Origin of the sequence: Bordetella genomosp. 2 (assembly GCF_002261345.1) — a bacterium.
GTDB lineage: Bacteria > Pseudomonadota > Gammaproteobacteria > Burkholderiales > Burkholderiaceae_B > Bordetella_A.
Window position 1 is genome coordinate 336,065 of the sequence record NZ_NEVT01000009.1, and the last position, 187,738, is coordinate 523,802.

At 67.3% G+C, this 187,738-nt stretch carries 180 protein-coding genes, 4 tRNA genes and 1 pseudogene (1 of these 185 only partly in view); 71 read left to right on the forward strand and 114 right to left on the reverse strand.

The window, feature by feature from the left end; genetic code table 11:
• Positions 1-844: the 5' portion of a putative Na+/H+ antiporter gene (locus CAL24_RS23030; protein ID WP_094808031.1), read on the reverse strand. 449 nt of this gene lie to the left of the window's left edge; the window shows 844 of its 1,293 coding nt (coding positions 1-844); the start codon lies at positions 842-844; its stop codon lies beyond the left edge, outside the window.
• A gap of 126 nt (positions 845-970) precedes the next feature.
• Positions 971-2,581 carry a GMC family oxidoreductase gene (locus CAL24_RS23035; RefSeq protein WP_094808032.1) on the reverse strand — a complete coding sequence of 537 codons (1,611 nt, stop codon included), beginning with the start codon at positions 2,579-2,581 and terminating at the stop codon, positions 971-973.
• Positions 2,582-2,836: 255 nt separating this feature from the next.
• On the opposite strand from CAL24_RS23035, the gene CAL24_RS23040 reads away from it, so the two are divergent.
• Positions 2,837-3,706, forward strand: a complete 870-nt coding sequence (locus CAL24_RS23040) for an SAM-dependent methyltransferase (protein WP_051439414.1) — start codon at positions 2,837-2,839, stop codon at positions 3,704-3,706.
• Positions 3,703-5,052, forward strand: a complete 1,350-nt coding sequence (locus tag CAL24_RS23045) for an APC family permease (protein WP_094808033.1) — start codon at positions 3,703-3,705, stop codon at positions 5,050-5,052. The genes CAL24_RS23040 and CAL24_RS23045 overlap by 4 nt, the downstream gene beginning before the upstream one ends.
• A 60-nt stretch (positions 5,053-5,112) precedes the next feature.
• Here CAL24_RS23045 and CAL24_RS23050 read toward each other — a convergent pair whose 3' ends face one another.
• From CAL24_RS23050 to CAL24_RS23080, 7 genes are all read right to left on the reverse strand, one after another.
• The gene (locus tag CAL24_RS23050) at positions 5,113-6,006 is read right to left on the reverse strand and encodes a DUF6999 family protein (RefSeq protein WP_094808034.1); all 894 of its coding nucleotides are present in this window, start codon (positions 6,004-6,006) and stop codon (positions 5,113-5,115) included.
• Positions 6,003-7,934, reverse strand: a complete 1,932-nt coding sequence (locus tag CAL24_RS23055; RefSeq protein WP_094808035.1) for a StlD/DarB family beta-ketosynthase — start codon at positions 7,932-7,934, stop codon at positions 6,003-6,005. The genes CAL24_RS23050 and CAL24_RS23055 overlap by 4 nt, the downstream gene beginning before the upstream one ends.
• Before the next feature lie 15 nt (positions 7,935-7,949).
• Entirely contained in the window at positions 7,950-8,789 is an 840-nt protein-coding gene (locus CAL24_RS23060; protein WP_081760400.1) for a fatty acid desaturase, read from the reverse strand.
• A gap of 74 nt (positions 8,790-8,863) precedes the next feature.
• On the reverse strand, positions 8,864-9,628 hold the full coding sequence (locus CAL24_RS23065) for a sterol desaturase family protein (protein WP_028354474.1): 765 nt from the start codon (positions 9,626-9,628) through the stop codon (positions 8,864-8,866).
• Between the two features lie 92 nt (positions 9,629-9,720).
• Complete coding sequence (dapA, locus tag CAL24_RS23070) at positions 9,721-10,647, reverse strand: 4-hydroxy-tetrahydrodipicolinate synthase (RefSeq protein WP_028354475.1); 927 nt, start codon at positions 10,645-10,647, stop codon at positions 9,721-9,723.
• A gap of 311 nt (positions 10,648-10,958) precedes the next feature.
• Positions 10,959-12,905 (reverse strand): BCCT family transporter, encoded by a 1,947-nt coding sequence (locus tag CAL24_RS23075; protein ID WP_212591757.1) that lies wholly within the window; start codon positions 12,903-12,905, stop codon positions 10,959-10,961.
• Positions 12,906-12,993: 88 nt separating this feature from the next.
• On the reverse strand, positions 12,994-13,488 hold the full coding sequence (locus CAL24_RS23080; RefSeq protein WP_028354477.1) for a GAF domain-containing protein: 495 nt from the start codon (positions 13,486-13,488) through the stop codon (positions 12,994-12,996).
• 131 nt (positions 13,489-13,619) lie between these two features.
• Between CAL24_RS23080 and CAL24_RS23085 the strand changes: the two genes are divergently transcribed.
• From CAL24_RS23085 to CAL24_RS23105, 5 genes are all read left to right on the forward strand, one after another.
• Positions 13,620-14,819, forward strand: coding sequence for a PLP-dependent aminotransferase family protein (locus CAL24_RS23085; RefSeq protein ID WP_028354478.1), 1,200 nt, complete (start codon positions 13,620-13,622; stop codon positions 14,817-14,819).
• Positions 14,820-14,887: 68 nt separating this feature from the next.
• Positions 14,888-15,811, forward strand: a complete 924-nt coding sequence (gene ubiA / locus CAL24_RS23090; RefSeq protein ID WP_028354479.1) for a 4-hydroxybenzoate octaprenyltransferase — start codon at positions 14,888-14,890, stop codon at positions 15,809-15,811.
• Positions 15,812-15,840: 29 nt separating this feature from the next.
• Positions 15,841-16,245 carry a DUF1090 domain-containing protein gene (locus CAL24_RS23095; RefSeq protein WP_094808037.1) on the forward strand — a complete coding sequence of 135 codons (405 nt, stop codon included), beginning with the start codon at positions 15,841-15,843 and terminating at the stop codon, positions 16,243-16,245.
• 209 nt (positions 16,246-16,454) lie between these two features.
• A complete protein-coding gene (locus CAL24_RS23100) occupies positions 16,455-16,841 on the forward strand; it encodes a DUF4148 domain-containing protein (protein WP_094808038.1) in 387 nt (128 codons plus the stop codon).
• Between the two features lie 227 nt (positions 16,842-17,068).
• Positions 17,069-18,175, forward strand: coding sequence for a saccharopine dehydrogenase family protein (locus CAL24_RS23105; RefSeq protein WP_094808039.1), 1,107 nt, complete (start codon positions 17,069-17,071; stop codon positions 18,173-18,175).
• Positions 18,176-18,219: 44 nt separating this feature from the next.
• Here the strand turns inward: CAL24_RS23105 and glcC are convergent, their stop codons facing one another.
• Positions 18,220-18,984 (reverse strand): transcriptional regulator GlcC, encoded by a 765-nt coding sequence (glcC, locus tag CAL24_RS23110; protein ID WP_028354483.1) that lies wholly within the window; start codon positions 18,982-18,984, stop codon positions 18,220-18,222.
• A gap of 226 nt (positions 18,985-19,210) precedes the next feature.
• Between glcC and CAL24_RS23115 the strand changes: the two genes are divergently transcribed.
• The 9 genes from CAL24_RS23115 to CAL24_RS23155 all read left to right on the forward strand — a co-directional run bounded on the left by CAL24_RS23115 (position 19,211) and on the right by CAL24_RS23155 (position 29,478).
• Entirely contained in the window at positions 19,211-21,391 is a 2,181-nt protein-coding gene (locus tag CAL24_RS23115) for a malate synthase G (RefSeq protein WP_094808040.1), read from the forward strand.
• A 109-nt stretch (positions 21,392-21,500) separates the two neighbouring features.
• Positions 21,501-22,187 (forward strand): GntR family transcriptional regulator, encoded by a 687-nt coding sequence (locus CAL24_RS23120; RefSeq protein WP_028354485.1) that lies wholly within the window; start codon positions 21,501-21,503, stop codon positions 22,185-22,187.
• 27 nt (positions 22,188-22,214) lie between these two features.
• Positions 22,215-23,927 carry a dihydroxy-acid dehydratase gene (gene ilvD / locus CAL24_RS23125; RefSeq protein WP_094808041.1) on the forward strand — a complete coding sequence of 571 codons (1,713 nt, stop codon included), beginning with the start codon at positions 22,215-22,217 and terminating at the stop codon, positions 23,925-23,927.
• Positions 23,924-24,823, forward strand: a complete 900-nt coding sequence (locus tag CAL24_RS23130) for an NAD(P)-dependent oxidoreductase (protein WP_094808042.1) — start codon at positions 23,924-23,926, stop codon at positions 24,821-24,823. Before ilvD ends, CAL24_RS23130 begins: the two co-directional genes overlap by 4 nt.
• Entirely contained in the window at positions 24,820-25,614 is a 795-nt protein-coding gene (locus CAL24_RS23135; RefSeq protein WP_028354488.1) for a hydroxypyruvate isomerase family protein, read from the forward strand. The genes CAL24_RS23130 and CAL24_RS23135 overlap by 4 nt, the downstream gene beginning before the upstream one ends.
• Positions 25,611-26,561, forward strand: coding sequence for an SDR family oxidoreductase (locus tag CAL24_RS23140; protein WP_094808043.1), 951 nt, complete (start codon positions 25,611-25,613; stop codon positions 26,559-26,561). The genes CAL24_RS23135 and CAL24_RS23140 overlap by 4 nt, the downstream gene beginning before the upstream one ends.
• A 54-nt stretch (positions 26,562-26,615) precedes the next feature.
• Positions 26,616-27,641, forward strand: coding sequence for a TRAP transporter substrate-binding protein (locus CAL24_RS23145; protein ID WP_094808044.1), 1,026 nt, complete (start codon positions 26,616-26,618; stop codon positions 27,639-27,641).
• 62 nt (positions 27,642-27,703) lie between these two features.
• Entirely contained in the window at positions 27,704-28,189 is a 486-nt protein-coding gene (locus tag CAL24_RS23150) for a TRAP transporter small permease (RefSeq protein WP_094808124.1), read from the forward strand.
• Positions 28,186-29,478 carry a TRAP transporter large permease gene (locus tag CAL24_RS23155; RefSeq protein ID WP_094808045.1) on the forward strand — a complete coding sequence of 431 codons (1,293 nt, stop codon included), beginning with the start codon at positions 28,186-28,188 and terminating at the stop codon, positions 29,476-29,478. Before CAL24_RS23150 ends, CAL24_RS23155 begins: the two co-directional genes overlap by 4 nt.
• Here CAL24_RS23155 and CAL24_RS23160 read toward each other — a convergent pair.
• A complete protein-coding gene (locus CAL24_RS23160) occupies positions 29,471-29,713 on the reverse strand; it encodes a DUF2798 domain-containing protein (RefSeq protein WP_028354493.1) in 243 nt (80 codons plus the stop codon). The two genes, CAL24_RS23155 and CAL24_RS23160, sit on opposite strands and share 8 nt — an antisense overlap.
• Before the next feature lie 102 nt (positions 29,714-29,815).
• Between CAL24_RS23160 and CAL24_RS23165 the strand changes: the two genes are divergently transcribed.
• Positions 29,816-30,736: a LysR family transcriptional regulator gene (locus CAL24_RS23165; protein WP_051439416.1), complete on the forward strand. Its 921-nt coding sequence runs from the start codon at positions 29,816-29,818 to the stop codon at positions 30,734-30,736.
• Here CAL24_RS23165 and CAL24_RS23170 read toward each other — a convergent pair.
• The 3 genes from CAL24_RS23170 to CAL24_RS23180 all read right to left on the reverse strand — a co-directional run bounded on the left by CAL24_RS23170 (position 30,730) and on the right by CAL24_RS23180 (position 33,826).
• The gene (locus tag CAL24_RS23170) at positions 30,730-31,683 is read right to left on the reverse strand and encodes a 2-hydroxyacid dehydrogenase (protein WP_028354494.1); all 954 of its coding nucleotides are present in this window, start codon (positions 31,681-31,683) and stop codon (positions 30,730-30,732) included. The two genes, CAL24_RS23165 and CAL24_RS23170, sit on opposite strands and share 7 nt — an antisense overlap.
• Positions 31,668-32,414, reverse strand: coding sequence for an ABC transporter substrate-binding protein (locus CAL24_RS23175; RefSeq protein WP_028354495.1), 747 nt, complete (start codon positions 32,412-32,414; stop codon positions 31,668-31,670). The genes CAL24_RS23170 and CAL24_RS23175 overlap by 16 nt, the downstream gene beginning before the upstream one ends.
• An 86-nt stretch (positions 32,415-32,500) precedes the next feature.
• On the reverse strand, positions 32,501-33,826 hold the full coding sequence (locus tag CAL24_RS23180; protein WP_141218110.1) for a hypothetical protein: 1,326 nt from the start codon (positions 33,824-33,826) through the stop codon (positions 32,501-32,503).
• A 145-nt stretch (positions 33,827-33,971) separates the two neighbouring features.
• On the opposite strand from CAL24_RS23180, the gene CAL24_RS23185 reads away from it, so the two are divergent.
• Positions 33,972-34,853, forward strand: coding sequence for a LysR family transcriptional regulator (locus CAL24_RS23185; RefSeq protein WP_094808048.1), 882 nt, complete (start codon positions 33,972-33,974; stop codon positions 34,851-34,853).
• Between the two features lie 265 nt (positions 34,854-35,118).
• Here CAL24_RS23185 and nadB read toward each other — a convergent pair whose 3' ends face one another.
• The 3 genes from nadB to panB all read right to left on the reverse strand — a co-directional run bounded on the left by nadB (position 35,119) and on the right by panB (position 39,067).
• Entirely contained in the window at positions 35,119-36,735 is a 1,617-nt protein-coding gene (gene nadB / locus CAL24_RS23190; RefSeq protein ID WP_094808049.1) for an L-aspartate oxidase, read from the reverse strand.
• A gap of 25 nt (positions 36,736-36,760) precedes the next feature.
• Positions 36,761-37,912, reverse strand: coding sequence for a quinolinate synthase NadA (gene nadA / locus CAL24_RS23195; protein WP_094808050.1), 1,152 nt, complete (start codon positions 37,910-37,912; stop codon positions 36,761-36,763).
• Positions 37,913-38,242: 330 nt separating this feature from the next.
• Positions 38,243-39,067: a 3-methyl-2-oxobutanoate hydroxymethyltransferase gene (gene panB / locus CAL24_RS23200; RefSeq protein ID WP_094808051.1), complete on the reverse strand. Its 825-nt coding sequence runs from the start codon at positions 39,065-39,067 to the stop codon at positions 38,243-38,245.
• 113 nt (positions 39,068-39,180) lie between these two features.
• Here panB and CAL24_RS23205 point away from each other — a divergent pair, with 113 nt between their 5' ends.
• Entirely contained in the window at positions 39,181-39,609 is a 429-nt protein-coding gene (locus CAL24_RS23205) for a PaaI family thioesterase (RefSeq protein WP_038853501.1), read from the forward strand.
• Positions 39,606-40,289, forward strand: coding sequence for a nitroreductase (locus CAL24_RS23210; RefSeq protein ID WP_094808052.1), 684 nt, complete (start codon positions 39,606-39,608; stop codon positions 40,287-40,289). The genes CAL24_RS23205 and CAL24_RS23210 overlap by 4 nt, the downstream gene beginning before the upstream one ends.
• A 31-nt stretch (positions 40,290-40,320) precedes the next feature.
• Here the strand turns inward: CAL24_RS23210 and CAL24_RS23215 are convergent, their stop codons facing one another.
• Positions 40,321-41,340 (reverse strand): helix-turn-helix transcriptional regulator, encoded by a 1,020-nt coding sequence (locus tag CAL24_RS23215; RefSeq protein ID WP_028354502.1) that lies wholly within the window; start codon positions 41,338-41,340, stop codon positions 40,321-40,323.
• Between the two features lie 228 nt (positions 41,341-41,568).
• On the opposite strand from CAL24_RS23215, the gene CAL24_RS23220 reads away from it, so the two are divergent.
• The 6 genes from CAL24_RS23220 (at position 41,569) to CAL24_RS23245 (ending at position 46,582) form a co-directional block, all read left to right on the forward strand.
• On the forward strand, positions 41,569-41,985 hold the full coding sequence (locus tag CAL24_RS23220; protein WP_051439417.1) for a RidA family protein: 417 nt from the start codon (positions 41,569-41,571) through the stop codon (positions 41,983-41,985).
• Positions 41,982-43,265, forward strand: coding sequence for an MFS transporter (locus CAL24_RS23225; protein ID WP_094808053.1), 1,284 nt, complete (start codon positions 41,982-41,984; stop codon positions 43,263-43,265). The genes CAL24_RS23220 and CAL24_RS23225 overlap by 4 nt, the downstream gene beginning before the upstream one ends.
• A 69-nt stretch (positions 43,266-43,334) precedes the next feature.
• Positions 43,335-44,318: a threonine/serine dehydratase gene (locus tag CAL24_RS23230; protein WP_028354504.1), complete on the forward strand. Its 984-nt coding sequence runs from the start codon at positions 43,335-43,337 to the stop codon at positions 44,316-44,318.
• A gap of 36 nt (positions 44,319-44,354) precedes the next feature.
• A complete protein-coding gene (locus tag CAL24_RS23235) occupies positions 44,355-45,371 on the forward strand; it encodes a histone deacetylase family protein (RefSeq protein WP_094808054.1) in 1,017 nt (338 codons plus the stop codon).
• Between the two features lie 94 nt (positions 45,372-45,465).
• Complete coding sequence (locus CAL24_RS23240) at positions 45,466-45,765, forward strand: AzlD family protein (protein ID WP_028354506.1); 300 nt, start codon at positions 45,466-45,468, stop codon at positions 45,763-45,765.
• Between the two features lie 37 nt (positions 45,766-45,802).
• Positions 45,803-46,582, forward strand: a complete 780-nt coding sequence (locus CAL24_RS23245; protein ID WP_094808055.1) for an AzlC family ABC transporter permease — start codon at positions 45,803-45,805, stop codon at positions 46,580-46,582.
• Between the two features lie 4 nt (positions 46,583-46,586).
• Here the strand turns inward: CAL24_RS23245 and CAL24_RS23250 are convergent, their stop codons facing one another.
• Positions 46,587-48,392 (reverse strand): 5'-nucleotidase C-terminal domain-containing protein, encoded by a 1,806-nt coding sequence (locus CAL24_RS23250; RefSeq protein WP_094808056.1) that lies wholly within the window; start codon positions 48,390-48,392, stop codon positions 46,587-46,589.
• A 119-nt stretch (positions 48,393-48,511) separates the two neighbouring features.
• Between CAL24_RS23250 and CAL24_RS23255 the strand changes: the two genes are divergently transcribed.
• Positions 48,512-49,210: a hypothetical protein gene (locus CAL24_RS23255; RefSeq protein WP_094808057.1), complete on the forward strand. Its 699-nt coding sequence runs from the start codon at positions 48,512-48,514 to the stop codon at positions 49,208-49,210.
• Between the two features lie 181 nt (positions 49,211-49,391).
• Positions 49,392-50,378 (forward strand): Bug family tripartite tricarboxylate transporter substrate binding protein, encoded by a 987-nt coding sequence (locus CAL24_RS23260; protein WP_094808058.1) that lies wholly within the window; start codon positions 49,392-49,394, stop codon positions 50,376-50,378.
• A 32-nt stretch (positions 50,379-50,410) separates the two neighbouring features.
• Here CAL24_RS23260 and CAL24_RS23265 read toward each other — a convergent pair whose 3' ends face one another.
• The 5 genes from CAL24_RS23265 to CAL24_RS23285 form a co-directional block, all read right to left on the reverse strand.
• The gene (locus CAL24_RS23265) at positions 50,411-51,097 is read right to left on the reverse strand and encodes a phytanoyl-CoA dioxygenase family protein (RefSeq protein WP_094808059.1); all 687 of its coding nucleotides are present in this window, start codon (positions 51,095-51,097) and stop codon (positions 50,411-50,413) included.
• A gap of 18 nt (positions 51,098-51,115) precedes the next feature.
• On the reverse strand, positions 51,116-51,595 hold the full coding sequence (locus CAL24_RS23270; protein WP_094808060.1) for a VOC family protein: 480 nt from the start codon (positions 51,593-51,595) through the stop codon (positions 51,116-51,118).
• Between the two features lie 686 nt (positions 51,596-52,281).
• Positions 52,282-53,772: an amino acid permease gene (locus CAL24_RS23275; RefSeq protein ID WP_028355400.1), complete on the reverse strand. Its 1,491-nt coding sequence runs from the start codon at positions 53,770-53,772 to the stop codon at positions 52,282-52,284.
• A gap of 175 nt (positions 53,773-53,947) precedes the next feature.
• Complete coding sequence (locus CAL24_RS23280; protein ID WP_028355401.1) at positions 53,948-54,493, reverse strand: cytochrome b; 546 nt, start codon at positions 54,491-54,493, stop codon at positions 53,948-53,950.
• Positions 54,490-55,593, reverse strand: coding sequence for a catalase family peroxidase (locus tag CAL24_RS23285; protein ID WP_028355402.1), 1,104 nt, complete (start codon positions 55,591-55,593; stop codon positions 54,490-54,492). Before CAL24_RS23285 ends, CAL24_RS23280 begins: the two co-directional genes overlap by 4 nt.
• 152 nt (positions 55,594-55,745) lie before the next feature.
• Here CAL24_RS23285 and CAL24_RS23290 point away from each other — a divergent pair, with 152 nt between their 5' ends.
• Positions 55,746-56,318 (forward strand): RNA polymerase sigma factor, encoded by a 573-nt coding sequence (locus CAL24_RS23290; protein ID WP_081760467.1) that lies wholly within the window; start codon positions 55,746-55,748, stop codon positions 56,316-56,318.
• Positions 56,315-57,055, forward strand: a complete 741-nt coding sequence (locus CAL24_RS23295) for an anti-sigma factor family protein (RefSeq protein ID WP_028355404.1) — start codon at positions 56,315-56,317, stop codon at positions 57,053-57,055. Before CAL24_RS23290 ends, CAL24_RS23295 begins: the two co-directional genes overlap by 4 nt.
• Positions 57,056-57,143: 88 nt before the next feature.
• Here the strand turns inward: CAL24_RS23295 and ssb are convergent, their stop codons facing one another.
• Entirely contained in the window at positions 57,144-57,653 is a 510-nt protein-coding gene (gene ssb / locus CAL24_RS23300) for a single-stranded DNA-binding protein (RefSeq protein WP_094808061.1), read from the reverse strand.
• A 232-nt stretch (positions 57,654-57,885) separates the two neighbouring features.
• Positions 57,886-59,070 carry an MFS transporter gene (locus CAL24_RS23305; RefSeq protein WP_094808062.1) on the reverse strand — a complete coding sequence of 395 codons (1,185 nt, stop codon included), beginning with the start codon at positions 59,068-59,070 and terminating at the stop codon, positions 57,886-57,888.
• An 87-nt stretch (positions 59,071-59,157) separates the two neighbouring features.
• On the opposite strand from CAL24_RS23305, the gene uvrA reads away from it, so the two are divergent.
• Entirely contained in the window at positions 59,158-62,016 is a 2,859-nt protein-coding gene (gene uvrA, locus CAL24_RS23310; protein WP_094808063.1) for an excinuclease ABC subunit UvrA, read from the forward strand.
• A gap of 105 nt (positions 62,017-62,121) precedes the next feature.
• Positions 62,122-62,781, forward strand: coding sequence for a glutathione S-transferase family protein (locus CAL24_RS23315; protein ID WP_094808064.1), 660 nt, complete (start codon positions 62,122-62,124; stop codon positions 62,779-62,781).
• A 7-nt stretch (positions 62,782-62,788) separates the two neighbouring features.
• Here CAL24_RS23315 and CAL24_RS23320 read toward each other — a convergent pair whose 3' ends face one another.
• The 3 genes from CAL24_RS23320 to CAL24_RS23330 are packed head-to-tail and all read right to left on the reverse strand — an operon-like array spanning position 62,789 to position 65,634.
• On the reverse strand, positions 62,789-63,913 hold the full coding sequence (locus tag CAL24_RS23320) for a deoxyguanosinetriphosphate triphosphohydrolase (RefSeq protein WP_028355409.1): 1,125 nt from the start codon (positions 63,911-63,913) through the stop codon (positions 62,789-62,791).
• A gap of 22 nt (positions 63,914-63,935) precedes the next feature.
• The gene (gene aroB / locus CAL24_RS23325) at positions 63,936-65,012 is read right to left on the reverse strand and encodes a 3-dehydroquinate synthase (RefSeq protein WP_028355410.1); all 1,077 of its coding nucleotides are present in this window, start codon (positions 65,010-65,012) and stop codon (positions 63,936-63,938) included.
• Positions 64,999-65,634: a shikimate kinase gene (locus CAL24_RS23330; protein ID WP_283162982.1), complete on the reverse strand. Its 636-nt coding sequence runs from the start codon at positions 65,632-65,634 to the stop codon at positions 64,999-65,001. The genes aroB and CAL24_RS23330 overlap by 14 nt, the downstream gene beginning before the upstream one ends.
• 114 nt (positions 65,635-65,748) lie before the next feature.
• Here CAL24_RS23330 and CAL24_RS23335 point away from each other — a divergent pair, with 114 nt between their 5' ends.
• On the forward strand, positions 65,749-68,220 hold the full coding sequence (locus CAL24_RS23335; protein ID WP_094808066.1) for a penicillin-binding protein 1A: 2,472 nt from the start codon (positions 65,749-65,751) through the stop codon (positions 68,218-68,220).
• 24 nt (positions 68,221-68,244) lie between these two features.
• On the opposite strand, the gene cyaY is transcribed toward CAL24_RS23335, so the two are convergent.
• Positions 68,245-68,574: an iron donor protein CyaY gene (gene cyaY / locus CAL24_RS23340; RefSeq protein ID WP_094808067.1), complete on the reverse strand. Its 330-nt coding sequence runs from the start codon at positions 68,572-68,574 to the stop codon at positions 68,245-68,247.
• Between the two features lie 55 nt (positions 68,575-68,629).
• On the opposite strand from cyaY, the gene lptM reads away from it, so the two are divergent.
• Together lptM and lysA are read left to right on the forward strand one after the other, a co-directional pair.
• A complete protein-coding gene (lptM, locus tag CAL24_RS24105; protein ID WP_038853846.1) occupies positions 68,630-68,788 on the forward strand; it encodes an LPS translocon maturation chaperone LptM in 159 nt (52 codons plus the stop codon).
• Positions 68,785-70,077: a diaminopimelate decarboxylase gene (gene lysA / locus CAL24_RS23345; protein ID WP_028355415.1), complete on the forward strand. Its 1,293-nt coding sequence runs from the start codon at positions 68,785-68,787 to the stop codon at positions 70,075-70,077. Before lptM ends, lysA begins: the two co-directional genes overlap by 4 nt.
• 199 nt (positions 70,078-70,276) lie before the next feature.
• Here the strand turns inward: lysA and ccsB are convergent, their stop codons facing one another.
• From ccsB to CAL24_RS23360, 3 genes are all read right to left on the reverse strand, one after another.
• A complete protein-coding gene (gene ccsB / locus CAL24_RS23350; protein WP_094808068.1) occupies positions 70,277-71,617 on the reverse strand; it encodes a c-type cytochrome biogenesis protein CcsB in 1,341 nt (446 codons plus the stop codon).
• A gap of 9 nt (positions 71,618-71,626) precedes the next feature.
• Complete coding sequence (locus CAL24_RS23355) at positions 71,627-73,714, reverse strand: cytochrome c biogenesis protein ResB (RefSeq protein WP_170947157.1); 2,088 nt, start codon at positions 73,712-73,714, stop codon at positions 71,627-71,629.
• A gap of 120 nt (positions 73,715-73,834) precedes the next feature.
• Entirely contained in the window at positions 73,835-74,536 is a 702-nt protein-coding gene (locus CAL24_RS23360; RefSeq protein WP_028355418.1) for a c-type cytochrome, read from the reverse strand.
• A gap of 202 nt (positions 74,537-74,738) precedes the next feature.
• On the opposite strand from CAL24_RS23360, the gene yihA reads away from it, so the two are divergent.
• Together yihA and hemB are read left to right on the forward strand one after the other, a co-directional pair.
• Complete coding sequence (yihA, locus tag CAL24_RS23365) at positions 74,739-75,362, forward strand: ribosome biogenesis GTP-binding protein YihA/YsxC (RefSeq protein WP_028355419.1); 624 nt, start codon at positions 74,739-74,741, stop codon at positions 75,360-75,362.
• Positions 75,359-76,375 carry a porphobilinogen synthase gene (gene hemB, locus CAL24_RS23370; protein WP_038853856.1) on the forward strand — a complete coding sequence of 339 codons (1,017 nt, stop codon included), beginning with the start codon at positions 75,359-75,361 and terminating at the stop codon, positions 76,373-76,375. The genes yihA and hemB overlap by 4 nt, the downstream gene beginning before the upstream one ends.
• An 85-nt stretch (positions 76,376-76,460) precedes the next feature.
• Here the strand turns inward: hemB and dsbD are convergent, their stop codons facing one another.
• Positions 76,461-78,344 (reverse strand): protein-disulfide reductase DsbD, encoded by a 1,884-nt coding sequence (dsbD, locus tag CAL24_RS23375; protein ID WP_094808069.1) that lies wholly within the window; start codon positions 78,342-78,344, stop codon positions 76,461-76,463.
• 47 nt (positions 78,345-78,391) lie between these two features.
• On the reverse strand, positions 78,392-78,730 hold the full coding sequence (cutA, locus tag CAL24_RS23380) for a divalent-cation tolerance protein CutA (RefSeq protein WP_028355421.1): 339 nt from the start codon (positions 78,728-78,730) through the stop codon (positions 78,392-78,394).
• A 100-nt stretch (positions 78,731-78,830) separates the two neighbouring features.
• Between cutA and CAL24_RS23385 the strand changes: the two genes are divergently transcribed.
• The gene (locus CAL24_RS23385) at positions 78,831-79,286 is read left to right on the forward strand and encodes an HIT family protein (protein WP_094808070.1); all 456 of its coding nucleotides are present in this window, start codon (positions 78,831-78,833) and stop codon (positions 79,284-79,286) included.
• Positions 79,287-79,358: 72 nt separating this feature from the next.
• Here the strand turns inward: CAL24_RS23385 and rplQ are convergent, their stop codons facing one another.
• The 19 genes from rplQ to CAL24_RS23480 form a co-directional block, all read right to left on the reverse strand.
• Positions 79,359-79,754 carry a 50S ribosomal protein L17 gene (rplQ, locus tag CAL24_RS23390; protein ID WP_028355423.1) on the reverse strand — a complete coding sequence of 132 codons (396 nt, stop codon included), beginning with the start codon at positions 79,752-79,754 and terminating at the stop codon, positions 79,359-79,361.
• A gap of 106 nt (positions 79,755-79,860) precedes the next feature.
• Positions 79,861-80,847, reverse strand: a complete 987-nt coding sequence (locus CAL24_RS23395) for a DNA-directed RNA polymerase subunit alpha (RefSeq protein ID WP_028355424.1) — start codon at positions 80,845-80,847, stop codon at positions 79,861-79,863.
• Between the two features lie 194 nt (positions 80,848-81,041).
• Positions 81,042-81,665, reverse strand: coding sequence for a 30S ribosomal protein S4 (rpsD, locus tag CAL24_RS23400; RefSeq protein WP_094808071.1), 624 nt, complete (start codon positions 81,663-81,665; stop codon positions 81,042-81,044).
• Between the two features lie 11 nt (positions 81,666-81,676).
• Positions 81,677-82,078: a 30S ribosomal protein S11 gene (rpsK, locus tag CAL24_RS23405; protein ID WP_006216516.1), complete on the reverse strand. Its 402-nt coding sequence runs from the start codon at positions 82,076-82,078 to the stop codon at positions 81,677-81,679.
• Positions 82,079-82,093: 15 nt separating this feature from the next.
• Entirely contained in the window at positions 82,094-82,459 is a 366-nt protein-coding gene (rpsM, locus tag CAL24_RS23410; RefSeq protein ID WP_028355426.1) for a 30S ribosomal protein S13, read from the reverse strand.
• A 41-nt stretch (positions 82,460-82,500) separates the two neighbouring features.
• The gene (gene rpmJ, locus CAL24_RS23415; protein ID WP_003806928.1) at positions 82,501-82,614 is read right to left on the reverse strand and encodes a 50S ribosomal protein L36; all 114 of its coding nucleotides are present in this window, start codon (positions 82,612-82,614) and stop codon (positions 82,501-82,503) included.
• Between the two features lie 32 nt (positions 82,615-82,646).
• Positions 82,647-82,865, reverse strand: coding sequence for a translation initiation factor IF-1 (gene infA, locus CAL24_RS23420; protein WP_003806927.1), 219 nt, complete (start codon positions 82,863-82,865; stop codon positions 82,647-82,649).
• An 8-nt stretch (positions 82,866-82,873) separates the two neighbouring features.
• The gene (secY, locus tag CAL24_RS23425; protein WP_028355427.1) at positions 82,874-84,202 is read right to left on the reverse strand and encodes a preprotein translocase subunit SecY; all 1,329 of its coding nucleotides are present in this window, start codon (positions 84,200-84,202) and stop codon (positions 82,874-82,876) included.
• A gap of 14 nt (positions 84,203-84,216) precedes the next feature.
• Positions 84,217-84,657 (reverse strand): 50S ribosomal protein L15, encoded by a 441-nt coding sequence (gene rplO / locus CAL24_RS23430; protein WP_028355428.1) that lies wholly within the window; start codon positions 84,655-84,657, stop codon positions 84,217-84,219.
• 9 nt (positions 84,658-84,666) lie between these two features.
• Complete coding sequence (rpmD, locus tag CAL24_RS23435) at positions 84,667-84,852, reverse strand: 50S ribosomal protein L30 (RefSeq protein ID WP_028355429.1); 186 nt, start codon at positions 84,850-84,852, stop codon at positions 84,667-84,669.
• 3 nt (positions 84,853-84,855) lie between these two features.
• Positions 84,856-85,377 carry a 30S ribosomal protein S5 gene (gene rpsE, locus CAL24_RS23440; protein WP_028355430.1) on the reverse strand — a complete coding sequence of 174 codons (522 nt, stop codon included), beginning with the start codon at positions 85,375-85,377 and terminating at the stop codon, positions 84,856-84,858.
• A gap of 15 nt (positions 85,378-85,392) precedes the next feature.
• On the reverse strand, positions 85,393-85,758 hold the full coding sequence (gene rplR / locus CAL24_RS23445; RefSeq protein WP_012251753.1) for a 50S ribosomal protein L18: 366 nt from the start codon (positions 85,756-85,758) through the stop codon (positions 85,393-85,395).
• A gap of 21 nt (positions 85,759-85,779) precedes the next feature.
• Entirely contained in the window at positions 85,780-86,313 is a 534-nt protein-coding gene (gene rplF, locus CAL24_RS23450; RefSeq protein WP_028355431.1) for a 50S ribosomal protein L6, read from the reverse strand.
• 12 nt (positions 86,314-86,325) lie between these two features.
• On the reverse strand, positions 86,326-86,721 hold the full coding sequence (gene rpsH / locus CAL24_RS23455; RefSeq protein WP_028355432.1) for a 30S ribosomal protein S8: 396 nt from the start codon (positions 86,719-86,721) through the stop codon (positions 86,326-86,328).
• Positions 86,722-86,731: 10 nt separating this feature from the next.
• The gene (rpsN, locus tag CAL24_RS23460; protein WP_094808072.1) at positions 86,732-87,037 is read right to left on the reverse strand and encodes a 30S ribosomal protein S14; all 306 of its coding nucleotides are present in this window, start codon (positions 87,035-87,037) and stop codon (positions 86,732-86,734) included.
• A 12-nt stretch (positions 87,038-87,049) separates the two neighbouring features.
• Positions 87,050-87,589, reverse strand: coding sequence for a 50S ribosomal protein L5 (gene rplE, locus CAL24_RS23465; RefSeq protein WP_028355434.1), 540 nt, complete (start codon positions 87,587-87,589; stop codon positions 87,050-87,052).
• 12 nt (positions 87,590-87,601) lie between these two features.
• Positions 87,602-87,922, reverse strand: coding sequence for a 50S ribosomal protein L24 (gene rplX, locus CAL24_RS23470; RefSeq protein WP_012251758.1), 321 nt, complete (start codon positions 87,920-87,922; stop codon positions 87,602-87,604).
• A gap of 10 nt (positions 87,923-87,932) precedes the next feature.
• On the reverse strand, positions 87,933-88,301 hold the full coding sequence (gene rplN, locus CAL24_RS23475) for a 50S ribosomal protein L14 (protein WP_005017313.1): 369 nt from the start codon (positions 88,299-88,301) through the stop codon (positions 87,933-87,935).
• A gap of 344 nt (positions 88,302-88,645) precedes the next feature.
• A complete protein-coding gene (locus tag CAL24_RS23480; RefSeq protein ID WP_038853849.1) occupies positions 88,646-89,404 on the reverse strand; it encodes an aspartyl/asparaginyl beta-hydroxylase domain-containing protein in 759 nt (252 codons plus the stop codon).
• A 200-nt stretch (positions 89,405-89,604) separates the two neighbouring features.
• Between CAL24_RS23480 and CAL24_RS23485 the strand changes: the two genes are divergently transcribed.
• The gene (locus CAL24_RS23485) at positions 89,605-91,032 is read left to right on the forward strand and encodes an NAD-dependent succinate-semialdehyde dehydrogenase (RefSeq protein ID WP_028355435.1); all 1,428 of its coding nucleotides are present in this window, start codon (positions 89,605-89,607) and stop codon (positions 91,030-91,032) included.
• A 220-nt stretch (positions 91,033-91,252) separates the two neighbouring features.
• On the opposite strand, the gene rpsQ is transcribed toward CAL24_RS23485, so the two are convergent.
• From rpsQ to CAL24_RS23605, 24 genes are all read right to left on the reverse strand, one after another.
• Positions 91,253-91,531: a 30S ribosomal protein S17 gene (rpsQ, locus tag CAL24_RS23490; protein WP_028355436.1), complete on the reverse strand. Its 279-nt coding sequence runs from the start codon at positions 91,529-91,531 to the stop codon at positions 91,253-91,255.
• A gap of 2 nt (positions 91,532-91,533) precedes the next feature.
• Positions 91,534-91,725, reverse strand: a complete 192-nt coding sequence (gene rpmC / locus CAL24_RS23495) for a 50S ribosomal protein L29 (RefSeq protein ID WP_003806912.1) — start codon at positions 91,723-91,725, stop codon at positions 91,534-91,536.
• Between the two features lie 10 nt (positions 91,726-91,735).
• A complete protein-coding gene (rplP, locus tag CAL24_RS23500; RefSeq protein WP_006389610.1) occupies positions 91,736-92,152 on the reverse strand; it encodes a 50S ribosomal protein L16 in 417 nt (138 codons plus the stop codon).
• A 2-nt stretch (positions 92,153-92,154) separates the two neighbouring features.
• Complete coding sequence (gene rpsC, locus CAL24_RS23505; protein ID WP_028355437.1) at positions 92,155-92,946, reverse strand: 30S ribosomal protein S3; 792 nt, start codon at positions 92,944-92,946, stop codon at positions 92,155-92,157.
• Positions 92,947-92,955: 9 nt separating this feature from the next.
• On the reverse strand, positions 92,956-93,285 hold the full coding sequence (gene rplV / locus CAL24_RS23510) for a 50S ribosomal protein L22 (protein WP_028355438.1): 330 nt from the start codon (positions 93,283-93,285) through the stop codon (positions 92,956-92,958).
• Positions 93,286-93,288: 3 nt separating this feature from the next.
• Entirely contained in the window at positions 93,289-93,564 is a 276-nt protein-coding gene (gene rpsS / locus CAL24_RS23515) for a 30S ribosomal protein S19 (RefSeq protein WP_028355439.1), read from the reverse strand.
• Between the two features lie 12 nt (positions 93,565-93,576).
• Positions 93,577-94,404 carry a 50S ribosomal protein L2 gene (gene rplB, locus CAL24_RS23520; RefSeq protein WP_028355440.1) on the reverse strand — a complete coding sequence of 276 codons (828 nt, stop codon included), beginning with the start codon at positions 94,402-94,404 and terminating at the stop codon, positions 93,577-93,579.
• Positions 94,405-94,701 carry a 50S ribosomal protein L23 gene (gene rplW / locus CAL24_RS23525; RefSeq protein WP_028355441.1) on the reverse strand — a complete coding sequence of 99 codons (297 nt, stop codon included), beginning with the start codon at positions 94,699-94,701 and terminating at the stop codon, positions 94,405-94,407. It abuts the gene before it with no gap.
• Positions 94,698-95,315: a 50S ribosomal protein L4 gene (gene rplD / locus CAL24_RS23530; protein WP_028355442.1), complete on the reverse strand. Its 618-nt coding sequence runs from the start codon at positions 95,313-95,315 to the stop codon at positions 94,698-94,700. Before rplD ends, rplW begins: the two co-directional genes overlap by 4 nt.
• A gap of 5 nt (positions 95,316-95,320) precedes the next feature.
• Entirely contained in the window at positions 95,321-96,010 is a 690-nt protein-coding gene (gene rplC, locus CAL24_RS23535) for a 50S ribosomal protein L3 (protein ID WP_028355443.1), read from the reverse strand.
• 204 nt (positions 96,011-96,214) lie between these two features.
• On the reverse strand, positions 96,215-97,150 hold the full coding sequence (locus CAL24_RS23540) for a DMT family transporter (RefSeq protein WP_081760469.1): 936 nt from the start codon (positions 97,148-97,150) through the stop codon (positions 96,215-96,217).
• Positions 97,151-97,160: 10 nt separating this feature from the next.
• Positions 97,161-98,225: an ABC transporter ATP-binding protein gene (locus tag CAL24_RS23545; RefSeq protein ID WP_028355445.1), complete on the reverse strand. Its 1,065-nt coding sequence runs from the start codon at positions 98,223-98,225 to the stop codon at positions 97,161-97,163.
• Complete coding sequence (locus CAL24_RS23550) at positions 98,222-99,202, reverse strand: ABC transporter ATP-binding protein (RefSeq protein ID WP_028355446.1); 981 nt, start codon at positions 99,200-99,202, stop codon at positions 98,222-98,224. The genes CAL24_RS23545 and CAL24_RS23550 overlap by 4 nt, the downstream gene beginning before the upstream one ends.
• Before the next feature lie 10 nt (positions 99,203-99,212).
• Entirely contained in the window at positions 99,213-100,658 is a 1,446-nt protein-coding gene (locus CAL24_RS23555; RefSeq protein ID WP_094808073.1) for an amidohydrolase family protein, read from the reverse strand.
• Positions 100,659-100,678: 20 nt separating this feature from the next.
• On the reverse strand, positions 100,679-102,265 hold the full coding sequence (locus CAL24_RS23560) for an ABC transporter substrate-binding protein (RefSeq protein ID WP_212591755.1): 1,587 nt from the start codon (positions 102,263-102,265) through the stop codon (positions 100,679-100,681).
• A gap of 52 nt (positions 102,266-102,317) precedes the next feature.
• On the reverse strand, positions 102,318-103,217 hold the full coding sequence (locus tag CAL24_RS23565) for an ABC transporter permease (protein WP_094808075.1): 900 nt from the start codon (positions 103,215-103,217) through the stop codon (positions 102,318-102,320).
• 12 nt (positions 103,218-103,229) lie between these two features.
• Complete coding sequence (locus CAL24_RS23570) at positions 103,230-104,168, reverse strand: ABC transporter permease (protein ID WP_028355450.1); 939 nt, start codon at positions 104,166-104,168, stop codon at positions 103,230-103,232.
• Between the two features lie 66 nt (positions 104,169-104,234).
• A complete protein-coding gene (locus CAL24_RS23575) occupies positions 104,235-104,822 on the reverse strand; it encodes a helix-turn-helix domain-containing protein (protein ID WP_028355451.1) in 588 nt (195 codons plus the stop codon).
• Between the two features lie 287 nt (positions 104,823-105,109).
• The gene (gene rpsJ, locus CAL24_RS23580; RefSeq protein WP_094808076.1) at positions 105,110-105,421 is read right to left on the reverse strand and encodes a 30S ribosomal protein S10; all 312 of its coding nucleotides are present in this window, start codon (positions 105,419-105,421) and stop codon (positions 105,110-105,112) included.
• A gap of 72 nt (positions 105,422-105,493) precedes the next feature.
• Positions 105,494-106,684 (reverse strand): elongation factor Tu, encoded by a 1,191-nt coding sequence (gene tuf, locus CAL24_RS23585; RefSeq protein WP_094808077.1) that lies wholly within the window; start codon positions 106,682-106,684, stop codon positions 105,494-105,496.
• A gap of 79 nt (positions 106,685-106,763) precedes the next feature.
• The gene (gene fusA, locus CAL24_RS23590) at positions 106,764-108,866 is read right to left on the reverse strand and encodes an elongation factor G (protein WP_094808078.1); all 2,103 of its coding nucleotides are present in this window, start codon (positions 108,864-108,866) and stop codon (positions 106,764-106,766) included.
• An 18-nt stretch (positions 108,867-108,884) separates the two neighbouring features.
• Positions 108,885-109,355 (reverse strand): 30S ribosomal protein S7, encoded by a 471-nt coding sequence (gene rpsG / locus CAL24_RS23595; protein WP_012251773.1) that lies wholly within the window; start codon positions 109,353-109,355, stop codon positions 108,885-108,887.
• Between the two features lie 177 nt (positions 109,356-109,532).
• Positions 109,533-109,910: a 30S ribosomal protein S12 gene (rpsL, locus tag CAL24_RS23600; protein ID WP_012251774.1), complete on the reverse strand. Its 378-nt coding sequence runs from the start codon at positions 109,908-109,910 to the stop codon at positions 109,533-109,535.
• A gap of 290 nt (positions 109,911-110,200) precedes the next feature.
• Positions 110,201-110,920 carry a response regulator transcription factor gene (locus tag CAL24_RS23605; RefSeq protein ID WP_094808079.1) on the reverse strand — a complete coding sequence of 240 codons (720 nt, stop codon included), beginning with the start codon at positions 110,918-110,920 and terminating at the stop codon, positions 110,201-110,203.
• 267 nt (positions 110,921-111,187) lie between these two features.
• Between CAL24_RS23605 and CAL24_RS23610 the strand changes: the two genes are divergently transcribed.
• From CAL24_RS23610 to CAL24_RS23620, 3 genes are all read left to right on the forward strand, one after another.
• Positions 111,188-111,907: a response regulator transcription factor gene (locus tag CAL24_RS23610; protein ID WP_028355610.1), complete on the forward strand. Its 720-nt coding sequence runs from the start codon at positions 111,188-111,190 to the stop codon at positions 111,905-111,907.
• 26 nt (positions 111,908-111,933) lie between these two features.
• Positions 111,934-113,040: a FecR family protein gene (locus CAL24_RS23615; protein WP_028355609.1), complete on the forward strand. Its 1,107-nt coding sequence runs from the start codon at positions 111,934-111,936 to the stop codon at positions 113,038-113,040.
• A gap of 83 nt (positions 113,041-113,123) precedes the next feature.
• Entirely contained in the window at positions 113,124-115,466 is a 2,343-nt protein-coding gene (locus tag CAL24_RS23620; RefSeq protein WP_094808080.1) for a CHASE2 domain-containing protein, read from the forward strand.
• A 34-nt stretch (positions 115,467-115,500) separates the two neighbouring features.
• Here the strand turns inward: CAL24_RS23620 and CAL24_RS23625 are convergent, their stop codons facing one another.
• On the reverse strand, positions 115,501-116,709 hold the full coding sequence (locus tag CAL24_RS23625; protein WP_094808081.1) for a hypothetical protein: 1,209 nt from the start codon (positions 116,707-116,709) through the stop codon (positions 115,501-115,503).
• A 262-nt stretch (positions 116,710-116,971) separates the two neighbouring features.
• Here CAL24_RS23625 and CAL24_RS23630 point away from each other — a divergent pair, with 262 nt between their 5' ends.
• Positions 116,972-117,367 carry a TssQ family T6SS-associated lipoprotein gene (locus CAL24_RS23630; protein ID WP_028355606.1) on the forward strand — a complete coding sequence of 132 codons (396 nt, stop codon included), beginning with the start codon at positions 116,972-116,974 and terminating at the stop codon, positions 117,365-117,367.
• A 119-nt stretch (positions 117,368-117,486) separates the two neighbouring features.
• On the opposite strand, the gene rpoC is transcribed toward CAL24_RS23630, so the two are convergent.
• The 19 genes from rpoC to CAL24_RS23725 form a co-directional block, all read right to left on the reverse strand.
• Positions 117,487-121,728, reverse strand: a complete 4,242-nt coding sequence (rpoC, locus tag CAL24_RS23635; RefSeq protein WP_028355605.1) for a DNA-directed RNA polymerase subunit beta' — start codon at positions 121,726-121,728, stop codon at positions 117,487-117,489.
• Positions 121,728-125,840, reverse strand: a complete 4,113-nt coding sequence (rpoB, locus tag CAL24_RS23640) for a DNA-directed RNA polymerase subunit beta (RefSeq protein ID WP_028355604.1) — start codon at positions 125,838-125,840, stop codon at positions 121,728-121,730. Before rpoB ends, rpoC begins: the two co-directional genes overlap by 1 nt.
• A gap of 162 nt (positions 125,841-126,002) precedes the next feature.
• Positions 126,003-126,383, reverse strand: a complete 381-nt coding sequence (rplL, locus tag CAL24_RS23645; RefSeq protein WP_028355603.1) for a 50S ribosomal protein L7/L12 — start codon at positions 126,381-126,383, stop codon at positions 126,003-126,005.
• A 76-nt stretch (positions 126,384-126,459) separates the two neighbouring features.
• Positions 126,460-126,984: a 50S ribosomal protein L10 gene (gene rplJ, locus CAL24_RS23650; protein WP_028355602.1), complete on the reverse strand. Its 525-nt coding sequence runs from the start codon at positions 126,982-126,984 to the stop codon at positions 126,460-126,462.
• A gap of 251 nt (positions 126,985-127,235) precedes the next feature.
• A complete protein-coding gene (gene rplA / locus CAL24_RS23655; protein WP_028355601.1) occupies positions 127,236-127,934 on the reverse strand; it encodes a 50S ribosomal protein L1 in 699 nt (232 codons plus the stop codon).
• 2 nt (positions 127,935-127,936) lie between these two features.
• Complete coding sequence (rplK, locus tag CAL24_RS23660) at positions 127,937-128,368, reverse strand: 50S ribosomal protein L11 (RefSeq protein WP_028355600.1); 432 nt, start codon at positions 128,366-128,368, stop codon at positions 127,937-127,939.
• 63 nt (positions 128,369-128,431) lie between these two features.
• A complete protein-coding gene (nusG, locus tag CAL24_RS23665; RefSeq protein WP_012251787.1) occupies positions 128,432-128,965 on the reverse strand; it encodes a transcription termination/antitermination protein NusG in 534 nt (177 codons plus the stop codon).
• A gap of 9 nt (positions 128,966-128,974) precedes the next feature.
• Positions 128,975-129,355, reverse strand: a complete 381-nt coding sequence (gene secE, locus CAL24_RS23670; protein ID WP_028355599.1) for a preprotein translocase subunit SecE — start codon at positions 129,353-129,355, stop codon at positions 128,975-128,977.
• 123 nt (positions 129,356-129,478) lie between these two features.
• Positions 129,479-129,554 (reverse strand) — tRNA-Trp (locus tag CAL24_RS23675).
• A 115-nt stretch (positions 129,555-129,669) separates the two neighbouring features.
• A complete protein-coding gene (tuf, locus tag CAL24_RS23680) occupies positions 129,670-130,860 on the reverse strand; it encodes an elongation factor Tu (RefSeq protein ID WP_094808077.1) in 1,191 nt (396 codons plus the stop codon).
• Between the two features lie 54 nt (positions 130,861-130,914).
• Positions 130,915-130,989: transfer RNA gene (locus CAL24_RS23685), tRNA-Thr, on the reverse strand.
• 6 nt (positions 130,990-130,995) lie between these two features.
• Positions 130,996-131,069 (reverse strand) — tRNA-Gly (locus CAL24_RS23690).
• A 121-nt stretch (positions 131,070-131,190) separates the two neighbouring features.
• Positions 131,191-131,277, reverse strand: a tRNA-Tyr gene (locus CAL24_RS23695).
• Positions 131,278-131,346: 69 nt separating this feature from the next.
• Positions 131,347-132,348 (reverse strand): asparaginase, encoded by a 1,002-nt coding sequence (locus tag CAL24_RS23700; RefSeq protein ID WP_094808082.1) that lies wholly within the window; start codon positions 132,346-132,348, stop codon positions 131,347-131,349.
• A complete protein-coding gene (locus CAL24_RS23705; protein ID WP_028353919.1) occupies positions 132,341-133,255 on the reverse strand; it encodes a ParB/RepB/Spo0J family partition protein in 915 nt (304 codons plus the stop codon). The genes CAL24_RS23700 and CAL24_RS23705 overlap by 8 nt, the downstream gene beginning before the upstream one ends.
• Before the next feature lie 44 nt (positions 133,256-133,299).
• Entirely contained in the window at positions 133,300-134,097 is a 798-nt protein-coding gene (locus tag CAL24_RS23710) for a ParA family protein (RefSeq protein WP_028353918.1), read from the reverse strand.
• Positions 134,094-134,768, reverse strand: a complete 675-nt coding sequence (gene rsmG / locus CAL24_RS23715; RefSeq protein WP_094808083.1) for a 16S rRNA (guanine(527)-N(7))-methyltransferase RsmG — start codon at positions 134,766-134,768, stop codon at positions 134,094-134,096. Before rsmG ends, CAL24_RS23710 begins: the two co-directional genes overlap by 4 nt.
• Positions 134,765-136,684 (reverse strand): tRNA uridine-5-carboxymethylaminomethyl(34) synthesis enzyme MnmG, encoded by a 1,920-nt coding sequence (mnmG, locus tag CAL24_RS23720; protein WP_094808084.1) that lies wholly within the window; start codon positions 136,682-136,684, stop codon positions 134,765-134,767. The genes rsmG and mnmG overlap by 4 nt, the downstream gene beginning before the upstream one ends.
• 1,650 nt (positions 136,685-138,334) lie before the next feature.
• Entirely contained in the window at positions 138,335-138,541 is a 207-nt protein-coding gene (locus CAL24_RS23725; protein WP_026640535.1) for a cold-shock protein, read from the reverse strand.
• Positions 138,542-138,799: 258 nt separating this feature from the next.
• Here CAL24_RS23725 and CAL24_RS23730 point away from each other — a divergent pair.
• Positions 138,800-139,967: pseudogene (locus CAL24_RS23730) on the forward strand (pyridoxal phosphate-dependent aminotransferase).
• 66 nt (positions 139,968-140,033) lie between these two features.
• Here CAL24_RS23730 and CAL24_RS23735 read toward each other — a convergent pair.
• The 5 genes from CAL24_RS23735 to CAL24_RS23755 form a co-directional block, all read right to left on the reverse strand.
• Positions 140,034-141,560 carry a tripartite tricarboxylate transporter permease gene (locus CAL24_RS23735; protein WP_094808085.1) on the reverse strand — a complete coding sequence of 509 codons (1,527 nt, stop codon included), beginning with the start codon at positions 141,558-141,560 and terminating at the stop codon, positions 140,034-140,036.
• Complete coding sequence (locus CAL24_RS23740) at positions 141,557-141,994, reverse strand: tripartite tricarboxylate transporter TctB family protein (RefSeq protein WP_094808086.1); 438 nt, start codon at positions 141,992-141,994, stop codon at positions 141,557-141,559. The genes CAL24_RS23735 and CAL24_RS23740 overlap by 4 nt, the downstream gene beginning before the upstream one ends.
• A 106-nt stretch (positions 141,995-142,100) precedes the next feature.
• Positions 142,101-143,096, reverse strand: a complete 996-nt coding sequence (locus tag CAL24_RS23745; RefSeq protein ID WP_028353912.1) for a Bug family tripartite tricarboxylate transporter substrate binding protein — start codon at positions 143,094-143,096, stop codon at positions 142,101-142,103.
• A gap of 116 nt (positions 143,097-143,212) precedes the next feature.
• Positions 143,213-144,589 (reverse strand): sensor histidine kinase, encoded by a 1,377-nt coding sequence (locus tag CAL24_RS23750; protein ID WP_051439369.1) that lies wholly within the window; start codon positions 144,587-144,589, stop codon positions 143,213-143,215.
• An 85-nt stretch (positions 144,590-144,674) separates the two neighbouring features.
• The gene (locus CAL24_RS23755) at positions 144,675-145,352 is read right to left on the reverse strand and encodes a response regulator (protein WP_028353910.1); all 678 of its coding nucleotides are present in this window, start codon (positions 145,350-145,352) and stop codon (positions 144,675-144,677) included.
• Between the two features lie 422 nt (positions 145,353-145,774).
• On the opposite strand from CAL24_RS23755, the gene ada reads away from it, so the two are divergent.
• Positions 145,775-146,848 (forward strand): bifunctional DNA-binding transcriptional regulator/O6-methylguanine-DNA methyltransferase Ada, encoded by a 1,074-nt coding sequence (gene ada, locus CAL24_RS23760; protein WP_094808087.1) that lies wholly within the window; start codon positions 145,775-145,777, stop codon positions 146,846-146,848.
• Positions 146,845-147,135 (forward strand): Ada metal-binding domain-containing protein, encoded by a 291-nt coding sequence (locus tag CAL24_RS23765; RefSeq protein WP_051439361.1) that lies wholly within the window; start codon positions 146,845-146,847, stop codon positions 147,133-147,135. The genes ada and CAL24_RS23765 overlap by 4 nt, the downstream gene beginning before the upstream one ends.
• Here the strand turns inward: CAL24_RS23765 and CAL24_RS23770 are convergent.
• Together CAL24_RS23770 and CAL24_RS23775 are read right to left on the reverse strand one after the other, a co-directional pair.
• Positions 147,132-148,082: an IS481 family transposase gene (locus tag CAL24_RS23770; protein ID WP_094808088.1), complete on the reverse strand. Its 951-nt coding sequence runs from the start codon at positions 148,080-148,082 to the stop codon at positions 147,132-147,134. The two genes, CAL24_RS23765 and CAL24_RS23770, sit on opposite strands and share 4 nt — an antisense overlap.
• Positions 148,083-148,180: 98 nt before the next feature.
• The gene (locus CAL24_RS23775; RefSeq protein WP_249278621.1) at positions 148,181-148,729 is read right to left on the reverse strand and encodes a DUF924 family protein; all 549 of its coding nucleotides are present in this window, start codon (positions 148,727-148,729) and stop codon (positions 148,181-148,183) included.
• 167 nt (positions 148,730-148,896) lie between these two features.
• On the opposite strand from CAL24_RS23775, the gene CAL24_RS23780 reads away from it, so the two are divergent.
• The 12 genes from CAL24_RS23780 to CAL24_RS23835 all read left to right on the forward strand — a co-directional run bounded on the left by CAL24_RS23780 (position 148,897) and on the right by CAL24_RS23835 (position 165,402).
• Positions 148,897-150,150 carry an MFS transporter gene (locus CAL24_RS23780; RefSeq protein WP_094808090.1) on the forward strand — a complete coding sequence of 418 codons (1,254 nt, stop codon included), beginning with the start codon at positions 148,897-148,899 and terminating at the stop codon, positions 150,148-150,150.
• 73 nt (positions 150,151-150,223) lie between these two features.
• The gene (locus tag CAL24_RS23785) at positions 150,224-151,612 is read left to right on the forward strand and encodes a NarK family nitrate/nitrite MFS transporter (protein WP_094808091.1); all 1,389 of its coding nucleotides are present in this window, start codon (positions 150,224-150,226) and stop codon (positions 151,610-151,612) included.
• A gap of 152 nt (positions 151,613-151,764) precedes the next feature.
• A complete protein-coding gene (locus CAL24_RS23790) occupies positions 151,765-155,508 on the forward strand; it encodes a nitrate reductase subunit alpha (protein WP_028353904.1) in 3,744 nt (1,247 codons plus the stop codon).
• Positions 155,505-157,070, forward strand: coding sequence for a nitrate reductase subunit beta (gene narH / locus CAL24_RS23795; protein ID WP_028353903.1), 1,566 nt, complete (start codon positions 155,505-155,507; stop codon positions 157,068-157,070). The genes CAL24_RS23790 and narH overlap by 4 nt, the downstream gene beginning before the upstream one ends.
• Before the next feature lie 16 nt (positions 157,071-157,086).
• Positions 157,087-157,731 (forward strand): nitrate reductase molybdenum cofactor assembly chaperone, encoded by a 645-nt coding sequence (gene narJ, locus CAL24_RS23800; protein ID WP_028353902.1) that lies wholly within the window; start codon positions 157,087-157,089, stop codon positions 157,729-157,731.
• An 18-nt stretch (positions 157,732-157,749) separates the two neighbouring features.
• Positions 157,750-158,433 carry a respiratory nitrate reductase subunit gamma gene (gene narI / locus CAL24_RS23805; protein ID WP_094808092.1) on the forward strand — a complete coding sequence of 228 codons (684 nt, stop codon included), beginning with the start codon at positions 157,750-157,752 and terminating at the stop codon, positions 158,431-158,433.
• A 46-nt stretch (positions 158,434-158,479) separates the two neighbouring features.
• A complete protein-coding gene (locus CAL24_RS23810; protein ID WP_094808093.1) occupies positions 158,480-159,226 on the forward strand; it encodes a peptidylprolyl isomerase in 747 nt (248 codons plus the stop codon).
• Positions 159,227-159,236: 10 nt separating this feature from the next.
• Positions 159,237-160,226: a GTP 3',8-cyclase MoaA gene (gene moaA / locus CAL24_RS23815; protein ID WP_028353899.1), complete on the forward strand. Its 990-nt coding sequence runs from the start codon at positions 159,237-159,239 to the stop codon at positions 160,224-160,226.
• 29 nt (positions 160,227-160,255) lie between these two features.
• The gene (locus tag CAL24_RS23820; RefSeq protein WP_028353898.1) at positions 160,256-160,909 is read left to right on the forward strand and encodes a carbonic anhydrase; all 654 of its coding nucleotides are present in this window, start codon (positions 160,256-160,258) and stop codon (positions 160,907-160,909) included.
• Between the two features lie 84 nt (positions 160,910-160,993).
• Complete coding sequence (locus tag CAL24_RS23825; protein WP_094808094.1) at positions 160,994-162,931, forward strand: type IV pili methyl-accepting chemotaxis transducer N-terminal domain-containing protein; 1,938 nt, start codon at positions 160,994-160,996, stop codon at positions 162,929-162,931.
• A 16-nt stretch (positions 162,932-162,947) separates the two neighbouring features.
• A complete protein-coding gene (locus CAL24_RS23830) occupies positions 162,948-163,607 on the forward strand; it encodes a response regulator (RefSeq protein ID WP_028353896.1) in 660 nt (219 codons plus the stop codon).
• A 31-nt stretch (positions 163,608-163,638) separates the two neighbouring features.
• The gene (locus CAL24_RS23835; protein ID WP_094808095.1) at positions 163,639-165,402 is read left to right on the forward strand and encodes a monovalent cation:proton antiporter-2 (CPA2) family protein; all 1,764 of its coding nucleotides are present in this window, start codon (positions 163,639-163,641) and stop codon (positions 165,400-165,402) included.
• 8 nt (positions 165,403-165,410) lie between these two features.
• Here CAL24_RS23835 and CAL24_RS23840 read toward each other — a convergent pair whose 3' ends face one another.
• The 3 genes from CAL24_RS23840 to CAL24_RS23850 form a co-directional block, all read right to left on the reverse strand.
• The gene (locus tag CAL24_RS23840) at positions 165,411-167,159 is read right to left on the reverse strand and encodes a bifunctional protein-serine/threonine kinase/phosphatase (protein WP_094808096.1); all 1,749 of its coding nucleotides are present in this window, start codon (positions 167,157-167,159) and stop codon (positions 165,411-165,413) included.
• Between the two features lie 8 nt (positions 167,160-167,167).
• Positions 167,168-167,980 carry a formate/nitrite transporter family protein gene (locus CAL24_RS23845; protein ID WP_094808097.1) on the reverse strand — a complete coding sequence of 271 codons (813 nt, stop codon included), beginning with the start codon at positions 167,978-167,980 and terminating at the stop codon, positions 167,168-167,170.
• Positions 167,981-168,278: 298 nt separating this feature from the next.
• Positions 168,279-168,899: an NAD(P)H-dependent oxidoreductase gene (locus CAL24_RS23850; protein ID WP_028353892.1), complete on the reverse strand. Its 621-nt coding sequence runs from the start codon at positions 168,897-168,899 to the stop codon at positions 168,279-168,281.
• Between the two features lie 117 nt (positions 168,900-169,016).
• Here CAL24_RS23850 and CAL24_RS23855 point away from each other — a divergent pair, with 117 nt between their 5' ends.
• The gene (locus CAL24_RS23855) at positions 169,017-169,613 is read left to right on the forward strand and encodes a TetR/AcrR family transcriptional regulator (protein ID WP_028353891.1); all 597 of its coding nucleotides are present in this window, start codon (positions 169,017-169,019) and stop codon (positions 169,611-169,613) included.
• Between the two features lie 86 nt (positions 169,614-169,699).
• Positions 169,700-170,713 carry an alpha/beta fold hydrolase gene (locus tag CAL24_RS23860; protein ID WP_094808098.1) on the forward strand — a complete coding sequence of 338 codons (1,014 nt, stop codon included), beginning with the start codon at positions 169,700-169,702 and terminating at the stop codon, positions 170,711-170,713.
• Positions 170,714-170,785: 72 nt separating this feature from the next.
• Here CAL24_RS23860 and mnmE read toward each other — a convergent pair whose 3' ends face one another.
• Positions 170,786-172,144, reverse strand: coding sequence for a tRNA uridine-5-carboxymethylaminomethyl(34) synthesis GTPase MnmE (gene mnmE, locus CAL24_RS23865; protein WP_028353889.1), 1,359 nt, complete (start codon positions 172,142-172,144; stop codon positions 170,786-170,788).
• A gap of 115 nt (positions 172,145-172,259) precedes the next feature.
• Between mnmE and CAL24_RS23870 the strand changes: the two genes are divergently transcribed.
• From CAL24_RS23870 to CAL24_RS23915, 10 genes are all read left to right on the forward strand, one after another.
• Positions 172,260-173,846, forward strand: a complete 1,587-nt coding sequence (locus tag CAL24_RS23870) for an ABC transporter substrate-binding protein (protein WP_094808099.1) — start codon at positions 172,260-172,262, stop codon at positions 173,844-173,846.
• Between the two features lie 19 nt (positions 173,847-173,865).
• Entirely contained in the window at positions 173,866-174,840 is a 975-nt protein-coding gene (locus tag CAL24_RS23875; protein ID WP_028353887.1) for an ABC transporter permease, read from the forward strand.
• Positions 174,837-175,763 (forward strand): ABC transporter permease, encoded by a 927-nt coding sequence (locus tag CAL24_RS23880; RefSeq protein ID WP_094808100.1) that lies wholly within the window; start codon positions 174,837-174,839, stop codon positions 175,761-175,763. The genes CAL24_RS23875 and CAL24_RS23880 overlap by 4 nt, the downstream gene beginning before the upstream one ends.
• Before the next feature lie 11 nt (positions 175,764-175,774).
• Positions 175,775-176,770 (forward strand): ABC transporter ATP-binding protein, encoded by a 996-nt coding sequence (locus CAL24_RS23885; RefSeq protein ID WP_028353885.1) that lies wholly within the window; start codon positions 175,775-175,777, stop codon positions 176,768-176,770.
• 29 nt (positions 176,771-176,799) lie between these two features.
• Positions 176,800-177,846, forward strand: coding sequence for an ABC transporter ATP-binding protein (locus CAL24_RS23890; RefSeq protein WP_094808129.1), 1,047 nt, complete (start codon positions 176,800-176,802; stop codon positions 177,844-177,846).
• A 72-nt stretch (positions 177,847-177,918) separates the two neighbouring features.
• Entirely contained in the window at positions 177,919-179,118 is a 1,200-nt protein-coding gene (locus tag CAL24_RS23895; RefSeq protein ID WP_028353883.1) for a M20 aminoacylase family protein, read from the forward strand.
• A 114-nt stretch (positions 179,119-179,232) separates the two neighbouring features.
• The gene (locus CAL24_RS23900) at positions 179,233-180,138 is read left to right on the forward strand and encodes a TauD/TfdA dioxygenase family protein (RefSeq protein ID WP_028353882.1); all 906 of its coding nucleotides are present in this window, start codon (positions 179,233-179,235) and stop codon (positions 180,136-180,138) included.
• Between the two features lie 2 nt (positions 180,139-180,140).
• The gene (locus CAL24_RS23905) at positions 180,141-181,184 is read left to right on the forward strand and encodes an ABC transporter substrate-binding protein (RefSeq protein WP_094808101.1); all 1,044 of its coding nucleotides are present in this window, start codon (positions 180,141-180,143) and stop codon (positions 181,182-181,184) included.
• Position 181,185: 1 nt separating this feature from the next.
• Positions 181,186-181,977 (forward strand): ABC transporter ATP-binding protein, encoded by a 792-nt coding sequence (locus tag CAL24_RS23910; protein ID WP_094808102.1) that lies wholly within the window; start codon positions 181,186-181,188, stop codon positions 181,975-181,977.
• Between the two features lie 25 nt (positions 181,978-182,002).
• Entirely contained in the window at positions 182,003-182,878 is an 876-nt protein-coding gene (locus tag CAL24_RS23915) for an ABC transporter permease (RefSeq protein ID WP_094808103.1), read from the forward strand.
• A gap of 42 nt (positions 182,879-182,920) precedes the next feature.
• On the opposite strand, the gene CAL24_RS23920 is transcribed toward CAL24_RS23915, so the two are convergent.
• The 5 genes from CAL24_RS23920 to rpmH all read right to left on the reverse strand — a co-directional run bounded on the left by CAL24_RS23920 (position 182,921) and on the right by rpmH (position 187,136).
• Positions 182,921-184,360 carry a catalase gene (locus CAL24_RS23920; RefSeq protein WP_094808104.1) on the reverse strand — a complete coding sequence of 480 codons (1,440 nt, stop codon included), beginning with the start codon at positions 184,358-184,360 and terminating at the stop codon, positions 182,921-182,923.
• 207 nt (positions 184,361-184,567) lie between these two features.
• A complete protein-coding gene (gene yidC / locus CAL24_RS23925; protein WP_094808105.1) occupies positions 184,568-186,256 on the reverse strand; it encodes a membrane protein insertase YidC in 1,689 nt (562 codons plus the stop codon).
• 60 nt (positions 186,257-186,316) lie between these two features.
• Positions 186,317-186,589 carry a membrane protein insertion efficiency factor YidD gene (yidD, locus tag CAL24_RS23930; RefSeq protein ID WP_028353876.1) on the reverse strand — a complete coding sequence of 91 codons (273 nt, stop codon included), beginning with the start codon at positions 186,587-186,589 and terminating at the stop codon, positions 186,317-186,319.
• Positions 186,583-186,951 (reverse strand): ribonuclease P protein component, encoded by a 369-nt coding sequence (locus CAL24_RS23935; protein ID WP_028353875.1) that lies wholly within the window; start codon positions 186,949-186,951, stop codon positions 186,583-186,585. Before CAL24_RS23935 ends, yidD begins: the two co-directional genes overlap by 7 nt.
• A gap of 50 nt (positions 186,952-187,001) precedes the next feature.
• A complete protein-coding gene (rpmH, locus tag CAL24_RS23940) occupies positions 187,002-187,136 on the reverse strand; it encodes a 50S ribosomal protein L34 (RefSeq protein ID WP_003800771.1) in 135 nt (44 codons plus the stop codon).
• A 268-nt stretch (positions 187,137-187,404) separates the two neighbouring features.
• Between rpmH and CAL24_RS23945 the strand changes: the two genes are divergently transcribed.
• Positions 187,405-187,738, forward strand: a 334-nt coding sequence (locus tag CAL24_RS23945; RefSeq protein WP_283162983.1) for a DnaA N-terminal domain-containing protein, incomplete at its 3' end; no start/stop codon positions are given.

Below are 187,738 nucleotides of genomic sequence, written 5' to 3' on the forward strand. Positions count from 1 at the left end.
TCATCAGGCCGAGGAACACGGCCGGGTGGTGCGCGGTCAGCACCACGCCCACCAGGAACACCAGGTGGATCGCCATCACGGCCAGCGGCACGGGCGGGCGCCGGGCCGGCTCGTCGTCGGACGCGTTGACGCCGCTGCCGGTGCCGATGCTGTGGCTGGTCAGGGCGTCGCGGCAGATCCAGGTGAGGATGGCGGCATTGAGCAGCACGGCGATGGCGGCGCGCCAGCCGAAGTGCGTGGCCATGAAGGCCGAGTCCCAGCCGAAGGTGGAAGCCACCATCAGCACCGGCGGCGCCGCGTAGGCCGTCAGCACGCCGCCGATCGACACGTTGACGAACAGCACGCCCAGCGCCAGGTACTTGAAGCGCGTATGGCCGGCCGCCCGGAAGTAGCCGTCGCGCAGCAGGATGGCCGCCAGCGTCATGGCGGCCGGCTCGGTGATGAACGACCCGCCCAGCGGCACCACCGACATCACCACGAAAAAGGTGGCGACCTCGCGCGGCAGCGGCAGCAGGCGCGCCAGGGCGCGCACCACCAGGCCGACGAGCTCCAGGATGGGCCGGCTGGCGGCCACCACCATGATCACGAACACGAACAGCGGCTCGGTGAAATTGCGCGTGTCCATGTACTGGATGGCGGCGTCGCTGCCGCGCAGCAGCGCCATGCAGACAAGCAGCACGAAGGCCCAGACGCCGAACACGGCCTCGACTTCCGACAACAGGTGCCAACACCCCGCATGCGGCCCATTGCGGTGCGCCAGCCGCGCAAAAACGGGAACCGAGAACGTATGGATAACCGCCACCGCGAACAAGACGGTGGCGACGATTTCGATGACGTCAGGCATGAGAGGACAACCCAGGAACAAGCGAGCGGCAGGCTGCGAGGCCGGCGCTGCCGCGTGTGACGGAAAACTGTCGGACTATACCGCAGCGGCCCGGCACGGGCCGCGCGGGCGGGACGACGCGCCGGCTCATCGCAGCATGTGCGCGCCTTTCTCGGCGATCATGACGGTGGGCGAATTGGTATTGCCCGAAGTGATGGTGGGCATGATGGACGCATCGATCACCCGCAACCCTTGCAGGCCGTGCACGCGCAATTCCGGATCCACCACGGCCAGGGCGTCCACGCCCATCTTGCAGGTGCCCACCGGGTGGAAGATGGTGGTGCCGATATCGCCGGCCGCGCGCGCCAGGTCCGCGTCGGTCTCGATGGCGCTGCCCGGCCTGTATTCCTCCGGGGCATAGCGCGCCAGTGCCTGCTGCGCCACGATCCGGCGCGTCAGGCGGATGCTCTCGGCCGCCACGCGGCGGTCGGCCTCGGTGGCCAGGTAGTTGCAGAGGATCTCCGGATGCTCGCCGGCGTCCGGGCTGGTGATGCGCACATGGCCCCGGCTGGTGGGCCGCAGGTTGCAGACCGAGGCGGTGAAGGCCGGGAAGGCGTGCAGCGGGTCGCCGAACTTTTCCAGCGACAGCGGTTGCACGTGATATTCCACATTGGCGCGCTCGTGCTCGGGCCCCGAGCGGGCGAACGCGCCCAGTTGGGAAGGCGCCATGCTGAGCGGGCCGCGCCGCCACAAGGCGTACTGCGCCCCCATCAACGCCTTGCCCCACAGCGTGCCGGCAATCGCGTTCAAGGTCTTGGCGCCGGTCACGCGGTAGACCAGGCGCAATTGCAGGTGGTCCTGCAGGTTCTCGCCCACGCCGGGCAGGTCGTGCACCACCGGCACCCCGCGCGCCTGCAGCAGCGCGGCCGGCCCCACGCCGGACACCTGCAGCAGTTGCGGCGAACCGATGGCGCCGGCGGCCAGGATGACTTCGGCGCGCGCGCGGGCAATCTGCTCGCTGCCGTCGTCCAGCCGGAACGCCACGCCCTCGGCGCGGCGGTTCTGGAACACGACGCGCGAGACGCGCGCGCCGGTCATGATACGCAGGTTGGGCCGCCCGGCGGCGGGCTTCAGGAAGGCGCTGGCGGCACTCCAGCGCACGCCGCGGCGCTGGTTGACCTCGAAGTAGTCGCAGCCCTCGTTGTCGCCCTGGTTGAAGTCGGTCACCGAAGGGATGCCGGCCTGCGCGGCGGCAGCGCGGAAGGCGTCGAGCAGGTCCCAGGACAGGCGCTGGCGCTCGACCCGCCATTCGCCGCCCGCGCCATGGAAATCATTGGCGCCGCCGTGATGGTCCTCGCTGCGCTTGAAGAACGGCAGCACCTCGTCCCAGCTCCAGCCGGGGTTGCCCAGCGCCGCCCAGCCGTCGTAGTCGGCGCGCTGGCCGCGCATGTAGATCATGCCGTTGATCGACGAGCTGCCGCCCAGCACGCGGCCGCGCGGATACCCCAGGCTGCGCCCGTTCAGGCCCGGGTCGGGGTGGGTGCGGTAGCACCAGTCGGTGCGCGGGTTGCCGATGCAATACAGGTAGCCGACCGGGATATGGATCCAGTGCCAATTGTCGCGGCCGCCGGCTTCCAGCAGCAGGACGCGCTTGTCCGCGTCGGCCGACAGGCGGTTGGCCAGCAGGCAGCCGGCCGAGCCGGCCCCCACGACGATGTAGTCGAACACCAGATCGGTACTGGCGGAAGCGGCGGCCATGGAACTCGTCTCCTTTCTTTTATTAGATAAGGAAGGACCGGCTCTGCGGGCCGGTCGCTGGTGCTGCGTTGTAGAACACAACCGTGCCCCTGGCTACCCGGACACGCCCTAATGTCGCGGCGCAGCGCGGCTGAGACGAGAGGTAACAGGGGTTGAAAGATCCGAGCGTAGCACTGATGATTTGTTCAGCTCATTGTCAGCAACGTGCCGCAGCCCCGGTGTTGCCGGGCCGGTGGCACCCCACCGGAGATCCACATGCCGTCCAATCCGCCCGCCGCGGTACCGTACCGGGCCGCCCGTCGCCACACTCTCGCCGCATTGGCCGGCTCGGCCGTGCTGGCCGCCGCGCCCGTCCTGGCCGCCACCCCCGCCTGGGCACAGGGCGAGCGGGTGCAGCTGGACGTGCCGTTCGTGCCCACGCCCGAGCACGCCGTGGCCAAGATGCTGGAAATGGCCGACGTGGGGCCGCAGGACACGGTCATCGACCTCGGCTCGGGCGATGGCCGGATCGCCATCGCCGCGGTGCGCGACCGCAATGCCCGGCAGGCGACCGGCATCGACATCGACCCCGAGCGCATCGCCGAAGCGCGCGCCAATGCCCGCAAGGCCGGGGTGGAGGACCGGGTGCGGTTCGTGCAGCAGGACCTGTTCAAGACCGACATCTCCAAGGCCACGGTCCTGACGATGTACCTGCTGCCGGACGTCAACCTGAAGCTGCGCCCGCGCATTCTCAGCACCCTGGCGCCGGGCACGCGGGTCGTGTCGCACGCCTTCACCATGGACGACTGGGACAGCGACCGCTACGAAAGCGTCGAGGGCCGTTCGCTGTACCTGTGGATCGTGCCGGCGCGGGTGGCCGGCACCTGGCGGATCGAGCATCCGCGCGGCCCGATCACGCTGCAGGTGCAGCAGCATTTCCAGAAGATCACCGCCACGGCCCGGCGCGGGGACGCGCCGCTGGGGGTGACGGCGGCCGCGCTGCGCGGCGACCGCCTGCGACTGGTGCTGGACGACGGCGGCCAGCCGATGGAATTCCTCGGCAAGGTCGACGGCGCGACCATGGTCGCGCTGGCCGAGCCCGGCAGCGAACAAGGCTGGCGGGCCAGCCGCCAGTCGCAGCAATGAGCCCGCCCGTGAAGGCGGCCGCCCCGCATGCCGGGCTGTCGGTGCTGGATGCGGTCGCGGTGCTGGTCGGCGTGGTGATCGGCATCGGCATCTTCGGCTTCCCGCCGCTGGTCGCGCAGCATTCCAGTTCGCCCATGATGTACATCGCGCTGTGGCTGGCCGGCGGCGGCGTAATGCTGCTGGGCGCGCTGTGCTACGCCGAGCTGGGGTCCGCCTACCCCGACTCCGGCGGCGAATACCGCTACCTGAGCCTGGCCTGGGGCGCGCGCACGGGCCTGATGTTCGCCTGGGCGCGCTGCACGGTCATCCAGACCGGCGCGATCGCGGCGGTGGCGTTCATCTATGGCGACTACGCGCAGCAGCTGCTGGACCTGGGACGCTATGGCGCGGCCCTGCACGCGGCGCTGGCCGTGGTGGCGCTGACCGCCCTGAACATCGCCGGCACGCAACCGACCAAGCGGCTGCAGCTCGTCTTCACCGCGCTGACCGTGACGGCGCTGGCGGCAATGGTGGTGGCCGGCATGCTGGCCGGCGACGCGCCGGCCCGGGCGCTGGGCGCCGCCGCCCCGCCGGCGCCGGGCGGCGTGTTCGGGTTGGTGGGCATGGGCATGGTCTATGTGCTGCTGACCTACGGCGGCTGGAACGAATCCGCCTATCTGTCCGGCGAACTGCGCGACCCGGCCCGCAACATGAGCCGGGTGCTGTTGATCGGCACGGCCGTGGTCACGGGGATCTACTTGCTGACCAACCTGGCGCTGCTGGAGATCTTCGGCCTGGACGGGCTGCGCCAGGCCAGCGCGGTGGGCGCCGACGTCATGCGCATCGCCGCCGGCCCGTATGCCGCGATCCTGCTCAGCCTGCTGGTGTGCTGCACGGCGCTGAGCACCATCAACGGCACCATCATGACCGGCGCGCGCGTCTATGTGGCCCTGGGCGACGACATCCCCGCGCTGCGCCGCCTGGGCGGCTGGTCGGCGCGCGGCCAGGCGCCCTCGGCCGCGCTGCTGGCGCAGGGAGCCATCACGCTGGCGCTGGTGGGCTTCGGCGCCCTGGCGGAGAACGGCGTGCAGGCCATGGTGGCCTATACCGCGCCGGTATTCTGGTTTTTCATGCTGCTGGTGGCGGCCTCGGTGTGGCGGCTGCGGCGCCTCGATCCGCACCGGCCGCGGCCGTTCAGCGTGCCGCTGTATCCGCTCACGCCCCTGCTGTTCGCGCTGAGTTGCGCCGGCCTGGTGTGGTCGAGCGCGCGCTATGCCGGCCTGGGGGCGCTGCTGGGCATCGTGGTGCTGGCGGCCGGCCTGCCGCTGCTGCGCATGGCGCGGCCGCGGCCGTCCACGGCGTCTTGACGCGGCGGGCCCGGCCGCCGCGCGTGGCGCGGGCGGGCGCGCCCGCCCAGACTGCTGGCGCTATGCCGGGCCGGCCGCGGGCGCCTCGGACTCCGCTTTCATCTGCATCAGCAGGCTGTGCAGCATTTCGGTCGACAGGCCATGCAGCACCAGGCGGTAGCCGGCCCGCAGGGTCGACATGGGCACCAGCGGGTGCTTGTTGTTGACCAGTATCAGGTGCTGCGGCGCGCCCAGGATCTGCGCGGCATAGATGCCGACCGTCTCGTCGAGCTGCAGCGAGTTGGCGGCGCGCCAGAAGTCGTTGTCGGTCAGCATCAGCTGGTACAGAGGCGTGAACAGCTCGATGGCGCTCTGCAGGTCGAGGAAATTGCGGCGCCGCCGCGGCATGTCCTCGAGCCGCAACCCGGGGTCGCGCAACATGGAGAAATCCACCCGCGGCGGCGCCTGCATGTACGTGCCGGCCTCGCGCTGCGCGCGGTTCAGGCGGATCACGAAATTGAACAGGTTGAGATCGTGCTTGACGAACATTTCGTCTTTCAGGTCGGCGATGCGCGCAGGCTCCAGCGGCGTGGTGGCCACCGGCACGGGGGCGTTGCGGCCGATGAACGCCAGGATCTGCGAACCCAGGTGGAAGTGGCGCAGGATCAGCCAGTTGGCCTCGGGCGAGACGAAGTGCTCCAGCCCCCAGGCCAGGATGCGGTGCAGCAGCTTCGAGTGCGACCAGCGGCGCGGCAGGAACGTCTTGATCACCTGGATCAGGATGATGAATGCGCGCGCCAGCGGCCGCAGGAAAGGCAGCAGGTACTGCCGCGAGCCGCTGCTGGAGTCGGCCAGCCAGGCCTCTTTCACGTCATCGGGCAGCGGCGTGCTGCGATCCAGGTACAGGGCCAGCCACGGGCTGGGGTCGGCGGGATCGTGTTCGCGGGTCAGGAACTCGGGCGGGCGGGACGTCATGCGGGGTCGGCCTCCATCACGTGATGGAACTGCATCAGGTAGAGCGCGGCGGTGCGGCGGGCGGTATCGACGATGCGGCGCTCGGCCTGGCCGTGCTCGTCCATGTCCAGCGCCAGTTCCACCGCCATCAGCCAGCGCGCCAGGTGGTTTTCGTCATTGTGGCCGTGATATTCGAGGAAGCGGAAACGATCCGGCGGCAGGTCCAGGCTGGCCTTGAGCAACGGCAGCAAGGCCGGCACGATGCGCTGGCCGGTGCCTTCGATGATGTAGATGGCGCCCAGCAGGCCGACCGGGTCGCGCGTGGCGGCCAGCGCGTGCAGATAGGCATCGAGCGCCTCGCCGCCCGGATTGCGGCGCAACGCGTCGATATCGGCCACCGCGCCGCCGGCCTTGCGGTAGTCCTGGAACAGGATCTGGAAGTCGTCCTGCTCTTCGCCGGCGTGCACGCCGATCAGCTCGGCCAGCGGCCGGTAGGCCTCGCTGAGCGAGGCCGCGCCTTCGCGCATCCACTTGCTGCCCTCGCGCACCTGCGGGATCCAGTGCGCCATCCAGTTCAGATAGTCGTCCGGGGTGAAGCGGCGTTCGCGCAGCTTGCGCACCACCGGCGTGCGCCACACGCGCGAGCGGTAGTCGTGCCAGATCGAGGCCAGCTCGGTCAGCAGCGGGCCCAGGCCTTGCGGCGCGACAGCGGGATCGTGCGGCGGCGCGATGGCGGCGGCGTCGTCGGACAGCGTGGCGGCGGGCATGGCCGCGGCAGAGGCCGGCGCCGCCGCCGGGACGCGCGCGGCGGCATCGGCGGCCTCGGCCTCGAACAGCATGTAGGCCGTCATGAAGCGGCCCGATTCGGGGATGTAGCAGAACACCTGCTGGCCCGGCTCGAGCGCGCGGGTTTCCAGGAACTCGGCCAGCATGATCAGGATCGACGCCGCGCCCGTGTTGCCGCGCCACGCCAGGTTGCTGAACCAGCGCTCGCGCGCGATGGCCAGCCCGGCCTTGTCCATCAGGTCCTCGACCACGGGGATGAATTTCTCGGACGAGTAATGGCACAGGAAATGGTCGACGCGGCCGGGGTCGACCCAGCCATCGCGCACCAGGCCGGCGTACTCATGCACGCCGATATCGAACAGGTGCGGCAGCAGGCGGATGTCCTGGCGCAGCGCCAGCGCACCGGCGGCTTCGGCCTCGCCCCAGGACGGGTAGTCCAGGTGGCCCCGGCCGCCGCCGGCCGGCAGGCCCAGCTGCATGCACACCGGATAGTCGCCCGAGAACGAACGCTGGTGGATCCACTTCAGCCGCAGCCGCACGCCGGTGGACGCGCCCGGAACCGGCGCGCCGCGCTGGCCCAGCAACAGCGCGCCGGCGCCGTCCGACAGCATCCAGCGCAGGAAATGCGCGTCGAAGTCGGCGTCGTAGCCGCGCGCCGCGAAACGCGAGCGCTTGAACAGGCGCGACGGCATTTCGCTGGCCACCGCCAGCGCATGGCGATGCGCGCCCAGCTCGATGCCTTGCGCCGCCGCCTGGACGGCCGATACGCCGGCCGCGCAGATGCCGTGCACCGACAGGGTTTCCATGGGCGGAGCCGCCAGCTCGCCCTGGATCATGTTGGCGAAGCCCGGCATCAAGGCGTCGCCGCCCGACGAACCGCAGGCCAGCAGCGAGACGTCGGCCAGGCCGCGATCCTGCCGGCGCAGGCAGTCGCGTATGGCGCCGGCGGCCTGCGCCGCGTTGGTCCAGCGCGTGTTGCCGTCCGCGTCGATGGCGTAGTAGCGCTGCTTGATGCCGTTCTCGGCCAGGATGCGCTGCTTGATGCGGCCGGACAGGCGGTTCAGGGGCGCGATGTAGCGGTCCATGTCCTCGTTGGCCACGGGCTCGCCCGGCATGAAATAGCCGGCGCTTTCCAGGTAGACACGGTCAAAGGCAACAGGCATGGAAGAACGGGGCTCCTATTCGTGAGCGATGTGTTCCGGGCGCATCAGCGAGCGGCTGCGGCAGCGCGGCCAGGCCAGCCCGAGCACGAACACGCGCAGCATGTATGGCGCCAGCCCGGGTTCGAGCAGCGCCGGATCGATGCAGTGGCGATAGCGCGCGGCGTGCAGCCGCGCCAGTTCCGACCAGTGCGCGCGCGCATGCTCGTGGTGCGCGGTGTGCAGGCCGATATTGAACAGCAGCGGGTTGACCAGGCCTTCGAAATTGCGCGCGTAAGTCAGCCGCGCGTGGCGCTGCGGCCCGCCGTCGGCGTGCGCATGCTGCAGGTAATTGGTGGCCAGCAGCCAGTGCAGGCCGTGCAACTGCGGCAGGATCACCAGCACCAGCGCCTTGCCGGGGTTGGCCGCCAGCAGGCCGCCCCACAGGCCGAGCCAGGCGGCGTATTGCCAGAGGCAGTAGCGCCAGGCGCCGGGACGATGCCGGCGCAGCCGGCCGAGCCAGCGCCAGAACAGCGGGTACAGCGTCCAGGCGGCCTGGAACGGGTGCAGCAGATAGCCGGCCAGGTGGTTGGTGTCGCCGCCGTAGCGATACGTGCGCGCCAGGTCGCGCGCGCCGTGCTTGTGGCGATGATGGTTGCCGGCATGGGCGGGAAAGAACACGAAGGTCGGGTGCCCCTGCAGCACGGTCAGGGCCAGGTCGGTGGCCCGGTTGGCCCAGCGCCGGCGCCACATGCGCAGATGGGTGTGGTTGTGGTGGATCACGCCGACCCCCAGCGTCAGGAACAGCATCAATCCGTACAGCAGCGCGTGCACGCCATGGACCCATTGCCAGGCGGCCAGCGCGGGCAGCGCGGCCATGTAGGCCAGGCTCTGCGCGTCGCGCCAGTGGCGCAGCGCGCGGGGCCGACGGGCCGGCGGCCCGGACGCGGCGCTCAACCGCCCCTCGCCGCCGGGCCGCGCGCCAGCGGGGCCGCCGCGGCATCGGCCGGCAGCCGCGTGCGGAACAGGCGGTCCATGAAGGTGAACTGGAACCCGTAGTTGCCGTGATAGCAGGCGTGATGCAGATGATGCCGGCGGCTGGCGGCGAACCAGTGCGCGTACGACGCGCGCGGGAAGAAATCGTAGTTGGCGTGCCCCACGCAATTGAAGAACAGGCTGAACAGCGGCACCGAGAACAGCGACCAGAAGCTGAAGTCGTGCAGCACCATGGGCAGCAGGATCACGTTGCCCAGCATCAGCGCCTCGACCGGATGGAAACTGTAGGTGGAAAACGGCGTGGTCACCACGGAGCGGTGGTGCGGCAGGTGGAAGCGGCGCAGCAGGCGGGTATGCAGTAGCCGGTGATTGATCCAGAAGTGCACGTCGTTCCAGGCCACCAGCGCCAGGATCTCCAGCGCGATGCGGCCTGCGCCGGCGTCCGGGTCCAGCCGCGCCCAGCCCAGTTGGAGCAGCCCCCAGGGGAAGATCATGCCCAGGCCGAAGATCAGCACCGAGACGCCGGACTGCGTCAGTTCGCGCCGCAGCTGGCCCGGCGCGAGCGGGCGCGGATCCAGCACGGCGCCGATGCCCAGGGCCGGCAGCACGTGGCGCGTCAACAGCCAGGTGGCCGCGCCGAACAGCAGGTAGATGCCGCCGAAGAACAGCAGGCCCGCGGCCATCACCTGCCAGGCCGAAAGCGATTGGAAAGCATGCGCCATGAAAGTCCGAAGCCCCAGCCGGAGCCGCCCAGGATGGCCGCATCATAAGCAATCCGCCGGCTTCCCGCCACGCCGCGCCGGGGCGGCGCGCTTCACGCCGCCAGGGCCTGCGCGGGGAACTGGCGATCCAGCGCGGCCACCGCCATCGCCAGTTGCTCGGCCAGGGCGGCGCTGGCGCGCGGCATGGGCGCCCGCAGCACGTCGGACAGCAGCCCTTGCCGCGCCAGCCAGGCCTTCAGCGGCCCCGGGTTCGGCTCGGCGAACACCAGCCGGATCACCGGCGCCAGCGCATGGAACAGGCGCCGCGCCGGCTCCAGTTGCTGCGCCCGCGCCGCCCGGTCCATCGCCACGAACAGGTCGGGCCGGATGTGGGCGGCCGCCGCGATCATGCCGCTGCCACCCAGGCAGAGGGTGGACAACGCGTGCAAATCCTCGCCGGCCATGACCCGCAGCCCGCCGTGGGCGATGAGCGCCACGGTCTTGTCCAGCGAACCGCCGCAATCCTTCACGGCGACGATATTGGCGTGCCCGGCCAGCGCCAGCAGCGTATCGGTGTCGAGCACGGCGCCCGTGCGATAGGGGATGTCGTACAGCACCAGCGGCACGCGCGAAGCGTCGGCCAGGGTCTGGAAATAGGCCAGGGCGCCCTGCTGGCCCGGCCGCACATAGTAGGGCGCGGGCGCCAGCACGCCCGCCAGCGGGCGGGTGCCGAACGCGGCCAGGCGCTGCAGCACGTGTCCCTGGTGATTGCCGGCCAGGCCCATGACGACCGGCAGCCGGCCGGCCTCGGCCAGCACGGCATCCAGCACCGCCAGTTGTTCGGCGTCGTCCAGCGCCGCGGCTTCGCCGGTGCTGCCGCACACCACCAGGCCGTCCACGCCCGCGGCGGCGTAATGGCGCACCAGTCGGCGCAGGGCGCCGCCGTCGACGCCGTGCGCGGTGAACGGCGTCACCAGCGGAATCCAGACGCCCTGGAATACGGCGGATGCGGATGAAGAAGAAGTCGAAGAAGCTTGCATGACACACTCCTGAGGACCGCTTGGGGACCGTGCAGAAGTGCTCGGGATGCCGGGGAAAAAGCCGCAGCGCGCCGCGCCGCCGGAGTGCCGCCGTTCCGTCGCCCATCTGACGGAACAGCCAGCTCCGGTCAGATGAGCCGCTGTTTTTTGGATTTCAGGCCGATGCGACGCGCCGCCGCGCCAGGGGCGAGGCGGCAGGCAGCGAAGCAAGGGGCCGGAAACATGGAAATGGGACGGATGCGCGAACGGGATAAGGGCAATCTACCGGGCGGCCATGCCGGTGTCAACCGGCAGCCGCCCGGCCGCCTGGCTCAGCGCACGATGTGCAGGTAGTGTCGATGGCGTTCGTACTGGTCGAGGATGTCGCCGATGACGGCGTCCCGGCTCCATCCCATGATGTCGTAGTCCTGCCCGCCCTCGCGCAAGTGGACTTCGGCGCGGAAGTACTTGCGCTCTTCCTCGTCCGTTCCGTCGTTCGGCGTCAGGCTCGGGCGGACAAAGGCCTGGGGCTGCACCGAATAGGAGAAGTCCAGGTACTCGCCGTGGGAAACTTCCATCGCCGCCGAGCCATTCTCTTCGTTCTCGCGGACTTCCACCACGTAGCCCTGCTTGCGCAATTCCTCGGCGACGTCTTCCAGGGCCGGCTTCACCACTTCCGCGATAAAGCGCAGGACGTGCGCGCGGCGCGGCATCATCACCATGTTGCGCAGGCGGCGCTCCCAGGACTGCCCGCCGCGTGCCGGCCGCGACAGGGTCAGCGACTGGTAGCGGATGCCGCGCTTGGTGGCGTCGAGCTTGAGCGCCCTGAACAAGCCCCACATGGCCAGCAGCAGGATGATCGAGAAGGGCAGCGCGCTGGCGATGGTGGCGGTCTGCAAAGCGGTCAGGCCGTCGGCCAACAATAGCGCGATGGCGACCGCGCCCATCGACAGCGACCAGAAGATGCGCTGCCAGACCGGCGTGCGCTCCGCGCCGCCGGATGCCAGCAAGTCCACCACCAGCGCGCCGGAATCGGCCGAGGTGACGAAGAACACCACCACCATGGCGATGGCCACGAACGAAATGACATTACCCCAGGGCATCTGCTCAAGAAAGGCGAATAGCGCCAGCGTGGTATCGCTTTGCACCGTCTCGGCGAAACCCTGGACCTTGTCGATCAGGATCATGTGGATGGCCGTGTCGCCGAACACGGTCATCCAGAACAGCGTGAAGCCCGTCGGCACCAGCAGCACGCCGCTGACGAATTCGCGGATGGTGCGGCCGCGCGAGATGCGGGCGATGAACAGCCCCACGAACGGCGACCAGGCGATCCACCAGCCCCAGTAGAACAGCGTCCAGCCGCCGATCCAGTCGGTGGGCTCGTACGCATAGAGATTGAAGGTCTTGTTGACGATATCCGAGAGGTAGGCGCCGGTATTCTGCACGAAGGTCTGCAGCAGGAACACCGTGGGGCCGACCACCAGCACGAACACCAGCAGTATCACCGCCAGCGCCAGGTTGGATTCGGACAGGATGCGGATGCCCTTGTCCAGGCCGCTGGCGACCGACACCGTCGCCAGCGCGCAAGTCGCGATGATCAGCATGATCTGGACCGGCACGCTCACCGGCAGGCCGAACAAGTGATTCAGGCCGCTGTTGATCTGTGCCACCCCCAGCCCCAGCGAGGTCGCCACGCCAAGCACGGTGCCGATGATGGCGAAGATATCCACGGCATGGCCGATCGGCCCGTGGATGCGATTGCCGATGAGCGGATAGAGGGCGGAGCGCAGCGTCAGCGGCAAGCCGTGGCGATAGGAGAAAAATGCCAACGTCAGGGCCACGATGGCGTAGATCGCCCAGGCATGCAGGCCCCAATGGAAGAAGGTCAGCTTCATCGCCTCGCGGGCAGCCGCCACCGTGGCGCCCTCGCCGACCGGCGGCGTCATGAAGTGCATCACCGGCTCGGCCACGCCGAAGAACATCAGGCCGATGCCCATGCCGGCGGAGAACAGCATCGCGAACCAGGTGAAATTGCGATAGTCGGGTTCGCTATGATCGGGACCGAGCTTGATATCCCCGTAGCGGCTGACCGCCAGGAACACGACGGCCAGGAGAATGAGCGCCACCACCAGGATGTAGAACCAGCTGGCGTTGCCCAGGATCCAGCCCTGGACCGTGTCGAACAGTCTTTGTGCGAACTGGGGCGCCGCGATAGCGAATACCACCAGCAGCAGGGTGAATAGGGCAGCGGTATAAAAGACGGGCCGCTGGATCGTCATGCGCGGGGATGGCTCCTGCAAGCTTTTCTCCTCTCGTCAAGCCGCCTCGCGCCTGGGCGGTATCAATCGGTGCGCGAATGGGGACACATTACTGGAAGCCGTCCAGGCTTGCCAGGAAGACCTCGCACAGGGCCTGCATGCCCTGCCGGTCGTCGTCGTCGAAGCGGCCCGGCTCCGGGCTGTCGACGTCCCAGACGCCGATCAGTTCGCCGTCGCGCACGAGCGGCACCACGATCTCGGAACGCGAAGCCGCGTCGCAGGCGATATGGCCGGGGAAAGCGTGCACGTCGGCCACGAGCTGGGTCTGGCGCTGGCTGGCGGCGGCGCCGCAGACGCCCCGGTCGAGCGCAATGCGCACGCAGGCCGGCTTGCCCTGGAACGGGCCCAGCACCAGCTCGCGGCCATCGTAGAAATAGAACCCGGCCCAATTGATGCGGGGCACCGCCTGGTAGGCCAGCGCGGCGAAATTGGCGGCGTTGGCGATGCGGTCGGCCTCGCCGGCCAGCAGCGCGCGCGCCTGGGCGGCCAGTTCGGCGTAGAAACGGGGCTTGTCGTCGGTGGGGAGTTCGGCGGCGGTGAACATCGGCAAATGTAACTGTACAGGCAATTATCGAACCAACTGATTTTAGGGGCACGCCCGCCCGGCGCGGCGCGGCGGCGGCGTTGTGGGACAATGTTTGCTCTTTTTCCGTTCTTTCCTTCCCGAAATTCCCCATGGACAAGCCTTTCGAACCCGTGTGCGCCTTCTCCGAGCGCGCCAAGCAGCTCACCAGTTCCGCCATCCGCGAAATCCTCAAGGTCACCGAGCGGCCCGAGGTCATTTCCTTCGCGGGCGGCCTGCCGGCCCCCGGCGGCTTTCCGGTAGAAGTGGTACGCGCGGCATTCGACAAGGTACTGGCCGGCAACGGCCGCGCCGCGCTGCAGTACGGCCCCACCGAAGGCTATGCGCCGCTGCGCCAGTGGGTGGCCGACGACCTGAACCGCGCCGGCGCCAACGTCGCGCCCGACCAGATCCTCATCGTGTCGGGCTCGCAGCAGGCGCTCGACCTGCTGGGCAAGGTGCTCATCGACGAAGGCAGCAAGATCCTGGTCGAAGACCCCAGCTACCTGGGCGCGCTGCAGTCGTTCAGCCTGTACCGGCCGCAGTACGTGCCGGTCCCCACCGACGACGGCGGGCTGATCCCGGAAGCCATCACCGCCTCGCTGGCCGAGGGCGCGCGCTTCCTGTACGCGCTGCCCAACTTCCAGAACCCCACGGGACGCACCCTGAACCTGGCGCGCCGCAAGGCGCTGGTGCAACAGGCCGCCCAGCTGGGCCTGCCCATCATCGAGGACGACCCCTACGGCGAACTGCGCTACGCCGGCGAGCCGCAGCCGGGCCTGCTGGCGCTGGCCGGCGAATGCGGCGCCAATGTCATCCGCCTGGGCACGTTCTCCAAGGTGCTGGCGCCGGGCCTGCGGCTGGGCTACATCGCCGCGCACCGCAGCATCATCGACAAGCTCGTCCAGGCCAAGCAGGCCACCGACCTGCACACGCCCACCCTGACCCAGATGGCCGTCCATGAAGTCGTGAAGGACGGCTTCCTGGAACAGCATCTGCCGACCGTGCGCGAAATCTACCGCGCCCAGGGCCGCTGCATGCTGGACGCCATCGCGCGCGAATTCCCCGACACGGTCACCTGGACCAAGCCCGAAGGCGGCATGTTCCTGTGGGTGACGCTGCCCGAGCACATCGACAGCGCCCAGTTGCTGACGCAGGCGGTCGAGCAGAACGTGGCCTTCGTGCCGGGCGCCCCCTTCTATGCCGGCAAGGCGCGCCGCAACACCCTGCGCCTGAGCTTCGCCACGGTGCCGGAAGAGCGTATCCGCGCCGGCATCGCCATCCTCGGCAAGCTGATCAAGCAGTACGCCTGACCGCCGGGCGGCGGCGCGCCGCCGCCCGATCTTTTCATCGCCCACGCCATCCGCTGTCCATGACTATCGTGAGCGCGCCGCAACAGACCTCTCCCGACCTCAACGACATCGTCTTCACCGACTGGGTAGAACGCTGGCTGCCCCGTTCCTGGCGGCCTTATGCGCGCCTGTGCCGGCTGGACCGCCCGATCGGCACCTGGCTGACCCTGCTGCCCTGCATTGCCGCGCTGATCCAGGCGGCCGGCGGCCTGCCCGAGCTGCGCCGCCTGATCGTCTTCTCGCTGGGCGCGCTGCTGATGCGCGGCATCGGCTGCACGGTCAACGACATGTGCGACCGCGACATCGACAAGCACGTCGAACGCACCCGCTTCCGGCCGCTGACCAGCGGGCAGCTCAGCATGCGCAACGCGGTGTGGTTCCTGCTGGGGCAATTGCTGGTGTGCGGCTCGCTGCTCTTCTTCATCAACGAGATGAGCCGCTGGCTGGCCGTGGCGGTGCTGCCCTTCGTCTTCATCTACCCGCTGTGCAAGCGGGTCACCTACTGGCCGCAGGTGGTGCTGGGCATCTGCTTCAACTGGGGCATGCTGATGGCCTGGTCGGACACGCAGAATGTCCTGCCCCTGGCGGGCATCGCCATGTGGCTGGGCGCGGTGCTGTGGCAGGTCGGCTACGACAGCATCTATGCCTATGTCGACGTGCGCGACGACGCGCGCCTGGGCCTGCGCTCGACCGCCATGCGCTTCGGCGCCCACGGCAAGCTGTGGATCGGCGGGTTCTACGCCGCGACGATCGCGCTGTGGGCCTGGGGCGGCCACGCCATGGGGCTGGGCTGGGGCTACCAGGCCGGCATGGTCGCGGTGGCGGCGCACCTGGCGTGGCAGCTCTACACCTTCGACCTGCAGCGTCCCGACCGCAACTTCATGCTGTTCCGCGCCAACCTCTGGACGGGCGTGCTGTTGATCGCCGCGGCGCTGGCGGGTACCCTGGCCTGAGCCCTTTCCCCGCTGTCCCAGGAGCCCCCATGTCCCTTCCCCGACTTTGCCTGCCGCTGGCCGCGGCCGCCGCGCTGCTGGCCGGCGCGCCCGGCGCCCAGGCCGCCCAGGACTGCACGGCGCTGCGCGGTTGCGCCGCGAAGTTTTGCCACATCGAGAACGACATCGCCGCGGCCCAGGCACAGGGCAACAGCCGGCGCGAGGCCGGCCTGCGGCGCGCCCTGTCCGAGGCGCGCGGCTCGTGCAGCGACGAATCGCTGCGCGCCGAACGGCAGCAGGCCGTGGCCGAGCATCGCGAGAAGGTCCGCGAGCGCGAGGCCGAACTGGCCGAAGAACGGCGCGAAGGCGACCAGGACGACATCGACAAGGCGCTGCGCAAGCTGCACGAGGCCCAGGAAGAGTTGCGCCAGGCCCAGGACGAGTTGCTCAAGTAAGCCTCGCGCGCCGGGCCGCCGGCACGCGGTTTCCTGAATCAATTCGACACACACCTGCCGATTAGCCGGCAGAATGGAAAAATATTTTCGAAAAACTAGGGTTTATCCCTAGGTCGCATCGGCCCAGAATGTCGTCAACGGGAAACAAATACGAACTCCGCGGATAGGCCGCCAGTTCGAGATCCCTAGACAACAACTGGAGGTTTGCCATGAAGACCCTAGCCACCGCGATCCTGCTTTCCCTGGGCGTAGCCGCCGGGGCCCAGGCCGCCGAAACCGACTCGCAACCGCTGACCCGCGCCCAGGTCCAGGCCGAACTGGCCGAAGCCAAGGCCACCGGCCAGTACTCCTTCGGCGAGCTGGACTACCCGCCCGCCGCCGTGCAGGCCGACAGCAAGAGCCGCGCGCAAGTCGAGGAAGAACTCGCGCAGGCCCACACCGCCGGGCTGGTCACCTACGGCGAGCAAGAGTACCCGCCCCAGGCCGTCGAGCACACCAGCCACCTGAGCCGCGCCCAGGTGCAGGCCGAGCTGGCGCAAGCCAAGGCCGAAGGCCAGTACTCGTTCGGCAACCTGGACTACCCGCCGCACGGCTGATTCCCAGGCATGGCGGGCGGCCGCCCGCCGCCGCGCAGCGCACAGGCCTTCCCCCGGGAAGGCCTGTGCGCTTCTGACGCCAGGGCGACGGACCCGGTTCCGAACATATCACCCGAGATTCCGTCATTTCAACGGCAATTTCACACCATATCGACACTCTGTATCGTACATATCGACACGGATCGGCCCTAGCATAAAGGCACCCCACGTCCTTTCTGGAGCCTGCCATGTCCCGTACGCAACACGCCATCACCGTCCTGGGCGCCGGCAAGATCGGCTTCGCCATCGCGTTGCTGCTGCAGCGCACCGGCGACTACGCCGTATGCGTGGCCGACCAGGACCCGTCCCGGCTGGACGCCGTGGCGGCGCTGGGATGCCAGACCGCGCAGATCGACAACGATGCCGCGCTGGAGGCCGCCATTGCCGGCCGCCACGCCGTGCTGAATGCGCTGCCTTTCCATCGCGCCGTGGCCGTGGCCGGCCTGTGCGCGCGGCTGGGCGTGCATTACTTCGACCTGACCGAAGATGTGGCCAGCACCCACGCCATCCACGCGCTGGGCGGCGACGCGCGTGCCGTGCTGATGCCGCAGTGCGGCCTGGCGCCGGGCTTCATCGGCATCGTCGGCAACGACCTGGCGCGCCGCTTCGATACGCTGCTGGACTTGCGGATGCGGGTCGGCGCCCTGCCGCGCTATCCCACCAATGCACTGCGCTACAACCTTACGTGGAGCACCGAGGGGCTGATCAACGAGTATTGCAATCCATGCGAGGCGCTGGTCGACGGCGAACTGGTCAAGGTGCCACCCATGGAAGGCTACGAGACCTTCACGCTGGACGGCGTCGAGTACGAGGCCTTCAATACCTCGGGCGGGCTGGGGACGCTGCCGCAGACCTTGCTGGGCCAGGCCCGCAACGTCGACTACAAATCCGTGCGCTACCCGGGCCACTGCGCCATCATGAAGCTGCTGCTCAATGACCTGCGCCTGCGCGAGCGCCGCGAATTGCTGCAGGACATCCTGGAAAGCGCCATCCCGGCCACCGGCCAGGATGTCATCGTGATCCTGGCCACGGCGTCGGGGTACCGCGGCGGACGGCTGCTGCAGGAAGCGTACTCGGCGCACATCCACGGCGACACGGTCGATGGCCACGCCCTCAGCGCGATCCAGTTGTCGACCGCCGCCGGCATCTGCACGGCCCTGGACCTGGTGGTCGAGGGCGTCCTGCCGCAGCGCGGCTTCGTCGGGCAGGAAAGCATCCCGCTCGATGCGCTGCTGGCCAATCGCCATGGCCGCGTCTACGCGGGCCAGCGGCTCGACGCCCTGCTGGCCGCCTGATCCTGGGGCCTGCTCGCGCTAAAAGGAGGAGCGCCGCACTGGCCCTAGGCCCAGCCTTCCAGCCGCAGGGTGGCGCGCACCAGGCGCTGCTCTTCCTGCTCGATTTCGCTCAGGCTCTGGCGCACGCTGTTGACGTGGTCGGTGGCGGCCTTGTGGGCCTGGTCGGGCAGGCGGCCGATCACGGCGCTGAACACCCGCTCGTGCTGCCGGTCGATCTGGCGCTTGTGCGGCTCGCGGTGGTAGAGGTTGTTGACGCAGGCGAACACCGAGCCCAGCATCAGGTCGGTCAGCGACTGCAGCGTGTGGGTCAGCACCGGGTTGTGCGAGGCCTCGCACACCGCCAGGTGGAAGGCGTGGTCCAGGTGCGCATGGGTGGCCACGTCGGTGTCCCGGCCGTGCGCGGCGGTCATTTCCTCGTAACGGCGGCGGATCAGGATGAAATCGGCTTCAGTGCCGCGGATGGCGGCCAGCCGCGCCGATTCGCCTTCGAGCAGGGCGCGCACCTCCAGCAGGTCGTACAGGGTGCGCGGCTGCGAGTGGAACAGATGCACCAGCGGGCCGGCGTCCACCTGCGAGATGGGCGCCACATACGAGCCCTTGCCGTGCTCGGTATGGATGATGGCGCGCGCGCGCAACAGCTTCAGGCCCTCGCGCAGCGCGGTGCGCGAGACGCCGAGTTTTTCGGTCAGGCGGCGTTCGGAGGGCAGGGCCTGGCCGGCCTTGAGCACGCCGTCCATGATCAGGCGTTCGATGCGTTCGGCCACCTCGTCGGCGACCTGGCGGCCGCTGGCCGCCGTGGCAGTATCCATGTCCGTCCAACTGGTATTACCACTGGCGCCCCGGGTGCCCGGGATGCTGGCGGAGGTTTGATAAGTAGATGAAATCACACCATAAAAAGACCGGTTTCCGCAAATCCACGAAAAATAAACTGGTATGACCAGGCGTTCCGGATATGGACAGCGGCCGTCCCAGCGCCGATGATGTAGGCTCCCATGCCGGCGCCGCCGGTTGGCCCGATTTTCTTCCGAGATCCGCATGACTGAACGTATCCAGCAACACGGCCTGCAAGTGGCGGCCGTCCTTCACCGCTTCATCGAAGCCGAAGCGCTGCCCGCCGGCGGCATCGACAGCGACCGCTTCTGGGCCGGTTTCGCCGCGCTGGTGCGCGACCTCGCGCCGCGCAACCGCGCCCTGCTGGCGGAACGCGACCGCCTGCAGCGCGAACTCGACACCTGGCACGCCGCCCATCCGGGCCCGGTGCAAGACCTGGCGGCCTACCGCGCCTTCCTGGAACAGATCGGCTACCTGCTGCCGCAACCCGAGTCGGTCCAGGCGCAGACGCGCGACGTCGATGCCGAAATCGCCGAGCAGGCCGGCCCGCAGCTGGTCGTGCCCATGTCGAACGCGCGCTACGCGCTCAATGCCGCCAACGCGCGCTGGGGCAGCCTGTACGACGCCCTGTACGGCACCGACGCGATCCCGCCCACGCCGGGCGACGACGGCAAGGGCTACAACCCGCAGCGCGGGCAGGCGGTCATCGCGCGGGCGCGCGCCTTCCTGGACCAGGCCGTGCCGCTGGCGCAGGGCTCGCACGCCGAGGCCGCCGGCTACAGCGTCGAGAACGGCCAGCTGCGCGTCGCGCTGGCGCAAGGGGCCACCGGCCTGCAGCAGCCCGGCCAGTTCGCCGGCTACCAGGGCGACGCGCAGGCGCCGCGGGCGATCCTGCTCAAGCACAACGGCCTGCACATCGAGATCCAGATCGACCGCGGCCACGCCATCGGCGCCACCGACGCGGCCGGCGTCAAGGACGTGGTGGTCGAGGCGGCCCTCACCACCATCATGGACTGCGAAGATTCGGTAGCCGCGGTCGACGCCGACGACAAGGTGCTGGTCTACCGCAACTGGCTCGGCCTCATGAAAGGCGACTTGGCCGAGGAAGTCGCCAAGGGCGGCAAGACCTTCACCCGGCGCCTCAACCCCGACCGCGAATACCAGGCGCCGGCCGGCGGCACGCTGACGCTGCACGGCCGTTCGCTGATGTTCGTGCGCAACGTCGGCCACCTGATGACCAACCCGGCCGTGCTCGACGCCGACGGCAACGAGATCCCCGAAGGCATCCTCGACGCCGTGGTCACCACGCTGGCCGCGCTGCCGGACCGCGCCAGCAAGCGCAATTCGCGCACCGGCTCGGTGTACATCGTCAAGCCCAAGATGCACGGGCCGGCCGAAGTGGCGTTCGCCAACGAGCTGTTCGACCGCGTCGAAGACCTGCTGGGCCTGCCGCGCCATACCGTCAAGATGGGCATCATGGACGAGGAACGCCGCACCAGCGTCAACCTCAAGGCCTGCATCCAGGCCGCCGCCGGCCGCGTCGTGTTCATCAATACCGGCTTCCTGGACCGCACCGGCGACGAAATGCACTCCGCCATGGAAGCGGGCCCGATGATGCGCAAGGGCGACATGAAGTCCAGCGCCTGGATCGCCGCCTACGAACGCAACAACGTGCTGGTCGGGCTGGACTGCGGCCTGCGCGGCCGCGCCCAGATCGGCAAGGGCATGTGGGCCATGCCCGACCTGATGGCGGCCATGCTCGAACAGAAGATCGCCCACCCCAAGGCGGGCGCCAACACCGCCTGGGTGCCATCGCCCACCGCGGCCACGCTGCACGCGCTGCACTATCACCAGGTCGACGTGGCGGCGGTGCAGCAGCAGCTCGAAGTCACCCGCCTGGCCAGCGTGCGCGACGAACTGCTCGACGGCCTGCTGACGGTGCCGGTGGGCAACCCGGCCGACTGGTCGCCGCAAGACATCCGCAACGAACTCGAGAACAACGCGCAGGGCATCCTCGGCTACGTGGTGCGCTGGATCGACCAGGGCGTGGGCTGCTCCAAGGTGCCCGACATCAACAACACCGGGCTCATGGAAGACCGCGCCACGCTGCGCATTTCCAGCCAGCACATCGCCAACTGGCTGCGCCATGGCATCGCCACCCGCGAACAGGTGCGCGACACCTTCGAGCGCATGGCCCAGGTGGTGGACCGCCAGAATGCCGGCGACCCGCTGTACCAGCCCATGGCCGGCCGCTTCGATGCCTCCGTGGCGTTCCAGGCCGCCTGCGCCCTGGTGTTCGAGGGGCTGACCCAGCCCAACGGCTACACCGAGCCGCTGCTGCACAAGTACCGGCAGGTGTTCAAGGCCCAGGCCGCCGCGCGCTGACGCCACTCCCCGCCCCGCGCCGCCCGTCCAGCCCTAAGGGCAAACCTGGATAGGCGGCGCGGGGTTTTTTGCGCAAATTAGCGTCTTTGATTTTTGATCAAAGATCTAAATGCCCGCCCCTCGCAGCCTGGAACCCCTGGTCCACACCTCGGTCAACGAAGCCGTCTACCGCCGGCTGCGCGACCACCTGATGCGGGGCGACTACGCCGCCGGCGAAGTCCTGGGCATCCAGGAACTGGCCGACGCCTTCGGCACCAGCGCCATGCCGGTGCGCGAAGCGCTGCGCCGGCTGGCAGCCCAGCGCGCGCTCGAGCCGATGAAAAGCCGGTCGATGCGCGTGCCGGTCATTTCCCGCGCGCGCCTGGAAGATATCCGGCGCGCCCGCGTGCTGATCGAAGGCACCGTGACAGCCTGGGCGGTCGAGCACATCACCAACGAAGAACTGCAGTCGCTGCGCGGCCTGGCCACCCAGATCGGCCAATCGCTGGCGGACCCGCGCTCGGTGCCGGACGGCCTCGAGAACAACCAGCTGTTCCACTTCACGATCTACCGCGCCGCGCGCTCGGACTCGATGATGGCCACCATCGAAAGCCTCTGGCTGCAGTCGGGCCCGTACCTGCGCGCCACCCGCGAGCTGATGCATTCCGACGAACGGCCGTCGGCCGAATTCCATGCCGCCATCGTGCAGGCCATCGCGCGGCGCGACGCCGACGCGGCCCGCGCCGCGATGGAACGCGACATCTGCTGGGCATTCGACAAACTGACGGCGCACCGCGCCGCCCTGACCGGCGCGTAGCGCCCGCAAGCCTCACGAGGAATCCGCATGTCCCTGCACAAGCACCGCTCCCGCATGGTCACCCACGGCCTGACCCGCACGCCGCATCGGGCCTTCCTGCGCGCCACCGGCTTCGACGACGCCGCCCTGGAGAAATCCATCGTCGGCATCGTCAGCACCCAGGGGGAGAACACGCCGTGCTCAATGGCGCTGGCGCCGCAGGCCGACCGGGCCCGCCTGGGAGTGGCCGCGGGCGGCGGCGTGCCGGTCAGCTTCTCGACCATCTCGATATCCGACGGCACCTCGATGAACCATACCGGCATGCGCATGAGCCTGCTGTCGCGCGAGACGATCGCCGACAGCGTCGAGCTGGTGGTGCGCGGCCACGCCTACGACGGGCTGGTCGCCTTCGCCGGCTGCGACAAGACGCTGCCCGCCATGATGATGGCCATCGTGCGCCTGAACGTGCCGGCGGTGTTCCTGTATGGCGGCGCCACGCTGCCGGGGCACGCCTTGGGCCGCCAGGCCACCATCCTGGACACCATCGAAGCCGTGGGCCGCGTCCAGTATGGCACGATGACGGCGGCCGACCTCAAGACCATGGAGCGCACCTGTACGCCATCCGCGGGCTCGTGCCCGGGCCAGTTCACCGCCAACACCATGGCCATGGTGGCCGAGGCCCTCGGCCTGTCGCCGCTGGGCTCGGCCATGATGCCGGCGGTGTACAGCGAACGCCTGGCCATCGCCCAGCGGGCAGGCGAGCAGGTCATGCGCGCGCTGGCGCAAGGCGGCCCGCTGCCGCGCGAGCTGGTCACGCGGGCCAGCCTGGACAACGCCTGCGCCGCGGTCGCCGCCACCGGCGGGTCCACCAACGCCGCGCTGCACATTCCCGCCATCGCGCACGAGGCGGGCATCCGCTACACCCTGGACGATGTGGCCGAGGTGTTCCAGCGCACGCCGCTGATCGCCGACCTGCAGCCCGGCGGGCGCTTTCTGGCCCGCGACCTGCACGAAGTGGGCGGGGTGCCCGCCGTGCTCAAGGCCCTGCTGGTGGGCGGCTACGTGGACGGCAGCGTACCCACGCTGGACGGCCGCACGCTGGAACAGGCGCTGGCCGACGCCCCCGATCCCGACGGCGAAGTGCTGCGCCCGTGCTCGCGCGCCATCCATCCGTCGGGGGGCGTCACGGTGCTCAAGGGCAATCTCAGCCCGCAGGGGGCGCTGCTCAAGATCGCCGGCCTGAAATCGCTGCAGTTCTCCGGGCCGGCGCGGGTGTTCGAGAACGAAGAAGACTGCATGCGCGCCGTCTCGCAGCGCACCTACCAGCCGGGCGAAGTGCTGGTCATCCGCAACGAAGGCCCCAAGGGCGGGCCGGGCATGCGCGAAATGCTCAGCGTCACGGCGGCGCTGTATGGCCAGGGCATGGGCGAGAAAGTGGCGCTGCTGACCGACGGCCGCTTCTCGGGCGCCACGCGCGGCCTGTGCATCGGCTATGTCGGCCCCGAGGCGGCGGCCGGCGGGCCCATCAGCCTGATCCGCGACGGCGACATCATCCACATCGACGCGCAGGCCAATACCCTGAATGTCGAACTGGACGACGCCGAGCTGGCGGCCCGCCGCGCCGCCTACACGCCGCCGCCGCAGCCGCGGCTGGCCGGCGCGCTGGAAAAGTACGCGCTGCTGGTGCGGCCCGCGCACGAAGGCGCGGTGACCCATGCCGGCAACGTGCAATGGCCCTACGAACCCCCGGAGGCAGAATGAGCGCGACCCTGGCATTCTGCGGCACCGGCCTGATGGGCGCGCCCATGGTGCGCCGCCTGCTGGCGGCCGGGCATCGCGTGCGGGTCTGGAACCGCAGCCCGGAAAAAGCCCGCGCGCTGGCGGCCGACGGCGCCGAACCGGCCGCCACGCCGGCCGAAGCGGCGCAGGGCTGCGACGGCGTGTTCCTGTGCCTGACCGACGAACGCGCCGTGCAGGACACCGTGTTCGGCGCGCAGGGCGTGCATCGCGCCGCGGGCGCCTGGCTGGTGGACCACTCCAGCATCGCGCCCGACACGGCGCGCCGCTTTGCCGCGCAGCTGCAACAGGCCGGCGGCCGCGTCTGGATCGATGCGCCGGTGTCCGGCGGCGTGCCCGGCGCACAGGCCGGCACGCTATCCATCATGGCGGGCGGGCCGGCCGAGGCCATCGAGGCGGCCTCGCCCTATATGCGTGCCTACGGCGGCCGCATCACCCGCATGGGTCCGGTGGGCGCCGGCCAGGTCGCCAAGCTGTGCAACCAGACCATCGTCGCCAGCACCGTCAATGCCATCGCCGAAGCCGTGGCGCTGGCCCAGCGCAGCGGCATCGACGCGGCGGCATTGAACAGCGCGCTGGCCGGCGGCTGGGCCGATTCCACCCTGCTGCAGATTTTCGTGCCGCGCATGACGGCGCCGGTCGACCAGTTGCTGGGCACGGTTGCCACCATGCTCAAGGATGTCGAGAACGTGGCCGCGCTGGCGCGCGCCACCGGCACCGAACTGGCCGGCCTGAACGGCGTGCTGGCCAGCTACCGGGCCGCCGCCGCGCAGGGCCTGGGCGCGGCCGACCTGTCCGACATCGTGCGGGTGGCCTGGCCCGAGCGGCCGGGGCCGGCCGCCTTCCAGGAACCCTCATGAAACTGGCTGCAAACCTTTCGCTCCTGTACCCCGGGCTGCCGCTGGCGCAGCGCATGGCCGCGGCCGCGCGCGACGGCTTCGCCGGCGTGGAGATCCTGTTCCCCTACGACCTGGCGCCGCGCGAACTGGCCGCCATGCTGCGCGACCACGGCCTGCAACTGGTGCTGGTCAACACCCCGCCCGGGCAGCCGGGCGAAAAGGGGCTGGCCTGCCTGCCCGGCCGCGAAGCCGATTTCGGCGAGGCCCTGCAGCGCGCGCTGCAGGTCTGCGAGGCCACGCAGTGCGGCATGATCCACACCATGGCGGGCGTGCCGCCGGCCGGCACGGCGCCGGGCGCCTGCCGCGCCACGCTGATCGACAACCTGCGCAAGGCCGCCGCCCTGGCGAGCCAGGCCGGCGTCACGCTGACGCTGGAAGCGCTCAACCGCGCCGACGTGCCGGGCTATTTCTACAACCGCCCCGACCAAGTCGCCGACATCATCGCGACCGTCGGCCACAACGCCGTGCGCCTGCAGTTCGACCTGTACCACACACAGCGCGAGGGCCTGGACCTGAACGCGACGCTGGCCGGCGTGCTGCCCCTGGTGCGCCACGTGCAATTCGCCAGCCCGGCCGGCCGCCACGAGCCCGACCCCGCCGACCCCGCCGTGGCGCGCGCACTGCGCACCCTGGCCAGCCACGGCTACGCCGGCTGGATCGGCTGCGAATACATCCCGGCGGGCGACACGTCGGCCGGCCTGGCCTGGCGCCAGGCCTACCAGGCCGCCCTGGCTGCGGAGGACACGCCATGAACATCCTCGTCACGGGCGCCAATGGCTACATCGGCCGCGCGCTGGCGCAGCGGCTGTGCGCGCTGCCTGAGCTGCCCGGCTACGGCGCCCCGGCCACCATCACGCTGTGCGACCTGGCCCTGGACGACCCGCCCGCGGACCCGCGCGTGCGCGCCGTTGCCGGCAGTTTCGCCGACCCGGCGGTGCTGGCCGCCATCGCCGACCCCGCGCCGGACCTGGTGTTCCACCTGGCCTGCGTGGCCAGCGGGCGCGCCGAAGAACAGTTCGAGCTGGGCCTGCAGGTCAACCTGGCCGGTTCGCTGCAATTGCTGGAACACCTGCGCCGGCAAGGCAAGTCGCCCGGGCTGGTGTTCACCAGCAGCATCGCGGTATTCGGCGCGCCGCTGCCCGACCGCGTCGACGACCACACGCCGACGGCGCCGGCCCTGAGCTATGGCGCGCACAAACTGGCCATGGAGATCCTGCTGGCGGACTACACGCGGCGCGGTTTCCTGCGCGCCCGCGCGGTGCGGCTGCCCGGCATCGTGCCGCGCCCGCCCGCGCCCAATGGCGCCTGGTCCGCCTTCTCCAGCACGCTGATCCGCGCGCTGGCGGCCGGCGAGCCCTGCACGCTGCCGGTCGGCCCGCAGGCCACGCTATGGCTGATGTCGCGCCGCCGCTGCATCGACAATCTGCTGCATGCGGCCTGGCTGGCCACGCAGCCGGCCGGCGACCGCACGGCCTGGACCCTGCCCGCGCTGCATGTGTCGGTGCAAGAGATCGTCGAGGCCTTCGAGGCGCGCGGCGACGGCCAGGCCGGCGCGCGGGTGCGCTATGCGCCCGAGCCCGCCATCGAAGCGCAGTTCGGCAGCCAGCCGCCGCTGTCCACGCCCGCCGCCGACACCGCGGGCTTTCGCCACGACGGCACGCTGGCGGCCTTGCTGGACAACGCGGCGCAGGCGCCGTGACCCCGCCCCACCGGCACTAACCAGAACACCAAGACCACCCCGAGGAGAGACTTCATGATCAAAGCCCTGGCCACACTCGCGATCGCCGGCGCGGCGCTCGCCGCCGCCTTGCCCGCGTACGCCCAGAAAGTGCAGTTGACCGTTTCCAGCTGGCTGCCGCCCACGCACGCCTTGATAGCGGACTTCATCATGCCGTGGGCGAAAGAGATCGAGCAGGCCACCGATGGCCGCGTCACGCTGCGCCTGCTGCCCAAGCCGGTCACCAACCCGGCGGGCCATTTCGACGCGGTGCGCGACGGCCTGGTAGACATCACGTTCATCTCGCACTCGTACTACCCGGGCCGCTTCCAGCTCACCAAGTTCGCGGTGCTGCCGTTCTCGGGCAATACCGCGCTGTCGCGCTCGGTGGCGGCCTGGGACACCTACGAGAAGTACCTGCTCAAGGCCGACGAACACCGCGGCGTGAAGCTGCTGGGCATCTACACGCACGGCCCCGGCATCGCATTCACCACCAGCAAGCCGATCGCGCAGATCGGCGACTTCGAAGGGCTGAAAATCCGCGTGGGCGGCGGCATGGCCGCCGACGTGGCCAAGGCGCTGGGCGTCAGCCCGATCGCCAAGCCGGCCCCCGAATCGTACGAGCTGCTGAGCACCGGCGTGGTCGACGGCGTGTTCTTCCCCGCGGAATCGCTGGTGTCGTTCAAGCTGGACAGCATCATCAAGCATGCCACCACGTTCCCCGGCGGGCTGTATTCCGATACGCACGCCATCATCATGAACGAGGACGCCTTCGCGCGCCTGTCCAAGCAGGACCAGGACACGGTGCTGAAGCTGTCGGGCCGGCACCTGGCCGAACTGGCCGGCAAGGCCTGGGACAAGCACGATGCCGCGGCCCGCAAAGTGATGGACGGCGGCGGCATCCAGGTCGTGGCGGCCGACGACGCCCTGGTGGCCGCGGTGCGCGAACGCACGCAGGGCTTCGAGCAGGCCTGGCTCGACGCCGCCGCGGCCAAGGGCATCGACGGCCCGGCCGCGCTGGCCGCGTTCCGCGCCGAACTCAAGCAGCTCGACGGCCAATGACCGCACCCGGGCGCGGCGCGCGGCCCGGCGCCGCGGCCCGCGCCCGCTCCGGCGAGGACACCATGAAAACCCTGAACTGCGCGATCGTGGCCGTGCTCAAGGCCATCGCGGTGGCCAGCCTGTGCGGCATGAGCCTGCTGACCGTGGTCGACGCGACCGGCCGCTACTTGTTCAATCACCCCATCATCGGCTCGGTCGAGCTGGTCGAGCTGATGGTGATCGCGGTGATCTTTTCCAGCATCCCCCTGATGACCCGTGCGCGCGGCCACATCACGGTGGACGGCTTCAGCCATCTGTTCTCGGCGCGCGCGGTGGCCCTGCAGGACCGCTTCGGCGCGCTGCTGGCCACCGTGGTCAGCGGCTTCCTGGCCTGGGTCACCTGGGGCAAGGCCGCCAGCACCGCCGGCTACGGCGACATGACGGCCATGCTGGGCATCCCGCTGGCGCCGTTCGTCTACTTCATGGCGGCGCTGCTGGCGCTGGACGCCGTCTACCATGCCGCCAACATCCTGCGCCCCGTTGCCGCCACAGGAAGCGATACGCCATGACCGAATCCCTGATCGCCCTGGGCGCCATGCTCACCCTGGTATTCCTGCGCGTGCCGGTCGCCTTCGCCATGGCGCTGGTCGGGTTCATCGGCCTGGGCCTGGTGCGCAACTGGAACGCGGCCTATGCCATGGCCGGCTCGGTGATCTACGAAAGCGGGTTCCAGTACCTGCTGTCGGTATTGCCGCTGTTCATCCTGATGGGCAATTTCGTGACCGAGTCGCGCATGTCGCGCGAACTGTACGCGGCCGCGCACGCGGTGCTGGGCCACCGGCGCGGCGGCCTGGCCATGTCCACCATCGTCGCCTGCGGCGGCTTCGGCGCGATCTGCGGCTCCAGCCTGGCCACGGCGGCCACCATGGCCAAAGTGGCCTATCCGGAAATGCGCCGCATCGGCTATAGCGAGAAACTGGCCGCCGGGTCGATCGCGGCAGGCGGCACACTGGGCATCCTGATTCCGCCGTCCATCATCATGGTGGTGTACTGCCTGCTCACCGAGCAGAGCATCGGCAAGATGTTCGCCGCCGGCGTGCTGCCCGGGCTGCTGGCCATCGGCTGCTACATGCTGGCGGTCGGCTGGGTGGTGCGGCGCGATCCGGCCGCCGGCCCCAAGGGCGAACGCAGCACCTGGCCGCAGATCCGCCAGGCCCTGGGCCAGGTGTGGGGCGTGCTGGCGCTGATCGCCATGCTGATGGGCGGCATCTATGCCGGCATGTTCACGCCGGCCGAGGCGGCCGGCATCGGCGCGTTCCTGGGCTTCGTGTTCGCCTGCTGCCGCCGCACCATGAACTGGCGCACGTTCGTGCACGTGGTGGTGGAATCGGCCAAGACCACCGGCATGATCTTCGTGGTGATGATCGGCGCGCTGATGCTGGCCAACTTCATCAATTTCACCTCGCTGCCGGCCGACCTGCTGGAGCTGGTGGAACGCTACCAGTTGAGCCCGCTGGCGGTGATCTTCGCCATCTGCGCCATCTATATCGTGCTGGGCTGCGTGCTCGAGAGCATGTCGATGATCCTGCTGACCGTGCCGGTGTTCTACCCCCTGGTGCAAAGCCTGGGGTTCGACCTGATCTGGTTCGGCATCATCGTGGTGGTCGTGACCGAGATCAGCTTCATCACCCCGCCGTTCGGCATGAACGTGTTCGTGCTGCGCGGCCTGCTGCCCGGCGTAAGCACGCAGACCATATTCCGCGGGGTGATGCCGTTTGTCATCAGCGACGTCGGCCGGCTGACCCTCCTGATCCTGTTTCCGGCGATCTCGCTGTATCTGCCGCAGTTCGTCAGCTAGGGCCGCCGCAGCGCGCCGCCACCAGCCGCTGGCTGGCGCGCTGCACCGCCGGGCCCAGCGCCAGCACGATGACGAAAGCGGCCGGCCAGGCGGCCACGAAGGCGCGCGCCCAGTGCCCGGCGAAGTGGGGGCCCATGCCCAGGTTCAGCCACGACACCCAGCCCGTCATCAGCATCGACATCAGGCCGGACATCAAGAGCGCGAAGATAAAACGCAGTCGGGTTGCGTACGACATGGAAAGCTCCTTGAGAGTAAAGAATGACGGAGCTATCCTAGATGTTGGCTATTTCCGAAACTAGAGCCAATATTTCAATCTTAAATTCCATTTTTGCAATATATGCTTGACGACCTGGCGCTGTTCGTCGCCATCGTGGACGATGGCAGCCTGCAGGCGGCGGCGCGCCGGCTGAAGTTGCCGCCCGCCACCCTGACCCGCCGGCTGCAGAAACTGGAAGCCCGGCTGGGCTGCCAGCTGCTGCTGCGCAGCGCCCGCAGCCTCAAGCCGACCCCGGAAGGGCGCCAGTACTACGAGCAATGCCGGCCGCTGCTGACCGCCCTGCAGCAGGCCACCGCCACGCTGGACGACGATCTCAACCAGATCAAGGGCACGCTGCGGGTGCTGGCGCCGGTCAGCCTGGCGCGCGGCCTGCTGGCGCCGGCCTGGACTTCCTTCCTGGCGGCCTGGCCGGATATTCGCTTGGAGCTGATCCTGGACAACCGCAACGAAGACCTGTGGCGCCACGGCGCCGACCTGGCGGTGCGCGTCGGCCCCCAGCACGATCCCAAGCTGCGCCAGCGCCGGCTGGGCGGCTTCGGGCTGGACGTGGTGGCCGCGCCGGCCTACCTGGCGGCGCATGGCGAGCCGCGCCACCCGCGCGAACTCGAGCAGCACGCGCTGCTGGTCAGCGAGCCGCTGGCGACCTGGTATTTCATGGCGCCCGACGGCGGCGAACGCATCGAGCTGCAGCCGGCCGGGCGCTGCCGGGTCAATGAACTGGAATTGATGGTCGCCATGGCCGAGGCCGGCCTGGGCATCATGTACTGCCCGCGCACGCTGACCGGCGCCGCCGTGGCCAGCGGGCGGCTGCGCCGCCTGCTGACAGATTGGCGCACGCCGCAACGCGTGCTGTATGCGGTCTGGCCGCAACAGCAGCTGCCCCGCAAGGTGCGGGCCCTGCTCGAACACCTGTCCGACTTTGCGGCGTCGACCCCGGTGCTGCAGGGCGCCGAGGCCGCGCCCGGCCCGCAGCCTCAATAGCCCTTGGCCGGGTCGTACAGGTTCGGCAGCGCCTCGCCCGCTTCGCAGCGGCGGATCAGGTCCGCCACGTAGCGCGCGCGCTCGCGGCGCGTCGGCGTGGCCGCGCAATGCGGCGTCACGATCACGCCCGGATGATCCCACAGCGGCGAATCGGCCGGCAGCGGCTCGGTTTCGAAGACATCCAGCACCGCCTGCGACAACTGGCCGGAGTCCAATGCCGCCAGCAGGTCGGGCGCCACCATGTGCGAGCCGCGCCCCACGCTGATCACGGCCGCGCCGCGCGGCAGGCGCGCGAACGTCGCGGCCCCCAGGATGCCGCGCGTGGCCTCGGTGCCGGGCAGCAGGCACACCAGGATATCGGTGCGCGCCAGGAAGGCGTCGAGTTGTTGCGGGCCGGCATAGCTGGCCACGCCCGGCAACTGCGCCGGCGAGCGCGACCAGCCGGCGGTGGGAAAGCCGCTGCGCGCCAGCAATGTGGCAGTGGCGGCGCCCAGGTAACCCAGCCCCATGACGCCGACCCGCATGTCGCGCGCCATGCGCGGCGCTTCCGGCGTGTCCCAGCGGCGCCGCGCCTGGTTGACGGCGAACCGCCTGAATTCCTTGGTAATGGCCAGCGCGGCCGCCAGCACGAACTCGCTCATCTCGCCGGCGGTTTCCTCGGTGACCAGCCGGGCGATTGGCACGCCGGCCGGCAGTCGCGGGTCGGCCAGGATGTGGTCGACCCCCGCGCCGGCGCTGATAATGAGCTTCAGGTTGGGCAGCGAAGCCAGCCAGCCGGGATCGGGCTCCCAGACCAGGGCATAGCCGACCGAACCGGGCTCGGCCAGCGGCTCATCGCGGCCGCTGACCCGCAACCCCGGCGCCAGCTCGCTGAAATGCCTGCGCCATTCGACCATCCCCTGCGGACCGCCCGACTTGATCACCAGGTGCGTCACGACAGCTTCCATTTTTTCAACAACGCGTCCAGCTCGCCGCTGCGCTTGAGCTCGTCCAGCGCCGCCTGCAGCTGCTGTTTGAGTTCGTCTTCGCCCTGGCGCAGCCCCAGGCCGATCGAGCCGGGCAGCGACGCCTTGTAGCTCTGCACCAGGCGCGTCCGCGGGAACTGGCCGAGCCCCAGGTAATACGACAGCGTCGGGTAGTCGGCGATGCCGGCCTCGATGCGCCCGGCGTTCACGTCGCGGATGATGGCCGGGATGGTGTCGTAGATCTTCACCTCCTTGAACAGGCCGGACGCCTTGAGCGAGTCCACGTACACGGTGCCGACCTGCGCGCCCACGATGCGGCCCTTGAACGGCTGGTACGACTGGTAGTTTTCCGTGTCCGACGCCGGCACGATCATGCCTTCGCCATAGGTGTAGACCGGCTTGGTGAAGTCGATGACCTGGCGGCGCTTGTCGGTGATGTACATCGCCGAGGCGATGATGTCGATCTTCTCGGAGGTCAGCGATGAGATCAGCGCCGAGAAATCCATGGCATCGACCTTGGGCGTGAAGCCGGCGTGCTTGCCGACGGCGTGGATCAGGTCGATCATGAACCCCTGCATCTGGTGCGTGGCGGGGTCCAGGAACGAGAACGGCACGCCGTTCGTTTCCGTGCCGACCTTCATGACCTTCTGCGCGGCGGCGGGCGCGGCCGCCGCCGCCAACGAGACCGCAGCGGCGGCCAGGGCATATCGCATGCTTCTGATCATCGTGGTGCTCCAGGACATGGCTTGCGCCGGTGCCGGACATTGTCCTACGTTTCACCACGCCGCAAAGCGTTTTTTCAGCGCGCCACCGCCACGTGGTGAGTGCCGTGCGGCATGGGCAGCCGCCCCAAGTGGCGCAGGCGCGGGCCGTCCTCGCGCTCGACCCGGAACACCTCCAGCCCGCCGCCCGCCGGCCCGCCGGCGTGGTACTGGAAAACCGTCACCAGCAAGTGGCGGCCCGACGCGTCGAAGCTCGCTCCCTCGGGCAGCACGCCCTCGAATGCGTAGTCCGCCACCTTGGCCAGGCTGCCGGTGCGCGCATCGAAGCGCAGCAGCGATACGGTCGCCTCGCGCACAAAGCGCGGGCTGTCCGGCGGGAAAGGCGTACTGCGCATGTTCACGGTGGCCACCAGCGTGCCGTCCGGGCTGACCGCCAGGCCTTCGGACGACTCGTCTGTCTGCGCGTGCCCCACGCGCGCATGCCGCGCCGGGCCGCCCGGCTCGGCCAGGCGGATGACGCTGACCGACGAGGCGCGGCGGGGCACGCGGCCGTCCAGCGTGGTGGCGCTGAAATCGCGCCCCCAGTCGGCCGTCAGGTAGTACCCGCCGTCCGGCGTGAAGCGGCCGACGAACGGGTCGGCCCCCACCTCCACCGGTTCGCCCCACGGGTGCAGCGCCAGCCGGCCCGCCGGCTGCTCCCGCACTTCGAAGAAAGCCACGCGATTCAGGGTGTTGAGGTTGACCGCCAGATAGCGGCCCGAAGGATGCCATTGCACATTGGTGGCGGTCACCCCGCCGCGCGGCCCGGCGCCCGTGCCGGCCACCCCCAGCTCGCGCAGCGTGAAGCGCTGCGTCTCATGGAACGCCCCCCGCTCATAGCGCGCGATCGACAGCAGGCTGTCGTCGGGCGAGTTGGCCACCACGGCCACGCGCCGACCATCGGGACTGACCGCCAGGGCCTCGGGCAGCGGGCCGACATCCAGCGTGGCGGCAATACGCGGCGCCTGCGGGTCGGCCAGGTCGACCGCCATCAGGCGGTGGCCGGCCGGCAGGTCGCGCACCGTCTGCGCGCGCGCATCGCGCTGGCCGAGCCGCTCGAGCACGAATGCCGTATCGCCGCCGGGCGCCAGGGCGAGGATTTCCGGAGCGGCGGTGACCGAGTTCGATACCTCGATGCGGCCGGCCGTGAGCCGGCCGTCGCGCCGCGCCCAGATGGCCAGGGTGTCGCGCCAGCCGGCGGCGGCCGGCGCCAGGCGGCCGTCGGCGTAGGTCTGCGCGACGAAATCGCCATCGGCGATGACGGCCAGCGTGCCGGCGTCGATAGCGCCGGCCCAGTCCGGCAAGGGTGCGGCCCAGGCCGCCAGCGGCAGGAGCACCGCGCCCAACAGAAAGCGTGATTGCATGGTCGATCCCCTATGAAGACTCGCGGCGCGGCGTTGTCCGCCAGCCGCGCCGGTGGCATGATCGGTCACCATGCTGATCAGCGTCCAATCGCAATTTACCGGTCTCTGATCAGCTTTCTTAATCAGCAACAGCGAGCCGCCACCCATGGACATCCGCACCCTGGCCTGCTTCATCGCCGTGGCCGACACGCTCAATTTCCGCCGCGCGGCGCTGCAGTTGCACCTGACCCAGCCCGCGTTGAGCGCGCGCATCCAGAATCTCGAAGACGAAATCGGCGCCATGCTGCTCGAACGCGACCGCCGCCACGTGGCGCTGACGGCGGCGGGGGCCGCCCTGCTGCCGCATGCCCGCGCGGCGTGCGCCCAGGCCGCCGCCGGCAAGGAACAGGCGCGCCGCGCGGCACGCGGCGAGACAGGCATGCTGCGCATCGGCTTCACCCTGCTGGCGCTGTACGGCCTGATACCGCCATGCGTGCGCGAGTTCCGCGCGCGCTATCCGGGCGTGCAGGTGGAACTGGCCGAAATGAACTCCCCCTCGCTGGAAAGCGCCCTGGCCGCCGGCGCGGTCGACATCGCGGTCCTGCACCCGCCCCTGTACACCCCCGGGCTGGCCACCGCCGAACTGGCGGGCGAGCAACTGGTCCTGGCGCTGCCGGCCGGGCACCACCTGGCGCGCCGCAAGACGGTGGCGGTGCGCGACCTGGCCGGCGAGCCCTTCCTGATCGCGCCGCGCAACGTGGGGCCGAGCATCTATGACCGGGTCATCGCCATGTTCCAGGACGCCGGCCTCAGCCCGCGCATCGTCCAGGAAGCCACGCCCATGACCTCGCTGGTCGCCCTGGTGGCGGCCGGCATCGGCATGGGGCTGGTCACCGCCGGCATGGCGCGCGTGCCGCGCCCCGACGTGGCCTATCGGCCGCTGCGCCCCGCCGCGCCCGTGCTGCCCTTCGCGCTGGGCTGGCGCGGCGAGCTCGCGCCGGCCGCGCAGCGCTTCGCCGAGACCGTCCGCAACTGGACCGGCCACTGAATGCCGCCGGGCAATGGATCGCCCTGGATTTCTCCAGAGGTGTCTGACACCCCTTGCCATGCTGCATGCGCGCGCCAGGACGTCCCGCGGAGTGTCAGACACCTGCTGCGATAAGCGCATCGGCCCGGTAGGTGTCTCCGTAGGTGTCTGACACCCCATGTCGCAGCGTGTGCATACGCGACGCTCTCCCGCCGGGTGTCAGACACCTGTCACGCCTGGCACGGACTCCCCGCGGGTGTCTGCCACGCCTGGCGCGAAATGCCGGTCAGGCGGCGGTTGCGTGCGCGGTGTCGTCGCACAGCACGGTGGGCAGCGCGACGGGCAGTTCGCCGGGCCAGTCGCGGTTGAAGTGCGCGCCACGGCTTTCATGGCGGGCCACGGCGGCGCGCACGACCAGGCCGGCCACCAGCAGCAGGTTGCGCAGTTCCAGCAGGTCGCGGCTGGGGCCGTCGATCCGCCAGCGCCGCGCGACGTCCGCGTCCCACGCGCCGATGCGTTGCGCGGCACGCGCCAGCGAGGCGTCGCTGCGCACGATTCCCACCTCCGCGCTCATGAGCCGCCGCAAGGCTTGCCGCAACGAGGCGACCGACGGATCCGCCACGCCGGCGGGCTGGGCTGCGGGCGCCGACTTGAAGGCCAGGGCGGCAGGTGAGGACAATGCCGATTCGGCGGCCACGGCGGCCGGCTGCGCCAGGATGGCCCGCGCCGCGCCGCGGCCCGTGACCACGCATTCCAGCAGCGAATTGCTGGCCAGCCGGTTGGCGCCGTGCAGGCCGGTGCAGGCGGCCTCGCCGACGGCATACAGGCCCGCCAGGTCGCTGCGGCCGGCCGCATCGGCGACGATGCCGCCGCAGGTGTAGTGGGCGGCGGGCACGACCGGGATGGGCGCGGCCGCCATGTCGATGCCGCGCGCCAGGCAATGCGCGTAGATGGTCGGGAAGTGCGCCTGCAGGAACGCGCGCGGACGGTGACTGATGTCCAGGTGGACGCAGTCCAGGCCGTGGCGCTTGATTTCCAGGTCGATGGCGCGGGCCACCACGTCGCGCGGCGCGAGCTCGGCGCGCGCGTCGTGCGCCGGCATGAAGCGGGTGCCGTCGGGCAGTTTCAACAGCCCCCCTTCGCCGCGCACCGCTTCGGAGATCAGGAAGGTCTCGCCCTGCGGGTCGTACAGGCTGGTGGGATGGAACTGCGTGAATTCCAGGTTGGCGACCCGGCAGCCGGCGCGCCATGCCATGGCGATGCCGTCGCCGGTGGCGGTGGGAGGCGTGGTGCTGTGGGCATACACCTGGCACGCCCCGCCCGTGGCCAGCACGACGTGGGCGGCGCCCAATGTCGACACGCGGCCCCGCGGGTCCAGCACCTGGGCGCCGCGGCAGCGCGCGGCGGCGCTGCCGGGCACGCCGGCCACCAGCAGGTCGATGGCGCAGTGGTGCTCCAGCAGCGTGATGTTCGGGTGATGACGGACCCGCGCGCCGAGCGCGGCGATGACCGCCTGGCCGGTCGCGTCGGCGGCGTGCACGATGCGCCGGCGGCCATGCCCGCCTTCGCGGGTCAGGTGCAGGCCGGGCCGTCCCGGCGCGGCTGCCGTGAAGGCCACGCCCTGGTCCTGCAGCCAGCCGATGGCGGCGCGCGCATCGGCGGCGATGCGCTGCGTGGCGGCCGCATCGCACAGGCCGCCGCCGGCGGCCAGGGTGTCGCGCACATGGTCTGCCACGCTGTCGTCCGGGTCCAGCGCGGCGGCAATGCCGCCCTGGGCGCGGTTGCTGGCGCTGAGGTCCAGCGCGCCCTTGGCGAGCAGCGCCACGCGCCGGTGCGGCGCCAGTTCCAGCGCGGCCGCCAGCCCGGCCAGCCCGCTGCCGATGATGAGTACGTCGAAATCCATGGCGGACGCTCCGATATGGCGCGGCTCAGGCCGGGCCGACGCGCTCGAACAGCGCGGTATCGCGGGCCAGGTCGCCGCTGGCGCGCACGCGCCGCTGGCGCTGTGCGGCGAACGCCAGCATGCGGTCGATGGGCGCCTTGGCCCGCCGGCCCAGTTCGGCGTCCAGGGTGATCTCGTTGGCGCCGTGTTCCAGCACGTGGGCCAGGCCGGCCAGTTCGTTCATGGCCATCCACGGGCAATGCGCGCAGCTCTTGCAGGTGGCGCTGTTGCCCGCGGTGGGCGCGGCAATGAAATCCTTGCCCGGCGCCTGCGCGCGCATCTTGTGCAGGATGCCCTGGTCGGTGGCCACGATGAACTGCGCCGCGTCCAGCTTGCGCGCGGCGTCGATCAACTGCGTGGTCGAGCCGACGACATCGGCCTGGGCCAGGACGGGCTGGGGCGATTCCGGATGCGCCAGCACCTTGGCTCCCGGATACTCGGCGCGCAGCAGTTCCAGCTCGGTGCCCTTGAACTCGTCATGCACGATGCAGGCGCCTTGCCACAACAGCATGTCGGCGCCGGTCTGGCGCTGCACGTAGCTGCCCAGGTGGCGGTCCGGCGCCCACAGGATGCGCTCGCCGCGCGCGTGCAGGTCGGCCACCACGTCCAGCGCGATCGACGAGGTGACGACCCAGTCGGCGCGCGCCTTGACCGCCGCGCTGGTGTTGGCGTAGACCACCACCGTGCGGTCGGGGTGGGCGTCGCACCAGGCGGCGAAGGCGTCGGCGGGACAGCCCAGATCCAGCGAGCAGGTGGCCTGCAGGTCGGGCATCAGGATGCGCTTGGACGGGCTGAGGATCTTGGCGGTTTCGCCCATGAAGCGCACGCCGGCCACCACCAGCGTCCGGGCCGGATGGTCGCGGCCGAAGCGGGCCATCTCCAGCGAATCGCCGACGCAACCGCCGGTGGCCTCGGCGAGGTCCTGCAGGTCGGCATCAACGTAGTAGTGGGCCACCAGCGTCGCGCGCTCGCGCGCCAGCAGGGCGCGGATGCGTTCGATGAGCTCAGCCTTGCGCGCGGCCGGCAGCGGCTCCGGCACGCGGGCCCAGGCCTGCCCGACCGTGCTGGCGCAGTGAGAGGCGGCGGTCGGGCTGGCGGGCAGATCGAACTCAACGGGCCGGGTGGCGGGCGTGTCCATGAGGCGGGTCTCCATGCCGGCCGTCGGATGCCGGCTTATGCTCATGTAGAGCATTTGTGGGTCAAAAAAAGAGGGATCGGCATTTATGCTACTTCTGAGTATAAATGGGCGTCAAGCGGGTGTTGCAGCTACGCCGAGGCTGCCTTGATGCCTGGCAATGTCTCCAGGCCGGTCCCGCGCAGCACGGCAGGGTGTCAGACACCCCATGAACCGCCTTCGCGCAGACCCCGACCGCACCACGGGGTGTCTGACACCCCACGCCCTGGGACCAGCCCAGCGGCAGGCGCCTGACGCCCCATGGGTGTCAGCCACCTTGTATCGGCGCCCCGCTCAGGAAGCGCGCACGCCGAAGCAGTGCTCCGGCGCCGGGAAAGCCCCGCCGCGCACGTCCTCCGCGTAGCGCGCCGCCGCCTGTTCGATCTCGGCGCCCAGCTGGGCGTACTGCTTGACGAAGCGCGGCACGCGGGCGCCCGACATGCCCAGCATGTCTTCGGTGACCAGGATCTGCCCGTCGCAGGCCGGCGAGGCGCCGATGCCGATCACGGGAATCCCCAGGGCCTCGGTCACGCGCCGGCCCACCGCCTCGGCCGTGCACTCCACCACCAGCGCGAACGCGCCGGCGGCCTCCAGCGCCCGGGCATCGTGCATGATGCGTTCGCCGCCGTCGGCCTGCATGCCCTGCGCCTTGTAGCCGCCCACGCTGTTGACCTGCTGCGGCATCAGGCCGATATGGCTGACCACCGGCACGCCGCGCGCCGCCAGGAACTGCACCGTATCGGCCATCTCGGCGCCGCCCTCCAGCTTGACCGCCTGTGCGCCGGTTTCGGCCAGCACGCGCGCGGCCGCCTCGAAGGCCTGCGCGGGCGCAGCCTGGTAGCTGCCGAACGGCAGGTCCACCACCACGCAGGCGCGCGTCGACCCGCGCACCACCGCGGCGCCATGCGCGATCATCATGTCCAGCGTCACGCCCAGCGTGCTGGGCAGCCCATAGACCACCATGCCCAGCGAATCGCCGACCAGCAACAGGTCGGCGTGCGGATCGAGCAGCCGGGCCATCGGCGCGGTGTAGGCCGTCAGGGCCACCACTTTGCCGGGGCCTTTGGACTGGCGGATGGCGGGAACGGAGATGCGGGTCTGTTGCTGTTGTGCGCTCATGCTCGGGCCTGCTCGGAAGGTTCAAGAAGGCGTCCATGGTAGCGCCGAGTTTTGTGCGCTGCACATTTGACCTGTCAAAGGTATGATCGGGCAGTTCAATATTTCGCGCTGCCATGACCGGTTTCGAACACAATCCGTTTCTGCATTCCCTGGGCGCCGTCATCGAAGAGTGGGGCGACGGCCGCATCGTCCTCAGCATGGACCTCAAGCCCGGCCACCTGAACCGCCAGGGCGCGCTGCAGGGCGGCGTCGTCTGCGCCCTGCTGGACGCGGCTTGCGGCTACGCCGGCATCGTGCCGCAGCCGGGCGACAGCCAGGGCAATGCGGTCACCATCTCGCTGGCCATCAACTTCATCGGCTCGGTCAAGGCCGGCAAGGTCGTCGCCACCGGCACCGTCACGGGCCGCGGCCGCAAGATCTACTTCGCCCGCGCCGAAGTGTGTACGCCGGACGGCCGCATCCTGGCGTCGGCGCAAGGGTCCTTCAAATACGGCGGCCCGCGCCTGGCGGCCGACGCCCCCACGGAAGAGGCAATTTCATGAGCGATTCCCCGCAAGTCATCGAACAGGCCATCGTCTCGCGCCAGAGCATCCGGGGCTTCCTGCCCACACCGGTGGAACCCGCCCTGATCCGCCGCATCCTCGAGGCCGCCGCCCGCGCCCCCAGCGGCAGCAATATCCAGCCCTGGAAAGTGCACGTGGTCACCGGCGCCAAGCGCGACGCGCTGGCGCGCGACCTGGTGCAGGCGCATGCGCGCGGCGAGCCCGAGCGCCGCGAATACCAGTACTACCCGGTCAACTGGCGCAGCCCCTACCTGGAGCGGCGCCGCGCCACCGGCTGGGGCCTGTACAGCCTGCTCGGCATCCAGAAGGGCGACCGCGAGGCGTCGGCCCGCCAGCACGCCCGCAACTTCGAATTCTTCGGGGCCCCCTGCGTGCTGCTGTTCACCATCGACAGCGACCTGGACAAGGGCAGTTGGCTGGACTACGGCATGTTCCTGCAGAACATCATGGTGATGGCGCGCGCCTGCGGCCTGGACACCTGCCCGCAGGCGGCGCTGGCCAACTATCCGGACATCGTCAAGCAGCACCTGGGCATCCCCGCCGACCAGATCGTGATCTGCGGCATCTCCATCGGCTACCAGGACCCGGACGAACCCGCCAACCAGTACCGCACCGACCGCGCGCCGGTGGACGAGTTCACCACCTTCCACGACGCCTGAGCAAACGGGAGGATCCGCCGCCGGCGGTTCCTCAGGGCGGGCCGCCCGCCCCCGGGCCGGCGGGCGCGTCGTTCCAGGCCCGCGCGCCTGCCGCGCGCGGCGGCACCCCGTAATGGCGCCGGAACGCCGTGGAGAAATTGCCCGCATGGTCATAGCCGACCTCCAGGGCCACCTGCGTCACTGGCAGCCGCGCCCGGATCAGCGCCATCGCGTGGCGCATCCTGGCGGCCAGCAGGTATTCCGGAATGGTGGCGCCGTGCACGGCCTTGAAGGTGCGCGACAGCTTCGACACACTGACGCCGGCCTGCGCGGCCAGTTCGCGCACATTGGGCGGCTCGCGCAACTCGTTGGCCAGGCGCGCCGCCGCGCGCTCGGCAATCGCCCGGTCGCGCGGCCGGATCTCGCCCGCGTCCGCGTCGCGGCGCATGTGCATGAAGAAATGACGCACGATGTCCTCGGCGCGCGCCTGCAGCAGCAGCCGGCGCGCGTGGCGATCGTCGACCGGCTCGAAAAAGCACTGGGCCGCCTGCTGCATGGCCGCCGCCAGCCCGGCGCGGAACAGCGCGAACGCGGCCGGATCGTCGTCCAGGTAACGGCCCAGCGCGCCCCCATAGCAGGCGGCCTGCAGCCCCAGCTCGTCCACCAGATACTCGCGGGTGCACGAGACCGTGACCGAGCGCTCGCGCGCGCCCGCCCCGAACACCTCGATCTTGCGCGCGCCGCGCGGCTGCAGCAGGGCGCTGCACGACAAGCCGTCGATGGCATGCGGGGCCTCGCGGCCGTCGGTCACGGCCGAGCGGCCCGACATGCGCACGTGGATCTTCAGCGCGCCGCTGCAGTCGTAGTGCTCTTCCATGGCGCGCGGCCGGGTGATGTCGGCCCAGCTGGCCGACAGGCCCGCGCCCAGCACCAGCGTGTCGCGATAGCCGGCCATGCCGGCGCCGATCGGACGGGCCTGGATGAAGCAGGCCGAGCCGACCGGCTCGACCCCCACCACCTCGTAGGTATGCGGCACATAGGCATGCAGGCGATTGGCGACAGGGTTATCCACGGCAGAGCATTCCACGCTGGCCCGAAAGAGTGACGGTAACGTTACCGGGCGGTTTCGCACAGCGTCAAGGCGACATGAACGGCCGGACCCGCCTGGGGTAAACCCGCAGCCCTGCTGCCACTTGGTACGATTTTGCCCTTTTGGCAAATAAAGCGTGCATCTGCGCATAAGCGCATATGTGCGTTGGCGACTAAGCTGGTCGCCGGACCGAACCATGACGGAGCGTCAATGCAGCACGACACCCAACCCCGCCGCCAGCCCAACTTCTCCATGCACCGGCGCGCCGGCGACCTGGTGTTCGTGTCCGGCCAGATGGCCTTCGGCGAGGGTTTCCGCATCGTCGGCGACGACGTGACGGCACAGACCCGCACCTGCCTCGAGCACATCGCGCGCCACCTGGCCGATGCCGGCCTGGCGCCGCGCGACATCGTCAAGACCACTGTCTGGCTGGCCCGCATCGAGGACTTCGCCGCCTTCGACGCCGCGTACGGCGCCTTTTTCGGCGATATCGTCCTGCCGGCCCGCTCCACCGTGCGGGCCGACTTGATGGTGCCCGGCGCGCTGGTCGAGATCGAAGCCATCGCGCGCGCCGCCGGCAACACCCACATCCCCGCCTCGCAACCGCCTTCGGAGCCCCGCCCATGAATACCGCAACGACGCTCACCCCGGCCGCCGGCAGGGCGTCGCCTCCCGCCTGGCGCATCATCGCCGCCGCCTCGATCGGCAATGCGCTGGAATGGTTCGACCTGGTCGTCTACGGCTTCTTCGCCGTGACCATTTCGAGGCTGTTCTTTCCCAGCGACAACGACAGCATCTCGCTGCTGCTGACGCTGGGCACATTCGGCGTGTCGTTCTTCATGCGTCCGCTCGGCGCGCTGGTGCTGGGGGTCTATGCCGACCGCGTCGGCCGGCGCGCCACGCTGACGCTGTCCATCATGCTGATGATGCTCGGCACCCTGCTGATCGCGCTGATGCCGACCTATGCCGCCATCGGCATCTGGGCGCCCATCGGCATCGTGGCCGCGCGCATGATCCAGGGCTTCTCGGCCGGCGGCGAGTTCGGCAGCGCCACCGCCTTCCTGGCCGAACACACGCCCAACCGGCGCGGCTTCTTCGCCAGCTGGCAGGTGGCCAGCCAGGGCCTCACCACGCTGCTGGCGGCCGGCTTCGGCGCCGGCCTGAACGAATGGCTGAGCCCCGAGCAGATGGAATCCTGGGGCTGGCGCATCCCGTTCTTTTTCGGCCTGCTGATCGGCCCCGTGGCCTACTACATCCGCACCCGCATCGACGAGACGCCGGAATTCCTGGCCACCGAACGCAGCGCCACGCCGCTGGGCGACACCTTCACCGAGCACCGCCTGCGCCTGCTGCTGGCCATCGGCACCGTGGTGCTGGGCACCGTGGCCACCTACCTGGTGCTGTACATGCCCACCTTCGCGGTCAAGCAGCTGGGCATCCCGCCGGCGGCCGCCTTCGCCGCCACCCTGGTGACCGGCGTGGTGCAGTTCATCGTCGCGCCCATGGTCGGCCACTGGTCGGACCGCCACGGGCGCACCGGCATCATGGCGACGGCCGCCGTGCTGTTCCTGGTGCTGATCTACCCGCTGTTCCAGCTGCTGGCCGGTTCGCCCACCTTCGGTACGATGATCCTGGTGCAGATCATCATCGGCGTGCTGCTGGCCGGCTACTTCGGCGCGCTGCCGGCGCTGCTGACCGACCTGTTCCCCACCCAGACCCGCACCACGGGAATGTCGCTGGCCTATAACATCGCCGTGACGATCTTCGGCGGCTTCGCGCCCTTCATCATCGTCTGGCTGATCTCGGCCAGCGGCAACAAGCTGGCGCCCAGCTTCTACCTCATCTTCGCCGCCCTGGTCAGCCTCGCCTCGCTCATTGCCGTGCGCAAGCGGCTGGGCCTGCGCTGAGGCCGCGGCCATGGTCCCGGGCGCCAGGCAGCGCATGCCTGGCGCCCGCCGTTTCATGCAGGAGCCCTCATGACCTCGCAACTCGACACCACCACGCTTCCCGGACAATCCGCCATCGCCGACCTGCACGCCCGGCTCCAGCCCTGGATCCGCACCACGCCGGTGCTGGAGAAGGCCGACTTCGAACCCGTGCCGGGCACCGCGGTCAACTTCAAGTTCGAGCTGCTGCAGGCCAGCGGCACCTTCAAGGCGCGCGGCGCATTCTCGAACCTGCTGGCCCTGGACGATAGCCAGCGCGCGGCCGGCGTCACCTGCGTATCGGCCGGCAACCATGCCGTGGCGGTGGCCTACGCCGCCATGCGGCTGGGGATCCCCGCCAAGGTCGTCATGATCAAGACCGCCAGCCCCGCGCGCGTGGCCCTGTGCCGCCAGTACGGCGCCGAAGTGATCCTGGCCGACAACGGGCAGGCGGCGTTCGACACCGTGCATCGGATCGAAAGCGAAGAAGGCCGCTACTTCGTGCACCCGTTCAACGGCTACCGCACCGTGCTGGGGACCGCCACGCTGGGCTACGAGTGGCTGCAACAGGCAGGCGAGCTCGACGCCGTGATCATCCCGGTCGGCGGCGGCGGGCTGATGGCCGGCGTCAGCACCGCCGTGAAATCGCTGGCGCCGCAATGCCAGGTATTCGGCGTGGAGCCCGAGGGCGCCGACGCCATGCACCAGAGCTTCGCCGCCAGCGGCCCCATCAAGATGGGCCCCATGCAGAGCATCGCCGACAGCCTGATGGCGCCGCACACCGAGCAGTACAGCTACGAGCTGTGCCGCCGCCACGTCGACCGGCTGGTCAAGGTGTCGGACGACGCGCTGCGCGGCGCCATGCGCCTGCTGTTCGACCAGCTCAAGCTGGCCACCGAGCCGGCCTGCGCCGCCGCCACCGCCGCCCTGGCGGGCCCGCTCAAGGACACGCTGGCCGGCAAGCGGGTGGGCGTGCTGCTGTGCGGCACTAACACGGACCCGGCCACTTTCGCCCGGCACCTGGGTGTAAGCTGACACGGCAACCGGCCCGCACCGCCCGCCCCGACCGCCATGAAAGCCTACTACCACCCCGACCAGGCGCTGCATCACCCGCAAACCTATTTCTCGCGCGGCAAGATGCGCGCGCCCCAGGAAGTGCCCGCGCGCGCCGCCGCCCTGGCCGGCGCGGTACAACAGCTGGGCCTGCAGCTGCGCCAGCCGCCCGACGCGGGCATGGCGCCGCTGACGGCGGTGCACGCGCTGGACTATCTGCAGTTCCTCAAGAGCGCGCACCAGGAATGGCGGCGGCTGCCGGAAGACTGGGGCGACGAGGTGGTTTCGAATATCTACGTGCGCGAGCCCAACGCCCTGCGCGGCGTGCTGGCCAAGGCAGCGCGCTACCTGGCCGACGGCAGCTGCCCGATCGGCGCATCCACCTGGCGCTCGGCCTATTGGTCGGCGCAGTCCGCGGTGGCCGGCGCCGATGCCCTGCTGGCCGGCGACCGTCACGCCTACGCGCTGTGCCGCCCGCCCGGCCACCATGCCCGCCGCGACGCGGCGGGCGGCTTCTGCTACCTGAATAACTGCGCCATCGCCGCCCAGCGCCTGCGCGGCCAGCATGCGCGCGTGGCGGTGCTGGATACCGACATGCACCATGGCCAGGGCATCCAGGAAATCTTCTACCAGCGCGACGACGTCTATTACGTGTCGATCCACGGCGATCCGGAGAATTTCTACCCCGTGGTGACCGGCTACCCGAACGAGCAGGGCGCCGGCGCCGGGTTCGGCTACAACCTCAACCTGCCGATGCCGCACGGCTCGCCCGAGCCGGTCTTTTTCGAGCAGCTCGCCGTCGCCGTCGACGCCATCGAGGTGTTCCAGCCGGATGTCCTGGTGCTGGCGCTGGGCTTCGATATCTTCGAGCGCGACCCGCAGGCCAAGGTGGCCGTCAGCAGCGCCGGCTTCGAGCGCCTCGGCCGGGTCGTGGCCGGCCTGGGCGTGCCGGTGCTGGCGGTGCAGGAAGGCGGGTACTACATCGAAGGGCTGCCCGAGAACGCCGAGGCGTTCTTCGCGGGGCTGCGCGCGTAGCGGCGAAAGTATCGCGCGGCCCGTTATCATGTGGGAGCTTCGCGCGCCGCGCGAAGCCTCTCCCCTATACGGCCCGCGCTTCCCGGACAGCATCATGGTCGACCCCGCCAACCTGTTCGCCATCGTCATGATGGCCACCGTCACTTACCTGGCCCGCATCGGCGGGTACATCCTGCTGCGCAATCGCAGCCTCGGCCCGCGCGCCATGGCGGTGCTGGAAGCCGCGCCGGGCTGCGTGCTGATCTCGGTGATCGCGCCGGTGTTCGTCTCCGACCGGCCGGCGGACCTGCTGGCGCTGGCGCTCACGGTCGTCGCCGCCACGCGGCTGCCGCTGCTGGCCACCGTGATCGTCGGCGTGGGCAGCGCCGCGCTGCTGCGGCATTGGTTCGCATGATGCCGGCCGCGCGCATGCTCCCGCCCGGCGCCGCACGATGACGGCGCCCCGCTCTCCCGCCGCGCCGGGCCACGCCGGCGCCTGGGTCCGCTGCTGCGCCGGCGCGACGGCCAGCCTGCCGATGCTGTTCGGCGTGATTCCCTTCGGCCTGGTGCTGGGCGCGCAAGCCGCGCAGGCCGGGCTGACGCCCTTCGAAGTGCCGCTCATGACCGGCCTGAATTTCGCCGGCGGCTCGGAATTCGCCGCGCTCGGGCTGTGGGCCGCGCCGCCGCCCGTGCTGCTGATCATGGCGGTGACGTTCCTGGTCAACAGCCGCATGCTGGTCATGGGCGCGGCCATGACGCCCTTCCTGCACCACCTGCCCAAGCGCAAGGTGCTGCCGTCGCTGTTCCTGATGACCGACGCCAGCTGGGCGCTATCGATGGCCGATACGCGGCGGCGCGCGGAACTGGGCATCGTGCCCGCCTTCAGCCTGGCCTACTACCTCGGCTCGTCGCTGGTGTTCTATGTGGCGTGGATCGCCTGCACCACCCTGGGCGCGCTGCTGGGACCGCTGCTGGGCCATCCGGAGGCCTACGGGCTGGACATGGCGTTCCCCGCCGTTTTCCTGGTCATGCTGCGCGGCATGTGGCGCGGCTGGCGGCGCGCCTGGCCGTGGCTGGTCAGCCTGGCGGTGGCCGGGCTGACATACCGGTTCGTGCCGGGCGCCTGGTACGTGGCGGCGGGCGCGCTGGCGGGGATTCTCGCGGCGCTGGCCGCGGCGCCCCGCCACGCCGCGCCGGGCGGGGCGCGGCCGTCCCGCCCGCCCAAGCAGTAGCGCGCTAGTCCACCACCGACTTCAGGCTGTAGTCGGCCGGATCCAGCGCCGGCAGCAGATTGCCGGCCAAGTGCTTCTGGAAATACTCCACCAGCGGCACGGCATACGCCACATGGCTGTCCTCATGCACGCCGGGATCGGCCTCGATGGCCTTGGCGAACGCCTCGTAGCCGTCTTTGCCCAGCGCGGTGAACGAATTGGTCACCACGCGGTAAGTCGCGTTCATGTCGATCGGCGTCCACGCGCCGGTGACACGGTCCTTCACTTCGACGTTCTGGATGCAGCTGCCCTTCGGCTGGCTTTTGTAGACGTCGAAGCGCAGGTGCGACGCATACGGGAACGCCCCCGTCGAGCCCGACGTCAGCGCGTACTGGGCGGCATCTTCCAGCACCGCCACCACGCCGTCGCCGCGCATGTCGACGGTGGCCACCGTATTGGAGAACGGCAGCATGGTATAGGCGTCGGCCACGGTAAACGGCCCCTGCAGGAACTGAGTGCGCACGCCGCCCGCGTTCTGGATGGCAATGTCGGCCTTGGGCATGTACTTCAGGAAGGCATCGGCCACATAGTAGGCGGCGTAGCTGCCCGTGGGCGTGCTGCCGGCCGCGAAGGCGGCGGGGATGCGGTCGAACGGCAGCGTCTCGGCCACCGAGCCCAGCGTCTGGGTGCGGAACTCTTCCAGTTCCTGGCTATACGGCGCCAGGATCGCCGCCACCGCCGGGTCCGGCTGCTGCAGCGCCAGCGTGCGCGACGATTCGGCCAACGCGGCGATCTCGGCCTCGCGCGCCGCGCTCACCGCGACGAACTCGCCCTCGGCATCGGCCTGGAGGAACGGCTTGTCGATGGGCAGCACGATGCTGCCCTGGGCCCGCACCACATCCCCCCGCGGATCGAACTCCACGTTCAGCACGCCCACGCCGTGCGCCATCTCCCAGGCCTGGGCAATATAGACCGGCTTGCCGTTGGGCGCGGTCGCCACGGTGGGATAGTCGCCGTCCACCTCCAGCCCCATGGCCGCCAGCTCGCCGGTGGAGTCCAGCAGCTCGTGCGTGTCGCCGCCGATGATGACGTCGATATCGTCGACCTGGCCCGCCAGCGCAATGTCGCCGTCGTAGCCCAGGTGGCTCAGCACGATGATCTTGTCGATGCCCTGCGCCTTCAGTTCGTCGATATTGCGGCGCACCGTCGCGATCTCTTCGGTGAACTCGACCGCGTCGGTCACCATCGACGAGTTCACCGTCTTCTCGACCTTCAGGATGCCGATGATGCCGACCTTGTGGCCGCTCATCTCGCGCACCACGTAAGGCTTGATCGGGGCGCCATGCAGCGGGCTCTGCGCCGTCGGCTTCACATTGGCCGCCAGGATCGGGAAGGTGGCCATGTCGATCAGCCCGCGCAGCACCGCCTCGCCCTCGTCGAATTCGTGATTGCCCAATTGGTAGGCGTCCAGGCCCAGCGCATTGAACAGCTTGAAATCCGGCTCGCCCTTGAACAGGCTGAAGTACAGCGTGCCGTTGAGCTCGCCGCTGTTGAGCACCAGGGTATCCGGCGTGCGCAGGCGGTTGATCACGCCCGCCAGGCGCGAGAACCCGCCCAGCTGCACGCGCGTGGCCACGCCGCCCAGCTGCAGGTCATAAGCACTGCCATCCAGGTGCGAATGGTGGTCATTGGTGTGCAGGATCTGCAGCTGGTAGTTGGCCGCCTGTGGCGGCGGGCTGTCGTGATCGTCATCATCGCTGCCGCTGCCGCACGCGGCCAGCAGCGTCAAACAAAGCAGACCGGCGCCCAGGCCGAATCGACGCAAAAACATGAAGAACCTTCCTTGGTTTCTGATACCCGCGAGGGCGATGAAGAGGAAAGACTCTAGTGGGCGGTCTTTACGTGCGTGTGAAAATCCCCGCCATCCCAACTCGACCTGCATTCGACGCCATGACCGGATCCACGTTGCTTCAACACTTCATCACGCCTGTGCTCACCGCGGTCCTCACGCTCGCGGGCACCCACTGGCAACTGGCGAGCCAGAATCAGCGCGCCGACCGGGAACGCTTCATCGACGCGGCGCAAGCCACCGCACAAGACACCAGCCGATTGCTGCTCGACGGCTACGCTGCGCTCCATACGCTGGTGAACGAATCGGACAACAAAGGCTGGGAGGAATTCTCCCGGACATCGTGGACCCGCTATCGCGACTTCCATCGCCAATGGCGCCAGCAATTGATCGTCCAGCACTTCAAGCTGGCCCGCCACTTCGGCAAGGACGTCGCGGACCAGCTCGTCCATGTCGACGAAATCGACCTGCATCCAAGCGGCGCGTCGCGCGCTGATCGCCCTTGCGTGCCCGCGGGCGGCGCGGACGCGTTCGACGTGGCCAAGCTGGCCTCGCAGATCGACTGCATGACCCGCCTGATCACGGTAAGCCAGGATGCCATCGACAGCGCGCTCGCGGCCGATGCCGGCGTCCCCTGGACGGAGCTCGCCCGGGACCGGCGCGAGACGATCGACCTCACCTGGCAACTGCTCGCGCAATACGACAAGGCATCGGTCGGCTACCTGCGGACCCTGAACGACAGGCTGACGCAGCTGGGCGAACCGGAAGTCACGGTCATTCGCCGCGCCGACGATCGTTGAGCGCGATGGCGCGGCGGGCCCCAGATATACGTTTTCTTATATGAATAATATGAACATTTCATTTTTTGGCGCATATCTGGCGGCACATAATGGCGCGAGTCCATGACGCCACGATTTGCGGCATGCAAGGCCGTGGCTGAAGGCGCCCACTGACAACAACAACGGCACCAGGAGACAACCCATGCCATCCCGCCAACGCCGCATCCTGCTGGCCGCCACGCTGGCCGCCAGTTGCCTGGCCAGCGCCGCCTGGGCCCAGGCGTCCGCCTACCCCGCCAGGACCGTCACCCTGTACACCGCCTTCTCGGTCGGCAGCGGCCCCGACGTGGTGCTGCGCATCCTGGCCCAGGAACTCGGCAAAATGTGGAAGCAGCCCGTGGTCGTCGAGAACCGGCCCGGCGGCGGCGGCTTCATTGCCATGGAGGCCGCCGGCAAGCAGCCGGCCGACGGCTACGCCTTGTTGCAACTCGACAGCGAGCACGTCTCGGCCCTGCCGCACCTGTACAAGTCGCGCAACTATGTCACCCTGGAAAAGTTCGACCTGGTGGCGCCGCTCTTCTACACCCCGTTCATGGTCGCCGTCGGCGAGAAATCACCCTGGAAGAACATGACCGACCTGGTCGCCGCGGCCAAGACCAAGCCCGACAGTCTCACCTATGGGTCATGGTTCGTGGGCAGCCCCGGCCACCTGGGGGGCGAATGGCTGGCATCCCTGACCGGCACCAAGATGATCCATGTGCCCTACAAGGAAGTAAGCCAGTTGTACACGGCCGTCGCCAACGGCGAGGTGGACTGGGCCTTCGGCACCATTCCGTCCACCCGGCCCGTGTACGACAGCGGCAAGCTGCGCTACCTGGCCATCGCCGCGCCCCAGCGGCATCCCCAGTACCCGGACGTGCCCACCGTGGCCGAAGCCGGCGGCCCCGCCGAACTGGACGTCAATTCCATCGTGTCGCTGCTGGCCCCGAAGGGCATCCCCGCGGACGTGCGCGACAAGATCTACGCCGACGTGACCAAGGTGCTGGCCGACCCGGATATCCGCAAGCGCTTCGACACCTTTGCCTTCGAACCGCTGGGCTGGCCGCTGGCCGAACTGCGCCAGCGCCTGGATGCCAAGTCGGCCACCTATGAAAAACTGATCGAGAACGCCGGCATCAGCCTGGATTGACGACGGCCCCCGGCCGCGCAGCCGGGCCTGCCTCACGCATCGAACAGGCAACGCGAGGTCGCCATCATGCGCATGCGCGGCGTCGCGTTGATCGACGGCGTATGCAGCACGCGCATGTCCATGAGATACACATCGCCGGCCCGGCCCGCCATCTCCAGCACGTCGATATCCAGCTCCCGCAGGTTGCGCCGCAAATCCCCGGGCGCGCGCAGCCGTTCGCGCAATGCGGCGGCCTGCGGCGTGCGCGGCGCATGGCGGTGCGAGCCGGCCAATGCGAGCGTGGCCCCGCCCTGCCCGGCCACGTCGTCGATCAGGAAAAAGGCCTGGATTCCGGGCAGGCGATCGCGCGAGCCGGCTTTGACGTCCACATGCCAATTCAGGCCTTGCAGCGTCCACGCCCCCTGGCGCGGCGGCGACAGCAGCAGTTGCGCGTCCTGCACGACCGCCGGCGGACGGCCCGCCAAGTGGGCGACCAGGTCAAGCAGTTCGCGGCTCATCAGGGTTTCATGCAGGCCCGGGTACTCCACCATGGAGGACAGCCTGCCGATCTGCTGAAAGACCGGCAGCCCGCGCCATGCGTCCGGCCGGCCGCGTCCCGACATCCGCTTGACCTCGTCGAGCAATTTGTCCCGGATCGCCGTCATTCGCGTGCGCGGGTGCAGGCCTGCCAGGCGCAGATACCCGTGTTCGGCGAAGAAGCCGGCCGAGGCGTCCGTCATCGATGCCAGCGGCCCGCGTCAGCCACGGCGAGCCGCCTCGATCGCCGCGATATCGATCTTCCCCATCTGCATCATTGCCTCGAATGCACGCCCGGCCGCCGCGCGGTCCGGGTCCGCGATGGCGTCCATCAGCGCCCGCGGGGTGATCTGCCAGGACACGCCCCACTTGTCCTGGCACCAGCCGCACACGTTCGCGTGGCCGCCATTGCCGACAATGGCGTCCCACAAGCGGTCGGTCTCGGCCTGGTCATCGGTGGCGACCTGGAACGAGAATGCCTCGTTGTGCTTGATGTCCGGGCCGCCATTCAGGCCCAGGCAGGGGATTCCCATCACGGTGAACTCCACCGTCAGGACGTCGCCGCGCTTGCCCGCGGGATAGTCGCCGGGCGCGTGCAGGACCCTGCCGACCGCGCTGTCGGGGAATGTCCGGGCATAGAACTGCGCGGCGTCCAGGGCGTCGCGGTCGTACCAGAGACAGATCGTGTTCTTGCTCATCATCGTCGTGCTCCTTGGGGCAAGTACGCGGGACCTGGTCGACACGACAACGGCGCGCCGGGGTGCCGCAACTTCGGATACGGGGCCTGATACGAATATGTCGATCGTAAGCCTGATGTGTCTCGACGACTAGAGTTTGAATGGGTGCGGGGGTTGGCGCGATTGCCTGCGCATGGTGATTTAAGGAGGGAGGGAGTGGTTGAGTTCTTGAGACGCCCACGCCTGCCGGCGAGCCCCGGACGGCCACGTCGCTCGGCTCGGGCGCGCCACCAGGCGCCCTCGGCCCCCTGCGGGGGCTACCCTCCCTCCAACTGGCCGCCCGGGTCTCGCCGGCAGGCGTGGGCTCGCAATATTTCATGTCGGCGCCGCCCCCCGAGGGCACGTAGTTTCATGCGCAGGTATCGGCAGGTGTCAGACACCTGCATGCGATGAGTCTCTGACATCCCGCGATGCAGGCGCCGGTATAGTCGTCTGATTCACCAGTGGCACGGCGGACCAGGCATGCCGCCGCCGTGAGTCCAGGCCGGGGCTGGGGCGTGCGGGACGGCCAGTTGGAGCGAGGGCAGCCCCCGCAGGGGGCCGAGGGCGCCTGGTGGCGCGCCCGAGCCGAGCGACGTGGCCGGCCCGCACGCCCCAGCCCCGGCCTGGACGCCCTACTGCCATCCCTGCCCAGCCAAACACCCACCCCTTTACTGCCGACTCCAATCCCCTTCAGCCCGCACATCCCGCACTGGAAACGTCATATCCGCATAGCGCACGAACCGCGACCCGCGCGCCAGCCGGTAGCCGGCCCAGATCAGCAGGAACAGCGGGATGCCGATGTACGTCGCCCCGGCGCCCACCCAGTCGATCCGGTCCTGCAGAAAGGCCTGGTAATTCTGGCCCAATGTAATGACCAGGCAGAGCGTGAAAGCGAACAGGGGCCCGAACGGGAAAAAGGGCGAAACATAAGGCAGGTCGCTCAGCTGGCCGCCTTGCGCCAGATAGCCGCGGCGAAAGCGATAGTGGCTGATGGCGATCCCCAGCCAGGCGATGAAACCGGTCATGCCCGAAGTGTTCAGCAGCCAGATATAAACCGCATTCGGGCTGAACACGAAGGAAAAGAAACAGAGCGCCGCCACCACCGTGGTCGCCAGCAGCGCCAGCACCGGCACGCCGCTGGCCGAGACCCGGCCGAAAATGGCCGGCGCCTTGCCCTCGCGCGCCAGCGCGTACAACATGCGCGTGGCGGCGTACATGCCGGAATTGCCGGCCGACAGCACCGAAGTCAGCACCACCGCATTCATGATGGACGCCGCCGCCAGCAGGCCGGCCCGGTCGAAAATCAGCGCGAACGGGCTGACGCTGATATCGGTCACCTCGTTGCGCAGCAACTGCGGGTCGGTATACGGGATCAGCAGGCCGATCACGCCGATGGCCAGCACATAGAACAGCAGGATGCGCCAGAACACCTGGCGCACGGCGCGCGGCAGATTGCGCGCCGGGTCCTTGGACTCCCCGGCGGCGATGCCGATCAGCTCGGTGCCCTGGAAGGAAAAACCCACCACCATGGCAACGCCGATCAACGCCGCGAGCCCGCCGGCGAAAGGCGCGTCGCCCACCGTCCAGTTGTGCCAGCCGCCGGTCTCGCCGCCGCGGATAATGCCCAGCAGCATCAACACGCCCATGGCAATGAAGACCAGCACCGCCACCACCTTGATCAGGGCGAACCAGAACTCCGCCTCGCCGAAACCGCGCGCCGACAGCGCATTCAGCCCGAAGGTCAGCGCCAGGAACAGCGCGCTCCAGTAGACCCCCGGCACGTCGGGAAACCAGTAGGCCATCACCAGCTGCGCCGCCACCAGGTCGACCGCCACGGTCACCGCCCAGTTGTACCAATAGTTCCAGCCCAGGGCGAAGCCGAAGCCCGGTTCAACATAGCGCGCGCCATAAGTGGCGAAGGACCCCGCCACCGGCATGGCGGCCGCCAGTTCGCCCAGGCTGGTCATCAGGAAATAGACCATCAGGCCGACCAGCGCATAACCCAGCAGCGCCCCGCCCGGCCCCGCCTGGGCGATGGTGTTGCCGGAAGCGACGAACAAGCCCGTGCCGATGGATCCGCCCACGGCGATCATGGTCAGGTGGCGGGCGGCCAGGGTGCGCCGCAGCCCGGTGGGCGTGGTCACATCCTGGGCGGGCATGCCGGCGGCGGGGCGGCTTTCGGAGTCGGCCAAGGTGGGGATTTCCTTCGTTGGTGCGGGGCGCCGGCGCCCCGGATTGCGGCAAACTGGTGAGCATAACGCTTTCACCAGCGTCCCGCAGGGCCGCCCCCGGCATGCGACCCAGCCCCGCTCAGCGCCGCGCGCGCCCGCGCCGTCACCGGCCGCGCGTCATCGATTCCAGCACCCCGTCGCGCCGTATCCAGCCATGGAACAGGGCGGCGGCCAGGTGCGCCAGCACCGTGGCGAACAACAGGAACGCAAGATAGCGGTGCGCGCCGCGCAGCCAGGCGAACAGCGCCGCGTCGGCGGGCGCGATCGGCGGCAGCTGCCAGGCGCCCACGATGACGGGATAGCCGCCGGCCGACACCATCGCCCAGCCGATCAGCGGCATGGCGAACATCAGCACGTACAGCAGTACATGCGAAGCATGGGCGGCGAGCCGCTGCCAGGCCGGCATGTCGCCGGGCAGGGCCGGCGCCCCCCGGTACAGCCGCGCGGCCAGGCGGATGCACACTAGCACCAGCAATGCCACGCCCAGCGGCTTGTGGATCTGCATCAGCCACTGGTGCCGCTCGGAGACGGACGCCACCATGCCCACCCCGATGAACAGCATCGCCAGAATGCCGGCTGCCATCAGCCAATGCAGCAGGCGCGCGAGGCGGCCGAAGCCCGCGTCGGATCGATCGGATACTGGGTTCATCGTGCGTGCTCCGGTTGATTCGGGGAAGGCGAGGCCGGGGCGCCGGCGGGCGGCCCTTCGCTGGTGCGGCGCTCGTACGACGCCGCATAGACGGCCGAACGCGCCGGCAACAGCGGATCATCCGAAATGGCAATGCCCCGGGGCAGCACGGTCGGGTCGTAGTTGACGTCGCGGCAGGCGCCGTGGTCCTGCCCCGCGCTGCCCGTGATCACCAGCATGCCCGCGTCGACCACGGGCCGGTCGGCCGGCCACTGCCGGGTCGCATCGGCGGTGGGATCGCCGGGCGCGCCCAGCGTCACCAGCAGGCGCCAGCGCAGCGGGCCCTGCGCCAGGCGCTGCTGCAAGTCGGCCTGCAGATAATCGCCATCGTGCTGCGGCCCGGCTTCCGGGGCCGGCGGCGCATCGACGGGCGCCAGCCGCCAGCGTACCGGCTGCCGCTTGTCCTGGGCATCGATGAAGTAAAAGGCGTTCAAGCCGTAGTAGCTTTCGGTGGCATAGCTGGCCGATGGCTTGGCGGTCTTGGCCCAGGCGCGGAAAGCCGCCGTCTCGGGATGCGCGGCAAAGAACGCCTGGATGCGCCGGGGATCGGGCTTGCCCGTGGCGGGGTCGGGGCGCGCGGCGAGCTGCTGCTCGTAGAACGCCTGCGGCGTCGCCACCACGAATACCGGCATGCTGTTCATGCCGGTGCGCCACTGCTCGCCGTTGGGCGACGTAAAACGCAAGGCGAAACTGCGGATGGGCACGCTCGAGTCCGAGACGAACGGGTTGCCGCCCGGCACGGCCAGGCGGCCGACCACGGGCGTGCTGCCGGGGGCGAACACGGCGGCCGTCGACCAGCGCTGGGCCGCGCCATTGCTTTCGAAATGGCCGACGACGCAGACTCCCTTGGCATGATTGCGCCGGTAGCCGGCATGGCGGCCGCTGTTGGCCTCCAAGGCATCGACCGCACGGTCCGGGGTCAGGCGCTGCGGATCCAGCCAGCCGCCCACGAAAGCGAACGCGGCGCCCGATGCCAGGACAATGGCGCCGATCGCGCCCAAGCGCAGACAGATTTGCCCGACGCCGAGCGGCCGGGCATCGCGTTGAGGTCCTTCCGACATAAAGCTCCTTGGCCCTGGGACGATGAGTACCTGGGTAAGACGGCAGACCGGAACGCTTATTCCCTCGGGAATAAACTGGCCCGGGCGGCGTCTTACGATATTGGCCTGTTGACTGCCGCGTCGTGGCGCTGGCCTGGACAGGAAAATTCCCCATGATTCGACCGGTACCCTTGCCTGTGTCCGCCCCGGCTCCCACCGACGACGACGCCCCGCCCGCGGACGAGTTGTCCGATGCCGTCCTGCGCCAGCTATTGCCGCGGCTGCGGCGGTTCGCCCTGCGCCTGACCCGCGAGCCCGCGGCGGCCGACGACCTGGTCCAGGCCACCCTGGAACGCGCCTTGACGCGATGGGGCAGCCGCCGCCCGCAAGGCGACATCCGGGCCTGGCTGTTCACCATCCTGTACCGCCAGTTCCTTGATTCCCAGCGCCGCATGCGGCGCCACTCGCGGCTGCTCGAATGGTTCGCCGGCGCGGATGCGGCGGCGCCCTCGAGCGAACGCCAGGCCCTGGCGCGCGCCTCGCTGGCGACCTTCGAACTCCTGCCCGAAGCCCAGCGCACCCTGCTGTGGCTGGTCTGTGTGGAAGGCCTGAGCTACAAGGCGGTGGCGGATCTGTTCGAGGTGCCGCTGGGCACGGTCATGTCGCGCCTGTCGCGGGCGCGCAGCGCATTGCGGGGCCTGAACGAGGGACAGACCGGCGCGGCCCACCTGAGGATAATGAAATGAACCAACGCCCGATAGACGACGCGGCGCGCAACGCGTTTGTGGATGGCCAACTTGACGATGCCGGGCGACAGGCCATGGAAGCCTACCTGCGGGCGCATCCCGAAGAGGCGGAAGAACTCGCCGCCTGGGCGCGCGATGCCGAGCGGCTGCGCGTGCTCGCCGACCAGGAACGCCTGCCCCCCAACCCGGCCCTGGATCCCGCCGCCGTGCGCGCGCGCCTGCGCGCCCGTTCGCGCCGCAAACTGGCCATGGCGGCCAGCCTGGCCGCCGCGCTGGTCATCGGCGGCATGGCGGGCTGGGGCGTGCGCGACACCGTGCTGGCGAGCCGGATGCTGCCCATGCAGGACGCGGTGCAAGCCTACCGCCTGTTCGCCTCGGCCGACGCGCCGCGGCCGGATGTGCGCGCCGATACGGGCAATTTGCAGGCTTGGCTGGACGATTATTTCGCGCACGCCCAACGCCTGCCCGACCTGAGCGCCAGCGGCTTTCGGCCGGTCGCGGCGCGCCTGCTGGCCACCGACCAGGGGCCGGCGGCCATCGTCATCTATGAAAACGCCGGCCAGCGCGCCACGTTCTATATCCGCCCGCCCGGCCCCGGCAAGCAGTTGCTCGCGCAAGGCAGCCGGCGCGATGGCGACCTGCTGGCCCGCTATTGGTCGGACCAGGGCTACAACTACGCGCTGGTCGGCCCGGACGATGGCCCGGCCCCGCAGGCCCCGGCCGCCGGCCGGGTATGAAGCCGGCAGCGCGGCCGCGCGCAATGAAAAAACCCTGGCTCGCCATGCGGGCAAGCCAGGGTTCGCGGGCCGTGCGCGCCAGCGCGCGTCAGAACGGAATGTCGTCGTCCATGTCGGCCAGGTTGGCCGCGCCGCCCGCGGCGGGAGCCGCCGCCGGGGCCGGACGCTGCGCGGCGGGCCGCTGCGCCGGCGCGCGCTGCTGGCGCGGCGCGTCGTCGTAACCGCCGCCGCCGTAGCCGCCCCCGCCCTCGCCGCCGCTGTCGCGGCCGCCCAGCATCTGCATCTGGTCGGCGACGATCTCGGTGCTGTAGCGGTCGGCGCCGGTTTCCTTGTCCTGCCACTTGCGGGTCTTCAGGCGGCCCTCGATATAGACCGAACGGCCCTTCTTCAGGTATTCGCCGGCGATCTCGGCCAGGCGGTTGTACATGACCACGCGGTGCCACTCGGTTTCTTCGCGACGCTCGCCGGTGGCCTTGTCCTTCCACTGGGAGGTGGTGGCGATGGAGACGTTGCAGATCGCCGCGCCGTCGGGGCTGTAGCGCACTTCGGGGTCGCGCCCCAGGTTGCCGACGAGAATGACTTTATTGACCGATGCCATGGCGATATTCCTCTGGTGGCGGGCCCGCCCGTCCGCGCAAGGACGGCCGCGCAGGCAAGCACCCTAAAACGATGATACAAGACCGGTTCCAACAAACACGCCGGTCATCGGGGACAACGACCGGCGGGCAGGCAAAAACCGAGTGGATGCCCCTATTATCCGCGAAAATCGACCGCTACGAAAACCGGCGGCGCGACAAAAAGGCGCCCGGCGCGGCCCCGTACTGCGGCCCTCAGGACAGCGGCTTGAGGGCCCAGGTCACCGCCAGCCAGACGGCCGCCAGCGCCGCCGCCCCCAGGAACACCGCGTCCGCCCCGGCATGGGCGGCCAGCCAGCCGCCCAGCGCGCCGCCGCAGAACAGGCCGGCGGCCTGGGCGGTGTTGTAGAAGCCCAGGGCCAGGCCCTTGTACTGCGCCGGGGCCACGCGCGACACCAGCGAGGGCTGCAGGGCCTCCAGGATGTTGAAGACCACGAAAAAGGCCGTCATCACGATGGCCAGGGTGTAGAAACCGTGGCTGGCGGCCGGCAGCAGGGCGCACACGACGATCAGGCCGGCCACGGCGGCGCGCAGGGCGCCGCGATGGGCCCGATGCCGCTCGGCCACGAAAATGACCGGCACCATCAACACGAACGACACCACGATGATCGGCAGGTAGACCTTCCAGAGGTCCTGCGCCGCCAGGCCGCCGGCATGGGCCAGCAGGGCGGGCACCACCACGAACAGCGCCACCTGGGTGCAATGCAGGGCGAACACGCCGAAATTCAGGCGCAGCAGGTCGGCATGGGCCAGCACCTGGCGCGGCCCCGCATTGTTCATGCTGCGCGCCTCGGTGCGCGGCACCACCGGCACCAGCCAGCGCGCCACCGCCAGGCTGGCCACCCCCAGGCAGGCAATGGTCCAGAACAGGCCCGCCAGGCCCCACCAGCCCACCAGCAGCGGCGACAGCACCAGCGACGCGGCAAACGACAGGCCGATCGACCCGCCCACCATGGCCATGGCGCGGGTGCGCACTTCGTCGCGGGTGGCGTCGGCCAGCCAGGCCGTGACGGCGGCGGAGATCGCGCCGGCGCCCTGGATGGCGCGGCCGATGGTGATCCAGTAGACATCCTGCGCCAGCGCGCACACCACGCTGCCGGCCACGAACAGCAGCAGGCCGGCGATGACCACCGGGCGGCGGCCCCAGCGGTCCGAGGCCAGGCCGAAGGGAATCTGCATGAAGGCCTGGGTCAGGCCGTACATGCCGAGCGCCAGGCCGACCCGGGCCGGATCGTCGCCGCCCGGCAGGCCGCGCGCGGCGACCGCGAACACCGGCAACAACAGGAACAGGCCCAGCATGCGGCAGGCGAACAGCCCCGCCAGGGCAATGCTGGCGCGCCGTTCAGATGGGGTCAATTTGAGTTTCGTATCAGCCGGCATGCAAAAGGGTAGATTCGGGGGGCCATACGGGAAAAGGCTCGGCGCGCTATAGTACCAAGTTGGCCTTTGAAACCGCTTACAAGCCCGATGGACGCGATACGCATTCGGGGTGCGCGCACCCACAACCTCAAGAACGTCTCGCTCGACCTGCCTCGCCACAAGCTGGTGGTGGTGACCGGCCTGTCCGGCTCGGGCAAGTCGTCGCTGGCGTTCGACACGCTCTATGCCGAAGGGCAGCGCCGCTACGTGGAAAGCCTGTCGGCCTACGCGCGCCAGTTCCTGCAGCTGATGGACAAGCCCGATGTCGACCTGATCGAAGGCCTGTCGCCGGCCATCTCCATCGAGCAGAAGGCCGCCGGCCACAACCCGCGGTCCACCGTCGGCACCATTACCGAAATCCACGATTACCTGCGGCTGCTGTACGCGCGCGTCGGCACGCCCTATTGCCCCGACCACGGGCTGCCGCTGCAGGCGCAGAGCGTCAGCCAGATGGTCGACGCCGTGCTGGCCTGGCCCGCGGATACGCGGCTGGCCGTGCTGGCGCCCATCGCGCGGGCCCGCAAGGGCAGCTTCGAGGACGAATGCGCCAGCCTGCAGGCGCAGGGCTACGTGCGGCTGCGCGTGGACGGCCAGATGCAGGAAATCAGCGAAATGGCGCCGCTGAAGAAAAGCGAGAAACACGACATCGACGTGGTGGTCGACCGCCTGCGCATCAAGCCGGAAAGCAAGCAGCGCCTGGCCGAGAGCTTCGAGACCGCCATGCAGCTGGCCGACGGCCGCACCGTCGCGCTGGACATGGACAGCGGCCGCGAACAGGTGTTCTCCAGCCGCTATGCCTGCCCGGTGTGCAGCCACAGCCTGCCCGAGCTCGAACCGCGCCTGTTCAGCTTCAACAACCCGATGGGCGCCTGTCCCACCTGCGACGGCATCGGCCAGGTGGGGTTCTTCGACCCGAAGCGGGTGGTGGCCTTCCCCGAGCTCAGCCTGGCGGCCGGCGCGATCCGCGGCTGGGACCGCCGCAACGCTTTCACGCACTCGCTGCTGACCAGCCTGGCGGCGCACTACGACTTCGACATCGAGACACCGTTCGAGGACCTGCCCGAGGACGTTCGGCACAAGGTGCTGTACGGGTCCGGCGCCGAGGAAATCGCCTTCGTCTACATCAACGAGAAGGGCCGCAGCACGGTCAAGCGGCACACCTTCGAAGGGGTCATTCCCAACCTGGAACGGCGCTGGCGCGAAACCGATTCAGCCACCGTGCGCGAAGAACTCGGCAAATACCGCAACATCAAGACCTGCCCCGACTGCGGCGGCTCGCGCCTGCGCGCCGAGGCGCGCCACGTGCTCATCGGCGACGACCCGCGCGAGGGCGAACGGCGCGGCCAGGCCATCTACGAAGTCGAGGCGATGCCGCTGTCGGACTGCCTGGCGTGGTTCCAGGCGCTGGCGCTGACCGGCTCCAAGCAGGAAATCGCCCAGCGCATCGTGCGCGAGATCGAGGCGCGCCTGAGCTTCCTGAACAACGTGGGGCTCAATTACCTGTCGCTGGACCGCAGCGCCGACACCATCTCCGGCGGCGAGGCGCAGCGCATCCGCCTGGCCAGCCAGATCGGCTCGGGCCTGACCGGCGTCATGTACGTGCTGGACGAACCCTCCATCGGCCTGCACCAGCGCGACAACGATCGCCTGATCGGCACCCTGCAGCACCTGCGCGACCTCGGCAACAGCGTCATCGTGGTCGAGCACGACGAGGACATGATCCGCCTGGCCGACTGGGTGGTGGACATGGGCCCCGGCGCCGGCGAGCACGGCGGCCAGGTGGTCGCCCAGGGCACGCCCGCCGCCGTGCAGGACGACCCGGCCTCGCTAACCGGCCAGTACCTGAGCGGCCGCCGCGAGATCCCGGTGCCCAAGCGCCGCGCCGTCTCCGACGACCAGCCCTGGCTGGTGCTGGAAGGCGCCAGCGGCAACAACCTCAAGACGGTCGACCTGCGCATCCCGGCCGGGCGCCTGGTGTGCGTGACGGGGGTGTCCGGCTCGGGCAAGTCCACCCTGGTCAACGACACGCTGGCCACCGCGGTGGCGCGCCAGCTGCACCACGCGCAGGCGGAACCCGCGCCGTTCGTGTCGATCAACGGACTGGAGCATTTCGACAAGATCATCAGCGTCGACCAGAGCCCCATCGGCCGCACGCCACGCAGCAACCCGGCCACCTACACGGGCCTGTTCACGCCCATCCGCGAACTCTTCGCGGGGGTGCCCGAGGCGCGCGCGCGCGGCTACGACCCGGGCCGCTTCAGCTTCAACGTCAAGGGCGGCCGCTGCGAAGCGTGCCAGGGCGATGGCGTGGTCAAGGTCGAAATGCATTTCCTGCCGGACATGTACGTGCCCTGCGATGTCTGCCACGGCAAGCGCTACAACCGCGAAACGCTGGAAATACGCTACCGCGGCCGTAACATCAGCGAGGTGCTGGACCTCACCGTCGAGCAGGCGCTCGAATACTTCGAATCGGTGCCCGCCGTCGCGCGCAAGCTGCACACGCTGATCGACGTCGGGCTGTCCTATATCCGCCTGGGACAGAGCGCCACCACGCTGTCCGGCGGCGAGGCGCAACGGGTCAAGCTGTCGCAGGAGCTATCGCGCCGCAGCACCGGCCGCACGCTGTACATCCTGGACGAGCCCACCACCGGCCTGCATTTCCGCGACATCGAAATGCTGCTGCAGGTGCTGAACCAGCTGGTCGACAGCGGCAATACGGTGCTGGTCATCGAACACAACCTGGACGTCATCAAGACCGCCGACTGGGTGGTGGACATGGGCCCGGAAGGCGGCGACGGCGGCGGCCGGGTGGTCGCCACCGGCACACCGGAGGACGTCGCGGCCAACCCGGACAGCCATACCGGGCACTATCTCGGCCGGGTATTGCAACGCAACAATAAGCAGTAGACTGGCGCTGCCGGGTGTCGGCGCCTGCCTGTCGCCGGCGCCGGCCGGCCCTGCCTCGTGCCCATGCCGGCTGTCCATCCAACCCCAACGCCGCGTCCTTCCGCCATGTATACCCTCATCATCGGCAACAAGAACTACTCGTCCTGGTCCCTGCGCGCCTGGCTGGCCTTGCGCGCCACCGGCATCCCGTTCAGCGAGCAGAAGCTCGGCCTGTTCACCCCGGAATTCGCCGAGCGCCTGGGCGGCATCACGCCGGCCGGCCTGGTGCCGGTGCTGCTGGACGGCGACTTCGCCGTGTGGGATTCGCTGGCCATCTGCGAGTACGCGGCCGAGCGCCACCCCGAGGCCGGCCTGTGGCCCGCCGACCCGCATGCCCGCGCCCGCGCCCGCTCGCTGGCCGCGCAAATGCACAGCGGCTTCGGCCAGTTGCGCCAGCTGCTGCCGATGAACGTCGAAGCCAAGCTGTCCGGCATCGACTACTCGGCGGCCCAGGGCGACATCTCGCGCGTGCAGGCCATCTGGCACGACACGCGCGCCGAGTTCGGCCAGGGCGGCCCGTTCCTGTTCGGCAAGTTCTCGGCCGCCGACGCCTTCTATGCCCCGGTCGTGTCGCGGTTCACCACCTACGGGGTGCCCGCCGCCGGCGCGGTGCGCGAATACATGGATGCAGTGCTGGCCTTGCCGGCCATGCAGGAATGGACCGGCGACGCATGCGCCGAAGGGGTGTTCGTGCCCGCGGACGAGCCGTACCGCACGCACCGCTGAACAGGCCCTAGCCCATCTCGAACAGCCGCCGGTGCTCGCGGATCGCATAGCGATCCGTCATGCCGGCGATGTAGTCGGCGATGGCGCGCGCCTGGTGCGGCGCGTCGCGCTGGTGGTCGGGCGGCAGCAGGCGCGGGTCGGCCAGGAAGGCCTGGAACAGCTCGCGCACGATGCGGCGCGCCTTGGTGGTCATGCGCACGACGCGATAGTGGCGGTACAGGTTGTCGAACAGGAACCGCTTCAGTTCGTCGGCCTCGCGCCGCACGCCATCCGAAAACCCCGCCAGCGGCGGCGCGCGGCGCACCGCGTCGGCGTCGGCCGGCGCGGCGTCGGCAATGCGCTGCAAGGACGTAGCGGTCAGGTCGACGATCAGGGTGTTGATCATGCGCCGCACCGTTTCCGCGATGGCGCGCCGCGTCGCCAGCTGCGGATAGCGTTCGGCCACTTCGGCGTAGTGGCGCGCGAAGATGGCCACGTCCTGCATTTGTTCCAGCGTGATCAACCCGGACCGCAGGCCGTCGTCGATGTCATGGTTGTTGTAGGCGATCTCGTCGGCCAGGTTGGCCACCTGCGCCTCCAGCGACGGCTGGGTACGGTTCAGGAAACGCTCGCCCACGTCGCCCAGCTGCCGGGCATGGGCGGCCGAGCAGTGCTTCAGGATGCCTTCGCGCGTCTCGAAGCACAGGTTCAGGCCGCTGAACTCGGCATAGCGCTCTTCCAGTTCGTCGACTACGCGCAGGCTTTGCAGGTTGTGCTCGAAGCCGCCGGCGTGCGGGGCCAGCTCGCGCATGCAGGCGTTGAGCTCGTCCTGCCCGGCATGGCCGAACGGCGTATGGCCCAGGTCGTGCGCCAGGGCGATGGCCTCGGTCAGGTCCTCGGACAGGCGCAGGCTGCGCGCCAGGGTGCGGGCGATCTGCGCGACTTCCAGGCTGTGGGTCAGGCGGGTGCGGAACAGGTCGCCTTCGTGGTTGACGAACACCTGGGTCTTGTATTCCAGCCGGCGGAACGCGGTGGAATGGATGATCCGGTCGCGGTCGCGCTGGAATTCGGTGCGGTTCTGCGGAGCCGGCTCGGCGTGCCGGCGTCCGCGCGTGCTGGAGGGATCGGATGCGTAGCGGGCCAGGTCGTTCATCGGCGGCATCGTCCCTCCTCGGTCATTGCACGGTGCGGGCCAGGACCGCGCGCACCGCCTCCAGGGGCGCGGCCCGGGTCAGGGCCTGGCCGATGCGCGGCATCAGCACGAAGCGTATCTCGCCGCCCTCGGTTTTCTTGTCTACCTGCATCAGGGCCAGCCAGCGCTCGGCGCCCAGGTCGGGCGCCACGACCGGGCAGCCTATGGCGCCGACCAGGTCGCGCACCCGCGCCACATCGGCGGGCGGGAAACCGGCGACCTCGGCCGACAGTTCGGCGGCCTGCACCATGCCGCAGCCCACGGCCTCGCCGTGCAGCCATTCGCCATAGCCCAGGCCCGACTCGATGGCATGGCCGAAGGTGTGGCCCAGGTTCAGGATGGCGCGCAGGCCGGACTCGCGTTCGTCCTTGCCGACCACCTGCGCCTTCAGCTCGCACGAGCGGCGTATGGCGTGCGACAAGGCAGCGGGATCCAGCGCGCGCAAGGCGGCGGCATTGGTCTCGCACCAGGCCCAGAAATCGGCGTCCAGGATCAGTCCGTACTTGATCACTTCGGCCAGCCCGGCCGACACTTCGCGCGCCGGCAGGGTGCCCAGCACATCGGTGTCGATCTCCACCGCCACCGGCTGGTAGAAGGCGCCGATCATGTTCTTGCCGAGCGGGTGGTTGACCGCCGTCTTGCCGCCCACCGACGAATCGACCTGCGCCAGCAACGTGGTGGGCACCTGCACGAAACGGATGCCGCGCATGTAGACGGCGGCCGCGAAGCCGGTCATGTCGCCGATCACGCCGCCGCCCAGGGCCACCAGCACGGCGCGCCGGTCGAGCCGGTTTTGCAGCAACGCGTCGAAAATCAGGTTGAGGGTCTGCCAGTCTTTGTGGGCCTCGCCGTCGGGCAGCTCGATGCGCAGCACGCGCCGGCCGGTGCGCGCCAGGGCGGCCTCGGCACGCTCGCCGTACAGGGCCGCGACAGTGGGGTTGGTGACCACCGCGATGGCGGTGGCATCGGCCGGAATGGCCTGGTCCAGGGCATCCAGGCGGCCGGGGCCGATGCGGATCGGGTAGCGCCCGCCCGGGGTGTCGACGTCAACAACGGTCATGGGGTTTCTCGTAGGCTTGCAGCAGCGGCAGCAACGATTTGACCAGATGCGCCACCGGCATGGTGCCGGTGTCGACGATAAGGTCGGCCACTTCTTCGTACAAGGGCTCGCGCTTGGTCATCAGGTCGCGCAAGGTGCCGCGCGGGTCGGGGTTGGCCAGCAGCGGGCGGTTGCGGTCGCGGCTGGTGCGCCGGAACAGTTCGTCGACGCTGGCGCGCAGGTACACCACCACGCCGCGCTGGCGCAGCAGGCGGCGATTCTCCGGCGCCAGCACGGCGCCCCCGCCGGTGGCCAGCACGATGCCGCGGCGCTGCGTGCAGTGATCCAGCGCCGCCGCCTCGCGCTTGCGGAAGCCGCCTTCGCCCTCGATCTCGAAAATGACCGGCACGCGGACACCGCAGCGCGATTCCAGCTCGTGGTCCAGGTCGATGAACTCGCGCCCCAGCGCGCGCGCCAGGCCGCGGCCGATGGTCGTCTTGCCGGCGCCCATCATGCCCACCAGGAAAATCGGCAGGTCGTGCGGCAGGTCGGCGCCCGCGGCGGCGACAGCCGGGGTCGCCGCGCAGGCGGTCTCGTCCGCGTCGGGGCGGGACGCGGGCGCGGAATTCGTGCATTCACTCATGCACGCATTATCCCATCGCCGGCTAGTTGCCCGCTTACCACATTGAACGAATTTGTTACAGAAACCAGGGTGGGACGGTCAAGCGTGTCTACAGATACCCGTAAAATCGCCGCGATGAGCAAGTCGCAGAATTCTTCCAAAAAAGCCCCAGTCCCCAAGAGCGGATCTCCTGTTTTACGGTTCTTCGTCAAAACGGGCATTTTCTTTGGCGGCCTGGCGCTGTGTGGCGTCTTGCTGGGCGGCATGGCATTGGCGCTGGCCTGGCCCAACCTGCCCGACTTGCACGCCATGACCGACTACCGCCCGCGCGTGCCGCTGCGGGTCTATACCGCCGACCACGTGCTGATCGGCGAGTTCGGCGAAGAACGCCGCAACGTGCTGCGCATCAATGAGTTTCCCGATGTGATGAAGTCCGCGGTGCTGGCGGCCGAAGACGACCGCTTCTACCAGCATGGCGGCATCGACTGGGCCGGCGTCGTGCGCGCCGGCCTGGCCAACCTGCTCAGCATGTCCAAGTCGCAGGGCGCCAGCACCATCACCATGCAGGTGGCCCGCAACTTCTACCTGAGCTCCGAGAAAACCTACTCGCGCAAGTTCTACGAGCTGCTGCTGACCTTCAAGATCGAATCCGAGCTCACCAAGGACCAGATCCTCGAGCTCTACATGAACCAGATCTACCTGGGCCATCGCTCGTACGGCTTCGCGGCCGCCTCGCGCCGCTATTTCGGCAAGCCCGTGTCCCAGGTGACGGCCGCCGAGGCCGCCATGCTGGCGGGCATCCCGAAGGCGCCGTCGCGCTTCAATCCCATCGCCAACCGGCCGCGCGCCGAGCTGCGGCAGCATTACGTGCTGGGCCGGATGCACTCGCTGGGCTACCTGACCGACACCGAGTACCAGCAGGCCAAGGCGCAGCCGATCGTGCTCAAGGCCGCCGAAGGCACGCCCGCCGGCGGCTACGCCATCCATGGCGAATATGTCGCCGAGCTGGCGCGCCAGCTGCTCTACGGCATTTACCAGGACAACGTCTATTCGCGCGGCATCAACGTCTACACCACGGTGCACTCGAAAGACCAGGAATCGGCCTACCACGCGGTGCGCGACGGCGTGCTGCAATACACGCGCCGCACCTACTACCCGGGACCGGAAGAGCAGCTCGACATGCCCGAAGGCATCGAGAACAATCCGCAGGCGCTGGACGATTATCTCGACGGCGTGTTCGAAAAATTCCCGGACAGCGACGACCTGCTCACCGCCGTCGTGCTCTCGGCCAGCCCCACGGAAGTGAAGGTGGTGCGCAGCGCCAACGAGTTCATCACCATCGACGACAAGAAGGCGCTGGCGGTGGTGGCCCGCTCGCTGGGCAGCAAGGTGCCGGCGGAGCGGCGGCTCAAGCGCGGCTCGGTGGTGTACATCCACAAGTTCGGCGACGGCTGGGAAGTGATCAACATGCCGTCGGTCCAGGCGGCGTTCGTCGCGCTGTCGCCGCAGGACGGCGCCATCCGCGCCATGGTGGGCGGCTTCGACTTCTACCGCGGCAAGTTCAACCGCGTGACGCAGGCCTGGCGCCAGCCGGGTTCGAACATCAAGCCGTTCATCTATGCGGCTTCGCTCGAGCGCGGCCTGACGCCCGCCACCCAGATCTCCGACCAGCCGTTCGTGCTCACCGCCGCGCAGACCGGCTCCAAGGCCTGGCACCCGAAGAACTACGGCAATACCTACGAGCCCATGCTGACCATGCGGCAAGGCCTGTACAAGTCCAAGAACATGGTCTCGATCCGCATCCTGCAGGCCATCGGCCCGCAGTACGCGCAAGACTACCTGACCCGCTTCGGCTTCGACAAAGCCCGCCAGCCCGCGGTGCTGCCGCTCGCGCTGGGCGCGGGCTCGGTTACCCCGCTGCAGCTGGCCGGGGCCTACGCGGTGTTCGCCAACGGCGGCTATCGCATCGCGCCCTATCTCATCGAACGCGTCACCGACAGCTCGGGCAAGGTGCTGATGCAGTCCAAGCCGATCGTGGCCGGCGACACCTCGGCGCGCGCAATCGACCCGCGCACCGCCTGGGTCATGGACGACATGCTGCGCGGCGTGGCCACCAGCGGCACCGCGGCGCGGGCCCGGGCCGCGCTCAAGCGCGCCGACATCGCCGGCAAGACCGGCACCACCAACGAATCGGTGGATGCCTGGTTCTCGGGCTACACGCCCTCGCTGGTGGCGACCGCGTGGATGGGGTTCGACCAGCCCAAGTCGCTGGGTTCGCGCGAAACCGGCGGCGGCATCGCCATGCCGATCTGGCTGGACTACATGTCCGACATGCTCAAGGGCGTCCCCGAGCAGAAACAGCGTCCGCGTCCCGAGGGCCTGCTGGTCGAGCGGGGCGATTTCTATTTCTCGGAATTCCCGCCCGGGCAGGCGGTGGCGCGGCTGGGGCTGTCCGAGCCCGCCGCCCCCGCGGAAGACCAGCTGGGGGATTTCCTGAACGACCTGATCGGCAACGGCGGCGGCGGCGGCGGCGACAACAGCATCCGCGCCGCGCCGAACCTGAACCCCGAGAAGCAGTCGCCCTGGTCGCAGCAGATTCCGTTCTGACCCGGGGCCGCCGAGGCGGCCCCGTTACAGCCGCAGGCTCACCGGCACGCCGGCGGCTTCGGAGCAAATCTGCGACAGGGCATCGGGCAGCGGGGGGCCGCCGCGGGTATCGTTCCAGTGCTGGCCGTCGTAGCGGTAATGGAAACCGCCGCTGCGCGCGGCCACCCAGATTTCCTGCATGGCCGCCTGGCTGTTGACGACCACGTGCGTGCCGTCCTCGAAGACCAGCGTCAGCACGTTGCCGCTGCGGCCGGCCTCGACATCGACGTCCAGCGAAGCCGCCCAGTCGTCGGCCTGGCTCTCGATACTGTCGAGCACCTGGTCGACCAACGCAAGGAATTCGGTTTCAGTCATAATCGAACCTGCAAGAATTACGGAGTTTCGAGTGTTCCAATTGGCACGCAGCCGCATGGCTTTACGCATTGTAGCCACGCTGGCGGCAACCGGCCTGGTTGCCGCGTGCGGCTTCAAGGGGCCGCTGTACCTGCCGCCGCCCGAAGACGGCGCGCCCGCGCAACCCGAACAGCAACAGCCGGCCCCCATTCCCCCCACCACCACGCTTCCATGACCCCCCCCGCCCCCGCACGGCCCGAACTGGCCGGCCATCCGCATTTCCATTTCCAGAACGGCACGCTGCACGCCGAGAACGTCCCGCTCGACGCCCTGGCCGGCCAGCTCGGCACGCCGCTGTATGTCTATTCCCGCGCGGCGCTGGTCCAGGCGTGGCAATCGTACCGCGACGCCATCGGCGACCGCCCGGTACTGGTGTGCTACGGCATGAAGGCCAACTCCAACCTGGCGGTGCTGAAGGAATTCGCCCGCCTGGGCGCCGGCTTCGACATCGTGTCGGGCGGCGAACTCAAGCGGGTGCTGGCGGCCGGCGGCGACCCGGCCAAGGTGGTGTTCTCCGGCGTGGGCAAGCAGGCCTGGGAAATGCGCGCCGCGCTCGAGGCCGACGTCAAGTGCTTCAACGTCGAGTCGCAGGCCGAGCTGCAGTGCCTGTCCGAGGTCGCGCAGTCCATGGGGCGGCGCGCCCGGGTCTCGCTGCGCGTCAATCCCGACGTCGATGCGCAGACGCACCCGTATATTTCCACCGGCCTCAAGGAAAACAAGTTCGGCATCGCCATCGAATCCGCGCTCGACGCCTATCGCAGCGCCGCGGCGTTGCCGGGCCTGGAGGTGGTCGGCGTCGATTGCCACATCGGCTCGCAGCTCACCGACATCAGCCCGTACCTGGACGCCCTCGAGAAGCTGCTCGACCTCATCCAACAGCTCGACGCGGACGGCATCGCCATCCAGCACCTCGACCTGGGCGGCGGCCTCGGCATCCGCTACACCGACGAGACCCCGCCCTCGCCCAAGGCGCTGCTCGACCAGGTCTTCGAACGGCTGCAGGCGCGCGGCCTGGCGCGCCTGCACGTGGTGCTGGAGCCGGGCCGGTCGCTGGTCGGCAACGCCGGCCTGCTGCTGACCACGGTGCAATACCTGAAACACGCGCCCGCCCGCAATTTCGCCATCGTGGACGCGGCCATGAACGACCTGCTGCGCCCGGCGCTGTACGAGGCCTACCATGGCGTGCAGCCGGTGGTCCCGCGCGCCGGCGAAGCGGCCGAGTACGACATCGTCGGCCCGGTCTGCGAAAGCGCCGACTGGCTGGCGCGCAAGCGCCGGCTGGCGCTGCAGGCCGGCGACGTACTGGCGCTGGAATCGGCCGGCGCCTATGCCATGGTCATGGCCAGCAACTACAACACCCGGCCGCGCGCCGCCGAAGTCATGGTCGACGGCGACCGCCACTACATCGTGCGCCAGCGCGAAACGCTCGACGACCTCTTGCGCGGCGAATCCACCCTGCCGTAGCAGGCCCCCCCGAAGCGCTGCGCGCTTCCCCCTCAAGGGGGCGACGCTGGCGGACCGGCAAAGCCGGCTCCGCGGCGTCCCCGATCAAGCCGCAGCCAATCGAAGGCAGGTGTCAGACACCCTGGAGAGACGGCCGGCCATCCGCCAGGCTGGCTCGCAGGGTGTCTGACACCTCGCGAGGCCGGCCAGCAAGAACCGCCTACAGCTCGCCGTACGAGTGCAGGCCCGACAGGAACATGTTCACGCCCAGGAAGGCGAACCCGGTGATCAGCAGGCCGACCAGCGCCCAGTAGGCCGCCAGGTGGCCGCGCAGCCCTTTCATCAGGCGCATGTGCAGCCAGGCCGCATAGTTCAGCCAGACGATCAGGGCCCAGGTCTCCTTCGGGTCCCATTGCCAGTAGGCGCCCCAGGCGTCGGCGGCCCACAGCGCGCCCAGGATGGTCGCCACGGTGAAGAACGCGAAGCCGATGGCGATGGCGCGGTACATGATGTCGTCCAGCACCTCGAGCGACGGCAGGGCCTGGGCGATGCGCCGCCGCCCCAGCAGGATGCCGCCCACGATGACGATGCCGATCCCGAAATAGATCATCCAGGTGGCCGACAGCCCCTCGGTGCGGAACACCATGGGTTCCACGCAGAGCAGCACGCCCAGCACGAACAGCGGGGCCAGCTTGACCCAGGACGTGGTGGTGCCATGCTGCTTGACCAGGTAGGCGAAGCCCACCATGGCCGCCAGCGAGAACGTGCCGTAGCCGATGAAGTTGGCCGGCACGTGCAGTTTCATCCACCAGCTTTTCAGGGCCGGCACCAGCGGCTGGATCTGCCCGGCGTCACGAGTGAACGCGTACCACAGCAGGAAGACCGTGGCCGAGGAAATCACCAGCAGCACGAAACCGCCCAGCGCGCGGGTCGCGTACTTGCGCTCGTAGTACAGGTAGAACAGCGCGGTGATCAGCGAGAACAGCACGAACACTTCGTACAGGTTGCTGACCGGGATGTGGCCGAGGTCCGGCCCCATCAGGTGTCCTTCGCGCCAGCGCACCAGCATGCCGGTCACGCCGGCGAAGACCGCGCCCCAGGTCAGGGCGGTGCCCAGCCAGGCCGCGGTCGGGCTGAACAGGCCGATCCAGTAGCAGGCCGTGGCCAGGATGAACAGGGCGCTCATCCACAGAATGGCCGATTGCGAAGAAAACAGGTATTTCAGGAAGAACACCTGCTCGGCGCGCGCCGGGTCGTTCTGGTACAGCACCAGCGCCAGCCCCGCGGCGAGGGCGCAGGCGACCATCAGCCGCCGCAGCGGCCGCCACAGCCAGCCCATCCAGGTCAGCACGAACACCGTGCCGCACAGGATGATCTTCTCGTAGTAGTCCATCGCGCCGCTGTAGCGGGTCAGCGCAAAAGCGGCGCCGGCCGCCAGCAGCAGGAAAAAGACGATATCGGTCCAGTCGGGACGGCCGCGCTGGGCGCGCGCGTCGCCGGTCGGCGAGGGGGCGGCCTGCCACAGGGCGTCGGACGAGTGTGTGGAAGTAGTCGCGGACATGAAAAAACCTCAGGGCCGGTTCCGGCGCAATAGCGCCTGCTTGAAGCGGTCGAATTCGTGGTTGAAGTCCAGTGTACGCTTCTGCGAGGTCATCGCAGCCTGGACCTCGCTGCCGTCGCCGCCCTGGGCCGGCTTGATCCAGACCCATACCCGGCGATCACGAATATAGAACATCGAGAAAACGCCCAGCACCAGCAGCAGGCAGCCCAGGTACACGGCGGTCTTGCCGGGCGTGCGGCTCACCTGGAAGACGCTGGCCTGCACGTGGTCGAAATTGCTCAGGGCCAGGAATACCGGCGCCGGATACACGTTCAGGTCGGAGAGCGCCGCCACGGCCAGCCGCGACCATTGCGCGGCGTCCTCGGCCGCCGGGCCGTCGGCGGGCAGCGCCGGCAGGCCGGCGCGCTCGCGCGCCACCGCCCGCAGCTCGGACATCGACACGCCGATCAGCCGGATCACGACGTCGGCAGCGCGCTCCAGGTCGGCCGGCGCGGTGTTGGTCTGCAGGAAGTCGGCAATCGCCTGCAGGCCGCCCTTGGCGAAGGTATCCAGGGCCCGCTCGGCGGCGGTCTGCAGTGACTGGCGCTCGGCCGCGGACGGGCTGTTGCTTTCGGCGAAGCGGCGGGCGGCCTCGCGCCGCGCCGCCGGGTCCGCCAGCGCGGCGCGCAGCTGCATGAACTCGGCCAGGGAGCCGTCGGCATCGGCCGGGATGCGCAGGTAGCGGAAGCTCTCGGAAGCATTGCTGCGCACCCCCGCCAGGAACACGGCGGCGCCGTCCAGTTCCACCGGCAGCATGTAGTTCATGAATTCGTGGGCCTGCCCGGCCTGGTCGATCAGGCGATATTCGACGCTGGGCCCGACATTGCGCAGATTCTCGTTCTTCTTGCCGGCGGCGCTGCCCGCCACGGACGCGACGTGCTCGCCGAAGCTCAGGCGATTGGCCCCCGGCGTGCCGCCGGACAGGTCCTCGACGTTGATCGGGCGCAGCGCGGTGATTTCCACCTGCATATCCCGCGCGCTGCCGTCGGGCCCGCGCGCGGTGATCTCGGCGGGCTTGCCCACCGTGCCGTTCAGGTCGAAGGACGTGCTGGCCGCCCCGACCAGCGGATACCCCTTCAAGCTGACGCTGCTGCCGCCGTCGTCGAAGCTGGACTGATAGACCGTGACCCCCTTGTAGCGCAGCGGCTCGTTGACCTCGATAGTGGACTCGAAGGTCTTGCCGGTGTCGGGGTCGGTGACTTCCACTTCGCTGGCGAAGCGGCTGGGCATGCCGGTGGAGTAGTAGTCGATCAGGAATTTCTTGAGCTTGAGGGTGAAGGGCAGCGGTTGCACCAGGGCGCCGTCACCCACCATGACCACCGCGGTGCTGGCCTGCCCCCCCTCGGGAATGAGGACGCTGGCGCGAAAGCTCGGGTTGGCGACCGACAGGCGGCCGCTGGCCGGCACCTGCGAGATCAGCATGTTCTCGACGATGGGCTGCTTGCCGCCCAGCAGCACTTGCAGGCGCACCGCCAGTTCGCTGTCAAGCAAGCCGCCCAGGCAGATGATGACCATGGCCGCGTGCGCGCAGATATAACCCAGCCGGTTGGCGCTGCCTTTCTTGGCGGCCAGCAACACGCCGTCGCCGTCGCGGCGCTCGCGCACGGCATAGCCCTGTTGCGCCAGCAGGCCCTTGATCTCGCCGGCCGCGCCGTCCACCGGGGCGGCATCGCGGATCTCGACGCGATGCGGAAAGGCGCGCAGGCTGCTGGCGCGCACGTGCTCGCGGAATGACCGGGCGTCGCGCAGCATCTTGGGCGTATTGCGGATGAGGCACACCGAAGTGGACACCACCAGGAAGCCCATGATGGCCAGGAACCACCAGCTGTTGTACACGTGCCAGATCGAGAACTTGTCGAAGACCTCGAACCAGAACGGGCCGAACTGGTCGATGTAGGTATTGGACGACCGGTTCTGCACCAGCACCGTGCCCAGCACGCTGGCCACGCAGATGAACATCAGCAGGCTCACGGCGAAGCGCATCGAACCAAGCAGTTCGAAGAGATCGCGCGGCAGGCTGCGCAAGGGGTGGCGAGGGGGCTGGGCGGTGGCGTTCATGAAAAAAAGGGGGTGCCGTGCTGCCGGCTTTCCCCCTTATGGACAGCGCGCCCGGAATCCGGTTCCGGGCGCGCCGCGGTGTTGTCGCGCGGGCCGGCCGCGCCTGGACGGAGCCCGCGCCTAGCGCAGGCCCGCGGCGTAGTCGGACACCGCCTTGATGTCGGCGTCGGACATGCGGTCGGCGATGTCGTGCATGACGTCGTTGTTGGCGCGGTCGCCGCTGCGGAACAGCTTCAGCTGCTCTTCGATGTAGCCGGGATGCTGGCCGGCCAGCCGCGGATACTGGCTGGGCAGGCCGGCGCCGTCGGCCGAGTGGCAGGCCGCGCAGGCCGGCACGTTGCGGTCGGGCAGGCCGCCGCGCCAGATCTTGCGGCCCAGCTCGACCAGGTCCTCGTGGCCGGCGCTGGCCGGTTCGGTCAGGGGCTGCTGCGCCAGGTAGAGCGCCACGTTCTGCATGTCCTGGGGCGTCAGGTTCTGGGCCATGGCGGTCATGGGCGTCGGGTTGCCCTCCGGGCCATTGCGCGCCGGCTTCTCGGCGCCTTGCTTGGTCTGGAAGTCGACCAGCTGCTTGACCAGGTATTCGTGAGGTTGCGCGGCCAGGTTGGGGTTGACCGGAATGGTGCTGTTGCCCGCCGCGCCGTGACAGGACGCACAGGCCACGATGCCGCGCGAGGCGTCGCCCTGGTCGTACAATTCCTGCCCCTTGGCCGCATCGGGTTTCGCCGGCGCGGCGGCGCCTTCGGCAGCGAAACTGGAGGAGAATAGAGACGCACCGAGCATCAGCCCGCTTGCTACCAACATCCGGGACAGCACACGCTTCATTGAAAACCTCGACGATCGGATCTCGATCAAGGCGCCAAAGCGCCCCATGCCTGCCCCATGCCGTGCCGGATCGGACGTACATTCGCCCTGGGCCGTTTCCACCTTCGGCAGACGGAAAAAGCCGGCGCTGTGCAGGGGGACCACTGTTGCAAACGCACGATTATACAATAGGGTTCGCAACCAACCGTATCGGCCCCCTTCCGTGTCCCTCCTGCACCGCGCCTCTTTCTTCGTTTCGGCGGCTCGCCTCGACCAGCTGCCCCCTCCCGGCGCCCCCGAGGTCTGCTTCGTCGGCCGTTCCAACGCCGGCAAATCCTCGGCCATCAACGTGCTGTGCAATCAGCGCCGCCTGGCGTTCTCCAGCAAGACCCCCGGCCGCACGCGGCTGATCAACCTGTTTGGCCTGCCCGACCCGCTGACCCCGGGGCAGCCCCTCGGCTTCCTGGTTGATTTGCCAGGGTACGGCTACGCCTCGGTAGCGCACAAGGAAAAGGAGAAGTGGGCCGACATCCTGGGCGGCTATCTGCGCGACCGCCCTTCCCTGGCCGGCATCGTGCTGCTCATCGATATCCGCCGCGGCGTCACCGAGCTCGACCGGCGCCTGGCGGATTTCATCGCCCCCACCGGCCGGCCGGTGCTGGCGCTGCTGACCAAGGCCGACAAACTGCCCTACGGCCAGCGCCAGCGCGCCGTATACGCGGTGCGCAAGGACCTGGCCGACATCGGCGCCCTGCACACCGTGCCGTTCTCGGCCACCGAACGCATCGGGCTGGCCGAGGCCACCCAGCACATCGAGAACTGGATTTCCCCGAAGGTAGTGCCATGAATCCGCATATCATCTCCCCCGCCTTTCCCGTGTCGCGGCCGCGCCGGCTGCGCCGCGACGACTTCACGCGCCGCCTGGTGCGCGAGCACGCCCTCACGGTCGACGACCTCATCTATCCGGTATTCGTGGCCGAAGGCAGCGGCCTGCGCCAGCCCGTGCCGTCCCTGCCGGGCGTGGTGCGCTATTCGCCCGACACCCTGCTGGCCGCCGCCGAGGAATGCGTGGCGCTGGGCATCCCCGTGATGGCCCTGTTCCCGGTCATCGATCCGGCGCTCAAGACGCCCGACGGCGCCGAAGCGGCCAACCCGGAAGGCCTCATCCCGCGCGTGGTGGCGGCGCTGAAGCAGCGCTTCCCGCAGCTCGGCGTGCTCACCGACGTCGCGCTCGACCCGTACACCAGCCATGGCCAGGACGGCGTCATCGACGCAGAGGGCTACGTCCTCAACGAGCCAACCGTGCAGATCCTGATCCGCCAGGCGCTGGTGCAGGCAGCCGCCGGGGTCGATATCGTGGCGCCCAGCGACATGATGGACGGACGCATCGGCGCCATCCGCCAGGCGCTCGAAGCCGACCAGCACATCCACACTCGCATCATGGCCTACTCGGCCAAGTACGCCAGCGCGTTCTACGGTCCGTTCCGCGACGCGGTCGGGTCGGCCGCCAACCTGGGCAAGTCCAACAAAATGGCCTACCAGATGGATCCGGGCAACCTCGACGAGGCGCTGCGCGAAGTGGCGGCCGACCTGCAGGAAGGCGCCGACATGGTCATGGTCAAGCCCGGCATGCCGTACCTGGATGTACTGCGGCGAGTCAAGGACGCCTTCCGCGTGCCCACCTTCGCGTACCAGGTCAGCGGCGAGTACGCCATGATCAAGGCGGCCTCGGCCAACGGCTGGCTGGACCACGACAAGGTCATGATGGAAGCGCTGCTGGGCTTCAAGCGCGCCGGCGCCGACGGCATCCTGACCTACTTCGCGGTGGAAGCCGCCAAGCTGCTCAAGCAGCAGCAATAGGGGCGCGCCCCGGCCAGGTCTCGGCCTAGGTGTCAGGCTCCGCAGGTGCCTGACACTCGAGCACAAGCGGCGGCAGGCTCCGGCCCTAGCGCGCCAGCACGCGGTCCAGCACCGCGGCAAAGCGCGGCGCATCCTGGAAGCCGATGACGCGCGCATCGGCGATGGGCGCCCCGCCCGGGGCGAAGAACAGGATGCCCGGCGGGCCGAACAGGCGGAACCGCTTCAGCAATTCGCGGTCGTCGGCGTTGTTTGCGGTGACATCGGCCTGCAGCAGCAGCATGCGCGACATCCGGCCGGCCACGGCCGGATCGGAAAACGTGAAACGCTCCATTTCACGGCACGACACGCACCAGTCGGCATAGAAATCCAGCATGACGGGCTGGGTGCTCTGCGCCAACAGGGCATCCAGCTCGGCGCTGGTGCGCACCCGCTTGAACTCCACCGGGCCGGCGGCCGCCAGCGGCGCCGGCCCGCCGCCGCGTTGCGCCAGGTGCGACAGCGGCTGCAGCACATCGCGGCCGCCGCTGGCCGCGCCAACCAGCCACGCCACGCCGGCCAGGGCCAACAGCAGCCCCAGGCCCTTGGCGAACATGCGGGGCGCGCCGGCGCCGGCCGGCAGGGCATCGAAGGCGTGCAACATGACGGCCGCCACGATGGCCAGGAACGCCCAGCCCGCCATCTGCAGCCAGGTGGGCACGATGGGGATCAGCATCCACCAGGCGGTGGCCAGCAGCAGCATGCCGAACAGCCGCTTGACGCCGTCCATCCAGGGGCCGGCCTTGGGCAGCAGCGCGCTCGACGAAGCGCCGACCGCCAGCAGCGGCACGCCCATGCCCCAGGCCATGGCGAACAGCGCGGCGCCGCCCAGCACCACGTCGCCGGTCTGCGAGATATACAGCAGGGCCCCCGCCAGCGGCGCGGCCACGCAGGGGCCGAGGATCAGCGCCGAGACGGCCCCCATGGCCAGCGCACCCGTGGCCCGCCCGCCCGGGATGCGGGCCGAACGCGCCGACAGCCAGCCCTGCAGCGCGGACGGCACCTGGAAATCGAAAGCCCCAAAGGTGGCCAGCGCCAGCACCGCCAGCACCGCGGCGAAAGCAGCCAGCACCCAGGGCGTCTGCAGCCACGCGGCGAGGCCCGCGCCGCTCAGCCCGGCCGCGACGCCCAGCGCCGTGTAGACGACCGACATGCCCAGCACATAGGCGGCAGCCAGCCCCAGGCCGCGCCAGCGGCCGGGGCGCGCGGCGCCGCCGCCCACCACGATGGACGACAGGATGGGGATCATCGGCAGCACGCAGGGCGTGAACGCAAGCAGCAGCCCCAGCAGCCAGAATACGCCGGCGGTCTTGAGCCAGCCCAGGCCGCCGATGGCATCGGCCAGGCCCAGGTCGCCGGCCGACAGCAGCGCCCCCAAGCCGCCGCTCGACGCGGACGCGCCGGTGCCCGCCGCCCCCGCCGTATCCGCCGGAGCGGCGACGCCGTCCACGGCATACCCGCCGGTCGCCGGCACCAGCCGCACGGCATGGTCCATGGGCGGATAGCACAGGCCCGCATCGGCGCACCCCTGGCTCGTGACGGTCAGGGTGAAGGGCTGGCCCTCGGCCAGCGGCACCCGGATGGCCACCTGGTCGTGGTAGACCTCCATGTCCTTCTCGAACGTGGGGTCGTATTTCACTTCGCCCTGGGGATACGTCGCCTGGCCCAGCGTGGTGGCGCCTTGCGGGCTGATGGCCAGCCCGAAACGCTCGCGATACATGTAATAGCCGGGAGCGATGCGATAGCGCAGTTCGACGGTATCCGGGCCAGCCATGGCGGCGCTGAAGACAAAGGCCTGTTCGGGCGGCAGGAAATCCTCTTCGCCGAGCGCGGCGGCCGGACGCCAGGCCAGCACCGCCCATGCGGCCACCAGGGCCAGGCAGCCCATCAGGACCCGCCAGGCGGGCCGCGTACGAACCATCAACTGAAACATCGAATTCTCGTGGTTGCCGCCGGCCGTCCGGGGCCGGCAGGTGGATCCTATGAGCCGGCGCCGCCGGCCTGCGCCCGCACCCAGTCCAGGTACGGGGCGCTGCCGCCGATGACCGGCACGACGATGATCTCGGGAACCTCGTATGGGTGCAGCTTCGCCAGCGCCTGCACCACGGCCTGCTGGCGGCCGGCGGTGGTCTTGATACAGATGGGGATCTCGTCGGCCCCTTCGATCTCGCCCTCCCAGCGATAGATGGACAGCACCGGCGCGCCAAGGTTCACGCAGGCGGCGAGGCCATCCTCGACCAGCACATGGGCGATGCGCTTGGCCAACAGCAGGTCGGGCGCGTTGCTGATCACCAATACGATATCGTCGTCGGACGACATGGCTGCTCCTGGGAAACGGCCGACAGGGCCGCGGCTATGGGGTATTTTATCGGGACTGCCCGTGGCGCCGCGCGCCCGCCCCAGCCGAGACCTTTCTGCCATGTCGGACACCTGCCTGTTCTGCCGCATCGCGCGGCACCAGATTCCTGCCCACGTCGTGCACGAAGACGACGAGTTGCTGGCCTTCCTGGATATCCAGCCGGTGCGCCCAGGCCATGTGCTGGTCATCCCCAAGCAGCATTATCCGTACTTCGAGGACCTGCCCGCCGAACTGGCCGGCCGCATCCTGGCGCTGGGCCAGCAACTGGCGCACGTCATGAAAGCCCTGTACCGGGTCGAGCGCGTGGGCTTCATGTTCACCGGCATCCACGTGGCGCACGCCCATGCCCACCTGGTCCCCATGCATCATCCGCAGGACATCACGTCCACGCAGTACATCGCCCAGAAAGACCTGCAGTTCGTCATGCCGCCGCAATGCCCCGCCGACCAACTGGCCAGCACTGCCGCGCAGCTACGCCTGGCGCTGGCTGGTCGCGGATCTGACTCAGGTGTCTGACACCCTGCCGCCGCCGCGGCAAAAACAAGGGCGGGCCCGTAGGCCCGCCCTTGCGCTTATCCACTGGCCGGATTATTCGGCAGCGTTGTCAGCCTCGGTTTCCTGCACTTCAGGACGGTCAACCAGCTCCATGTAGGCCATGGGGGCGTTGTCGCCTTGACGGAAGCCCATCTTCAGCACGCGGGTGTAGCCGCCGTTGCGGGCAGCGTAGCGCGGGCCGATCTCGGCGAACAGCTTGACCACGGCATCGCGATCGCGCAGACGGGCAAACGCCAGACGCTTGTTCGCGAGGGTGGGCTCTTTGCCGAGGGTGATGAGGGGCTCGACGACGCGGCGCAGTTCTTTCGCCTTGGGCAGCGTGGTCTTGATCGCTTCGTGCTTGATCAACGAAACGGCCATGTTGCGAAACATGGCAAGACGGTGGCTGCTGGTGCGATTGAGCTTACGCAAACCATTACCGTGACGCATGATAAGTTCCTTTTGAATCTAAAGGCGGCGCTTGCGCCGCCAGGTTATCCGGATCTTCTATCGGCCTGTTGCCAGGCCGCGGTCCGGTGGAAGACGGGGGTAAAAATTACGGACGCTCGAGGCCCAGCGGCGGCCAGTTCTCGAGCTTCATGCCCAAGGTCAGGCCACGTGCAGCCAGCACTTCCTTGATTTCGTTGAGCGACTTGCGGCCCAGGTTGGGAGTCTTGAGCAGCTCGTTCTCGGTGCGCTGGATCAGATCGCCGATGTAGTAGATGTTCTCGGCCTTCAGGCAGTTGGCCGAACGCACGGTGAGCTCCAGGTCGTCGACCGGGCGCAGCAGCACCGGGTCGATCTGCGGCGTGCCGCGCACCGGGGCTTCGTACGAATCGCCGGCGCCTTCCAGGGCGGCGAACACCGAGATCTGGTCCATCAGGATGCGGGCCGACTGGCGCACCGCTTCCTCGGGCGAGATCACGCCGTTGGTTTCGATGTCCAGCACCAGCTTGTCCAGGTCGGTGCGCTGCTCGACGCGGGCGCTCTCGACGGCGTAGCTGACGCGGCGCACGGGGCTGAACGAAGCGTCCAGCACGATGCGGCCGATGGTGTGGGTGCGGTCTTCCGACAACGCGCGCACGTTGCCCGGCACATAGCCGCGGCCCTTCTCGACCTTGACCTGCATTTCCACCTTGCCGGCGTCGGTCAGGTTGCAGATGACATGGTCGGGGTTGATGATCTCGACGTCGTGCGGCAGCTCGATATCGCCGGCCACCACCGTGCCCGCGCCGTTCTTGCGCAGCACCAGGGTGACTTCGTCGCGGTTGTGCAGCTTGAAGACCACGCCCTTCAGGTTCAGCAGGATGTCGACGACATCTTCGCGCACGCCCGGGATGGTCGAGTATTCGTGCACCACGCCGGTCATCTGCACTTCGGTGGGCGCATAGCCCGTCATCGAGGACAGCAGGATGCGGCGCAGGGCATTGCCCAGCGTGTGGCCGTAGCCGCGCTCGAACGGCTCCATCACGATCTTGGCGTGGTGGGTGCCGACCGGTTCGACTTCAATGGAACGCGGCTTCAGAAAACCTTGAGTGGACATTTACAGTATTCCTTTTCAATACCCTCGGCTCGTTACACCGATAAGGCTGATGGAAACAAGAAAAAGCACGGCAAGAATGCCGCTCGATACTTACCGCAAAGCCCGCCCCGCGAAAATGCGGAAAGCGGGCTGCTGCGGGACTTGCAATCGGGTGCTCGGCACAGGCGGGCGCCCCAAGGGGCCGCCTGCAGCGATTAACGCGAGTACAGTTCGACGACCATCGATTCGTTGATGTCGCGAGCGACATCAGCGCGGTCGGGAACCGACTTGAACGTGCCCGACATCTTGTTGCTGTCGACTTCCACCCACTGGGGGATGCCGATGCTGGCGGCCAGGTCGAGCGATTCGCGGATACGGCCTTGCTTCTTGGCCTTTTCGCGCACGGCGATCACGTCGCCCGCCTTCACGATCATCGAGGCGATATCGGCGGTGTGGCCGTTCAGCTCGATGGCGCGGTGGGCGACCAGCTGGCGAGCCTCGGCGCGCGTCGAGCCGAAGCCCATGCGGTATACGACGTTGTCCAGGCGCGATTCGAGCAGCTGGATCAGCGTTTCGCCGGTGTTGCCGCGGCGACGCTCGGCCTCGGCGAAGTACTTGCGGAATTGCTTTTCCAGCACGCCGTACATGCGCTTGAGCTTCTGCTTTTCACGCAGCTGCAGGCCGTAGTCGGAGGTGCGGGCACCCGAAGTGCGGCCATGCTGGCCGGGCTTGGAATCCAGCTTGCACTTGGAATCCAGCGAGCGGCGGGCGCTCTTCAGGAACAGGTCGGTGCCCTCGCGGCGCGAGAGCTTGCATTTGGGTCCAGTATAACGAGCCATGTGGATTCCCTTTAGATACGACGACGCTTCGGCGGACGGCAGCCGTTGTGCGGAACGGGCGTGATGTCAGCGATGCTCGAGATCTTGATGCCCAGGGCGTTGAGCGCGCGCACCGACGATTCGCGGCCGGGGCCGGGGCCCTTGATGCGCACTTCGAGGGTCTTGATGCCGTATTCCAGCGCGACGCGGCCGGCCGTTTCAGCAGCCACCTGCGCGGCGAACGGCGTCGACTTGCGCGAACCCTTGAAGCCCGCGCCACCCGACGTCGCCCACGACAGGGCATTGCCCTGGCGGTCGGTGATGGTGATGATGGTGTTGTTGAAGGACGCGTGGACGTGCGCGATGCCGTCCGAGACGTTCTTCTTGACCTTTTTGCGTACGCGCGAAGCGCCGCTGGTGGAAGCTTTCGCCATAATCCAGTTCCTCGATTATTTCTTCAGGGACGCAGCAGCACGACGCGGTCCCTTGCGGGTGCGGGCGTTGGTGCGGGTGCGCTGGCCGCGCACAGGCAAACCGCGCTTGTGACGCATGCCGCGGTAGGTGCCCAGGTCGATCAAGCGCTTGATCGACAGTTGCACTTCGCGACGCAGGTCACCCTCGACCGTGAACACACCCACGTGCTCGCGGATGCGCTCCAGTTCAGCGTCGGTCAGGTCCTTGACCTTTTTGGTAAGGGGTACATTTGCTGCTTCGCAGATCTTGCGAGCGCGCGTACGACCGATGCCAAAAATGGCGGTCAGGCCGATTTCGGCGTGCTGTTGCGGCGGAATGTTAATGCCAGCAATACGGGCCATGACTGTTCCTTGAATAAATCCGTTGCGTGTCGCTAACCAGGTTAGCCTTGACGCTGCTTGTGACGCGGGTCGGTGCAGATGACGCGCACCACGCCGTGACGTTTGATAACTTTGCAGTTGCGGCAGATCCGCTTAACCGATGCCATTACTTTCATGGTTGACTCCTAATTTTCCGTAATCCGGTCGCTCATTTAGAGCGGAAAACGATTCTTGCCCGCGTCAGGTCATAGGGCGTGAGCTCCACTGTGACCTTGTCGCCCGGCAGGATCCGGATGTAATGCATACGCATCTTGCCGGAAATATGGCCTAGCACCACGTGGCCGTTTTCGAGCTTGACGCGAAAAGTCGCGTTGGGAAGGTTCTCGAGAACCTCTCCTTGCATCTGGATGACGTCGTCCTTAGACATTTCTTCTGCTATCGCATCGGCAAACCCGAGGAACCCTTGAAGTTCGCTTTCTTGAGCAGCGAATCGTACTGGTGCGACATCATGTACGCCTGAACCTGCGCCATGAAGTCCATCGTCACCACCACGATGATCAACAAGGACGTGCCACCAAAATAAAACGGTACGTTCCAGCGCATCACCAGGAATTCCGGCAGCAGGCACACCAGGGTGATGTACAGCGCACCCACCAGCGTCAAGCGCATCAGGATCTTGTCGATGTAGCGCGCCGTCTGTTCGCCCGGGCGGATGCCAGGAACGAAGGCACCGCTTTTCTTCAGGTTATCTGCCGTTTCCCGGCTGTTGAACACCAGAGCCGTGTAGAAGAAGCAGAAGAAAATGATCGCGGCCGAATACAGCGTGATGTAGAGCGGCTGACGGGGCTCGAGCGCCGCCGCCAGGTCGCGCAGCCACAGCATGCTGTCGCCGGTCGAGAACCAGCTCGTGATCGTGGCCGGGAACAGGATGATCGACGACGCGAAGATCGGCGGAATCACCCCGGCCATGTTCAGCTTGAGCGGCAGGTGCGAGCTCTGGCCACCGTAGATCTTGTTGCCCACTTGCCGCTTGGCATAGTTGACGGTGATCTTGCGCTGGCCGCGCTCGACGAACACCACGAAGGCCGTCACCAGCACCACCAGGGCCACGATGAACAGCGCCGACGGCACCGACATCGCGTTGGTGCGGACCAGGTCCAGCAACCCGGCCAGCGCCGACGGCAGGCCAGCGACGATACCCGCGAAAATCAGGATCGAGATACCGTTGCCCAGGCCACGCTCGGTGATCTGCTCGCCCAGCCACATGATGAACATGGTGCCGGTGACCAGCGTCACGACGGTCGTGAAGCGGAACAGCATGCCCGGATCGATCACCAGGCCCGGCTGGGATTCCAGCGCCACCGAAATGCCCACCGCCTGCACCAGCGCCAGCACGACCGTGCCATAGCGGGTGTATTGGGTGATCTTGCGGCGGCCGGCCTCGCCCTCTTTCTTGAGGGCTTCCAGCGAGGGCACCACGACCGACATCAGCTGCATAATGATCGATGCAGAAATGTACGGCATGATCCCCAGGGCGAAGATCGAAAAGCGCGACAGCGCGCCGCCCGAGAACATGTTGAACAGGCCCAGGATCCCGCCCTGGTTCTGGCGGAACAGGTCCGCCAGCGCGTCCGGGTTGATGCCCGGGACAGGGATGTGCGTACCCAGTCGGTAAACCACCAGGGCGAGCACCAGGAACACGAGACGACGCTTCAAGTCGCCGTATCGCGATCCAGTTTTGCCCAGTGCCTGTGCGTTAGCCACGTGTTACCTCGTAATCAGGCAAGCGAGCCGCCAGCGGCCTCGATGGCGGCGCGCGCGCCGGCCGTCGCGGTGATGCCCTTCAGCGTCACCTTGCGCGAAAGTTCGCCCGACTTGATGACCTTGGCGTAGCGCACCTGCTGGCCAACCACGCCGGCAGCCTTCAGCACTTGCACGTCGACTTCGTCGGCGGACAGGGCTTGCAGGTCCGACAGGCGGACTTCGGCGTACAGGTGCTGGCCCAGCGGCGTGAAGCCGCGCTTGGGCAGGCGACGCTGCAGCGGCATCTGGCCGCCTTCGAAGCCAACCTTGTGGAAGCCGCCCGAACGCGACTTCTGGCCCTTGTGGCCACGGCCGGCGGTTTTACCCAGGCCCGAGCCGATGCCACGGCCGACGCGGCGCTTGGCGTGCTTGCTGCCCTCGGCGGGCTTGAGCGTATTGAGTTGAATATCCGACATCGTGATTCCTTAGGCTTCCGAGACGGAGACGAGATAATCCACCTTGCGGATCATCCCGCGCACCTCGGGCGTGTCGACCAGAACGCGGCTGCTGTTGATGCGGCGCAGGCCCAGGCCGCGGATGGTATCGCGGTGGGATTGCTTGGTGCCGATCACCGAGCGCACGAGGGTAACTTTGATCTGCTTCTGAGCCATGATTTACCCCAGAATCTCTTCGACGGTCTTGCCGCGCTTGGCAGCCACTTCCGACGGAGTCAGGGAAGCGCGCAGGCCGTTCAGCGTGGCACGGACCATGTTGTAGGGGTTGCTCGAGCCGAGGCTCTTGGCAACCACGTTGCGCACGCCCATCACTTCGAAGATGGCGCGCATCGGGCCGCCGGCGATCACGCCGGTACCTTCGGCCGCGGGCGAGATCAGCACGGTGGAAGCGCCATGCTTGCCAACCACGGAGTGGTGCAGCGTGCCGTTCTTCAGGGCAACCTTGAACATGCCGCGGCGGGCCTGTTCCATCGCCTTCTGGACGGACACCGGCACTTCACGCGCCTTGCCCTTGCCCATGCCGATGCGGCCGTCGCCGTCGCCGACCACGGTCAGCGCGGCAAAGCTCATGGTGCGACCACCCTTGACCACTTTGCTCACGCGGTTGACCGCGATCATCTTCTCGCGCAGGCCGTCGTCGTTCTCTTTTTCCGCGGCGCCCTTGCCTTGTACTTTAGCCATTTGACAGATCCTCGCTTAGAACTTCAGGCCGGCTTCACGCGCGGCATCGGCCAGCGCTTTCACGCGGCCATGGTAACGAAAGCCCGAGCGATCGAAAGCGACCAGTTCGATACCGGCGGCCTTGGCCTTTTCGGCAACGCGCTTGCCCACCAGCGTGGCAGCGGCGGTGTTGCCGCCCTGGCCGCTTTGGCCGGCCAGCTGCGCACGCACTTCGGGTTCCAGCGTCGAAGCGCTGACCAGCACGCGATCGCCTTCCGGCGAAATGATGTTGGCGTAGATGTGCAGGTTCGAGCGGAAAATCGAGAGGCGATGAACGCGCAGCTCGGAGATCTTCCGGCGGGTCGGAACCGCACGACGCAAACGGGAAACTTTTTTGTCCATGATTCGTCCTTGCGTGCGCCGTTATTTCTTCTTGGTCTCTTTGATGACGACGCGTTCGTCCGCATAGCGCACGCCCTTGCCCTTGTAGGGTTCGGGTTCGCGATAGGCGCGGATTTCAGCGGCCACCTGACCGACGACTTGCTTGTTGGAGCCCTTGATGACGATTTCCGTCTGGGTGGGGCACTCGGCCTTCACGCCGGCGGGCAGCTTGTGCACGATGTCGTGCGAAAAACCGAGCTGCAGCTTGACGGCGTCGCCTTGGACCTGGGCGCGATAGCCCACGCCAACCAGGTTCAGCTTGCGCTCGAAGCCCTTGCTCACGCCGGTGACCATGTTGGCCACCAGGGCGCGCACGGTGCCCGACATGGCGCCGGCATGGCGCGAGTCGTTGGCGGCGACAAACGTCAGCTTGCCGTCGTCCAGCGCAACGGTGACATCGCCGGTCAGCGGCTGGCTCAGGGTGCCCAGCGGGCCCTTGACGGTGATCTGGTCCTGCTGGATGTTGGCTTCGACACCCTTGGGCAGTTCGACCGGGTATTTAGCGATACGTGACATTCGAGTTTCTCCTTAGGCCACGTAGCACAGGACTTCGCCGCCGACGCCGTTGGCACGGGCCTTGCGGTCGGTCATGACGCCGCGCGAGGTCGAAACGATGGCCACGCCCAGGCCGTTCATGACCTGGGGAATGCTGCTACGGCCCTTGTAGATGCGCAGGCCGGGGCGCGAGACGCGTTCGATGCGCTCGATGACCGGACGGCCGGCGTAGTACTTCAGGGTGATTTCCAGCTCAGGCTTGGCCTGCGTGCCCTTGACTTCAAAGCCGTCGATGTAGCCTTCGTCCTGCAGCACGGCGGCAATGGCCGCCTTCAGCTTCGAGGAGGGCATGCTCACCGTAACTTTGTCAACTTGCTGCGCATTGCGAATGCGAGTCAGCATATCGGCGATGGGATCGCTCATGCTCATGTTTTTTCTCCTACCAGCTGGCCTTGGTGATGCCCGGGATTTCCCCGTTCACCGCCATTTCACGCAGTTTGTGGCGGGTCAGCCCAAACTTGCGGAACACGCCGCGCGGACGGCCGGTGACGACGCAGCGGTTGCGCTGGCGCGTCGGGTTGGCATTGCGCGGCAGTTGTTGCAGCTTCAGCCGAGCTTGGTAACGTTCTTCGTCGGTCTTCGACTGGTCGTCGATGATCGCCTTCAGTTCGGCGCGGCGAGCGGCGTACTTGTCGGCCAGCTTGGCGCGCTTGATGTCGCGATTGATGAGGGAAAGTTTAGCCACGTCATCAGCCTCTTAGTTACGGAACGGGAAGCTGAAGGCGGTCAGCAGCGCCTTGGCTTCGTCGTCGGTCTTGGCGGTGGTGGTGATGCTGATGTTCAGCCCACGCAGCGCGTCGATCTTGTCGTACTCGATTTCGGGGAAAATGATCTGCTCTTTCACCCCGATGTTGTAGTTGCCACGGCCGTCGAACGCGCGGCCCGAGATGCCGCGGAAGTCGCGCACGCGGGGCAGCGCAACCGCCACCAGGCGGTCCAGGAATTCGTACATGCGCTGGCCGCGCAGCGTGACCATGCAGCCGATCGGGTAGTTCTCGCGGATCTTGAAACCGGCGATAGCCTTGCGGGTCTTGGTCACGACGGGCTTCTGGCCGGCGATCTTGGTCAGGTCGGCAACGGCGTGCTCGATGACTTTCTTGTCAGCGACCGCTTCCGAGACGCCCATGTTCAGGGTGACCTTGGTGATGCGCGGCACTTCCATCAGGCTCTTGTAGCCGAACTTGGCCTGCAGGTCGGGAGCAACCTTGCTCTTGTAGAAATCTTGCAAACGAGACATGTCTGTCGCTCCTTACGCCTTGGCGCCGACAACGGCACCATTGGAACGGAACACGCGGACCTTGCGGCCGTCGACTTCCTTGACGCCGACGCGATCGCCCTTGCCCGTGGCGGGGTTGAACAGCGCCACGTTCGAGATGTGGATCGGCAGGGTCTTCTCGACGATGCCACCGGGGTTGTTGGCCATCGGGTTGGCCTTGACGTGCTTCTTGACGACGTTCACGCCCTCGACCAGGACGTGGTCGGCGTCGACGCGAGCCAGCACGGTGCCGCGACGCTTCTTGTCGCGGCCGGTCAGGACGATGACTTCGTCGCCTTTACGAATGTTGTTCATCGTGGGCTCCTTACAGCACTTCGGGGGCCAGCGACACGATCTTCATGAACTTCTCGGTACGCAGTTCGCGCGTAACGGGTCCGAAGATGCGGGTGCCGATGGGCTCCAGCTTGGCGTTGAGCAACACGGCGGCATTGCCACCGAAACGAATCAGCGAACCGTCCTTGCGGCGCACGCCCTTGGCGGTGCGAACCACCACGGCGTTGTAGATTTCGCCTTTCTTGACGCGCCCGCGCGGGGCCGCATCCTTGACGCTCACCTTGATGATGTCGCCGATACCGGCATAACGGCGCTTGGAGCCACCGAGCACCTTGATGCACATGACAGCGCGCGCACCGGTGTTGTCGGCCACGTCCAGCGTGGTCTGCATTTGGATCATGATTTTTCCTGTTCCAACTTAACCGGAATTGCAGCACCCCACCGAGGAGCACCGCACTTCCCGCCAGTTTTGGTCCCGTCAGGTCCGCCGCACGCTTTGAAGACGATCCTCAAAGGCGGTACCGCGACCCTGGGTTGAAATCCTGCGGATACTTTTCCCGACGCCTTTGCCGGCAAGCCGCAGCCTGGTCGGTGACCTGACCGCCGCCCTACAAATGACGACAATTCGGGAAAGCTGTCAATTCTACCCCGCCGCCGAAAAAGAAGCAAGCACGCCGCGCCGGTATTCGTGCCGTGCGCGCCACAGGCCGCCGGCGGCCTCCCGGTCGCCACCCCGGCGCTGCGTCACCGTTTTTTGTCGGCGTAGAAGCGGGCTTCCCAGGTATCGTGGTTGGCCTTGCCGCGCCGCACCTCGTCGGTCAGCGGCGCGGCGGCCAGCACCAGGCGGTTCAGCCAGCGCTCGGGCGCCCGGCAGGGACGCTCGAAGTCGATGAACAGCACGGCGCGCAGGCCGTCGGTGTCATTGTGGACCTGGTGGGGGTAGAGATCGTCGAACACCACGGCCCGGCCTTCTTCCCATATATAACGCTGGCCGCCGACCTCGATCCAGCAGCGTTCGCGCGGTTCGGGCACCACCAGCCCCAGGTGCAGGCGCAGCACCCCGTTGTATGGACCACGGTGCAGCGGGATCCGCTTGCCGGGCTCGAGGATCGAAAAGAACGCCGTCCGCAGCCCCGGTATGCAGGTCAGCGCGTCGGCGGTGGCCGGGCAACGGGCCAGGTTGCGCTCCGAACGCAGCCCGTAGGCCAGGAACAGGAAGGTTTTCCACTGGTCGTCGCCGGTGATCATGGCCACGTCGGGCGAGATTTCGTGGAACGCCGGCAGGCGCTCGCGCTCCCGCAGCAGCGCCTGCAGTTCGGCGCGGATGGCCGGCGCCCGGGCTTCCAGCCCGGCTATCCAGCCGAACTGGGCATTGTCGAAGATGGGCCGGTCTCCTACCAGGGAGGCCCGGGCAATACGGTGTTGCAGCCAATCGAGGAACCGGAAGAAGGCCCGCGAGAAGAGACTGCGCGCGACGGGGGGACCCTGGTTCGGTGTTGGCATGGCAGAACGGCGAAAAGTGTACGGATGACGTGCCGGCGGACCTGATGCCCCCCCATTTTGTGCAGAGACGCGACGCGGCGCAAGCCCGCGGCGATTGGCTCCGGCAGAACTGGTTGCAGTGGCCCAAGCGTCCGTCGCCAAGCTGGTTTAGACTGAAGGGGTCTCATTGCTATTCCCACTTATTTCGCAAGGAACTCAGCATGTATGAACAGTTGGCGCTGTATATCGACGGTGAATTCCTGACCGGCGAGGGCCGTCGTACCCAGGATGTGATCAACCCCGCCACCCTGGAAGTCCTGGGGCAGCTGCCGCACGCCACGGAAGCCGACCTCGACCGGGCGCTGGCCGCGGCGCAGCGGGCCTTCGAGTCCTGGAAGCACAGCTCGCCCATGGAGCGCTCGGCCATCCTGCGCAAGGTGGCGTCGCTGTCGCGCGAGCGCGCCAAGGAAATCGGCCGCAACATGACGCTGGACCAGGGCAAGCCGCTGGCCGAATCGGTGGGCGAGATCACCGCTTGCGCCGAGCACGCCGACTGGCATGCCGAGGAATGCCGGCGCATCTACGGCCGCGTGATCCCGCCGCGCAGCCCGGAAGTGCGCCAGATCGTGGTGCGCGAGCCGATCGGCGTATGTGCCGCGTTCACGCCCTGGAACTTCCCCTACAACCAGGCCATCCGCAAGATCGCCGCCGCCCTCGGCGCGGGCTGCACGGTCATCCTGAAGGGCCCGGAAGATTCCCCCAGCGCGGTCATGGCCATCGCCCGCATGTTCCATGAAGCCGGGCTGCCCAAGGGCTGCCTGAACATCGTGTGGGGCGAGCCCGCCAAGATCTCCGACTACCTGATCCGCTCGCCCATCGTGCGCAAGGTGTCGTTCACCGGCTCGGTGCCGGTGGGCAAGCAGCTGGCCGCGCTGGCCGGCGCCCACATGAAGCGGGTCACCATGGAACTGGGCGGCCATTCGCCGGTCCTGGTGTTCGACGATGCCGACATCGGCCGCGCCGCCGAGATGCTGGCCAAGTTCAAGATCCGCAACGCCGGCCAGGTTTGCGTGTCGCCCACCCGCTTCTACGTACAGGAAGGCGCGTACGAGCAGTTCCTGGCGCGCTTCACCGAAGTGCTCAAGGGCATCAAGGTGGGCGACGGCCTGGAAGAAGGCACCCAGATGGGGCCGCTGGCGCACGAACGGCGGGTGCCGGCCATGAGCAAGTTCGTGGAAGACGCCAAGAAGCACGGCGGCAAGATCGCGCTGGGCGGCGAACCGCTCGACCGCAAGGGCTTCTTCTTCTCGCCCACGGTGGTCACGGACCTGCCCGACGACTCCATGCTGATGACCGAAGAGCCCTTCGGGCCGGTCGCGCCGGTGGTGCGCTTCAAGGACACCGACGAAGTGCTGCGGCGCGCCAACAGCCTGCCGTTCGGCCTGTCGTCATACGTGTTCACCAACTCGCTGCAAACCGCCACCAAGGTCGGCAACGGGCTGGAAGCCGGCATGGTCAACATCAACCATTTCGGCAGCGCCCTGGCCGAAACGCCGTTCGGCGGCATCAAGGACAGCGGCATCGGCAGCGAAGGCGGCCTGGAAACCTTCGACGGCTACCTGGTCACCAAGTTCATCACGCATGTATAAGTGATTCCCCAGGGGCGACGCCAGCGAGCCGACGGCAGGTGTCTGACACCCGGTGGGTGTCAGACACCGAGATGGACCGGCAAGCCGGCTTCGCGGCGTCTCCCTTCGGGCAGCAGGTGTTAGGGAGGCCCGATACCCGAAACGGGCAAGAAAAAACGGCAAGGATCGCTCCTTGCCGTTTTTCATGACGAGGCGGCCGAGGCCGCCCGCCAGGTGCTGCTTAGATGATGCGCACCGCTTCGACCAGTCGCACCACGCTCCAGGACTTCGAGCGCGAGATGGGACGGCCTTCCGCGATTTCGACGGTGTCGCCTTCGTTGTACTGGTTCGACTCGTCGTGCGCCTTGTACTTCGCCGAACGCATGACGATCTTGCCATAGATGGGGTGCTTGACGCGGCGTTCGACCAGAACGACCACGGTCTTGTCCATCTTGTTGCTGACGACCTTGCCGACCAGCGTGCGCTGGCGCTTGGCTTGAGTGTTTTGGGTTTCGCTCATGATCATTTCCCTGCCTTCTCGGTCAGCAAGGTACGCACGCGCGCGATGTCACGACGCACGTTGCGCAGCTGGCTGGTGTTGGCAAGTTGCTGCGTGGCCTTCTGCATGCGCAGACCGAATTGCGCCTTCAGCAGGCTCTCGAGCTCTTTGCCGAGCTCGGCGGCGTCTTTCGAACGGAGTTCGCTGGCTTTCATTGTGTACTCCTTAAGCACCGATATGACGCGCAACGAACGTGGTCGAGATCGGCAGCTTGGCGGCGGCCAGGCGGAACGCCTCGCGCGCCAGCTCTTCGCTGACCCCTTCCATTTCGTAGAGCACCTTGCCGGGCTGGATCTCGGCGACCCAGTACTCGGGGTTGCCCTTACCATTACCCATCCGGACTTCGGCAGGCTTCTGCGAGATCGGCTTATCCGGGAAAATGCGAATCCAGATACGGCCGCCACGCTTGATGTGACGGTTGATGGCACGACGCGCCGCTTCGATCTGACGGGCGGTCAGACGGCCGCGGCCGGTGGCCTTCAGGCCGAATTCGCCGAACGACACATGCGTGCCGCGCGTGGCGAGACCGGTGTTGCGGCCCTTTTGCTCTTTGCGATATTTTCTGCGAGAGGGTTGCAGCATGGTTATTCTCCTTCAGGCGCCGGAGCCGCGTCCGCCTTGCGGGGACCACGACCACGACCACCCGGACGACCGGGGCGACCGCCATCGGGGCGATCACCGCGCGGCGCGCGACGCGGACGGCGTTCTTCTTCACGCGGGGCGGCGGTTTCAGGCGGCAGTTCGCCATTGGCCAGCATGTCGCCCTTGTAGACCCACACCTTGATGCCGATCACACCGTAGGTGGTGTGGGCTTCCGAGGTGCCGTAGTCGATATTGGCCTTCAGCGTGTGAAGCGGCACGCGACCTTCGCGATACCACTCGGTACGCGCGATTTCGATACCGTTCAAGCGGCCCGAGCTCATGATCTTGATGCCCTGGGCGCCCAGGCGCATGGCGTTCTGCATGGCGCGCTTCATGGCGCGGCGGAACATGATGCGCTTTTCGAGCTGTTGCGAGATCGAATCGGCGATCAGCTGGGCGTCGGTTTCCGGCTTGCGGATTTCCTCGATGTTGACGTGCACGGGCACGCCCATCAGACGCTGCAGATCGGCCTTCAGGTTCTCGATGTCCTCGCCGCGCTTGCCGATCACCACGCCCGGACGAGCCGAGTAGACGGTGATGCGGGCGTTCTTGGCGGGACGCTCGATGATGACGCGACCGACCGAGGCGCTCTTGAGTTTCTTCTTCAGGTACTCGCGAACGCGGATGTCTTCGGCCAGCATGCTGCCAAAGGCCTTGTCATCGGCGAACCAGCGCGAGGACCAATTACGGGTGACCGCGAGACGGAACCCAGTGGGGTGAATTTTCTGACCCATCGTGACTCCTTAGGCTCCGACCTTGACCGTGATGTGGCAGGTCTGCTTCTCGATGCGGTTACCACGGCCCTTGGCGCGAGCCGAGAAACGCTTCATCGATTGCGCCTTGTCGACGAAAATCGTGGTGATCTTCAGTTCGTCGATGTCGGCGCCGTCGTTGTGTTCGGCATTGGCGATGGCGGACTCGACAGCCTTCTTCAGGATGCCGGCGGCCTTCTTGGGGGAAAAGGTGAGGATGTTCAGCGCCTGAGCAACCGACTTGCCGCGGATCAGGTCCGCAACCAGACGGGTCTTCTGGGCCGAGATGTGAACCCCACGGATAACGGCAGTAGTTTCCATCGCTTACCTCTTCGCCTTCTTGTCCGCGGCGTGGCCCTTGAACGTACGGGTCAGCGCGAACTCGCCGAGCTTGTGACCGACCATGTTCTCGTTGATGTAAACGGGAACGTGCTGGCGGCCGTTGTGCACAGCGATCGTCAGGCCGATGAACTCGGGCAGGATCGTGGAACGGCGCGACCAGGTTTTGATCGGCTTCTTGTCTTTGCCCGCGACGGCCGCGTCCACCTTCTTGATGAGGTGGGCGTCGACAAACGGGCCTTTCTTGATCGAACGTGACATAGTGTTCGCCTCTTACTTGCGCTTGCGCCGTTGGACGATCATGTTGTTCGTCCGCTTGTTGCGACGGGTCTTGAAACCCTTCGAGGGCGTGCCCCACGGGCTGACCGGTTCGCGTGCCTCGCCGGTACGGCCTTCGCCGCCACCGTGCGGGTGGTCCACCGGGTTCATGGCCACGCCACGAACCGTCGGACGCACACCGCGCCAACGCATCGCACCGGCCTTGCCGATCTGGCGCAGGCTGTGTTCTTCGTTACCGACTTCGCCGATGGTGGCGCGGCACTCGATGTGGACGCGACGGACTTCGCCCGAACGCAGACGCACTTGGGCGTACGTGCCTTCACGAGCCAGCAGCACCGCCGACGCACCGGCCGAACGCGCCATCTGGGCGCCTTTGCCGGGGATCATTTCGATGCAGTGGATGGTGGTACCCACCGGGATGTTGCGGATCGGCAGCGTGTTGCCGGCGCGGATCGGGGCTTCGATGCCCGAGACCAGCGTGGCGCCCACTTCCAGGCCGCGCGGCGCGATGATGTAGCGACGCTCGCCGTCGGCATAGCACAGCAGGGCGATGTGCGCCGTACGGTTGGGGTCGTACTCGAGGCGTTCCACCTTGGCCTGGATGCCGTCCTTGTTGCGACGGAAGTCGATCACGCGATAGTGCTGCTTGTGACCGCCGCCACGATGGCGAACCGTGATGTGGCCGTTGTTGTTACGGCCCGAGCCACGGGTCTTCTTCTCGAGCAGGGCGGCATGCGGCGCGCCTTTGTGCAGCTTGGGGCTGACGACCTTCACCATGCCGCGACGGCCGGCCGAGGTCGGTTTTACTTTGACGAGGGCCATTTACTTCACCTCCGCAAAGTCGATTTCCTGGCCTTCCTTGAGCGCGACATAGGCCTTGCGCTCGCTGCGGCGGCGACCCACGAAGCGGCCAAAGCGCTTGACTTTGCCCTTACGGTTGAGGACCTGCACGGACTCGACCTGCACTTTGAACAGCAGTTCGACGGCAGCCTTGATTTCCGGCTTGGTAGCGTCAGCCACGACACGGAAAGCGACTTGCTGGTTCTTCTCGGCAACGAAGGTGGCCTTTTCGGTCACCACCGGAGCCAGAATGACTTGCATCAAGCGTTCGGCGTTCATCCCAGCATCTCCTCGAGTTGAGCGATGGCCGGCTTGGTGATCAGCACTTTCTTGTAGTGGATCAGCGACAACGGATCGGCATAGCGGGGTTCGACCACGGCAACGTGCGGCAGGTTGCGAGTGGCGAGGTAAACATTTTCATCGACGGCGTCGGTGATGATCAGCACCGAATCGAGGCCCAGGGTCTTGAGCTTGGCCACGGCCAGCTTGGTCTTGGGCGATTCGAGGTCGAACGTGTCGACGACGGCGATGCGGTCTTCGCGGGCCAGCTGCGACAGAATCGAGCGGATGCCGGCGCGGTACATCTTCTTGTTGACCTTCTGGCTGAAGTTTTCTTCAGGCGAGTTCGGGAAGGTGCGGCCACCCCCACGCCACAGCGGCGACGAGGTCATGCCGGCGCGCGCGCGGCCGGTACCCTTCTGGCGCCAGGGCTTCTTGGTGGTGTGCTTGACTTCGGCACGGTCCTTCTGGGCGCGGTTGCCGCTGCGCGCGTTGGCCTGGTAGGCCACCACGACCTGGTGAACCAGCGCTTCGTTGAAATCGCGACCGAAGATGGTGTCGGGCGCGCTGAACGTAGCGGCCTGACCTTGATCGTTCAGGAGCTTGAGATCCATGATGCTTACGCCCCCTTCTTGGCCGGCGCCTTGATGGCCGGACGCACGACGACATCGCCGCCGGCATGGCCGGGAACGGCGCCCTTGACCAGCAGCAGGCCGCGTTCGGCGTCGACACGCACGACGTCGAGGTTTTGAACGGTACGGGTCACATCGCCCAGGTGGCCAGCCATGCGCTTGCCGGGGAAGATGCGGCCCGGATCCTGCGCCTGGCCGATCGAGCCGGGCACGCGGTGCGAACGGGAGTTACCGTGCGAGGCGCGCTGCGAACCGAAGTTGTGGCGCTTGATGGTGCCGGCGAAACCCTTACCGATCGTGGTGCCCGTGACGTCGACCTGCTGGCCGGCTTCGAACACCGATTCCACGGCGATGACCGCGCCGGGGGTGAACTCGGCGAGGCGGGCGGGATCAAGGCGAAATTCTTTCTGGATGCTACCGGCTTCGGCTCCGGCCTTGGCGTAGTGGCCGGTTTGCGGCTTGGCCACACGCGAGGCACGACGGGTGCCGTAAGCCACCTGGATCGCGGCGTAGCCGTCGGTTTCCAGAGACTTGATCTGGGTCACGCGGTTGTTCGACACGTCCAGCACGGTCACCGGGATGGATTCACCTTCCTCGGTAAAAATGCGGGTCATGCCGACCTTGCGACCCACCAGACCCAGCCGATGCGCGGCGGGCGTGGACGTCGAATTCGACATTGTTTTCTCCATTCCCGACTACGATTGGTCGGGGCTAATCGGGCAAAAGGTAAAGGCTTTCACCCTACAGGACTAAGTAACCAAAACCGCCCGCGGCTAAGCGCGCGGCCAGGGTTGCTGTTGCCACAAAATGGCAAGCTTGGCATATTAGCACGATTTTTCCAGGCAGCACAAGTACTTAGATGCCTTGCCGCCACGGGCGTCCTAGCGGCCGGCCCGCCGGGGCGCGGCCTTCTCGGCCAGGATCAGGTACAGGCCGCTGGCAATGATGATGGCGCTGCCCGCCAGGGCGGCGGGCGTCGGCACCTCGCCCCAGACGGCATAGCCCAGGGCGATGGCCAACACGATGCGGCTATAGCTGAGCGCCCCTGCCAGCGCCGGGGGCATGAGCCGGAAGGCCTGGGTCTGCGAATATTGCCCCACCGCGCCGGCCAGGCCGGCCCCGCCCAGCACCAGCCAGCCGATGGCATCCGGCGCGACCCAGCCCAGGGGTAGCCAGCAGGCCGTTACCAGGGTGGCCAGGGCGGTGAAGTAGAAGACCACACAGGTAGGGTGTTCCGAGCCGCTGGTCTTGCGGGTCAGCACCATGCCCAATGCATACAGCAATGTGCTGCCCAGGCCGGCCAGCGCCCCCGCGTCGAGCAGCCCGGCGCCGGGCGGCGCGATCAGCAGCACGCCGGCGAAGCCGATGATCACCGCCATCCAGCGCCGGGCGCCGACCCGCTCGGCCAGGATGGGCGCCGACAGCGCGGCGATCATCAAGGGCCCGACATAGGTATAGGCAGTGGCGTCGGCAAAAGGCAACAGGTGGTACGACCAGAAGCTCAGGACCATGGACGCCACCATCAAGACGCTGAGCGTGGCGATGGCCGCCGGCCGGCTGGTGCGCAGCACCGCGGCGCCGCCCTGGTGGCGCGCCAGCAACAGTATGGGAAGCAGCGCCACCGCGCTGCGCAGGAAGACCGCCTGGCCGAAGGGGTAGATTTCGACCGCCCATTTCACCAGGGCGTTCATGAAGGCGAACGCCGCCACGGAGACGAGCAAGTGGGCGATGCCCGCGCCGAGCCGGATGTCGGCCATGGGCGGCACGCGGCCGCCGGCCGCCGGCACGGGTGACGGCGCCAGGGGAGCCGGATTCATGGCAGGGTCACTATGCGGCTTGCCGGCGTTTCTCGTAGACCGCCTGCCGCAACGCCAGGCCGGCCGTGGGCGAGGCCGGGCGCGCGGCAGCCTGGAACAACGGCACCTGCTCCGCGTGATGGCAGGCCACCTGGTGGCCCGGGCCCATGGGGCGCAAGGCCGGTACCTGCTGGCGGCACTGCTCCGTCGCCATGGCGCAGCGCGTATGGAAACGGCAACCGGGCGGCGGATTGATCGGACTGGGAATGTCGCCGGCGGGCACCGCCTTGTCGCGGAAAGCGGGATTGGGCTCCGGGGCGGCCGCCAGCAGCGCCTGGGTATAGGGGTGGCGCGGACGCTCGTAGAGGCTGCGCTTGTCGGCGATCTCCACCATCTGGCCCAGATACATCACCGCGACGCGATCCGCGATATGACGCACGACCGCCAGGCCATGCGAAATGAAAAGGTAGGAAAACTTGAACTCGTGCTGCAGATCCTTGAGCAGGTTGACGATCTGCGCCTGGATCGACACATCCAGCGCGGACACGGGTTCGTCGCAGACGATGAGCTTGGGCGACAAGGCCAGCGCGCGCGCAATGCCGATGCGCTGGCGCTGGCCTCCGGAGAACTGGTGGGGATAGCGTTGCGCATGATAGGGAGCCAGGTCCACCAGCCGCAATAGCTCCTCGACGCGCCGCCCATGCGTCGCGGGATCGCCGACCTTGTGCACCTGCAGCGGCTCCGCCAGGATTTCACCGATAGTCATGCGCGGGTTCAGGCTGGCGTATGGATCCTGGAACACGATCTGCATACTGCGGCGCAACGCATTGAGGTCGCGCCGCGACGCGTGGGTGATGTCGCGCCCCTCGAAGCGGATGCGCCCGGCCGTCGGCTCGATCAGGCGCATCGCCAGGCGCGCCGTGGTCGATTTTCCACAGCCGGTCTCGCCGACGATGGCCAGGGTCTCGCCCCGGGCGATCGACAGGCTGACATCGTCGACCGCGCGCACCATGCCGACCTGCCGCCGCAGCAGGGCCCCGCTGCGCACCGGATAATGTTTCGACACGCCTTCCAGCTCCAGCAGGGTCTCGGTCATGCGAATTGCTCCAGTGGAACGTTCCAGCATGCCGCCGCGTGGCCCGGCGCCACCTCTTCCAGGGCAGGCAGGTCGCGCCGGCAGCGCTCGCTGGCGAACAGGCAGCGCGGGTTGAAGCGGCATCCGGCCGGATAGCGGAACGGCGGCGGCACCGTGCCGCGGATCGTCAACAGGCGCGCCGTGTCGGCGCTCATGCGCGGCAGCGAACTCATCAGGCCCAGCGTGTAGGGATGCTGGGTATCCTGGAAGACGGCCGACACCGACGCGGCTTCCATGACCTTGCCGGCATACATCACGGCCACTTCGTCGGCGCATTGCGCGATGACGCCGAGGTCGTGGGTGATCAGCACGATGGCCATGCCCGTCTCCTGCTGCAGGTCGCGCAGCAGTTGCAGGATCTGTGCCTGGATCGTCACGTCCAGTGCGGTGGTGGGCTCGTCGGCGATCAGCACGGCCGGCTTGCAGGCCAGCGCCATGGCGATCATGACCCGCTGGCGCATGCCGCCGGAAAGCTGGTGCGGGTACTCGGCGAAGCGGCGCTCGGGCGAGGATATGCGCACCTTGGCCAGCGCTTCGATGGCCAGGGCTTTCAGGTCGCTGTCCGCCATCGAATGATGCGCGCGAACCGCCTCCATGATCTGGAAGCCGACCGTGTGCACCGGGTTGAGGCTGGTCATCGGTTCCTGGAAGACCATCGCGATGCGGTTGCCGCGGATCTCCCGCATGCGGGCGGCCGACAGGGTGCGCAGGTCGCGGCCCTCGAACAGGATCTGGCCCGCCTGGATGCGCCCGGGCGGAGGCACCAACCCCATGATCGACAGCGACAGCATGCTTTTGCCCGAGCCGCTTTCGCCCACGATGCCGAGGGTCGTGCCGGGCCGCACCTGCAGGCTGACGCCGTCCACGGCGCGCACCTCCCCCATGGGGGTATGGAACGCCGTGACCAGGTCCCGCACTTCGAGTATGGGCGCATCCATGGATGCTCCTTCAGGCCAGCGGAAAAGTCAGGGGCGAGACCTGCGAGATACTGCGATGCGCCACCAGGTCGAGCTCCGGCACGCGCTCGGCCGCGCGCTGCTGGGCCTCGTGCACCGCGGCAGCGGCCGCGGCGCGGTCGATGGTGAGCAGTTTGCCCGCATCCACCACCTTGCGGCCATCGACATAGACGGTATGGATGGCGCGGTCCCCGGCCGCGTAAATGAGGCTGCGCACCGGGTCGCGATACGGGCTCATCATCGGATGCGTCATGTCCACCATGACCACGTCCGCCTTTGCGCCGACCGCCAGCCGGCCGATGTCCTCGCGTCCCAGCGCGCGCGCTCCGCCCACGGTGGCGGCATCGAAGACATCGGTGGTGGTGAGCGTGCGCGGATTGTCCGCCATCACGCGCGCCAGGTACGCCACGTGGCGCATTTCGTCCATGATGTTGTGGGGATACGAGTCCGTGCCGATGCCCATGTTCACGCCGGCCCGCCGATAACGCCCGAAATCGCGCAACGCCATGCCGCGCCGCATGAAAATGGTGGGACAGTGCGCCACCGTGGTGCCGGTCTCGGCCAGAATGGCCAGGTCCTTGTCGGTGCTCCAGTGCGTGCGCGGGTGGTGATCCAGGAAGATCCCGTGCCCCACGATCGACTGCGGCCGCAGCACCCCCAGCGAATGCAGCCACTGGATCGGCGTGACGCCGTGGCGGCGGGTCATCTCGTGGAACTCCGGCACCGACTGCGCCGCATGGATCTGCCACGACAGGCCGCGCCGGGCTGCCTCTTCACGGCTGGCCTTGATCAGCTCCGGCGTGCAGGTATCGACCTGCGAGGGGCTGACCAGGCCGAACAGCCGTCCGCTGGGATGCCGCTGGACTTCGTCGATGATCTTGAGCGCGGCTTCCATGCCTTTCTCGCCGCCCTTTTCATCCCATTCGTACTCCACCAGGTGCCCGTTGCGGGTGAGCCAGCGGGCCGACTTGAACATGGGCGCAATGCAGCCCCTGATGCCGCTCTGCGCCATGATGTCGACCCACTGCGGATGCGCGCCGGACATGTCCACCAATGTGGTCACTCCGGACAGCAGCAGTTCGGACAACGCCAGCCGCAGGCAGTCGGGCGTGCCCTGCGCGTCGCCGCGCACCAGCGGCATGATTTCGTACAGGGCGGAGTTGTACAGGCCGGCCGAGCCGATCTCATCGGTATAGCCCTTGTTCAGCGGCTCGCTGGCCGGGTGGCTGTGGATATTGACCAGGCCGGGCATGATCATCATGCCCTTGCCGTCGATCTGCTCCACGGCCTGCCCGGCCGACGCCTCGTAGCCGCGGCCCACGAAAGTGATGCGGTTGCCTTCGAACGCGAGGTCCGCATCCGGCATATAGGTATGGCGCTGGTTCTGCGCGTCCCACCCGATGATGAAGCTGGCATTCTTGATTACGCTCGTGCTCATTTCCGGTTCCTTGTGGCGGTTCAATTCTTGACGCGTATATCCAGGCCCTTGTACAGCGAGGCCCCGTACAACCCATGCGGCCGCGCGCCTTCTACGCGGTCGGCGCTGACCATCCAGAGCTGCACATTGACCAGCGGCGCCCACACGGCCTGCTCGGAAAGCTGCCGCTGCACCTTGCTGGTGGCCTCCTGGCGCTGCGCATCGGTCAGGGCGGCCGACGCCTGGGCGGCATAGGCATCGGTATCCTTGTTGTTCCAGTTCATCCGGTTCGGCGTCGGCATCTGCACGCTGCGGAAGTAGAAGTTCACCCACTCGGTCACGGTGATATAGGGCAGGTTCATGATGAAGGCGTCGAATTCCTGCGTGGCCAGCTTGCCCCATACGGCCGTGTTGTCCCACAGCTGGACCTGCAGGTCGATGCCGACACGGCGCAAGTCGGCCTGCAGCGTTTCGGCCATGCGCGAGGTGGTGTCGTTGCGGCTGCCGTACACCAGGAACGACGCCCTCACGCCGTCCTTGACGCGAACGCCGTCCGGGCCGGGCTTCCAGCCGGCCTCGTCGAGCAGCTTGGCGGCGGCGGCCGGGTCGTACTGCTGCAGGTACTTGACCGATTCCGGGTCGTAGTCGACGGCATTCGGGTTGGCCATACTGCGGCGCGGATCGGCATGGCCGAAGTAGATGGCCTTGACCAGCGTGTCGCGATTGATTGCCGCGTTGACTGCCTTGCGGATCGCCAGGTCGCCCGTGACCGGCTTGTTGACGCGGAATCCCAGGAAGTAATCGTCGATGGCATTCGGCTGCTGCTGCACCTTCATGCCGGGAATCTTCTTCATCCCGTCCAGCGCGAACGCCGGCACGTTCTGGCTGGTATCGCCCTGCCGCGACTGTATGGCGGCCATGAGCGTATTCGACTCGGGCACCACCTTCCAGATCACGCGGTCCAGTTGCGGACTGGGGTTCTTGTATATGGGCGGCCCCCACTTGTAGTGGGGGTTCTTCTTCAACACGAGTTCCTGGCGCGGCGTCCAGCTGACCCAGCAATAGGGGCCGGTGCCGTTGAACCCCTGGGTGCCGAAGTTCTTCCCGAGTTTTTCCACCGTGTTCTTGTCGACGATGGACGCGAAGGGCAGCGCGAGCTGATAGAGGGTATCGCTGAACGGAGACGACAGTTCGTAGTCGACCGTATAGTCGTCCACCGCCCTGACTTCCTTGATCGGCCCCACCTTCAGGCGCACCGGCGACTTGTTCGCCGGGTCGGCCAGGCGATTCAGCGAATACGCCACGTCCTGCGCGGTCATCGGCCGCCCATCGCAGAACTTGACGTCCTTGCGCAGCACGAACCGGTAGGTCTTGCCGTCGTCGGATACCGTCCATGATTCGGCCAGGCCCGGCTTGACGGTCTTCAGGTCGAAGTCGAGGCTGACCAGTGTGTCCGCCATCATGAACATGACCTCGCCCATGCGGGTGGACGTGGTGCGTATGGGGTCGTAGATGTCCGCGTCGGCCACGCGCAGCACGGTCAGCGTGCCGGGCTGCTGCGCGTGGGCACTCACGCCCGCCAGTGCCACGACGCCGGCCAGCGCGGCGGCCATGCATGTCTTTTTCACCCTTGTCTTCATTTGCTTTCCTTGTGCAGTCTGGAGCGCCGGACGACCACCGTCACTTGCGCAGTTTCGGATCGAGCACGTCACGCAAGGCGTCGCCCAGCGTATTGAAGGCCAGCACGACGATGAAGATCAGCATGCTGGGCAGGACAGATACATGGGGAGCGAAGAAGAGGAAGCTGCGGCCTTCCGCCGCCATGGATCCCAACTCGGCCGTGGGCGGTTGCGCGCCCAGGCCGATGAAGGACAGCGCCGCGCCCAGCAGGATCACCTGGCCGAAGCGCAGCGTCACGAACACCATGATGGACGACATGCAATTGGGCAGCAGATGGCGGCGCCACAGGTGCAAGTCGCTGACGCCCAGCGCGCGCGCGCTTTCGATGTAGTCCTGCTGCAGCACGCTGAGGGCGGCGCCGCGGACAATGCGCGCCATGAGCGGCACGGAGGAGATCGACAGCGCCGCGATGACCGCCGTCAGGCCGGGCCCGAGGATCGCGGCGATGGCCAGGCCGAACAAGATCGTGGGGAACGACAGCAGGACATCCATCAGGCGCATGAGCACGCCCGATAGCGGCCGGTAGTACGCCGCCGCCAGGCCGATGCACGCGCCGATCGAGCAGCCGATGAGTATCGACGCCACCGCCATCAACATGGTGGTATGCAACCCGTACAAGAGCCGCGAGACCATGTCCCGACCCTGCGAATCGGCGCCCAGCAAACCGGCCTCGCCCGGCGCCTTCAGCGCATTGGCCATGTCGCCGCTCCAGGGCCCTGATGGCGCCAGCCAAGGGGCGAACAGTGCCGCGGCCACCACCAGCGCCACTACCGTGAAAGCGATCGCGCCGGCGGGGTCCGCCATCAGGCGGCGGAACGTGGAAACCGCGGGCGGGATCTGCTCGGACTCCGGCGCGACGCGGGGCGGCGTGGTGTCGGTGCCGGACAGGACTTGTTGCATGGCGGTCTCCGGTCAGGCGCGCAGGCGCGGGTCGAGCGCCGTGTACAGGATGTCGACGGCGAGATTGATGAAGATGAAACCCAGCGACAAGATGATGATCGTGCCCTGTGCCATGGGAAAATCGCTGGACAGGATGGCGCCCACCGCAAGGCGGCCGACGCCCGGCCAGCTGAACACGGTCTCGGTCACCACCGCGCCGCCCAGCAGGAAGCCGATCTGCAGGCCGAGCAGCGTCACAATGGGAATCAGGGCGTTGCGCAGGGCGTGCCGCATCATGACGACCCATTCCGTCAGGCCCTTGGCCCGGGCGGTGCGCACATGGTCCGCGCCCAGCACATCCAGCACGGCGGTGCGGGTCATGCGCGCCACCGGGCCGATGAACACCCCTCCCAGGGTCAGGGCGGGCAGGATGATTGCTTTCAGGCCCTCCAGCGTCCACAGCGGCCCGCCGCGCCCGGTGAAGGGCAGCCATTGCAGCTTGAAGCCGACGCCCCAAACCAGTATCAAGCCCACGAAGAAGACCGGCACCGACACGCCGGCGACGGAGAACGCCATGATGCAGCGGTCCAGCAGCGATCGCTGGTAGCGCGCCCCCAGCGTGCCCAGCAGAATGCCCAGGGGAATCGCCCAGATCAGGGACGCGAACATCAGCTCCAGGCTGGGGCCGATGGTGGTTCCCAGCTCCTGGATGACCGGGACGTTGTTGATGAGCGAAACGCCCAGGTCACCTTGCAGCAAACGCCAGATATACAGGCCGAACTGCACCAGCAGGGGCTTGTCCAGGCCCATTTCGATGCGCAGGGCGTCGATCACGTCCTGCGTGGCGTTCGGGCCGGCGCGCACCACGGCCGGATCGTTCGGCCCCGCCTGCATGAGCAGGAAGCCGATCAGCAGCACCCCGAGCATGACGGGAACCGCGAGCAAGAGCCGCATCAAGCAGTGCCGAAGCATGAACACTCCTCCAGTAGGGAGTACACGACAACAACAACAGGTGCTACGAAGGCTGTATGGGAAAGCTCAGTAAGTCGGCGGGGTGATCGCCCACACCACCTCGGTGTTGATCAGCCCCGGATTGCGGTAACGATGCAGTTGCGTGCTGGCGAACGAGAAACTGTCGCCGGCGTTCAGCAGAAAGTATTTGTCGCCGACCCACAGTTCCATGGTGCCGCGCACCACCAGGCCGGCCTCTTCGCCGCGGTGCACGTAGGCCTCGCCGCTGTCGGCGCCGGGCTCCAGTACGCACATGACCAGTTCGAGCTGGCCGGAAAGATTCGGGGACAGCAGGTAGTCGGCGATTCCGCCCGCGAACGACAGGCGCCGGCGGCTTTCGGCACGCACCACGATCCCGTCGTCGGAGGGATCCACCGGCAGACCCTGGGGAAAAAACCAGCTGATCTGCACATCCAGGGCGCGGGCGATTTCCTGCAGCGCGCCGATGGTAGGCCGGCTGACGCCGCGCTCGAGCTGGCTGAGATAACTGATGGACTTGCCGCAGCGCTCGGAGAGCACTTGCAGGGAATAGCCGCGCGCCTTGCGCAGATTCTTGACCTCGGTGCCGATCCACAAGGCGGATTCGTCGGTCAACTCGGCTTGAAGCGTTGGCACTGCATTCGTTGTCATAGGGAGTATGAGTTCCTAATGCGCCACACCACGGAAAAATCCGCCCTGCTTTTTTACGATTATGAAATTTTGGGGCTATTTTTCTATGATCGTTTTCCCTAGGCCCCACCCGGATGCGGGTTTTCTCCCTGGATACGCCATCAGGGCCGTGAAATTCCGGCTTATTTCTTTCACCCCCTGGCGGCGCCAGGCAGCAAAAAGGCCGCACCCCCAAGGGGAATGCGGCCTTTTTGCCTGGCCCGCGCGCGCTCGGCGCGTGGGGCCACAGGGATTTACTGCAGCGCGATCTCGACGTCGACGCCAGCCGGCAGGTCCAGACGCATCAGGGCGTCCACGGTCTTGTCGGTGGGATCCACGATGTCCACCAGGCGCTGATGGGCGCGGATCTCGAACTGGTCGCGCGACGACTTGTTCACGTGCGGCGAACGCAGCACGTCATAGCGGCGGATGCGCGTGGGCAGCGGAACCGGACCGCGCACGACAGCGCCGGTACGCTTGGCGGTATCGACGATCTCGGCGGCGGACTGATCGATCAGCTTGTAGTCGAAGGCTTTCAAGCGGATGCGGATCTTCTGGTTTTTCATGGTGTTTCCTAAAGAACGAAAAGCGAAGGCGGTTGAAGAGGACGCAGCCGCCTTCGCCGGTTGGGGGTCGCCTTAGGCGATGATTTTGGCGACGACGCCGGCGCCGACGGTACGACCGCCTTCACGGATGGCGAAGCGCAGGCCTTCTTCCATGGCGATCGGCGCCAGCAGCTTGACCGTCATCGACACGTTGTCGCCCGGCAGCACCATTTCCTTGTCCTTGGGCAGCTCGATCGAGCCCGTCACGTCCGTCGTACGGAAGTAGAACTGCGGACGGTAGCCGTTGAAGAACGGCGTGTGGCGGCCGCCTTCTTCCTTGGACAGAATGTACACCTCGGCCGTGAACTCCGTGTGCGGGGTGATCGAACCCGGCTTGGCCAGCACCTGGCCACGCTCGACTTCTTCACGCTTGGTGCCGCGCAGCAGAATACCCACGTTGTCGCCCGCCTGGCCCTGGTCCAGCAGCTTGCGGAACATCTCCACGCCCGTGCAGGTCGTCTTCACCGTCGGCTTGATGCCCACGATCTCGATTTCCTCGCCAACCTTGATCACGCCGCGCTCGACCCGACCCGTGACCACCGTACCACGACCCGAGATCGAGAACACGTCTTCCACCGGCATCAGGAACGCACCGTCGACCGCGCGCTCCGGCGTCGGGATGTACGTGTCCAGCGCCTCGGCCAGCTTCAGGATCGCCTGCTCGCCCAGCTCGCCCTTGTCGCCTTCCAGCGCCAGCTTGGCCGAACCCTTGATGATCGGCGTATCGTCGCCGGGAAAGTCGTACTTCGACAGCAGCTCGCGGACTTCCATTTCCACCAGCTCCAGCAGCTCCGCGTCATCGACCATGTCCGCCTTGTTCAGGAACACGATGATGTACGGCACGCCAACCTGGCGGCTCAGCAGAATGTGCTCGCGCGTCTGCGGCATCGGGCCGTCCGCGGCCGAGCACACCAGGATCGCGCCGTCCATCTGCGCCGCGCCCGTGATCATGTTCTTCACGTAGTCAGCGTGGCCCGGGCAGTCAACGTGCGCGTAGTGACGGTTCTCCGTCTCGTATTCCACGTGCGCCGTGTTGATCGTGATCCCACGCGCCTTCTCTTCCGGCGCCGCGTCGATCTGGTCGTAGCCGCGGGCTTCCCCGCCGAACTTCGTCGACAGCACCGTCGTGATCGCCGCCGTCAACGTCGTTTTGCCGTGGTCAACGTGACCAATCGTACCCACGTTCACGTGCGGCTTGGTACGTTCAAACTTGCCTTTTGCCATGATCTCTATCCTTTGACTTTCAAGGAAACTGGGATGATTTGCCGCGCCTCCGGAGTCACGGAGGCGCGGCGACGGTTATTTACTTGGCCCGAGCGGCGATGACTTCGTCAGCGACGTTCTTGGGAGCCTCGGAGTAATGCTTGAATTCCATGGTGTACGTGGCACGGCCCTGCGTCAGCGAACGCAGGTTGGTGGCGTAACCGAACATCTCGGCCAGGGGAACCTCGGCCTTGATGGTCTTGCCGCCGCCGACCATGTCTTCCATGCCCTGCACCATGCCGCGCCGCGAGGACAGGTCGCCCATCACGGTACCGGCGTAGTCTTCGGGCGTTTCCACTTCAACGGCCATCATGGGCTCGAGCAGCACCGGGCTGGCCTTGCGCATGCCTTCCTTGAAAGCCATGGAAGCGGCCATCTTGAACGCGTTTTCGTTCGAGTCCACGTCGTGGCACGAACCGAAGAACAGCGTGACCTTGACGTCCACCACCGGGTAGCCGGCCAGGATGCCCGAAGGCAGCGTTTCCTGGATACCCTTGTCGACCGCCGGGATGTACTCGCGCGGCACCACGCCACCCTTGATGGCGTCGACGAATTCATAGCCGCCGCCCGCATCGAGGGGTTCGAGCTTGAGCACCACGTGACCGTACTGGCCGCGGCCGCCCGACTGCTTGACGAACTTGCCTTCGACTTCTTCGCAGGTCTTGCGGATGGTCTCGCGATAGGCCACCTGCGGCTTGCCGACGTTGGCTTCCACGCCGAATTCGCGCTTCATGCGGTCGACCAGGATTTCCAGGTGCAGCTCGCCCATGCCCGAGATGATGGTCTGGCCGGATTCTTCGTCGCTGCGCACGCGGAACGACGGGTCTTCCTGGGCCAGGCGCGACAGGGCCAGGCCCATCTTTTCCTGGTCGGCTTTCGACTTGGGTTCGACGGCCTGCGAGATCACGGGCTCGGGGAACTCCATGCGCTCGAGCAGGATGTGGGAATCGACGTCGCACAGGGTTTCACCGGTGGTGACGTCCTTCAGGCCCACCACGGCGGCGATGTCGCCCGCCAGAACTTCCTTGATTTCCTCGCGGTTGTTGGCGTGCATCTGCAGCAGGCGGCCGACGCGTTCCTTCTTGCCCTTGATGGGGTTGTAGACCGTGTCGCCCGACTTCAGGACGCCCGAGTACACGCGCACGAAGGTGAGCTGGCCCACGAACGGGTCGCTCATCAGCTTGAATGCCAGCGCGGACATCTTCTCGCCGTCATCGGCCTTGCGCGAGATCTCGTTGCCATCGTCATCCTGGCCGGCGACCGGCGGGATGTCGATCGGCGAAGGCAGGTAGTCGATGACCGCGTCCAGCATGCGCTGCACGCCCTTGTTCTTGAAGGCGGTGCCGCACAGCATGGGCTGGATCTCGCCGGCGATGGTGCGCTGGCGGATGGCGGTGTTGATCTCGGCTTCGTCGAGCGAACCGGTCTCGAGGTACTTGTTCATCAGTTCCTCGGTGGACTCGGCGGCGGCCTCGACCAGCTTCTCGCGCCATTCGTTGGCGGCGCCTTCCAGTTCGGCCGGAATGTCGACGTAGTCGAACTTGGTGCCCTGGCTGGCTTCGTCCCAGATGATGGCTTTCATCTTGACCAGGTCGATGACGCCCTTGAAGGAATCTTCGGCGCCGATCGGGATCACGATGGGCACGGGGTTGGCGCGCAGGCGCGTCTTCAGCTGGTCATAGACCTTGAAGAAGTTGGCGCCGGTGCGGTCCATCTTGTTGACGAAGGCCAGGCGGGGCACGCCGTACTTGTTGGCCTGGCGCCACACGGTTTCGGACTGCGGCTGCACGCCGCCCACCGCGCAGTACACCATGCAGGCGCCGTCGAGCACGCGCATGGAGCGTTCCACCTCGATGGTGAAGTCCACGTGGCCCGGGGTGTCGATGATGTTGATGCGGTGTTCGGGATAGTTGCCGGCCATGCCGCGCCAAAACGCCGTCGTAGCAGCCGACGTGATGGTGATGCCGCGCTCTTGCTCTTGCTCCATCCAGTCCATGGTGGCTGCGCCATCATGCACTTCGCCAATCTTGTGGTTGACGCCGGTATAGAACAGGATGCGTTCGGTCGTGGTGGTTTTCCCTGCATCGATGTGCGCAGAGATGCCAATGTTGCGATAGCGCTCGATCGGGGTTTTGCGGGCCATGGTGGGTGTGTCCTTAAATTACCAGCGGAAATGGCTGAAGGCCTTGTTGGCTTCGGCCATCTTGTGCGTGTCTTCGCGTTTCTTCATCGCGGCGCCACGACCTTCGGAGGCGTCGATCAGCTCGCCGGCCAGGCGCAGATCCATCGATTTCTCGCCACGCTTCTTGGCGGCTTCGCGCAGCCAGCGCATGGCCAGGGCCAGGCGGCGCACGGGGCGCACTTCAACCGGCACCTGGTAGTTGGCACCGCCCACGCGGCGGCTCTTCACTTCGACGATCGGCTTGATGTTGTTGATCGCCAGGCTGAAGACCTCGATCGGCTCCTTGCCGGTCTTGGCCTGCACTTGCTCGAGGGCGCCATAGACGATGCGCTCGGCGACGGCCTTCTTGCCGTCCAGCATGACGACGTTCATGAACTTGGCGAGCTCGACGCTGCCGAACTTGGGATCGGGCAGGATCTCGCGCTTGGGTACTTCGCGACGACGGGGCATGTTGCTTCCTTGTGTCAGTTCAGTTGAACCGTGTCAGGTGACACGGCCATGGCCGCCCAACGGGACGGCCCCTTACGTGCCGCGCACCGTCCCGACGAGGGGCTGGCGCGGTTGCACTGTCCTGGCGGCGCTTGCGCGCGACCGGGGGGTACTGCTTGGTTACTGCGATGAAACGGATCAGGCCTTCTTCGGACGCTTGGCGCCGTACTTCGAGCGCGCCTGCTTGCGGTCCTTGACGCCCTGGAGGTCGAGCGAACCGCGCACGATGTGGTAGCGCACACCGGGCAAGTCCTTGACACGGCCGCCGCGCACCAGCACCACCGAGTGCTCCTGCAGGTTGTGGCCTTCGCCGCCGATGTACGAAATGACTTCGTAGCCGTTGGTCAGGCGCACCTTGGCGACCTTACGCAGGGCGGAGTTCGGCTTCTTCGGGGTGGTGGTGTACACGCGGGTGCACACGCCGCGGCGTTGCGGGCAGTTTTCGAGCGCGGGGCTCTTGCTCTTGATGACGCTGACTTCGCGCGGCTTGCGCACGAGCTGGCTAATGGTAGGCATGACCTTTGAAATCCCTTTTACGTACCACTGGTAAGTACTGGAGTACTCGTATTCCCTGGTGGGTTGCCCTGTCGTCCAGGCCGGCACACCAGCGAGAGGCAGTTCACGCAAAACCGCCTCAAACGTTCCGTACGTAAAAGAGCGGGTCTTGCAGACAAAAACGCACAAAGACCGGCTGCCGGAGGGTAGGCGGCCCACTCTTTATGCGCAAATAAAGCAGTAAGCCCGTCAGCATAACCTAGAACCGCAGGCAAGTCAAAACATGTGTGCGCCGCGGCAAGGCGCGCCGGTCACTGGTCGGCAAACAGGTAGCCGCTGCCGTAGACCGTGCGGATGGGCAGGATGACGCCGGCCAATTCGGCCTTGCGGCGCAGGCGGCTGATGATGACGTCGATGCTGCGCGAGCCGCTTATGCGTCCCCCATTTGGGCCGGAGCCGGCGTCGAGTTGCTCATTGAGCTCGGCGCGGCCGACCGCGCGGCCGACGACGTCCAGCAGCGCGCGCACGATCAGGCGTTCGTTGGCCGACAGCGACAGCGCCACCCCGGACGGGGACACCAGGGTCCAGCTTTGGTCGCGCAGCTCCCAGCGCCCGGACTGCTCGTTCGCAACCTCGGTTTCGCCCGCGGCGCCGGGCGCGAGTCCCGGCAGGCGGCGCGCCAGCGCCAGCAGCACGCAGGCCAGCTCGCGGCTGTCGACCGGCTGCGGCAGGCAGATATCGGCGCCGCTCTGCAGGCACCGCAGGCGGCTTTCGACGTTGCCCGCCGAACTGATGACGACGATGCCCAGTTCCGGCGACGCGCGCAGGCGCGACAGCAGCGCATAGCCGATCTCGCCCAGTTCGGCGATTTCCAGCACGACGGCATCGTAGTCCTCGGCCCCGAGCTGGCTGAACAGCTCGAGCGGCGTGGCGCATGCTTGTGCACTCACGCCCGCCTGCAAGAGTGCGGCGACTGAATCCCCACGCATTGTTGCATCGGGCGCCATGATGAGTACGTTCAATTGCTTCATAACATTGTCCCTATCTCGCCTTCATCCGCGAAAATGCTGGTGATCGAGGCTCCGGCGAGTCGATCTTTGCGAGACAGTGTGACGCTGTATTGCGTGCAGACGTAGTCAAGATTCGTCAACTTTGCGTTGCTTGACATTCACAATGTTGCAGGATTCAAGAATCCGCAACAGCGAGTTATCATCGCAGTGCGGCATAGCTATGCTCGTAGCAGCGTAGACCCTGAATCTCGGGCGAAACATGCCCCTTTTTTTGCAAAGAATTCACCTATGCAGATTGCCTCGCTGGAAGACGACCTGGACCAGGCCCGACATATTCAGCAGGTTCTGACTTCGGCCGGTCATGCCTGCCACAGTTTCCAGCGCAGCCTGGATCTATTGGCCGCGTTGCGCACGCAGTCTTTCGATCTGATCCTGCTCGATTGGCAAGTGCCCGATATGGGAGGAGACGAAGTCCTGCGGCAGCTTCGCGCCACGCAGGGCTTGCGCGTGCCTGTCATTTTCGTGACGAGCCGCAGCCAGGAAGCAGACTTGGTGCAAGGCCTGCAAGCCGGCGCCGACGACTACATCGTCAAGCCGTTGCGCCCCGCCGAATTGCTGGCGCGGGTCGCGGCGCTGCTGCGCCGCAGCCAGGCCGCGCTGCCGGACCAGGCGCCGTTTTCGGTGGCGTCCTATCGGATCGATCCCGCGGCGCGCAGCATTGCGCTGCTCGACGAGCCCATCCCGCTGGCGCCCAAGGAATTCGAACTGGCCCAGCTGTTCTTCCGCAACGTCGGCCGCCTGCTTTCGCGCGACGTATTGGCCGAAAGCGTGTGGAACCGGGAGATCCCCGCCACCTCGCGCACGCTCGACACGCACCTGTCGAACATACGCCAGAAGCTGCGGCTGCGCCCGGAGAACGGCGTGCGCCTGAGCTCGTCATATGCGCTGGGCTATCGGCTGGAACTCATCAATGAAACCGCGGGCAACGCGCCCGCAGGCAAAGCATAAGCTTTCCGTCTCTGGAGACTCTCTACATGACTTGGCGTTTCTTGCGCATGTTCATGGGGCTGTACCTCGCTCTGGTCGCTGCATCCGCTTCGGCGCAACCCGCGGGCGCCCTGGGCGATGATTTCATTTACCGGGTTCGCCAGGGCGACACGCTCATCGGGTTGGCGACCCTCTATACCCGTAACGAGGCCAACTGGGCCAGGCTGCAAACACTCAACCAGGTCGAGGACCCTTATCGGCTGATGATCGGACGGGAGTTGCGCATTCCGTTTTCCATGATTCCGGAAGTGCCGGCGCAGACCGTGATCGTGCACGTCAGCGGCAGCGCCCAGGTCGACGGCGCGCCGGTGCGCGTCGCGATGCCGGTGGCCGAGGGCTCCACCATCACGACGGCGCCGGACGGCTTCGTCACGCTGCAGTTGGCGGATGGCACGAAGATCACCCTGCCGGAGGCGGGCACGACGCACCTGGAGCGCCTGCGCCAGTTCGAAGGCAGTGCCCTTACCGATTCCATCCTGCGCGTCCAGCAGGGCATGGTGGATTCGCACGTCGCGCCGGACGGCCAGGGCGTGGGGCGTTTCGAGGTGCGTACGCCGGTTGCCGTCACAGGCGTGCGCGGCACGCGTTTCCGTGTGCAGGCGGGGCAACAAGGCGCGCGCAGCGAAGTGCTCGAGGGCAGCGTGCGGCTGCAGGCCCATGCGCGCGACGCCGCGCCAGGCCGCGCGGTGGCGGTATCCACCGGATACGGCGCCGCCATTGGCGCCGATGGCGTACTGCACGGTGTCCGGCCGCTGCTGCCGGCGCCGGAGCTGGGTCCGCCGCAGCGCGCGGGATCCGGCCAGTGGACGGCCGCCGTGTCGCCCGTGCCGGACGCGGTGGCGTATCAAGTCGTGGTGTCGCGCGACGCGGACGGCCTGGAAGTGACCTCGTCGGACCGCTTCGACAATCCGGACATCCGTTTTTCGGCGCCGGGCGCGGGCACTTATTATGTCGCGGTGCGCGCCGTCGACGCCGCCGGGCTGGAAGGCCGCGACGCGCGCCTGACGTTCGAGGGCGCCAACGCGCTGATGACTCACTCGGGCCTGCCGGTGACCCTCACCGATGGCGGAGTCGTCACGCTGTCCGATTACTGAACCCGGCACGGCCCGCCGCATGAAGCCGCGCCAGCCGCCGCCGCGCCGAGGCGCGCCGTCCCCCATCAACCGGACGCATCCACATGGCTGAGCGTCGCTACCATGGTCCCCGCTCCGGCTTGCTGCTGACGGCCTTCCTGGTCGCCCTCGCGGCCTTGCTGGGCGCCATCAACGGCCTGGGCCGGTTCGACCAGATACTCTATGACCGCGCGATTTCACTAACGGGGCGCCCAGCCGCGCAGGACGTGCTGCTGGTCGCCATGGATGACCAGTCCATCGAGGCGCTGGGCCGCTGGCCCTGGCCGCGCGTCATGCACGCCGCGCTGCTGGACCGACTGCGCGAAGCGCGCGCGGTCGGCCTGGACATCGTGTTCACGGAGGCCAGCCCTCCTGGCCACCGCGACGACCAGCTGCTGGCCGAGGCCATTCGCCGCCACGGCCGGGTGGTCCTGCCGGTGGTGCTGGACAATCTGGAGGCGCCCGTCCAGGCCAGCCTGCCGCTGCAGCCGCTCGCGCAGGCGGCCGCCGGCCTGGGGTATATCAACATCGAGCTCGACAACGACGGCGTGGTGCGCCGCGCCACCTGGACGCGCGACGTCGCCGGCAGGCGGTGGGATCATTTCGCGCTGGCCATGCTGGAGACCGGCGGCGAGGGCGCGCGCGTGGAGGCCCTGCGGAATCGCCTGCCGGACTCGGCCACCACGCTGATTCCCTATTCCGGGCCGCCTGGCCACCTGCGCGCCGTGTCTTATTTGTCGGTGCTGCGCGGCGAAGTGCCGCCCGCCATGCTGCGAGGCAAGTACGTCCTGGTGGGAGCCTGGGCCACCGGGATCGGGGACATCTATCCCGCGCCGGTATCGCACAGCGCCAGCGGCATGTCGGGCGTGGAGATCATGGGCAACCTGCTGCACTCGGCCCGCGAGGGGCTGCTGCTGGAATATGCGGCGCCTTGGCATACCGCGCTGGCCAGCGCCATTCCGGTGCTGCTGTTGTGCCTGGCGCTGCCCAGGCTGTCGCCCCGGCAGGCCGTCGTGTGCAGCGTGGCCCTGCTGGCGCTGGCGCTGGCGGCGGCCCTCGCGGCCCTGCGCTGGGCCAATCTGTGGCTGCCGCCTGGCGCGGCCCTGCTGGGCGTCGCGGTCTGCTATCCCCTGTGGAGCTGGCGCAGCCAGGAAGCCGCACTACGCTACATGGACGGCGAAATGAAACGCTTGCGGATCGAGTATCCGCCGGTGCTGGACGAAGCCGGGCCGCAAGGCGGCCGCATCGGCCGGTCGCTGGATCATTATGTGGGCGAGCTGGACCGGACCCTCAGCCGCGTCCGCAACCTGCGGCGCTTTCTGGCCGACGGGCTGGACGGCATGCCCGATGCCACGCTGGTCATCGACCTGGCGGGGCGGCTGCAATTCCGCAACCGTCCCGCGGTGCTGTACTTCCTTCATCTGAGCATCCGCCCGCCCCGGGTGGGCCAGGTGGTCGCACCGGCGCTGGAGCAAGCATTTTCCGAGCAGGCAACGCGCCAGGTCGTGCACCAGGCCCTGCACGCGTACGGCGCCGCCCAGGCCAACGGCGATACCGCGGCGCAGCGCATCAGCGTCGAGGTGCGCGACCGGGCGGGGCAGGACGTGCTGCTGCGCTGCGCGCCGATCCGCAATGCCACGGGCGGCTATGCCGGCACGGTGGTGACGCTGAGCGACATCACCGCCATACGGCAGGCCGAGCGCCGGCGCGACGAGACCCTCCGCTTCATCTCGCACGATATGCGGGCGCCGCAGAATTCGATTCTCGCCCTGGTCGCGTTGAACCAGCATGACCACGAGGGCAATGGCCCTCCCTCGGAAGCACTGACGCGCATCGCGCACTTGGCCAAACGCACGCTCAGGCTGGTCGACGACTTCATCCAGCTGACGCGCGCCGAGTCGATGGACATTGCCCACATGACGCTCGACCTGGCCGACCTGGTGCGCGAGGCCGCCGACGAGTTCTGGGCCGCCGCGCAGGCGCGCAACATCACGCTGGGCGTGCAGGTGCCGGCCGAGCCGGCGCTGGCCAACGGCGACCAGACGCTGATCATGCGTGCCATCAGCAATTTGCTGGATAACGCCATCAAATACAGCCCGGATGGCAGCCCGGTACAAGTCCGCGTCGTGGCGGGCGCCGATGCCTGGGACATCGAGATCGAGGATGCCGGCCCCGGCATTGCGCCGGACGACCAGGCCCGCCTGTTCGAGCCCTTCTTCCGCACTGGCGACGCACATCGCTCCAGCACGGTCGGCTCCGGCCTCGGCCTGGCGTTCGTGCGCACCGTGGCACAACGCCACGGCGGGGAAGTCGCCGTATACAGCCAGCCCGGGTCGGGCGCACGCTTCGTATTCAGCCTGCCGAAGGCGCTGGCCGAAGCCGATTACGAGGACGGCGCGCGCGCCTAGCGCTGCTCACGCTGACGGGCGCCCCGCGCCGGCCCTAGCGGAATACATGCGAGATCACGGTGGGTTGGCCCGCCTTGACTTCCAGCGTGGTGCGGTAGGGCGGCTGCGCGCTGTTGCGGATCGTCACCGAGTATTTGCCCGGCGCCAGCCGCAAGGTCTTGAGGGGCGGAGTGACCCCGCGCGGCACGCCGTTGATGAGAATCTCGCCCCAGGGACGCACATTTATGCTCACGCGCACCCGGGCCGGCGGCGGCGTCTGCGCTGGCGCGGCGCCGGCGGGCGACGCGTTTCCGGCGGCCGGCTCCGGCAAGGCCGGCGGGTCGGCGGGTATTCCCGGCGCCGCCTCGGCATATCCGGCTTGCCACTCGGCCGCGGGCAGCTCCGCCATCGCCACGGCGGCCGGATCCCGGACCACCGGCGGCGCGACTCGCTCGACCGGAGCGGGAGCGGCTCCCACCACGGGTTCCGAATGGGTAATGACGCCCTCGGGCGCGCCGGTCAGCCGGCCCCACCAGTAGGCCGACACGCCGAGCGTCGCCACGCCCAGCAGGATGGCCCGGACAACCGCACGGAAGCTCTGCCGCTGGACGCGGCCCGGCGCATCCAGGGCGACCGAAGGCGTCGCGGCGTGCGCCGGCGCCACCGCGGGTTCGGCGGCCTGCGGCGGCGCCGGCAGGGCCAGCAATTCGGCCAGGGCCTGGACGGTACGGGGCCGATCGGCGGGCGCAATGGCCAGGCCGGCGTCGACCGCTGCGCAGAACGTCGCGTCGTACTTGGCCAGGTCCATCGTGGCCAGGGGACGATACGTCTCCGAGATGCGGCGCTCGGGCGCAGCGGGCGGCCGCTGGCCGGTGACCAGCGCATACGCCACGGCGCAGAGCGCGTAGATATCGGTCCAGGGCCCGCGCGGCCACTCCGGGTCCTCGGTATAGAGCTCGAACGGGGCATAGCCCGGCGCGGGCGCCTTGGGTTCGGCGGCCGGCGCATAGCCCGACAACGCCATCAAGTGGGCGCGCCCGGTTTCATCGAGGCCGACGGAATGAACCGAAATATCGCCGCAGATCCGTCCTTCCTCGTGCAGCTCCTCGAGGGTGGGGATCAGTTCGGCGATCAACCTCTGGATACGGGCCTGTGGCACCCCGCCCGCGGCAGTCGCGGCGATCGCGCTGAGCGGACGATGGGCAAGGGGCGCGGCGCCGGCGAAGGGCCCGCGCGGGGTGGAAAAGCCGGCGGAGGTAAACATGACCGAAACAGAATGGAAATGCGCGAGAAACCATCGCCTGATACGAAGGGGCTCGATTCTCGCGCAAGCGCCGTGTGCAGTTTACTGGAGTTACTTTTTATAACCGGAACTCGCAGTAAGAAGCATGTTTATTGCATCGCAGCATGCGCTATTGATTCATACAACGGATATTATCCGAGCATCCTTCCCGGGTTCATTTCACAATGGCTACGCCGGGAACAGGATGTGACTTTCCCTTCCACAGGCACAGGCTCAATCGTTCATGAAGACTCGCGCTTTCTTGCCCCCTTTGCTTTGCCTTCTGATCACGCTCGGCGGCTGCGCCGGTCTTGGTTCCAGCCTCGAAGGCCCGCCGTCCCAAGCCGCGCAGGATGCGCTGGCGGAAGTGAAACAGCAATATGCGGCCGGGCAGTACGGCAGCGTCATCCGCACCGTCGCGACGTCCGGCGATATTGCCGCCGCGCCCAAGTCGTTGCGCATCGAGGCGTACAAGCTCCAGGCGTTCAGCTACTGCGTGCGCAACTATGCGCAATTGTGCGAAGACACATTCGTACGCATTTTGCAGCTCGACTCGGCGTTCGTGCTGGCGCCGAACGAAGCCGGCCACCCGCAATGGGGCCCGGTGTTCAAGTCGGCACAGGCGCGCGCCGGACGCTAGCCGCCCCGCCGCATGGCGCCAGGCTTGGCGCCAACGTAAAAAACGGCCGCTGAAGCAATTCAGCGGCCGTTTCAGTTTCGCCCGACGGCCGGCCTGCCGGCCGTCGGTAGCGAAGCGCCTTACTCGGCAGGACCTTCCTGGCCGGCGCCCGAAGGCGGCGGCGTGTCGACATCGACAGTGACCGGCGCATCTTCGAACGGGTTGGCCAGTTGCCGCGCGGCTTCGCGCTCGGCGGCTTCCAGGGCCTCCTTGTCCTTGCGGGCAATGTGATAGGCCAGGCCGGTACCTGCGGGGATCAGGCGACCGACGATGACGTTCTCCTTCAGCCCGCGCAGGTCGTCGCGCTTGCCCATGATGGCGGCTTCGGTCAGGACACGCGTGGTTTCCTGGAACGAGGCCGCCGAAATGAACGAGTCGGTCGACAGCGAGGCCTTGGTGATGCCCAGCAGCACGTTGTCATACGTGGCAGGACGCTTGCCTTCGGCGGTGACGCGGTCGTTCTCGTTGAGCAGCTCGGAACGCTCGACCTGCTCGCCCGGGATGAAGTCGGTATCGCCCGCATCGACGATGTTGACGCGACGCAGCATCTGGCGAACGATCACCTCGATGTGCTTGTCGTTGATCTTCACACCCTGCAGGCGGTAGACGTCCTGGACCTCGTCGACGATGTAGGTCGCCAGCTTCTCGATACCCTGCAGGCGCAGGATGTCGTGCGGGTCGGCCGGGCCGTCGACGATCATTTCGCCCTTGTTCACCACCTGGCCGTCGTGCACCAGCACCTGCTTTTCCTTCGGGATCAGGAACTCGTGGCTGACGCCCTCGAGGTCGGTGATGACCAGGCGCTGCTTGCCCTTGGTGTCCTTGCCGAACGAGACGGTACCCGTGACATCGGCCAGCATGCCGGCGTCCTTGGGCGAACGCGCCTCGAACAGCTCGGCCACACGCGGCAGACCGCCGGTAATATCGCGCGTCTTTTGCGATTCCTGCGGAATACGCGCCAGGACCTCGCCGACCGAGACCTGCTGGCCGTCGCGCACGGTGATCAGCGCGCCCACCGGGAACGAAATGTTCACCGAGTGGTCGGTGCCGGCGATCTTGACGTCCTCGCCGTTCTCGTTGACCAGCTTGATCTGCGGACGGGTGACGCCCTTGCCGCTGCGGGTCTTGGGCGTGATGACCACCAGCGTGGACAGGCCCGTAATCTCGTCGAGCTGCTTGGCCACGGTGACGCCTTCTTCGATGTTCTCGAAGCGCACCGCGCCGCCGTATTCGGACACGATCGGACGGGTCAGCGGATCCCACGTGGCCAGGCGGGTGCCGGCCTTGACGGCTTCGCCGTCGCCCACCAGCACGGTCGCGCCGTACGGGATCTTGTGGCGTTCGCGCTCGCGGCCGTTGTCGTCGTAGATGGCCAGTTCACCGGAGCGCGAGATCGCCACCCGTTCGCCCTTGGCGTTGGTGACGTAGCGCATGGTGCTGGCAAAGCCCACCTTGCCGGTCGACTTGGTTTCCACCGCGCTGGCCAGGGCCGAACGCGACGCCGCGCCACCGATGTGGAACGTACGCATCGTCAGCTGCGTGCCCGGTTCGCCGATCGACTGGGCGGCGATCACGCCCACCGCTTCGCCCACGTTCACGTGCGAGCCGCGGCCGAGGTCGCGGCCGTAGCAGTGCGCGCACAGGCCGTGGCGGGTTTCGCAAGTCAGCGGCGTGCGCACCTTCACTTCGTCGACGCCGATGCGGTCGATCAGGTCGACCAGGTCTTCGTCGAGCAGCGTGCCGGCGGCGATGGCGGTTTCCTGCGTATCGGGATCGACCACGTCGATCGCGGCCACGCGGCCCAGGATGCGGTCGCGCAGCGGCTCGATGACTTCGCCGCCTTCGACCAGCGCCTTCATGGCGTAGCCCTGCGAGGTGCCGCAATCTTCTTCGGTAATGACCAGGTCCTGCGTCACGTCCACCAGGCGGCGGGTCAGGTAGCCCGAGTTCGCCGTCTTCAGCGCGGTGTCGGCCAGGCCCTTACGCGCGCCGTGGGTCGAGATGAAGTACTGCAGTACGTTCAGGCCTTCGCGGAAGTTGGCGGTAATGGGCGTCTCGATGATCGAGCCGTCCGGCTTGGCCATCAGGCCGCGCATGCCGGCCAGCTGGCGGATCTGGGCGGCCGAACCGCGGGCGCCCGAGTCGGCCATCATGTAGATCGAGTTGAACGATTCCTGGCGCACTTCCTCGCCGTGACGGTTCACCACCGGCTCGGTGGCCAGTTGTTCCATCATCGCCTTGCCGACCTTGTCGCTGGCCTTGCCCCAGATGTCCACCACGTTGTTGTAGCGTTCCTGCGACGTGACCAGGCCCGACGAGTACTGCTTGTCGATTTCCTTCACTTCGCGGCTGGCCTCGGCCAGGATGCCTTCCTTGGCCTTGGGGATCAGCATGTCGCCCATGGCGATCGAGATGCCGCCGCGGGTGGCCAGGCGGAAGCCCGACTGCATCAGCTTGTCGGCGAAGATCACCGTGTCGCGCAGGCCGCAGCGACGGAACGACTGGTTGATCAGGCGCGAGATTTCCTTCTTCTTCAGGGCCTTGTTCAGCACCGAGAACGGCAGGCCCTTGGGCAGGATCTCCGACAGCAGGGCGCGGCCGACGGTCGTTTCGTGGCGACGGACCACCGGCTGGAATTCGCCGTTGTCGTCACGCTCGTACTCGGTCAGGCGCACGGTGATGCGCGACTGCAGCTCGACTTCGCCGTTGTCGTAGGCGCGCTGCACTTCGGCCACGTCGGTGAAGAAGATGCCTTCGCCCTTGCCGTTGATGCGCTCGCGCGTCGTGTAGTACAGGCCCAGCACGATGTCCTGCGACGGCACGATCGAGGGCTCGCCGTTGGCCGGGAACAGCACGTTGTTCGAAGCCAGCATGAGGGTGCGCGCTTCCAGCTGGGCTTCCAGCGAGAGCGGCACGTGCACGGCCATCTGGTCACCGTCGAAGTCGGCGTTGAAGGCGGCGCAGACCAGCGGATGCAGCTGGATCGCCTTGCCTTCGATCAGCACCGGCTCGAACGCCTGGATGCCCAGGCGGTGCAGCGTCGGCGCCCGGTTCAGCATGACCGGGTGTTCGCGGATGACCTCTTCGAGAATGTCCCAGACCACCGGTTCCTGGCTTTCGACCAGCTTCTTGGCGGCCTTGATGGTGGTCGCCAGGCCCATCATTTCAAGACGATTGAAAATGAAGGGCTTGAACAGCTCCAGCGCCATCAGCTTGGGCAGGCCGCACTGGTGCAGCTTGAGCTGCGGGCCCACCACGATGACCGAACGGCCCGAGTAGTCGACGCGCTTGCCCAGCAGGTTCTGGCGGAAGCGGCCGCTCTTGCCCTTGATCATGTCGGCCAGCGACTTCAGTTGGCGCTTGTTGGCGCCCGTCATGGCCTTGCCGCGGCGACCGTTGTCCAGCAGCGAGTCGACGGCCTCTTGCAGCATGCGCTTTTCGTTGCGCAGGATGATTTCCGGCGCCTTCAGTTCGAGCAGGCGCTTGAGGCGGTTGTTGCGGTTGATGACCCGGCGGTACAGGTCGTTCAGGTCGGACGTGGCGAAGCGGCCGCCATCGAGCGGCACCAGCGGACGCAGGTCCGGCGGCAGCACGGGCAGCACTTCCATGACCATCCACTCGGCCTTGATGCCCGACTTCTGGAAGCCTTCCAGCACCTTGAGGCGCTTGGAGATCTTCTTGATCTTGGCTTCCGAGCTGGTGGCCTTGAGCTCGCCGCGCAGCGTTTCCACTTCGCGGTCGATGTCGATGGTGCGCAGCAGTTCGCGCACCGCTTCGGCGCCCATCAGGGCGCGGAAGTCGTCACCGTACTCCTCGGTCTTGGCCAGGAAGTCGTCGTCGGACATGATCTGGCCGCGCTTGAGCGGCGTCATGCCGGGCTCGATGACGCACCAGGCCTCGAAGTAGAGCACGCGCTCGATGTCGCGCAGCGTCATGTCCAGCACCATGCCCAGGCGCGAGGGCAGGCTCTTCAGGAACCAGATGTGCGCGACCGGGCTGGCCAGCTCGATGTGGCCCATGCGCTCGCGGCGCACCTTGGCCACCGTGACTTCCACGCCGCACTTCTCGCAGATCACGCCGCGATGCTTCAGGCGCTTGTACTTGCCGCACAAGCACTCGTAGTCCTTGATCGGCCCGAAGATCTTCGAGCAGAACAGGCCATCGCGCTCGGGCTTGAACGTGCGGTAGTTGATGGTTTCGGGCTTGCGGACTTCGCCGTAGGACCACGAACGGATTTTCTCGGGCGAGGCGATGCCGATCTTGATGGCATCGAACTGCTCGTCTTGCGAGACTTGCTTGAAGAGGTCGAGTAGCGCTTTCATTAGTTACGCTCCAGATCCATGTCGAGGGCCAACGAGCGGATTTCCTTGACCAGCACGTTGAACGATTCCGGCATGCCGGCATCGATGACGTGGTCGCCCTTGACGATGTTTTCGTAAACCTTGGTACGGCCGGTGATATCGTCGGACTTCACCGTCAGCATTTCCTGCAGGGTGTAGGCGGCGCCGTAGGCTTCCAGCGCCCACACTTCCATTTCCCCGAAACGCTGGCCGCCGAACTGCGCCTTGCCGCCCAGCGGCTGCTGGGTAACGAGCGAGTACGGACCGGTGGAACGGGCGTGCATCTTGTCGTCGACCAGGTGATGCAGCTTCAGGTAGTGCATGTAGCCGACCGTGACCGGACGTTCGAATTTCTCGCCGGTGCGGCCGTCGAACAGCCATGCCTGCGTGCGCGACTCGGTCAGCTGCATGCGCTGGGCCACCTCGTCGGGGTAGGCCAGTTCCAGCATCTTGCCGATTTCTTCCTCGGTGGCGCCGTCGAACACCGGCGTCGCGAACGGCACGCCGTTCTTGAGGTTCTGCGCCAGTTCCATGACTTCGTCATCGGTCAGGGTGTCGATCTGCGCGCCGGTGCCGGTGGTGTTGTAGACCTTGTCCAGGTAGGCGCGCACGTTCTTCACCTGCGCCGTGCGCTCGTCGCGCAGCATGTCGGCGATGCGATGGCCCACGCCCTTGGCGGCCCAGCCGAGGTGCACTTCCAGCACCTGGCCGACGTTCATCCGCGAGGGCACGCCCAGCGGGTTCAGCACGATGTCGGCGGGCGTGCCGTCGGCCATGTGGGGCATGTCCTCGACCGGCGTAATGCGCGAGACCACGCCCTTGTTGCCGTGGCGGCCGGCCATCTTGTCGCCGGGCTGCAGGCGACGCTTGACGGCCAGGTAGACTTTGATCATCTTGAGCACGCCCGGGGGCAGCTCGTCGCCTTGCGTCAGCTTCTTGCGCTTCTCTTCGAAGGCCAGGTCGAACTGGTGACGCTTCTGCTCGAGCGATTCCTTGGCCTGCTCCAGCACCACGGCGTGCGGCTCGTCGGCCAGCCGGATGTCGAACCATTGCCAACGGTCCAGGTCCGCCAGGTAGGCCTTGGTGATGGTGGCGCCCTTGGCCAGCTTGCGCGGGCCGCCGTTGACCGTCTTGCCGATCAGCATCTTCTCGATACGGTCGAACTGGTCGTTCTCGACGATGCGCAGCTGGTCGTTCAGGTCCTGGCGATAGCGGCGCAGTTCATCGTCGATGATGGACTGGGCGCGCTTGTCGCGCACGATGCCTTCGCGCGTGAACACCTGCACGTCGATGACGGTGCCGACCATGCCCGAGGGCACGCGCAGCGAGGTGTCTTTCACGTCGGACGCTTTTTCGCCAAAGATGGCGCGCAGCAGTTTTTCTTCCGGCGTCAGCTGGGTCTCGCCCTTGGGCGTGACCTTGCCCACCAGCACGTCGTCGGCGGTGACTTCGGCGCCGATGTAGACGATGCCGGAATCATCCAGGCGGTTCAGCTGGGTTTCGGCCAGGTTGCTGATGTCGCGGGTGATTTCCTCGGGCCCGAGCTTGGTGTCGCGCGCCACCACCGTCAGTTCCTCGATGTGGATCGAGGTGTAGCGGTCGTCGGCCACGACCTTTTCCGAGATCAGGATCGAGTCTTCGAAGTTGTAGCCGTTCCAGGGCATGAACGCGATCAGCATGTTCTGCCCCAGCGCCAGTTCGCCCAGGTCGGTGGACGCGCCATCGGCCAGCACATCGCCCTTGGCGACCTTGTCGCCGCGCTTGACGATGGGACGCTGGTTGATGTTGGTGTTCTGGTTGGAACGGGTGTACTTGATCAGGTTGTAGATGTCGACACCGACTTCGCCGGCGACGTTTTCTTCGTCGTTGACGCGGATCACGACACGCTCGGCGTCGACATGGTCGACCACGCCGCCGCGCAGGGCCTGCACGGTGGTGCCGGAGTCGACCGCCACGGTGCGCTCGATGCCGGTGCCCACCACCGGCTTCTCGGGACGCAGGCAGGGCACGGCCTGGCGTTGCATGTTGGCGCCCATCAGCGCGCGGTTGGCGTCGTCGTGCTCCAGGAACGGAATCAGCGAAGCCGCCACCGAGACGATCTGCGACGGGGCCACGTCCATGTAGTGCACGTTGGCCGGCGCCGTCAGCATGGTTTCGCCCGCTTCGCGGCACGCCACCAGGTCATCGACGAAACGGCCTTCGTCATCCAGCGCGGCGTTGGCCTGGGCGATGACGTAGTTGCTTTCTTCGATGGCCGACAGGTAGTCGATCTGGTCGCTGACCTTGCCGTCGATGATCTTGCGGTAAGGCGTCTCCAGGAAGCCGTACTCGTTCAGGCGGGCGTACAGCGCCATGGAGTTGATCAGGCCGATGTTCGGGCCTTCCGGCGTTTCGATCGGGCAGACGCGGCCATAGTGCGTGGGATGCACGTCGCGCACTTCGAAGCCGGCGCGTTCGCGGGTCAGGCCGCCCGGGCCCAGGGCGGAGACACGACGCTTGTGCGTGATCTCCGACAGGGGGTTGGTCTGGTCCATGAACTGCGACAGCTGGCTCGAACCGAAGAACTCCTTGATGGCGGCCGAGATCGGCTTGGAGTTGATCAGGTCGTGCGGCATCAGGTTTTCGGTCTCGGCCTGGCCCAGACGCTCCTTGACGGCGCGTTCGACGCGCACCAGGCCGGCGCGGAACTGGTTCTCGGCCAGTTCGCCGACGCAGCGCACGCGGCGGTTGCCCAGGTGATCGATATCGTCGATCTGGCCGCGGCCGTTGCGCAGCTCGACCAGCACCTTGATGGTCTCGAGGATGTCCTCGTTGGTCAGCGTCATGGGACCGGTGATGTCCTCACCACGGCCCAGGCGGCTGTTGACCTTCATGCGGCCCACGCGCGACAGGTCGTAGGTTTCCTCGCTGTAGAACAGGCGCTGGAACAACGCCTCGACCGCGTCCTCGGTGGGCGGTTCGCCGGGGCGCATCATGCGGTAGATGGCCACGCGCGCGGCCATCTGGTCGGCGGTTTCGTCGGTGCGCAGCGTCTGCGAGATGTACGGGCCACGGTCCAGGTCGTTGGTGTACAGCGTCTGGATTTCACGCACGTTGGCCGCCCGCAGCGCGCCCAGCACGCTTTCGGTGATCTCGTCGTTGGCATGCGCCACCACTTCGCCGGTCTCGGCGTCGACGATGTTCTTGGCCAGCACGCGGCCATACAGGAACTCTTCCGGCACCGAGATGCGCTGGATGCCGGCGGCGGCCATGTCGCGCAGATGCTTGGCGTTGATGCGCTTGTCCTTCTCGACGATGACCTTGCCATCGCGATCGGAGATGTCGAAGCGCGCCATCTCGCCCTTCCAACGCTCGGGCACGAACTCGATCATGCCGCCTTCGTTCTTGAGCTCGAAATTATCGAAGTCGAAGAAGTGCGCCAGGATCGACTCCGGCGTCATGCCGATGGCCTTGAGCAGGATCGTCACGGGCATCTTGCGGCGACGGTCGACACGGAAGAACAGGATGTCCTTGGGGTCGAATTCGAAGTCGAGCCACGAGCCGCGGTAGGGAATCACGCGGGCCGAGAACAGCAGCTTGCCCGAACTGTGGGTCTTGCCACGGTCGTGCTCGAAGAACACGCCCGGCGAGCGGTGCAGCTGCGAGACGATGACACGCTCGGTGCCGTTGATGACGAACGAACCGGTGCCCGTCATGAGCGGAATTTCGCCCATGTAGACTTCCTGTTCTTTCACTTCCTTGATGGTCGGCTTGCTGACTTCGCGGTCGAGCAGCACCAGGCGCACCTTGGCGCGCAGCGGCGACGCGTAGGTCAGGCCACGTTGCTGACATTCCTTGACATCAAACACCGGCTCGCCCAGCACGTAGCTGACGAACTCCAAGCGCGCCATCCCGTTATGGCTGACAATCGGGAAAATCGACGAAAACGCCGCCTGCAGACCATCGTTGGCACGATCAGCGGGGGGAGTATCCGCCTGCAGGAAAGTTAGGTAGGATTGAAGCTGCGTGGCAAGCAGGAAGGGTACGTTCTGAACGTCTTCACGCTTGGCGAAGCTTTTGCGGATGCGCTTTTTTTCGGTGTACGAGTAAGGCATGAGCACTCCGACTCGAGGTTGCATGGGCCGTCAACCACGGCCCCAGGTGATACGACTCCAGGAAACCTCTCTGCAAAGGACACCCCGGCAGTAGGGGTTTCCTGGAAACGCAAAAGCCCGGGGACGGCAAATTGCGCTGTCCCCGGGCGTCGACGCAAAGTCTTACTTGAGTTCGACCTTGGCGCCGGCTTCTTCCAGCTTCTTCTTGGCGGCTTCGGCGTCAGCCTTGGCGATGCCTTCCTTGACGGGCTTCGGCGCGCCGTCGACCAGGTCCTTGGCTTCCTTCAGACCCAGGCCGGTCAGTTCGCGCACGGCCTTGATGACGCTCACCTTGTTGGCGCCGGCTTCGGCCAGCACAACGGTGAACTCGGTCTGCTCTTCGGCAGCGGCGGCGGCGCCACCGGCAGCGGGAGCAGCCACGGCCACGGCGGCGGCGGCAGCCGACACGCCAAACTTCTCTTCCATTTCCTTGATCAGCTCGGACAGCTCGAGCACGGTCATGCCAGCGATGGCGTCAAGGATTTCAGCTTTGCTAAGTGCCATTTTTCAGAACTCCAAAATTGGATAAATGCCAGGTTGGGTGTCGCTCGGTCGTTCAGCGAATTCCGCGGGCGGTGGCTTACGCCGCCGCCTTCTGGTCGCGCACGGCAGCCAGGCCGCGGGCGAACTTGGTCGGAACTTCGTTGAGCGTACGTACGAATTGCGCGATGGGGGCTTGCATGGTGCCCAGCAGTTTCGACAGCAACTCTTCGCGCGAGGGCATGGTGGCCAGGGCCTTCACGCCTTCTTGGTTCAACAGGTTGTTGGGCAGCGAGCCCGCCTTGATGACCAGCTTGTCGTTGCTCTTCGCGAAATCTGCCAGGACCTTGGCCGCCGAAACCGGATCGTTGCTGATCCCGTAGATCAGCGGACCGGTCAGTTGCTCGGACAGCGGCTCGAAAGCCGTGCCGGCAACCGCACGACGGGCCAGCGTGTTCTTCAGAACACGCAGGTACACGCCCGATTCACGCGCAGTCTTGCGCAGTACGGTGACAGAGGCGACGTCCAGACCACGGTACTCGGCGATAACGATCGACTGGGCCTTGGCAACAGCTGCCGAGACTTCCTCGATCACCACCGCTTTCTCTTGACGATTGAGACTCACGGTTTGAACACTCCATCAAAAGACGCCTGGGGCCTTGGCCTTGCGCGTCAACCGAATGCGGCGCCTGGTTGAGTTCTTCGGGTAAAGAAATCTTCCTGGGGACGCCGTCTACGCTGGATCCGGACCGGGTTGGCTCCGGGATTAAGCGGGGCACCTGCGATACGGCTGCCTGCGCCCTGCTCCAGCGGTCTTTGACAGCAACATCCGGTGTGACCCGGATGCAGCCCAAAGTTCGTTTTTGCCTCGGCCGATCAGTTGGCCGACAGCGATGCCACTTCCACGCGCGCACCGCCGCCCATGGTGGACGACACGGCGAGCTTGCGCAGATAAATACCCTTGGCGGCGGCGGGGCGAGCCTTCTGCAGGGCATCGACCAGCGCGGCCAGGTTGGTTTGCAACTGTTCCACGCCGAACGAGGCGCGGCCGATGGTGGCGTGAATGATGCCCGCCTTGTCGGTACGGTACTGGACCTGGCCGGCCTTGGCGTTCTTCACCGCCGTGGCGACGTCCGGGGTCACGGTGCCGACCTTGGGGTTCGGCATCAGGCCACGCGGGCCCAGGACCTGGCCCAGGGCACCCACGACACGCATGGTGTCGGGCGAGGCGATGACCACGTCGAAATCGATCTGGCCACCCTTGATGCGCTCGGCCAGGTCTTCCAGGCCGACGATGTCGGCGCCGGCCGCACGGGCGGCCTCGGCCTTGTCGCCCTGGGCGAACACGGCCACACGGACGGCCTTGCCGGTACCGGCGGGCAGCACCACGGAGCCGCGGACCAGCTGGTCGGACTTCTTGGGGTCGATGCCGAGCTGCACCGCCACGTCGATGGACTCATCGAACTTGGCGGTGGCGGTTTCCTTGACCAGGGTCAGGGCTTCGGCCACGGGGTACAGCTTGGTGCGGTCGATTTTCTTGGCGATGGCGGCGGCGCGCTTGGACAGTTTTGCCATGATCAGATCCCCTCAACCGTGATGCCCATGCTGCGGGCGCTGCCAGCGATCGTGCGAACGGCGGCTTCCAGGTCGGCCGCGGTCAGATCGGGTTCCTTGGTCTTGGCAATTTCCTCGGCCTGGGCGCGAGTCAGCTTGCCGACCTTGTCGGTATGCGGCTTGGACGAGCCCTTTTGCACGCCGGCGGCCTTCTTGATGAGGACCGTCGCGGGCGGGGTCTTCATGATGAAGGTGAAGCTCTTGTCCGCGAAGGCGGTGATCACCACCGGAATCGGCAGACCGGGCTCCATGCCCTGGGTCTTGGCGTTGAACGCCTTGCAGAATTCCATGATGTTCAGGCCACGCTGACCCAGCGCCGGGCCAATCGGGGGAGAGGGGTTTGCCTTACCAGCCGGCACTTGCAGCTTGATAAAGCCGACGATCTTCTTCGCCATGCTTTGCTCCTTGCGGGTTCAATCGCCCGCCGCCAGATGCGGCGAGCTCCCCGGGGTTGAAAATCAGGTCTTCTCGACCTGGCTGAAATCGAGCTCGACGGGCGTGGCGCGGCCAAAAATGGTGACAGACACGCGCACCTTGCTCTTTTCGTAATTGACTTCCTCGACGTTGCCGTTGAAGTCTGCAAACGGACCTTCCTTCACGCGAACCATCTCGCCCACTTCGAACAGGATCTTGGGGCGGGGTTTCTCGACACCCTCTTCCATCTGGGAGAGGATCTTCTCGACTTCCTTTTCGGAAATCGGCGTGGGACGATTGCCCGAGCCACCCAGGAAGCCGGTGACGCGGTTGGTGTTCTTCACCAGGTGCCAGGTTTCGTCGGTGAGATCCATCTCGACCAGCACGTAACCCGGGAAAATGCGGCGCTCGCTGATGGACTTCTGGCCGCCCTTCATTTCGACGACCTCTTCCGAAGGCACCAGGATGCGGCCGAACGACGTCTGCAGGCCCGCGCGCTCGATGCGCTCGTTCAGGGCCTTGTGGACGCTTTTCTCCATGCCGGAGTACACATGGACGACATACCAACGTTTGCTCATTCGGCGTCCTTATTTCCAGCCCAGCAACAGGCCGTAGAGTATCCACTCGATGCCCTTGTCGAGCACCCACATGAGCAAGCCCATGACCGCGACGAAGGCGAACACGATCCCGGTCATCTGGGTCGTTTCCTTGCGGGTCGGCCAGGAAACGCGCTTGGCTTCGTTGAACGACTCGCCGGCGAAGCTCAGGGTGCGGCGACCGGGCTCGCTGGACCAGGCGATCAGGGCGGCAAGCACCAGGCCGCCGACGAACACGCCGATGCGGGCAGCCATGGGCTGGGCGCTGAGCACCGAAAACCCGACGATGCCAGCAATAACAACAAGCACCGCCAGGCCAAGCTTGATCCGGTCGGCAGTACTGGTTACGGTTTCTACGCTGGTATTAGACATTTTGCGACGCGAGCCCGCCTTCAATGCGCGACTTGCGGTGATCTCCCGGCGGATTTAAGAGCGACGAGCGGGGTTGACAACGAACTGGGCCATGGTTTCCGGCCGCGATGGCGACCGATAGGATGGCAGGGGCAGTAGGAATCGAACCTACAACCTTCGGTTTTGGAGACCGACGCTCTGCCAATTGAGCTATACCCCTAAAACCTCTTGCGAGTATGTATGGCGACTTGCGGAACCATACATAGTACTACTTTTCCGACAAACATGGGAAGCGGGCCCAGAAGGGCCGGCTTCCCCATGTTAAAACGCCTGGCTTAGGCGATGATTTTGGCGACGACGCCGGCGCCGACGGTACGACCGCCTTCACGGATGGCGAAGCGCAGGCCTTCTTCCATGGCGATCGGCGCCAGCAGCTTGACCGTCATCGACACGTTGTCGCCCGGCAGCACCATTTCCTTGTCCTTGGGCAGCTCGATCGAGCCCGTCACGTCCGTCGTACGGAAGTAGAACTGCGGACGGTAGCCGTTGAAGAACGGCGTGTGGCGGCCGCCTTCTTCCTTGGACAGAATGTACACCTCGGCCGTGAACTCCGTGTGCGGGGTGATCGAACCCGGCTTGGCCAGCACCTGGCCACGCTCGACTTCTTCACGCTTGGTGCCGCGCAGCAGAATACCCACGTTGTCGCCCGCCTGGCCCTGGTCCAGCAGCTTGCGGAACATCTCCACGCCCGTGCAGGTCGTCTTCACCGTCGGCTTGATGCCCACGATCTCGATTTCCTCGCCAACCTTGATCACGCCGCGCTCGACCCGACCCGTGACCACCGTACCACGACCCGAGATCGAGAACACGTCTTCCACCGGCATCAGGAACGCACCGTCGACCGCGCGCTCCGGCGTCGGGATGTACGTGTCCAGCGCCTCGGCCAGCTTCAGGATCGCCTGCTCGCCCAGCTCGCCCTTGTCGCCTTCCAGCGCCAGCTTGGCCGAACCCTTGATGATCGGCGTATCGTCGCCGGGAAAGTCGTACTTCGACAGCAGCTCGCGGACTTCCATTTCCACCAGCTCCAGCAGCTCCGCGTCATCGACCATGTCCGCCTTGTTCAGGAACACGATGATGTACGGCACGCCAACCTGGCGGCTCAGCAGAATGTGCTCGCGCGTCTGCGGCATCGGGCCGTCCGCGGCCGAGCACACCAGGATCGCGCCGTCCATCTGCGCCGCGCCCGTGATCATGTTCTTCACGTAGTCAGCGTGGCCCGGGCAGTCAACGTGCGCGTAGTGACGGTTCTCCGTCTCGTATTCCACGTGCGCCGTGTTGATCGTGATCCCACGCGCCTTCTCTTCCGGCGCCGCGTCGATCTGGTCGTAGCCGCGGGCTTCCCCGCCGAACTTCGTCGACAGCACCGTCGTGATCGCCGCCGTCAACGTCGTTTTGCCGTGGTCAACGTGACCAATCGTACCCACGTTCACGTGCGGCTTGGTACGTTCAAACTTGCCTTTTGCCATGGCTGACTCCTGACCTGGATTGAAGCTTCTGACTAAGAAGAGAACAAAAAGTAGTGGTGCCCATGACGCGGATCGAACGCGTGACCTCTCCCTTACCAAGGGAGTGCTCTACCACTGAGCCACATGGGCAAATTCTGGAGCGGGTGAAGGGAATCGAACCCTCGTCGTAAGCTTGGAAGGCTTCTGCTCTACCATTGAGCTACACCCGCGGGCATACCTTTCACCACTCGGCCCCTATTCCGCAACGCCCGCCGCACGCAAACGCACGGAAAACCAAGGGCCTTACACTGCAAATCCAGGCTATACGCCTGGATTTGGAATATGGGTCTCTGGTGGAGGAGGTTGGATTCGAACCAACGTAGGCGCAAGGCCAACAGATTTACAGTCTGCCCCCTTTAACCACTCGGGCACCCCTCCAGCGGAGAACTAGGGATTATGAACACTTTCATTTTGAAAGTCAAATCACCCAGTTCGCGAACCACAGATTCAGTAGCGGTCGAAGAAATCCTGCAGGGCGGCCGGATCCTGGGTCAGGGACAGGCCCAGCATGAGCAGGATGCGGGCCTTCTGCGGGCTGAGCTCGCCGGCCGCGATGAAGCCCAGCGCATCGTCATCCACTTCGACATTGCGGGCCACCCGACCGCTGCCGGTGCGGCTGGCGCGCACCACCGCCACCCCTGCCCCGGCGGCCCGCTGCAGGGCCCGCAGGGCCAGGTCCGTGGCATTGCCGTCGCCCACCCCGGCCAGCACGATGCCGCGCGAGCGGGCGGCGAGAAAATCGACCAGCTCGCCATCCAGCCCCACCCCCGCGTGGACGACGTCGACGCGAGGCCAGCCGGCGGCCTCCAGCGCCTGCAGCGAAAACGCGCTGGCGGTGGAATGGAGCGTATCGTTGCGGGAGAAAAAGCTGGCCGCGCTGCCCCGCATCACCCCGGCCCGCCCGCGATTGGGCGACGCGAAGGCGTTCACGCCCGCGCAGGCGACTTTCTGCACCTCGCGGGCGTAGTGGATATCTTCGTTCATGACGACCAGCGGCCCGCGGCCGCGCGCGGCCGCGTTGCCGGCCAGCGCCACGGCGTGGAACAGGTTGGCCGGGCCGTCGGCGCCCGGCGCGGTGGCCGGCCGCATGGCGCCCACCAGCACCAGCGGTTTGTCGTGGCGGATGACCAGGCTGAGGAAATACGCGGTTTCCTCGAGCGTGTCGGTGCCGTGGGTCACCACGATGCCGTCGACGGCCGGGTCGCGGCACAGCGCCTCGATGCGCCGCGCCAGCTCGGCCCATACGGCATGCGTCATGTTCTGGCTGCCGACGTTGGCGACCTGTTCGGCCTGGATGCGCGCCAGGCGCTCCAGGCCCGGCACGGCGGCCAGCAGCTGGCCCACCGGCACGGCGCCGGCGCGGTAGGCATGGGCCGCGTCTTCAGACTGAGCGCCGGCGATGGTACCGCCGGTGGCCAGCAGCGCGATCGCCGGCAGGCGCTCAGGCATCCAGCACCCCGGACAGGCCCTGGCGTTCGAGCAGCGAGTTCAGGTGCTCCCAGCCGTGGAAATCGATGACGATCTGGCCCTTTTCGCGGGCCCCGACTTTCAGGGCGACCTTGGTGCCGAGATGGTCGGACAGCGCCTCTTCGAGGCGCGCCACATCCCGCGAAGCGCCGTTGGGTTTCTTGCGCGGCGCGCTTTCCGTTTCTTTGGCGGTCTTGGCGACCAGCTTTTCCGCCTCGCGCACCGACAGGCGCCGCGCGATGATCTGGTTGGCCAGCTGGATCTGCATGGCGGCGTCCACCGCCAGCAGCGCGCGCGCATGGCCCATGTCGATGTCGCCAGCCAGCAGCATGGTCTGCACCGGGCTGGCGAGGTTCATGAGCCGCAGCAGGTTGCTGGTGGCCGAACGCGAGCGGCCGATGGCCTGGGCGGCCTGTTCGTGGGTAAGGCCGAATTCGTCGAGCAGGCGGCGTACGCCCTGGGCCTCTTCGAGCGGGTTCAGGTCTTCGCGCTGGATGTTCTCGATCAGCGCCATCACCGCGGCGTTCTCGTCGGCGACTTCGCGCACCAGCACGGGGACTTCCTTCAGCCCTGCCAGCTGGGCGGCGCGGAAGCGGCGTTCGCCGGCGATGATCTCGTAATGGCCGGGGTCGTCGTTGAGGGCGCGCACCAGGATGGGCTGCATGATGCCCTGGGTGCGGATGGAATCGGCCAGCTCGTTCAGCGCACCTTCGTCCATGCGGGTGCGCGGCTGGTATTTGCCGGCGCGCATCTTGCCGACCGGCAGCGTGGACGGCGGGCCGTCGGGCTTGGCCGCAGCGGCTTTGCCGATGGTGTCGATGGCCGGGCCGTCCGCCCCGAGCAGGGCGTCAAGTCCGCGACCGAGACCTTTGGGTTTCTTGGTGGCCATGTCGAATCAGTCCTTTGTTTTAGCTTTCAGGTTGCGCCGACGCTTCAATCCATGGCTTCGACGCGCTCGACCATTTCGGCGCCGAACGAAATGTACGCCTGGGCGCCGCGCGAGGCGCGGTCGTAGACCACGCCTGGCAGGCCGTAGCTGGGCGCCTCGGCCAGGCGGACGTTGCGCGGGATGACGGTCGAAAACACCTTGTCGCCGAAATGCGACTCGAGCTGGGCCGACACCTGCTGCTGCAGGGTCATGCGCGGATCGAACATCACGCGCAGCAGGCCGATGAGTCGCAGGTCGCCGTTGATGTTGCGATGCACCCGCTTGATGGTATTGACCAGGTCGGACAAGCCTTCCAGGGCGAAGTATTCGCACTGCATCGGGATGATCACGCCGTGCGCCGCGGCCAGCCCGTTGAGCGTGAGGAGCGACAGCGTGGGCGGGCAATCGATCAGGATGAAATCGTACTGGCCGGCGACGCTGTCGATCGCCATCTTGAGCTGGCGCTCGCGGGCATCCATGTTGACCAGGTCGATCTCGGCGCCGGAGAGCTCGCGGTTGGCCGGCAGCACGTCGTAGCCGCCCGCTTCCGAGCGCACGCTGGCCTCGCTGATGGACGCGTCGCCGATCAGCACCTGGTAGAGGTTGGATTGCAGGGAGCTCTTGTCGATGCCGCTGCCCATCGTGGCGTTGCCCTGGGGATCGAGGTCGACCAGCAGCACGCGCTTGCCATGGGTGGCCAGGCCCGCCGCGAGGTTGATGGCGGTGGTGGTCTTGCCGACGCCGCCCTTCTGGTTGGCAATGCAGAAAACACGGGCGGGTTTGCTGGGCGGGGTATTGTTCATGGGGTTCCTTGACTGCGGCGCATCCAGATGAGGCAGCGTTGCGCATCCAGTTCCGGCACGTGCAGTGCCTGGATGTCTTCCACGCGCCACTCGCCCTGCCGGTGCAGGACGTCAATCTCTTCTTCCGGCACCTTCCCTTTCATGGCGACGAGGGTACCATCGTTGCCGACGTGGCGGCCGGCCAGCGAAGCAAAATCATTGAGTGAAGCGAAAGCGCGCGACACGACGATGTCGCAGCCGGCCGGCGGCAGATCTTCGACGCGCGCGTGCACGGCGCGCAGATTGGGCAACTCGAGCACGCCCGACATCTGCCGCACGAAGGCAGTTTTTTTCTCGACCGCGTCGATGCACGTGACTTGCCAGCCCGGCTGCATGATGGCCAGCACGACGCCGGGCAAGCCGCCGCCCGAGCCGATGTCGTACAGGCTGGCTTGCGCCGTATCGAGCGCGCCGGCAAGCGGGTTGACGATGCTGAGGCTGTCGAACAGGTGCTGCACCAGCATCTGCCCCGGGTCGCGGATCGCGGTGAGGTTGTAGGTGCGATTCCAGCGCTGCATCTGCGCCAGGTAGGCGAGCAATTGCTCGGCCTGCCTGGCCGCGATCGGCAGCGCCAGCTGGTCGCTCGCGCGCGCCAGCCGCCTGGCCAGGCCGTCGTCGGGCGCGGCGCTCATGCGGCTTGCTTGCGCGTGCCGTAGTGCAGGCGCTTGAGGTGAATGAGCAGTAGGGAAATGGCCGCAGGCGTCACGCCGGAAATGCGCGCCGCCTGTCCGATGGTTTCCGGACGGTGGTCCTTGAGTTTCTGGCGCACTTCGAAAGACAGGCTGCTGACGGCGTCATAGTCGATATCGGCCGGTATGCGCTGTTGTTCTTGCGCCAGGTGCTTCTGCACTTCGTCCTGCTGCCGGGCGATGTAGCCGGCGTATTTGACCTGGATTTCCACCTGCTCGGCCAGCACCGGATCGTCCTGCACGCCTGGACCGGCCAGCAAGGTGCCGTCGGTATTGCGGGCGTCCATGAGCGCGGCATACGACACGTTCGGGCGTTTCAACAGGTCTGATAGTGAGTACTCACGTTCAATCGCCTTGCCCAGCAGCGGTTCGGCCGCCTCGGCGGGAAAACTGCGCGGATTGACCCAGGTCGATTTCAGGCGCTCGACTTCGGCGGCCACGGCATCGCGCTTGCGGCTGAAGGCGTCCCAGCGCGCGTCGTCCACCAGGCCCAGCTTGCGGCCGATTTCGGTCAGGCGCAGGTCGGCATTGTCTTCGCGCAGGCTCAAGCGGTATTCGGCGCGGGAAGTGAACATGCGATACGGCTCGGTCACGCCGCGCGTGACCAGGTCGTCGACCAGCACGCCCAGATAGGCTTCGTCGCGGCGCGGGGTCCAGGTGTCGCGTTGCAGCGCCTGCAGGGCGGCATTGGCGCCGGCCAGCAAGCCTTGGGCGGCGGCTTCTTCATAGCCGGTGGTGCCGTTGATCTGGCCGGCGAAGAACAGGCCGCCGATGGCCTTGGTCTCGAGCGTGGTCTTCAGGGCCCGGGGGTCGAAGTAGTCGTACTCGATGGCGTAGCCCGGCCGCAGGATGTGGGCATTTTCGAGGCCGGGCAAGGAATGGATCAGCTCCCATTGCACGTCGAACGGCAGGCTGGTCGAGACGCCATTGGGATAGACCTCGTGGGTGTCCAGCCCTTCGGGCTCCAGGAATACCTGGTGCGAGGCTTTGTCGGCGAAGCGATGGATCTTGTCTTCGATGGACGGGCAGTAGCGGGGGCCCACGCCTTCGATGACGCCGCTGTACATGGGCGAGCGATCGAGGCCGCCACGGATGATGTCGTGGGTGCGCGCGTTGGTGTGGGTGATCCAGCAGGGCAATTGCCGGGGGTGCATGGCGGCCGTACCCAGGAATGAAAATACGGGTATGGGGTCCAGGTCGCCCGGCTGCTCTTCGAGCACACTGTAGTCGATGGTGCGCCCGTCGATGCGGGGCGGCGTGCCGGTCTTGAGGCGGCCCTGCGGTAGCTTGAGTTCTTTGAGGCGCTGGCCCAGCGAAATGGCGGGCGGGTCGCCGGCGCGGCCGCCGGAGTAGTTCTGCAGCCCGACATGGATCAGTCCGTTGAGGAAGGTCCCGGCAGTGAGCACGACGGTGCGGGCGCGGAATTTCAGGCCTATCTGTGTGACTGCCCCGATGACTTTGTCGCCCTGGACCATGAGGTCGTCGACGGCCTGCTGGAAGATCCAGAGGTTGGGCTGGTTTTCGAGACGGGACCGTATGGCTTTGCGGTAGAGGACGCGGTCGGCCTGGGCGCGCGTGGCGCGTACGGCGGGGCCTTTGGATCCGTTGAGGATGCGAAACTGGATTCCTGCTTCATCGGTGGCGATGGCCATGGCGCCGCCCAGGGCATCGACTTCTTTGACCAGGTGCCCTTTACCGATCCCGCCAATGGAGGGATTGCAGGACATTTGGCCCAGGGTTTCGATACTGTGCGTGAGCAGCAAGGTTTTTGCGCCGATGCGAGCCGCGGCAAGGGCGGCCTCGCTACCGGCATGGCCGCCACCCACGACAATCACGTCAAACTCGCGCGGATAATCCATGATGAAAAGCAGAAAAAAGAGCTGATGGCTGCCATTATAGTTTGGAGGCGGCCGGTGTTTCACGTGAAACATGGGGTGGATTTGAAACGAAGAACAGCAATGGGCTGTTTGTCCGTGCCGGTGCACGGTTTGGCTGGTCGGAGCTCGACTTAAGCTTGCTGCCATGGTCCTGCTCTCATGCAGGTGGATCTCCAAAATCGGCGTCCCCGGGGGCTTGCCTATGGCCAACAAAACGTCAGTCTACGTTGGAGGATGCTTCAGCTTCAATTGGGCGCCTGGCCTCGCATCGGGTACGGTGATATGGGGTAGCGGAGCCCTTCCAATCGTCGTACTGGGTATCGCGGTGTGCCTTGAGCATGGCGGTCGTGTCGGTTTTAGGTTCTTGAGACGCTCGCGCGTGTCGGTGAGGCCTGAGTGGCCACGTCGCTCGGCTCGGGCGCGCCACCAGGCGCCCTCGGCCCCCTACGGGGGCTTCCCTCCCTCCAACTGGCCACTCAGGCCTCACCGACACGCGCGAGCTCACAGTTTCTCTAAACGGACGCGTGACCACCAACTACGCTCATGGCAAGAGTAGGCGGACACCGCCACGGACTAGCCACGTTGCCTAATGACGGCGGGCGTACGGCGCATGCCACTGCTGAGAGTCCTGGCTGGGGCCGTGAGAGCGGGTCGGCCAGTTGGAGCGAGGGAAGCCCCCGTAGGGGGCCGAGGGCGCCTGGTGGCGCGCCCGAGCCGAGCGACGTGGCCGACCCGCTCTCACGGCCCCAGCCAGGACGGCCTACTGCAGATACTGACCACGTCGCTACTACCGCAAACACCCTCACCGACATAATGGCAGCCATGAAGATCCCAACAGGCATGTTCCACGTGAAACATACAAACAAGGGACCGTCTGTAATATCAAGGATGGTACGTCAGGGATTCAATACCGAGACTGCGCCTGTCGATCAACGACAACTTGTTCCACGTGGAACATGACCCATCCAGGCATAGGCCGGCCGCTTCACATTAAATGGGATCACATCCGTTTCACGTGAAACATCAGCGGGAGCAGCTTAGGTTGGAACCTGAACTAGGGCCGGTCAGTCGGTAGAACCTAACCCAACTCGAAAGAAACGCGCTGTCATCACCACGAGCTATCCACAAAAATGCCCACAGGAAAACACCTCAATTGACCCGTCAATCGACCATCAACTCGCCTGGGGATATCTTTGTGAACAACCTTTCAGATCTCATCGCAGTGCAATATGGCCGTGCAGCCTCGAATTGACCAAGAACGCATGAACTAATCTCAAACCGCCCGGCCAGCACGAATAAGCCCCCGTAAACATAGAGAAAATTACAGCAGCCCGCCCCGCCAGCCGAGAGCGGCCATCGATAGAATATTTGCTATAGCCCTGGCGGGCGAGATAGGACACGCTGTGTAAAACTGCCGCCACGTCACCGCCTCGCGACAGGACCTCCGCCAATTGGCCGAACTCCTCCACAAGTTATCCACACACTTACCCAACGACTTGCCCACATCTGCGGCAATCGCAACAATGGCGGGATCATGCGGCGGTGGCGCATACGACAACGCCCCAGCACATCACTGTGGTGGGGCGTTGCAGCCAGGAAACCCTGGCTTGCGGGAAATCGGGATTTCCCGACTCAGAGCGGGCGAATATCGGCCGCTTGCGGTCCTTTCGGACCTTCCTTGACTTCAAACTCAACTTCCTGGCCTTCGTTCAGGCTGCGATAACCGCGACCCTGGATAGCCGAGAAGTGTGCGAATACGTCGGTGCCGCCGGCGTCCGGCGTAATGAAGCCGAAACCCTTATCGGCGTTGAACCACTTGACCTTGCCCTTCTGAACCATTTGTATAGCGTCCTGATGAAAAAAAGAATGCAAGTGAATCAAGGACGCCGAAGCGAAAGGGGCCTGTGCAACACTTGAATCAACTGCGAAACTCAGCATACCCATGGCTTCGGCGGTAAACAAATAGTTGTTTACCCCTATGTCGCATTTTTTCAATTCTCCCGGCGTGGACACACACATGTCACCATCCGCCGGCCCGGCCATGGTTAGTGGGATACTTACGCGTTTCCTGTTCCCCTCTCACGCTGCTTCCTTGCCATGATCCGATCCAAGCTGCCCGATGTCGGTACGACGATTTTCACTGTCATGAGCCGGCTGGCCATCGAGCACCAGGCCATCAACCTGGGACAAGGCTTTCCCGATTTCGACCCAGACCCCCGCTTGTGCGAACTGGTCGCGCGCGCCATGTCGGCCGGCCACAACCAGTATCCGTACATGCCCGGCATCGCCCCCCCTGCGCCAGGCCATCGCCGACAAGACCCATGCCTTGTACGGCCATGCCTACGACCCCGAAACGGAAATCACGGTCACCAGCGGCGCGACCGAGGCGTTGATGGCGACGGTGCTCGCCGTCGTCAACAGCGGCGACGAAGTCGTGGTGATCGAGCCGTGCTACGACTCCTACCTGCCGGCCATCCGCCTGGCCGGCGGCACGGCGGTGCCGGTGCCGCTGCGCGCGCCGACCGCCGACGACCCGTACTACCGCATCGATTGGCAGCGCGTGCGCGACGCCATTACGTCGCGCACCCGGCTGCTGATGCTGAACTTCCCGCACAACCCCACCGGCGCGATCCTGGAAGAACGCGACCTGGATGCGCTGGAATCCATCGTGCGCGACACCGGCGTACTGCTGCTGTCCGACGAGGTCTATGAGCACATCGTGTTCGACGGCAAGCCGCACGCCAGCCTGGCGCGGCGCCCGCTGCTGGCGGAGCACGCGTTCGTGATCTCCTCCTTCGGTAAGACCTACCACACCACCGGCTGGAAGGTCGGCTACTGCTGCGCGCCGCGGCAGCTGAGCGCGGAGTTGCGCAAGGTGCACCAGTTCATGGTGTTCACCGTCTCGTCGCCCATGCAGGTCGCCCTGGCGGACTACATGCGTGATCCTGCCCCGTATAACGGCTTGCCGGCCTTCTACCAGGCCAAGCGCGACCGGCTCGCCGCGGGCCTGGCCGGCACGCGATTCAAGCCGCTGCCCAGCCCGGGGACGTTCTTCATGCTGGCCGATTACAGCGCCATATCGAAGCAGTCGGAAGCCGAATTCGCCCGCGAACTGACGGTGCAGCACGGCGTGACCGTCATCCCGGTATCGGCGTTCTACCAGCGCCCCGATGCCGAACAATCCAACCATCACCTGGTGCGCTTCTGCTTCGCCAAGAAAGACGACACCCTGGACGCGGCGATCGAGCGGCTGCAGCGCGTATAACAGTTGCCGCGGGAAGAAAAAAGGGCCGGAAGATCGAGTCTTCCGGCCCTAATTAATTGGGCGCGCTCAGGCGACGGCTTTGCGCGCCTGACGTCCTTCGCGCAATTTGCGCAGCAACTGCGGAACAACTACGACCGCGGCGGCGGCGACCCACAGGCCGATCGATACCGAGCTCTCGAACAGCACCGAAATATCGCCATTGGTGATCGACAGCGCGCGGCGCAGGTTCTGCTCCATCATGTTGCCCAGCACCACCCCCAGCACCAGGGGCGCCATGGGCACGCCGAACTTGCGCAGGAAATAGCCGATGGTGCCGATACCGACCACCATCAGCAGGTCGAAGGTGCCGGCGTTGATCGCATACACGCCGATGTAGCTGATGCTGAGAATGCCGGGCACCATCAGCCAGCCCGGCACGGACAACACCTTGGAGAACACCCGCACCATCGGGACGTTCATCACGAACAGCAGCACGTTGGCGATGAACAACGAGGCGATCAGGCCCCACACCAGCTCGGGCTTGGTGTCGAACAGCACCGGCCCGGGCGTGATGTTGTACAGCGTCAGCGCACCCATCATCACGGCCGTGGTGCCGGAGCCCGGCACCCCCAGCGTCAGCATCGGCACGAACGAGCCTATGGCCGATGCCGTGGCGGCCGACTCGGGCGCCACCAGCCCGCGCATGTCGCCCTTGCCGAACTTCGCGTTGGGGTCCTTGTTCTCGATGATGCGCTTTTCCTGCGAATAGGCCACCGCGGCCGCCACGCTGGCGCCCGCGCCAGGCAGCACGCCGACGCCGAAGCCCACCAGCGAGCTGCGCACGATGCTCCACCAGGTGAATGCCAACTCTTTCAGGTTGAACAGCTTGCGGCCGCTCGGCTTGACTTCCACGCTGTGCCCGGCGACGACCTTTTCGAGCATTTCCAGCATCTCGGCAACCGCGAACAGCGCAATGACCACCACCACGAAATCGATGCCGTCCGCCAGGTGCACGGAATCGAAGGTGTAGCGGTACACGCCGGAATTGGAATCGACGCCGACGGTGGAAATCCCCAAGCCGATCATGGCCGCCAGCACGCCCTTGATCGGCTGTTTGCCCAGCAGGCTGGTCAGGCAGCAGAAGGCGAACACCATCAGCACGAAATACTCGGCCGGCCCGAAGGCGAGCGCCCATTTGGCCAGCAGCGGCGCCAGCAGGATGATGCCCGTCACGGAAACGATGGCGCCGAAGAATGCCGAACATGCCGACAACGACAGCGCCACGTTGGCCATGCCCTGCCGCGCCAGCGGATAGCCATCGAGCGTCGTCATGATCGCGCTGGCCTCGCCCGGGACATTCAGCAGAATGGAGGTGATACGACCGCCATATTCCGCGCCCACGTAGACGGCGGCGAGCAGGATGAGGGCGGTTTCCGGAGGCAGGTTCATCGCGAATGCGATGGGAATCAGCATGGCGACGCCATTGATCGGCCCGAGCCCCGGCAGCACGCCGACCATGGTGCCGATGAACGAACCGATGGCGGCCACCAGCAGGTTGGTCAGCGAGAACGCAACGCCGAAGCCGATGGAGAGGTGATCGAGAATGCCGCTCATAGCAGGTCTCCCAGCAGACCGGTGGGCAGGACCACATCGAGCGCGTGGTCGAACAACAGGAAGAAGAAAAGGCCCATGACCAGGCCGCCGGCAGCGCATTTGAGCCACGAGCCGCCGAACAGGCGTCCCACGAAGACAGTCATCAACGCCGTGGCGATGACGAAGCCGAGCCACTGGAACAGGAACGCGTATATCGCGGCGTAGAGCACCATCAGCGCGATGCGGCCATTGGCCCCGGCCGAGTTGACCTCGATCGGGTTGCCGCCCTTGATGGCCAGGCGCAAGCCGCACAGGCCGATAATGAGCGCCACCAGCAGCGGGAAGGCGCGCGGGCCCACCGGTTCATAGGCGAAGGGAGCTTCGATATCCCAGCCCGCCCACGTCATGAAGGCGGCAAGGATCAGGGCGAGTATGCCCAGGGTTCGATCATTCATGATCTGGTTTCCAGAGAGCGCAAAGCCGCCGTCGACGCAGAGCGCGCCTCATGTAGCGTGAAACGCGGCGGCATGGAACCAGGGGCGGCCGGCGCCGCCCCATGCCTTACTTCTTGATCAGCCCGAAGCTGTCGGCCAATTCGCGGTACATCTTCACGCGCTCCTTGACGTAGGCGTCGAGCTCGGCGCCCGTCTTGTTGAACGGGAACAGTCCTTGTTGCTCGCGCAGCTTGGCGTATTCGGGCGATTCCATGGTTTTGTTGAAGGCCTCGACCCAGAATTGGTAATCCTTGTCCGAGACCTTGGGACCGACGTAGAAGCCGCGGATGATCGGCCATTCGATGTCGTAGCCTTGCTCCTTGGCGGTGGGCACCGAGTTCAGCTTGCCGGGCAGGCGCTCGTCGCTGAACACCGCCAGCACGCGGATGGGCGCGCCGCCTTCCAGCATGGTGAAGGCTTCGGCCGCGTCGCCCATGTAGGCCTGGATGTGTCCGCCGCGCAGCGCCGTGGCGGTTTCACCGCCGCCTTCGAAGGCCACGAAGCGCATCTTGCGGAAATCCACGCCGGCCGCCTTCGCGGTCAGCGCGGCTTTCATCCAGTCCTGGCTGCCCACGGTGCCGCCGGCGCCCAGGACGATCTTGGTGGGATCCTTCTTGAAGGCTTCCATCAGGTCCTTCAGCGTCTTGTAGGGCGAATCATCGCGCACCACCGCCACGCCGTAGTCGGTGCCGATGCCGGCCAGCCAGCGCACGTCGTCGACGTTGTAGCGGCCGAACTTGCCTTGCGCCAGGTTCAGCAGCGAACCGCCCGAAAAGGCCACGATGGTGCCCGGCTCGTCGGGATGCTGGGCCACGATGTTGTTGTAGGCCACCGCGCCGATGCCGCCCGGCATGTAGACGATGCGCATCGGTTCTTTCAGGGCCCCGCTCTGTTTCAGGCCTTCGGTAGCCAGGCGGCACGTCAGGTCGAAACCGCCGCCGGGCTGTGCCGGGGCGATACATTCAGGCCGGCGGGGTTCGTCCGCGGCCTGGACGGCCGTGCCCGCCAACAGCGCACAAGCGCCCAGAATCGCCGCCAGGCGGGCTTTCAGGAAAGTATGCATCTTGCGGTCTCCGTGAATCGCTTTTTAGATGTCGTCGTAGGCGGGCCCGGCACGCAGCAGGCGGACCAAGGGCCAACGGATCAGAACCGTAACCAACCCAGGCTTTCCAGAAGCTTTCAGAACCCGTCAATTTCATGCCGCGCCGCAGCATTCCGGAACGAACCTAGGGTAAACACCAATGCCGCCCGCAGGCCGGCCTGCGGCGTGCGGTTCTCGAGCACCATCTTGCCGCCATGGATTTCGACGATAGTGCCGACAATGGCCAGCCCCAGGCCGGCGCCGGGCCGGTTCTTGCCGGCGGCGCCGCGCCGGAACCGCACGCTGGCGCGCGCGATGTCCTCGGCCGACATGCCCGGGCCGCTGTCTTCCACGGTGACCCGGGCATAGCGTTCGTCCGCATAGACCCGCACGGTGACCTGGCTGCCGGGCGCCGTGTAGCGGATGGCGTTGTCGACCAGGTTGCTGAGCGCCTCGCGCAACAGCCAGTCGACCCCCTGGATGCAGACCGGCATGCTGGAAGCCTCCAGCCCCAGGTCCAGCCGGCGCGCCCGCGCCGCCGGCAACAGGGCGCGGATGACCCCCTGGGCGACCTCGGCCAAGTCGACCCGCTCGGGCGCCAGCCCGCCTTCGGCCAGGGTGGCGTCCTTGGCGCGCGCCAGCGACAGCATCTGGTTGGTGGTGCGCACGGCCCGGTCCAGGCCTTCTTGCATGGCCAGCAACACGGCGCGGACTTCTTCGGGGTCGGTTTCGCGCAGCGCATAGGCGGTCTGGGTGCGCAGGACCGACAGCGGCGTGCGCAGTTGATGCGATGCGTCGTCCAGGAACTGCCGCTGCAGCCTCGCCTGGGCCGCAAAACGGGCCATGTGGAGGTTAATCGCGTCGACCAGGGGTACGACCTCACCCGGGATGTCCGATGCGCTCACGGGGCTTAAATCGTCTGTAGAGCGGTTTTCCACATCCTGGCGCAATCGTTCCAGGGGACGGACCACCATGAACACGCTCCAGACCACCACCACGATGACGATCAGGATGACCACGATGTCGCGCTCGAGCGCGCGCAGCAGCGCCCGGTCGAGGAAGTCCTGGCGCGATTCGAGCGTTTCGGCCACTTGCACGATGACGCGCCCGCCGTGGTCGTTGTACAGCGGCGGGTCCATGGGCCGCGCCAGGGCCGCCACCCGTACCTGCTGCCCCTGGTATTCCGCATAGAAGAACTGCGGTTGTCCGGAAATGAGCGGTTTTTCCGGCAACGGCAGCCCCGGGCTGCCGATTTCCGCCAGGCCGTCCTCGGTGGCGACCCGGTAGTACACGCTGCCATTGGCCGTCAACTCGAAGAATTCCAGCATCAAGTACGGCTGTTCCATGGCTAATCCACCGCTGGCTGTGGATATGTTGTGGTCGATGGAACGCAGCGCTCCTGACAGCGAGCGGTCATAGGCCAGGTCTACCTGGGTGCGCAACTGGTGGTTCGACAGCCATAGCGCCACCAGCATGATGAACACCAGGGCCGGGATCAGCCACCACAACAGCAGCGACTTGAGCGTGCGGTGGGGCGCCGCCCGCAGCCATGCCCGCAGCCTATTTTTCAACCACGGCCTCCAGGCAATAACCGATGCCGCGCAGCGTGACGACTTGTACACCGGTATTGGTGAGCTTCTTGCGCAGGCGGTGCACCAGGACTTCGATGGCTTCGAGGTTGACGTCGGAATCGTCGGTCTGGATGCGGTCGAGGATCTGCTGCTTGTTCATCGGTTCGCCGCTGCGCTGGATGAGCACCCGCAGCACGGCGTGTTCGCGTGGGGATAACTGCAAAGGTTGGCCTTGTACCGTGAAACGCTGTGTAGAAGTGTCCAGCACCAGGTTGCCCAGCGACAAGCGCGGATGTTCGCGGCCGCGGCTGCGGCGGATCAGCGCGGTCAAGCGGGCTTCGAGTTCTTCCAGCACGAACGGTTTCGGCAGGAAATCGTCGGCGCCTTCATGCAGGGTGCCCACCCGCTCCGCCAGCGAGTCGCGCGCGGTCAGCACCAACACCGGGGTACGGTCGTCGCGCGCGCGAATTTTGGACAACAAGGTATGGCCGTCCATGCCCGGCAGGCCCAGGTCCAGGATGACCGCGTCGAACTCTTCCACTGCCAGGCGGCGTTCCGCCAATACCCCGTCATCGGCCCATTCGACCACGAAGCCGGCATGGCGGGCGAGGCTGCGGGACAGCCAGCGGGCCAGCTCGGCTTCGTCTTCTATCAGCAGGATGCGCATGGGTTGAATTCAGGCGGGATGGTGGCGCTGGTAGGCATAGATGTTTTTCTCCTCTTTTCTTCTTTATATAAAGAATGATGATTAATAAGGCCTGTGGATAACTGCATCAACTCAAAAAAGCGATTCTATTTCATGCGCTTGCAGCGTTTTTTGGGTGTGCAGGACTTCTGTTTGGCGCCAGGACGCAAGTTGAACAACTTTTCGGCCCGGATGGAAATGGGCGGCTTGTTCAACTGGGGTCCACACGCTGTGCACAGCGGCGCATCTTAGAGGTTATCCACAGGGCGGGTGTTGGGAAGACGGCGGCATATTTCTTTAGGGTGAATACTTACTTTCAACTTGAGGAATTCAATCGCAAGAACCAGGGTTCTTGCGATTGAATTCTGATCTACAGTGCCGATATGCCTACTCCTGGATCCACCATGCCGCCCGTTGCCTATGAAACCGATGACGCCCGCTGGGCCGCCGTGCAGGCGCGCGACGCCCGGGCCGACGGCAGCTTCGTCTATGCCGTGCGCACCACCGGAGTGTATTGCCGGCCCAGCAGTTCGGCCCGCCTGCCGCGTCGCGAGAACGTCGAATTCTTCGATACGCCGCAAGCGGCGGAAGCCGCCGGCTACCGGCCCAGCCGCCGCGCGACAGCGGACCGCGGCAGCGCCGCCGCCCGCCGCACGGCCCTGGTGGAGCAAGCCTGCCGGCATATCGAGCGCGCCGAGACGCCGCCCAGCCTGGAGACCCTGGCCCGCCAGGCCGGCCTGAGCACCTTTCACTTTCACCGCCTGTTCAGGGCCGAAACGGGGCTGACGCCCAAGGCCTATGCGGACGCCTACCGCGCCCATCGGCTACGCCAGGAATTGAACGGCGCCGGTACGGTGACCGAGGCGATCTATGGCGCAGGGTTCAACTCCAACAGCCGCTTCTATGAAGCTTCGGGGCGCCTGCTGGGCATGCGGCCAGCCGACTACAAGGCTGGCGGACCCAATACAGATATAGACTTTGCCGTGGGTGAGTGCTCACTTGGCTCGATACTCGTGGCGCGCAGCCAGCGCGGCATCTGCGTCATCTGGCTGGGCGACGATCCCGATCGGCTGGTGCGCGATTTGCAGGATCGCTTCCCGCGCGCCCGGCTGCGCGGCGGCGATCCCGAATTCGAGCAACTGGTCGCACAGGTGGTGGGTTTCGTGGAGGCGCCGGCCCTGGGCCTGAACCTGCCGCTGGACGTGCGCGGCACCGCCTTCCAGGAGCGTGTCTGGCAAGCGCTGCGCGACATCGCGCCCGGGCAGACCGCGAGCTATACCGATATCGCGCGCCGTATCGGCGCACCCAAGGCTGTGCGGGCAGTGGCCCAGGCGTGCGGGGCGAATCCGTTGGCGGTGGCCATACCTTGCCACCGCATCGTCCGGCGCGACGGCGATGTGTCCGGGTATCGCTGGGGGGTCGAACGCAAGCGCGAACTGCTGCGCCGGGAAGCGGATGCCATGGGCGAGGCGGCATGACTGGCGGGCCGGCACCTGGCGCGCCTGGCGGGCGGTGGCGGTTGACCGGCCCGGACGGCCGCCAGTACTGCAGCGAGCGGCCGGGCACGCTCGGCGGACACCGCGGCACCCGCATCTATGGGCGCCTGGATTGCCGTGCCGCGCGGCTGGCCATCGCGCGCGGCGGCTATGTGCGCTACCGGGTATTCTTCGCCGACGAGGCCGCCGCGCTGGCCGCCGGCTACCGGCCGTGCGCCGTCTGCCTGCCCGGGCCCTACGCGGCATGGAAGGCCGCCCGCGCACGCTAGCTGTGAAGTGTCAAGACGTTGTATCCAACCAGGTTGAGTCTGGAGATGGGTGTGGCGCGTCCGATGCCCTGGTGAGGTCGATGCCAGTTGTAGTGGTGTAACCAGGAATTCATGGCCAGGGCTCGGTGCTGTGAGTTTTGATAGGTGTAGGCATAGGCCCACTCTCGCAATGCCGACTGGATGAACCGCTCGGCCTTGCCATTGGTCTGGGGCCGATAAGGGCGCGTGAAGCGGTGTTTGATGCCCAATTGGCGGCACAAGGCGGCGAAGGCATGGCTACGGAAGGCCGAGCCGTTGTCGGTCAGCAGCCGCTTGATGGTCACGCCCAGGGCGGCGTAATAAGACGCGGCATCCCGTAGGAACTGGCATGCGCTGGGGCTACGTTCATCGGGATGGATATCGGTAAAAGCCACGCGAGCGTGGTCGTCGATGGCCACGAAGACGTAGTCCCAGCCAGCTCCCTCGACGGTATCGCGCCGATCGCCCGTGACGCGATGGCCGGGGCGCTGGATGCGGCCCAGCTTCTTGATGTCGATATGCAACAACTCGCCTGGGGCCGAGTGTTCGTAGCGCACCACCGGCTCGGCAGGCTCCAGATCGGCCAGGCGCGACAGCCCGGCCCGAGCCAGGACCCGGCTGACGGTGCTGGCGGACACGCCCAGGGCCTGTGCGATGCGCGCCTGGGTCAGCCGCTTGCGGCGCAGCTCCACGATGGCCAGCGCCTTGGCCGGGGCAATCGCTCGGGGCGAGACCGCCGGGCGCGAGGACGCGTCGGCCAGGCCCGCCTGGCCTTGGGCCAGGAACCGCCCCAGCCACTTGCGTACCGTGGGCGCAGTCACCCCATAGACCACGGCTGCCTCGGGAGCGCTTAATTGCTTGGCGGTCAGTTGTTGGACCATTTCAAGTCGACGTATGAACGTCAGTCGGGCATGCTTATGGGTGTTCATCCGGCCGGACTCCTTGAGTGAACTGGGGGTTTGGCGATTTCCAGTTTCTCAAATCCGGTTCGGATGAACCATGCATACAACCTATTGAATCTTCACAGCTAGCCGGCAAACCCTCCTTCGTCCAGGAAGGCCTGCTCCTCGGGCGTGGTGTCCCGCCCCAGCAGCGCATTGCGGTGCGGGAAACGGCCAAAGCGCTCGACGATGCGCAGGTGATCTTCCGCGTGGTATAGCCAGGGCTCGCCCAGCTGGCGTTGCAGCGCCACCGACTGGCGCTGGTCGTCCAGGCTTTCAGAATGGGACAGGGGCAGGTAGCAGAACACCCGCATGCCCGTTTCGATGCGCGCGTCGTGGCCGGCCTCCAGGAGGCGGCGCGTGTAGTAGCGGGCCAGCGGATCGGTGGCGTACATGTGCCCGGTGCCGCGGAACGCGTTGCGCGGAAACTGGTCCAGCAGGATCAGCAGCGCCAGCGCGCCGGGCGCGCTGCTTTCCCAGTGATCGAGTTCACGCCGGGCGGCAGCCATGTGCAGGTCCAGGAAACGTTCGCGGAATGCCTGGTCGAAGGCCGTGTCCTTGCGGAACCAGCGCTCGGGACCCGCTTCGCGCCAGAACCGGACCACGGCGTCCGGGTCGTCATGGGGCTTGTTCAAGATCGGTTTCCTCCGGGTTTGACGGCATGTCGCTGCGGCGAGCATACCCTGCATGGCGGCGCAAGGACTAGTCACATTGCAGTGGTCCGGCAGGTCTCTCGGCGAATATTCACGCGCGCATGGCGAGCCTATCTTGCAGGCATGTCCAATGACATGAGCAAGCAATCATGGCCAACCAGTCTTCCACGGGCGCCGCGACCCGTGTCCTGATCTCGAGCACGTTCGCTTTCACGATCTGCTTCGCGGTATGGATGATCTTTGCCGTGCTGGGAATTCCGATCAAGAACCAGCTCGGGCTGTCCGAAACCGAATTCGGCCTGCTGGCCGCCACGCCGGTCTTGAGCGGGTCGCTCATTCGCGTGCCGCTGGGCATCTGGACCGACCGCTACGGCGGCCGCATCGTGTTCTTCCTGCTGATGCTCGTCTCCGTGCCGGCCATCTGGCTGCTGGCCTATGCCACCGAGTTCTGGCAGTTCCTGTTGCTGGGCCTGTTCGTCGGCCTGACCGGCGGTTCGTTCTCCGTGGGCACGCCTTACGTGGCGCGCTGGTTCCCGCGCAACCGGCAAGGCCTGGCCATGGGTGTCTTCGGCGCCGGCAACTCCGGTTCGGCGCTCACCAAGTTCGTCGCGCCGGCGCTCATCGCCGCGGCCGGCGGCGCCTGGGTCATCGTGCCCAAGGTCTACGCCGTCGCGCTGCTGGTCACCGCTATCCTGTTCTGGCTGTTCTCCGCCACCAACCCGGCCCACAACGTGCGCGGCGGGGCGAGCCTGTCGGCCCAGATCGCGATGCTGCGCTACCCGCGCGTGTGGCGCTATTGCCAGTACTACTCGGTGGTGTTCGGCGGGTACGTGGCGCTGGCCCTGTGGATGACCAAGTACTACGTCGGCGAGTACGGTTTCGACATGAAAATCGCCGCGCTGCTGGCAGCCTGCTTTTCGCTGCCTGGCGGCGTACTGCGGGCGGTGGGCGGCTGGATATCCGACAAATACGGCGCCTACCGCACCACCTGGTGGGTCATGTGGGTGTGCTGGGTCGCCTTCTTCATTCTCAGTTATCCCCAGACGCATTTCATCATCCAGACCGATACCGGCGCGCGCGAATTCTCGCTGGTGCTCGGCCCCACCATGTTCACCGTCCTGATGTTCGTGGTCGGCATCGCCATGGCGATCGGCAAGGCCTCGGTGTTCAAGTTCATCTCGGATGAATTCGACAGCAACATCGGCGCCGTGTCCGGCATTGTCGGCCTGGCCGGCGGCCTCGGCGGGTTCGTGCTGCCCATTCTGTTCGGCGCCCTGCTCGACCTGACCGGCATCCGCTCCAGCGCCTTCATGCTGATGTACGGCACGGTGTGCGTCTCGCTCATCTGGATGCACTACAGCTTCCGCCCCGAAATGCGCCAGCCGGCCATGCGCGCCGCCTGACGACGCCATCGGCATTCATCCCCCATCCCTGCCGGACGGCCCGCCGTCCGGCTCATCAGCCCGCGAGAGCATCATGTCCAGTAGCTATGTCCTGACCCGCTGGGAACCGGAAAACCAGAATTTCTGGCGCACCACCGGCGCCCGCATCGCCAACCGCAACCTGTGGATATCCATACCGGCGCTCAGCCTGGCATTCTGCATCTGGATGCTGTGGAGCGTCGTCGTGGTCAACCTGGACAAGGCCGGCTTCCTGTTGTCCAAGAACCAGATGTTCTGGCTGACGGCGCTGCCGGCGTTGTCCGGCGCCACGCTGCGCATCTTCTATTCGTTCCTGGTGCCGGTGTTCGGCGGCCGCCGCTGGACCGCGATCTCCACCGCCACCCTGCTCATTCCCGCCATCGGCATGGGCTTCGCGCTGCGCGACCCGACCACCTCCTACCCGACCCTGCTGGCGCTGGCGCTGCTGTGCGGCTTCGGTGGCGGCAATTTCAGTTCCAGCATGGCCAACATCAGCTTCTTCTTCCCCAAGGAGAAAAAAGGCTTCGCCACCGGCATGAATGCCGGCATCGGCAACCTGGGCGTGTCGCTGGTGCAGTTCGTGGTGCCGGTCATCATCACCATGGGCGTGTTCGGCACGCTGGGCGGCGACCCGCAGCGCTTTGTCGTCGATGGCGTCGAACACCGGATATGGCTGCAGAACGCCGGCTTCATCTGGGTGCCCATCATCCTGGTGTCGGCGCTGGCCGCCTGGTTCGGCATGAACGACATCGCCGACGCCCGCGCCTCCTTCGCCGACCAGGCCGTCATTTTCAAGCGCAAGCACAACTGGCTGATGTGCTGGCTGTACATCGGCACGTTCGGCTCGTTCATCGGGTTCTCGGCCGGCTTCGCCATGCTCACCAAGGCGCTGTTCCCGGGCGTCAACCCGGTTACCTACGCGTTCCTGGGGCCGCTGGTGGGTTCGCTGACACGGCCGCTGGGCGGCTGGATCTCCGACAAGATCGGCGGCGCGCGCGTCACGCTGCTGGTGTTCGCCGGCATGATCGGCGCCGTGCTCGGCGTGCTGGCCTTCGTGCCCGGCCAGGGCAGCGCCGGCAACTTCCCGGCCTTCCTGGCGATGTTCATCGTGCTGTTCGCCTTGACCGGCGTGGGCAACGGCTCGACGTTCCGCATGATTCCCGTGATCTTCCTGCACGAGCGCACCCTGGCCGCGCAAGGACAAGGCCCGCAGGCCGAAAAGCAGGCCGTGATGGACGCCGGCAAGGAGTCCGCGGCGGTGCTCGGCTTCTCCGGCGCCATCGGCGCCTACGGCGGTTTCTTCATTCCCCGCAGCTTCGGCACCTCGCTCGAGATGACGGGCAGCGTGAGCGCGGCGCTGTATTGCTTCATTGCGTTCTACGTCAGCTGCCTGTGCATAACCTGGTGGTACTACGCGCGCCGCAACGCGCCGGTGCCGTGCTGATCCGGCCTGCCGGTGACTAGTCACTTCGACTCATCAGGACTAGTCCGCTTGATGTGGCGACCCTCTACCAGCGATGAATGGTGGGGGGCGCCCAGCCTCAATAGAGTAGTAACTGGTACACGCCGGCCCCATCGGCGTACACGGAGAACACAATGAGCCATTTCCTCGATCGACTGAAATTCATGTCGCGGGTGAAATCCACTTTCGCGGGTGGCCACGGTGAAGTGGTCAACGAAGACCGCACCTGGGAAAACGCCTATCGCAGCCGCTGGCAGCACGACAAGGTCGTGCGCTCGACGCACGGCGTCAACTGCACCGGTTCGTGCTCGTGGAAGGTCTATGTCAAGAACGGCCTGATCACCTGGGAAACCCAGCAGACCGACTACCCGCGCACCCGGCCCGACCTGCCCAATCACGAGCCGCGCGGCTGTCCGCGCGGCGCTTCGTACAGCTGGTACGTCTATTCGGCGCAGCGCGTCAAATACCCGATGATCCGCGGCCGCCTCATGGAGATGTGGCGCGAGGCGCGCAAGACCATGGATCCGATCGCGGCCTGGGAATCCATCAGCCAGGACCCGGTCAAGGCCAGGCGCTACAAGTCGGTGCGCGGCCTGGGCGGCTTCGTGCGCGCCGACTGGGACACCGCCACCGAGATCATCGCCGCGGCCAATGCCTACACCATCAAGCGTTTCGGGCCCGACCGCCTGATCGGCTTCTCGCCCATCCCGGCCATGTCCATGGTCAGCTACGCGGCGGGCGCGCGCTACCTGAGCCTGCTCGGCGGCGCCTGCCTGAGCTTCTACGACTGGTACTGCGACCTGCCCCCGGCCAGCCCGCAGATCTGGGGCGAACAGACCGACGTGCCGGAATCGGCCGATTGGTACAACTCCACGTACCTGATCGTCTGGGGCTCGAATGTGCCGCAGACCCGCACGCCCGACGCGCACTTCTATACCGAAGTCCGCTACAAGGGCACCAAGACGGTAGCGGTGTCCAGCGACTTCGGCGAAATGGTCAAGTTCGGCGATATCTGGCTGGCGCCCAAGCAGGGAACCGACGCCGCGCTGGCGCTGGCCATGGGGCATGTCATCCTGAAAGAATTCCACCACGCCGGCGCATCGGATTACTTCCGCGACTATGCCAAGCGCTACACCGACATGCCGATGCTGGTGCAGTTGACCGCGCGCGACGGCTGCCTGGTGCCCGACCATTTCCTGCGCGCCTCGCAACTGGACGACGCCCTCGGCCAGCACAACAACCCCGACTGGAAGACATTGCTCATCGACGCGCAGACCGGCGAGCTGGTGGTGCCCAATGGCAGCATCGGCTTTCGCTGGGGCGAAGCCGCGGTCGACGGGGGTGCCAAGGCGGGCCGCTGGAACCTCGAGCCCCACGATGGCGGCAGCGGCCGCAAGGTGGATCCCGCACTGTCGCTGATCGACGGCCACGATGCCGTGGTGGGCGTGGGTTTCCCGTACTTCGGCGGCGAGCATGGCAGCGTGCTGGTGCGCAACGTGCCGGTGCGGTACATCACCCTGGCCGATGGCAGCCAGGCCTGCGTGGCCACGGTGTACGACCTGCAGATGGCCAGCTACGGCGTCGACCGGGGGCTGGGCGGCGCCAACGTGGCCGCGTCCTACGACGACGATGTTCCCTATACCCCGGCCTGGCAGGAAAAACACACTTCGGTGCCCCGCAACCTGGTCATCCAGGTGGCGCGCGAGTTCGCCCAGAACGCCCACGATACCCAGGGCAAGTCCATGGTGATCGTGGGGGCGGCGCTGAACCACTGGTACCACATGGACATGACCTACCGCGGCATCATCAACTTGCTGATGATGTGCGGTTGCGTAGGCAAGAGCGGCGGCGGCTGGGCCCATTACGTGGGCCAGGAAAAGCTGCGCCCGCAGTTCGGCTGGGCGCCGCTGGCGTTCGCCACCGACTGGTCGCGTCCGCCGCGGCACATGAACGGCACGTCGTTCTTCTACGCGCATACCAGCCAGTGGCGCCATGAAAAGCTGCCGGTCAGCGACATCCTGGGGCCCACCGCGGACGCCGCGCGCTACGCCGGGCTGAGCATGATCGACCTGAACGCCAAGTCCGAACGCATGGGCTGGCTGCCGTCGGCCCCCCAGCTGCAGACCAACCCCCTGGACATCACGGCGCAGGCCGAGGCGGCCGGCGAGGATCCGGTCGCGTACGCGGCCGCGCGCCTGAAGCGCGGCGAATTGCAGATGAGCTGCGACGACCCGGACGATCCCGCCAATTTCCCGCGCAACATGTTCGTCTGGCGGTCCAACATCCTGGGGTCGAGCGGCAAGGGCCACGAATACTTCCTGAAGTACCTGCTGGGCACCCAGAACGCCGTGTTCGGCGACGAGGCCGACGCCATCAAGCCCGCGCAGGTGCGTTATCGCGAAGAAGCAGCCGAAGGCAAGCTCGACCTGCTGACCGTGCTGGATTTCCGCATGAGCACCACCTGCCTGTACGGCGATATCGTGCTGCCCACCGCCACCTGGTACGAGAAGGACGACCTGAACACGTCGGACATGCATCCGTTCATTCATCCGCTGTCCGAAGCGGTCCAGCCCCTGTGGGAAAGCAAGACCGACTGGGAAATCTACAAGCTCATCGCGCGCAAGTTCAGCGAGATCGGCGGGCCCTACCTGGGCAAGCGCAAGGACCTGGTGCTGACGCCGCTGCTGCACGATACCCCGGCCGAACTGGGGCAGGCGTTCGAGCCGAAGGACTGGAAACTGGGCGAGTGCGACCTGGTGCCGGGCAAGACCGCGCCCGCCATGACGGTGGTCGAGCGCGACTACAACGACATCTATCGCAAGTTCACCTCGGTCGGGCCGCTGCTGGACAAACTGGGCAATGGCGGCAAGGGCATCACCTGGAACACCGAGCACGAAGTGCACGAACTGGCGGCATTCAACCGCCGCGTCGAGGAACCCGGCATCAGCGAAGGGCGGCCGCGCCTGGAGACGGCCATCGACGCGGCGGAGATGATCCTGACCTTCGCGCCGGAAACCAACGGCCACGTCTCGGTCAAGGCGTGGGAAGCGCTGGGCAAGGTCACCGGCCGCGACCACACCCACCTGGCGGTGGGCCGCGAGCACGACAAGATACGCTTCCGCGACATCCAGGCGCAGCCGCGCAAGATCATCTCGGCGCCGACCTGGTCCGGCCTGGAAAGCGAAGAAGTCAGCTACAACGCCGGCTACACCAACGTGCATGAACTGATACCGTGGCGCACGCTGACCGGCCGCCAGCAGTTCTACCAGGACCATCGCTGGATGCTCGATTTCGGCGAGGGCTTCTGCGCCTACAAGCCGCCGATCGACACGCGCACCGTGGCGCCGATGCTGGGCCGCTACCCGAACGGCGAACGCGAGCTGGTGCTGAACTGGATCACGCCGCACCAGAAATGGGGCATACACAGCACCTATTCGGACAACCTGCGCATGCTGACGCTCAGCCGCGGGGGGCCGCACGTCTGGGTGTCCGAGGTCGAGGCCAAGCAGGCCGGCCTGGTGGACAACGACTGGGTGGAAGTGTTCAACGTGAACGGCACGCTGACCGCGCGCGTGGTGGTCAGCCAGCGCGTGCCGGTCGGCATGTGCCTGATGTACCACGCCCAGGAAAAGATCATCAACGTACCTGGCGCCGAGACCAGCGGCATGCGCGGCGGCATCCACAACTCGGTGACGCGTGCCGTGCTCAAGCCCACCCACATGATCGGCGGCTACGCGCAGCAGGCCTATGGCTTCAATTACTACGGCACGGTCGGCAGCAACCGCGACGAGTACGTGGTAGTGCGCAAGATGAACAAAGTGGATTGGATGGAAGGCCCGCTGGGCCACCCGCAGCTCGAGGAAGGAAGCGCAAAATGAAGATCCGTGCCCAAGTCGGTATGGTGCTGAACCTGGACAAGTGCATCGGCTGCCATACCTGCTCCGTGACCTGCAAGAACGTGTGGACCAGCCGCGACGGCGTCGAGTATGCGTGGTTCAACAATGTCGAGACCAAGCCGGGCATCGGCTACCCGAAGGAATGGGAAAACCAGTCGCGCTGGAACGGCGGCTGGACGCGCAACGGCGCCGGCAAGCTCGAACCGCGCCAGGGTGGCAAGCTGAAGATCCTGGCCAACCTGTTCGCCAACCCCAACCTGCCCGCCATCGACGACTACTACGAGCCGTTCACGTACGACTACGAGCACCTGCAGCAGGCCAAGCTGAGCAAGACGCCGCCGACTGCGCGCCCCGTGTCCGTGCTGACCGGCAAGAAAATGGAGAAGATCCACTGGGGCCCGAACTGGGAAGACGACCTGGGCGGCGAGTTCAGCTCGCGCAGCCGTGATGCGCTGTTCGAAGGCGTGCAGAAGGAAATGTACTCGACGTTCGAGAACACCTTCATGATGTACCTGCCGCGCCTGTGCGAACACTGCCTGAACCCGGCCTGCGTGGCCAGTTGCCCGTCGGGCTCGATCTACAAGCGCGAGGACGACGGCATCGTGCTGGTCGACCAGGACAAATGCCGCGGCTGGCGCATGTGCATCTCGGGATGCCCCTACAAGAAGGTGTACTACAACTGGCAGAGCGGCAAGGCCGAGAAGTGCACGTTCTGTTTTCCGCGCATCGAGGCAGGCCAGCCGACCGTGTGCTCGGAGACCTGCGTGGGCCGCATCCGCTACCTGGGCGTGCTGCTGTACGACGCCGACCGCATCGACAGCGCCGCCGCCACGGCGGATGAACGCGGCCTGTACCAAGCGCAGCTCGACCTGTTCCTCGACCCGGATTCGCCCGACGTCATCGCCGCAGCGCGCCGCCAGGGCATCCCGGAATCCTGGCTCGAGGCGGCGCGCCATTCGCCGGTCTACAAGATGGCCTGCGAATGGAAGATCGCCTTCCCGCTGCACCCCGAGTACCGCACCCTGCCGATGGTCTGGTACATCCCGCCGCTGTCGCCGATCCAGTCCGCCGCCGAGGCCGGCCACATGCCGCACAAGACGGTGGGCAAGACGGCGGTGATTCCCGACGTGTCGAGCTTGCGCATCCCCATGCGGTACCTGGCCAACCTGCTGACGGCCGGCGATGAAACGCCGGTGCGCCAGGCGCTCGAGCGCCTGCTGGCCATGCGCGCATACCAGCGCGCCGAAGCCGTCCACGGCGATCGCGATGACGGCATCCTGGACGATGTCGGGCTCGACCGGGCCACCGTGCGCGACATGTACCGCATCCTGGCCATCGCCAACTATGAAGACCGCTTCGTCGTGCCGTCCAGCCACAAGGAGATGGTCGAGGACAGTTTCAACGACAAGGGCAGCTGCGGGTTCACGTTCGGCAACGGCTGCTCGGGAGGGGTGTCCGAGGGCGCCCTGTTCGGCAAGAAGCCGCAAGGCAGCGAGATATTCATCGAGATGCCCAAGTCGCGCAAGAAAGCGGCCCTGACTTGAGCATGGAGCATTCGACATGAGCCTTTACCGAATTCTTTCCGCGTTGCTGTCCTACCCCGAGCAGGACCTCCTCGATGCCTTGCTCGAGATCGACGACGGGCTGGATGCCTACCCCGAAGCGCAGGACCTGCTCGCGCCGCTGACCGACTACCTGAAGACCCACGACCTGATCGCGCTGCAGGAGAACTACGTCGCGACCTTCGACCGCAACCCGTCGCATTCGCTGCACTTGTTCGAGCACGTGCACGGCGAAAGCCGCGACCGTGGCCAGGCCATGGTGGACCTGCTGCAGGAATACCGTCGCCACGGCTTCGAGCCCGGCGCGGCCGAACTGCCCGACTACGTCCCGCTGTTCCTGGAATTGCTCGGGCTGATCGATCCGGGCCAGGCCCGGCAGTTGCTCGACGAGGCGATCCACGTGCTGGCCGCCATCGGCGCCAGGCTGGCGCGCCACGGCAGCCCGTACTCGACGATCTTCGCCGTGCTGCGCGGCATGACGGACGTCGTGCCGCGCGAACAGACCGAGCCGCCCGTACGCGACATGGACGAGGTCATGGAGGCCTACGGCGTAGGCGCCGACGGCGTCGAGCCGCTGCTGCCCCACGCATCGGCCGGCACGCAGGTCGTGCACTTCCACCCGCGCGCGCGCAGCGCCCATTAATCGCCCGGGAGACCGTCCGTGAATACCATCCACCAGTTCTTATTCGGCATCTATCCTTACATTGCGCTCGCCATTTTCCTGTTCGGCAGCCTGGCCCGCTTCGAGCGCGAGCAATACACCTGGAAGAGCGACAGTTCGCAGCTGCTGTATCGCGGCTCGCTGCGGCTGGGCAACATCCTGTTCCACGTGGGCATCCTGGGCCTGTTCTTCGGGCACCTGGTGGGGCTGCTCATGCCGGTCGTGGTGTGGGACACGCTAGGGGTTTCGCACACCGTCAAGCAGGCCGTGGCCATGATCGCCGGCGGCGTCATGGGGACCATATGCCTGGCGGGCCTGCTCATCCTGCTGTACCGGCGCCTGACCCATCCGCGCATCGCGCGGGTGACGCGGCCGGGCGACAAGCTGCTGCTGCTGTGGCTGCTGGCCACGCTGCTGCTGGGCCTGTCGACCATCACCGTCTCGGCCGGCCACATGGACGGCCACATGATGGTGCTGTTCATGACCTGGGCCCAGCACATCGTCACCTTCCAGGGCGATGCCGCCAGCTACATCGCCGATGCGCCGCTGCTGTTCAAGGCTCACCTGTTCATGGGACTGACGCTGTTCGTCATCTTCCCGTTCACGCGGCTGGTGCATGTCTGGAGCGGCTTCGCCTCGCTGGGCTACCTGGGCCGCGCCTGGCAACTGGTGCGGCCGCGTTGAACCGCGGCGCCGCCGGCCCATCCGGTGGCGCCGCACGGAGAGAAAAATGCCTGTCATCGTCAATGGCGTCGAGCTCACCGATGCCGAACTAGAACGAGAACTGCCTCATCATGCCGACGCGGACAACCCGCAGCGGCGCGCCATGACCGCCCTGGTGCTGCGCCGCGTGCTGCTGGACGAGGCGCAGCGGCTGGGCCTGGCCGCCGAGGATGAAGATGCCGCGATCGACGCCCTGCTCCGTACCCAGGCCGGCGCGCCCGAACCCGACGAAGCCGCCTGCCGCCGCCACTACGACACCCACCCTGGCCGGTTCTCGGTGGGCGAGCTGGTGGAGGCCGACCACATCCTCTTCCAGGTGACGCCCGACGTCGACCTCGACCGCCTGCGCGCGCGGGCGCAAGCGGTCCTGCAGGAAGTGCTGGCCGAGCCCGGGCGGTTCGGCGAACGGGCCCGGGCTCTGTCGAACTGCCCGTCGGCCGCCGTCGGCGGCAGCCTGGGCCAGCTCGGGCGTGGCGACACCGTGCCGGAATTCGAGCGCGCCGTTTTCGGGGCGCCGGCCGGCACCATCCTGCCGCGGCTGGTGGAGACGCGCCACGGGCTGCACATCGTGCGCGTCAGGCGCCACGTGCCCGGCCGCCCCTTGCCGTACCCCCAGGTGGCGGGCCGCATCGCGCTGGCGCTCGGCACGGCCAGCCGCGATACGGCATGGCGCCAGTACCTGCGGCTGCTGGTGGGGCGCGCCCGTATCGAAGGCATCGAACTCGAAGGCGCCGATGGCGCCTTGATACAGTGAGCCTGCCGCCATGTACGCGCCCTTCGCTCTCGTCGATGGTTTCCAGCGCCGCATCGATTACCTGCGCGTGTCGGTGACCGACCGCTGCGACCTGCGCTGCTTCTACTGCCTGCCCGCCGACTTCAAGGATTTCGACCTGCCCGCGCAGTGGCTGGGCCATGCCGAGATGGCGCGCCTGGTCGGCATCTTTACCCGCCTGGGCGTCCGCAAGGTGCGCCTGACCGGCGGCGAGCCGCTCACGCGCGGCGGCCTGGCGGACCTGGCCCGCGAGCTGGCGGCGCTGCCCGGGCTGGCGGACCTGTCGCTGTCGACCAACGGCACCCGGCTGGCGCGTCACGCCGCCGCGCTGCGCGCCGCCGGCGTGCAGCGGCTCAACGTCAGCCTGGACACCCTGGATGCCGCCGCCTATGCCCGCGTCACCGGGCGCGACTGCCTGGCCGACGTGCTGCATGGGCTGGAGGCGGCCCGCGCCGCCGGCTTCGCACCCATCAAGCTCAACGCCGTGGTGCCGGCCGGCACGTCCATCGCCGGGCTGGAGCGCTTGCTGGCCTACGCCGTCGAACGCCAGTTCATCCTGCGCCTGATCGAGCCCATGCCGGTGGGCGATACCGGCCGGCAGACCCGCGGCATGGACTTGTCCCGGCTGGGCGCGCGCCTGGCGGCGCGCCACGGCCTGGTGCCGCTGTTGCAGGCGCCGGGCGCCGGCCCGGCGCGCTACTGGAGCGCCGACGGCCGGCTGGCCACGCTGGGAGTCATCACGCCGATGTCACGGCACTTCTGCGCCGCCTGCAACCGCGTGCGCCTGGGCGCCGACGGCACCCTCTACCCGTGCCTCGGGGACGAGGCCAGCGTGCCGCTGGGCGCGCTGCTGCGCCGGGGTGCCAGCGATGCCGAGCTGGCTAGCGCCATCGTCGCCGCCGTGGCCGGCAAGCCTGAAAAGCACGATTTCAATGCGCGGCCCGAGCGCATCGTCCGGTTCATGGCGCAGACCGGCGGGTAGGCCCGATCACGCTAGAAGGAGCTTCACACATGGAGCCCGCCACCCACACCCACGACCTGGAACGCTTCATCAACGGCTTCCAGCGCTTCCATCAGCAATATTTCGACGATTCGCCCGCGTTGTTCCGCGGCTTGCGCCAGGGACAATGCCCGCGCACCCTGCTGATCGGCTGCTGCGATTCGCGCGTCGACCCGGCGCTGCTGCTGGGCTGCGATCCCGGCGATATTTTCACGGTGCGCAACGTCGCCAACCTGGTGCCGCTGCCCGAGGACCACGGCGGCCAGCAGGGCGTGCTGGCCGCCATTCAGTTCGCCGTGGAGCAGTTGCGCGTGGGACGCATCATCGTGCTGGGCCACAGCCAATGCGGCGGCATCCGCGCGCTGATGGAGCAGCGCCTGGATCACCAGGGCACGGAGGACTACATCGGACGCTGGGTCCACATCGCCGAGCCGGCCCGCGAACGTGTCATGCGGCAATTGCCGCATGCCAGCGAGGCCGAGCAGCGGCGCGCCTGCGAGCAGGCGTCGATACTCATTTCGCTGCGCAACCTCGAAGCGTTCGAGCCCGTCAGGCGCCGCATGGAGCAAGACGCCATCAGCCTGCACGGCTGGTATTTCGACCTGGACGCGGGCGCGCTGCTGGCGTATTCGCCGCGCGCCGACGCCTTTTTGCCAATGGTCTGACCCTCTATCCGGCGCAAGGCGGCGGACGGCTTTCGCACCATGAAAAAAGCTACACTGCAGGAGTCCACTCGCTGGCATCGCGCCATGACTGCTTCTGAATTTCCGGTCGGGCCGGACGGCCTGCCCACCCTGCGGGACCGCCTGCCTACCCGCATCATCGCCAGTTCGCTGTTCGCCCTGGCCGTGGTGCTGAGCATGGTGGCCTGGACGCTGTGGCTGTCGTGGGGCCTGGAGGGCGCTGGCGCCGCCATCAACGACACCGGCAGCCTGCGCATGATGGCCAACCGCGTCAGTGTCGAACTGATGCAGCCGGGGCCCGACCGCGCCGAACGTGTCGGCGCCATCGTGCAGGCGCAGGACGACACCCTGGCCCTGCTGGCGCGCGGCAACCCGTCGCGACCGCTGTTCCTGCCGGCCGATCCCGCCATCCGCGACCAGCTGGGCGTCGTCACGCGGCTCTGGAACGACACCTTGAAGCCTGCCGCGGCGCAGGCGCAGCGGGACGACGACATGACCGCCTACCTGGCCGCCATGCCGGTCTTCGTGGCCGAGGCCGACAAGCTGGTGCGCATGATCGAGCTCGACAACGCCGACAAGACCGCCTCGCTGCGCCTGTCCCAGGGGGTGCTGGCCGGCATCGGCAGCGTGGGCACGGTGGCGATGATCTACTTGCTGTATCTATGGATCATCTCGCCGGTGCTGCGGTTGCGCGACGGCTTGCAGCGCATGACCGCCGGCGAGTTCAGCACCCGCCTGCCGGTCGAGACCCGCGACGAATTCGGCCTGCTGGCCCGGGGGTTCAACCTGATGGCCGACAAGCTGGAAACCCTCTACCGCGACCTGGAAGACCGGGTGCGGCAGAAAACCGCCGAGCTGGAGGCGCAGAACCGCGACATCGGCGCGCTGTACGACATGGCGGCGTTCCTGAACCAGCCCAACAGCATCGAGGCGATGTGCCGGGGTTTCCTGCAGCGCGTCATGCGCCAGTTCGGCGCCGAGGGAGGCAGCGTGCGCGCCCTGGACACCTCCGACGAGCGGCTCAGCATCCTGGTCGCCGAAGGCCTGTCGGCCGAGCTGACCGAAGCCGAGCGCTGCATGCAGGCGGACGGCTGTTATTGCGGGGTGGCCACGCAGCAGGGGATGCAGGTGATCCGCGATCTGCGGGGCGTCGCGCCGGCTTCCGGCGGCCTGCATTGCGCCAACGAGGGCTTCGTGAGCCTGGCCGTGTTCCGCATCGTGGCGCGCGACGAGGTGCTGGGCTCGTTTTCGCTGCATTTCCGCAACGCGCGGCAGGTCTCCACGGCCGAAACCCAGTTGCTCGAGACGCTCGGGCAGCACCTGGGCGTGGCGCTCGAGAACCGCCGCCTGGACGCCAAGGCGCGGCAGCTGGCGGTGGTGCGCGAGCGCAACCTGATGGCCCAGGGGCTGCACGACAGCATCGCGCAGGGCCTGAATTTCCTCAAGCTGCAACTGCAGTTGCTGGATGACGCCCTGGAGCGCGGCGACCAGGACGACCTGCGGGAAATCGTGCCGCTGCTGCGCACCGGCGTCGAGGAAAGCTACCAGGACGTGCGCGAACTGCTGGTGAACTTCCGCACCAAGCTGGACCAGGGCGAATTGCCGGACGCCATCGAGGAAGCCGTGCTGCGGTTCCAGCGCCAGACCGGCATCGAGGTGGAGCTGGATGTCGAGTACGGCAACGACCGCCCGCTGGCTCCCGAGCAGCAGTTGCAGGTGCTGTTCATCCTGCAGGAGGCGTTGTCGAATGTGCGCAAGCATGCGCAGGCCCGTCACGTGCGGGTGGCGCTGCGCAACGACCGGGATTTCGAAATGGAGGTGGTCGACGATGGCGTCGGCTACGATCCGGAGGAAGTGGGCCAGCGGGGAGAATGCCACATCGGCCTGCACATCATGCGCGAGCGCGCCGCGCGGCTCAACGCTGTGATAAAACTGACGTCCCGGCCGGGCGCCGGCGCCACCGTGCAGCTGGTACTGCCGCGTACCGAGCGCCGGGCGGCTTGAAAGCTTCCCGTATTCCATGGCCATACGCATTCTGCTCATCGACGACCACAGCCTGTTCCGCTCGGGCGTGCGGCTGCTGCTGCAGCGGCAGCCCGACTTCCAGGTGGTGGCCGAGGCTTCCGACGGCCTGGAAGGGATCAAGCGCGCCAAGGAGTTCCTGCCGGACGTCATCCTGCTCGACCTCAACATGCCGGGCCTGTCGGGCCTGGAAACCTTGCAGCTGCTGGTGCAGGACGTCCCGGGCAGCGCGGTGGTGATCCTGACGGTTTCCGAGGAGGCCGACGAGCTCAGCCAGGCGCTGCGCGACGGCGCCAGCGGCTACCTGGTCAAGAACATCGACGCCGACGCGCTGACGGCGGCGATCCGCCGCGCCGCCAGCGGCGAACCGGTCATTGCCGACAACATGACGGCCAAGCTGGTCGACCGCTTCCGCGAGCAGGCCGCCCACGGCGGCGCGGCGGGAGGCGGCGAACGCACCCGCCTGACCGCCCGCGAGCGCGAGATCGTCCAATGCCTGGCGCACGGCGCCAGCAACAAGGTCATCGCGCGGCAGCTCGACATCGCCGAAAGCACAGTCAAGATCCACGTCCAGAACATCCTGAAGAAACTCAACCTGACCAGCCGGGTGCAAGTGGCCGTGTACGCCGTCGAGCACGGGCTGGTCGCCGACGATTGAACCCGGCGTCGCCGGGACACCTGGGGAAAACATGGCGGTAGAAGCCGGCGCGGGCGAATTGTCCAAAGTCGTGGTGTTGCTGGGCGCGGCCGTGGTGGCCGTGCCGCTGTTCCGGCGCCTGGGGCTGGGCTCGGTGCTGGGCTACCTGGCCGCCGGCCTGGTGATCGGGCCGTTCGGCCTGGGCCTGTTCCGCGACCCCCAGGCCATCCTGCACACCGCCGAGCTGGGCGTGGTGATGTTCCTGTTCATCATCGGCCTGGAAATGCGGCCATCGCACCTGTGGGACCTGCGCGGCGAGATCTTCGGCCTGGGCAGCCTGCAGGTGCTGCTGTGCGGGCTGCTGCTGACCGGCGTGGGCGTGGCGTTCGGGTTTTCGCTGGCGGTGTCCTTCATCAGCGCCATGGGTTTCGTGCTGACCTCCACCGCCATCGTCATGCAGGTGCTGGGCGAACGCGGCGACATCGCCACGCCGCGCGGCCAGAAGATCGTCTCCATCCTGTTGCTGGAGGACCTGCTGATCGTGCCGCTGCTGGCCATCGTGGCGTTCATCGCCCCGCAAGGCGGCCAGCACGAAACGGTCTCGGCGACGGCGCGCTGGCTGGATGTTGTCACCGGGATCGGCGCCGTGGCCGCCCTGGTGGTGGCCGGCATCTGGCTGCTGAACCCGCTGTTCCGCCTGCTGGCGCGAGCCAAGGCCCGCGAAGTCATGACCGCCGCCGCCTTGCTGGTAGTGCTGGGCGCCGCGCTGTTGATGCAATGGGGTGGCCTGTCGATGGCCATGGGGGCATTCCTGGCCGGGGTGCTGCTGTCCGAATCGACCTTCCGGCACCAGCTGGAGGCCGATATCGAGCCGTTCCGGGGCCTGTTGCTGGGCTTGTTCTTCCTGAGCGTGGGCATGTCGCTGGACCTGACGGTGGTGGCCCGCAACGCGCCGCTGATCGTGGCCGGGGTGCTGGCCATGATGATCGTGAAAGGGCTGTGCATCTATGGCACGGCGCGGCTGGCCAGGAGCTCGCCGGCCGAGGCGCTGGATCGCGCCGTGCTGATGGCGCAGGGCGGCGAGTTCGCGTTCGTGCTGTTTTCGGCCGCGCTGGCCAATGGCGTCATCGACCCGGCCGTCAATGCCAACATGACCGCCATCGTGGTGCTGTCGATGGCGCTGACGCCGCTGGCCGTGATTGCGCACAAGCGCTGGGCGCCGCGCGCCGGCGCGTCGGCCGAAGGCCTGGAGACGCCCCACGACCAGGTGGGCCGCGCCCTGGTGATCGGCTTCGGCCGCGTCGGCCAGATCGCCAGCCAGCACATGCTGGCGCTGGGCGCCGAGATCACCATCATCGACAACGACCCGGAGATGATCCGCAGCGCCGCCGAGTTCGGCTTCAAGGTCTATTACGGCGACGGCACGCGCACCGACGTGCTGCATGCCGCCGGGGCCAGGCACGCCCAGGCGATCCTGGTGTGCGCCAACGGCACCACCACGGTCACGCAGATGGTCGAGCGCATCAAGGCGGTCTGCCCGCACTCGAAAGTGCTGGCGCGTGCGTTCGACCGCGAGCATGCCCTGGCGCTGCACAAGGCCGACGTCGATTACCAGGTCCGCGAAACCTTCGAGTCGGCCATGATGCTGGGCCGCCAGGCCACGCTGGCCCTGGGCGCCACGCCCGAGGCGTCCGACGAGATCGCCGACGAGATCCGCCGCCGCGATGCCGAGCGCTTCCAGCTGGAGGTCACCGGCGGCCTGTTCGCCGGCCGCGCGCTGCTGCTGAACAACCAGTCCGCCGAACCCCGGCAGTAAGCCGGGCGCTACCGCAGCGCCAGCAGCGCGACGAGCAGCGCCGCCAGCACCAGGCACAACCCGCGCCAGAAGGCCACCGGGTGGCGTTCCAGCAGGGGCGGGCGTTCGTCCAGGCGGGCGCTGGCCTGCGGGTGGCGCAGCGCGTAGGTGAATTCCGATAGCTCTTGGTAGCGCGCTGCGGGATCGGGGTGCACGGCCTTGGCGAGCACCTTGTCGACCCAGGCTGGAATGGCGCGCGTTTCGTCCAGCGCCGAGGCGTAGCGCAGCCGCCGCTGCGCGGCGCGGGTGGCCGCCTTTGCCGCCTCGGCGCCGTATGGCAGGCGGCCGGTCAGCATCTGGTAGGCGATCACGCCCAACGAATAGATGTCCGAGCGCGGGGAGCCGGGTTCGCCCAGGAAATACTCGGGCGCCGCGTAAGGCGCCGCGCCCGGCACCGGCGGCGCCTGCCCGGCCAGGGCGATTTCGGCGATGCCGGCCACCCGCGCGGCGCCGAAGTCGATGATGCGGGCCGTGCCCGCCGCGTCGATCAGGATATTCTGCGGCCGCAGGTCCTGGTGCAGGATTTCCTGCCGGTGAAAGGCCTGCAGGCCCTGGGCCACTTGCTCGATGATCGCCGCCACGTCGTCAAGCGCGGGCGCCGGGTGGGCCTGCATCCAGCACGCCAGCGTGCGGCCTTCCAGGTATTCGCTGACGGTGTACAGGTAATGGCGCGGCCGCCCGCCGGCCCATGCCTTGACGACGTGGCGGCTGTCGATGCGCCGCGCGATCCACTCCTCCATCAGCAGCCGTTCCAGGTAGGCCGGGTCGTGCCGCAGGTCGAGCGAAGGAATCTTGAGGGCGACCGTGGCGCCGGTGGCGCCGTCGATGGCGCGGTAGACGTGGCTGCGGCTGCTGGCGTGCAGTTCCTGCACGATGCGATAGCCATCCAGTTCGTCGCCGGCCTGCAATAGCGGCGGGCAGGGCAAGGCGGCGGCTTGCCGGCCGATCTCGCCGGTATCCGGGCCGGGCAGCGATTCGATCCGCACGATCTGCACGGTCAGGTTGTCGCCGCTGCCGCAGGCATAGGCCAGGTCGACCAGCGATTCGGCCGCGCGGTCCAGGTCGGCGGCGTGCGTGTTGACGGCCTCGACCACCGAGGCCGCGTCGACGTGTTCGTAGACGCCGTCGGTAGCCAGGACGAATACGTCGCCCGCCTCCAGCCGGCGAGTGTGATAGTCGATTTCCAGGTGCGGCGACAGGCCCAGCGCGCGGCTGAGGTAGCTTTTGTCGCGCGACACCCAGAGCCGGTGATCTTCGGTCAGCTGCTCCAGCGTCGCGCCGCGCAGCCTGAATATGCGCGCATCGCCGACGTGCAGAATGTGCGCCGTGGTCGATTTCAGGATCAGCACGCTCATTGCGCACACGTAGCCGCGGTCCTGGTCATGGCGGTGCCGGCTCTGGCGCGTCTGCGCGTGCAGCCAGGCGTTGGCGGCGCTGAGCACGCGTTGCGCCGACTTCCGCACCGGCCACGTCTCGGGCGTGCAGTAGTAGTCCTCCAGGAAGCTGGCGACCGCCGTTTCGCTCGCGATGTGGCTGACGTCGCTGCTGCTGATGCCGTCGGCCAGCGCGATGGCAATGCCCTTGACGTCCAGTAGCGGCGCCGGCGGCACGCACAGGCCGAAGAAGTCCTGGTTGACGGCCTTGCGCCCGCGGTCGGAATACTGCCCCACGGCGACCGCGAGCGCGCTGGCCGCGGGACGGTGCGCGGGCCTGTCCATCGGCCCGGTCAGTTGAAGCGGCGCCTGGGCGCGGTCTTCATGTGCGTGGTGTAGAGCGTCAGGCCGGTCAGCGAGATGCCGCCGACCAGGTTGCCCAGCACCACCGGGATCTCGTTCCACACCAGGTAGTCCATGATGGAGAAGTTGCCGCCCATGATCAGCGCCGACGGGAACAGGAACATGTTGACCACCGAATGCTCGAAGCCCATGAAGAAGAACAGCATGATCGGCATCCACATGGCGATGACCTTGCCGCTGACCGTGGTGGAGATCATTGCGCCGACCACGCCCAGCGATACCATCCAGTTGCACAGCACGCCGCGGATGAAAATGGTGAGCATGCCGGCCGCGCCATATTCCTTGTAGCCCAGCGTGCGGTCCTCGCCGATGTGCGAGATTACCTCGCCGACCTTGCCGGGCGGGATCGAAAAGCCATAGGTGAACACGATGGCCATCAGCAGCGCCACCGTGAGCGCGCCCAGGAAGTTGCCGACGAACACGATGCCCCAGTGCTTCAGGATGGCGCGCCACGTCACGCCGGGCCGCCGCTCCATCCAGGCCAGCGGGGTCAGCATGAAGACGCCGGTGAGCAGGTCGAAGCCCATCAGGTACAGGATGCAGAAACCCACCGGGAACAGCGCCGCGCCCAGGATGGGCGAGCCGGTCTGCACATTGACGGTCACCGCGAACACCGCGGCGATCGCCAGGATCGCGCCGGCCATGTAGGCGCGGATCAAGGCGTCGCGGGTGGCCATGTAGATTTTCGATTCGCCCGCGTCCACCATCTTGGTGACGAATTCGGAAGGAACTAGGTAGGACATGTCGGCTGCCTGTATCGGGAAGAAGGAAGAGAATCCCGTTGCGGCAAGCAAAGCGGCGCCCTGACCGGGAAGGTCAAAGGCGCCGTTGCCTGGGACTGCACGCGTTGTGTGCCGAACGGAGTTCGTCAGGCAGGATCAAGCAACATGCATGCCAGGCGCAGGGGCGGGCGTGGCGAGCCGCCCGGCCGTGGGCACGCGCCGGGCGCCGACCCTTGCCTGGCGCTCGCGCGCGGCGCGGCGGTTCGCCAGGTTGGTGCATGGCGGCCGCCGCGGGGCGTCGGCGCACCGCCATGGGGCATCAGGCGGCCCGGGCCGCGTCCTGGCGCGGCGCGCGCGCCGCCACCTGCCGGCCCAGGGCGCGCGCCGTCGCCAGCAGCGCCGACGCGTCGGGCTGGTGTGAATCCACCAGCAGTTCGGAGCGGATGACCGGCGCGCCGCAGTAGTCGAAGATGCCGTGGTCGATCTGGGTCTTCATGGCGCCGAAATAGCCGTGCCGGGCATACGTGCGCAGGTCCGCGCCGCCGATCGCCGCCAGGTACACGGGCAGGTGCTGCAGCTTCTTCACGATGCCGCCGCCGGGCGGTTCGTCATATGCCCAGCCGCTGGCGAAGACCCGGTCGATCCAGCCCTTGAGCAGGCCGGGCATCGACCACCAGTACACCGGGTACACCAGCACCAGCGCATCGGCGCGATCGATGCGCGCCTGTTCGGCGGCCACGTCGGGCGGCGTGGCCGCCCCCTCCCGGTAGTGGGCGATATCGCCCGCGCTGAAGCGCGGATCGAAGCCTTCCGCGGCCAGGTCGGCCAGCTCGGTGGTGTGGCGCGCGCCGGCTTCGGCGATGCCGGCGGCGATTTCGGCGGCCACCGCATGCGTGCGCGAGGTCGGGTTGGGATGCGAGACGACGATGAGAGTGTGCATAAAGGGGCTCCGTGGACGGCCGCCGGCGGGCGGTTTAATATACCTTTGGTAAGTTACTATTGGTAGGTTACTGACGGTATATAGTTCAGTCAAGCCCTGTTTCCATGATTCCCGCCCATGACCGCACCCACGCCGCGCCGCCGGCTTTCCCGCGACGAACGCCACCAGCAGTTGCTGGACACCGCCTGGCAACTGATCGGCGACGAGGGCAGCGAAGCCCTGAGCCTGGGCCGGCTGGCCGAGCGCTCGGGGGTGACCAAGCCGGTCGTCTATGACCACTTCGGTACCCGCATGGGCCTGCTGGTGGCGCTGTACAAAGCGTTCGACGCGCGCCAGAACGCCTTGATGGACGCGGCGCTGCAGGCCTGTCCGCCGGTGCTGGAAGAAGTCGCCGGCGTCATCGCCGCGTCATATGTGGAATGCGTGCTGCGCCAGGGCCGCGAGATTCCGGGCGTGATCGCGGCGCTGGCGGGGTCGCCGGAACTGGAAGCCGTCAAGCGCGAGTACGAGCTTGCCTTCATCGAGAAATGCCGGCTGGTGCTGGCGCCGCACGCGCCTGGGGGCAAGCTGCCGGCCGCCGGGCTGTGGGGCATGCTGGGCGCCGCCAACGGCTTGTCCAACGCGGCGGCGCAGGGGCAGATATCGGCCCGCCAGGCCGAGCACGAACTGCGCGCCATCATCGTCGCCATGGTCGGGCGCGGCCGCTCCCGGTAGCGGGCCCGGCCGGCGGACGGGGGGCCTGAACCATCGGGCCGGGGCGATGTCAGACCCGCTCGGTTCGCAAACACAAAGAGGTTCGCATGTACAGACTCGCTCTCGCCGCTTCGGCGCTGCTGCTGGCCGCCGGCGCCCACGCCCAGGCCCGCGTGCCCGACTACGGGCCCATGCTCGAACGCTTCGACTACCCCTACAAGGTCGGCCAGTTCAACCTGGAATCGCAGGGCCAGGCATTGTCCATGGCCTACATGGACATCTGGCCCGCAAAGCCCAATGGCCGCACCGTGGTGCTGCTGCACGGCAAGAACTTCTGCGGCGCCACCTGGGAAGGCACGATCCGCGCCCTGTCGCGCGACGGCTACCGCGTGGTCGCGCCGGACCAGATCGGCTTTTGCAAATCCAGCAAGCCGGCCGGGTACCAGTACAGCTTCCACCAGCTGGCGGCCAACACGCACGCCCTGCTGCAGACGCTGGGCATCGAGCGCGCCACCGTGATGGGGCATTCCATGGGCGGCATGCTGGCCACCCGCTACGCGCTGATGTACCCGGACCAGGTGGATGCGCTGGTGATGGTCAACCCCATCGGCCTGGAAGACTGGAAGGCCAAGGGCGTGCCGTATCGCACGGTGGACGAATGGTACGCGCGCGAGCTGAAGACCAGTTTCGAGGGCATCAAGAAATACCGGCAGAACACCTACTACGCCGGCACCTGGAAGCCGGCCTACGACCGCTGGGTGGCAATGGCCGCCGGCATGTACCGGGGGCCGGGCCGCGAACAGGTGGCATGGAGCCAGGCGCTGACCTACGACATGCTGTACACCCAGCCGGTGGTGCACGAGTTCGGGCAACTGCGCGTGCCGACCCTGCTTCTGATCGGCGAGCAGGACAACACCGCGCCGGGCAAGGACGCCGCGCCGCCGGAAGTGGCCGCGACGCTGGGCAACTACGCGGCGCTGGGGCCGGCGACCGCCAGGGCGATCCCGGGGGCGCGGCTGGTGCGCTTTCCGGACCTGGGGCATTCGCCGCAGATACAGGACCCCGGGCGGTTCCATGAAGCCCTGGCGCGCGGGCTGCGGGAGGTGCTGGGGGCGGGGTAGTTTTCGCGGCGCCCGCGCCTGGGATGAGGGGACGGACACCCGCCGGGTGTCCGTCCCCTCGTCGCTTTCGGGCTATTTCCCGATGCAGAAGCTGGAAAAAATCTCCCCCAGCAGATCATCGCTGGTGAAGCGCCCCGTAATGCTGCTCAGGCTGTCGTGCGCCAGCCGCAGTTCCTCGGCGAAGAGGTCCAGCACGCGGTCGTCCTGCGCGGCGTGCTCGGTCGCCAGCGCCAGGTGCTGCGCCGCGTCCTGCAGCGCGCGTACATGCCGCTCGCGCGCCAGCCAGGGCGATTCGGCGCCGGGGTTCCAGCCGGCCAGCGCCAGCAGGCGGGCGCGCAGTTCGTCCAGGCCCGCGCCTTCGCGCGCGGAAATGCCCAGCTGGCCGGCTTCCGCCACGAACGGCCGGTCCAGCAGGTCCACCTTGTTGAATACCGTCAGCAGCGGCGTGCGCGCCGGCAGCCGCGCCACGATCTGCGCGTCCAGTTCGTCGCCGGGCTGGGTGGCATCCTGCAGGTGCAGGATCACGTCGGCGCGCTCGATTTCTTTCCAGGTGCGGGCGATGCCGATGCTTTCGACCGTGTCCTCGGTCTCGCGCAGGCCGGCGGTGTCGACGATGTGCAGCGGCACGCCGTCGATGTGGATTTCCTGCACGACCTTGTCGCGGGTGGTGCCGGCGATGGGCGTGACGATGGCGACTTCGTCGCCGGCCAGGGCGTTGAGCAGGCTGGACTTGCCGACGTTGGGCCGGCCCGCCAGCACCACGTGCAGGCCTTCGCGCAGGATGACGCCCTGGCGCGCCTGGGCGATCAGCGCGTCGAGGTCGGCCGCCAGCGCCTGCAGGGTCGGCCGCGCCTGGTATTTCTCCAGGAAGTCGATTTCTTCCTCGGGGAAGTCGAGGGTGGCCTCGACCAGCATGCGCAGGTGGACGATGCGGTCGGACAATTCGTTGACGCGCGCGGAGAAGTCGCCGGACAGCGACGCCATGGCGCCGCGCGCGGCGGCGACCGATGACGCATCAATCAAGTCGGCCACGGCTTCGGCCTGGGCCAGGTCCATGCGGTCGTTCAGGAAGGCGCGGCGGGTGAATTCGCCAGGCTCGGCCAGGCGCAGGCCGAGGTCGGCGCCGGCCTGCAGGCAGCGGTCCAGGATGCGCCGCAGCACGGCCGGGCCGCCGTGGCCCTGCAGTTCCAGCACGTCTTCGCCGGTGTACGACTGCGGGGCGCGGAAATACAGCGCGATGCCTTCGTCCAGCCGCTCGCCGTCGTCGGCGGTGAACGGCAGGTAGTGGGCGTGGCGCGGCGCCAGGTCGCGGCCGAACAGGCGGCGCGCCAGGGCCGACAGATCGGGGCCGGAAACGCGGACGACGCCGATGCCGCCGCGGCCCGGGGCGGTGGCGATGGCGGCGATGGGAACGGGCGTGGAAGGGGCCATGAGCTCGACGGAATCAGGACGGCAATAAGGGAATATAACTGTTGCGTGCCCGCGCATTTGCTGGTTAAGGTGTGCCGGCGGTCCAACCTGCAGCAACCAGACTCGGGAGAGCACCATGGCATCTCAGTGGTTACGTTTATTGGCTGGCGGCACGCTATCGACGGTCTTGGCGCTGGGCGCGCTGGCGCCCGCCGCGGCGCGCGACCTGGTAGTGGCGCTGAAGACCGAGCCCAGCTCGCTGGACCCGCAATACCATGCGCTGACGCCCAATACGCAGATCTCCCAGACCCTGTTCGACCCGCTGGTGCGCGCCGACGCGAAGCTGCAGCCGCAGCCGGCGCTGGCCGAATCCTGGACGGTGGATGGCAACGTCTGGACCTTCAAGCTGCGCCCGAACGTCAAGTTCTCGGACGGCACGCCCTTCACGGCGGAAGACGTGGTATTCACCTACGACCGCATTCCCAAGGTGCCGAACAGCCCGTCGCCCTTCACGCTCTACCTGGGTTCGGTGGCCAAGGCCGAGGCGGTCGATCCGCTGACGCTGCGCATCACCACCAAGGCGCCGGCGCCGCTGCTGCTGATCAACCTGGCGCAATTGCCCATCCTCTCGAAGAAGGCGGCCTCGGGCCCCGCGCCGGAAGGCAAGACCACCACCGAGCTGAACAGCGGCGACGGCCTGGTCGGCACCGGCCCCTACAAGTTCGTGTCCTGGAAGCGCGGCGCCGAGCTGGTGTTCGCCCGCAACGAACATTACTGGGGCAAGAAGCCGGACTGGGACAAGGTCATCTACCGGCCCATGTCGAACGCCGCCGGCCGGGTGGCCGCGCTGCTGGCGGGCGACGTGGACATGATCGAGGATCCTCCCACCGACGACCTGCCCAACCTGAAGAAGAACAAAGGCCTGTTCGTCGAGGAAACGCCCTCGGTGCGGGTGATGTACGTCGCCATGGACCAGCATGCCGAGCCCACGCCGGGCATTCCGGGCCTGGACAAGAACCCCCTGAAGGACAAGCGCGTGCGCGAGGCGCTGTCGCTGGCCATCAATCGCGACGCCATTGTCGAGCGGGTGATGGGCGGGGTGGCCAAGGCGGCCGGCAATGCGCTGCCGTACCCGATGTTCGGCTCGTCCAAGGAACATGCCGAGGCGCCCAAGGCCGATCCCGACAAGGCCAAGGCGCTGCTGAAGGAGGCTGGCTATCCCGACGGGTTCGCGATCACGCTGGGCGCGCCTTCGGGCCGCTATGTGAACGACTCGAAGATCGCGCAGGCGGTGGCGTCGATGTGGTCGCGCATCGGCGTCAAGACCAGCGTGGAGGCCCTGGCGCCGTCGGTGTTCTTCAAGAAGCGCGACAGCTATGGCTTCAGCGCCTACATGGCGGGCTGGTCGGCGACCAGCGGCGAGATGTCGAACCCGCTGACCTCGCTGCTGATGACGCGCAACCCGGACGCGGGCGAAGGCACCACCAACCGCGGCCGCTATTCGAATCCGGAAATGGACAAGCTGGTGCGCGAAGCCGCCTCGACCATGGACGACGACCAGCGCGCCAAGCTGCTGCAGCAGGCCAGCAACCTGGCGATGGACGACTACGCCCTGCTGCCGTTGCATTTCGAGCTGTCGGTATGGGCCATGAAGAACGACATCCGCTACGAGGGCCGGCCCGACCAGACCACCCTGGTGCAATACGCGACGCTGAACAAATAGGGCCACGGGTAGCGCGGACGTGCTGGCAACCATCATCCGCAGGCTGCTGCAGACACTGGTCGTGATGCTGGTGATGTCGGCGCTGGTGTTCACCGGCATCTACCTGGTGGGGGACCCGGTATCGATGCTGGCCAGCCCCGAGGCCACCGACGCGCAGCGCGAGGCGATCCGCGTGTCGCTGGGGCTGGACAAGCCGCTGTGGATGCAATACCTGGTGTTCATCGGCCACGCGGTGCAGGGCAACTTCGGCAACAGCTTCCTGACCGGCGAGCCGGCCATGCGCCTGATCCTGGAGCGCATGCCGGCCACGCTGGAACTGGCCACCGTGGCCATGCTGCTGTCGGTGCTGATCGGCGTGCCGCTCGGCATCCTGGCGGGCCTGCGGCCCAGGGCGGTGGGGTCGCGCGCCATCATGACGGGCTCGGTGCTGGGGTTCTCGCTGCCCAACTTCTGGGTGGGCCTGATGCTGATCATGCTGTTCGCCGTGACGCTGGGCTGGCTGCCGGCCAGCGGCCGCGGCGCCACCGTGCCGGTGTTCGGCGTGCCGCTCAGCGTGCTGACGCTGGACGGCTGGGCCAGCCTGATCCTGCCCGCCTGTACCATCGCGCTGGCCAAGTGCGCCATGATCGTGCGGGTGACGCGCGCGGCCACGCGCGAGTCGTTGCCCATGGATTACATCAAGTTCGCGCGCGCCAAGGGGCTGCCGGAAAAGCGCGTGCTGGGCGTGCACCTGCTGAAGAACATCCTGATTCCCATCGTGACCGTGGCGGGGCTGGAGTTCGGCCAGGTGGTCGCCTTCGCGGTGGTGACCGAAACCGTGTTCTCGTGGCCCGGCATGGGCAAGCTGCTGATCGATTCCATCATCAACCTGGACCGCCCGGTGGTGGTCGCCTACCTGATGCTGATCGTGTTCTTCCTGGTGATGCTCAACCTGGTGGTGGACATCATTTATACCGTGCTGGATCCACGGGTCCGCCTGGAGCGCCGCGCATGACCACGCCCACTACCTCCGCCGCCCCGGCGCCGGCGCGCGCCGCGCCGGTCGAGACGCCGCTGCGCCGCTTCCTGGCGGATTTCTGCGCCAGCAAGCTGGCGTTGCTGGGCGTGGCGCTGCTGCTGGTGACGGTGGGGGCGGCGCTGTTCGCACCCTGGATCGCGCCGCAGAACCCGTTCGACATCGCCACGCTGGATATCCTCGATTCCAAGCTGCCGCCGGGCAGCGTCAGCGGCGACGGCAGCATGACCTACTGGCTGGGCACCGACGGGCAGGCGCGCGACGTGTTCTCGGCCATTCTCTACGGCATGCGCACCAGCCTGATGGTGGGCACGATCTCGGTGCTGGCGGCCTTCGCCATTGGCGCCACAGTGGGCCTGATCGCCGCGTATTTCGGCGGCCGGATCGACGCCTTCCTGATGCGCGCGGTGGATATCCAGTTGTCGTTCCCGGCCATCCTGGTGGCGCTGATCCTGCTGGCCATCCTGGGCAAGGGTGTGGACAAGGTGATCATCGCGCTGGTGGTGGTGCAGTGGGCCTACTTCGCGCGCGCCGCGCGCGGCGCGGCGCTGGTCGAGCGCGGCAAGGAGTATGTCGAGGCGGCCCGCTGCATGTCGCTGGGCTGGGGGCGGGTGCTGTTCCGCCATGTGCTGCCCAATTGCATGCCGCCCCTGATCGTGATCGCCACCATCGACCTGGCGCATGCCATCGCCCTGGAAGCCACGCTGTCGTTCCTGGGCGTGGGCGTGCCGGTGACCGAGCCGTCGCTGGGCATGCTGATCTCCAACGGCTTCGAATACCTGCTGTCCGGCCTGTACTGGATATCGTTCTTTCCCGGCATCGCGCTGGCCATGGCCATTGTCGCCATCAACCTGGTGGGCGACCACCTGCGCGATGTGCTGAACCCGCACAACGCGGCGTGACGGAACGCTTCATGGACCAACCCGCTTCCGCCCCGGCCGCCGTTCCGCCCCTGCTCGAGGTGCGCGGGCTGAAGACCCATTTCTTCACCCGCGCCGGCGTGGTCAAGGCGGTCGACGGCGTGGATTTGTCGCTGCGGCCCGGCGAGATCCTCGGCCTGGTGGGCGAGTCGGGCTCGGGCAAGAGCATTACCGGGTTTTCGCTGCTGGGGCTGGTCGACGCCCCGGGCCGGGTGGTGGAAGGCGAGATCCGCCTCAACGGCGAGGACTTGCGGCAGGCCGCGCCGCAGCGCTGGCGGGCGCTGCGCGGCAGCGATATCGCGATGATCTTCCAGGATCCGATGATGACGCTGAACCCGGTGCTGCGGGTCGACACCCAGATGATCGAGACCGTGCTGGCGCACCGCCGCGCCACGCGCGCCGAGGCGCGGGCGCGCGCGCTGGAGGTGCTGACCAAGGTCGGCATCCCCTCGCCGCAGGAACGGCTGCGCGCCTATCCGCACCAGCTGTCCGGCGGCATGCGCCAGCGCGTGGCCATCGCGATCGCCTTGCTGAACGCGCCGCGGCTGATCATCGCCGACGAGCCCACCACGGCGCTGGATGTGACCATCCAGGGCCAGATCCTGTACGAAATGCAGAAGTTGTGCCGCGAGACCGGCACCGGGCTGGTCTGGATCACCCACGACCTGGCGGTGGTGGCCGGGCTGGCCGACCGGGTGGCGGTAATGTATGCCGGCCGGGTGGTGGAAACCGGGACGACCGCCGATGTGATCGGCCGCCCGCTGCACCCGTATACGCATGGCCTGATCGCCTCGATCCCCACGCCGCGCACGCGCGGCCAGCCACTGGACCCCATCCCGGGCATGACGCCGTCGCTGTTGAACCTGCCGCAGGGCTGCGCCTTCCGCACGCGCTGCGCGCGCGCCACCGAAGCCTGTGCGCAGGCGCCCCAGGCGGTCGAGCATCGTCCCGGCCATTGGGCCCGCTGCTGGCACGCAGGAGAACCCTAGTGCAGACCGCCGCGCCCGTTTCGCCGCCCCTGGCATCGCCGCAGGACGCTGCGCCGGCGGCGCCGATCCTGTCGTTGCGCCAGGTGGAGCAGCATTTCGTGCAGCCGGTCGACCTGGCCGGCCGTATCGCCAACCTGTTCGGCGCCGGCCTGAAGACCCTGGTGGTGCAGGCCGTGGCCGGGGTCGACCTGGACGTGCATGCCGGCGAGGTGATCGGCATCGTCGGCGAATCGGGCTGCGGCAAATCGACGCTGGGGCGGATGGTGTCCGGCATCCTGCCGCCCACCGGCGGGCAGGTGCATTTCAAGGGCAGGCCAGTGGCGCAGCTGCCGGCCGCCGAGCGGCGCGCCTACGAACTGGGCGTGCAGATGATCTTCCAGGATCCCTACGCCTCGTTGAACCCGCGCATGCGGGTGCTGGACATCATCGGCGAGGCGCCGGTGGCGCACCGCCTGATCCGTCCGGGCGACAAGGCGGACTACGTGGCCGGCCTGATGCGCCAGGTGGGGCTCGATCCGGCGTATGCCCAGCGCTATCCGCACCAGTTCTCGGGCGGGCAGCGCCAGCGCATCGGGATCGCCCGCGCGCTGGCGCTCAAGCCGTCGGTGATCGTGTGCGACGAGGCGGTGGCGGCGCTGGACGTGTCGATCCAGGCCCAGGTGCTGAACCTGTTCGCCGACCTGCGCCGCGAGCTGGACCTGACCTATCTGTTCATCAGCCACAACCTCAGCGTGGTGAGCCATATTTCGGACCGGGTGGCCATCATGTACCTGGGGCGCATCGTCGAGCTCGCGCCGACCGAGGCGGTGTTCTCGCGCGCCAACCACCCGTATACCCAGGCGCTGCTGAAGGAGCTGCCCGATCTGCGGCCGGGGCGACGCGATTACCAGCCCATCAAGGGCGAGCTGCCCTCGCCGCTGGCGCCGCCCACCGGCTGCGCGTTTCATCCGCGCTGCCCGCACGCCATGCCGCGCTGTTCGGCCGAGCGGCCGCTGCTGCGCGACATCGCGCCGGGGCATGCCAGCGCCTGCCACTTGAACGACCAGCCGGGCATGGGCGGCGCGCCTTCTGCATAGCGGCGCGCTCCCGGCGGTATGCTACAAGACCCGAATACAAGGCCCTTTTCCCGCAGAATACCGAGCACTGCCATGAAAACCCTAGACGAAATCGAACGCGCCCATGCCGACCTGACCGCGCTGCGGCGCGATATCCATGCCCATCCGGAACTGGCGTTCCAGGAAACGCGCACTTCGGCGCTGGTGGCGGAACGGCTGCGCAGCTTCGGCATCGAGGTGCACACGGGATTCGGCAAGACCGGGCTGGTCGGGGTGCTCAAGGCCGGCAGCGGCGCCAGGAAGATCGGCCTGCGGGCCGACATGGACGCCCTGCCCATGCCTGAACACAACCGCTTCGCGCACAAGTCGACCGTCGCGGGGCGCATGCACGGCTGCGGGCATGACGGCCACACCACCATCCTGCTGGGCGCCGCGGAATACCTGGCCCGGCACCGCAATTTCGACGGCACCGTGCACTTCATCTTCCAGCCCGCCGAAGAAGGCGGCAATGCCGGCGCGCGCGCCATGATGGAAGACGGGCTGTTCGACAAGTTCCCGTGCGACGCCGTGTTCGGCCTGCACAACATGCCCGGCATGCCGGTCAACCAGTTCGGTTTCCGCAGCGGGCCGGCCATGGCCTCGAGCAACCGCTGGGACATCACCATCCGCGGCGTGGGCGGCCACGCCGCGCAGCCGCACGGCGCGGTCGACCCCATCATCGTCGCGGCCGACATGGTGCATGCGCTGCAGACGCTGATCTCGCGCAGCAAGGACCCGCTCGAATCCGCCGTGCTGTCGATCACCCAGATCCATGCCGGCGACGCCTACAACGTCATCCCCGGCGAGGCCGTGCTGCGCGGCACCGTGCGCACCTATACCGTGGACGTGCTGGACAAGATCGAGGACGGCATGCGCCGCATCGCCACCACGCTGCCGCAGGTGTATGGCGGCACGGGCGAGCTGGATTTCGTGCGCGCCTATCCCCCGCTGGTGAACTGGGAAAAAGAGACCGCCTTCGCCGCCCAGGTGGCGCGCGAGGTCTTCGGCGACGAGCAGGTCAATTGCAATATCCCTGCCTTCATGGGCGCCGAGGATTTTTCCTTCTACCTGGAAAAAGTGCCCGGCTGCTACCTGTTCCTGGGCAACGGCGACGGCGATCACCGCATCGCCACCTATCACGGCATGGGGCCGTGCCAGTTGCACAACCCCAACTACGATTTCAACGACGCGCTGCTGCCCGTGGGCGCCACCTACTGGGTCAAGCTGGTGGAGGCGTTCCTGCCAGCCAAGTGAGGCGCCGGCGGCGTCCACCTATATGACGCCAGGCTTTGTGCAAACGTCGATAACTTCGTTTGAGTCGCCTGGCGGCCTTTGCATAATGGATCGCTCTGAATCCCGGAGCGATCCATGTCAGTTGCCAGCAATGCGCTGCGCCGCGATGAAACGGCCGGCGCGCCCCCGCAGGATTTCGATATCCGGCCGTTGCCCGGCGGCATCGGCGCGGAAATCACCGGCATCGACCTGGGCCTGCCGCTGAGCGCGGGCGACTTTGCCCGTGTGCGCCGCGCCCACCTGGACCACCATGTGGTGGTGTTCCGCGACCAGCGCATCACGCCGCAGCAGCATATCGATTTCAGCCGCCGCTTCGGCCGGCTGATGATCCACGTGCTGCACCAGTTCCACCTGCCCGGCCACCCGGAGATCCTGATCGTCTCCAATATTCTCGAGGACGGCAAGCCGATCGGCCTGGGCGACGCGGGCAAATACTGGCATTCGGACATCTCGTACAAGCCGCTGCCCAGCCTGGGCTCGCTGCTGCATGCGCAGGAGCTGCCCGCCGAAGGGGGCGACACCCTGTTCGCCGACATGCACCTGGCCTATGACACCCTGCCCGCCCATCTGCGCCGGGCCATCGAGGGCCGGCGGGCGGTGCATTCCTACCTGGCCAAGTATGGCCAGCTGCAGCAGGAAGGCAACTGGCGCCCCAACCTCAGCGCCGAGCAACTGGCGCAAGTGCGCGAAGTCGTCCATCCGGTGGTGCGCACCCATCCGGAAACGCGCCGCCAGGCGCTGTTCGTCAGCGAAGGCTTCACCACCCGCATCGAGGGCATGCCCGCCGACGAAAGCCGCGCCATCCTGGACGAGCTGTTCGCGCACAGCATCCGCCCGGAACACATCTACCGCCATGCGTGGCGCGCGCACGACCTGGTGTTCTGGGACAACCGCTCGCTCATCCACCTGGCGGCCGGCTGCCCGCCGCACCTGCGCCGCAAGCTTTACCGCACCACCATCGAAGGCGATACGCCGTTCTGACCATGAGCCAAACTCCTGCAACCAAGCAACGCCTGGCCCGCTACCTCAGCGCCGCCGTGCTGGCCGTGCTGATCGCCGTGCTGGCGCTGCTGGCGCCGACGCCGGCGCTGGCCGAAGGCCGGCTGCGCATCGCCGAACAATACGGCATCGTCTACCTGCTGTTGAACGTGGCGCGCGACCAGCAGCTGATCGAGAAGCACGGCAAGGCGGCCGGCGTGGATATCGAGGTCGAGTGGGTCAAGCTGTCGGGCGGCGCGGCCGTCAACGACGCGCTGTTGTCCGGCGGCGTGGATATCGCCGCGGCGGGCGTGGGCCCGCTGTTGACCATCTGGGACCGCACGCGCGGCCGCCAGAACGTCAAGGGCGTCGCCTCGCTGGGCAATTTCCCGTATTACCTGGTGACCAACAACCCCGCGGTGAAAAGCATCGCGGACTTCACCGACAAAGACCGCATTGCCCTGCCGGCGGTCGGCGTGTCGGTGCAGGCGCGGGTGTTGCAGCTGGCCGCCGCCAGGCAATGGGGCGATGCGCAGTTCGCCCGCCTGGACGCGATTTCGGTGGCCATGCCGCACCCGGACGCCACGGCGGCCATCATCTCGGGCGGCACCGAGATCACCGCGCACTTCGGCAACCCGCCCTTCCAGGACCAGGAACTGGCGCAGAATCCACAGGCCCGCATCGTGCTGAACTCCTACGACGTGCTGGGCGGCCCGAGCTCTTCCACCGTGCTGTTCGCCACGGAGAAATTCCGCGACCAGAATCCCAGGACCTACGGGGCCTTCCTGGCGGCCTTGCAGGAAGCCGCCGAGTTCGTGACCGCGCACCCGCAGCAGGCCGCCGATGCGTACCTGCGCGTCACCGGCGCCAGGCTCGAGCGCGATTTCCTGGTCAAGGTGATCACCAACCCGGACGTCTCCTTCACGCTGCAGCCCAATAACACGCTGGTGCTGGCCAAGTTCATGCACCAGATCGGCGCGATCAAGAACCAGGCCGCGAGCTGGCGCGACTATTTCTTCGACAGCCCGGCGATCGGGCAGGGCAGCTGATATGCCGGCGGCCGATCCGCTGCTGCAGGTGCGCGGCCTGACGCTGGAATACAAGACGCCGCAGCGCCGCGTGCGCGCCACCCACGAGGTCAGCTTCGATGTCTACGACGGCGACCGGTACATCTTGCTGGGCGCTTCGGGCTGCGGCAAGTCCACGCTGCTGAAGGCGGTGGCCGGCTTCGTCGCGCCCGCCGCCGGCCAGGTGCTGCTGGACGGCCGCGCGGTGACGGGGCCGGGCCCCGATCGCATCGTGGTGTTCCAGGAGTTCGACCAGCTGCCGCCGTGGAAGACAGTGCTGCAGAACGTGGCTTTTCCGTTGACCGCGGCTCGCCGGCTGGCGCGCGCCGAGGCGCGCGAGCGCGCCCTGCATTATCTGGACAAGGTAGGCCTGGCGGCCTTCGCCGACGCGTATCCGCACACGCTGTCCGGCGGCATGAAACAGCGCGTGGCGATTGCGCGGGCCCTGGCCATGCAGCCGCGCATCCTGCTGATGGACGAGCCGTTCGCGGCGCTCGACGCGCTGACCCGCCGCAAGATGCAGGAAGAGCTGCAGGCGCTCTGGGAGGAAGCGCGCTTCACGCTGTTGTTCGTGACGCACTCGATCGAAGAGGCGCTGGCGCTGGGCAACCGCATCCTGCTGCTGTCGCCCCATCCGGGCCGGGTGCGGGCCGAGCTCAATGCACACCAGTTCGACCTGCGCGGGCAAGGGTCGGCCGCATTCCAGGCGGCCACCCGCCGCATCCACGACTTGTTGTTCGATGTGCCCGCGGAGCCCCAGCGGGCCGCCGCCTGAATCGCTGAATCGACGAGGACCGTCCATGAGCACTACCGCACAGGGCATCGTGTTGCGCCCGGAGGTCGAGCACGCCTTGCCGCCCCTGCCCGGGCTGGCGGCCGAGGCGCCGCTGCCCTGGCATGAACGGCTGCGCCAGCACGCGGCGCTGCGCAAGACGGTCATCCTGCTGGCGCTGGCCCTGCTGTGGGAGGCCGCCGCCCGCTATACGGGCAACGACCTGCTGTTGCCGGGCGCCTGGCAGACCGCCCAGGCGTTCGCGCGCGGCCTGGCCGACGGCGAGCTGCCGGCGCGCGCGGCGCAGTCGCTGGCGGTGTTGCTCAAGGGTTATGCGGCCGGCATCGCGCTGGCCTTCCTGCTGACCACGCTGGCCGTTTCCACGCGCCTGGGCCGCGACGTGCTGTCGACGCTGACGGCCATGTTCAACCCGCTGCCCGCTATTGCGCTGCTGCCCCTGGCCCTGTTGTGGTTTGGCCTGGGCGAAGGCAGCCTGGTGTTCGTGCTGATCCACTCCGTGCTGTGGGCGCTGGCGCTGAATATTTATTCGGGCTTCCTGGCCGTGCCGGAGACCCTGCGCATGGCCGGCCGCAATTACGGCCTGAAAGGCCCGCGCTATGTCCTGGGCATCCTGGTGCCGGCGGCCTTGCCGGCTATCGTGGCGGGCCTGCGCATCGGCTGGGCCTTCGCCTGGCGCACCCTGATCGCGGCCGAGCTGGTGTTCGGCGCATCGAGCGGCCGGGGCGGCCTGGGATGGTTCATTTTCCAGAACCGCAACGAACTCTATACCGATCGGGTCTTCGCCGGCCTGGCGGCGGTGGTGATCATCGGCCTGGCGGTGGAGAACCTGGTGTTCAACACGCTGGAGCGTGTCACGGTGCGCCGCTGGGGCATGCAGCGCTGAACTGGCGCCGGGCCCGCCCGGGCCCGGCGCGGCGGGTTTACTTCACTTCAGGCCCAGCGCGGCCGCCACGCCGGCGGCGTAGTCCGGGTCGGCCCGCCGGAAGTGCTCCAGCTGGCGGCGCTGGATGTATTCCGGCACGCCCGCCATGTGGCGGGCGATGTTGCCGAACAACTGCTGCTTCTGGTCGTCGTTCATCAGGCGGAACAGCGCGCCCGGTTGCGAGTAGTAGTCCTCGTCGACACGATGGCTCCAGCGGTCGGCCGGCTGGCCGTCGAGCGCCAGCGGCGGTTCGGCGGCCGAGGGCGCCTCGAGCCATTCGCCGGCGCTGTTGGGCTCGTAGTTGACCGTGCCGCCGTGGTTGCCGTCGACCCGCCCGGCGCCGTCGCGGTGGAAGCTGTGGAACGGACAGCGCGGCGCGTTGACCGGCACCTGGTGGTGGTTCACGCCCAGGCGATAGCGGTGCGCGTCGCCGTACGAGAACAGGCGGCCCTGCAGCATCTTGTCGGGCGAGAAGCCGATGCCGGGAACCACATTGGCCGGGGTGAAGGCGGCCTGCTCGACTTCCGCGAAATAGTTCTCCGGGTTGCGGTTCAGCTCGATGGTGCCGACGTCGATCAGCGGGTAGTCGGCGTGCGGCCAGACCTTGGTCAGGTCGAACGGGTTGATGTGGTAGGTGGCGGCGTCGGCCTCGGGCATGACCTGGATCTTCATGGCCCAGCGCGGGAAATTGCCCTGCTCGATGTTGTCGTACAGGTCGCGCTGCGCGCTCTCGCGGTCGTGGCCCACCAGCTCGGCGGCCTGCGCGTCCGTGAAGTTGGCGATGCCCTGCAGCGACTTGAAGTGGAACTTCACGTAGAAGCGTTCGCCTTGCGCATTGATGAAGCTGAAGGTGTGCGAGCCGAAGCCGTGCTGCTGGCGGTAGTTCTGCGGCAGGCCGCGGTCGCTCATGACGATGGTGACCTGGTGCAGCGATTCCGGGTTCAGCGACCAGAAGTCCCAGGCGGCCGTGGCGCTGCGCAGGTTGGTCTGCGGGTCGCGCTTCTGCGTATGGATGAAGTCGGGGAATTTCAGCGGGTCGCGCAGGAAGAACACCGGCGTGTTGTTGCCGACCAGGTCCCAGTTGCCTTCTTCCGTGTAGAACTTGATGGCGAAGCCGCGCACATCGCGCTCGGCGTCGGCGGCGCCGCGCTCGCCCGCCACGGTGGAAAAGCGGATGAACAACGGGGTCTGCTTGCCTACCTGCGAGAACAGCCTGGCGCGCGTGTAGCGCGTGATGTCATGGGTGATGGTAAGCGTGCCGTACGCGCCCGAGCCCTTGGCGTGGACGACGCGTTCCGGGATGCGCTCGCGGGCGAAATGCGCCAGCTTGTCGATCAGCCAGACGTCCTGCAGCAGCACGGGGCCGCGCGGCCCGGCGGTAAGGGAATGGTTGTTGTTGGCGACCGGGGCGCCGGCGGCGGTGGTCAGAGTCTTGTCGGTCATGGCGATTCCATCTCGTAATGGCGGCAAGCCGCGGTGATCGGGTGCCGGCCCGGGGCAGGCACGCATCAATGATAGGAGCGAGATATGACCGAGGGGAAATTGATTTATTGACTCTTGACAATAAACAAAAACTAACAAGCCTGCTATGTCGATAAATTCTACATAGCAGGCTCGGGATGGCAGGCGGCGCCGGATACCCGCGCGGGGCTAGCGGCTGGCCGCCTGGGCCGTCTTGCGCTCGAGGTTGCGCGTGATGGTCCATTGCTGGGCGATGGACAGGGTGTTGTTCACGCACCAGTACAGCACCAGGCCGGCCGGGAAGAAGAACATCATCCCGCCGAACACCAGCGGCATGATCATCATGACCTTGGCCTGGATGGGATCGGGCGGCGTGGGGTTGAGCTTGATCTGCAGGAACATGGTGGCCATCATCACCGCCGGCAGGATGAAGTACGGATCGCGCACCGACAGGTCATGCACCCAGAGGATCCAGGGCGCGCCGCGCATCTCGACGCTGGCCAGCAGCACCCAGTACAGCGCGATGAACACCGGGATCTGCACCACCATGGGCAGGCAGCCGCCCAGCGGGTTGATCTTCTCGGTGCGGTACATCTCCATCATGGCCTGGTTGAGTTTCTGGCGGTCGTCGCCGTACTTTTCCTTCAGGGCCTGCAGGCGCGGGGCGACCTGCTTCATGCGCGCCATCGAGCGGTAGCTGGCGGCGGCCAGCGGGAAGAACACCGCCTTGATGATCACCGTCAGGGCGACGATGGCCCAGCCCCAGTTGCCCAGCAGGCCGTGCAGCCAGGTCAGCAGCGAGAACAGCGGCTTGGCGATGATGGTCAGCCAGCCGTAGTCGACCACCAGCTCCAGGCCCGGCGCCAGCGCGCCCATGGCCTTCTGGTCCTGCGGGCCGACCCACAGGTGCGAATCGACCTGGGCGGTGGCGCCCGGCTGCACCGCGCCGACGGCCTCGATGCTGCGCGCGGCGTACAGGTTGGGCTGGACTTGCAGCAGCTCGTTGGTGCGCGGCTTGCCTTGCGGCGGGATCCACGCGGTCGCGAAGTAATGCTGCACGATGGCCAGCCAGCCGTTGTCGGCCTGGCGGATGTAGTCGCCCTTGTTCTTGGCGATGTCCGAGAAGGTGATCTTCTGGAATTTCTCTTGTTCGGAGTAAACCGCCACGCCCGTGAAGGTATGGTAGAAGCTGGACGTGTCGGCCGGATCGTTGCCGTCGCGCTCGAGCTGCAGGTACAGCGAGGGCGACAGGGGTTCGCCGGCGGTGTTGGTCAGCGCGTGCTGGACGTCGATGTCGTAGCGGCCGCGATGCAGGGTGTAGGTCTTGGTGACTTTCAGGCCGCCCGATTCGGCCTCGAAGGCCACCTTCAGGGCGTCGCCGGTGAGCTCGCGCTCGCTCGACACCAGGCGGAACGGCGTCTGGTGGGTGGGGAAGCTCTGGCCGTTGGGCGCCCCGACCAGGCCCGACTGCACCACGTAGGTCAGTTCAGGCGAGCGGTCGAGCAACACGGTGGGCTTGTTGGGCTGGCCGGCGGTCGGGTACTTCAGCAGTTCGGCCCGCACCAGTTGGGCGCCGGTGGTGTCGAAGGTCAGGCGCAGCACGTCGGTCGTGATCACAACCTGCTCGGCGCGCGTCGGCGCCGGGGTCGTGGCGCCCGGCACCGTGCTGGGGGCGGCGGGCGTGGTGGGCACCGACGGCGTGGAAGCCGGCGCGGGCTGGCCGTTGGCGGCCGTTTGCTGGCCCGGCGCCTGCGCGGCGTCGCTCGCGGGGGGCGTACCAAACAGCGACGGCTTGCCGGTATGGATTTGCCAGTTGTTCCACAGGAGCAACAGCGAGAAGGAGAAGATCATCCAGAGGATGGTTCGTCGGATATCCATGGTGCCTACGGTTGTATACGGGCCGGCCGAAATCGGGACGGCAAACCCGCGAGTTTAGCGTCAATCGGGACCAGTGCGGCGGTCATGCGCGCAGCACGCGGTCCCGGCGGAGGGGCGCGGCGCCGGGACCGGATCATGTCCGCCCGGCGACCAGGGGTGGCAGCGGCCGATGCGGCGGGCCGCCAGCCACGCCCCGCGCCATGCGCCGTGCTGCTCGATGGCCTGGATGGCATAGGCCGAGCAGGTCGGGGTGAAACGGCACTGCCGGCCGAGCCAGGGGCTCAGGAAAAACCGGTAGAACCGGATCGGCGCGATGAACAGGGCCTTCAGCATGGCCGTACTCGCGCAAAGTGAGCGTCCACTTCGGCGCGTGCCAGGCGCTTCAGTTCGGTCAGCGAGACGGCCGCGGCCTTGCTGTGCAGGCGCACCACGTAGTCTTGCGGCGGCAGGTCCAGCCGGCGGTGCCGGAATGATTCGCGGATGACCCGCTTGAGGGCGTTGCGCGTGGTGGCATGCGCGGCGTAGCGCTTGGCGATGACCATGCCCAGCCGCGCCTGGCCCGCGGGCGGGCTGGCCGGCGGCGCGGCGCTGAGAATGAAGAAAGCCCCTCGGGCCAGTCGCCGCCCTTTCAGGGCGGCGGCGAACTCGGAGGGGCGATGCAGCCGCGCCTCGGGAGGAAGCGTGGCGCGCGGCATGGACGACCGGTGGGGCGATGCGCGAAGAGCGGCAGCTACCGGTTGCGGCCTTAGACGGCCAGGCGCTTGCGGCCCTTGGCGCGGCGGGCGTTCAGCACGGCACGGCCGCCACGGGTTTTCATGCGCACGCGAAAGCCGTGGGTACGCTTGCGGCGGGTAACGGAAGGTTGGTAGGTGCGTTTCATGGACGATCCACAAAAAGAACAACGTCAGAAGGGACCTGCCCGACGGGTTCCCGGCCGGGGCGTGCCCCGGCGCTCTTCGCGGCTGGCGGTGGCCCCGCCGCACGTAAAAGGAACCTTCTGACAGACAGAATTCGGAAAAGCCCATCATTTCAGCAAGTTTTCTCTGCCTTGTCAAACAGTTACGCCCTGAACCCAGGGACGTAACAGTCCCGGCCTGTGGATAACCTACCCTCAGGCAAGGTAGAATCGAGGTTTGAATAAGAGCGACATGAAAGAATTCTGGCAGACCTGCGTCAGTCGTCTTGAGCAGGAACTCCCCCCTCAACAGATCAGCGCCTGGATACGGCCGCTGGTGCCACTTGCGTTCGACGAGACGCAGGCAGTTTTGCGCGTAGCCGCGCCCAACCGCTTCAAGCTCGATTGGGTGCGCAAGAACTTTTCTCACCAGATAGAGGCCCTGGCGGCCGAATGGTTCCAGCGGCCGGTGCAGGTGGCGTTCGAGCTGCCGGCCAGCGGGGCGGCCCCGCGCATGCCGGCCGCGTCGCCGGCGCCCGCGCCCGCCGCCGCGCCATCCGCCCCGGCGTCCGCGCCGGCGCAGGCGG

Excerpts from the sequence above, each read along its gene's own strand:
- CAL24_RS23885 (WP_028353885.1), top strand. The coding sequence starts at position 175,775 with ATGGACCAACCCGCTTCCGCCCCGGCCGCCGTTCCGCCCCTGCTCGAG.
- CAL24_RS23255 (WP_094808057.1), top strand. The coding sequence starts at position 48,512 with ATGACCGGATCCACGTTGCTTCAACACTTCATCACGCCTGTGCTCACC.
- rplL (WP_028355603.1), bottom strand. The coding sequence starts at position 126,383 with ATGGCACTTAGCAAAGCTGAAATCCTTGACGCCATCGCTGGCATGACC.
- CAL24_RS23820 (WP_028353898.1), top strand. The coding sequence starts at position 160,256 with ATGGAGCCCGCCACCCACACCCACGACCTGGAACGCTTCATCAACGGC.
- nusG (WP_012251787.1), bottom strand. The coding sequence starts at position 128,965 with ATGAGCAAACGTTGGTATGTCGTCCATGTGTACTCCGGCATGGAGAAA.
- CAL24_RS23935 (WP_028353875.1), bottom strand. The coding sequence starts at position 186,951 with ATGCCGCGCGCCACGCTTCCTCCCGAGGCGCGGCTGCATCGCCCCTCC.
- CAL24_RS23305 (WP_094808062.1), bottom strand. The coding sequence starts at position 59,070 with ATGCCGGCTGATACGAAACTCAAATTGACCCCATCTGAACGGCGCGCC.
- CAL24_RS23285 (WP_028355402.1), bottom strand. The coding sequence starts at position 55,593 with ATGTCGGAAGGACCTCAACGCGATGCCCGGCCGCTCGGCGTCGGGCAA.
- CAL24_RS23150 (WP_094808124.1), top strand. The coding sequence starts at position 27,704 with ATGAAAACCCTGAACTGCGCGATCGTGGCCGTGCTCAAGGCCATCGCG.
- CAL24_RS23630 (WP_028355606.1), top strand. The coding sequence starts at position 116,972 with ATGAAGACTCGCGCTTTCTTGCCCCCTTTGCTTTGCCTTCTGATCACG.
- CAL24_RS23785 (WP_094808091.1), top strand. The coding sequence starts at position 150,224 with ATGTCCAGTAGCTATGTCCTGACCCGCTGGGAACCGGAAAACCAGAAT.
- CAL24_RS23895 (WP_028353883.1), top strand. The coding sequence starts at position 177,919 with ATGAAAACCCTAGACGAAATCGAACGCGCCCATGCCGACCTGACCGCG.
- secE (WP_028355599.1), bottom strand. The coding sequence starts at position 129,355 with ATGTCTAATACCAGCGTAGAAACCGTAACCAGTACTGCCGACCGGATC.
- ada (WP_094808087.1), top strand. The coding sequence starts at position 145,775 with ATGCCGCCCGTTGCCTATGAAACCGATGACGCCCGCTGGGCCGCCGTG.
- CAL24_RS23825 (WP_094808094.1), top strand. The coding sequence starts at position 160,994 with ATGACTGCTTCTGAATTTCCGGTCGGGCCGGACGGCCTGCCCACCCTG.
- CAL24_RS23770 (WP_094808088.1), bottom strand. The coding sequence starts at position 148,082 with ATGAACACCCATAAGCATGCCCGACTGACGTTCATACGTCGACTTGAA.
- tuf (WP_094808077.1), bottom strand. The coding sequence starts at position 130,860 with ATGGCAAAAGGCAAGTTTGAACGTACCAAGCCGCACGTGAACGTGGGT.
- rplD (WP_028355442.1), bottom strand. The coding sequence starts at position 95,315 with ATGGATCTCAAGCTCCTGAACGATCAAGGTCAGGCCGCTACGTTCAGC.
- CAL24_RS23725 (WP_026640535.1), bottom strand. The coding sequence starts at position 138,541 with ATGGTTCAGAAGGGCAAGGTCAAGTGGTTCAACGCCGATAAGGGTTTC.
- rpsE (WP_028355430.1), bottom strand. The coding sequence starts at position 85,377 with ATGGCTAAAGTACAAGGCAAGGGCGCCGCGGAAAAAGAGAACGACGAC.
- CAL24_RS23080 (WP_028354477.1), bottom strand. The coding sequence starts at position 13,488 with ATGTTCACCGCCGCCGAACTCCCCACCGACGACAAGCCCCGTTTCTAC.
- cutA (WP_028355421.1), bottom strand. The coding sequence starts at position 78,730 with ATGTCGTCCGACGACGATATCGTATTGGTGATCAGCAACGCGCCCGAC.
- CAL24_RS23140 (WP_094808043.1), top strand. The coding sequence starts at position 25,611 with ATGAACATCCTCGTCACGGGCGCCAATGGCTACATCGGCCGCGCGCTG.
- CAL24_RS23245 (WP_094808055.1), top strand. The coding sequence starts at position 45,803 with ATGACGGCGCCCCGCTCTCCCGCCGCGCCGGGCCACGCCGGCGCCTGG.
- CAL24_RS23790 (WP_028353904.1), top strand. The coding sequence starts at position 151,765 with ATGAGCCATTTCCTCGATCGACTGAAATTCATGTCGCGGGTGAAATCC.
- rplR (WP_012251753.1), bottom strand. The coding sequence starts at position 85,758 with ATGGACAAAAAAGTTTCCCGTTTGCGTCGTGCGGTTCCGACCCGCCGG.
- CAL24_RS23540 (WP_081760469.1), bottom strand. The coding sequence starts at position 97,150 with ATGAATCCGGCTCCCCTGGCGCCGTCACCCGTGCCGGCGGCCGGCGGC.
- CAL24_RS23330 (WP_283162982.1), bottom strand. The coding sequence starts at position 65,634 with ATGAGTGAATGCACGAATTCCGCGCCCGCGTCCCGCCCCGACGCGGAC.
- CAL24_RS23220 (WP_051439417.1), top strand. The coding sequence starts at position 41,569 with ATGCAGCACGACACCCAACCCCGCCGCCAGCCCAACTTCTCCATGCAC.
- CAL24_RS23320 (WP_028355409.1), bottom strand. The coding sequence starts at position 63,913 with ATGAACGACCTGGCCCGCTACGCATCCGATCCCTCCAGCACGCGCGGA.
- CAL24_RS23085 (WP_028354478.1), top strand. The coding sequence starts at position 13,620 with ATGGACAAGCCTTTCGAACCCGTGTGCGCCTTCTCCGAGCGCGCCAAG.
- CAL24_RS23850 (WP_028353892.1), bottom strand. The coding sequence starts at position 168,899 with ATGCACACTCTCATCGTCGTCTCGCATCCCAACCCGACCTCGCGCACG.
- CAL24_RS23205 (WP_038853501.1), top strand. The coding sequence starts at position 39,181 with ATGACCGGTTTCGAACACAATCCGTTTCTGCATTCCCTGGGCGCCGTC.
- CAL24_RS23170 (WP_028354494.1), bottom strand. The coding sequence starts at position 31,683 with ATGGAAGCTGTCGTGACGCACCTGGTGATCAAGTCGGGCGGTCCGCAG.
- rplF (WP_028355431.1), bottom strand. The coding sequence starts at position 86,313 with ATGTCACGTATCGCTAAATACCCGGTCGAACTGCCCAAGGGTGTCGAA.
- CAL24_RS23755 (WP_028353910.1), bottom strand. The coding sequence starts at position 145,352 with ATGCGCATCCTGCTGATAGAAGACGAAGCCGAGCTGGCCCGCTGGCTG.
- CAL24_RS23060 (WP_081760400.1), bottom strand. The coding sequence starts at position 8,789 with ATGGCCGCGCTGCCCGCGCTGGCCGCCTGGCAATGGGTCCATGGCGTG.
- panB (WP_094808051.1), bottom strand. The coding sequence starts at position 39,067 with ATGAGCGCACAACAGCAACAGACCCGCATCTCCGTTCCCGCCATCCGC.
- CAL24_RS23135 (WP_028354488.1), top strand. The coding sequence starts at position 24,820 with ATGAAACTGGCTGCAAACCTTTCGCTCCTGTACCCCGGGCTGCCGCTG.
- rpsD (WP_094808071.1), bottom strand. The coding sequence starts at position 81,665 with ATGGCTCGTTATACTGGACCCAAATGCAAGCTCTCGCGCCGCGAGGGC.
- CAL24_RS23735 (WP_094808085.1), bottom strand. The coding sequence starts at position 141,560 with ATGAGCGGCATTCTCGATCACCTCTCCATCGGCTTCGGCGTTGCGTTC.
- rpsS (WP_028355439.1), bottom strand. The coding sequence starts at position 93,564 with ATGTCACGTTCGATCAAGAAAGGCCCGTTTGTCGACGCCCACCTCATC.
- CAL24_RS23035 (WP_094808032.1), bottom strand. The coding sequence starts at position 2,581 with ATGGCCGCCGCTTCCGCCAGTACCGATCTGGTGTTCGACTACATCGTC.
- yidC (WP_094808105.1), bottom strand. The coding sequence starts at position 186,256 with ATGGATATCCGACGAACCATCCTCTGGATGATCTTCTCCTTCTCGCTG.
- CAL24_RS23050 (WP_094808034.1), bottom strand. The coding sequence starts at position 6,006 with ATGACGTCCCGCCCGCCCGAGTTCCTGACCCGCGAACACGATCCCGCC.
- fusA (WP_094808078.1), bottom strand. The coding sequence starts at position 108,866 with ATGGCCCGCAAAACCCCGATCGAGCGCTATCGCAACATTGGCATCTCT.
- CAL24_RS23830 (WP_028353896.1), top strand. The coding sequence starts at position 162,948 with ATGGCCATACGCATTCTGCTCATCGACGACCACAGCCTGTTCCGCTCG.
- CAL24_RS23860 (WP_094808098.1), top strand. The coding sequence starts at position 169,700 with ATGTACAGACTCGCTCTCGCCGCTTCGGCGCTGCTGCTGGCCGCCGGC.
- aroB (WP_028355410.1), bottom strand. The coding sequence starts at position 65,012 with ATGACCGTTGTTGACGTCGACACCCCGGGCGGGCGCTACCCGATCCGC.
- CAL24_RS23480 (WP_038853849.1), bottom strand. The coding sequence starts at position 89,404 with ATGCCAACACCGAACCAGGGTCCCCCCGTCGCGCGCAGTCTCTTCTCG.
- rpsH (WP_028355432.1), bottom strand. The coding sequence starts at position 86,721 with ATGAGCATGAGCGATCCCATCGCCGATATGCTGACTCGCATTCGCAAT.
- mnmE (WP_028353889.1), bottom strand. The coding sequence starts at position 172,144 with ATGGCCCCTTCCACGCCCGTTCCCATCGCCGCCATCGCCACCGCCCCG.
- CAL24_RS23290 (WP_081760467.1), top strand. The coding sequence starts at position 55,746 with ATGATTCGACCGGTACCCTTGCCTGTGTCCGCCCCGGCTCCCACCGAC.
- CAL24_RS23040 (WP_051439414.1), top strand. The coding sequence starts at position 2,837 with ATGCCGTCCAATCCGCCCGCCGCGGTACCGTACCGGGCCGCCCGTCGC.
- yidD (WP_028353876.1), bottom strand. The coding sequence starts at position 186,589 with ATGCTGAAGGCCCTGTTCATCGCGCCGATCCGGTTCTACCGGTTTTTC.
- lysA (WP_028355415.1), top strand. The coding sequence starts at position 68,785 with ATGACCCCCCCCGCCCCCGCACGGCCCGAACTGGCCGGCCATCCGCAT.
- CAL24_RS23900 (WP_028353882.1), top strand. The coding sequence starts at position 179,233 with ATGTCAGTTGCCAGCAATGCGCTGCGCCGCGATGAAACGGCCGGCGCG.
- CAL24_RS23095 (WP_094808037.1), top strand. The coding sequence starts at position 15,841 with ATGTCCCTTCCCCGACTTTGCCTGCCGCTGGCCGCGGCCGCCGCGCTG.
- mnmG (WP_094808084.1), bottom strand. The coding sequence starts at position 136,684 with ATGGATTATCCGCGCGAGTTTGACGTGATTGTCGTGGGTGGCGGCCAT.
- rpsC (WP_028355437.1), bottom strand. The coding sequence starts at position 92,946 with ATGGGTCAGAAAATTCACCCCACTGGGTTCCGTCTCGCGGTCACCCGT.
- CAL24_RS23155 (WP_094808045.1), top strand. The coding sequence starts at position 28,186 with ATGACCGAATCCCTGATCGCCCTGGGCGCCATGCTCACCCTGGTATTC.
- rpsL (WP_012251774.1), bottom strand. The coding sequence starts at position 109,910 with ATGCCTACCATTAGCCAGCTCGTGCGCAAGCCGCGCGAAGTCAGCGTC.
- rpoB (WP_028355604.1), bottom strand. The coding sequence starts at position 125,840 with ATGCCTTACTCGTACACCGAAAAAAAGCGCATCCGCAAAAGCTTCGCC.
- CAL24_RS23605 (WP_094808079.1), bottom strand. The coding sequence starts at position 110,920 with ATGAAGCAATTGAACGTACTCATCATGGCGCCCGATGCAACAATGCGT.
- CAL24_RS23275 (WP_028355400.1), bottom strand. The coding sequence starts at position 53,772 with ATGCCCGCCCAGGATGTGACCACGCCCACCGGGCTGCGGCGCACCCTG.
- CAL24_RS23555 (WP_094808073.1), bottom strand. The coding sequence starts at position 100,658 with ATGAGCACGAGCGTAATCAAGAATGCCAGCTTCATCATCGGGTGGGAC.
- CAL24_RS23780 (WP_094808090.1), top strand. The coding sequence starts at position 148,897 with ATGGCCAACCAGTCTTCCACGGGCGCCGCGACCCGTGTCCTGATCTCG.
- rplE (WP_028355434.1), bottom strand. The coding sequence starts at position 87,589 with ATGTCTCGTTTGCAAGATTTCTACAAGAGCAAGGTTGCTCCCGACCTG.
- CAL24_RS23280 (WP_028355401.1), bottom strand. The coding sequence starts at position 54,493 with ATGAACCCAGTATCCGATCGATCCGACGCGGGCTTCGGCCGCCTCGCG.
- rplV (WP_028355438.1), bottom strand. The coding sequence starts at position 93,285 with ATGGAAACTACTGCCGTTATCCGTGGGGTTCACATCTCGGCCCAGAAG.
- CAL24_RS23165 (WP_051439416.1), top strand. The coding sequence starts at position 29,816 with ATGCTTGACGACCTGGCGCTGTTCGTCGCCATCGTGGACGATGGCAGC.
- CAL24_RS23265 (WP_094808059.1), bottom strand. The coding sequence starts at position 51,097 with ATGACGGACGCCTCGGCCGGCTTCTTCGCCGAACACGGGTATCTGCGC.
- CAL24_RS23385 (WP_094808070.1), top strand. The coding sequence starts at position 78,831 with ATGTCGGACACCTGCCTGTTCTGCCGCATCGCGCGGCACCAGATTCCT.
- rplP (WP_006389610.1), bottom strand. The coding sequence starts at position 92,152 with ATGCTGCAACCCTCTCGCAGAAAATATCGCAAAGAGCAAAAGGGCCGC.
- CAL24_RS23845 (WP_094808097.1), bottom strand. The coding sequence starts at position 167,980 with ATGTCCTACCTAGTTCCTTCCGAATTCGTCACCAAGATGGTGGACGCG.
- CAL24_RS23335 (WP_094808066.1), top strand. The coding sequence starts at position 65,749 with ATGAGCAAGTCGCAGAATTCTTCCAAAAAAGCCCCAGTCCCCAAGAGC.
- rplC (WP_028355443.1), bottom strand. The coding sequence starts at position 96,010 with ATGTCGAATTCGACGTCCACGCCCGCCGCGCATCGGCTGGGTCTGGTG.
- rpmJ (WP_003806928.1), bottom strand. The coding sequence starts at position 82,614 with ATGAAAGTAATGGCATCGGTTAAGCGGATCTGCCGCAACTGCAAAGTT.
- CAL24_RS23250 (WP_094808056.1), bottom strand. The coding sequence starts at position 48,392 with ATGTTTTTGCGTCGATTCGGCCTGGGCGCCGGTCTGCTTTGTTTGACG.
- CAL24_RS23210 (WP_094808052.1), top strand. The coding sequence starts at position 39,606 with ATGAGCGATTCCCCGCAAGTCATCGAACAGGCCATCGTCTCGCGCCAG.
- rpmH (WP_003800771.1), bottom strand. The coding sequence starts at position 187,136 with ATGAAACGCACCTACCAACCTTCCGTTACCCGCCGCAAGCGTACCCAC.
- CAL24_RS23905 (WP_094808101.1), top strand. The coding sequence starts at position 180,141 with ATGAGCCAAACTCCTGCAACCAAGCAACGCCTGGCCCGCTACCTCAGC.
- CAL24_RS23810 (WP_094808093.1), top strand. The coding sequence starts at position 158,480 with ATGCCTGTCATCGTCAATGGCGTCGAGCTCACCGATGCCGAACTAGAA.
- CAL24_RS23185 (WP_094808048.1), top strand. The coding sequence starts at position 33,972 with ATGGACATCCGCACCCTGGCCTGCTTCATCGCCGTGGCCGACACGCTC.
- CAL24_RS23880 (WP_094808100.1), top strand. The coding sequence starts at position 174,837 with ATGACCACGCCCACTACCTCCGCCGCCCCGGCGCCGGCGCGCGCCGCG.
- rpmD (WP_028355429.1), bottom strand. The coding sequence starts at position 84,852 with ATGGCTCAGAAGCAGATCAAAGTTACCCTCGTGCGCTCGGTGATCGGC.
- CAL24_RS23745 (WP_028353912.1), bottom strand. The coding sequence starts at position 143,096 with ATGCATACTTTCCTGAAAGCCCGCCTGGCGGCGATTCTGGGCGCTTGT.
- rplX (WP_012251758.1), bottom strand. The coding sequence starts at position 87,922 with ATGAACAACATTCGTAAAGGCGACGAAGTCATCGTCCTGACCGGCCGC.
- glcC (WP_028354483.1), bottom strand. The coding sequence starts at position 18,984 with ATGGATACTGCCACGGCGGCCAGCGGCCGCCAGGTCGCCGACGAGGTG.
- CAL24_RS23045 (WP_094808033.1), top strand. The coding sequence starts at position 3,703 with ATGAGCCCGCCCGTGAAGGCGGCCGCCCCGCATGCCGGGCTGTCGGTG.
- CAL24_RS23225 (WP_094808053.1), top strand. The coding sequence starts at position 41,982 with ATGAATACCGCAACGACGCTCACCCCGGCCGCCGGCAGGGCGTCGCCT.
- CAL24_RS23075 (WP_212591757.1), bottom strand. The coding sequence starts at position 12,905 with ATGACGATCCAGCGGCCCGTCTTTTATACCGCTGCCCTATTCACCCTG.
- CAL24_RS23235 (WP_094808054.1), top strand. The coding sequence starts at position 44,355 with ATGAAAGCCTACTACCACCCCGACCAGGCGCTGCATCACCCGCAAACC.
- narJ (WP_028353902.1), top strand. The coding sequence starts at position 157,087 with ATGAGCCTTTACCGAATTCTTTCCGCGTTGCTGTCCTACCCCGAGCAG.
- ssb (WP_094808061.1), bottom strand. The coding sequence starts at position 57,653 with ATGGCATCGGTCAATAAAGTCATTCTCGTCGGCAACCTGGGGCGCGAC.
- CAL24_RS23840 (WP_094808096.1), bottom strand. The coding sequence starts at position 167,159 with ATGGACAGGCCCGCGCACCGTCCCGCGGCCAGCGCGCTCGCGGTCGCC.
- CAL24_RS23910 (WP_094808102.1), top strand. The coding sequence starts at position 181,186 with ATGCCGGCGGCCGATCCGCTGCTGCAGGTGCGCGGCCTGACGCTGGAA.
- rpoC (WP_028355605.1), bottom strand. The coding sequence starts at position 121,728 with ATGAAAGCGCTACTCGACCTCTTCAAGCAAGTCTCGCAAGACGAGCAG.
- CAL24_RS23055 (WP_094808035.1), bottom strand. The coding sequence starts at position 7,934 with ATGCCTGTTGCCTTTGACCGTGTCTACCTGGAAAGCGCCGGCTATTTC.
- CAL24_RS23130 (WP_094808042.1), top strand. The coding sequence starts at position 23,924 with ATGAGCGCGACCCTGGCATTCTGCGGCACCGGCCTGATGGGCGCGCCC.
- CAL24_RS23485 (WP_028355435.1), top strand. The coding sequence starts at position 89,605 with ATGTATGAACAGTTGGCGCTGTATATCGACGGTGAATTCCTGACCGGC.
- CAL24_RS23920 (WP_094808104.1), bottom strand. The coding sequence starts at position 184,360 with ATGACCGACAAGACTCTGACCACCGCCGCCGGCGCCCCGGTCGCCAAC.
- CAL24_RS23240 (WP_028354506.1), top strand. The coding sequence starts at position 45,466 with ATGGTCGACCCCGCCAACCTGTTCGCCATCGTCATGATGGCCACCGTC.
- rsmG (WP_094808083.1), bottom strand. The coding sequence starts at position 134,768 with ATGAGCGCCGCGCCCGACGACGGCCTGGCCAGGCGGCTGGCGCGCGCG.
- dapA (WP_028354475.1), bottom strand. The coding sequence starts at position 10,647 with ATGCAAGCTTCTTCGACTTCTTCTTCATCCGCATCCGCCGTATTCCAG.
- CAL24_RS23260 (WP_094808058.1), top strand. The coding sequence starts at position 49,392 with ATGCCATCCCGCCAACGCCGCATCCTGCTGGCCGCCACGCTGGCCGCC.
- CAL24_RS23835 (WP_094808095.1), top strand. The coding sequence starts at position 163,639 with ATGGCGGTAGAAGCCGGCGCGGGCGAATTGTCCAAAGTCGTGGTGTTG.
- CAL24_RS23395 (WP_028355424.1), bottom strand. The coding sequence starts at position 80,847 with ATGTCCACTCAAGGTTTTCTGAAGCCGCGTTCCATTGAAGTCGAACCG.
- CAL24_RS23545 (WP_028355445.1), bottom strand. The coding sequence starts at position 98,225 with ATGACCGAGACCCTGCTGGAGCTGGAAGGCGTGTCGAAACATTATCCG.
- CAL24_RS23160 (WP_028354493.1), bottom strand. The coding sequence starts at position 29,713 with ATGTCGTACGCAACCCGACTGCGTTTTATCTTCGCGCTCTTGATGTCC.
- CAL24_RS23360 (WP_028355418.1), bottom strand. The coding sequence starts at position 74,536 with ATGAAGCGTGTGCTGTCCCGGATGTTGGTAGCAAGCGGGCTGATGCTC.
- rplN (WP_005017313.1), bottom strand. The coding sequence starts at position 88,301 with ATGATCCAAATGCAGACCACGCTGGACGTGGCCGACAACACCGGTGCG.
- CAL24_RS23105 (WP_094808039.1), top strand. The coding sequence starts at position 17,069 with ATGTCCCGTACGCAACACGCCATCACCGTCCTGGGCGCCGGCAAGATC.
- CAL24_RS23765 (WP_051439361.1), top strand. The coding sequence starts at position 146,845 with ATGACTGGCGGGCCGGCACCTGGCGCGCCTGGCGGGCGGTGGCGGTTG.
- rpsJ (WP_094808076.1), bottom strand. The coding sequence starts at position 105,421 with ATGAAAAACCAGAAGATCCGCATCCGCTTGAAAGCCTTCGACTACAAG.
- CAL24_RS23710 (WP_028353918.1), bottom strand. The coding sequence starts at position 134,097 with ATGAACAATACCCCGCCCAGCAAACCCGCCCGTGTTTTCTGCATTGCC.
- lptM (WP_038853846.1), top strand. The coding sequence starts at position 68,630 with ATGGCTTTACGCATTGTAGCCACGCTGGCGGCAACCGGCCTGGTTGCC.
- tuf (WP_094808077.1), bottom strand. The coding sequence starts at position 106,684 with ATGGCAAAAGGCAAGTTTGAACGTACCAAGCCGCACGTGAACGTGGGT.
- nadB (WP_094808049.1), bottom strand. The coding sequence starts at position 36,735 with ATGGATTTCGACGTACTCATCATCGGCAGCGGGCTGGCCGGGCTGGCG.
- rplK (WP_028355600.1), bottom strand. The coding sequence starts at position 128,368 with ATGGCGAAGAAGATCGTCGGCTTTATCAAGCTGCAAGTGCCGGCTGGT.
- CAL24_RS23620 (WP_094808080.1), top strand. The coding sequence starts at position 113,124 with ATGGCTGAGCGTCGCTACCATGGTCCCCGCTCCGGCTTGCTGCTGACG.
- rplA (WP_028355601.1), bottom strand. The coding sequence starts at position 127,934 with ATGGCAAAACTGTCCAAGCGCGCCGCCGCCATCGCCAAGAAAATCGAC.
- CAL24_RS23230 (WP_028354504.1), top strand. The coding sequence starts at position 43,335 with ATGACCTCGCAACTCGACACCACCACGCTTCCCGGACAATCCGCCATC.
- rpmC (WP_003806912.1), bottom strand. The coding sequence starts at position 91,725 with ATGAAAGCCAGCGAACTCCGTTCGAAAGACGCCGCCGAGCTCGGCAAA.
- CAL24_RS23870 (WP_094808099.1), top strand. The coding sequence starts at position 172,260 with ATGGCATCTCAGTGGTTACGTTTATTGGCTGGCGGCACGCTATCGACG.
- nadA (WP_094808050.1), bottom strand. The coding sequence starts at position 37,912 with ATGGACACGCCCGCCACCCGGCCCGTTGAGTTCGATCTGCCCGCCAGC.
- rpsM (WP_028355426.1), bottom strand. The coding sequence starts at position 82,459 with ATGGCCCGTATTGCTGGCATTAACATTCCGCCGCAACAGCACGCCGAA.
- CAL24_RS23615 (WP_028355609.1), top strand. The coding sequence starts at position 111,934 with ATGACTTGGCGTTTCTTGCGCATGTTCATGGGGCTGTACCTCGCTCTG.
- uvrA (WP_094808063.1), top strand. The coding sequence starts at position 59,158 with ATGGACGCGATACGCATTCGGGGTGCGCGCACCCACAACCTCAAGAAC.
- moaA (WP_028353899.1), top strand. The coding sequence starts at position 159,237 with ATGTACGCGCCCTTCGCTCTCGTCGATGGTTTCCAGCGCCGCATCGAT.
- rplQ (WP_028355423.1), bottom strand. The coding sequence starts at position 79,754 with ATGCGTCACGGTAATGGTTTGCGTAAGCTCAATCGCACCAGCAGCCAC.
- infA (WP_003806927.1), bottom strand. The coding sequence starts at position 82,865 with ATGTCTAAGGACGACGTCATCCAGATGCAAGGAGAGGTTCTCGAGAAC.
- CAL24_RS23175 (WP_028354495.1), bottom strand. The coding sequence starts at position 32,414 with ATGCGATATGCCCTGGCCGCCGCTGCGGTCTCGTTGGCGGCGGCGGCC.
- CAL24_RS23315 (WP_094808064.1), top strand. The coding sequence starts at position 62,122 with ATGTATACCCTCATCATCGGCAACAAGAACTACTCGTCCTGGTCCCTG.
- rpsG (WP_012251773.1), bottom strand. The coding sequence starts at position 109,355 with ATGCCCCGTCGTCGCGAAGTACCCAAGCGCGAGATCCTGCCCGATCCC.
- CAL24_RS23855 (WP_028353891.1), top strand. The coding sequence starts at position 169,017 with ATGACCGCACCCACGCCGCGCCGCCGGCTTTCCCGCGACGAACGCCAC.
- CAL24_RS23750 (WP_051439369.1), bottom strand. The coding sequence starts at position 144,589 with ATGCTGGTGGCGCTATGGCTGTCGAACCACCAGTTGCGCACCCAGGTA.
- rplW (WP_028355441.1), bottom strand. The coding sequence starts at position 94,701 with ATGAACGCCGAACGCTTGATGCAAGTCATTCTGGCTCCGGTGGTGACC.
- dsbD (WP_094808069.1), bottom strand. The coding sequence starts at position 78,344 with ATGTTTCAGTTGATGGTTCGTACGCGGCCCGCCTGGCGGGTCCTGATG.
- rpsQ (WP_028355436.1), bottom strand. The coding sequence starts at position 91,531 with ATGAGCGAAACCCAAAACACTCAAGCCAAGCGCCAGCGCACGCTGGTC.
- CAL24_RS23740 (WP_094808086.1), bottom strand. The coding sequence starts at position 141,994 with ATGAATGATCGAACCCTGGGCATACTCGCCCTGATCCTTGCCGCCTTC.
- rpsK (WP_006216516.1), bottom strand. The coding sequence starts at position 82,078 with ATGGCGAAAGCTTCCACCAGCGGCGCTTCGCGCGTACGCAAAAAGGTC.
- CAL24_RS23115 (WP_094808040.1), top strand. The coding sequence starts at position 19,211 with ATGACTGAACGTATCCAGCAACACGGCCTGCAAGTGGCGGCCGTCCTT.
- CAL24_RS23295 (WP_028355404.1), top strand. The coding sequence starts at position 56,315 with ATGAACCAACGCCCGATAGACGACGCGGCGCGCAACGCGTTTGTGGAT.
- CAL24_RS23180 (WP_141218110.1), bottom strand. The coding sequence starts at position 33,826 with ATGCAATCACGCTTTCTGTTGGGCGCGGTGCTCCTGCCGCTGGCGGCC.
- CAL24_RS23065 (WP_028354474.1), bottom strand. The coding sequence starts at position 9,628 with ATGGCGCATGCTTTCCAATCGCTTTCGGCCTGGCAGGTGATGGCCGCG.
- CAL24_RS23570 (WP_028355450.1), bottom strand. The coding sequence starts at position 104,168 with ATGCTTCGGCACTGCTTGATGCGGCTCTTGCTCGCGGTTCCCGTCATG.
- CAL24_RS23550 (WP_028355446.1), bottom strand. The coding sequence starts at position 99,202 with ATGGATGCGCCCATACTCGAAGTGCGGGACCTGGTCACGGCGTTCCAT.
- ccsB (WP_094808068.1), bottom strand. The coding sequence starts at position 71,617 with ATGTCCGCGACTACTTCCACACACTCGTCCGACGCCCTGTGGCAGGCC.
- CAL24_RS23120 (WP_028354485.1), top strand. The coding sequence starts at position 21,501 with ATGCCCGCCCCTCGCAGCCTGGAACCCCTGGTCCACACCTCGGTCAAC.
- CAL24_RS23100 (WP_094808038.1), top strand. The coding sequence starts at position 16,455 with ATGAAGACCCTAGCCACCGCGATCCTGCTTTCCCTGGGCGTAGCCGCC.
- rplB (WP_028355440.1), bottom strand. The coding sequence starts at position 94,404 with ATGGCCCTCGTCAAAGTAAAACCGACCTCGGCCGGCCGTCGCGGCATG.
- narH (WP_028353903.1), top strand. The coding sequence starts at position 155,505 with ATGAAGATCCGTGCCCAAGTCGGTATGGTGCTGAACCTGGACAAGTGC.
- rplO (WP_028355428.1), bottom strand. The coding sequence starts at position 84,657 with ATGTCGGATATTCAACTCAATACGCTCAAGCCCGCCGAGGGCAGCAAG.
- CAL24_RS23915 (WP_094808103.1), top strand. The coding sequence starts at position 182,003 with ATGAGCACTACCGCACAGGGCATCGTGTTGCGCCCGGAGGTCGAGCAC.
- cyaY (WP_094808067.1), bottom strand. The coding sequence starts at position 68,574 with ATGACTGAAACCGAATTCCTTGCGTTGGTCGACCAGGTGCTCGACAGT.
- CAL24_RS23270 (WP_094808060.1), bottom strand. The coding sequence starts at position 51,595 with ATGATGAGCAAGAACACGATCTGTCTCTGGTACGACCGCGACGCCCTG.
- hemB (WP_038853856.1), top strand. The coding sequence starts at position 75,359 with ATGAATCCGCATATCATCTCCCCCGCCTTTCCCGTGTCGCGGCCGCGC.
- ilvD (WP_094808041.1), top strand. The coding sequence starts at position 22,215 with ATGTCCCTGCACAAGCACCGCTCCCGCATGGTCACCCACGGCCTGACC.
- CAL24_RS23705 (WP_028353919.1), bottom strand. The coding sequence starts at position 133,255 with ATGGCCACCAAGAAACCCAAAGGTCTCGGTCGCGGACTTGACGCCCTG.
- CAL24_RS23625 (WP_094808081.1), bottom strand. The coding sequence starts at position 116,709 with ATGTTTACCTCCGCCGGCTTTTCCACCCCGCGCGGGCCCTTCGCCGGC.
- CAL24_RS23610 (WP_028355610.1), top strand. The coding sequence starts at position 111,188 with ATGCAGATTGCCTCGCTGGAAGACGACCTGGACCAGGCCCGACATATT.
- CAL24_RS23355 (WP_170947157.1), bottom strand. The coding sequence starts at position 73,714 with ATGAACGCCACCGCCCAGCCCCCTCGCCACCCCTTGCGCAGCCTGCCG.
- CAL24_RS23145 (WP_094808044.1), top strand. The coding sequence starts at position 26,616 with ATGATCAAAGCCCTGGCCACACTCGCGATCGCCGGCGCGGCGCTCGCC.
- CAL24_RS23700 (WP_094808082.1), bottom strand. The coding sequence starts at position 132,348 with ATGCCTGAGCGCCTGCCGGCGATCGCGCTGCTGGCCACCGGCGGTACC.
- CAL24_RS23565 (WP_094808075.1), bottom strand. The coding sequence starts at position 103,217 with ATGCAACAAGTCCTGTCCGGCACCGACACCACGCCGCCCCGCGTCGCG.